This window comes from Qipengyuania sp. SM2512, from assembly GCF_054954005.1.
In genome coordinates this window covers 395,713-612,285 of record NZ_CM143134.1, presented here as the reverse complement: position 1 = coordinate 612,285, position 216,573 = coordinate 395,713, and the positions used below count along the sequence as shown (strand labels likewise).

The window sequence follows — 216,573 nt, the reverse complement described above, 5'->3', positions numbered from 1 at the left end:
GGTAGCTCGTCAGGCTCATAACCTGAAGGTCGTTGGTTCAAATCCAACCCCCGCAACCAATAATGTCCTAAATGATCGTGCTCTATCGCCTCGCTGCTATCAGCGGGGCTTTTTGCGTTGGTTCAAGTGAGCAAGTAGGAAGCAGATGGGCATTCGCTGACGCGAGTCTGGGCCAGGCCCCGGTGGATCCCGCAGTCGGTGCGGTTCGCGCGGTCAGGCGAAGCAGGTCGTCGGCCCTATTCCTTCCAGATGGCCAACGCGCTCATGTTGTTAAGCCGCAAGGCGTCGATCATCTGCGACAACGGCCTGCTGCCGCTGCGCACGGCGAAGAGCATGACCGACAGGCGTGCCACCATCCATGGCGGCCAAGCGGGTTCGGACCCCGCCCCTTGGCGGCGCCACCGCGGCTCAGCGTAGCTATGGCCGCTGATATCCTTTCGCGTGTATTTCAAGATCGCCTTCACGAGGATTGCCTGTGAAGAACAGTCCGCCGCGCCTCTGGGAATGGCCCGGGACGTAGTCGAAGGTCGTGCTGCTCTTCTCCGAAGGGCGCCCCGGAAGCGTCAAGGTCCCTTCTACAACCAGGCCCGCAACTGTCGAATTCCCCCGGTTGAACGCGGTGATTTCCACCAGATGGCTATCGCCTTGCGGAGCGATTCTCAGCACGCGGGTCTCGATCTGCGGTGTGCCTGGCGGATCCTGCAGCGCTTGCCAGCCGATGAAGCCGATCAGGCCCAGGGTGATCAGCAAGCCGATGCCGCCTGCGATCCATTCGACTGCCGGTCGCTGGGCGATCCGCTGTTGGTCTTGCGCTCCCATTCGAGCTCCTAAATAATAACTCTGGCCGATGCGGCCCCAAATGCAGCCGGAAAGCCCAGCACGGTCGTCATCATTGCGATCTGCGCCAGCGATGCACCATCGGTGCGGCCAAACGTCCACAGTACATAAAGGCTCACGATCAGCGCAATTCCGTATCCGGCGATGCTGCGGCTTATGAGTAGCCAGGGAAAGCCGATCTCATCCGGGCTCTTTTCCGTGCCTTTGAAATCCAGCGCGAATACGAAGGCGTGGAGCGTGCCAATCGACACAAGGATCAGCGCCAGCGCGTGAACATAGGTCATTTTGAAGGCGATCAGCACCATCTCCTCGGTCGGCGCCACATTGAAGGTGAGGAACACCGCTCCCGCCAGCATGATGAAGAGCTGGCCCGCATAGCCTGCCTTCCTTTCCTTCGCCTTCTGGTCGGTTTGCGCGGAGCCGAGCTGACCGCGCGCCATAATCGCACCGATGCTGGCAGGCACGGTCTGGATGGCGATCTTTCCGAAGATCTCCGTCGCGAGCATGGACGGATCGATGATGCCGAACAGCGCGAGCATGACAGCGGCGGCCACGGCTCCGACCCCGAAAGCCACGATCGCATCGAGAACGTCTTCGCTGCTTCCTCCGGTCCGCTCGAACCCGACGAAGTAGGAGAGCGGCACCAGCAGGATCAGCGTGAAGATCAGGAACAGGAACAGCCTGACCCGGTCGAGGTAGAAGCCGAGCCACCACATCTCCATGGTCATCAAAAGCGGGAAAGCGAAAAGGACGGCGCCGGCAAACGCGCGCGCGAGCGCACGACCGAAATGCTGGCGCGCACTGCTTTGCGAAGATGGCCCGGACTGCACAGGCTCCGTACTGGCATAATCACCCGGTGGGGAGAAGCAGAGGCTCGAGTCCTATGAACAAACCCCATGAACAAACCCCATGAACAAACCCCATGAACAAGGCCCATGATCAAATCTGGGCACAAGCTGCGCCATTCGCTCCGGAGAAGTGCACGCGTTCTGACCGGAACCAGCCAATGGGGCCAAAATTGGAAGCTGGAATGCTGCCCGTGCGTGAGGGTGGACTGCCGACATGCTCGGCATCTGGCGAGCGGGACTAGCTGTCCTGCTCCCCCAGCGCCTGCGCGGCGTGGGACAGGGTCACCAATCCAATCCCACCCACCAGATTGCCGACGAGCGAGATCGCTCCGATCTTTGCGAGATGATGGACCGCCAGATCAGCGCCGATGAAAAGGCCGAACAGGATATGCAGCATCGAGACCACCACGTGCTCGAAAGGTCCGAGCGCCAGCATGAATCCAACGGCGAATGCCATCATTGCACGCGCCCCCGAACCCTGCGCGGCGACGACGAGAAATGAGAGCAGCGCAACCAGCGCTCCGCCTACGATGGAGCGAACAAAGGTGGCTAGCGGGGCGCGGTTCGCCAGTTCCTCGGCGAGCGCGACTATCGATTCTCGCGCACCCTCATGCAGCGCGCCATCTACCGAGAAGATGAGAACGAGGAGAGCTCCGCCAGCGATGTTGAGCGCCAGGGTGAGTGCCCACAGCCGCAACAGGCGCCGGAAAACGCGGCGCTCTCGTCCCTCGAAAGCGGTGGCGATCGGATCGAAGAAATTCTCGCTGAAGAGTTCGGCGCGGCCAACTATCAGGAACACCACTCCAACCGCGAAACCGAGCGCCCCCAGTACGGAAGCAAATTCGCCGAAGTGCGGCTGCGCCGCCGAATGGATCAGTGCCTGAGCGGCGCTGCCGAAGACAATGGTAAAGCCTGCAATGAAGCCGGTGGCCAAAAGCGCCAAGAGTCCTTGGTCGAGACGCCGCTTGCCTTCTTCGGCAGCCCGCTCGAAGATCTCGGCTGGATTGAGTGCTCGCGGCATGCTCAACGGACGCATCGGCCCCCGGGAATGTTCCCCCTCTGCGGAGCTGCAATTCGTACTTCCTCGAGAAACCTTAGGCGCGCTGCGCGGGTTGTCCTTCATGACCGCGGCACACCTGCTGCGGCATGTCCAAGCGAAAGCCGCCCGCGGTTTGGCGGGGCCGAGAGCGGGTGTTTGCTTCACTGGGTTTGAGAAAAAGGATTTGTGCGATGACAAAGTCGAAGAGACCAACTCCGGGGATGCCCCACGACGGACTCAAGGGAGCGCCCGACGGGGTAAACACGCAAGGCGAGGAGGCGGCGAGCGGGGCTGACAAATCGCGCGCGCGAGAAGCAGGCACGTCAAAGAGAGAAAAGGACGAGTTTGGAAACGGGCGAACCGGACACGGCGGCCAGTCAGTGATGGGCTATCACGGGCCGCAGCAACTCGGCGACGAAGAGATCAAGCCCGGCGGCAATCCCAATTCCGGCGCCCGGAGCGACTGATTCAGCGGCGATCCGAAAGCGGACAGCTCCGGGAGATCGGCGGGTCGATTGCATGCGGTATAGTCCAGCACCGCGGGTGCTATTTGCGGATCCTTGGCTTTTCGAAGAGATTTTGATCCGGCGGCGGAGCACATATCCTTTGCGGTAGGTATCCACTGGGCCTCTCGTGACACTTGATGAAACGCAACGCAGCGGAGCGACCGTGAACCCCGACAAGCCAGCAGGCTGCGATCGCCCCAACGGCGACTTGCCGTTTGAAGCTCACCCGGTTTAAGCGCGATGCTTCCCCTTCGGAGATTGCACCATGCCCCCGACAGAGCGACGCTTGCGCGAGGCGCGCGCCGAATTGCCGGACGAACCGGCAACCGCGCTCCCGCCGCGTTCTGCGCGCTGGAAGCTCATCGGTCCGGGCATTGTGGCTGCCGCGACCGGAGTGGGGGCTGGGGACCTTGTCGCCACTCTCATCGCCGGCTCACGCTTCGGCTATGCCTTGCTCTGGGCCGCAGTGCTGGGATGCGTAGTGAAGATCGCTCTGTCCGAAGGCGCCGCGCGCTATCACCTCTCGACCGAGACGACGATCTTCGAGGGGTGGCGCTCTCTGGGAGCATGGACGAGCTGGTATTTCGGCATCTACATCCTCGTCTGGGGCTTCATCTACGGCGCGACGGCAATGAGCGCGACCGCACTGCCGCTCGCTGCCCTGTTCCCTATTCTGCCGCTTCCGGCGTGGGCGGTTCTCGCCGGGGTTACGAGCTTCCTATTCGTCGCGCTCAATCGCTACGAGACCTTCGAGCGGGTGATGAAGGTGCTGGTCGCGATCATGTTCGTGGTGATGACCGGGCTGGCCATCCTGGTCGCACCCGGCCTCGGCGATGTGGTCGGGGGGCTCGTCCCGTCGCTGCCCGAAGGCTCGATCTTCTTCACGCTGGGCCTGATCGGCGGCGTTGGCGGGACGATCACCACCGCCGCCTACGGCTATTGGGTCAACACCAAGGGGTGGCACGGTCCGTCGTGGATCCCGATGATGCGGCTGGACAATTACACCGCCTACACGGTGACGGGAATTTTCGTCGTCTCGATGCTGATCGTGGGGGCCGAGCTCCTGCACAGCGCGCAGATCGCTCTGGCTGCGGGTGACCGGGGGTTGCTCAACCTTACCGACGTGCTGGCGGCCCGGTTCGGGCGTCCGGTGGCGATCGCGTTTCTTCTGGGTTTTGCCGCCACTGCGATGTCGTCGCTGTTCGGCGTATGGCATGGCGTCAGCCTGCTTTTTTCCGATTTCGTCGAGCATGTTCGCGGACGGAGCGAGCGCAGCGAGCGGCCCGAACGCGAATGGCCCTTCCGCGCTTTCTTACTGTGGCTCACCTTCCCGCCCATGACGCTGCTGTTCTTCGAGGAGCCCTTCCTCCTGGTCATCATCTACGGAGTGGTCGGCGCCTTTTTCATGCCGTTTCTGGCAGTCACCCTGTTGCTGCTGCTGAACTCCAGCCGCGTGCGGTCCGCCGACCGCAATGGCTGGCTGTCGAATACGGTACTGAGCGCGGCTGCGCTCTTGTTCGTGGTCCTGTCCGTCCAGCAGATCTGGTCGTTTTTCGCCAGCTAGGCGGAATGCGCCTCGGGCGAGGGGCGCGGATCGAGGTGAAGCTGAAGGCGGGGCACACTGACGCCGTGCCCATCGCAGCCCCGATCCGGCGGGGCTGCGGTTCGCAAGCGAACAAAATAGTGAATAGCTATGCCGGTAGGCGGATTAGGCGGCTGCCTTTTCCGGCGCAAGGCCCTCAAGGATCATCCGGTTGACGGCGATGAGTTCGTCGATCTGCTCGCGACCGGTAATCACTTCGCTGGTGAAGCGGTCGACCCAAAGCGCGAGCGAAATGATGCCGGCCCGCAATTCACTCGGCAGGGCGTTGCCCGTCGTTCCGCAGGCGGTGCTGAAGGCGCTCCACATCTCGCGATTGCGGTGAAGCGTGGACACGAGGTCGGCCCCTTTGAGACCTGCATCCCGGGCTGCGATGATATCGCCGGTGATCTGGCTCACCAGTCGAAACTCGGTGTTGCGCGGCGATTCGGCGATCGTTTGCACGCGCTGATAATTGGCAAGTGACATGCAATGGCTCCTGTCGTTTCTCCTATTCTAGACAATCAAGGGGTGTTCCGGCTCAGGCGGTCGTTGGTCCTGAACGATTTGCATGAAGTGCCAGCGGAAAAGAGCGCTGCTTGCGCCGGATGCTCGCATTCCATCCTATAATCCTACTGTCCCGATCAAGGGCTGGAAAGATTATGATCAACGGTATCGGCTTTCTCATTATTGTCGGCTGCGTCTTCGGCAGCTTCATGCTCGCTGGCGGCAAGATGGAGATCATTCTCCATGCGCTGCCGCACGAGTTCATGGCAATCGGCGGTGCGGCTGCCGGTGCTTTCATCGTCGGCAATTCGATGGCCACGGTCAAGAACGCCGGCAGAGGTATCAAGCGCGCCTTCAAGGGGTCGCGCTGGAAAGACGGCGACTTTCGCGACCTGCTGACGCTGCTGTTCGCCCTGCTCACAACCTTCAGGAACGGCGGTGCTACCGCGATCGAGTCCCATCTCGACCAGCCGGCAGAAAGCCCGATTTTCTCGCGCTATCCCCATTTGCTCGCCGATCATCACCTGGTGGAGTTCATCGCCGACTATCTGCGGATGATGACCGTCAACTTCGAGGATCCGCACCAGCTCGAAGCCGCCATGGAAGCGGATATCGAGAAGCATCACCATGAGGAGATGGCAGCCCAGCATGCGCTCCAGATCATGGCTGACGGGCTGCCTGCGCTCGGCATCGTCGCCGCCGTTCTGGGCGTCATAAAGACCATGGCGTCGATCGATCAGCCGACCGAAATCCTCGGCGCGATGATCGGCGGCGCGCTCGTGGGTACCTTCCTGGGCGTGCTGCTGTCCTATTGCGTCGTCGCGCCGCTGGCTACCAAGCTGCTCGCCATCATCGAGGATGACGGCAAGCCCTTCGCCATCGCGAAGACCGCGATCGTCGCCTACGCCCAGAACGTGCCCGTACAGGTCGCGATCGAGATCGCGCGGCGCATGACGCCCACGGTCCACGCCCCATCCTTCCAGCAGCTCGAAGCTGCACTCGACGAGGCCAAAGATGATCTTACCGTCCGCATCTGATCCCGCCGAAGACCGCTCACTGCGCCTTCCCGTCCACGGCAACACGATGGCCGCGGAGGATTTGAAGGTGCGGCTGGTTCTTGCCGCCGATCTCGACGAACAAATGCATATCGATGCGTCGCAAGTGGAGAGCGTCGGCCAATGCGTGCTGCAGCTCCTTCTGGCCGCGCATGCCGAAGCGGAACGCCAGTCGCTCGAATTCGAAATCACCAACCCCAGCCCCGCTTTTGTCGAGAGAGTGGTCGGTTGCGGGCTCGCCAGAATGCTGGGCCCCGAAACCGGAAAGGACCATTCGTGAATAAGTTGATCCTCACCGTCGATGATTCTGCGAGCATGCGAATGCTCCTCAAGGCGTCGCTTACCGCGCAAGGGTTCGCCATCGAAAGCGCCAACGATGGCGTTCACGGGCTGGAGCGAATGCACGAGGTCAAGCCCGACCTCCTCATCACCGACATCAACATGCCCAAGATGGACGGTTTCGAGTTGATCGAGGCGGTGCGCGCCGTTTCCGAATTCCGCGGCACACCCATCCTGGTGCTCTCCACCGAGTTTTCCGAAGAAAAGAAAACCCGCGCGCGCACCGCCGGTGCGACCGGCTGGATCACCAAGCCGTTCGACGCCAGCAAGCTTGGCGCGGCAATCCGGAAGGTGTGCCCGTGAGCGACGAGTTCGACGAGATCCAGGCCATCTTCTTCGAAGAATGCGTCGAGGGACTGACCGCTGCGGAAGCCGGGCTGTCGGCCATGGCCGATGGCGACACTTCGGCTGAAACCATCGCGAGCGTCTTTCGCGCCGTTCATTCGATCAAAGGCGGATCGGGTGCATTCGGCCACGCGGCATTGCTGGCATTCTCGCACCGCTTCGAGAACGTGCTCGACGAGGTTCGGGCCGAACGCATCCCGGCCAGCGCCGGGGTAGTGAAGGATATGCTGAGCGCCTTCGATATCCTTTCGGACCATGTCGCAGCGGCGCAAGAACAGTCCGATCCCCCTGCCGATGATGCGATGCTGGCGACGCTCGACGCAATTCTCGCCACAGGCGGGGCGAGCGCCGACGGTGCTTCAGGTGGTGGCTTGTCGCCTTCGGTGCCTGCTGCAGAAGCCCCTGCAGCAGAAGCTCCTGCGGTAGATGCCCCAGGGGCCGAAGCCGACGAGTTCGGCTTCACGCCGGTTGCCGCCGCAGTCGAGGAGTTCGATCCCTTCGGTTTCGAACCCGTGACGGTTGCGCTGGACGATCTCGACGCTTTGCAGGAGACGCAGAGCGATTGGGCGATCCGCTTCGGACCTTCGCGCGATGCCTTGGCCAATGGCGGCGAACCGCTGCTCGTCATTCGCGAGCTGGAACGTCTTGGGGGCCGGGTTGTCGATGTCGATAGCTCGGCGCTTCCTTGCCTCAGCGATGTGGATCCGGAAAACAGCTATTTCGTCTGGAACATCTCGGTTCCCGGCTCGATCGAGAAAAGTGAGATCAGCGAATGCTTCGATTTCGTCGCACCTGACTCGCTGATCGAAATCGGTCGGGCAGATCCGGAGGCAGCGCCCTTGGCGGAAGCGGTCGCGCCTGAAACTGGATGTCGCTGGTCGAACGGTCGAACTCGACTTCATTGTTCTGGAGCGAAGCCGTGTCTTTGGGCAACCGGGTGTTCGGCATCGTCCAGAATATCTGGAAGCGGTTTTCACCCGGCGCCGTCAGGTCGACTGACGCGCCGGTATATGCGGTCGGAAAGTTGGCATCCCCGGAACGCCCGATGAGACGGCTGGAACCGATATCCATCGTTAGCCTTCCGGCCTTGATGTCGCCGACAAAACCGGAACCGACGATCGCGCCGAGGTTCAATCCGACATAGGCCTGAAGCGGTTCGAGAGCATTCACTTCGCCGGTCCCGATCGGAGTGGTCGGATCCTGGCCGTAGACGCGGGCGTCGAACAGCTCCGCGACGAAGGTGACCGGATCGGCGGTGTAGCTCGCCAACAGCGTCGTGCGCAGCATCAATATCGCATCATCCTCGGCCTTGCCGGGGCGGAACTGGCCGTCGAGGGCGTCGCCACGGACGCGGAAGCTGCCCGAGACCTCGAACCCGTCCTTGGAGGCTGTTTGGGCCGCAGCGGGGGCGGGAACCAAGGTTGTGGCGGCTGCGAGGAGCAAAGAGCGGCGCATGAATGCGCTACGGATCACTGAGCGATGCATTGCTGTATTCTCCGACGATAAATGAAAAGTACTCGTCGATTATAGAACGGTGGACCCGAATTCGGGCAGCTTAAGCCATATTTCCATGGGTTATTGCATCGGAGCTATCGGTGTCGGAAGCTCTCGGATCGAGTTAATTCCGGGCACGATCCGCTGTCGTGAAGTTCCTTCTATAATGCTGCGACACCCTTCGTCGCGCCAACCCAACCAGCGGGTGCGGCTGACTAAGTTCACGGAGAACCGGAATGGCTGCTTTCAACAACATGCGAATTGCGCAGAAAATCATGGCAGGATTGGCGCTGCTCGCGATCTTATCCCTGTTCATCGCCGGATTTGGCGCGTTCGAGCTGTCGTCGACCACGGAACGTTCGCGCGTTCTGGTGGAGCAGGATGCGGCTAGCATGCGACTGGCTGCGGAGGCGAACGAGAATAAGAGCCGGATGCACCAGATATGGTACGCGGTTGCTGCAGAGAACGACGTTCCAGATTTTCGCAATATGCTTGAGCAGATTGCCGGAGAACGACGTGAATTGGAGGCACGTTTGAATGAACTTCGTCCGTTCATGCAGGGCGAGGAACAGGATCTCTTGGCTAATGTTGAGAGCGGCCTTGCTGACTATTATCGCGCCACGGATACGGTTCCGGCGCTCTGGATGGCAGGTCAGCGGGAGGAAGCCGAAGACGTCATCCAGCATCCCGCATCCAAAGCATTTTCCGTGATCGACTCTGCACTGACTGCCATCGTCGAGCGGCAGGAGCAGGATCTCGCAACAGGCGCGGCAGCAACCGACGCCGAAGCAGAGATGGCGATCTGGACCTTGTGGATCGTGGCAGCAGTAGGTCTGGCGACGATTTTCGGAGCCGTATTCATGTTGGTGCGCCGACAAGTTACCGATCCGATCATCGGCATGACCGCGCTCATGGACAAGCTTGCTCAGGGCGATAACAGCATGGAGATCCCCGATGTGGATCGCCAGGACGAAATCGGCAAGATGGCGCGCGCGGTCCTCGTGTTTCGGGATAATGCTCGCGCTCAGGCCGCCGCCGAAGCCGAAAAGGCTCGGACTGAAGCCGAGCAGAACCTAGTGGTCGAAACCTTGTCGGAAGGTCTTGGGAACCTGGCGAAGGGCGATCTTTCTTATCAGATCACTGCGCAGTTCACTGGCGCTTACGACCAGGTGAAGTCCAATTTCAACTCGGCGGTTTCCGGGCTTCGCGATCTGATCGGTGCCGTCATGGAAAGCGCCGATTCGCTTCGTTCCGGCTCGGGCGAGATTGCCCAGGCGTCCGAAGACCTCGCGCGCCGCACCGAGAGCAATGCAGCAAGCCTGGAAGAAACCTCCGCCGCCCTGACGCAGATCGACGGGCGTATCAAGGCGACTGCGGAAGCGGCGAGCCGGACCGTATCGCGCGCCGACCAGGCGATCTCGACTGTCAGCAGCGGTCGGACCACGGCAGATGGCGCGGTGGAAGCGATGAGCCGGGTGCGGGCGAGCGCCAAGGGGATCGACGAGGTCATCGAAGGCGTCGACAAGATCGCGTTTCAGACCCGCGTTCTGGCGATGAATGCCGCCGTCGAGGCCGGGCGTGCCGGCGATGCCGGCCGGGGTTTTGCGGTAGTGGCCGATCTCGTTTCCGCCCTGGCAATGCGCGCCGAAGAAGAGGCGCAAAAGGCGCGCGATCAGCTCACCGTCACCCAGGGCGACATCGTTACCGCGGTCGAAGCCGTGCAAAAGGTCGATGGTGCTTTGGTCGATATTTCCGCAGGGGTCGGGGAGGTTCACGAATTGCTGGGGACCATGGCCACGGACAATCAGGCGCAGGCTTCGGCGATCACCCAGATCAGCGCGGCGATCAGTCAGATGGACCAGTCGACGCAGCAGAATGCCGCTATGGTGGAGGAAACCTCCGCCGCCGCACGCAATCTCAACACCGAAGTCGAATCTCTGGCCGAGAAGGCAGGTCATTTCCAGCTCGAGAACGGACCTGCGAAGCGGGTCGCAAGGGTCGCCGAAAAGCCCGCAAACCGATCCAACGGCTATGTCTCGCCCGTGAAACCATTGCCGGTGGCAGCAATGGCGAGAGCCAATGGAAGCGGCGCGCTGCGTGCGGAGGCCGCCGACTGGAACGACTTCTAGCCAACGTCTCGGCTCGGTGCCTATCTCTCTATTCCGCCTCGCGCGGGACCGAGAGGTAGGCCACCAGCGCCAACGCAAGCCCCGCTGCGGCCAGGCTCAGAGCCAGATCGTAAGACAGCGTCGCGTCGTAGAGCATCCCGAAGCCGACCACGCCCAGCGCTGTGCCGAGGAGCGAAATCGTCAGCAGCACGCCAAACATCAGGCCGAACTCGTCGCGATCGAAATGGCGACCGACGAAGTAGCCGATCGCGTCGAGTTCCAGGCCTTGCATCAGTCCGACGCAGACGATCGCCAAGAGCACCATCCATTCCGGCGCGCCCGAATAGAACATCAGGCACCCGGCGGCGGCTGCCATGGTGACGACTGCCGACACATGGCGGGCATCGGTGCGATCGAACAGCCAGCCGATCCCGATGCGCGCCACCAGCACGACTGCAGAGTACATCGCGATCATTGGCGCCGTTTGGCCGATGCCGTTGTGCCGCAAAAGTGGCTCGAGCTGGGTCAGGATACCGGCGGTCGGGATGTTGGTGGCGAAGACCGCCAGAGCGAGCGCCATGAAACTGCGACTGCGCAGCGAGGCCCAGATCTTCGCCCGGTCAGCCGGCGGGGATCGTTCGATCACGGCAAGCGCGCCGAGCGAGCCCGAGCTGCGTTCTTCGGCTAGATTAGCCTCGGGCACCTCGCTTTCGGTAACCCTGTCCCTGAGTCCGAGCAGGACAACCGGCGCGCCCAGGAAGGCGGCCAGTGCCGCGAGGGTGAGCAACCCGCCCTCGGGCCCATATTGCCAGATCATATGGGCGATCAGCGGAGTGAACAGCAGCGCGCCGATCGAGGCGCCCGCCGCCATGATGCCCAGCGCCTGCCCGCGCGCGCGTTCGAACCAGCCGGTCACCGCGCGGGAAAAGGTCATGCCCGTGGCACCCGGGGCGACGATCCCGAACAGCGCCGAGAGCAGGACGAAATGGAAATAGGGTCCCGGCATCTGCGACATGGCGGCGAACACCGCGGCAATCAGCAAGAAGCTGACCGCAGCGATGATCCTGGCGCCGAAGCGGTCCGTCAAGCGGCCGATCAGCGGCGCGGTTATCGAGCCGAGCAGGCCGAGCGCGGCGGCCATGGCGATATCGCCGCGGCTCCAGCCGTATTGTTCCGATAGCGGGATCACGAACAGGCTGGAGGTGTAGAAATAGAGGCCGGCCCCGGTGGCCATCCCGACATGCGCGCTCGCCACGACCGAGCCGCCGCGTTTCCATTCCTGGTGAGCGGTCGGTCTTGCGGCGACCATGGACATTGGCTGCCGGTTCACGGCCGGGCAGACTCGATCGTCAAAGGCAAGCCTGTCGCTCCCGCTCCGTCAGCCAATCGCCGAGCCGGGCTCGACGGCACTCTTGTGCTTGGCGCTTAGGCTAAACCGGCAGGCTTGGTCGAGCAAGCGGAAGGGCAGGCCGGCGCTGAGGGTTGATGCTGCAAGCCCAACATCAAAAGGAAAGGCCCGCCGCCCCAGGGGGACGACGGACCTTGCCGGGTTCGATTGCTGTCTCGAAATTAACGAAGCAGCGAAAGAACGTTCTGCTGGCTCTGGTTGGCCTGTGCCAGCATCGCGCTGGAAGCCTGGCTGAGGATCTGCGACTTGGCGAGAGCGGTCGTTTCGGCCGAATAATCGGTGTCTTCGATCCGCGAACGCGCGTCGGAGAGGTTGGTGATGTTGTTGCCGAGGTTGTTGACAACTGACTCGAGGCGATTTTGGGAGGCGCCGAGACCAGCTCGAACTGTGTTAACCGTGCCGAGGTGACCATCAATAGTCGCGAGAGCGCCATTAGCCTGCGTACCATCACCAGCCACGGTGATTGCAAGGGCGCTAAGGGCGCTAATGTCGCCCACGACGATATCGACTTTATCCGTTCCATTGGCGCCGGTCTGGATCGTGGTGGTCTTCCCTGCGCCTGCAGCTCCGAAGACGTTAACGCCGTTAAACTGAGTAGTATCAACGATCGATTTGATCTGAGATTGCAATTCGGTCATCTCTGTCTGCAGGTTTGTGCGGTCAGTTGTGCCGTAGGTGCCAGATGCGGCCTGAGTGGAAATCTCTCTCATGCGCTGAAGCATGTTGGTAACTTCTTCGAGGGCGCCTTCAGTTGTCTGAGCGAGCGAGATGCCGTCGTTGGCGTTGCGGATGCCCTGGTTCATGCCCTTGATCTGCGAGGTCATCGAGGTGGCGATGGCGAGGCCGGCGGCGTCGTCCTTGGCGGAGTTGATGCGCTTGCCGGTCGACAGGCGTTCCATGGCGGTGGCAAGCGACTTGCCGGCAGCGTTCGAAGCGTTGGAGGCCTTCAGTGCCCCGATGTTGGTATTGATGACGTTCATGACAGATATCCCTCTTGGTCTACGATCACTGCCCCTGGTCAGGATGCGGCAGCCGATACCCAGACCGACCGGATCGAGCAGGAATTAAGGGAAAAAGCGTTCCGGCCGCAGGGTTCCGTTAACCATATCCGTAATTCTACGGGGTCTAAATTTATCCATTTGTTCGACGTCCCGGGTGCATTTCAACGTCCGTCGGTAAGACATGCCACCAGGGGGCGGTGATGGACGGGATTACGAAGACCACGAATTTTACGAGGCGGCACTCGACGATCGAGTCACGGCTGGCGGGAATTGCGTCGTCGCTCTTCATGGATCGACCGGTGACCCTGGCCGATGCCGAGGAGCCGGCAGCGAACCGCGACGCCCGTACCATTACGCTCGCTCGTGGCGAGATGGCCGAATTCGCATTCGCCGGAACCGGCGGCGCGCTTACCTATCAGGATCCGATCGCCGAGAGCAGCATCGCGGCGCTCGTCGCGATGATCTACGCCGGACATGGTCCGGTCGCGGCCGACCCCGCTTCGCTGTCCGTGATCGCGCTGGCCGACCGGCTTGCGCGGACCGACATCCCGGTGCTCATCAACGGTCCGACGGGCACCGGCAAGGAAGTCCTCTCCAATTTCATCCATCGCCGCAGCGACCGCCGCGACAAGCCGTTCATCGCACTCAACTGTGCCGCGATCCCGGAGGCGATGCTCGAAGCCATGCTGTTCGGGCACGAGAAGGGTTCCTTCACCGGCGCCAGCGCCGCAGCCGAGGGCTTCTTCCGCGCGGCCGATGGCGGCACTCTGCTGCTCGACGAGATCGCCGAAATGCCGCTCTCGCTTCAGGCGAAGCTGCTGCGTACACTGCAGGAGGGCGAGGTGGTGCCCATCGGCGCGACCCGGCCGATCAAGGTCGATGTCCGGATCATCGCCTGCGCCAACCGCGACCTGCCGCTCGAGGTGGCCGAGGGCCGCTTCCGCGCCGACCTTTACTATCGCCTCAATGTCTTTCCGATCGCGATGCTGCCGCTGCGCGAGCGCCAGGCCGATATCGCGCCGCTCGCCTTCACCATGCTCATGCGCCATTCGGCCAAGGGCGACCGCGTGCCGTGGATCGACGAGGCGGCGCTTGCCACGCTGCGCAGCTATCCATGGCCCGGCAATGTCCGCGAGCTCGAGAACGTGATGCGGCGCGCGTTGCTGCTTTCGCAGGGCGAAGCCGTGATCGGGCCGCAGCACATCATCTTCGACATGACCGCACGCGCAGTGGCGCCGACCGCACCAGCGGCGAGCGAGACGGTTGCCGAGGAAGCGCCTGCCAAACTGTCCAAGATCGTCAAGCTGTCCGAGGCGCGCGCGATTATGGAGACGCTGGATTCGGTCGGCGGGCACCGCGCCAATGCGGCCCGCGCGCTCGGCATCAGCGAGAGAACCTTGCGTTATCGTCTGGCTTCCTTCCGTGAAGCCGGCATTGCAGTGGGAGGCACACGATGAACCCCGTAGGCAGCATGGGCGGAGGCGGATCGATCGACCAGATCATCGCGCTGCGCCAGCAGATCATCGATCGTTCGAAAGTCCTGCAGGAACTGCACGAAGCCAAACCGGCGTCGCCGGTAGAAGGCGCGGCGCCGCAGCGGGCAGACTTCGGCAATTCGCTGCGCGACGCGCTCGACAACGTCAATGCGACGCAGGCGCGCGCCAGCGGGATCACCGAGGCTTACGAGCGCGGCGAAGTGACCGATATCGCCAAGGTGATGCTGGCCCGGCAGGAAGCCGGCGTCGCCTTCGAGGCAACCCTCCAGGTGCGCAACAAGCTGTTGTCCGCGTACCAGGAAACCATGCGGATGGGCATCTAAGCCATGACCGGACTCGTTCCCACCGCGCCCACCGGCGGCGGCGCGCTCGCGACGCTGACAAGCGGATCGGGTAGTTTCGCCGAACGAGGACGGGCCTTCGCGGCGCAACCCTCGGTGCGCAAGATGCTGCCGTGGTTCGCGGGTACGGCGGGCCTCGGCCTGCTGGCGCTGACCTGGGCCACCCTCTCGCCCGCACCGCAGCGCGTGCTCTATTCCTCGCTCGACGATTCCGGACGGGCGGGCGTGGTCGCTTCGCTCGATCAGGCGGGAATCCCTTACAAGATCGACAATGGTTCGGGCACGCTCACCGTCAACGAGGACGATGTCTACCGCGCCCGTATGCTGGTCGCCGCCGATGGCTCGCTGGCGGCGCCTGCGAGCGGAACCGACCTGATCGACAATCTGCCGATGGGCGCCAGCCGCACGCTCGAGGGCGATCGCCTGCGCGCCGCGCAGGAGCGCGAACTGGTGCTTACCATCATGGAGATCGACGGGGTCGAGGCGGTCCGCGTCCATATCGCCAAAGCCGAACGATCGGTCTTCGTGCGCGACGATGTCGCCCCCTCCGCCTCGATCATGGTGCGGATGGCATCCGGGCGCCAGCTTGCCGACAGCCAGGTCGCCGCGATCACCAATCTTGTCGCCGGCTCGGTTTCGGGTCTGGCGATCGATGCGGTCAAGGTCGTCGACCAGCACGGCAAATTGCTGACCCAAGCCCGCGACCCCAACAGCGGCCGGCTCGATCTGCAGGCGCAGATGGAGGCCAAGCTCAACGCGCAGGTCGATCAACTGCTTGCGCCGATGTTCGGTGCCAATGCTTTCTCCTCGCAGGTGCAGGTCGAACTCAACATGGACGAGGTCACCTCGGCCCGCGAGGTATACGACAAGGACGGCTCGGTCCGGCGCGAAACCACGCAGCAGTCGCAAAACGTCGCGATGCAGGCAGGAGGTATTCCCGGTGTGCTCGCGAACACGCCACCGGCCGACCCCGAAGCGCGTCCCGGTGCACCCGAAGATGCTGCACCGGGCGAACCCAACGGCATCGGCGAAAGCAGCGCGACCCGCGTCTACGAAATGGGCCGCGAAGTTTCGGTTTCCAACCTCACCCCGGGTTCGATCAAATATCTCTCGGTCGCGGTCGCGATCGATCAGGCCGCGCTGGCCAAGGCAAGCGCCGCCGACATCGCCAAGGTCAAGGAACTGGTTTCGGCCGCGGTCGGCGCAAGGGTGGATCGCGGCGACCAGGTCACCGTGGTGATGCGCGCATTCGAAAAGGTCGAGGCCGAGGGCATACCCTTCTACGAGACCAGCTGGTTCGGCATGGCGGTGCGCAACGGCGTCGCCATCCTCGCGGTCCTGCTCGTCCTGCTCCTGGCTGTCAGACCGGCGATCAAGGCGCTACGTGGGCCCGGCGGGAACAGCGATGAGGCCGACACCGGGGAAGGCGCGCAGGCGCTGGCAGGTTCCTCGCAGGCGTTGGTTTCCTACGACCGCGAAGCGCTCGACAGCCAGATCGAACTCGCCCAGCGGATCGCGCGCGAAAATCCCGATGACGCGGTGCTCGCGCTGCGGCGACTGCTCGCCGAAGATGCCAGACTGGCGGGAGAAGCAGCATGAGTACACCCCTGCCGCTGGGTGGCACCGACAAGGCGGCCATCATGGTGATGCTGCTCGCCGAGGAGGATGCCTCAAAAATCCTTTCGCAGTTGACCCCGGACGAGCTGCGCCAGCTGGCCGGCACGATGTGCGGCATTGGCGAGGTCCAGCCGCAGTCGATCATCGACGCCATCTCGGGCTTCTCCCGCTCGACCGAAGGCAATGGCATCGGCGATCATGGCCGCGTGGCCAGCGTCCGGCGGATGCTCGAAGGGGCGGTCGGCGAGGTCAAAACCGAGAACCTGATGCGGCAGATCGCGCCCGATGCGGAAGGCGAGGGCCAGCCGGCGCTGGGCCTGCTGCGCTGGCTCGATCCGCAGATCATCGGCGAAATCCTCGCCGACGAACACCCGCAGGCGATCGCAGTTCTGCTCCTCCAGCTCGACACGGAAGTCGCGGCTGCGGCATTGGCGGTTCTGCCAGAGCATCTGCACACCCCGGTGCTCCACCGGGTCGCGCGGCTCGGACCCGTTTCGCGCCAGGCGATTACCATCCTCGAGCAGACGCTCAACGCCAAGATCGAAAAGCTTCATGGCTCGATTCCGCTCACCATGGGCGGCATCAAGCAGGCCGCGGAGATCATCAACCGCTCGCACCGCAGCGTCGAGAAGCGCGTGATCCCCTCGATCGGGAAAGTCGACAAGAAGCTCGCCAAGGAACTCGAGAACGAGATGTTCAAGTTCGAGCATCTGTTCGCGCTCGATGTGAAGATGACCGGCGTGCTGCTGCGCGAGATCGAGAACGACACGCTGATCCTGGCGCTCAAGGGCATCGAAGCCGAGCAGCGCGAACAGTTCTTCGGCGCTATGTCTTCGCGCGCGGCAGACGGGCTGCGCGACGATATCGAGGGCCGCGGCCGGGTGAAGAAATCCGATGTCGAACAGGCGCAGAAGGACGTGGTGGCAATCGCCAAGCGGCTGATGGCCGATGGCGAGATCATCATGGGCGATGGCGACGAGGATTATGTCTAGGATATCCTATTCGGCGCTCGGCAAGCCCGGCGGCTTCACCCCGAGCAACCGCTACGCGCGCGCGGTGGTCGAGCCGATGGCGACGCCCGCACCGGTCGACGCGGTGGCCGAGGCCTATCGCAGCGGTTTCGAGGACGGTCAGATCTCGGCCAAGGCCGACGCCGAGGCGCTGCTCGTTCGCGAACGCGCCGAACGCGCGGCGATCGAACTCGCCTTCGCCCGCTTCGACTTGGAGAGCGCGCAGGCCCTGCGCGAGACCTTGCGCGCCACCGTCCATGCACTGTGCGACGATGCGGTGCTGCCGCTCGCGCTCGATGGCGATGCGCTGGCACGCAGGATCGAACTGGCGGCGGCCATGCTCCAGCGCAAGCACGACCAGCGGATCATTCATATCCACCCCGAAGACCTCGCGCTGGTGCGCGGCAGCGTCTCCCCCGAGCTCGAACTGCTGCCCGATGCGACCATCGAACGCGGCGGCCTTCGCGTCGAGACCGACGATGGCGGGGTCGAGGACGGCCCCCAGCAATGGCGCCGCGCTATCGCCGAGGCGTTCGATTCATGCTCGCCCTGATCGACAATGTCCTGACCGAGGCCGCAATGGCTCCGCTCGATCTCGCCCCGCGCCGCTTCGGGCGGGTGGTCGCCTGCGACGGCGGGCTGATCGAGGTCTCGGGGCTGGGCGTGCCGATCGGCAGCCTGTGCCGGATCGCGCAGGGCAACGGCACCGAACACCGCGCCGAGACCATCGGCTTCCGCAATGGTCACACCATGATGATGATGCTCGGCGATACCGTCCTGCTGCGCCCCGGCGCGCTCGTGCGGCCCGAAGGGCAGCCGGGCATGCTCTACGTCGGGGAGGAATTCCTCGGCCGAGCCGTGGATGGTTCCGGCAGCCCGATCGACGGGCGTGGCCCGGTGGGATCGACCACCGCCTGGCCCGCGGGCGGCCACCGCGTAAGCGCGCTCGATCGTTCGCGCGTGACCGAGCCTTTCGACAGCGGCATCCGTTCGCTCAACGCGCTGACCACTTTCGGCGTGGGCCAGCGGATCGGGATCATGGCGGGCTCGGGGGTCGGCAAATCGGTGCTGATGGACATGATCGTCGAGGGCGCCCGCGCGGATGCCGTGGTGGTCGGTCTGATCGGCGAACGCGCCCGCGAGGTTTCGGATTTCGTCGGCCGCCACATGTCGGGCCCCCGCGCCGCGACCACCGCGATCGTCGCGGTTCCGGCCGACCACGCCGCCAATCTGCGGATGCGCGGCGCGCTGCTGGCGACTTCGCTGGCGGAGCATCTGCGCGGCCAGGGCAAGCGCGTACTGCTGATCCTCGACAGCCTCACCCGCGTCGCGCATGCCGCGCGCGAAATCGGCATTCTGCTGGGCGAACCCGGCGCCGCGCGCGGCTATCCGCCCTCCGCGCTCGCCACCATCACCAAGCTGATCGAGCGCGCCGGCAATTCCGGCGAGACCGGCGGCGCCATTACCGGTGTTTACACCGTGCTTGCCGATGGCGACGATCAGAACGATCCGGTCGTCGACACTGCGCGCGCGATCCTCGACGGGCATATCGTGCTCTCGCGCGAGATCGCGCAGCGCGGACAGTATCCAGCGGTCGATGTCGGCGCTTCGCTCAGCCGGGTGATGAACGACATCGTTGCGCCCGATCACGCCAAGGCCGCGCGGCGTTTCCGCGCGCTGAGCGCGACCTATGAAGCCAACCGCGACCTCGTGATGATGGGCGCCTACCGCAAGGGGACCGACGCCCTGCTCGACGAGGCGATCGCGCTCAACGCGAGCATGGTCGATTTCCTTTCGCAGGAGGTCGGGAGCCATGTCGATATCCCCACCGCCGCGGCGCAGATGAGCGGGCTGTTCGCCGGTGAAAACTGACCCGCGCAAGCTCAAGCGGGCCAAGCTGCTCGAACGGATCCGGACCGTCGAGCGCAGCCGTTCGGCGCTCGCCGCGTCCGAAGCCGAAGCCACCCGCCGGCGGCTTTTCGGCGTGGCCGAGCGAACCCGCTCGCTGGCGCGGCATTATGCGCAGCAGGACGACGCGATGACCGGCACCGATCTGCGCGGAGCGAAGGCGATGCAGGATCAGCTTCAGCAGCTATGCGCGCTGAGCGAACGCCACGCCGAAGAGGCGGAGCAGCGCTCCGACGCGACGATGGACGAGCTCGCAAGCGCGGAACGCCGGATGCGGCGGGCGGAAGAGGATCGCCGAAGCCTGGCGCGCGCGATCGTGGCCGATCTGGAGCGCTGAGTCCAAGATTGGCACGGTTCTTGAAGAGAGAGCCGTGAACAGCAAACGGACTCACGATGATGGCGCTTCCTTCCTTCCTTGCCGCAATCGACAGGCCGCAGACCAAGCCCCTGCCGGGCGTGGGCGATGCGGCGCAAGGCCTTGAAAACGCCGGGTCCGATGGCTTTGCGGCGCTCATCGCGCAACTGATCGAGATCATTCCCGCAGCCGGCAAGGCGCAGGCCGAGGCCGATCAGACGGCGGAGGGCCAGACCGGCAATCTGCCGACCGGCAAGGATTTGCCGGTCGAGGGCCAGCCGCTTGCCGCTCTTGCCGCTGTCCAGCCCGAGCTGGGTGCACCCACCATCGTATCGCCGCTGCCGGCTTCGGCTGCTGCGGGCAATTCCTCCGCCACGATCATATCCTTCCGGCAGGCGCATACCGAGGCGCAAATGCCCGGGCAGGCAGAGCCGGTCGCCGGGCGCGCTCCGGAGGGCGAGCTTTCGCAGGTTCAGGCCAGGGAAAGCGCCGTCGGACAGGCGGCGCCGCGAGCGGATCAGATCCGCATGACGGTTTCCGTCGCGCCGGTCGACCCGGCCGCCCCCCGCGCCGCCACGCCGCAGGATGTGCCCGTTCCGGTCGAGAAGCAGCTGGTCCAGGCGCTTGCGCCGCAATCCGGCGAGATGAAACAATCCGGCCGGGATCCGCAGGAGCAGAATCCGGCATCGGCGGAGCGCGGCCCGTCGGCTCGCGTCTCCGCACCGGACAAGGAATTCGGCGCGGCCGAGCGACCTGTCCAGGTCTCGGCCGACGCGGGCAAGCCGACCGCCCCGCCGACCACACTGCCGATGGCAGCCGCTGGCGAAGCCGCGACAGCTAGCCGGTCGGAAGCCGCGCGTACGAGCACTCCCGCCCCCGTCGCCGCCGCGACCTCGGTCGAGAATATCGAGCGGCTGGTGGAGCGGCTCTCGGTGGCGCGCGAGTTCGACATGGCGAAACCCGCCAGCATCGCGGTGACGCATCGCGAGTTCGGGGCGCTGACGGTCACATTCGACAATGCGCGCAACGGCCTCGATGTCGAGATCGCGGCCAAGGACAACGACATGCAGCGCGCCCTGGCGCAGGCCGTCGCCGCCGATCGGCCCGCATCGCGCGCGGGCGAGCCGCTGCAGCAATCGCACCAGCCGGCTTCGCAGGCCACCGCCACCGGTTCGGAGCGCGGCGCCGGTTCGCCGGGGCAGGGTGCCACCTCCTCGGGAGCCGGGTCGCAAGGCGAGCCCTCGCAGAACCAGCGCGACCGCAGCCTGCCTTCCTCGCGGCAGGACCCTCGCAGTCCCGCTGCCCCATCTCCCGGCGACGACGCGCTCTACGCCTGATCCAACCCCTTGTTTCTGAACCAATAGGACTGCTCAATGTCGGACGACAAATCCCCCACCCAACCCAAGCCCAAGAAGAAGGGCGGCCTCATCAAGGCTGTGCTGTTCGGGCTGGTCCTGCTCGGCGCGGGCGGCGGGGGAACCTATGCCGCCTTCGCCAGCGGTATGATCGGCCAGCACGCCGAAAAGCCGGAGGACCTCAAGCCCAAGCTCGTTCTCAAGGGAACCGAGGATCCCTTTCCCTTCGCCGCCGACGGCGCGGACAAGGACAAGATCGAGATCGTCCACGGGTCGGGGGGCAGCGAGTATCGCACCGCCTATTACAATTTCAGCGACGAGTTCACCTCCAACCTCGCCGGCGGTACCGCGCTGATCCAGATCAGCGTCGCCGCCTCGACCCATCACGACGGGCGCGTGTTGATGTGGTTGCACGAGCATGAAACGGCTCTGCGCTCGCGGGTCCTCGTCGAACTGGCTTCGACCGAGGAAGCCGAGCTGATGGGGGTGTCGGGCAAAGAGCAATTGCAGAAGCGACTGACCGCTGCGATCAACGAAGTGCTCGAGGAGCGCGAAGGCTTCGGCGGGGTCGCAAACGTTTATTTCCGTTCGCTCATCATCCAATGATCAGCGCCACCTTTCCTCAAACGGCGGCGCGGGCTGCCAGTCATTGCGACGAGCTGCTCAGCCGCGCGGCGACCCCGCCCGACTTTGCCAACGAGTTCGAACGCTTCGCCCGGCAGTTCGCCGAGCATGCGCAGTCCTCGCTGGGCGAGCTGTGCGACTGCCGTGCGCTGCGGGGTGAGATCGGCGAGCTGGCGCAGCTGCCGGCCAGCGACTGGCTGACCCAGGTCTCGACCGGCAACGTCCATTCCTTCTTCGCCCTCGGGCAGGAACGCTGCGGCATTCTGGTCTCCACGCCGGTGGCCGATCTGGTCGCCAAGTTCGAACGCATTCTCGGAGGGACCGGAGAGATCGAGGAGTATTATGCAGTCCTCCCCGCCTCGGCGGAGCGCTTCGCGCAGCAGTTCGAGGACCGCATCGCTGAGACCCTGCGGCGCAGCTGCGATCGGCGCGAGATCGCGGCTTCGGCCAGCGGCTCGGTGGTCGATCAGGTCGCGCCGTTCGAGGCGGGTGAACGCATCTGGACCGCCACGCTCTCGGTCACGCTGTCCGGAAGCAAGCGGATCTGGCGGGTTCGGCTGGCGGCCAGCGAAGCGATGCTGGCCAAGATCGTCGGCTCGCGCGCGGTCTCGCCCGCCACCGGGCGCACCATCGGCGCGCGGGGGCTCGAGGGCTCCGCGATCGCCGAGGTCGAGATGCCGCTGCGCGCGGTGCTGGTCGACGTGCCGATGTCGATCGCCCGGCTGGCGCAGCTTTCGCCCGGCTCGCTGATCCCCGTCGCGGTGCATCGCAATGTGCCGCTGCTGATCGGCAACACCATCATCGCCCACGGAACCGTCGGGGAAATCGACGACCGCGTGGCGCTCGAACTGACGCAAACCTCCATCTCGAAGGAACACTGACATGTCGCTTCACTCCGACGGCTTCGGCCTCATCCAGGACATCGACGTCCGCCTGACGGTGGAACTCGGCCGTAAGCAGATGCGCCTGCGCGACGTGCTGGCGCTGGGCGAGTCCAGCTTCATCGAGCTCGACCGCCTCACCGACGAACCGCTCGACATTCTGGTCAACGGCAAGATGATCGCGCGCGGCGAAGTGGTCGCGCAGGGTAATCGCTTCGCCATCCGGGTGCTCGAACTCGTCGGCGCTTCGGGCAGCAGCGGCGCCTCTTCCAGCGCGATCGCCGAACCCAAAGTGGAAGCCCTGCAGTAATGTTCTGGTATGTCCTCAAACTGCTGATCCTGCTGCCGGTCATCTGCGCGATGATCTGGGGTACGCTCAAGCTGGCCAAGCGATTGCAGGGCCAGTTCGGCGTGCCGGCCGGCGGCGAGAAATCGGTCAAGATCATCGAGACCACCATGCTGTCGCCCACCTTGCGGCTCGCGGTAATCGAGTTCCATGGTCGCGAGATCCTGGTCTCGACCTCGCGCAATGGGCTGACCCGGCTGGCGGAGGCCCCGGCGCGTGTCCGCGAAGCCGCACCGGCACTGGTGGAGCCGACCCCATGATCGCCCGGTTTGCCAAGTACGGCGCGGCCCTGGCTGCCATGACCTATCCGGTCATGGTCAACGCCCAGGCGGCGACCGAGGGCGCCGTCCCCGGTGCGCTCGATCGCGCCTTCGGCCAGATGGCGGGCGCGGGCGGCGAACCGCTGAGCCTGTCGCTCCAGCTGCTGCTGGTGATGGGGCTGCTGACCATCCTGCCGGCGCTGCTGCTGATGATGACCAGCTTCACGCGGATCATCATCGTGCTGGCGATCCTGCGCCAGGCGCTCGGCCTGCAGCAATCGCCCCCCAATCAGGTCCTGATCGGGATCAGCCTGTTCCTTTCGCTGTTCATCATGGCTCCCACGCTCGAGCGCGTGAACGAGGCGGCCATCGCTCCTTATTCGGCGGGCGAGATCGGCGCCGAGGTCGCGATCGAGCGGGGCGGGGACCAGTTCCACGCCTTCATGATCCGCCAGACCCGCGAATACGATCTGCGGATGTTCGCCGATATCGCCGACGCACCGCAATTCGCCAGCCCGCAGGAGGTGCCCTTCTCGATCCTGCTTCCGGCCTTCGTCACCAGCGAACTCAAGACCGCATTCCAGATCGGCTTCATGCTGTTCCTGCCGTTCCTCGTCATCGATCTGGTCATCGCCAGCGTGCTGATGAGCCTGGGCATGATGATGATGAGCCCGATGATCGTCTCGCTCCCCTTCAAGCTGCTGCTCTTCGTCCTCGTCGACGGCTGGGCGCTGCTGATGGGATCGCTCGCCTCCAGTTTCGCGTAGCCGCCATGGATGAAGCCTCCGTCCTCCTGTCGCTCGCCGACCGCATGCTGTGGATCGCCGCTCTCGTGGCGGCCCCGGTTCTGCTCGCCAGCCTCGCCATCGGTCTGGTGATCGGGCTGGTCCAGGCTGCGACCTCGGTCAACGAACAGACTCTGACTTTCGTCCCCAAGCTGGCTGCGGTCGCCTTCGTGCTGGTCGTGTTCGGCGCCTCGATGATGGCGCTGGTCAGCGATTTCATGCTCGATATCTTCGCCGAGATCGCACGGATGGGCCGGTGACGGGTCTCGATTTCGGTTTTGGCGCGCTCGAGCAGGACATGTGGCGGGTCGTCTTCCTGATGACCCGCATCGGTGCCGCGCTGCTGGCCGCGCCCTTTTTCGGCGCCTCCTCGGTGCCGATGACGGTGCGGATCTCGCTCACCGGCGCGCTGGCCATCTTCACCTCGATCTGGCTGCCCGAGATCGCGACCCCGCTGGCGCTGCTGTCGCTCGAGGGCCTGATGGCGGTGGCCGGGGAAGTGATCGTCGGCCTTGCGCTCGGCTTCGTGCTCCAACTGGCCTTCGCCGCCCCGACGATCGCGGCCGAACTCATCGGCGGCGGAATGGGAATGAGCATGGCGATGTCGAGCGATCCGATGGGTGGCGGGACGACCACCGCTTTCGGCCAGTATTTCGTTATCGTCCTGACCCTGATCTTCCTCGCCACGGGCGCGCATTTGCACTGGATCGCACTGGTCACCGAAAGCTATCGCGCCTTCCCTCCCGGAGAGACCTGGCTCGGCGCAGATCGCTTCGCCATGATCGCGGGCTTTGCGACCAGCATGTTCGAGACCGCATTGCGGATCGCGCTGCCGGTCGCGCTGATCCTGTTTCTGGTGCAGGTGCTGACCGGCATTCTGAGCCGCTCGGCTCCCTCGCTCAACCTGTTCGCGCTCGGCCTGCCCGCGGGCGTTCTCGCCGGGCTTGCGGCGCTCGTGATCTCCGCGCCGCTGATCTACGACCAGTTCGTCGGGATCGTCGCAGGCTCGCTCGAACAGACCGAAAGCGTGATGCTGCGATGAGCGAGGAAACCGCCGGCGAAAAGACCTTCGCGCCAACCGAGAAACGCCTCGCCGACGCCGCCAAGAAGGGCGACGTCCTGCGGTCGAAGGAATCGGGCACGGCGGCGGTGATGTTGCTGGGCGGAGCCTGGCTGGTGTTCGCAGGGCCTTGGCTGCTCGAAGGCCTCGCCGGCCTGATGCGCGAGGCGTTCCGCTTCGACGCCCGCGACATGAGCGATTACAACGTCGGCATCCTGATGATGGAAGGGCTGGAGCTCTCCGTTCTCGCCATCCTCACGCTCGCGGTCCCGGTCATTCTTGTCACTTTGCTCACCCAATTGGGTTTCGGGCGCGGGCGGTGGGTGGCGAAGAATCTCGCCGCGAAGGGTTCGCGGATCAATCCGTTGTCGGGCCTCAAGCGGATGTTCGGGCCGACCGGCCTCATCGAGATGGGCAAGGGCCTGCTCAAGATCGTCCTCCTGGGAGCGATCGCCTTCGTGTGGTGGAAGTCGAGCATCGACACGATGATCGGTCTGGGACGCGGTTCGCTCTCGGTCCAGCTCGGAGCCGCCTGGGACGCGACCGTGTCGCTTATTTTCGCGCTGTCGGCGGGTCTGGTCATCATCGCGATGGTCGATCTGCCGATCATGTGGCTGCGCCAGCAGAAGCGGCTGAAGATGAGCCATCAGGAAATGCGCGACGAGAACAAGGAATCCGAAGGCTCGCCCGAAATGCGTTCCGCCCGTCGGCAGCGCCAGCGCGATATCGCGACCGGCTCGGTCATGGGGGCGATGCGCGAGGCGCAGTTCGTGATCACCAACCCGAGCCATTTCGCCGTCGCACTGACCTACGACCAGACCAAGGCCTCCGCGCCGATCGTGCTGGCCAAGGGCCGCGGCGACAAGGCCATGGCGATGAAGGAACTCGCGCGCGAGATGGACCTGCCGATGCTCGAATTCCCCCAGCTCGCGCGCTCGGTCTATTTCACCACCCGCGAGCGGCAGGTGATCTGCGAGGACCTCTACGGCGCCATCGCCTCGGTCCTCGCCTATGTCCTGTCGCTGAAGCGCGGCGAGAGTCCCCAACCGCCGCAGATCGACGTACCGGTTGCGTTGCGTTTCGACGCAGAGGGCCGGCTGGCGGTTAATCCCGCCAGTGCCGGGCCGTTCTCAGAACGATGAATGTTCCCCCTTCCTCGATCGCGACCACGCTCGGTATCGGCAGCGGCATCGACATGGCCGGGCTGGCCGTCCAGCTGGCCGAAGCCCAGTTCGCCGGTCGCAACGAGCGCCTGACCGCCAAATCCGAAACGCTGGAGCGCCAGATCTCGCTCGCCGGCTCGATCCGCAGTTCGTTCTCGGTCTTCGCCAGTGCGCTGGGCGACCGGTTGCGGACCGGCGATCTCGCGCCGACGCCGAGCATCAGCAATCCGTCGGTGGCGAGCGTCTCGAGCCCGCTGGGATCGCTCGGCAAGGGCACCTACTCGCTCGAGGTCACCAGGCTCGCGAGCAATCAGACGCTGACCGGTCCCGTCTACAGCGCGGCGAGCGACGCGGTCGGGGCGGGGACGCTGACCATCCGCTTCGGTGCAACGTCCAACGCCGGTTTTACCGAGAACACCGCGCGACCCGCGCTGGCGCTCGAGATTGCGGCCGGCTCGAGCCTGGCCGACGTCGCCAACGCGATCAATTCCCAGAACGCCGGCCTCACCGCCTATGTCGCGCAGACCGCGGCGGGGGCCCAGCTGGTGATGAAAGGGGCCGAAGGCCGCGAAAACGGGTTCGTCGTGGAAGCGACCGAGGACGGCGCCAATCCCGGGCTTTCAGCGCTCGCCTGGCAGCCCGGCAGCGATCCGGCGCAACTGGTGAAGCCATCCGCCGATGCGGAATATCTCCTCGACGGTCTGCTTCGTCGCAGCGCCAGCAACACCATCGCCAATGCAGCGCCGGGCCTTTCGCTGTCGCTGACCGGTACCAATGTCGGCGCGGCGGCGACGATCGGCTTTGCCAGTTCGACGGGTGCGATTGCCAGCGTGATGCAGGACATCACCGGTGCGCTCAACGAGATCACCTCGGAACTGCGCGCGGCGACCAACCCGCTGGGCGGCGAATTGTCGCGCGATCCGGGAGCGCGGGCGCTCAGTCGCAGCCTCTCGGCGCTGGGCTCGGTCGTCATCATGCCGAGCGCCCCAGAGGGATCGCCGCGCACGCTGGCGGAACTCGGGCTGGCGATCGAGCGCGACGGCAGTTTCCGTTTCGACAACGCCAAGCTGACGCAGGCGCTCGCGCGCGACCCCGCGGGGGTGGCGGCGATGTTCACCACCGGGATCAGCGGTGTCTATTCGACCATCGACAGACTGGCGCGTTCGAACAGCGTTTCGAGCGACCCTGGCACCCTCGCCGGTTCGATCGCTCGCTATCAGTCGCAGTCGCAGCAGCTCTCGCGCGACCTTACCAAGCTGGCCGAACAGCAGGAAACCCTGCGCGCCAGCATGGTTGCACGCTTCGCCAAGGCCGATAGCCGCGTCGCTGCTTCCAAATCGACGCTGTCCTTCCTGCAGTCGCAGATCGACGTCTGGAATGCGCAAGGGAACTGACATGCTGGCCCGCACGCAACCCGCCGACGCCTATCGCGAGGCGAATTTCGACGCTCGCCTGATGGGGGGCAGCCGCGACGATCTGGTGATCTTCTGTATCGAAGACCTGATCGCCAATCTCGGCGCGCTCGAGATCGCCGAGGCGCGGTCCGATCGCTCGGCCCGCAGCAAGGCCCTGACTCGCTGCGTAACCGTGCTGACCGCGCTGGAACTGGGCATCGATCGCGAAGCGGCGCTCGCAACCAGTCTGCTGCAATTCTACGGCGCCGCCAAGGTCTCGCTGCTGGACTCGGTTCGCGAAACCGACCTTGGAAATGTCGCCGCGATGAAACAGGATTTTCGCGATATCGCCCAGGCGATGCAGGCGGCCAGGTTTACCTGAGACGGAAATAAATCCCGATTAGAAACTTTTCGATTGCAGTGCGCGAATCGGTTGGGCTAACGTTTGTTAACGAAGTTGGTTAACGAACTCTGGCAAGCGCCCTTGAGGCGTGAAGCCGGGAGCGCTAGCCTATTGAAAGTAAAGATCAATACTTTGGATTCGGATTTCTAGACGGGGTAATCGGGGGTCTTTCATCGATGTCGAAAGTGTACGTCGTCGATGACGACGCAGTGCGACGCGCGCAGATTTGCCGGCTGCTGGCCGGCGAAAATATCCACCCCGAACCCTTCGATTCAATCGACGAGCTCCTCCAGTTCATGCCCTCGCAGGGTTTCATTCTTGCTCATGACCGGGACCAGGGAATCTTCGAACTCATCCAGAGGCTCGAGCGCGAAACATGGCTGCCGGTCATTGCCTATAGCGACGAGCCTGAAACCGCACGGATCGTCAGGGCGATGCAATCGGGGGTTGCATCCTACGTCACCTACCCGCTGAAGACCGCCGAATTTCGCCGCGAATACGACATGCTCAAGAGCACCTTCGCAACGAGACACGTCAAGCAGCAACGCTCCATCGCCGCGCGCAGAATGCTCGAAGCGCTGAGCAATCGGGAGCGCGAGATTCTCGCCTGCATGCTTGATCATGGCACGAGCAAGGCGATCGGCCGGCATCTCGGGATCAGCCCGCGCACCGTCGAGGCGCATCGCGCCAGTCTCATGGCGCGGCTCGAAGTGCGCACTGCGGCACAGGCGATCCGCATCGCGGTCGAAGGCGACGCATTCGGTCTGACAGAAGAGAGATCGACGCATCAGGACAATCCCACGCTGGGGATCGCCTGCGACGACCGCTATGAGGAGCTGGTTCAGCAGGCTGTCGGCTAGCGGGTCGTCGTCTGGGCCCTAGTCGCGATCCGCAGCCGCTATCGTCAGGCGAAGCTTTTCCAGCGCAGCCGATTTGAGCTGGTGAACGCGCGGTACGCTTACTTCCAGCACCGCGGCGATCTCGGTTAGATTGAGTTCCTCGACGAAGTGAAGCTTTACCACCAGCTGCAACCGCTCGGGCAGAGCCGCGATCGCCTGCGCCAGGCCGGCCCGGTCCTCGACCTGCAGCAGGCTCGCTTCGGCATCGGGGTCCTCCGACTGGAATGCGGGATCGCTGTCCGAGTAACAGTCCTCGATCGAGCTCATCGTGGTGTAGAGCTGGCGCCGGATATCGTGAAGCTCCTCGAGCGAGACGTGGACTGCGCGCGCCAGTTCGGCTGCCGAGGGTTCGCGACCCAGCTCGCTGCGCAAGCCATCGGTCGCCTGCTCGAGCTTGCGCCGCATCTGCAGCGCCCCGCGCGTGTGATGCGATTGCGATCGCAGCAGATCGATCATCGCGCCTCGAACGCGCATCTTGGCATAGGCAGCGAAGCCGTCGTCGCTGGGCCGGTCGTGACGCTGCGCGCATTCGGTCAGCGCGATCAGCCCGGCCTGCATCAGATCGTCGAGATCGATCGAGCCGCTACAGCTGCCGCCGTAATACCAGGCCAGCTTGCGCACCATGGGCAGGAATTGCGCGACCCGGTCGTCGACCCCGCTGGCATAGGCTCGGCGTGCATTGAAGTTCGAATGGTCGTGTTTCATGCCGCGAGAGCCTCCGTGTCATGGCCAAGTGCCGCGGGTTCTTCATGGGTTTCGCCGCCGACGACCGCGATGACCTCGATCGGCTGCGTGGCGGGCAGTTCGGTGATGGACAGCACGGTGCAGCCCGGCGCGCGCATCTTGAGAAGTGCGCCGAGTGCTCGGCGCGCGCGCGGCTGGACGATCAGCGCGGGCTGGGTCGAACCAGGCTCGCGGCCCGCCACGATCGCGGCAATCCGTTCGCCGATCGAGCGACCAAGATCGGGTTCGATGACAAGTTCGCCGGTCGAGGGATCCTGCATCCCGTTGACGACCATTTCCTCGAGCTGCGCCGCCAGGGTGATCACCGGCAGCTTGGTGTCGGGCCCGCAGGTGTCGCCCAGCAGCATGGCGCCCAGATCGGCGCGGATGATGTCGATCAGCCGATCGTGCTCGCCGGTCTGCTGTGCGGCGAGCGACAGGCTGGAGAAGATCGGCAGCGCGTGGCGCAGCGAAATACCGTCTGCGAGCAGCGCCTTGAGCACGCGGGTGACCGCTGCGAGCGAGAGCGGCTGCGGCGTGATCGTCTCGATCAGCTGACCATGGCGTGCGCGCAGGTGATCGACGAGGTCGCGCACCTGGTCGGGGCCGAGCAGATCCTGCGCGCGGGTTGCGAGCAGTTGGTGAAGCTGGGTGGCGATGACGCTTTCGGGATCCACCACCAGATAGCCCTCGGCCACGGCGAGATCGCGCGAGCCGGGATCGATCCACAGCGCCGGACAACCGAAACTTGGGTCGACCGTGGCCTCGCCCGGCACCGCGTGCGAATGCATGACTTCGCCGGTATCGATCGCCAGCAGCGAGCCGGGCTTGAGCCGGCCGCTGCCGATCGGACTGCCGCCCAGCCTGATGCGATAGCCGTCGGGGTCGATCTCGAATGTATCCTCGATCCGGAAGGGCGGGACCACGAAGCCGAAGGCCTGGCACATCTGGCGGCGCAGGCCGGTCAGGCGCGCGATCAGCGTTGCACCGTGGCGCTCGTCTGTGAGATGGATCAAGCCGTAGCCCAGCTGGATGGTGACCATGGTCTGGTCGGTCACATCGTCGATCGAGATCCTCGATGGGTCGGGCGCGGCCACCGGCTCGACGAAGTTCGCGGCAGCATCGCCCCGGGTCTTGAGCGTGCGCCAGAGCAGGAAGGTGCCTGCCGCGAGCGGAAAGAAGATCGCCTGCGGCATCGCGGGAATGCAGCCCATGGCGAACAGAATGCAGGCGACGGGCAGCCAGATCTTGGGATCGGCCAGCTGGCCGCCGATCTGTCCGGTGAGGTCGCGGGTGTCCGAGACCCGGGTGACGATGACGGCTGCGGCGATGGAGAGGAGCAGCGACGGGACCGAGGCCACCAGCGCGTCGCCGATCGCCAGAGTGATGTAGAACTGGCCCGCCTCGGCGATCGACAGGCCGTGCGTTGTCATCCCGAGCACCAGCCCGGCGATGATGTTGATGAACAGGATCAGCAGCGCAGCGACGGCGTCGCCCTTCACGAATTTGCTGGCACCATCCATCGAACCGTAGAAATCCGCTTCGGTGGCGATCTCGACGCGGCGCGCCTTGGCTTCGTCCGCAGTCAGCAGGCCGGCCGCGAGATCGGCGTCGATCGCCATCTGCTTGCCGGGCAGCGCATCGAGGGTGAAGCGGGCCGAGACTTCGGAGACGCGTCCGGCGCCCTTGGTCACCACCATCAGATTGATGATCATCAGGATCAGGAAGACGAAGATGCCGACGGTGAAATTGCCGCCGATCAGGAAGGCACCGAAGGCTTCGATCACCATGCCCGCAGCGGCTTCGCCTTCGTGCCCGTTGAGCAGCACTATACGGGTAGAAGCGACGTTGAGCGCGAGCCGCAGCAGGGTAGCGAACAGCAGAACCGAAGGAAAGGACGAGAAGTCGAGCGGCTTCTTGGCGTTCATCGCTGCCATCAGGACCGAGACCGACAGCGCGATGTTGAGCACGAAGAACAGGTCGAGCAGGATGACCGGGATCGGCATGACCATCAGCAGGATGATCGTGAGGATGCCGATCGGCAGGGCGAGTGCCGGGCTGAAGATATGGCGCGCGCTCACAGGCCGAACGCCTTCAATTTACCATAGGCTGTGGCGATGGTCTCGCTGGCGCGGCCACCCATCGGGGCACCCGCGCCGCCGAAAGTGGATTTGAGCGTTTCCGACATCGAGGGGCGCGACGCGGCGGCCGGCAGTCCGGGGGAGGACATCGCCGATCCCGAAAAGCCGCGCGGTGCGAAATTGCCTTGCGCGGCGAAGGCGGCGAAACGTTCGGGAGCGCCTGTCATTCCGGCGGGCAGCGGGCTGTCCCCATAGGCAGAGGCGACCTTGTCGCGCATCACGCTCATGACCTCGCCGACAGATCGCGCGCGGCCTCCTTCATAGAAGATCGACCGGTTGGCGCGCGCCGGCTGGGGCATCAGCGCCGCTGCCGACTGATCGGGATTGGCACCCAGCGCGCCGAGGAATTTCTGCGCTCCGCCCAAGCCTAGGAAATGGGCGAGATAGAGCTCGGCGGGTTCGGGGTCGCGCCCGAGCGTGACGCGCAGCCCATCCGTATTCTCGCGGGCCAACTCGGCGGCCATCAGCGAAGAGGCATCGGCATCATAGCGCAGCGACATGACTTGTGCTCGGGTCGCGGGATCCGCGATCCGACCGCCCGGGCCGATCGCATGGTCGGCCCAGTCCATGCCGTGCTTGGAGCCATGGCGGTCGACCATCTGCGTCCAGGTGGAATCGATGAATTGGTAGAGGCCGGTGGCGCTGGAGGTTGCCGCCTTGGCTTGCGGGTCGAGCCCGGATTCCAGCTTCGCCTGCGCCAGCAGATAGTTGAAGTCGACCCCCGTGCGCACCGAAGCGCGCGCGATGGCAGCCTGCACTTCTGTTCTCGGTACGGAATTGACGGTTGGCACGAAACCTCCGGGGATTGCCTTCCCGGATGTTCAGCAAGGTCCGTGCCAAATCTGATCGGCTGGTCGGGCCCGTTTAGGCGTCAGGCGAGCGCCACGCCTCCGCGACGACGCGGCAGCGCGGTGTAGGCTTCGCTGGTGTTGGTCAGCGTGCCCAGGCGGTTCTGCACGTTGGAAGCGATGAGGTTGCGCAGGCGGCGATTGATCTCGTTGAGCCGCCGGACCGCGTCGAGCGCGCCGAGGCATTCCTCGTCGAGCTGCTCGCGCTGAACTGCCTCGAGCCGGGCGCATAGATCGAGCTTGCCGGTGGTCGACCGGACGATCCCGTCGAGGTCGAGGGCGGCAAGCGCCTGCCGCTCGCCTTCGAGCAGGGCAACCATTTGCCGCAAGGTGGCAAGCGGGCTGGAGGTCACGGTCATTTGCTGATCGTCCCGTAGAGGCCGGCGGCGATGATCGCATCGGCGATTTCGGTGGGAATGATGGGGTAGCGATCGTTCTGCAGAGCCTTGCGGATCTCGGCGACGCGATCGTGATCCACGGGCTGCTCGCCCGAGGTAACCCGCGCGGTCGAAACCGGGGCTTCGGATTCGCGCGTTTCGGCGGCGGACTTCTGCGAAGCCGAGATCCGCTGTGCAGGCGCAACGCTCGCGCTCGCGCGCTGCACCGCTCCTGAAATTTCCGGCAATCCGACAATCCGCATCGTTTCGCTCCACTATCTGCTCGATATGTAGAACGGCGGATGCTGCGCGGATTTAACCGGCCGGCAACAAATTTTGCCGGTTATGGCAATTGGATGCCGACCTGGCCGGGGCGGATCACCATGGCGCGCAGGGTTTCGCTGCGCTTGCCGTCGGCGCGTATCTGGATCCATTCGCCTTGCGCGCCGTCTTCCACGGCTTCGCCCTGCCGGGTGAGGGTGAAGCCGTTGCCGCGCACCAGGATGCTGACGGATTCGCCGCGGCGAACCAGCGCTTTGGTAGGTGCGGGGGCCCCGCGGGCGCCGCCCACTGCGCCGCCATCGACCGCGACATAGATCTTCCAGCCAGCAGTGGGGCAGGCAACCTGGACCGAACGCTGATCGCGGCCGAACCAGGACAGGTCGAGCGGAGTATGGCAGGGAGAAAGCTTTAGGCGCCGATCGACCGGCAGCCTGGCACCGCCGGGCTGGCCGATCTGCGAGCCGGTGAAATCGACCACCGCTCGGTCGATCATGTCGAGATCGGTCGTGGCTGCGACTGCCGTCGTGGCGAACAGCGCGGAACCGATCAATCCGAGAGCAACAAACTGGCGCATGGCGTTTCCTTGGATCGTGAGAGATTTACTCTCGTTCAGCAAGGACCGTGCCATCGGCACGTTCACCCGTGTAGCCGACCAGCACCATACTCTCGCTGCGCGAACCCGGCTCGAGCAGGAGACGCGCCGCAGAACCTTGCGCCGCGATCGCGTCGAGGAGCTCGGAGCCCGAACGGAAAGCCTCGTCGCGCCCGCCTTCGGGGTAGCGCATCACGACTGTTGCGCCCTGCCGGTCGTCGGTCAGTGTCGCCTGGAGCCATTCGCCGAGGTCGGTGCCTGGGCCGGGGCGATAGATCGCCAGACCCGCACCAGCGGCATCGATCATGCTCGTCGCCACCGGCGGTTCGACTTGCGGCTGCGCTTCGGGACCACCGCGGCTGGCCTGCGCGGTGATCAGGAACAGGATCAGCGCCAGATCGGCGGTGACCGTCTGCCACCCGGAACCGAGCCGCAGGATCATGCCGCCACCGGCGCGGGCACTTCGACTGGCGGAACGCTCCCGGTCTTGCGAACGCCCTCGGCGAGCCATTCGAGAACCTCGTCGCGGTTGCGCTCTTCCTGCCGCGAGCGGCGGGCGATGGCAGCAGCGATGGGGGCGAACAGGAAGTTGGCGGCCACCAGGCCGTAAAGTGTGGTAACGACCGCCATGGCGATCGCGTCGACCAGGCTGTCGCCTTTCGGTGTCGCCCCAGGCGCCTGGCCGAGCGCGAACAGCGTGCCGGCAAGGCCGAGGACCGGAGCGAGCTCGGCGGCGCATTCGAAGGTGCGGGCGGCCCGCTGCGCAATATCGAGCCGCCGCTGCTTGTAGCTTTGATGCGCGCCGTGGATCGACTGGATCGAACGCTGACCGATCATGATGTCGGTGATGCTGTCGAATTCGACATCGCCGAAATGATGAGGCTCGGCGCGAACGAAGCCGTCGTCGGCGATTTCGCGGATTTGCTTCGACAGTTCGGCCTTGGCCTTGGATGCGTCGAAAGCGGGTTCGAACAAGCCGCGCAGCGCGGCGAGCGAAACGCGCATGTCGGCAAAGCCGCAGCGCAGCAGCGTTGCCGCGATGGTCCCCATGAAGACGATCGCGATCGCTACGGGATCGATCCAGTTTTCCAGCATTGGTCCGGGCACTCCTCGCATCCCAGAACGACCGTCCCGGGGCGGGCTTTACCCCGGGGAATAACTTTGCCGCCCTCCGGCAGAAGCTTGCCGCAGATTGCCGCATTCCGTCGCACCGGCGGGCTCTCGCGAGTTTGGCACACCCCTTGCTTAACCTGTCCCGTAACTTTTGCGGAGGCTCTCATGAGCGAAGGCTTGTTCGGGATTCACGGTGCAGCGCTGGAGATCAGATCGCAGCGCCTGGGCGTGCTCGGCTCGAATATCGCGAACGCCGCGACGCCCAATTACAAGGCGCGCGACGTCGATTTCGCTGCGGCGCTCGAAGCGCGGATGGCCGGGGTCGACAGCGAACGGGCGGCGGGCTCGGCCGTGCGCTATCGCATTCCGACCATGGCGAGCCTCGACGGCAACACCGTCGAGATGTCGACCGAACAGGCCGCTTTCGCCGAGAACGCGGTCGCCTATTCGGCGACGCTCGGCTTCCTACGCGGAAGGGTCGAAACCCTCACCCGCGCGATCAGGGGCGACTGACCATGGCCGGTCCGACATCCCTGTTCGAAGTGGGGCACCGCGCCATGTCTGCGCAGCTCGTGCGGATGAACACCGCGGCCTCCAATCTGGCCAACGCCGGTTCGGTCGCGGGCAGCGAGGAGGCGGCCTACCGTCCGATGCGCACCGTCTTCGCGCAGGAACTCGACCGCGCCAGCGGCTTGTCCTCGGTCCGCGTCGACGGTGTCGTGCGCGAGGATGTCGCGCCGATCCGCCGACACGATCCCGGCCATCCGCTCGCCGACGAGAACGGCGACGTCTGGGAGGCCCCGGTCGATGAGAACGCCGAGATGGTCGAGATGCTCGAGGCGTCCCGCCAGTATCGCAACATGGTCGAGGCGCTCTCGACCGCCAAGCAGCTGATGCTCGAAACGATGAGGATGAAATGATCACACCAGTCACTAACCAGCCGGCTGCTTCCAACGCGCCGGTCGCCGGCCGCGGCATGGATCAATTGGGGCAGGGGGATTTCCTCCGCCTGCTCACCGTCCAGATGCAGCAGCAGGACCCGATGGACCCGGTCGATAACAAGGAGATGCTCGCGCAGATGGCGCAGTTCTCCTCGCTCGCCGGCGTCGCCGAGACCAATTCCATGCTCGAACGGATCGCGGAGAAGCTCGATCAGCTGATCGTCTCGACCGAGTCCGCCTCAGACCTTCGCAACGGAGAAAATTGATGTCCTTCTATACCTCGCTCAACGGCATGAAGAACGCGCAGACCTCGCTCGGCGTGATTTCGCACAACATCGCCAACTCGGAAACCTACGGGTTCAAGCGCAGCCGTGCGGAGTTCTCCGAACTCGTCGCCGGCTCGGCACTGACCAACCCGAAGATGATCCAAGGCATCGGTTCCTCGGTCGAGGCGATCAACCAGAACTTCGCGCTCGGACCGGTCGAACAGACCGGCTCGGCACTCGACCTTGCGCTCACCGGGGACGGCTTCTTCACCACCCGCTCTTCGGGCGACGGTGCGACGCTCTATACGCGCTCGGGATCGTTCGCGATCACCGGCAGCGGCCACATCGCCGACAGCAAGGGCAACCGCCTCCAGCTGTTCCCGACCGACGCCAATGGCACCGTCACCTCGGACGCGCTGATCGATGCGGTCATTCCTGCGGCCAATGCAGCAGGCGCCGAATTCGCGGGCGTCACCGTTTCCACCGAAGGGACGGTCAACGTCTCCTATGCCGATGGCTCGGTCGAGCCGATCGGCAGCGTCGCTGTAGCGGGCTTCATTGCCCCGACCGGTCTCAAGCGGGTCGGCTCATCGAACTGGGAGAGCACCGGCCTCTCGGGTGTGGCGAGTTACGGTTCGCCGGGCACCGGCCAGTATGGCTCGCTGCTCTCGGGCGCGCTCGAGCGCTCGAATGTCGATATCGCCGAGGAACTCGTCGGGCTGATCACCGCCCAGCGCAACTTCCAGGCCAACGCCAAGGCGATCGATACCGCGACCCAGATCTCGCAGACCGTCATCAACCTGCGGAGCTGATCGCAATGGACCGCCTCATCCACACTGCGCTTTCGGGCATGCGGGCGTCGATGGACAGCCAGCGCGTCATCGCGAGCAATATGGCGAACGCCAACACGCTCGGGTTTCGCGCCGAACTGGTCGATGCGCGCGCGGTCACCGTCGAAGGCCTCCCCAACGAGGCGCGGGCGATGCAGACCGCCCGGGTGCGCGGTGCGGATATGACGGCGGGCGAGATGATCGAGACCGGTCGCTCGCTCGACCTTGCGATCGAGACCGATGCGCTGATGGCGGTCCAGGCGCAGGACGGCACCGAAGCCTATACGCGCAGGGGCGATCTCTCGATCTCGGCGACCGGGCTGCTGGTCAATGGCGAGGGACGCCCGGTGATGGGCGACAATGGTCCGATCACGATTCCGCCCACCGGCATTCCGGCGATCTCCCCCGACGGCACGATCACGATCGCCGATCCCGCCGTGCCCGACCAGCCCCCGGCCGAGATCGGCCGGATCAAGCTGGCCGGCTGGCAGGGCTCGCCGATCCAGAAGGGTCTCGACGGGCTGTTCCGGGTCGAGGGCGGCGGCATCCTGCCGCTCGACGAGACCGCCACCGTCCAGACCGGCGCGCTCGAGCAGTCCAACGTCAGCACCACCGAAGTCCTGGTCGAGATGATCGATGCGCAGCGCCTGTTCGCGATGCGCAGCAAGATGATCGCGACCGCCCGCGAAATCGACGAAAGCGGCGCGCAACTGATGCGCCTCGGCTAATTCACGCCCCTGCTAATCCAAGAAAGGGATCAAGCACATGCCCACTTCAGCTCTCCAGGTCGCACGGACCGGACTCGAGGCGCAGGACGCGCGGATGCGGGTCATCGCGAACAACCTCGCCAACGTCGGGACCACCGGCTTCAAGCGCGACCGCGCCAATTTCGCGACGCTCGCCTATCAGGATGCCCGCGTGGCGGGGCAGCGCTCGTCCGGCGAGACCGCCTATGCCACCGGGCTCAACCTGGGCACCGGCGTGGCGGTCCAGTCGACCAGCCAGATCATGACGCAAGGCGGGCTCGCGACCACCGGCAACGGCTTCGACATGGCATTGGATGGCGATGGCTATTTCCAGATCGAGATGCCCGGGGGACGCACCGCCTATACGCGCGCCGGCAATTTCACCGTTTCCGCCGAAGGCCAGCTGGTAACCCAGCAGGGATTTGCGGTGCAGCCCGCGATCACCATCCCCGAAGGCGTCACATCGGTTGCGGTCGCTCCCGACGGCACCGTGTCCGCGACGCTGGCCGGCGAAGCCGAACCGGCCGAACTCGGCCAGATCCAGGTCGCGCGCTTCGCCAATCCTGCAGGGCTCCAGGCGATCGGGGACAATTTCCTGGTCGAAACGGGAGCGAGCGGCGCGGCCGAACTGGGGCCGGGCGGCGAGAACGGGCGCGGCAATATTCGGCAGGGAATGCTCGAATCCTCGAACGTCAACATCGTCGAGGAACTGGTCGAGATGATCGAATGCCAGCGCGCCTACGAAATCAGCTCGAAGATGGTCTCGGCCGTCGACGAGATGCTGCGCAACGCTAACCAGACGCTGTGATCATGGCCCCGATGAAAACCCTCGCTGTCGTCGTTCCGCTCGCGCTGCTCAGCGCGGCCTGCGGCAGTGGCGCGACCCGGCCCGCCGGCTTCGCTGCCGCGCTGCCGCCGCCGCCGGTGCATCAGCAGGCGCAGCCCGCCGATGGCGCGATCTTCCGCATCAACCAGGGCTATGCGCCGCTCTACAACGGCAATCGCGCATCGCAGGTCGGAGACCTCGTCACGGTGATTCTGGTCGAACGGACCCAGACTTCCAAATCGACCGCGGGCTCGACCGATCGCGAGGGGAACCTCGGGTTGTCGCTGCCGCGCTTCGTCGGAATCGACGATGCCGACCTTAATGCATCGGGCGGGGGGTCGTTCAATGGTTCGGGCAATGCATCGCAGGCGAGTTCGATAAGGGCCGATCTCACCGTCACCATCGCCGAGGTCCGTCCCAACGGCACGGCGTTGATACGCGGGGAAAAACTCATGGAACTGAGCCAGGGCGAGGAATGGGTGCAACTCGCGGGTATCATCCGGCTCGCCGATATCGACCAGGACAACCGCATCCTGTCGATCCGGGTGGCCGATGCGCGCTTCTCCTATTCCGGAGCGGGTTCTGTCCAGCGTGCGAGCCGCGAAGGCTGGCTGTCGCGCTTCTTCGGCGCGATCTCGCCCTTCTAAAGGAATGCCCATCATGATCCGCCGCCTCGCTCTACTCTTCGCCGCGCTGCTCGCGCTGCTGCCGGTCCCGGCCGCCGCCGAGCGGGTCCGCGATCTCGGACAGTTCCAGTCGGTTCGCTCCAACCAGCTGACCGGCTACGGCATCGTTGTCGGCCTCGACGGGTCGGGCGACGACAATTTCGCCTATCTGACGCAGGCCATGCGCGGTGTTTCGGGACGGTTGGGGCTCCAGCTCGCGCCGGGGGTCAATCCCGCGCTCAAAAACGCGGCGGCGGTGATCATAACCGCCGAGCTTCCGGCCTTCGCCAAACCCGGTCAGCGCATTCCCGTCACCGTCTCGACCATGGGCAAGGCCAAGTCGCTGCGCGGCGGCGCGCTGGTGCTCACCCCGCTCTACGGCGCCGACGGGCAGATCTACGCCATGGCGCAGGGCAATCTCGCCGTGGGCGGCCTGGGCGTTTCGGGCAAGGACGGCTCCAAGCTGACCGTGAATGTCCCCACTGTCGGGCGTATCGCCGACGGGGCCACGGTCGAACAGGCGGTCGCGAGCAATTTCGATTTCTCCGAAGTCCTGCGCTGGAACCTCTTTCAAGCCGATTTCCTCACCATCTCGCGCGTGCGCGATGCGATCAATTCGGCCTATCCGGGCATGGCCCAGATCGAGGACGGGGTGACACTCGCGCTGTTCCTGCCGCCCGGCGCCAATTCGCGCGCCGAGATCATGGCTCAGATCGAGATGCTCGATATCCAGCGGGCCGAGCGCGCCGCCAAGGTCGTGATCAACAGCCGCACCGGCACGATCGTGATCTCGAGCGCTGTACGCCTGTCTCCGGCGGCGATCAGCCACGGCAGCCTGGTGGTGCGGATCGACGAGAACCCGCTGGTCGTCCAGCCCGAGCCTTTCGCCAATGGCCGGACCGCGGTCGAACAGGACACCGAAATCACTGCTACCCAGATGGACAACGTAGTGACGCAGGTCGGACCCGCGGCATCGCTTGCCGAGGTGGTCGATGCGCTCAACGCGCTGGGCGCCAGTCCGGCGGATCTGGTCGCGATTCTCGAGGCGCTCAAGCAGGCGGGCTCGCTCAACGCGGAACTGGAAATCATATGACGGGTCCGGCACTCTCGATCGTCGCGCCCTCGTTTTCGCGATACCTGCCCTTGCAGGCGCAAGCGAAGCCGGAGCGCGAGCCCGATGCGGCGCGCACCGAGCTGCGCGAGACCGCGCAGCAATTCGAGGCGATCCTGCTGCGCCAGATGCTGGCCAGCGCGCGCAATGTCGACTTCGGCGGCAGCGATCTGTTCGGCGGCGAAAGCGACAAGACCTTTCACGAGATGCGCGATGCGCGCTTCGCCGAAATCACCGCACAATCGGGCCAGTTCGGCTTTGCCGCCGCGATCGAGCAGCAGCTCGAACGCTTTCTGCCGCAGGGTAACGACTGATGGCGTCCGACATGCTCTCGATCGCGGCCAGCGGCGCGCGAGCGGCGCGCGGGGCGCTCGACGTCACCGCGCAGAACATCGCCAATGCGTCGAGCGAGGGCTATGTCCGGCGCAGCTTGCGGATCGAGGAAGTCTCGGCGTCCGGCGGGGCGGGGCGCAATGGCGATATCTCGCTCTCGGGTGCACGGATCGCGGAAATCAACCGCAATGCGGATCCCTTCCTCCAGAGCGAAGTGCGCCGGACGAATGGCGATCTTCAGCGCGCCAACACCGAATTATCCGGCCTGAGCAATATCGAGAGCGCAATAGAACAATCGGGGATTTTCACCTCGATCGTGGAGTTCGAGGCGTCTTTACAGCAGCTTGCGGGCGATCCCTCGGACCCCTCGCGCCGCGCGGCAGCGCTGGCCGAAGCCAACACCATGGCAAACAAGTTCGAGATCACTGCGACCGGACTCGAATCTGTAGGCGCAGGTCTTCGCTTCGACGCCGAGGCCCAGGTCTCCGAAGCCAATATCATCGGCGGCGAGCTGGCCCGCGTGAACCTGCGGCTGACCCGTGCCGGTAGCGGCAGCAGCGACCGCGCCGCATTGCTGGACCAGCGCGACCAGCTGCTCGAGCGGCTGGCCGGTTTCAGCGCCGTCACCACCAGTTTCGCCAGCGACGGGACCGTGGCGGTCTCGCTGGGTTCGGCACCCGCGCGCAGCTTCGTGCAGGGCGGCACCTCAGGAGTGCTGTCTTCCGCGCAAGGCGCCGATGGCACTCTGAGTTTCGCAGTCGATGGCCAGCCGACCAATCCCGGGTCCGGCGGCCTCGCCGGCGCCGGTCTGGCGCTTACTGCGCTTGCCACGACCCGCGGACGGCTGGATGCGATTGCCAGCCGGCTGGCCGATACGGTCAACGCAGCGCAGGCTGCGGGCGTGGGCTCCGATGGTTCGCCCGGAGCGCCGATGTTCGCAGGCGCCACCGCGGGAACATTGCGTGTGGTTCTGGGCAGCGGGCAGGGGATCGCCACCGCGCCGGCAGGCGCCGCAGCAGGCAGCCGCGACACCGGGAACCTAGCCGCTTTGCGCGAGGCGCTCGCGAGCGAGAACCCCGCGCAGCAGCTCAGCAGCCTGCTGTTCGACGTCTCGAGCACCGTTGCCGGGCGCAATGTGACGCAAAGCGCGCTCGAGACGATCGCCTCCTCGGCCCGCATCTCGCTCGAGCAGCAATCGAGCGTCAATCTCGACACCGAAGCCACCAACCTCATCCGCTTCCAGCAGGCTTTCCAGGCTTCCGGCCGGGCGATGCAGGTGGCGAGCGATATTTTCGATACTCTTCTAGGGATCGGGCGATGATCAATCTGAGCACGGGCGCCTTTTTCGAACGCAGCACCCAGCAGATCGGCGTGCTCCGTGCGCGAGCGGAAACGCTGCAGAGCCAGATCGGCACCGGCGAGCGGATCGAGCGCTCTTCCGACGATCCCGTCGCCGCGGCGCGGCTGCGGATGCTGGCGCGCAGCGATCGTATGGCCACCGTCGATACGCGCAATTCGCAGCTTGCCGAGGCGGATCTGAAGCTTGCCGACCAGTCGCTGAGCTCGATCGCCGACCTGGTCATCCGTGCGCGCGAGCTGGCGGTGCAGGGCGCCGCGGCGACGCTCTCGGACGAGCAGCGCGGCGCGATCGGCATCGAGATCAAGGGATTGCGCGAAAGCCTGCTGTCGCTCGCGAACAGCCGCAATATCGCCGGGCATGCATTGCTGGGCGGCCAGGCGACCGGTGCCGCCTATACCGACGGTGTGAACGCTCAGTTCGTTGGCACGCAGGCGGTGGATGCCCTGGAAATCGGCGAAGGCCAGTCGGTCGTCCCCGGCCTCACCGGCCCGGAAGTCTTCGATTTTGCAGTCGACGGCACCGATACGGACCTGTTTGCCGTCCTCGGCAATCTGGCCGCAGCGCTGAAGGCAGGAGGCAATGCGGCATCGCAGGCGAGTTCGGATGCGCTGACATCGCTCGACGCCGGGCTCGAAAAGGTCTCCACCGCGCAGACCGTGATCGGCTCGCGGCTCAACTGGGTCGATCTGATGACCGAGCGGCGCGAGAACAATGCCGAACGCGTCGCCGACGAGCGCGCCGATGTCGGTGGCGCGGATATCGCGGTCACCATGAGCCGCCTGCAGGAAACGCTCACCGTGCTCGAAGCGACCCAGGCCAGCTTCGTGCGGCTTTCCAATCTTTCGCTGTTTTCGATGTTGCGCTGATCGCGCAATCAACTGGAGTAATTGTTCAATGTTCGCGATCATCGGAATCATCGTCCTGCTCGTCATGGTCTTTGGCGGATTCACGCTCAGCGGCGGTGCGCTCGGCCCGGTCATGGCGGCGATGCCGTTCGAGATGCTGATCATCGGTGGCGCCGCCATCGGCGCGATGGTTGCGGGCAACTCAATGGATGGCCTGAAGGCGGTCGGCAGGGCCTTCGGCAAGATTTTCAAGGGACCCAAGCACACCAAGCAGGATCACATCGACGCGATCGCCCTCACTACGCAGTTGATGAAGACCCTCAAGAACGACGGGCCGGTGGCGCTCGAGAGCCATCTCGAGAACCCCGCCGATTCGACCATCTTCAGCGCCTATCCCGGCCTGCTGGGCAACAAGCCGCTGATCGATCTGATCAGCGACACGCTTACCCTCCTGGTGGTGTCCTCGGGCACGCTCGAAACCCACGCGGTCGAAGAGGTGATGGACAATGCGATGAAGACGCATTTCCACGAGTTGCACGAGCCGCAGCACGCGCTGGAATCGCTCGCCGATGCGCTGCCCGCACTCGGGATCGTCGCGGCGGTGCTCGGCGTGGTCAAGACGATGGGCTCGATCAACGAACCCCCCGAGGTTCTTGGCAAGATGATCGGCGCGGCGCTGGTCGGAACCTTTCTCGGCGTTCTCCTGGCCTATGGCATCGTCGGCCCGCTGGCAGGCCGGCTGAAGCAGGTGCTCGAACAGGACGAGATGATCTTCCATGCGGTCAAGCAGGTCATCATCGCCTCGCTCTACGGTCATCCGCAGCCGCTGGTGGTGGAATCGGCCAGATCGGGTCTCGGTCATGCCGTGCGGCCCGGCCTGACCGAACTGCTCGACGCCCTGCGAGGCCGCTGACATGGCCACCAAGGCAGGTCGCAACGATCCGGCGCCCATCATCGTCAAGAAGGTGACCATCGTCGAGGCGGGGCATCATGGAGGTGCCTGGAAAGTCGCGTATGCCGATTTCGTCACCGCGATGATGGCGTTCTTCCTGCTGCTGTGGCTGCTCGGTGCAACCACCGAGGACCAGCGCAAGGGCCTCGCCGATTATTTCACCCCGACGCTGGTCAAGACCAAGGAGCAGAGCGCGGGGGCTTACGGGCTGCTGGGCGGCTCGTCGTTGACCGATGTCGATAATTACCCACATGCTGCCGGTCAGACCGGGACCAAGACCCTGACCGTGCCGCGCGATGCGAGCGGCGGGCCCCGCGAAGGGGCGGCGATGATCAAGCGCATCCAGCAGCGGGTCGAAAGCAAGATCGCCGAAGAGGAACGTCTGCGCCGGCTGATGCGCCAGGTGCGGATGGTCGATACCACCGAAGGGATCCGTATCGATCTCGTCGACGATGCCGACTTTTCGATGTTCTCGCTCGGGACGACGGTGCTCACGCCCGGTGCGCGCGACCTGCTTCGGATCATCTCCACCTCGATCGACCCCGAGCCCAGCAAGATCACCGTGCGGGGCCACACGGACGCCTTGCGGTGGCGGGATCCGCGAAGGGTCAACAACTGGTCGCTTTCGGCCGGCCGTGCCGAGGCGACCCGCCAGATGCTCATGCAACAGGGCATTGCGGTCGGCCGTTTCCGGCGGATCGAAGGCGTCGCCGACACCGAGCCGCTGATCAGCGCCGATCCCAGCGATCCGCGCAACCGCCGGATATCGCTGACTTTGACGAAGTAGCCAGCCCGCGCCAGCCGCTTCCAAGCGGCGGGTGAGGAAGACATTGCCGGAGGGCTTTGACTCTTGCCGACGTGCGCCTAAACCCCGGCGCATATCCGGGAGAGTTCATCCATGAAATTCACTGTCGCATCCGTCCTCGCCTCGCTGTTCCTCGCCCAGGCCGCCGCCGCTCAATCCGACGCACCTCCGCCTTCGCCCAATCCGGTCGAGGAGCAGGAAGTCGACGCCTCGCAATCCGACGAAGCCCTGCCCGAGGAGGGAACCGGCGAGGCGGTCCAGGCTGCGCCGGCGATTGTCCAGCCGGGCGCCGATGCGGAAGAGGCGCCCTGGGACATCACCGCCCCGCGCGGCGCAACGCTGCGTCAGGTGCCGATCCGCACCGACGAAGGCACCTGGATGGATGTCGACGTCTCGCCCGACGGTCGGACCCTCGCTTTCTCGCTGCTTGGCGACATCTACACCATGCCGATTGCCGGCGGCACGCCGACCCGCATAGCCGACGGTCTGGCCTGGGAAATCCAGCCGCGTTTCTCCCCCGATGGCCAGCGTATCGCCTTCACCTCGGACCGCGGCGGGGCCGACAATATCTGGGTCATGAACGCGAACGGTTCGGACAAGCGGCAGGTCACCAAGGAAGATTTCCGCCTGCTCAACCAGCCGACCTGGAGCCCCGACGGGCGCTATATCGCGGCCAAGAAGCATTTCACCACGCAGCGATCCGCCGGTACGGGCGAGGTCTGGATCTACCACGTGTCGGGCGGCGGCGGGGTCGCGCTGGTCGAGCGGGCCAACGAAACCGCGCAGAAGGAGCTGGGCGAGCCGGTCTATTCCGCCGATGGCGGGTCGATCTTCTACACCCGCAACGTCTCGCCCGGCGCGGTGTTCGAATACGCGCAGGATTCCACCCAGAGCCTGTTCGAGATCGAACGCTACGACATCGCGACCGGCGAGGTGACCACCGCCGTCTCCGGCTATGGCGGGTCGGTACGGCCGCAGCCGTCGCCCGATGGCAAATATCTGTCCTTCGTCCGGCGCGACAAGGACCAGTCGCAATTGTGGATCAAGGATCTTTCGACCGGCGTCGAACGGATGATCTACGATGAGCTCGATCTCGACATGCAGGAGACCTGGGCCGTCTATGGCGTCTACCCGCTGATGGACTGGACCCCCGACAGCCGGGAGATCGTGTTCTGGGCGGGCGGCAAGCTCAACCGCATCGGGCTCGATGGCGGCGCGGCGCGGGTGATCCCTTTCCGGATCGACGATACGCGCACCGTCGCCGACGCACCGCACCCGGTCATTCCGGTGGCGCCCGACAGCTTCCAGACCAAGATTCCCAAGTTCGCCGTCCTGTCGCCCAATGGCGACCGGATCGTCTTCGAAAGCCTGGGCAAGCTCTACGTCAAGAACGCTGCAGGGGGCGAGCCGCGCCGGCTGACCGGCGAAGGCGAGGCGCTCGAGCTGTGGCCGACCTGGTCGCGCGACGGCAATCGGATCGCCTTCGTGCGCTGGACCGACGAAGGCCTGGGCGAAATTGTCGTTGCAGACAGCAACGGGCGCAATGTGCGTAGCGTCACGGCCACGCGGGGTCATTACGCTGTCCCGCAATTCTCACCCGACGGACGGACGCTGGTGTTCGAGAAGCGCTCCGGCGGCTATCTGACCTCGCCCGAATATTCCGAGAATACCGGGGTCTACACCGTACCGGTTTCGGGCGGTGCGCCCGAGCTGGTCTCGCGCGGCAATCGCGTCCCGCAATTCGGCGCAGAAAACGACCGCGTCTTCATGATGGGCAATTCGGAGGGCAAGCTGCAACTGCTTTCCACCGATCTCAACGGCGAGGCGGTCCGGGTCCATGCCGAAGGCGAACTCGCCAATGATTTCCGCGTCGCACCCGATGGCAGCTACGTCGCCTTCCGGCAGAATTACGAGGCCTTCGCCATGCCGCTGCTGCCCGGCGGGCAGGCGGTCACCGTGGGCGAGAAAGCCAGCTCGCTCCCCGTGGTGCGCGCGAGCCAGGGCGGCGCCGACTATATCGGCTGGGCCGACAATGGCGACACGCTCTACTGGTCCATGGGGCCCACGCTCTATCGCGCCAGCACGGCGGCCATGTTCCGCACCGCACCCGCGGGCGAAGACGCGCCCGAATTCGTCCAGCCCGAGACCGGTATCTCGCTCGCCAGGACCGTCAGGGCCGACAAGCCGACCGGGACCTACGCGCTCACCAATGCCCGCATCCTCACCATGGCGGATGACGGCGCCGGAGCGATCGAGAACGGCACTGTGGTCATCCGCGGCGACCGGATCGTTGCGGTCGGCCCTTCGGCCAGCACGCAGGTGCCCGCCGGCGCCACCGTGATCGACGCCAGCGGCAAGACCATCATGCCCGGCCTGGTCGACGCGCATGCCCACGGTCCGCAGGGCGTGGGCGATCTGGTGCCGCAGCAGAATTGGGCAGCGGTGCAGGAACTGGCGATGGGCGTGACCACGATCCACGACCCGTCTTCCAGCGCCAGTTCGATCTTCGCGGCATCCGAGCGCCAGCGCGCGGGGACGCTGCTCGCGCCGCGCATCTTCTCGACCGGCGAGATCATCTACGGCGCCAAATCGCCGGGCGTCTACGCCCGGATCGACGGCTACGAGGATGCTCTGGCGCACGTCCGCCGGATCAAGGATCAGGGCGGTATCTCGGTCAAGAACTACAACCAGCCGCGCCGCGAACAGCGCCAGCAGGTGGTTGCCGCCGCGCGCGCCGAGAACATGCTGGTGGTGGCCGAGGGCGGATCGCTGTTCGGGATGGACATCAATCTGATCGCCGACGGCAATTCGACGCTCGAACACAACATTCCCGTCGATGTGATCTACGAGGACGTGCTGCAGTTCTTCGGCCAGAGCCAGACCAATTACACGCCGACGCTAGTGGTGACATACGGCGGTCTCGCCGCCGATCCCTATTGGCGCCAGGCAACCGATGTCTTCGCCAATCCGCTGCTCGTGCATACGCCGCCGCGGATGCTGCTGGCGGAGACCGCGCGCCGTACCAAGGCTCCCGAATGGGCCTATGTCGACGACAATTCCGCGCGCGAGTCCAAGAAGCTGGCCGAACGCGGGGTCAAGGTCAGCATCGGCGCGCATGGCCAGCAGGCTGGAATCGCGGCGCATTGGGAGCTGTGGAGCTTCGTGCGCGGCGGGATGAGCCCGGTTCAGGCGCTGCGCGCAGGGACCATCGAATCCGCCCGCTCGCTGGGAATGGACCGCGACATCGGCAGCATCGAACCCGGCAAGCTCGCCGACCTCGTCGTGTTGTCGGCCGACCCGGCGCAGGATATCCGCAATTCGGACGACATCGAGCGGGTGATGATCGGCGGGCGGCTCTACGATGCGCAGACGATGAACGAAGTGGTCACGGGCGATGCCCGCCGCCTGCCCCATTGGTGGGAATGAGCGGTTGAGGGCTGCGGGCGGAAGTCAGGCTTCCGCCCGCACCTTTTCGAGGAAGGAGCCGACCTGCTGGCGCAGCGCGCTCGCCTGTCCTTCGAGCTCCGTCGATGAATTGAGCACCTGGCTCGCGGCGGCGCCGGTGACGAGGCTGCTCTCGCGCACCTGATCGATATTGGCGGATACCTCGCCCGATGCCCGCGCCGCCAGATCGATGCTCCGCGCCAGATCCTGGCCCGCGACCGATTGCTGATCGACCGCGCTGGCGATCGAGACCGCAGTGGTTTCGAGCTGCTTGATATGCTCGCCGATTGAGCGCAGCGCATCGACGCTGGCGCCGGTCGAGTTCTGCATGGCGCGGATTTGCCCCGCCACTTCCTCGGTCGCGCGGCTGGTCTGGTTGGCCAGTTCGTTGACCTCGCTGGCCACCACCGCGAAACCGCGGCCCGCCTCGCCCCCGCGCGCCGCTTCGATCGACGCGTTGAGTGCGAGCAGATTGGTTCGCTGGGCGATCGACTGGATCAGCTCGACGATCTTGCCGACCTGATTTGCCGAGGCCGAAAGCGCGGAAATGGTCTCGTCGGCATCGCCTGCGGCCTCGGTGGCCTTGCGGGCGAGCGAGGCCGAGTTGGCTGCCTGACGGCTGATCTCGCCGATCGACATGGCGAACTCGTCCGACGCGGCCGCCGCGGCGGTTACCCCGGCGCTGGCTTGCTCCATGGATTTTGCAACCTGGGTGCTCTGACTGCTCGACTGGTCGGCGACGCTGGCCATCGAACCGGCTGTCGCCTGCAATTGCGTGGCTGCCGCGGCGACGCTGCCGACCACATTGCCGACAGTGGTCTCGAAGTTCTGCGCCAGTTCGAGCAGCGTACGTTCCTTTTGCAGCCGGACGTCTTCGCGCTCCTGTTCCAGGGCGGCGCGTTCTTCCAGCTCGCGCTCGGCGCGGCCGGCCTTCTCGGAAATGAGCTTCTCGAAGCGCCAAGCAACTCTCAGGAAGACGTGCATCGCGTTGGCCAGACCGCCGATCTCATCCTTCCGATCGCGCCCGGGAATGGAAATGGCCTTGTCGCCGCTGGCCAGCTTTTCGGCTGCAGAGGTCAGTTCGACGAGAATGTCCGACAGATCGCGCGTAAGATATCGAGAGCTCAGAAAGATCACGCCGACCATCAGGGCGCTGATCAGCCCGAGCACTGCGAAAATCCAGACGATCGCTGTCGCCGAGCCGGCATCGATGGCCTGGCCGTGATCGGCCAGCTGAGCGCTGATGGACTCGGCCTGTTCGGCAAAGCTGATGCCGCTGAGGAAAATCGCGTCGGCGATGGTCTGGGTCCGTTCGCCCGAACCGTAGCGCAGATAGGACGACCGCAGCGCCTGCAATTCGCGGTCGTATCCCTCCAGCTGATCGGCCAGATAGTCGATCGCGGGGAGGGTGTCGGGAGAATATTCTGCGGCTGTCGTGTGGATTGTCTGCAGCAAGCCGTCGGTTGCGTTCAGGGATTCACGTGCGGTCACCAGATCTTCGAGGTCGCCGGTAATGGCGTAGCGCTGGCTGTGGAGCCGCGCCTGTTCGATGTTTTTGGTCAGCTGAGCCGACGCGACCTGGGTTTCCGAAACGGCCAGCCGCGCGTCCCGCATGTCGAGCGCAATCAAGCCTGCGATCGCCGTGGCGACCATTATGGCGAAGACCGCCCCCAGATTAGCCGCCGACAGGGTGCGCAGCTTGCCAGCGATCGACATGTGATGGAAGAACGCGCCGAACCGTCCCTGCACGGTCCCGCTTTGCCCGGAGTTGTCCTCCGGCGCGAGGTGCCGAGCGGCAGCGGGGTCGGACACTTCGCGCTCCGAGATCTCGCTTTCGGCGACCAGCTCTTTCGCCACATCCTGTAGAGCGCTCATGCTACCTTGCCTTCCTTGGTCTCTATCGCTGCTGCCACCGTCGTGGCGGCGATATCGATCGGTCTGTCGAGATATTGCGGGATTTCGCTGGCGGGCATGGCCTTGAAATAGAGCCAGCCCTGGATTTGGTCGCAACCCGCGGCTCGCACCATCTGGGCCTGTTCCTCGGTTTCCACGCCTTCGGCCGTGACGGCCATCTTCATGGCACGCGCCACGGTGATGCTGGAGAGCATCATGGCGCGGCTGCCGTCGTCCTGGCCGGCCTGGGAGACCAGGCTGCGGTCGATCTTGAGCTTTTCGAAGCGGAACCGGCGCAGGAAGCCGATCGAAGCGTATCCCGTCCCGAAATCGTCGAGTACGATGCTGACGCCGAAATTGCGGATCACGGAAAGGCTGCGCTCGGCCACCACCGGGTCGTGAACGAGGCAGGTCTCGGTGATCTCGAGCTCGAGCCGCTCCGGCGCAAAGCCCGTCTCCTCGAGGATTTGACCGAGCTGGATCGGGAATTCGGGGTTGCGCAGCTGCGCCGCCGAGAGATTGACCGAGAGCGTGATGCCGTTCCAGTCCAGCGCGTCGAGACAGGCGCGGCGCAGCACCAGCAGGCCGATCGGGTTGATCAGGCCCGATTCTTCCGCGACCGGGATGAATGTATCGGGGGCGGTGAAGGTTCCATCCGGACGCGGCCAGCGGATCAGTGCCTCGACCGCAACGATCTTGCTCGAATCGCAATCGATCAGCGGCTGATAATGCAGCGTGAATTCGCCATTCGCGAGCGCCGAGCGCAGCTCCTCGTCCATCTCGCGCGTCTGCTCGCGGCTGGCGTCGAACTGGTGGCTGAACCAGGTGCAGCGTGCCTTGCCGCCGCGTTTCGAAGCATACATGGCGACATCCGCCTGCCGCAGCAGTTCGGGAGAACCCAGCTGCTGGGCCGCTGTGGTCCTGGCCAGACCGATGCTGGCGCCCAGCGTCAGACGGCGTTCTTCCACGCGGACGGGTTTCGCGAGCCGCTCGACGATCCTGCGACACAGGCCTTCGAGCAGCGTCGCGGCAACCGGGCCAGATTTGAAAACGGCAAATTCGTCGCCCCCCAGCCGGTATACCCGCGCTTCGCCCTGGCAGATCTCGGAGATGATGTCGGCCGACACCCGCAGCGTGCGGTCGCCGACTGCGTGTCCGTAGTGATCGTTGACGAGCATGAAACCGTCGAGATCGAGCAGCGCGACCGCGAGTTCCTGCTCCTTTCGGCAAATGCGGGCGTAATCGAGATGCAGGGCATGGCGATTGGGCAAGCCGGTCAAAGTATCCGTGATGCTCAACTTCTCGAGCTGGCGGGAGTGTCGGATCCCGTGCCACACAAGAGCGGCGACCACGGCGGCATAGGTCGGGATCGCAAAGGAGAAGAATACGGGCGTGGAAACCACTGCGCTCGAGCGGCTCGCGGCATAGGCCAGCAGGAGAGCTGCGAACACGCAAGACAGGACCGCGAGCGGGGCCAGAACCATGACCTGCGGAGAGAACCCTCCCTTGCCCGGCATATCCGTCACATTAGCCCCCAACAGAAGTCGAACCGACGCTGCCCGATCGGCTGTAGAGGGCGAGGTGCTAAGAATGGGTAAAGCCCAGGTTTACCTTCTTTGCGTAGCGATACGGCGCGATTGAGCGGTCGCGGCGCGATCAGCCGGCCAGCCTGGCCAGCGCCGGTTGGACCGATATTTCCGGCAAGGGCCGGTGGCTGGTGCCGACCGGATGATAAAGCGTCGCGCCGCACGGTGCGGGGACGAAGAAATCGGTCTGGCCGATCACGGTCTCGCCTGCTCCCAGCATCAGCCAGCCATCCGCCGCTGTCGCCTGCGACAGGCGTGCGAAAACGGAGCGACGGGTCGGGGGATCGAAATAGAGCAACACGTTGCGGCACAGCACGAGATCGAAATTGCCCGGATGCGGCGGCGCACCGAGCACGCTGGCCTGTTTGAACCGCGCCATCGACCGGATCGTATCGTTGGCCTGCCAACCCTCGGGTGTTTCGCTGAAGAACTGCAGCATCTGTCCGATGCCGATCCCGCGCTGGATCTCGAATTGCGAGTAGAGTCCGGAATTGGCCACCGCGAGCGCCTTGGTCGAGATGTCGGTGCCGAGGATGTCGATGCTCCAACCAGCCCAACGTTCGGGCTGTCCGGCGAACAGCATGGCAAGCGACAGCACTTCCTGTCCGGTCGAGCAGCCCGCCGACCAGATGCGGATCCGTTTGCTTCCCGCGCGCTTGCTGGCGATGTCGGGAAGGACGGTGTCGGCCAGGATAGAGAAATAGGCGTGGTCGCGGAAAAAATAGGTTTCGTTGTTGAGCAGGGCCTCGACCACCTGAGTGGCGAGCTCGCCCTGGTCGCCGTCGCCGAGCAGGCAGGCTAGCTGGTCGAGGTTGGAGATGCCGCGCTCGCGGAACAGGCCGGTCAACGCGGAGGAAACCCGCCACAGGCGGCTGTCCGTCAGTTGCTGGCCCGTCCGTGAACAAAGGAGATCGGCGACGATACGATGCGACGCGTCGTTCAAGGGCACGCCGCTGCCCCGCTTGCCACCAGCCCTGCTGCTTCGATCACGGCATCGGCAAGCTGTTCGGGGGGCAAGACCGCGGTGGCGATCCCGCTCTCGGTCACGCCGCGCGGCATCCCCCACACGGCACAGCTTTCTTCGTTCTGCGCATACACGGCGCCGCCGGCCCGCGCGACCGCGCCTGCCCCCTCGGTACCGTCGCGGCCCATGCCGGACAGCAGGACCGCTGCGACATGGCCCTCGAAGCATTCGGCCAGGCTTTCGAACATTGGATCGACCGAGGGCATGCAGCCGCTGGTCGCACGGTTGTGCGCCAGCCCGGTGACCGCGCCGGTGTCCGAGATCATGCCGGGATGGGCGCGCCGGACCACCATATGTCCGTAGCCCGGTGCGATCACGATCCCTCCGCGCTCGATGCTGGTCCCTTCATCGGCGAGCACGGCCCGGCGCCCGGCGGCAACTTCCACCTGACGGGCAAACACCGGCATGAAGCTTTCGGGCAGGTGCTGGGTGATGAGGATGGGGAGGTCGAATTCGCGCGGCAGGCGCCGCAGGAACAGGTTGAGCGCGTGGATGCCGCCGGTTGAGGCTCCGATCGCGACGACCCGCGGCACTTTCGTGCGGCGGCGAAGGGGAAGGGCGGTCGCCTCTATTGCCGAGGCGCTTTCGGTTACCTGTGCCTGACCACCCAGGGCGCGGATCTTCGCGAGCAGCGCGTCGCGATATTCGTCGTTGAACCCGCCGGGGCGCGGCTTGAGCATGGTGTCCGCCGCGCCCATCGAGAGCGCGGTAAGCGTGTGTTCGGCGCCGTCCTGCGTCAGCGAGGACACGACCAGAACCTGCGCCTGTGCGGCGCGCTGGAGAAGCCTGGGCAGCGCCTCGATCCCGCCCATCCCGGGCATTTCGAGATCGAGCAGGATCACGTCGACATCGGTCGAACGCAGCGCGAGCAGCGCCTTCTCGGCCGTGTCGGCATCGGCAACCACGGACAGATCGTTCTCGCGATCGATCATCCGCGAGAAAACCGTCCTTACGGTCAGCGAATCGTCGACGATCATCACCCGGATATTGTCCGCGCGGGTCGCCCGCGATTGCGGTGCGGCTGCCGGAGGATAGCGTTCGGGGCGGAGGACGGCGGCCATGGAAGCGGTCCTTCTCAGACCATTCCGACGAGCTGGAGCTTGATCTGCAAGGTTTCGTGATCGAATGGCTTCATCACATATTCGTCTGCGCCGGCGCTGATCGCCTCACGGATATGCGCCACGTCGTTCTCGGTGGTGCAGAATACGACCTTAGGCTTGTCGCCGCCTTCGCGCTGGCGCAGCTGGGTGATGAACTCGATCCCCGTCATCACCGGCATGTTCCAGTCCAGCAACACGACATCGGGCATCGATTCTTCGCATTTGTCGAGGCCGAGCTTGCCGTTCTCCGCTTCATCGACTGCGAAGCCGAGGGTTTCGAGTATGTGCCGGGACACCTTGCGGATCACCCGGGAGTCGTCGACGACAAGACATTTCTTCATTGCACGCGCCCTTCGGGTTTCTTTTGCGAATCGCATCTAGACGCGGACCGGTAACGATTCGCTTAAGCTGCCTGCGCCACGCCCGGCGATGAGTTGCTCGATTGCGATCAGCAGAGCGGGTCCGCTTGCGGTCTCGACCATGCCGATCGCAGCTTCGGCCCAGGCTTCACCGAAACCGCCGGGCACCCGTTCGGGCTCGCCTAGCGCGGCGGTGACGTCGAAGGCTTCGTCGACCAACAGGGCGTAGGCATGGCCCTCGTGATCGACCACCGCGGCGCGGCTCCCGGCCGGATCGCCGCTGCTTTCGAAGCCGAGCGCCACACGGCTGTCGATCACGGTCAGCGCCTGACTGCGCAAGGCGGTGATTCCGGCGATATGAGGTGCGGTGCGCGGGATCGGGGTGATCCGCTCGATCTCGATCACCGAACGAACCTTCACCGCTGGGAAGGCAATCCGCCGCTCGGCAATCAGGCACAGGAGCAGGGACTGGGTCACAGCGCGCTGACCTCACGGGTAGGGGCTGGCTCGGCGGAAACGGGGTTGCCGTGTTCTGCGAGCAGGCGGTGGGCGTCGAGCACCGGGACTGGTCTTCCTTCGAGCAAGGCGACGCCAGCGTATCGCCGGTCTCTGTCGCCGGCGCCCATGTCCTCGTCGACTTCCCTCGCATCGAGCACTTCTGCAACGATCAGCGCGAGTTCGCTTGTGCCATCGGAAAGGCGAAGCAAGCGGCACCGGCCCTCGGGCAGCGGCCCGTCTTCGTGGCCAAGGAGGGCGAACAGCCGGTCGTCGATGACAACCTGCGCCCGCGCGCCCTCGATATCGATCGCCTCGGGCTCGACGGTGTCGATCCTTTGCACCAGGTCCAGACGAACGGCACGGCGGCGCCGGTCGAGCCCGGTGAACAGCATAACCGGGACTGTGGGCCTGACGGGCGCGGTGCTTTCTTCTTCGACCGCGCTTTCCGGTCTCGCGCGCAAATCGTCCAGCATCCCGCAATCCCGCGCGATATTGGGCACATCGAGCAGCATCATCGGGCGCCCGTCGTCGAGGAGCGTGGTCCCCGCGTAGATGCCGGTTTCCATGATCGCAGGCGGGATCGGTTTCACCACCACATCCTCGTGATCGTGGACCCGGTCGACCGCCAATGCGAAAATCTCGTCGGTGGCTAGCCGGATGAGGACCAGCGTCGTCTCCGGCCAGTCGATGCGCTCGGTCTCGCTTCCGGCCAGCACATGTGCCAGCGCGATGCAGGGCACCCTTCGGTTGCGGAAGGTCAGCAATTGCCGCTCGCCGGCACGCGCGAGCTCGACGTCGCGCGATCTGGCGAAGACGATCTCTTCGATATAGGAGCGCGGCAACGCGTAAAGCCGTCCCTGCGATTCCACGGTCAAGGCCGGCATGATCGAGAGCGTGAGCGGCAGTTGGAGATAGAAGGTCGTCCCTTCGCCCGGCTGGCTGAAGACGTCGATCGAGCCGCCGACCTTTTCGATGTTGGCGCGCACCACATCCATGCCGACCCCGCGACCCGAAACCGAACTCACTGAATCGGCGGTCGAAAGTCCGGGCTCGAAGATCAGCAGGCGCTTCTGGCGCTCGTCCATCCGTGTGAGTTCGGCGCGGGTGTAGACTCCTGCCGCGAGCGCCTTGGCCTCCAGCCGGTCGACATCGATCCCGCGCCCGTCGTCGGAGATCGCCAGCGAAATACGATTGCCCGACTGGCGGGCGGCAAATTTCAGCAGGCCGGCCGGACGCTTGTCCGCCTCGCGGCGCTTCTCGGGCGGTTCGATCCCGTGATCGATCGCGTTGCGGATGATATGAGTGACCGGGTCGCGGACCATTTCGACCATCTCGCGGTCGAGTTCGACATCTCCGCCTTCGAATTCGACGACCACCTCCTTGCCGAGCTCGTGGGCGAGATCGCGCACAAGGCGGGGGAGAGCGCCGAACAGATGTTCGAGCCGCTGCATCCGCATTCGCGTGGTGGCGCCTCGGACATCGGCGAGGATCGCGGAGAGGCGCTCGAAGGGTCCATCGATCGTCGGCTGCTCGCCGGCTTCGCGCAAGCGCCGTGCCAGGTCGTTGCGCGCCAGCACCATGTCGGACACGCCCTTCATCACTTCGTCGAGCAGATCGACGGGGAGGCGGATCGAACGCTGGACGGTAGCGGTTCGGGCAGTGCGGCTTGAGCCGTCCTCGGCGTTCGCAGTTTCGGTGGGGGTGGTCTCGTCGGGCTCCGCCCCTACGGCACCCGGCTGCAGGGCATCGATCAATGCATCGTCGCCGCCGGCAGGATAGTCTTCGCCCGCCTCGATCGCGTCGTTCATCTGGCCGATCCGGTCCATGATCGCGAGGACGGCCGAAACCAGAACCCGATCCGGCTCGCGGCGCCCGGCGCGGCAATCGGCCAGCGCATCCTCCGCGGCGTGGCTCAGCCGCTCGAGCCGGGGGAAATCGAAGAAGCCGCAATTGCCTTTGACGGTGTGGACGAAGCGGAAAATCGTATCGAGCCGCGCCTTGTCGGAAGGGTCGGCTTCCCAGGCGACGATTTCCTCGCCGCTCGCCTCGAGCATTTCGCGGGTTTCGGCGACGAAATCCGCCAGCAAATCGTCCATTTCGTCACCGCCCCTCTGCGTATCAGGGCAGCTATGCCGGAGGATGGTTAACGATCGGTAATGTCAGGCCGCTGTTTTCTTGCGCAGGACCCGCCGGACGATCAGCGCCGCCAGCGTGCCCCCGGCAAGGTTGGCGACCAGCTCGGCGGCGTAGATCGCATCGGCGCCCCAGGCGCCGCGCAGCAGCCAGGCGAAGGGCATCATGACGAGGAAGACCCGCGCGGCGCTTTGGAGAAGTGCCAGCGGCGCGCGGTCCATGGCGTTGAGAATGCCATTGCCCGTGATCAGCAGGCCGAAGCCGGCATAGCCCCATACCGCGATCGCCAGATAGGCGGCGAATTGCGCGATCACTGCCGGATCGTCGCTGAACAGGCTGGCGAAGCGTTCGCCGAAGGCAAACAGCAGCACTGCTACCCCCAACCCGTAGAGCACGCAGAAGCCGCCGGCCAAGGCGACCGCGCGCCGTGCCCGGTCGGTCTGCCCGGCACCCCAGTTCTGGCCCACGATCGCGCCGATCGAACCCGAAAGCGCCAGCAGCGGGACCACCGCGAAGCTCTGCAACCGTCCCGCCGCCCCGAACCCCGCGACCGCGGCCTGGCCCTCGACCGCAACCAATGCGGTGAGCACCGCAAGCCCGATCGGGTTGATCGAATTGGAGAACGCCGCCGGTCCGGCAACCCGCAGGATCGCGACCATGGGTTCGATAATTGCGCTCTGGCGGATCAGCAGCGGCTTGAAGGGGAGCGCGGTGCTGCGGATCAGCCACAGGCCGAGCACGATGGCCATCGCCCAGCCGGCGAGCGTGGCATAGGCCGCGCCGGCGATGCCGAACCCCTCGAACCCGAACGCCCCGGTGATCAGGATCGGATCGAGCACCCAATTGGCGGCCGCATAGCAGACCGAGATATAGCTGGTCTTGCGCGCCTCGCCCTGTCCGCGCAGCACGCCGTTGAAGCCCATGATGGTCATCAAGAGCGGTATGCCCAGCGCGAAGGGCTGCATATAGGCGCGGATGAAGGGCGAGGTTCGCGCGTCGGCGTTCATCAGGCTGAACAGCGGGTCGAGCAGCGCGAACAGCGCCAGCCCCATGGCGATGCCGAGCGCAATGGCGAAGACGATCCCGAGATTGGCACGGCGCGCGGCCTTGGCATTGTCGCCTTCGCCGAGCGCGCGGGCGACGACCGAATTGATCCCGACCATGACCCCGACGGCCATGCTGGTGAGCGCCACGCTGATCGGAAAGATGAAGGCGATCGCGGCCAGCTCGGTGCTGCCCAGCTGGCCGATGTAATAGGCGTCGACCAGCCCGATCGACATCACTGCGGCCACGCCGATGATCATCGGGGTGGTCTGGGTTACGAGATTGCCGCGGATCGATCCGCGCGTCAGTTTGGCCATCTCGCTCATCGGGGAGGGCCCCTATAGCGGCGGGGGTGGCTTGGGAAGCGCGGCTTGCCGATCCGCAGCGAGCCGTGCGAAAGGGCAACCGACCCATCCGCAGGAGAACGCCGCTTGCCTCGCATGACCGTCAACGGAAGACCGGTCGAATATCTGATGGAGCCGGATACGCCGCTGCTCTGGGCGCTGCGCGACGCCTCCAATCTCACCGGCACGAAATATGGCTGCGGGGTCGGCGATTGCGGCGCCTGCATGGTCCATGTCGATGGCGAGGCGCTGCGCAGCTGTCTGATCACCATCGCCGAGGCGGAGGGGCGGTTCGTGACCACCATCGAGGGTCTGTCGCGCGACCGCTCGCACCCGGTGCAGCAGGCGCTGGTGGCCGAACAGGCCATCCAGTGCGGGTTCTGCACCCCGGGCATCGCGATGGCGGCCAGCGCGCTGCTCGACCGCAATTCCGCGCCGAGCGAGGCGGAGATCCTGGCGGCGATCCCCAATCTGTGCCGCTGCGGGGTCTATCCACGGCTGGTCCGCGCGATCGAGCGGGCGGGACGGGTGGCGCGCCGCGAGGAAACGATCAGCGCCGCACCCGCGCCGGGTATCAGCGCGGAGGATGCCGCGCGCCGGGTCCCAGCGCTGAGCCCGGTCGGCAGCGGGGACGCGGACTAAACCCTGCGCGGTGTTCACGGCAGTGACGTCTTTGCCTAAAGGCGCGGGCGCATGTCACAGGAGATGGAATCGATGAAAGCGACGATCTGGCACAATCCGAAATGCGGGACTTCGCGCAAAACCCTCGCGATCCTCGAAAACCTCTCGAAGGTCGAGCTCACCGTGGTCGAGTATCTCAAGGATCCGCCCAGCCGCGAAAAGCTCGAGCAGCTTTACAAGGAAGCAGGTATTGCGCCGCAGGAAGCGCTGCGGCTGCGCGGGACCGATGCCGAGGAACGCGGTCTGCCCCATGCCGATGCGGCGAGCGTGCTCGAGGCGATGGTGGCGGACCCGATCCTCATCGAGCGCCCGCTGGTCGAGACGGACAAGGGTGTGCGGCTGTGCCGCCCCCAGGATAGGGTGCTCGAAATCCTCTAGCCGCGGTCGCGGGTCAGCTTCTCGTCGGGCTGGAGCGTGCGCAAGCCGATCACGAACACCGCGAGGCAGAGCAGCAGGATCAGCCCGAAGCCGAGCCAGTCGGAGCGGTTGTAGAGAAACACGCCGAGCGCGGGCGCGTAGATGAAGCTTGCGCCCGCCACGGAGGCAGTGACCCCGCCGGCGCGGCCCTGTTCGGCGCGGCTGACAGCGAGCGAGGTGCCCGCCGTCGTGCCCGGGCGAAACAAGCCGAAACCGAGCGAGGCGATGGCATAGCCGAGCGCGATGCTATGCAGATCCTGCGCCGCACCGAGGATGGCGGCACCCGCCCCGGCCACCGCAATGCCCCAGAGAGATGCCGCGCGCGGACCCAGATGGAGCCGCGGGATCAGCCCCCACTGCGCCAGCAGCGTGGCGAGCGCGCCCGCCATCAGCACCAGGCCGACCGGGCCGGCGCCTTCCGTGGGCGTATCGCGCAGGCCCAGCCGATCGAGCACCAGAAATCCCGAAATACCCAGGATCATCGCTTGCGCATGGCCGCCCAGAAGGCCGACGGTGACCCAGGGGCGCAGGCGGGGGTCGCGCCAGCGCAGCTTGCCTTCGGGGAGGCTGTCCTCGTCTTCCGCTTCGCCTTGCTCCGTTCCGTCAGACCCCGTGCTGTCCGGCCCCGTGCCGTCATGGCGATGCCCGGCAGTCGAGCCACCGGCATAGGGTGCATCATAGGGGTTGCCGCGCGCCGGGAATTGCGGCTCGTCGTTGGGCAGCCGCAGGCGCAAAGTGACCAGTGCCGCGACGCCGATCAGCGCGAAGATAATGAAGGGGCCGGTCAGCCCGAGGAACGGCAGCACCATCAGCGGTGCGAGCGCGGGGCCGATCACCGTCCCCAGCCCGAAGCTCGAGGCGATCAGCGAGAGCGCCTGGGTGCGTTCCGAGCGCGGGGTGCGGCTGGCGACATAGGCCTGGACCGCGGGCGGGGCGGCGCTGCCGAAGCCGCCGTAGAGGCTGCGCGCGGCGGCGAAGGCGATCAGCGCCCAGACCGCGGGGAGGGCATTGGTGAGACCCAGCCACAGCGCCAGCCCGCAGAACCCCATCGACACGATGAAGCCCGACAGCCCCAGCGCCATCATCGCCTTGCGTCCGCGCTGATCCGAACGGTCGGCCCAGATCGGCGCGCAGACCACCCACAGCAATGCCGACCAGCTGTAGGCGAGGCTGATCCAGACATCCTCGACCCCCAGAGCGGTGCCGATCGAGGGCATCACCGATTGCATCGCGGTGTTGCCCGCCGCGGTGACCAGCATCACCGTGAACAGCAGCGCCATCCGTTCGCGCGGAATCGACTGCGGAAGCGCGGGCGGTGCGGAAAAGACGGAAGGGGCGGGGTCGCTGTCGGCCATACTGATTCCGCGCTAGGCCCGCCCCCGACGGGTTGCAATGCCGCGATGAAGCTGTAACCCGTCACCGCTTCGTGGGTCGCTGACCACAGACAAGGGTCGATTAGTGAACGATTATCAGGGCACAAGCGCGCTTCGCCGCGACGATTTCAAGGCGCGGACCGGGCGGCTGTTCGGCCAGTGGGGCGTGTTTTTCCGCGGTTTTCTCGAACATCCCAAGATGGTCGGCTCGATCATTCCCTCCTCGCGCTTCACCATCGAGAAGATGCTGGCGCCGGTCGAATGGGACAAATGCCGGCTGTTCGTCGAATACGGACCCGGAGTGGGCACCTTCTGCCAGCCGGTCCTCGACAGGATGCGGCGCGACGGCACGCTGATCGTGATCGACACCAACCCGCTCTATATCGACTATCTGCGCAAGACCATCACCGATGACCGGTTCCACGCGGTGCTGGGTTCGGCTGCCGAGGTCGAGGAGATCGTTGCCGCGCATGGTTTCGAGCAGGCCGATTACGTGCTTTCGGGCCTGCCGTTCTCGACCCTGCCCGATGGTGTCGCGCCGGCCATTGCCGAGGCCACCCACCGCGTGCTGCGACCGGGCGGCGCGTTCCTGGTCTATCAGTTCACCGCCCGCGCGCGGGACTATATGGCGCCGCATTTCCGCCGCATCGACAGCGGCTTCGAATGGCTCAACGTGCTGCCGTGCAAGCTGTTCTGGGGCTGGAAGAGCGCTTAGCGCTCAACGTCAGTCCTCGCGGCCGGCGCGGGGCACCGATGCGGTGGCCCGTCCCGACAATTGGTGGTGGACCGAAGCCATCACCGCATAGGCGACGACGAAGAAGACGGCGTTGATGAGCGCGCCCGAGATCGCCAGCCCGATCAGTTGCAGGTGCTCTCCGAGCAGCGCCAGCGCCAGGCCGATGATTAGGTTGAGCACGGTCGAGGCCACCACGAAGGCGACGATCAGCAGCAGAGCGAAGAAGAACAGCCGGAAGCTGTTGCCCTTGGTCAGGCGCCAGGAGCCGGTCAGCGCAGCCAGCGGATTGCGCGTCTGATCGATCGCGATCACGGGCGAACTGAGCGAAAATTTCACCACGATATAGATTGCGACCGGCAGGGCGATCAGGGTCAGTACGGAGATAACCGCATCGGAGCCGCTTGCCGCGCCTATGGCCGTGGCAAGCACGATGGGGGCGAATATCGCCAGCCCGGCAAGGATCTGCGCGCCCAATTGCGTCGGCAGCAGCGTGACGCCGCGCCTGATGGCATCGCCCACTGTCGGACGCGCATTGTCGCCCAGCACCGCGAGGCTGGCGAGCGCGCCGATCGTCTGGATCAGCGCCATCAGCAGCAGCGCCCACCAGTAGTCGGCGTAGAAATCCATCACGATCGCCGCGATGGCATCCATCTCGCCTTCGTTTGCCGCCGATGCTTCGGCAATCCCGGTCTCGGGGAGGAACAGCGAGAAGGCAAGATAGGGCAGGAAGAAGAACACCCCTGCCAGGACCAGCACGACCTCGCGATTGGCGCGGATCATCGCCATCGCTCCGTCCCATGCGGCGCTGAGGTCCAATTTCATTCGCTGTGCTCCCCGGTCTGGTTCTTTCGCCCTTGATAACCGCCCGCGCTCCCGCCACGCAATCTTTCATGTCCGCCGCGTCCCCCGAAACAGTCGAAATCCGCCGCAGCCTCAACCGCATCCCCTACCGGGAGGCGCTGGCGACGATGGAGGCGCGCAACGAGGCGATCGGGCGCGGCGAGGCGAAGGAGCTGGTCTGGTTGCTCGAGCATCCGCCGGTCTACACCGCCGGGACCAGCGCGGTGGCGGGCGAACTGCTCGACCCGCGTTTCGAAGTGGTCGAGGCGGGGCGCGGGGGGCGCTATACCTATCACGGACCCGGACAGCGGATCGGTTATGTGATGCTCGATCTGCGAAAGCGCGAACGCGATGTCCGGCGCTTCGTCCAGGCGCTCGAGGGCTGGGTGATCGCGACGCTCGGCGATATCGGGGTCTCGGCCTGGCGCGCCGAGGGTCGGATCGGCATCTGGACACAGGATATCGATGGCCGCGAGGCCAAGATCGGCGCGATCGGGGTGCGGGTGCGGCGCTGGGTGACGATGCACGGCTTCTCGGTCAATCTCGATCCCGATCTCGCGCATTTCACCGGCATCGTGCCCTGCGGGATCGAGGAATTCGGCGTCACCAGCCTGGCAAGACTGGGCAAACCGCTTGCGCCGGAGAGCTGGGATGAGGCATTGCTCGCGCGTCTCGACGATTTCCTCGCCGCGCTGAACGGAAAGATGAGCGCCCTGCCATGAATTATCGCCTGCCTGCCGCCCTCTTCCCGCTCGCCCTGATCCCGCTGGCCCTGCTAGCGGGCTGCGGGGATGAACCCGTCCCCGAGCCGGTCGACAACGACGGCCGCGCCGCCGAGGGCGAAGTGCTGGGCGGGACGATCAGCGATGCGATGCTGCCGCTCGATACGGTACGTTCGCAGGCGCCGCGCGCGGCCGCGGAGAGCGAGGCGGCTTCGGGAGAGCCGTCCGACGCAGCGGCAACGCCGTCCGCCGATGACGAGGGGGCCGAACCTGCCGCGGCAACCGACGAGCCCGAGGCGGATGTCGAAGCGGACGAAGACGACGCCTGAGGGATCAGACGCGGTCTTCGTCTCGCTCGTTACCGAACCCTATTCACCCAGATTGGGGTAATCCACATAGCCTTCGGGCCCGCTGCCGTACCAGCTGGCCGGCACGTTCACATTGGGCGCGATCTCGGCCCCGGTGCGGATGCGCTCGGGCAGGTCGGGGTTGGAGATGAACCAGCGGCCCCAGGCGACCGCGTCGCAGCGGTCCGCGTCGATATCGGCGACCGCTTCCTCGGCGGTGTAGTCCGAATTGAGCACCAGCGGCCCGGTGTAGATCGTGCGGATCAACGGGCTCTGCTTGGGAACGTCGGTCTGGCCGAAGGTGCCCTCGGGGCCCGGTTCGCGCAATTCGAGGAAGCCGAGCTTGAGCTCCTCGACCACGCGCGCCGCCGCGCCGAAGGTCGCTGCCGGATCGCTGTCGTCGCAGCCCTGCGTCTCGCCATTGGGCGAAAGCCGGACCGAAACGCGGTCGGCGCCCCAGACGTCGATCAGCGCCTCGAGCACTTCGCGCAGGAAGCGCACCCGGTTTTCGGGCGAGCCGCCGTATTCGTCCTCGCGCAGATTGGTGCTGTCGCGCAGGAACTGGTCGACCAAATAGCCATTCGCGCCGTGCAGCTGGACACCGTCGAAGCCCGCTTCCTTGGCGTTCTCGGCCGCATGGCGATAATCCGCCACCACACGCGAGATTTCCTCGAGCCCCAGCGCGCGCGCGGGTTCGTAATCCTTGCGCCCTTCGAAGGTGTGAGCATGGCCCGGGGCTGTGGTCGCACTCGCCGAAACGGGAGGCTTGCCGCCCAGGAACAGCGGGTGGACCAGCCGGCCCATGTGCCACATCTGCAGGACGATCTTGCCGCCCTCCTCGTGAACTGCCTTGGTGACCGCCTTCCAGCCTTCGACCTGCTCGTCGCTCCAGATGCCCGGCGCGGCGGGCCAGCCGAGGCCTTCGACGCTGATCCCGGTCGCCTCGGTGATGATCAGCCCCGCGCTTGCGCGCTGGCGGTAATAGGTGACCATCATCTCGTTCGGCACCGAACCGGGCTGGGTCGAGCGGCCGCGCGTGAGCGGCGCCATGATGACGCGGTTGCTGGCCTCGATCGCGCCCAGGGTCAGCGGTTCGAAAAGCTTGTCGTGCATAGGGGGTCATCCAATTTTGCTGGTGTGTTGTGACTTGCGAGCTAGGGACCGGCCATGAGGGTGACAAGCGCGGCTCCGGCAAAGAAAGCCTATCAGGCCAGTCCCTGGCACTTCGCCGCGCTGCTGGCGGGCAATGCCGCGCTGGCGTTCGGGCCGTGGTTCGTCCGGATCGCCGACACCGGTCCGGTCAGCGCCGGGTTCTGGCGGCTGGCGCTGCCAATCCCGCTGATCGCCTGGCTCGCCTGGCGCGAACGCAGCGGCGCGCCGCTCGACCGGCGCCTGCTGTGGCTGGCCGCGATCGCCGGCGTGTTCTTCGCGGTCGATCTGGCGAGCTGGCATATCGGGATCGAGATGACCCGGCTGGGCAATGCGGTGCTGTTCGGCAATTCGGGCAGCGTGATCCTGATGCTCTGGGGTCTGGTCGCGCTGCGTCGCAAACCGCTCCCGCGCGAGGGACTGGCGGTGCTCGCGGCGCTGTCGGGCGCGGCGATTCTGCTGGGGCGCAGCCTGGAGATTTCCGCCGCCAGCGCGCTGGGCGATCTGTTCTGCCTGTTCGCAGGCCTGTGTTACGCCTTCTACCTGCTTCCGGCACAGCGCGCGCGCGCGACGCTGGGCGCCTGGACGGTGCTGCTGCTGGTCTGCTGCGTCGCCGCGCCGATCATGCTGGCGATGGCCTTTGCCATGGGCGAGCCCTTCTTGCCGGGGCCGGCGGGCTGGAGCCCGGTGGTGGGTCTCGCAGTGTCGAGCCAGTTGGTCGGGCAGGGGCTGCTGGTGTTCGCGCTGCGCCATTTCCCGCCGCTGGTGATCGGCATGGCGCTGCTGACCCAGCCCGCGATCGCCGCCTGCGTCGGCTGGTTCGCGTTCGGCGAGATGCTCACGGCGATGGATGTCGCGGGCATGGCGCTGCTGGCGGGGGCGCTGGTGCTGGCGCGCGCCGCCCCGCCGCCCAAGCTCGCCGCCTAGCGCTCGATTCTTTCCAGGAAGCGCTGGTAGCGTGCTTCCACCGCGTGCAGTTCGGGTCCGACGAGATGCTCGCGCGCCTGCAGCGCCAGCAAGTCGCCTTCCTGCCGGATCGACGCCCGCCGACCTTCGTCTTCGACCAAGCTCGCGGCATCGACCAGCGCGTCGAAGGTCACCTGCGCCGCGATGCGGCTGGTGGCGACGCCGCCGCGAACCGCGCCGAAGCCGCGCGCCAGGTAATGGTCGAAATCGTCTTCCAGCAGGACGAGATGGGGTTCCTCGCCGTCCTTCGCATAGCTGCGGGTGAGATCGCGATAGCCGAGTTCGGCGGTGGCCGCGCCCAGCCAGTGCACCGCGGTCACTGCGGTGAACGGGTCGTTGGTACCCGGAGACAGCGCGCGCAGTGCGATCTCCACCAATTCGTCGATCAGGAACTGCATGTCCTGATTGGGCGTGCGCATGCTGCCGAGGGTGAAGCAGTCGCGGACCTCGTCGTCGGGGCAGTCCTCGACCAGATCCATGTCGGCCCAGAAGGCGATCGTCACTCCGGGGTGGACGAAATCGCCCGTCCGCACTGCCAGCTTGAGTTTCCCTTTCTCGCGCTGCGCGATCCGTTCCAGCCGGGCGAAGGCGATCGCCTGGATATAGCCGGTGCCCTGCGCGGCGATCGGTGAGCCTTCCGGTGCCGATCCCGCGCGTTCGCCGGTGTTCTGGTCGGGAAACCGTTCGGCGATGTCCGCGAGCAGACGGGCCCCGATTCCCCTCAGCACCGAATTCACCCGGATTGAGGCGGGGATATGGTTGAGGAAATAGACCAGCACCGCCACCGACAGACCCATCAGCGCGAAGGCGACCAGCAAGGAAAGCTGCGGGACGAAGCCGGTGTCGGCGGCCACCAGGAGCCCCAGCCCATTTGCCGACTCGTCCTCGGCGCGCACGGTGCGCAGGACGGTGATCGCATAGACGAAGGTGCCGATAAAGGTCGCGAGGCTGAACTGGTTGCCGCGATCCTCCATGAAATTGGTCAGCAGGCGCGGTCCGTAATTGCCGCTGGCATAGGCCACCGCGGCAATGGTGATCGAGAATACGGTCGAGGCGACCCCGATCATCGCTCCGGCGATGACGGTGAGCATATTGCTCGCGCCCTCGGGCATGGCCGGTTGCAGCCACTCGAAATCCTTGAGGAATTCGGCCCAGCCGCTGCGGTCGAGCCAGGTCGTGACCATGGCCAGCGTCAGCGCAAGGATCGAGAAGATCGCCGGCAGGAACCAGTAGCTGGCATTGATGCCCTGCCAGATCACGCGCAGCCGGCTCATGACGCGGAGCCCGGAGGAGTCGGCGATGCGCCGATATTCCGCTCCGCGAAACGGCGCAAGGCGGCAGCGATGTCATCGCGGTCGGGGACGAATTGCGTCCTTGCTGCGGAATGGTCGTGCAGTTCGCCGGCAGCCGCCTCGAGAAAAGCAAGCAAGCCGCCGGGGCATTGCCGTTCGCCGAGCAGAGACGCGAGCCGGGCGAGATTGTCGATCATCCGGATGGCGACTGCCGGATAGTCGCTGGCCGATTGGCGGAACGCCTTGAGCGGGGCCTCGAACAGGCTGCGAAAGTCCTGACCGGGCAATTCGAAGCGCGGGTCGGGCGGGTATGCCGCGATCATGCCGTCGTCGACCCAGGTTTCCGCATGACCCGCGATCGCGGCGGCAAGCTGGTCGGCGCAAGCGATCGCGGTGTAGAAATCGTTGATCCCCGGCGACATCGCCCGCGCCGCCACTTCCACCAGCAGGCGCACCTGGAAGACCGTCGATTCGATGCCCGAGCGGAAATCGCTGATCGGGACGGCCGAAAGTACCGGTTTGTCACCGGGCGGCGCGTGTTCGAAACGCACCAGCGTCTCGCCCTTCTGGACGTGCTGGCCGGGCGCGACGCAGAAGCGAACCGCGCCCCGGTGACCGTCAAGTTCCCGGGTGATCGTTTCGAGGTCGATGCTCTGGACGTAGCCATCGCGCGGCGCGCGAACGGCATGTGCCCAATTGCCCTCATGGGGCATTGCCGCAACGACCGGCACCGCCACGCTCGACGCCTCGCGGCCGATATGCGCGACCGAGCGGTCGATGAACATGGTTCGGCCCAGATCGTGGATGGCGACCCCGAGCATCCCGATATTCACCGCGCCCAGCACCAGCACGGCCGCGAGAGCGAAATGCGGGACCAGCGCGATCGGCGCCTCGGCGTCGATCCGGGCGAAGACGATCACCGAGAACACGAGGCAGAAGGTGAGGCCGGCCATCGACAGCCGCACCATGCCCTTGTCGAGCCAGCGATCGACCAGCCGGACCCCGAGATTGCCGGTGGCGAGCGTCAGCACGATCAGCACGATCGACCAGTAGAGCGTGAGAAAAGCGGCGTTGGCCCCGACGATCGCGGCCGTCACGTCCTGCGCGGTGTCGGCCGACACGAAGAGCGCGAAGCCCTGCTCGTGAACCCAGCGCCCGGCCCCTTCGGAATCGGCCCACAGCACCAGACCCGCGACCAGCGGCGCGACCAGAACGGCGACCAGCGGCAGTGACCAGTAATTGGCCACCAGCCGGTGGATCATCCAGTCCCTGATGCCCCCGATGGGGCCCCTTGCAGCCAAGTGCCTATGCCCCCTGAAAATTGCCAATGGCGCAAGAAATGCGTCCCTCGAGCCGGTCCGCTACCGGCCAGTTTGCCTACAACTGACCCAAAACGACAGGATCGCGAACCTATATTTTGCCCAGATCGCCATGTCCGATCGTCCCGCTCGCCAATTCGAGCATGCGGTCGAGACTGCGCTTGGCCTGGAGCCGAAGACCTTCCTCGATCTCAATCCGCGGTTCGAGATCGCGCAGGCAGGTGTAGAGTTTTTCCAGCGTGTTGAGCGCCATGTAGGGGCAGATGTTGCAGCTGCAATTGCCATCCGCGCCGGGTGCGCCGATGAAATTCTTGTTCGGCAGCGCCTTTTCCATCTGGTGGATGATATGCGGCTCGGTGGCGACGATCAGCGTGTCGCCCTCGAAGGTCTCGGCAAATTGCAGGATGCCGCTGGTCGAACCGACGTAATCGGCGTGATCGACGATCGTGGGCGGGCATTCGGGATGCGCCGCTATCGGTGCGCCGGGGTATTGCTGCTTCAGCTTGAGCAGTTCGGTCTCGCTGAAGGCCTCGTGGACGATGCAGACCCCGGGCCACAGCAGCATCTCGCGGTCGAACTTGCGGCTGAGATAGCCGCCCAGATGCCGGTCCGGGCCGAAGATGATCTTCTGGTCCTTGGGAATCTGGCTCAGGATCGTCTCGGCGCTGGAACTGGTGACGATCACGTCGGAGAGCGCCTTCACCTCGGTCGAGCAATTGATGTAGGTCAGCGCGATGTGATCGGGATGCGCCTCGCGGAAGGCCTTGAACTTCTCGGGCGGGCAACTGTCCTCGAGGCTGCAGCCGGCATCCATGTCGGGCAGCACGACGATCTTCTGCGGGCTGAGGATCTTGGCGGTGTCGGCCATGAACTTGACCCCGCAAAAGGCGATGACATCGGCGTCGGTCTCGGCCGCCATCTGGCTCAGCTGGAGCGAATCGCCGACGAAATCGGCGAGATCCTGGATTTGCGGGCTCTGGTAGTAATGCGCGAGGATCACCGCGTTGCGCTCCTTGCGCAGGCGGTCGATCTCGGCGAGCAGGTCGGTGCCGGTGGGCAGGGTGGTCTGGGCAGTCATCATGGGCCCCCTTCGGGTCGTGGAGTGTCGTTAGAGAAGTCGCAATGCGCGCCGGTCGCGCGGCCGGATCCGCCTAGCTCGCCTCGGCCTCGTCTTCGAAGCGAACCAGCACGCGGACATCGCCGTACCCGGCCACCTGCATCGGAATGGCGAGGTTCTGGCGCACCGCAGCCTTCGCCGCCTCGCGCGCCAGAGCCAGGACTTCGGGGTTCCGGGCAAAGGCGCTGGCCTTGGCTGCGGCCTGCCGCGAATTGTTCTGCGCCAGATCCTGAGAGGCGTCGCGCGTCACCCAGGCGCCTTCGGTAAATACGCGCGCCCGGGCCTCGTCGAGATTGGGCGTGGTGGTCTGAATCTGGGGCAGGGTGACATTGAGCGTTTCGGCCTCGGCATCCCAGGCAAAATCGCCGCGATCCATTGCCGAGAGGTCGAGCCGGTATTCGACCGAGGCGGGAATGATCGTCGCCTGGCGCGAGCGCAGCACGGGCAAGCCCATCACCCCGCGGGTGTCCTCGCTCTCGGCTACCACCTCGAAGCGCGAGCTGAACACGGTGAGCGCATTCTGCCGTTCGAAGGCCAGCATCGCGCTGCCGACCGGATCGCCTTCTTCCTGATAGAGGAAGGCGCGCCACGCCAGCCAGATGGTGGCGGCGAGCAGGATGAACACCACCAGCCACGGCGCGCCCTTCAGCCGGCTGCGTCCGGCAACCGGCGCGTCGCGTGTTACCGGGGTTTCGAGCGTCGATGCGGTCTTCAACTGGTCTGCCATATGTCCTCCGAACGAGCGACGAGACCGCGGCGTTCCAGATCGATGAGATGCGCGGTGACCGAAAGCGCCGCCGCCTTGATGAGTTTCGGATCGAGCCCCTTGTACATCTGCGGCACCAGTTCGCCGACCTCCTGCCGGTCTTCGCCCAGCAGCCGCAGGATCTGGTTCTCGCGCTGGCGGCGATGGCCGATCATCGAGCGCACCAGCTGGCGCGGTTTGGTCACCGCCGGACCGTGCGCCGGATAGAGCACGCGGTCGTCGCGCTCGTGGAGCAATTGCAGGCTGTTCATATAGTCGCCCATGTCGCCGTCGGGCGGGACGACCACGCTGGTCGACCAGCCCATCACGTGATCCCCGCTGAACAGCGCGCCGCTTTTCTCCAGCGCGAAGCACAGATGGTTGGAGACATGGCCCGGGGTGGCAACTGCGGTGAGAGTCCAGCCCGGCCCGGTCATCGCCTCGCCATTCGCCAACACCCGGTCGGGCGCGTAATCGGGATCGAAACCCTCGTCGGCGCGCGGACCGTCAGTGTCGAAGGCGAGCGGAGCGCAGCCGACGATGGGTGCGCCCGTGCGGCGCGCGAGCGGGCGCGAGGCGGGCGAATGGTCGCGGTGGGTGTGGGTGCACATGATCGCGCAGACATGTTCGTCGCCGATCGCCGCCTCGAGCGCCGCGAGATGCGCCGGCTCGTTTGGGCCGGGGTCGATCACCGCGCAGCCGTCACCCAGCCCGACGATATAGGTCTGGGTGCCCGTGTAGGTGAAGGGCGAGGGGTTGGGCGCGAGCACGCGGCGCACCAGCGGCTCGATCTGTTCAGCCTGTCCGGTGGGCCAGGGTTTGGGCGGTGCCTTTGCCATGGAGGGCATATGGGGACCTCGGCCGCGATAGTCGAGCGTGCGATATGCCGCCTCGACTTGAAGCGCGTGCACGGGATAAGGCTGCCCGCCATGGGAGAGACACTTCTGGTCCTCGACGAGGGCACCACATCCACCCGCGCGATGGTCTTCGCACCCGACGGCACGATGCTGCGCGTCGTCGAGGCGGATATCACGCAGCATTATCCGCGGCCCGGCTGGGTCGAGCACGATGCGGGCGAAATCTGGGACAAGACGCTGGCCTGCGCGCGCGAGGCGATCGGCAGGGATGCCTCGGCCATCGCCGCGATCGGCATCACCAACCAGCGTGAGACCGTGGTGGCCTGGGACAAGGCGAGCGGCAAACCGCTGGCACGCGCGATCGTCTGGCAGGACCGGCGCACCAGCGGCTTTTGCACCGAGTTGAAGGACGCCGGGCACGAGACCGAGATACAACGCCGCACCGGACTGCTGCTCGATCCCTATTTCTCGGGCACCAAGATGCGCTGGCTGCTCGACAATGACGCTGGTGTGCGCGGCGCCGCCGAGGCGGGCACTCTGGCCTTCGGGACGGTCGAGAGCTGGCTGGTTTTCAAGCTGACCGGCGGCGCACATCTCAGCGATGCCAGCAACGCCAGCCGCACCCAGTTGTTGCCGCTCGATGGAGCGCAGTTCGATCCGGGTCTGTGCGATCTGATGGGGGTGCCGCTGGCGGCGCTGCCGCAGGTCACCGACACGCATGGCGAACTGGCGCACTGTGACGCAAACTGGTTCGGCCGGGCAATTCCGATCTGCGGGCTGGTCGGCGACCAGCAATCGGCGACCATCGGCCAGGGATGCCTGTCCTTCGGCGAGACCAAGGCAACCTATGGCACCGGTGCCTTCGTCCTCACCAACAAGGCGACCGCCATTCCGCGTTCGGACCACCGCCTGCTCGGCACCGTGCTCACCCAGCGCGGCGGCAAGCGGACCTACGCGCTCGAAGGCTCGGTCTTCGTTGCCGGGAGCCTGGTCCAGTGGCTGCGCGACACGCTGGGTCTGATCGAGACCTCGGCGCAGACCGAGGAACTGGCGCGCTCGGTGGCGGACAGCGGCGAGGTGGTGATCGTGCCCGCGCTCTCGGGGCTGGGCGCGCCGCACTGGCAGCCCGAGGCGCGTGGGGTCATCGCCGGGCTTAGCTTCGCCAGCGGGAGGGCGCATATCGCCCGCGCCGCCTTGGAGGCGATGGCGCACCAGACCCATGATCTCGCCGAAGCCTTCGCCGCCGATGGCGCGCCCTGGATCGCGCTACGGATCGATGGCGGGATGAGCGCCAACGACTGGATGGCGCAGGATCTGGCCGATATGCTGGGCATCGCGGTCGAGCGCCCCGATTTCGTCGAGACGACCGCGCTGGGCGCGGCGCTGTGCGCGGCGGTGGGGGCAGGGCTCCATGCCTCGCTAGAAGAGGCGGCGAGCGCGATGCGGGGGCCGGCGCAGAGCTTCGAACCGAATTCCACCCAGGCTGTTCGGCAGGAACGGCTGGCGCGCTGGCGCAAAGCGCTCGCCGCTGCCTGAATATGCGGGCCGGCGAGCGGCTAGCCCGCGAGCAATTGGGGCGCGAAAGCCTCGGTGATGCGGCAGCGCATGGCATCGACCTCGTTCTGCCGCGCCGCCTGCGCCTGCGGCCATTCGCGGTCGAGCCGCGCGACCCGGGCATGAAGCCGCTCGCTCTCGCGCACCAGATGGCGCGTCTCGGGCAGGAGCTTGGCCATCATTCCGGGCATCGAGGGACGTTCGGCGGGCAGGCGGCCATGGCGGCGCAACTGGTTCTCGTTGAGTTCGCCTGAAAGGAAGGCGCGCTGGTTGAGCAGCCAGGCGAGAATATGCATCAGGCGAGTGGTGGTTCGCAGGCCCTCGATCGACAAGGCGATCCGCGCTTCGTTGCGGGCGCTATCCGGGGCCATCTCGCAGCGCATGTCGAATGCGTTGCGGGCTTCGTCGGCCAGCACCAGCGCTTCGGAATAGAGGTCTTCGATGATCGTTCGGCGAGCGGCGGTCGTGGCAGTCATAGGGTCGGCGCTAGCTCCGCGCGCGGCTCGGCTCCAGCGCCACGAAACGGCTGTCCCAATTCCGTACTGTGGACCTCTTCAGGCGATGATGTCGGGGAGGAGATTGTCTTCCAGATCGGCGATCTGGTCGCGGATCCTCAATTTGCGCTTCTTGAGCCGCGCGATCTGCAACTGGTCGGTCGATCCCGACTGCGTCAGCGCATGGATCGCCGCATCGAGATCGCGGTGCTCGCTGCGCACCACTTCCAGCCGTTTTCTCAGCTCCTGCTCGGTCACGCATCCATCCTGGCTGATGCAGCGAATCCACTCGCCGCGATTACAATCCGCCCGAGCGCTAAAGCAATTCCGGCCCTTCGCAAACGCGGGTGAATATGTTTCATTGCTGTGACGCGGTTCGCCCGCGCTGGCGAGTCGCTCTTTCGGGGACAAGACACCCCCATAAGGAGACGAACCTATGCAATCACCTCATGTCGAAGCGCTTCGTACCAGGCACGCCGGGCTCGAGGCCCGCTTGCGCAAGGAACAATCCCGTCCGGCGCCCGACGATCAGATGATTCAGCAGATCAAACGGCAAAAGCTTCAGATCAAGGAGGAAATCTCCCGCTTCTGAACGGGCGAAGCGGCCGCGGCGGCTTTGCACCGGGGCCGGTCTGCGATAGACCGGCGCGATGAAAGCCGCCGCCAGCGCCCGCCTGATCCTGACCCGCTTGCACGAGGTGATGGCCTCGCGCCTCCACGCCCAGGCCAAGCTCGACCAGGTGGTCGAGATCATCGGCGAGAGCCTGACCAGCGAGGTCTGCTCGATCTATCTGCTGCGCGAGGGCGCGCTCGAACTGTTCGCGACCCGCGGACTCAACGCGGATGCGGTCCATGTCACCCGGCTGGGGCTGGGCGAAGGGCTGATCGGCACGATCGCGAAGAACATCGAGACGCTGAACCTCGCCGAGGCCAAGGCGCATCCCGAATTCCTCTATCACCCCGAAACCGGCGAGGAGAAGTTTCACTCCTTTGCCGGGGTGCCGATCGTCTATCGCGAACGCGCCGTGGGCGCGCTCAGCGTCCAGCATGTCGATCCGCGCCGCTACGAGGATGTCGAGATCGAGGCGCTGCAGACTACGGCGATGATCCTGTCCGAGCTGATTGCGCACAAGGAACTGGTCGATCTGGAGCATCCGCTCGATCTCGCCGAAGTGCCCAGCGGGCCCGAACTGATCGACGGGCTGGCGCTGGTCAAGGGGCTCTCCGAGGGTGTGGCGGTGTTTCACCAGCCGCGGATCGAGATCGACCAGGTGGTCGCCGAGGACACGGAGGCCGAACGCCAGCGGGTCTATCGTGCTTTCGACAAGATGCGCGACCAGATCGACGCGATGGGCAAGGAGCCCGAATTCGGCAAGGGCGGCGAGCATGACGATGTGCTCGAGACCTACAAGATGTTCGCCTATGACGAGGGCTGGAGCCGGCGGATCAACGAAGCGATCGATTCCGGCCTGACCGCCGAGGCGGCGATCGAGCGCGTCCAGCAGCGGACCCGGATGCGGATGCGCGAGATCGACGATCCGCTGCTGGCGGACCGGATGCACGATCTCGAGGATCTCTCCAACCGGCTGCTGCGGATCGTCTCGGGTCAGCTCGGGACCGCCGCGCGGCAGGGTCTGCGGCGCGACACCATCCTGGTGGCGCGCAATCTGGGGCCGGCGGAACTGCTCGAATACGATCGCCGCCGGCTCAAGGGCGTGGTGCTCGAGGAAGGCTCGCTTACCGCCCACATGGTCATTGTCGCACGCGCGATGGACATCCCCGTGCTCGGGCGCGCCAAGGGGGTGCTGCGCCGCATCAACGAGGGCGACGAGGTGCTGCTCGATGCCGACAAGGGCTGTGTTACGCTGCGCCCCAGCCCGCCGATGCGCGAGGCCTTCGACGCCCGCTTCGCCAAGAAGCGCGAGCGCCAGGCCATCTATGCCGAATTGCGCGATGTCGAGCCGTTCACGCGCTGCGGCACGCGGATCAACGTGATGATGAACGCCGGCCTGCGCGACGATATGAGCGCGCTGGCGATGACCGGTGCGGACGGGGTCGGGCTGTTCCGCACCGAGTTCCAGTTCCTGGTTTCCTCCACCCTGCCGCAGCGCGAGCGCCAGACCCGGCTCTATCGCGATGTGCTCGACGCGGCGGGCGACAAGCCGGTGATCTTCCGCACCGTCGATATTGGTGGCGACAAGGCGGTGCCTTACATCGCGGCATCGATGAGCGAGCGTGAGGAGAACCCCGCGATGGGCTGGCGCGCGCTGCGATTGTCGCTCGAGCGCGGCGGGCTGCTCAAGGCGCAGGCGCGCTCGCTGCTCGAGGCGGCATCGGGGCGCACGCTCAACGTGATGTTCCCGATGGTCAGCGAGCCGTGGGAATTCGATGCGGCCAAGGAAGTGTTCGACGAACAGCTCGCCTGGCTCAAGGACCGCCGCAAACGGCTGCCCGAGGAAATCCGCTACGGCGCCATGCTCGAAGTGCCCGCGCTCGCGGAGGCGCTCGATCTGATGCTGCCCAAGCTGTCGTTCCTTTCGGTCGGGACCAATGATCTGACCCAGTTCCTGTTCGCCGCCGATCGCGCCAACCCCAAGCTGGCCGAACGCTACGACTGGATGAGCCCCTCCATCCTGCGCTTTCTCCAGCGCATCGCGAAGGGTGTGATCGGCCATCCGGTCGATCTCAGCGTCTGCGGCGAGATGGGTGGTCGCCGGCTCGAGGCGCTGGCGTTGCTCGGCATCGGCTACCGTCGGCTCTCGATCACTCCGGCCTCGGTCGGCCCGATCAAGGAGCTGGTGCGCAAGATCGATCTGGAGGAATTGACCGGGACGATGCAGGGCTGGTTGGCCTCGCCGCCACCCGACATGCGCGCAGCGCTGCAGGACTGGGCGAGCGAGCGCGATATCGAAACCGACTGAGTTCGACCGTTTGTCAGGACCGCTTCGGCGTTTGCGGCGTTACGCAAACATGGCACAGCGGTTGACTTCGACCTCAAGCTGTCGCTTTTATACAGGATTAGGGGCAGGTCGACATCGGGGATTTGATGGAAGAAGAAACGCTCGTCGAAGAGGAAGCGCATGCGCCCGCACCCGCACCCGAGCCGGCGCTGACAGCGGGCCAGCGCCTGCAGGCCGCGCGCCGTGCCAAGGGGATCGAACTGTCGCAGATCGCGGCCGAAACTCGCATTCCGCAGCGGCACCTCGTCGCCATCGAAAACGGCGATTACTCGCAGCTGCCCTCGCGCACCTATGCGATTGGTTTCACCCGGACCTACGCCCGCGTGCTCGAGCTGGACGAGGACGAATTGCTCGATCGGCTGCGCGAAGAGCTCGGCGACGAACAGCACCGCCACAACATGGCGCCGGACCGGTTCGAACCCGGCGATCCGGCGCGCGTGCCCTCGCGCAAGCTGGCGTGGTTCGGTGCCTTGGCCGCGGTCCTGCTGCTGGTCGGCGGCTTTGCTTTCTACAGCACCTATTTCGCACCCGGTCTCGGACCGGCACCGCTGCAGGACGATCGTACACCCGACATCGCCGCCGCGGATCGCGCGCCGCCTGCGAGCGCTACTCCCGCCGTCGATCCGGATGCCGAAGTGGTCTTCACCTCCGAAATGAACGACACCTGGGTCAAGTTCTACGATTCCAGCGGCGAGCGGCTCTACGAGGCGCAGATGGCGGAGGGTGAAAGCTTCACCATCCCCGCCGATGCCGAGGGGCCGCAGGTGTGGACCGGCAGGCCCTATGCGCTTGCGATCACCGTCGGCGGCCGCTCGGTGCCGAAGCTGTCCGAGGAGGACGAGATCCTGCGCGACGTGCCGGTGACTCCCGAAGCGCTGATGGCCCGGGCCGACCCCCCGGCGAATCCCGGGAACGACAGCTCCGCGAGCGACGTCACCGTGAACTGACGCGCGACCGTCTGGCGCAGCACAGCGGACGATCCGCTGGGTAAACTTGCACTTCATCCTCTCGACAGCCAAGCATGGTTAAGGCATCGCTATGCCAACACTCGCCCCAAGGAGCCATGCCACGATGACGGTTCGGACTGCCGGTATTTCCGGATATTGCAATTTGGGCCTGCGGTTTGTCGGGCTTGGCGGCGCTGCGTTCGCCTTGCTTGCCGCTTCCGCGCCTGTCCTGGCGCAGGATGGCAATGACGAAACCCGCCTGCGCAAGATCGAAGCCGAAGTGCGCGCGCTGCAGCGGCGCGTATTTCCGGGCGGCGACGGACGCTATTTCGAACCCGAGATCACCGGCCAGCCGCAGACCAACACCATGGTCACGCAGCCTTCGACCACTGCGGTGACCGACATCCTCGCACGGCTCGACGCGATGGAGACGCAGATCCAGCGCCTCACCGGTCAGACCGAACAGAATACATTTGCCTTGCGTACGCTGAGCGAACGGCTCGATGCGCTTGAAGCGGGACCGGTGCTGGGCGGCCGTCCGGTCGGCAGCGCTGGCGGCACTTCGGCGCCGGGCACCGCCACCGGGTCGAGCACGCCGGCTCCCACACCGACCCCTGCCCCTGCTGCGGCTGCACCCGATCCCGAACGGCTGGCTGCCGTGTCGGCGATCGCCAAGCCGCAGACCGAGGATCCGGCGGACGACGAATATTCCTACGGGTTCCGGCTGTGGGAAGCCGGTTTCTATCCCGAAGCGCAGCAACAGCTCACCATGTTCGTCGAACAGAACCCGGAGCACTGGCGCGCGACCTATGCGCGCAACCTTCTCGGCCGCGCCTATCTCGACGACAGCAAGGCGCGCGAGGCGGCGCCCTGGTTCCTGCGCAATTATCAGGCGGACAAGACCGCAGCGCGTGCGGGCGACAGCCTGCTCTTCCTCGCCGAGGCGATGATCGCGCTCGACGACACCAGCCGCGCCTGCATCGCGCTGGCCGAATTCGCCGAGACCTATCCGGCGCTCGCCGCCGGGCGGTTGCTGGACCAGTACGAGCGCAACCGCGGGCGGGTGACCTGCAATTGACCGGGCGATCGATCCCGGGCTGACCGCACGCTTCCGGGCCGATCTCCTCGCGGTCTGGCCCGAAGCCGACGATCCGTTGCGAAAATTGGGGGTCGCCGTTTCGGGCGGTCCCGACAGCGTTGCGCTGCTGCTGCTGGCCCATGCGGCACGCCCCGGGTCGGTGGAGGCGGCGACGGTCGATCACAGCTTGCGGGCGGAAAGTGGCGCGGAGGCAGACTGGGTCTCCGCGCTGTGCCGAGATCTTGGCGTGCCGCACGAGACGCTTCGGGTCGATGTCGAAGCCGGCAATCTCCAGAGCAAGGCGCGCGAGGGACGCTATCGGGCGCTCGATGACTGGCTGGGGCGCCGTGGCCTCGCCGCGCTTGCGACCGCGCATCATGCCGACGATCAGGCGGAGACGCTCCTCATGCGGCTCAACCGCGGGAGCGGTCTGCCGGGGCTGGCCGGGGTGCGGCCCAGCGGTACGATTCCGTTAGGCAGAGGGCGCCTGCTGCGGCCGCTCCTAAGCTGGCGCAAATCGGAACTGGAAACACTGGTGCACGGAGCGGGTGTCGAACCCGTCGCTGACCCCTCCAATCGCGACGAGCGGTTCGACCGGACGCGTATGAGGTGCGCCTTGGCCGAGGCGGACTGGCTCGATCCGGTGGCGCTGGCGCGCAGTGCGGCGCTGCTGGCCGAAGCGGAGGCTGCGCTCGAAGGAGTGGTCGCGCAGACTTATTCGGAATGTGTCAGACGCGAGGCAGGGGGCTATGGCTACGCCGCGCGCGGGACGGATTATATCCGTCTCGAGGTCGTCCGGCGCATTCTGGCCGATATGGGAGCCAGGCCGCCGCGCGCGGAGATTTCGCGGCTTGCCGCACGGCTGGACGCGGGCGAGAACGCCTCGCTGGCCGGGGTACTCGCCGTGCCCTCAAGCGAAAACGGCGGCACCCGCTGGACCTTCCGTCCCGAACCGCCGCGACGGAGCAGCTAGAGTAGGCTATCGCCCATGCCGATCCGCTGGCCCCGGGTAATCACCACCAGATCGCCCGTCCGCGCGGCCTCGAACAGTTTGTCGGCGAAGGGATCGGGCACCGCGATGCAGCCATGGCTGGCATAGCCGTTTTCGACCACATTGCCGCCGTGGATGGCGATCCCGTCCCAGGTCAGCCGCAGCGTCCAGGGCATGGGCGCATTGCCGTATTTCTCCGAGACGTTGTGGCGCTCCTTGGTCAGGATCGGGAAATTGCCGACGGGGGTAGGATGGCTGTCGGTCCCGAGCATGGCGACCGCGGCACCGATCTCGTAGCCGTCGCGGAACACCGAAACCACACGGGCTTCGAGATCGACCGTGACGACGAGCTTGCCGTCCTGCGGCACGCCCTCTGTGTCCCAGTGCCACTCGCCATATTTCATCGGTCCTTCGATCGGCAGGACGCGCTTGATCGTGAAGCGCTCGGCGGCGCGGCGTTCGGCATCCGCCGCGATCTTGGCCTGAATGGCGGGCTTGGGATCGATCCTCACCTGCTCGGCAGCGACGGTGGCGACGGCGACGACCGCGTCATCTGCAGTGGCGCTTTCGGCGATCAGATCCCCACCGAAGGTCAGCGCGCCGAGAGCCAGCACAACCGCGAGCGTCGTTCCGCCGATCCACTTGAGAGTTGCATCCATGGTTGGAGGAATAGGGACTTCACGCGAAAAATCCAGCCACCGCCCGCCCCCGTCCCGCAGGGGGACCAGTCGCGGGAGAGGGATTAACCGCTAGCCGTGCGCGCCGAACAGATTGGCGATGGCGGTGCCGATCCGCAGGTTGAGCGCCTGCGCAGCCTCGATCGGATCGATATAGTCGCGCCCGATCTGGGTGTAGCCTTCCCCCGCGCCATCGGGATAGTCGCTCGGCTCGGCGACCGAGAAATCGCTGAGCTGCGGGAAGCTGGTGGGATAGGCGCGGCGCATCTGCGCCAGCGCCTCGTCCACCCGCAGCGTGAAGACCATCTCGAGCACGTCGTCGCGGTCGATGTCGTTGGCGCGGCTGAAGGCGGGGATCGACACCGCCTTGAGGAACATGTGCTGGAGCAGCGCCAGCCGCAGCGCCTGCAATGCGCCGATCGTGCGGCGGATTTCCTCGCGCCCCTCGAGCGGAGCCTCGTCGGGCAGCAGCGCGAACAGACGATGCAGCTTGAGCGCGTCGACCCTGAGCCGCGAAGTGAGCCGGCGGAACACGCCGTTGCGATCGTCACCGGTGAGGTATTCGGCCAGCGTCTCGCAGGCGGAGGCCAGATGCGGTTCGGTCCCGCGATAGGGGCGGCTCGCCCAATAGGCCGAGTTGAACAGCTCGCCATAGGCGGCGACCGTCTTGATGCTGGCCAGCGCGTTGGAGGCGCGCACCAGCCGCATCACCTGCCGCCCCCGCTCGCTTTCCTGCAGCAAGGCGGCGATATCCTCGTAGCTGCCCTCCGCGGCGCTGCCGATCCCGGAGATGATGTTCACCGGATAGCCGAGCTGCTGGAGGATGGCGTTGTGCGGGATCGCGCGGATCTGGCGCAGGCTCATCTCGCGATCGCTCGAGAGGTCGCCCTGGCGGCGCGAGACGCGGCTGCCGGTGGTGTTAAGCAGCCCGAGGCCGAAGGCGGTCACCGCGCGCGCATAGGTGCGGCTCTCGAGATGGTCGCGCTGGTGGCTGCGGACTGCGCGGTAGAAATCCAGGCTCAGATCGGTGCGGCGGTAGAAGGGATCGGGCTCGACATCGGGATCGGTGTCGCCAGGGCGCAATTGCGCGATCCGCGACAGCGTCGCGAGCGCCAGTTCCGGGGTGGCGAAGAACAGATAGCCGTCGCCGCCCTGAAAACTGGCCTCGGGTTCGAGCGCGATCCCGGCGCGGGCGAAGCGCCGCCGCGCCCAGGGGCTGAGCGGCCAGGCGAGCCGATCGGCAAAACCGCCCGGATGCGCGCCGCGGCCCATGCCCTCGCCATGCGTGTTGAAGATCAGCGCCGCGACATCGGCGAGGCCGTTGGCGGCCATCGCATCCGCCATCCGCCCCTGCAGCCGCTCGATCGCGAGGCTGGCGGGGATTTGGCCGACGAAACGCCCGGCATCGGAGAAGCCGGTCTGGATGCAGATCCGGCCGCGCTGGCGGGCATAGGACTGATAGGCGGGTTCGGCGCACAGCGCGTCGAGGAAGCGCCCGCCGTGCTCGAGCGCGGTCTCGGTCTCGAACAGCGGCGAGACATCGACCTCGTCCTCGATCCCGAACAGTCTGGCAAAATAGAGCGCGGCAAGCACGGTCGAGGGCTGTTCGCATTCGGCCACCAGCATCCGGATCGGCACATCGGCGTCGATATGCTGGAGGATTTGCGCCATCACCAGGAACTGGCGGATCGCGGTACTGCTCTCGATCGCCAGCGCGGCGAAATTGGTCCGCAGCGGTTCGACCTTGGCCAATATGTCGCGCAGCACCGCCATCGCACCCTTGCTGGCGAGATCGAGCGTATTGTCCGGATCGACCCGGCGGCGGATCGCATTGTGCAACTGGCTGGCGTTGACGCGGAAATGGACCCAGCCCATCCCGAGCCCGTCGGCGCGCATCGCCGCGGCGAGCGTCCTGAGCGCGATCGCGCCCTCGCGGGAGACGGTCGCGGCATCGCTTTCGAGCGTCTCGACTATCGGCGCCAGACTGGTGAGCTTGTCGGGATGCTCGTCGGTCAGGCGGTTCGCTGCCGCCGAAAGCGCTTCGGGATCGGTAAGATCGCCGCCGAAATCAGCCGCGCGCTGCGCCGCGAAAGCGGCGGCGCGGCGCAGCGGATCGAGCAGCGCGTGATCAGGCGCGACGCCTGCGAGCGTATCGGCGTAGCGTTCGAGCCGCTGCGCCTTTTCCGCCAGCCGAAAGCCGATCGAGTGGTACCACTTGATGTCGGTCCGCCCGTCCATGTCGTAGCCGACCCAGGAGGCGAAGCGGAACGGCAGCGGGGCGAGCGACTGCCAGCGATCGGGCCAGCGCCGCTCTGCCTCGCCCAGAACCCGGTCGACGATCGTGTCGCGCGCATCCTGCGCCCGGGCAATAGCCGCCATAGCGCGGCCGTGCTCATAGGGCAGCGTGATTGCCGGGCGCTCCTCCGCGATCACGCAGGCGCTGTCGTCGATGGCGCGCTCGCCGCTGGCCGCATCGGCGATCGCTTCGCTCTGCGCAGGGGCGAGCAGGAAGGTGGGATGCGCGGTGAAGACCGCATGCAGCGCAGGGCTCTCCCAGCGCGCGCGGAAGGCGTCGAAATCCTCCTCGCCCGGGGCCAGCAGCGCGAGGTTCTCTTTGCGGGTGACGGGCGTCACCAGCGAGCGCAGCCGTTCGGCGCGGCTCTTGAGCGCGGTACATTCCAGCTCCGCGATCAGCGCGGCGCAATCCTCCAGTGTCATCTCGCCCGATTCCAACTGCCGCGACAGATCGAGCGAGAGCTGGAACACCGGGTTGAACAGCGGCGTCTCGCGGGTCCGCTCGTGGAGTTCGCCGAGCCGCGCGGAGAGATCTGCCGCGGTCTTCATCGCTTGAGCCCGGCGGCTTCGCGGGCGAGGCGGGTGACGTTCTCGGAATGCACCGGGCCGCGCGGCGCGACCCAGGTGCCGCCGACGCACAGCACCGCGTCGAGCGCGAGCCAGTCCGGCGCCTCATCGGGCCCGATCCCGCCAGTCGGGCAGAAGCGGCATTGCGCGAAGGGGGCGGCGAGCGCCTTGAGAACCGGGATGCCCCCGGCCGCGACCGCCGGGAAGAACTTGAAATGCGTCAGTCCGAGATCGAGCCCGCGCATGATGTCGCCGGCGGTGGCGATGCCGGGGAGGAAAGGCACTCGCTCGCGCGCGGCGGCCCTGGCGAGCGGTTCGGTAAGCCCGGGGGAAACGACGAATTGCGCACCAGCCTCGAGCGCCTCGGCGAGGCCCCGCTCGTCCGCGACCGTGCCCGCGCCGACCACCGCGCCCGGCACCGTCTTCATCGCGCGGATCGCATCGAGCGCCACCGGGGTGCGCAGCGTGACTTCGAGCACCGGCAAGCCGCCCGCGACCAGCGCGCGGGCAAGCGGTTCGGCCTGCGATAGATCGTCGATCACGATCACCGGGATGACCGGGGCCTGCGTCATGATCTCGGCGATGGTGGTCATTGGGGTACTCCATGTTCGGCGACGAAGGCGGCGGCGGCCCCGAACAGTCCGGGCTGCGGATGGACGATCAGTTTGACCGGGATGGTGCCCATCAATTCGGCGAACCGCCCCTTGGCGCGGAAGCGTTCGGCGAAGCCCGAGCGTGGCAGGTGGTCGCGCAGCCGGTAACCCAACCCTCCGGCGATCACCACCCCGCCGAACCCGCCCTGCGAGAGCGCGATATCGCCCGCCACGCTTCCCAGCGACAGGCAGAAACGGTCGACGGCGGCGGCGGCGAGGCTGTCCTTATCTTCCAGCCCGCGGGTCCACAGCGTGATGTCGTCCTCTTCGGTGAGCGCGCGCCCTTCCATCGCGGCGAGCGTCTGGCGGATCGGGCCGATCGCCGGGCCCGAGACGACACGCTCGATCGAGACGCGGTTGTGCGAACGGCGCAACCGGGCGAGGATCGCATCCTCGATGCTGTCGAGCGGGGCGAAATCGACATGGCCACCCTCGGTCGCGGTCACGCGGTAGTTGCTGCCGGAACGCCACAGATGCGCCACGCCGAGCCCGGTGCCGGGGCCGAGCACGCTGATCGTGCCTTCGGCGGCCAGCGGCGTATCGGGCCCTGTGACATGGACGAACTGGTCTTCCGGCGCGCGGGCCACGGCATGCGCTACCGCGGCGAAATCATTGACGATCGTGAAGGCCTCGACCCCCAGCTTGGACTGCATCAGCGAGGGGCGGATGATCCATGGATTGTTGGTGAAGCGGATCACCTCGCCCCCGACGGGGCCCGCTACCGAGAGCGCCGCGCGGGGGGGCAGGGTGCCGCCTTGGCGAAGCCGAAAATCCTCCCAGGCGGTCTGGAAGCTGGCGTGATCGCGGGTGTGCAGCGTTTCCGGCTCGCCCAGCGCCAGGCTGCCGTCCGAAGCGACGCGGGCGATCACGAATCGCGCATGGGTTCCGCCGATATCCACGGCGACGAGTTCGGTCATCAAATTGCCTCCAGGTTCCCCCAGCTCCCCTCCCCCTGGGGAGGGGCCGGGGGTGGGGGTACGGCGGTACCGGCTAGCGAACGCCGTACACCCCCACCCAACCTCCCCCTCAAGGGGGAGGAGTTCTCGAGCTCTCCGGGAAAAACCCTCACAGTCCTGCCAGCGCAAGCATCGAGGAGCCGCCGCGCTCGGCCTCGTCGGCATGCGCGCGGAACATGGCGAACAGCTCGCGCCCCACGCCCCGTTCCGATTGCGGATCGCCGGCCGGTTCGCGGCCTGCGAGATCGGCGGTCGTTGAAAGCTCGCCCGTCGCCGCGCAGACCCTCACCACATCGCCGTCGCGCAGCAGCGCCAGCGGCCCACCGCCGCGCGCCTCCGGGCTGCAATGGATCGCCGCGGGCACCTTGCCGCTGGCACCCGACATCCGTCCGTCGGTGACCAGCGCGACGCGGTAGCCGCGATCCTGCAACACCCCGAGCGCGGGGGTGAGCTTGTGCAGTTCGGGCATGCCGTTGGCGCGCGGGCCCTGGAAGCGGACCACCACCACCACATCGCGGTCGAGCTCGCCCTGCGCGAAAGCCACCGCGACATCGTGCTGGGTGGCGAAGACGCGGCACGGCGCCTCCACCGTCCAGCGCTCGCGTTCGACCGAGGAACTCTTGAAGCAGGCGCGCCCGAGATTACCCTGCAGCAGCCGCATCCCGCCATCGGGCTGGAAGGGGGCGGAGGCGGGACGGAGCATCTCGGCATCGCCGCTTTCCCCCGGATCGCGCCAATCGAGCGCGTCGTCGGCCTCAAAGGGCTCGCGCGCATAGGCCGGCACCCCGCCGTCCCACACGGTCAGCAGATCGCCATGCGCCAGCCCTTCGTCGAGCAGCGTGCCGATGACATAGGCCATGCCCCCGGCGGCGTGGAAATGGTTCACGTCGCCCGCGCCATTGGGATAGACCCGCGCGATCAGCGGGACCGCGCTCGACAGTTCGGCCAGATCGTTCCAGTCGAAGGCGATCCCCGCCGCGCGCGCCATCGCCGGGATGTGGATCGCGTGATTGGTCGAGCCGCCGGTGGCGAGCAGGCCGATCGCGGCGTTGACGATCGCCTTCTCGTCGATAACGCGTGAGAGCGGGCGGTAGTCATCGCTGTCGATCCCGATCGCGGCGAGCCGGTGGACCGCGGCGCGGGTCATTTCCTGGCGCAGCTTCTTGCCCGGCTGGACGAAGGCCGCGCCGGGGACGTGAACCCCCATCATCTCCATCATCATCTGGTTGGAATTGGCGGTGCCGTAGAAGGTGCAGGTGCCCGGCGAATGATAGCTCTGCATTTCGCTTTCGAGCAATTGCGCGCGGTCGGCCTTGCCCTCGGCATAGAGCTGGCGGACCGCCTGCTTCTGGCGGTTGGGGATGCCGCTGGGCATGGGTCCCGCGGGCACGAAGATCGCGGGCAGATGGCCGAAGCGCAGCGCGCCGATCATCAGGCCCGGCACGATCTTGTCGCAGATCCCCAGCAGCGCCATGCCGTCGTACATCTGATGGCTGAGCGCCACCGCGGTCGAGAGCGCGATGACGTCGCGGCTGAACAGCGACAGCTCCATCCCGTCCTCGCCCTGCGTCACCCCGTCGCACATGGCCGGGGTGCCACCCGCCACCTGCGCGGTGGCACCGACCTCGCGCGCCCAGATCTTCATCCGCTCGGGGTAGCGGTAATAGGGCTGATGCGCCGAGAGCATGTCGTTGTAGGCAGTCACGATGCCGAGGTTGGGCCCGCTCGAGGCACGAAGCGCCTGCTGGTCCTCGTCCGCCCCGGCATAGGCATGCGCGAGATTGGAGCAGGAGACCTGCGAACGCTCGGGCATCCGGTCGCGCTCGCGCTCCATCAGGTCGAGATAGCGGCTCCGCCCGTCGCGCGAATTGGCGATCACCCGGCGGGTGACCCGCTCGATGGTGTCGTGGAGGGGTTTATTCATCGTGCCAGCTCACTCCGTCGCGTTCGGCCAGCGCAATGGCTGCGCTCGGGCCCCAGCTGCCCGCGGTGTAGGGGCGCGGCCTGGTTCCCCGCGCGTCCCACAGCGCCCGGATCGCGTCGATCCATTCCCACTGAGCTTCTACCTCGTCGCGGCGGACAAACAAAGTCTGGTCGCCCTCGACCAGATCGAGCAGCAGCCGCTCGTAGGCGATCCGGCGGATCGTGTCGGAAAAGGCATCGGGCATGGTCACGTCGAGCGGGACCTCGCGCAGCCGCAGCCCCTCGCGGTCGAGCCCGGGTAGCTTGGCCATCAGCGAGAACTGGATATTCTCCTCGGGCTGGATGCCGATGACGAGGCGATTGGGCTTGGTGGTCGCACCCTTGGCCTCGAAGATCGAATGCGGGACCGAGCGGAACTGGACGACGATCTCGGTCACCCGCTCGGGCAGCCGCTTGCCGGTACGCAGGTAGAAGGGCACACCCTTCCAGCGCCAGTTGTCGACATGCGCCTTGATCGCGACGAAGGTTTCGGCGGCGCTCTCCTCGCCCAGTTCCTGATCGTAGCCCGGTACCGCCTGGCCGCCGACTGCGCCGGCGCGGTACTGCCCGGTGACGGTCTCGTCCTCGGCGACGGTGCGCAGCGCGCGCAGCACCTTGACCTTCTCGTCGCGCACCGCGGTGGCATCGAAGCTCGTCGGCGGCTCCATCGCGACCAGCGCGAGCAGCTGCAGCATGTGGTTCTGGACCATGTCGCGCAAGGCCCCGGTCTCGTCGTAGAAGCCGGCGCGGCCCTCGAGCCCGACTGTCTCGGCAACGGTGATCTGGACGTGGTCGATATAGGTGGAATTCCACACCGGCTCGAACAGCAGATTGGCGAAGCGCAGCGCCAGCAGGTTCTGCACCGTCTCCTTGCCGAGATAGTGGTCGATGCGGAAGATGCGGTCCTCGCCGAATTCGCGCGCGACCGCGTCGTTGATTTCGCGGCTCGAGGCGAGATCGGTGCCGAGTGGCTTCTCCAGCCCGATCCGGGTTCGCTCGCCGGTCAGTCCGGCATGCGCGAGGCCCGCGATGGTCGCTTCGAACAGCTTGGGCGCGGTGGAGAGAAAGATCGCCAGCCCCTGGCAATCCTCGCCCACCAGTTCGGCTAGCCGGTGATAGCCGTCGAGCGTGGTCGCATCGACCGCTTCATAGACCAGCCGCTCGAGGAATTCCGCCACCCCGGCACGGCGCACGGCGGGTAGATACTGCTCGAGCGCCTCGCGCGCGAATTCGCGGAATTCCGCATTGCTCATTTCGGTCCGCGCGGTGCCGACGATTTTGAGATCGGGGGCGAGAAGCCCGTCCGAATGCAGCGCGCAGAGCGAGGGGAGCAGCATCCGCTGCGCGAGGTCGCCCGTCGCGCCAAACAACAGCAGCCGGTCCGCGGTGAAGCTCATTGCTTTGTCTATCCCCCATTCTAACGCCTGTGCGCGTAACATTGTTGCTAAGCGCGGTCCAGCATGGAGAGGCTCAGTCGGTGCGCGTGACCTTGACCGAGCTGCGGCGGAAGTTGTTCGGGCCGAAACTGGTCAGGAAGCTGACATCGGCGGCATCGCGCCCGACGCCGATCTTCACCGTCTCGGCGGGATCGGCCATCTTGGTTGCATCGACCAGTTGCCATGTTCCGCCGCCGGGAGTCTCCGGATCGTCGAGAAAGACCTCGGCGATGGCGTGGAAATCGGGCGGTTCGACCCCGGGAGCGTAGCAGGCGACGAAGCGCGCGGGGATCGTGCTGGCGCGCGCCAGCGTCACCAGCACATGGGCGTAGTCGCGGCAAATCCCGCGCCGCTCGACGAAGCTGTCGAGCGCGGTAGTGCGCGCGTCGGAGGTGCCCGGTTCGTAGGAGAAGTTCTCGGCGATCCAGTCGCGGATCGCCGCGATGCGCGCGCCGCCCTCGGTGCCGCCGAATTCGGAATTGACGAAGGGCTGGAACTTGTCCGCCTGGCAATAGCGCGAATCGAACAGATATTGCACCGCCTCGCCGGGCATCGTGTGCGGTTCCATGCGGGCGAGTGCGGGGAGATCGGGCAGCTGGCGCTGTGGGCGGACCAGCGCGGTATAGTCGACCTCGAAATCGCCCTGCGCGCGCACCCAGATGCGCTCGCCGATATCGTCCTGCGCCGCAACCCGGGCGCAATGCTCGGCATCGGTCATCTGCGTATTGCGCTCGATGATCGCCTGCTCGGGGATCGCCGCCGCCTCGAACTGGAGCAGGATGTCGGTTTTCTGCTCTAGCGTAAACGCGAAGCTGGTTTCGATTTTTATGGGCATGCGTAGCGGCAACGCCTCCTGGCCGGGGCAGTTTCTGCCCGAATGAAATATAGTCGGGTCAGGCCAGACGGATCACACCGGCACGCCGAACAGATCGTGCGCGTCGGAATCCTCGATCTCGACCTCGATCACCGCACCAGGGACCAGAGTGGCGGGAACGTTGCGCAGATAGACTTGCCCGTCGATCTCGGGGGCATCGGCCTGGCTGCGCGCGGTGGCACCGATGTCGCCGTCCTCGTCGGGCTCGCCGACCTCGTCGACGATCACCGGGATGCGCTTGCCCACCTTCGCCGCGAGCCGTTCGGTGCTGATCCGCTCGGTCACTTCCATCAGCCGCGCGTAGCGCTCTTCCTTGAGCTCTTCGGGGACATGATCGGGCAGCGCATTGGCGCGCGCACCCTCGACCTGTTCGAAGCGGAAGCCGCCCACGCGGTCGAGCCGGGCCTCTTCCAGCCAGTTGAGCAGATAGCGGAAATCCTCCTCGGTCTCGCCGGGGAAGCCGACCACGAAGGAGGAGCGGATCGCGATCTCGGGGCAGATTTCGCGCCAGGCCTTGAGCCGCTCGAGCACCTTGGCTTCGTTGGCAGGACGGCGCATCGCCTTCAGCACTTTCGGGCTGGCGTGCTGGAACGGGATGTCGAGATAGGGGGTCAGCAGGCCCTCGGCCATCAGCGGGATCACCGCATCGACATGCGGGTAGGGATAGACGTAATGCAGCCGCACCCAGGGAACCTGGCCCTCCGGCGTGCGCAGGCCGCCCAGCTCGCGCGCCAGATCGGTCATATGCGCGCGCACCTCGCGGCCCTTCCAATCGCGCGGATCGTGGCGGGTGTCGACGCCATAGGCCGAGGTGTCCTGGCTGATGACCAGCAGTTCGCGTGTGCCCGCCGCGACCAGCTTTTCCGCCTCGCGCAGCACCGCGTCGATCCGCCGGCTGGCGAGCTTGCCGCGCAATTGCGGGATGATGCAGAAGGCGCAGGAATGGTTGCAGCCTTCGGAAATCTTGAGATAGCTGTAGTGGCGCGGGGTCAGCTTGATGTCGGGCTGCGGGATCAGATCGACGTAGGGCCCCTGGCTCGGCGGGGCATGGGTGTGGACCGCATCGACCACCGCCTCGTATTGATGTGCGCCGGTGATTGCCAGCACCGCGGGATGCGCGGCGCGGATGGCATCGGCCTCCTCGCCCATGCAGCCGGTCACGATCACGCGGCCGTTCTCGGCGAGTGCCTCGCCGATCGCCTGCAGGCTTTCCTCCTTGGCGCTGTCGAGAAAGCCGCAGGTGTTGACCAGCACCACATCGGCGCCGGCATAATCGGGGCTCATGGCATAGCCGTCGGCGCGCAGCCGCGTGAGGATGCGTTCGGAATCGACCAGCGCCTTGGGGCAACCCAGGCTGACCATGCCGATCTTCTTCTGGTCGGGAAGGATGGTGGTGGCGGTGTTCATGATTGCGCGCGCCCCTACACCCCCAAGCGCAAATGCGCTAGCGCCGCGCGCATTGCGCGTGATGGGAGTGTATGATGGGCGAATTGAACTTTGTTGCGGTGGTGCTCGGTGCGCTCGCCTTCTTCGCGGTCGGCGCGCTGTGGTACGGAGTGCTGTTTGGCAAGGTCTGGCAGAGAGCGGCGCGGCTAGGCGACGAGGAAACGCGATCGGGCAACATGCCGCTGATCTTTGCGCTTACCTTCCTGTTCGAATTGCTGATCGCCACGACGCTGTGGCACGGGATCGAGCGCAGCGGCGCCAGCGACCGCGCGACCATGATGATGGCGGTCGGCTTTGGCGCGACCGTGATGGTCCCGGCGCTGGGGATCCACTACCTCTATCTGCGCAAGACGCTGGCGCATTTCCTCATCGATTCGGGCCATATCGTGGTCGGAATGGCGACGATGGGCGGGGTCTTTCTGCTGTTCCGCTAGTCGGGCGAACTGGTTTTATTCTCCCGGTTGCGGGCGCCCGTCGCCCTTGACCTCGCCATTGGGTGTCGGAACGATCTCGACCAATATGTCGCCTTGTCGCAAGATCTGGCAAGCGTCTTCCCAGAACCCGAGCGTTTCGCCATCCCGATAGACGCGCAAACCTCGCCCACCGGTCGTCAGCGCGGCGAGGGATATCCCGTCTTCTTCGGCGGTGATTGCGCGCTCGACCAGCTGCACGCGGCCCGCGACCGAGGCCAGATCCGCCAGATAATCGGCGATGTGCTCGCCCTTGGCGGAGCCTGCGAGCAACAGGCCCGTGAAGCGGACGGGATTGATGACATTGTTCGCGCCCGCCTGCAGCGCGAGCGATTCATTGTCGTTCGCCCGGACGACGACGCTGATCGGCACCTTGGGCGCCATTGCGCGCACGGTCAGCGTGATCAGGATCGTGGTGTCGTCGCGCCCGGCAGAGATCAGCACGTTCTGGGCCTGATCGATCCGGACCGCTTTGAGCGTTTCGTCGCGGGTCGCATCGGCCGCCATGATGTTGCAGCCCAGCGCTTCGGCATCGGCCAGCCGTTCCTCGCTGGGATCGATCACCACGATGCAATTGGGGTCGGTTCCGCGGTCGATCAGTTCCGCGACCGCTTCCGAGCCGGAGACACCGTAGCCCAGCACCACGATGTGGTCCGAGAGTTGCTCCTGGATACGAGCCATGCGCCATTTCTCCCAGCTGCGCTTGATGATGAAATTGTAGGCTGTGCCGACGAAAATGAAGAACACCGCAAAACGGATTGGGGTGACGATCACCGCCTCGACCAGCCGCGCGCGGTCGCTGATCGGCGCGATATCGCCAAAGCCGGTGGTGGTGATCGAGATCATGGTGAAATAGACCACGTCTAGGAAGCTGACCTCGCCGTCGAGATTGTCGACCAGTCCCTCGCGGTCCCACCAGTGGATCATCACAACGATGAAGATCAGCAGCAGCGCCAGCCCGAGCCTGATACCCAGATCGCCCCAGACCGGGATCTTGACCGCGCGCCGCAGAGGTGTGTGCCGGGCCCCGCGATAAGCGCGCTTTTCCTCACGCGGGGTGAGCGTATCGAGCTGCTTCTTTTCGCTCATCCGCCCGTGCTTCTCACGGCTGGTAACGATCCGCAAGCGCACACTGCGAGGAATGATGGGTCAGATCGAGCTGGAGCGGGGTGACCGAGATGAAGCCGTCGTCGATCGCTTCCAGATCGGTGCCGTGGTCGAGCGTGTGCTCGATCGGCTCGAGCCCGAACCAGTAGTACTGGAAACCCCGCGGGTCGCGGCCCTCGACCACCGTGCCGCGGGCGTAGTCGTGGAACCCCTGCCGCACCGCGCGGATGCCCTTGACCTCGGCGCTGGGCAGCGCGGGGAAGTTGACGTTGACGAGCGTTCGCTTGGGCAGCGGCGTGTCGAGCAGCGGACCCAGCACCTTGGCGCCCCAGCTGCGCGCGGCGTCGAAAGTGTCGGCGCCCGCCTCGCCATTGCGGCTGGTGACCTGGCTGAAGGCGATCGAGCGGATCCCCGCCAGCGCGCCCTCGATGGCGGCGGAAACGGTGCCCGAATAGGTGACGTCGTCGCCCAGATTGGCGCCGCGGTTGACCCCCGAAAGGATCACGTCGGGCTCGCCCTGCATCACCTTGCGCAGGCCCAGCGTGACCGAATCGGTCGGCGTGCCGGTGACCGAGAAGCGCCGCTCGCCATGCTGGCGAAGCCGCACCGGGCGGGTGAGCGTAAGCGCGTGGCCCATTCCGGATTGCTCCTCGTCGGGCGCGCAGATCCAGATGTCGTCGGTGAATTCGCGCGCGATCGCTTCGAGAACCTCGAGCCCGGGGGCGTGAACCCCGTCGTCATTGGTGAGGAGGATTTTCATATTCTCCCCTCCCCATGGGGAGGGGCCGGGGGTGGGGGTACGACACACGAAGCTACAGGCGCCGAACACCCCCATCCGGCCTCCCCCTCAAGGGGGAGGAGAAGAAAAGCGTCGTAATTACACATTGGCGGGCTCCAGTCTCGTGACGCCGCCCATATAGGGCGCGAGGACCCCAGGCACCGAGACGCTGCCATCGGCCTGCTGGTAATTCTCCAGCACCGCCACCAGCGTGCGCCCGACCGCGAGGCCCGAACCGTTGAGCGTGTGGACGAACTGGGTCTTCTTCTCGCCGTCGGGGCGGTAGCGCGCGGCCATCCGCCGCGCCTGGAAATCGCCGCAGTTGGAGCAGGAGCTGATCTCGCGATAGGCGCCCTGGCCGGGGAGCCAGACCTCAAGATCGTAGGTCCGCCGCGCGGTGAAGCCCATGTCGCCGGTGCACAGCAGCATCTTGCGATAGGGCAGTTCGAGCGCCTGGAGTACGCCCTCGGCGGACTGCGTCATCCGCTCGTGCTCGGTCTCGCTGTCTTCGGGCCGGGTTATGCTGACCAGCTCGACCTTCTCGAACTGGTGCTGGCGGATGAAGCCGCGCGTGTCGCGCCCCGCGGCGCCCGCTTCGGAACGGAAGCATTGCGTCAGCGCGGTCATCCTGAGCGGCAGCGCGGCGTCATCGAGAATCTGCTCGCGAACCGCATTGGTCAGGCTGACCTCGGCGGTGGGGATCAGCCAGCGACCGTCGGTGGTCTGGAAATTGTCCTCGGCGAATTTGGGCAATTGGCCGGTGCCGAATAGCGCTTCCTCGCGCACCAGCAGCGGCGGCGCGCATTCGGTATAACCGTTCTCGCCAGTCTGATGGTCGAGCATGAACTGGCCCAGCGCGCGGTGCAGCCGCGCCATCGGCCCGCGCAGAAAGGTGAAGCGCGCACCCGAGAGCGCGGCGCCGGTTTCGAAATCGAGCCCCAGCGGCGGACCGAGATCGGCGTGCTCCTGCGGGTCGAAGTCGAACTCGCGCGGGGTGCCCCAGCGCGACAGTTCGACATTCGCATTCTCGTCGGCGCCCTCTGGCACATTCTCGGCGGGGAGGTTGGGCAGGGTGGCGAGCAGATCGTGGAGCTCGGCGCCAAGCGCGCGGTCCTCCTCCTCGAGCGCGGGCATCGCCTGCTTGATCTCGCCAACTTCGGCCTTGAGGCTCTCGGCGGCGTCCGTATCGCCTTTGCCCATCGCCTGACCGATTGCCTTGGAGGCCTCGTTGCGGCGGCTCTGGGCCTCCTGCAGCCTAGTGGTGACTTCGCGCCGGCGGGCGTCGAGCGTCAGGATGCGATCGGCGGCGGGCTCGGCGCCGCGGCGCTGCAGGCCGGCGTCGAATTCACCCGGATGCGAGCGGATAAAGGCAAGGTCGTGCATGGTCCGCGCCTATGCCCGCTCGCCTCCCGCTTGGCCAGAGGGCTTGGCCAGCATGCTGCTGGCAATATGTCTCGGGAAGATCGCCGGGCACTCTGCCCCGCCTCGGTCGTTGAGTGCTTTATGGCGTCGTAGGTGTAGCGGTGCTGCCAGAACCGAAAGCCAGTACCGAAACCGCAGCTTGGGACCGAACAGACTTGCAAGGCATTCCCGACAGCCCGCCGCGCCGCACCCGTTTCATCGACGGATTGAACATGGCGATCCGGGCAGGGAGGGCGGTCGGAGCCATCGCTCCGGCGCCGCTGGAAAAGGATGCACTGCTCGGCGAAGCCGTCGAAGCCACCGGCCTCACCGATTTCGGCGATCGCTGGTTCGAACGGCCGATGGAGGTGCTGCTCGATTCGATCCGCACGGAGGCACGTCTCAATCCGGCGGGCGAATTCGCCGCAACGAGCCAGTTTCGCCACGTGCTGCGCGATCGCCTGCGCACCCAGATGTGGTTCAGGCGCCATCCCGAAATCCTGGCGCGCCCGATCCGCAAGCCGGTGGTCATCGCCGGGCCGATGCGCTCGGGCACGACGCGGTTGCACCGGCTGCTCGCCAGCGACCAGCGATTCAGCCACATGCGCAGTTTCGAGACGATCAGCCCGGTTCCGGGGCCGGGCTACGAGGAAGTGCTCGCGGGCGATAAGGACGATTTTCGCCCGGTCCTGGCGGAGCGGATCATGAAGGTTGCTCGGCTCGCCAATCCGCGCACGCTGACCATCCATCCCACCGGACCCCAGGAGCCCGAGGAAGAACTCGGACTGCTGGTCGCGAGCATGTGGGGGATGAAGCACGAGGCTCAGTGGCACGTTCCGACCTATGGACGCTGGTGCGAAGGCGAGGACGCCACGCCCGCCTATCGTCACATGGCCGACCTGCTGCGGCTGGTCGGCTGGTCCCAGCAGAGCAGTTCGATCCGCCCGTGGATCCTCAAGACGCCGCAGCACATGCTCGACCTGCCCGCGCTGCTGGAGGTGTTTCCCGATGCGCGGCTGATCTTCACCCATCGCGACCCCCGGCAGGTGGTCGGGAGTGCCGCCTCGCTCGCCTGGAACCAGACGGTCATCTATTCCGACAGCGTCGATCCGCAGCGGGTCGGCGAGGAATGGCTGCGCAAGACCAGGCTGCAGATCGAGCGGATGCGCGCTGCTCGCGAAGCGATCCCTCCGGAACGAATGATCGACATTCACTACAGCGCGATGGACGACGACTGGCGAGCCACCATGGCCCGGGTCTATCGCTTCCTCGGATTGGAGATGGGGCCCGCGATGCCGGCGATGGAGCGTTTCATCGAACGCTCGCGCCGGCTCAAGCAGAGACCGCATCGCTATAGCCTCGAACAGTTCGGCCTCTCACCGCAGCAGGTGAACGAACAATTGGGCGACTACGTGCGGCACTACGACATCCCGGTCGAAGGTGCCGATCGGCAAGCCACCTGCGCGGCGGCTGCCATGAACTGAGCCGAAAAACGGGACCGCGGCAGCGCCCCGACCCCGTTTTCCTCGATTGCCCGGTGTGGCCCGGTAGGGCCCTAGAACTTGACCTCGGCGGTCACAAAGAAGCGCCGCGGATCGCCGTAGAAACCGGTCAGCGTGCCTTCGCGCCCAAGGGTCGAGACGAAGGGCACATCGCGGCCATTGCCGGTCACGAAATTATAACCGGCAACGATATAGCGCTTGTCGAACAGGTTCTTGGCGTGGGCCCCGATCGAGAAGCGGTCGCTGTCGTCGGTGTAGACGATTGAGGCGTCCACCAGCGCAAAACCGTCCTGGTCGAGGAAGTCATTGGCCACCTCGAACTGGCTAGCGTCCGAGCGCAGCGAAATCGAGCCGAGGAAATCGACGATTCCGCTGGCCACCGGCAGGCCGAGGTTGAACCCCATATGCGCGGTGATGTCGGGAGTGTTCTGGAACACCCGCTGGTCGGCGACATCCACCCCGAAGGCGTCGATGAAGGTGTTGTACTTGGCATCGAGCAGGCCCAGCGACCAGTTGAAACCGAACCGGCTTCCCAGCCCGGCAAAATCGCGCCCAACCACGGCGTTGCCTTCGAATTCGATGCCGTTGACATCGGCGCTGGCGGCGTTGGAGGTGATCCCGATGAAGCTCTCGTTGACCCCGTCGCCATTGGCGTCGACCCCGACCGATCCGGGGATCTGGACATCGCTGTAGTCGCCCTTGAAGGCCGCGAGCGAGAGGAACAGCCGGTCGTCGAGCAGCGAGGCCTTGTAGCCCAGTTCGTAACTGTCGACCTTTTCGGGGCCAAAGCGGAGGAAGGCGAACTCATCGTCGTAATCGATATCGCCGTCGCCATCGAGATCTGGCGCCGCCGAGGTCTGCCCGCGCGGGTCGAAACCGCCGCCCTTGAACCCCTTGGAATAGGTGAAATAGAGCGTGTGATTGCGCGAGGGCTTGTAGGCGATCGAGGCGCGCGGGGTGAATTCCTCGAAGGTTTCCTCGCCGCGGAAATCGCTGGTTACGGCAATCGGGACCGCCGCGGTCGGGCCAAACAGGTCCGAATATCCGCCGATGAAGGTGGTGCGCAGCACACGGCTGTCGCGCTTGTCCCAGGTGTAGCGGCCGCCCAGCGAGACGCTCAGCCGATCGGTGAGGTCATAGGTGAAATCGCCGAACACCGAATAGGTCTCGGTCGCCACATCACCCAGCGTCTGCGCGTTGAGCCCCGGCAGGCCCAGCAGCGCTCCGGTGGTGAAGATCGCCACGTCGAAGGCGGTGAAGGCGGTGGCGTTGAGGTAATAGGCACCCAGCACGCCATTGAGACGGTCGCCCTGATAGAGCAGCTGCAGTTCCTGGCTGAACTGGTCGTTCTCATAAATCGCCGGTACGTCGAGATCGGCAACCGCAAGGCTGTCGAAATCGATCGGGCTAGTCGATGTGTCCTCGCGATAGCCGGTGATCGATTTGAGCGTGATGGTATCGGAAACTTCCAGTTCCACCGTCAGCCCGCCGCCATAAGCCTCGACTTCCTGATCCACCACATCGAGCCCGGCGCGGGTGTCGTAGGGATCGTCGAGCACGGGTTGCCGCGTGACGAGGCTGGGGATCAGCCGGGCCCCCTGGCGCGCTTCGCTCTGGTCCTTCACATAGTCGCCCGAGAGGCGGACGAACAGCGGACCGCTGTCGAATTCGATCGTCCCGCGCGCCGCCCAGACGTCCTTGTTGTAATTCTCGGTGCCGAGCGTGAGATTGTCGCCGAAGCCGCCGCGCGACAGCCGGGCGCCGCTTGCCCCGATGCTCAGATTGTCGGTCAGCGGAGTCGAGGCGGTGACGATCAGATCAGCCTGGTTGTAGGAGCCATAGGTGCCGCGCAGCTTGACGCTGGTTTCCTCGGGCAGCCGCGCGGTGACGTATTTGATCGCGCCCCCGATGGTGTTGCGCCCATACAGCGTACCCTGCGGTCCGCGGAGCACTTCGATGCGTTCGACATCGTAGATGTCGAGCACCGAAGCTTGCGGGCGGTTGAGGTAGACATCGTCGACATAGAGCCCGACCCCGGCTTCGAACCCGGCGACCGGGTCCTGCTGGCCGACGCCGCGGATGAATGCGGTCAGCGTGGTGTTGGTGCCGCGGCTGACCTCGAGCGTCAGATTGGGCACTTCCTGCGCGATTTCGGTCAGGTCCTGCGTTCCGCTGCGCAGCAATTGCTCGCCCGACAACGCGGTCACCGACAGCGGAACGTCGATCAGGCGCTCGTCGCGGCGCCGTGCGGTGACGATGATGACGCCATCGTCCGCCGCGCGGGCTTCCTGGCCTGCAGTCGGTTCAACTTCGCCTCCTGCGGCGGTGGTGGTGGATTGCGCCGCGGCGGGCGCGGCAAATGCCAAGGCGGCGCCGCTTGCCAACAGGCCGGCACAGATACGCGAACGATTGAAACTCATCGACTCTCTCCCCTCTGGAATTCTCTTCGAACTCTCTCGCCTGCCGCAATACTGAAACATGAACCACCTTTCAAGTTTGTTCTTGCATGGGGCCGGCTTCGATGCGAGATCGGCGGGCATCGGAACGGAGCGGACGAGGAAGAGGGCGGCAATGGACACCGCGAGGCACGAAGGCGAGAAGACGCCGCGGACCGAGAGGGGGCGGCGCACCTTGCGTAAACTGCTCGACGCGGCGGCGAGCGAGTTCGGCGAGCGCGGATTCCACGACGCCTCGATCAGCACCATCACCCGCCGGGCCGGGGTCGCGCTGGGGAGTTTCTACACCTATTTCGACAGCAAGGACGCCATCTTCCGCGCCCTGGTCAGCGACATGAGCGACGCGGTGAAGCTGGCTGCGCGCGAAGCGATCGCTCCCGAAATGCCGCCGCTCGAAGTGGAGCGTGCAGCGCTGGAAGCCTTCCTGCGCTTCGCCGGCAAGCACAAGGAAATCTACCGCATCATCGACGAGGCAGAATTCGTCGATCCCGAGAGTTATCAGGTGCATTATCGCACCATCGCGCAGCGCATTGCTGACCGGCTGGAGAACGGCGCGGCGCAAGGCGACATGCGCTCCGGTCTCAGCGAGATCGAAGCCTGGGCGCTGATGGGAATGAACGTGTTTCTCGGCCTGCGCTATGCGATCTGGGCGCAGGCGGACGATCCCGATCCTGCAGAGATCGCGAGACGCGCCAATCTCTTGCTGACTGCGGGGATCGCGGGTGAAAAGCCCTAGGCGCCGTAGCGAATGTTCGGAACGCCTTCGGCGACAAGCCGTTGGTCGGGCAAAGGAGATTATACTATGATCGGCAAGATTATCGGAGCATTCGTGGGCGACAGGCTGGCCAAGCGGGCCGGCGGTTTGAGCGGGGCGCAAGGCGCCGCGCTAGGCGTCGTCGGCACAGCAGTGCTGCGCCGCATCAGCCTGCCCGCGATGGCGGCTATCGCTGCAGGCGGATACGCCGCGAAGAAGCTTTCGGAAAAGAACGCAGCCAGCAAATCCGGTGCCGCCGACTCGTCGCGCTAATCCGACCAATCGGACGAATCAGAGCAGAAGAAGGCGCCCGAGGAAAACTCCGGCGCCTTTTTCTATGTGCCGGCGTCGGGACTCGATCGTCTGTCTGCCGGATCGACCCGGCATTGCCGAACCCGGTTAGGCCGCTTGCGGCCAATGGCGTGCGATCGGCTGCGACCAGCGGACCAGGCGCGGCGCCTCGCGTTTGGCAACAAGCCATTCGGCGAGACCGAGCGCTTTGCTTTCCTCGCCGCGGGCGATCGCCTGCATCATCGATTCGAGCAAGCGTTCCTGCGGGGTGCGCCTCATGGAACAGGGCGTGCCCACATCGAGTGGGCGCCGCCCGGAGCGACATAGCAACTGCGTGACCCGCTCCACCGACCAGCGGATCCGATGCCCCTCGGCGCGGGGCGGCAGATCGATCACGTCGTTGGCAGGCTGCAGTACAGCCGGTCCGGCAAGGCGAAACAAATCGAGCATAAGTGAACCCATCTCCTGCTGGAAATGAGAATGACTTGCAGTAGCGTGCAGCGCAAGCCCTAAGATGCAAAAAGCCGGGTGAAGCCCCTCAGGGCCACCCGGCTTTTCGATCTGCATCTTACCCGCCTTGATGGGCGGGTGGAAGGCAAGCGTGTCAGGCGACCTGGCGCTGCACGTCGGCAGCGACGAATTCGCCGCACCAATCGTCCTGCGCGACATTGGGCCAATGCGCCTTCTTGTCGCCCTCGGCGGGGGAGGGGGCATAGCGGCGGCATTCGCTGCTCATCGTCTGATAGAATTTGCAATTTTCGCAGTGCATAGTCGATCTCCTAATTGCTCGGTCAAAGATGTCGATTGCGGGCCTAGTAGCGCGGATCAAAAAAGCAAGTAAAATCAATTACTTAAGATTGATAATCAGTAGCAGTCAAGGCGTGCTACTGCGAATTCGAGGCATTAGGAGCTGGCGTCCCGAGCCCGCCCTTCCCGCCTAAGAATTCCAAAGCGATCCGCAGAGACAACGGCAACCCTGCATGACCCGAAGGCAATGAGAAAGGCTGGCGTGCCTGCGGGTCAACCGGAACGCTGCCCTCTCAGGAGCGGACTGCGTGGGACAGGGCACGTCCATACCACCTCCCGCTCAATCCAGATTACTTCCGATGGCCGCCTGGATGGGCCGGGACTATCGGGCCCGGTCCGCGCAGCCAAAAGTGCAGGTTGCCAAGGCGGCGCTCGGGCCGAGGACGGACCGTCCGATTCTGAAGCGGCATCTATCGAAAATGGCGCCAGGCGCCTTCCGCTCCAAACGGGACCGCTAGCTGCGAACCGCGTGTTTGTTCAGGTATGAAGATGCAGCAAGCGCGAGGAATACCGCTGCGCTGAAAACTAGCGCCGCACCGACCGAGAAGCTGCCGACGGCGATGCCGGCGAGTGAGGGAAGCAATGCAGCGCCACCCAATTGAAAAGCTGTGACGTAAAGGACGGCGCGACGCGACGGGTCAATTTCGATCAGCCACCCGGCAAAGAAAGGCAGGGTGAAGAGCCAAAAGAAGCCGAATACGATGCTTGCGGTCAAAATTGCGATTGCGTTGCCCCTGCTGAAGAGGAACAGAATAACCGACAGGGCGGCTGCGATGGCGCAGACGGCGATGGTCTGCCTGTTGGGTAAACGCTCCCCAAAGTGCGCAGCGGTCAGCGCGCCGATAACTTGTGCGACGAGGCATAACGATATCGCGGTGCCCTCGAAGGTCGGAGTGTATCCTTGATCGATAAGCCAGAGGCCGAAGTAGCTCCAGACCGAGACGATCGCACCCAGAAACAGGCCCGCCCCCAACAGAGCGACCAGGCTGGCCTGCGAGATGGCGCCGCGTTCACCGTCCGGCGCTGCGGGCTGGAGCTCTCGTGGAAGAGACAAGGAAGCTGCAGTCGCGACCGCGCCAGCGATGGCAAGGACAATCAGCGCGGTTCCGGCACGCGAACCTCCCAAGATGACAAACGGAAGCGAGGCGGCGGCGACCGCCTGCATCAAAGTTTGGGCCGCAAGAAAGATCGCACTGGCCCGTTCGACCCGAGCCACGCGAGAGATGGAGACAAGCGTCGATGCTAGCAGCACGCCCTCGCTCAACCCGGCGATGGCGCGGGATGAAGAGACGATTGCCACGCCCGATTGCCCTGCAAGCAGCAGGTTCATACCCACGAGGGCGATCCCCGCGCTCGCCATGACGAAGCGGGCGCCCAGCTTGCGGAGTAGCCAGATACCAGCGAGCGTTCCCAGCATGATGGCGATCATCTCGATCGTTACCAAATTGCCTACGCGCGCTTCGTCGATCCGTCCCTCCTCCACCATTGCACCGAGCAGGATCGGGTGCACGCCCAGAACGAGCAACGCGCACGCTCCGATCAGTATGGAGGTGCCCAGAGTCCGAGCGCTGACGGGCGCAAGCGGAGCGCTCAACGCGTGGACTTCCGGTCGGTGCGCAATGGCAGATATTCCGGCAGGAATGTGCGCGAATAGGCGACGCGCGCACGGCGCGCCTGCTCCTCCATCTTGTCTGTAATCAACCCGTAGCGGTGGATCGACAGCGCCCAGATGGCATCATTTATCACGGTGATTTCGACGAGCCGGTCGTGCAGGTCGGGAATTTCCGGCATCACAAAGGTCTGGGCCAGCAACTCCATGCTGCGGCCTGCCGTCACGATATTGCTGTCGAGATCCTGGAGGCGGATATCCGACGAAAATGCCGGCCCTTCCAGCAGAACCTGGCGCGCAGCGGGATGTTCGTTGAACCACTTTTGCCCGGCGCGATACTGTAGCGTCTGCAGTTCCTGCCAGCTCTCGATATCCGGTGGCGCCTCTGTCAGCACGCCTGCTTCGAACCGCTTCAGATATCGTTCGGCGAGCGCGCTGAACACGAGATGCGGCTCGGGGAAGAAATGGTAGATCGAGGGTGGCGAGATATCGACCTCGGCGGCGATGGCATGGATGCTGATCGCCGAGGGGGGGAGGGTCTCGAGCAGCCGCTCTGCCCCATCGAGAATCGCCTCAAACCGCGCCTGGCTGCGCTTTTGCGAAGGGCGGCGGATTTCCGCTCGGGTTATGTCACTCATTGCCATGCGCACTCCTGAGGCCTGCATCCATCAGCGATGACAGCTCACAAATCAATCATTTATCCGGTTAATACGCCAAATCATGAAATATTCTTGACTCCCCCTCGAACTATCGCTCTCTAAACCCGATAAATATCCGAAATCATTTCCTGGAGGGGGAATCGATGAAGCACGGTTTTGCATTGGTCTCGGTCTCGTTGCTGGCCTTGGTGCCAGCGGCTGCGGCGGCGCAGCAGTCGGGAGAGGCTTCCACAGCGGCTTCACCCGAAGTGCCGGAAGCTACGGATGCCGGAGAACAAGACGGTCTCAACGTCATCGTGGTAACCGCCCAGCGACGCGAACAGGACATCCAAGACGTGCCGATCAGCGTAACGGCGATCAGCGGTGACGACCTGACCGAAGTCGGAATTCGCGACCCCCGCGACCTGACTCTCCTGGTGCCTGGTCTCTCGGTTCAGTCGGGCACATCCTCGACGACGACCTCACTGTTCCTGCGCGGCGTCGGCATTGGCGATTTCAATTCCAACACCACGGGCGCGGTGGGGGTCTACGTTGACGACGTCTTCCTCGGTGCCAATGCGGGCAAGCTGTTCAATGTGTTCGACAGCGACGGGATCGAGGTCCTCAAAGGACCGCAAGGTACCCTCTACGGCCGGAACACCACTGCCGGAGCGATCCGCTTTTCGTCGCGTAAACCGACGGATGAATTCAGCGCCGATGCGGCGGTTTCTTACGGACGGTTCAACGAGGTCAGCGCCGAAGCTGGCGTCGGCGGGCCGATTGTGGGGGGCGTACTGAAGGCACGCGTCGCCGGCACTTATCTGCGCCGCGACGGCTGGCTGCTCAACCGGGTAACCGGCAACAAGCTCAACGACCTCGACATGTGGGCGGGGCGCGTCATCCTCGATTTCACGCCGAATCCGGACATTCTGGTTCGCGCTATCGTTCACGGGGGTCAAAACCGCGGCGGGGCGCGCCAGTTCCAGCATCGCGGGTCGGGCGTCGATCTCGTAGGTAATCCGATTTCCGCCGGCGGCGTGCCGCTCGACGGGCTTGGCTATGCCGACACCGACGGTGACGTCGATGCCGGTGACTACAACATCGAAGGACAGGAGCGCGTCGATGTGTTCGGGGCGTCGCTGACCGGCATAGTCGATATCGGCGATGTTACGCTCACCTCGATTTCCGCTTATGAGCAGGTCCGCCGCAATACGTTGGAAGATACCGACGCCAGCCCGAACGACGTGCTGACCGCGACCTATGTCGACCGACCGGAGCAATACAGCCAGGAACTGCGGCTCCAGTCGCGCGATGCCGGTCCGGTCAACTGGATCGTCGGCGGATTTTATTTCTACGACAAGCTGGTTACGGGCAGTTCGTTCGACATCCTGCGTATCCTTCGCGATCCGAGCGACCTTCTCGGCACCTTCGATCCGGTCAATTCGATCGGGAATTACGCCTATCCCTACACTCAGAAGACCGAAAGCTGGGCCGCTTTCGCCCAAGCGGATATCGAACTGACCGACAGGCTGACGCTGACCGGGGGGCTGCGCTATTCGGCCGACAATATCGATTTCGAATACCAGGGCTACTTCGACGATGTGGTCGTCGTTCCGATCCTCGAGTTCAGCGGCTCAGAGACTTTCAAGGATCTTTCGTGGCGAGCCGCGTTATCGTTCGAAGCGAGCGACGATCTGATGATCTATGCATCGTCCTCCAAAGGCTACAACAGCGGGGGTTTCGCAGGCGGCTCTTCCAGCGATATCGCCCAGTTGCAGCCCTTTGATTCGGAGACGCTCTACGCCTACGAAGCCGGCTTCAAGAGCGATCTTCTCGACCGCACCCTGCGCTTCAATGCGGCCGCCTTCTACTACGACTATCGCGACCTTCAGGTGTTCGTGTTCGACACTTCCGGCGTGTTGCCGGTGCAGCGCAAGCTCAATGCGGGCAATGCCGAGATCTACGGTCTCGAGGTCGAATTGCAGGCGCAGCCGTCGCGCTTTTTCAACGCCTTCGTCAACGCGAGCTTCCTGCACGCGCGCTACGAGGAATTCACGGCGCTGGCGGCGGAGGATTATTCGGGCAACGAATTGGTCAATGCGCCCGATTTCTCGATTTCGGCCGGCTTCTCGGTCACTCAGCCGCTGCCGGGCGGCAGTGCCTTGCAATTGCGCGCCGACGGCAGCTTCCAGTCGGAAACCTTCCTCACCCCCGACAACGCCCGCGCCAATCGCGTGGAGCCCTATGGTACTGCCAACATCAGGTTCTCCTGGTCGTCGGCGGACGAGAGGCTCGAGCTCGCCGTGTGGGGCAAGAACGTCACCGGCACGCGCTTCATCACCTATATCTCGCCTGTCGTGACCATGGACCAGATCAACTACAATGATCCGTCCACTTATGGCGTGCAGGCCGTCCTGAAATTCTGACCAGCAAGTGAGATGGATATGAACCGAACAAAGGACTTCGCGCTCCGCGAGCGCGCCCTCAAGGTAATTCCGAACGGGATGTATGGGCATCAGTCGGTGCGGATCCTGCCCGCCAGCTTCCCGCAATTCTTCGGCATGGCCGAGGGCGCGTATATCTGGGATGTCGATGGCAATCGCTATCTGGATTACATGTGCGGCTACGGCCCGAGCCTGCTTGGCTACAAGGACGAGCGGGTCGAGGCGGCAGCGCGCGAACAGGCCCAGATTGCCGACACACTTACCGGCCCTTCGCCCCTGATGGTCGAGCTCGCCGAAACCCTGGTCGAGATGGTCGACCATGCTGATTGGGCGATGTTCTGCAAGAACGGCACCGATGCCACCACCATGGCAATGACCAGCGCGAGGGCCCAGACGGGCAAGCGCGTCGTGCTGGTGGCGAAGGGCGCCTATCATGGCGCAGCCCCGTGGTGCACGCCGATCCCCGCAGGGACGCTGGCAGAAGACCGCGCGCATTTGCGCATCTACGAATATAACGACGTCGCAAGTCTCGAAGCCGCAGCTGCCGAGGCGGGCGACGATCTCGCCGCCATTTTCGCATCGCCGTTCCGCCACGACGCCTTCATCGACCAGGAAGCGCCCAAGCGGGCCTATGCGCAGCGCGCGCGCGAGCTCTGCGACGAGGCCGGCGCGATGCTGATCGTGGACGAGGTTCGCGCCGGTTTCCGCCTTGCGCGCGGCAGCAGCTGGACGGAACTGGGTGTGCAGCCCGACCTCAGCGCCTGGGGCAAATGCTTCGCCAATGGCCACCCCATTTCGGCTTTGCTCGGTTCGGACAGCTGCCGCGATGGCGCCGGGTCGATCTATGCGACCGGCTCATTCTGGCTCTCGGCGGTGCCGATGGCGGCGGCGATCGAGACCTTGCGGATCATCCGCGAGAGCGATTATCTCGAACATATGGAGCGCCTTGGCGCCCGCCTCCGCGAGGGACTGGATATCGCGGCGAAGAAGCACGGCTTCGCCCTCCGCCAGTCCGGGCCCGTCCAGATGCCGCAGATCATGTTCGCAGACGATCCCGATTTCCGCGTCGGCTATGCCTGGGCGGAAGAAATGCTCGCCCGGGGCTTCTACATGCATCCCTGGCACAACATGTTCCTCTGCGCTGCAATGAGCGAAGCCGACATCGAGGAGACCATCGTCGCCGCCGACGATGCCTTCGCGGCGCTAGCGGACCGGCTGGACGAGATCCCGCCGCACCCAATCATGACCGCGCTCGCGGCGGCAACAGTATAGTGAGTCCCCGGCTCGACCTGCTCGCCGTAGGCCTCACGACGCTCGATATCACGGTTCGTTCGGTGACCTCGCTGCCCGAAGGTGACTCCGGCCAGATCGTCGAAAAGATCGCCCTGTCGCCCGCGGGAACCGCAGGAGGTACCGCGCTGGTTGCGCAGAAGCTGGGCCTTTGCGCGGCGATCTCCTCGGCCGTCGGCGACGATCCGCAGGGGCGGATCGTGCGCCTTATGCTTGAAGCCGCGAAGGTCGAAACGGACTTGCTCGAAATCGATCCTAATTGGCCGACATCGACCACTGTCCTGCCGATCCGGCCGAATGGCGACCGTCCCAACTGGCACATGATGGGGGCGAGCGTCTTCGCGCCCGTTACCGATGCAACCTTTGCAGCGCTCGAGCGCACCAGCGCCGTCCATTGGGCCGCGGTTGGCTTCCCGGGCAGCAGCGGGAAAGGCGCGGAGTTTTTGCGCGAGGCGCGGGCGCGGGGCATATTCACCTCATGCGATCTGATCGCACCATCGGAAGCGGCGCAGGCGGATCTCGATACGCTGTTGCCCCATGTCGATCTGTTCATGCCCAGCCTCGCCGAAATGCGCGAGCTCGCCGGGACGGGCGACCCGGTCGAGGGCGCGCGGCGCTTTATCCAACGCGGGGCCGGAGGCTGCCTGGTCAAGCTGGGCGGAGAAGGGGCATTGCTCGTCCTGCCGGATCGGCAAATCCATGCGCCCGCGCACCGGATCGATCCCGTCGACACGACCAGTTGCGGCGACAGCCTTTGCGCGGGATATATCGCGGGGCGTGCACGCGGGCTCGATCCTGCGGAGGCGCTGCGTTTCGGGATTGCAACCGCCGCGCAGGTCGCGCTCGGCGTCGGTACGCTGGGCAAATTGGAAGATTACGAGACCACTCTGGCGTTCGCCCACGATACACCCGCTAAGGAGAGCCGTTGATGAGCGAAGCCGAGGCCCGACAGCAGCTCGTCGATGCCATGCGTACGCTCGACGCGCGTGGCCTCAATCGTGGGACCTCGGGCAATATTTCGGTTCGCTTCGAATCCGGCATGTTCGTAACCCCTTCGGGCGTAGCGCCCGATCGGCTGACACCCGACCTCATGGTTTTCGTGGGCGGGGATGGCAGCGTTGCCGAAGGCTCGGCTCGCCCATCGAGCGAATGGAGGATGCACCTGGGACTGTACAAGCGTCGCGCCGATGCGAACGCGATCGTGCATTGCCATGCCCGCTATTCGACGATCCTCGCATGCGCACACCGTGAGATTCCCCCGCTGCATTACATGGTCGCGGTGAGTGGCGGAGCGAGAGTCCCGGTGGCGCCCTATGCGACTTTCGGCAGCGAGGAGCTTGCCGAAGGCGTCGTTCGAACACTCGACGGGCGTTATGCTTGTCTGATGGCCAATCACGGCCTGATCGCGCTTGCCCCCGCGCTGCCGGTTGCCATGGCTATCGCTGAGGAGATCGAGGAACAGGCCGCCGTCTATTGCGGTACACTGGCGGTGGGCGGCCCGAAGCTGCTCGATGAGGCAGAGATGGAGCGGATCATCGGAGCCTTCAGGCAGTACGGGCAGCGCTGAGCGGAGGAATGATCCAAGCGACTTCGCCGCCCTCGAGGCAATAGGTAAAGAACTCAACGATCGCTACTGGTGGAGACGGTCGAGCCTGGCTGGCTATTGAGCTACCTTTGGAAGTCGACGCCAGCAAGGTTTCCGCCCCTTTCTTTCCATGTTCGTTTCATGGAACCCGGCACCACCCCCTTTAGCGCTTAGAAGGGGTGGTGGGCGCGGCAGGGATTGAACCTGCGACCCCACCCGTGTGAAGGGTGTGCTCTACCACTGAGCTACGCGCCCGCCCGGGCCTCGCGGCGCCAGTCGGCGGCCGGTCGGGCAGGGGCGCGCCTTTACTTGGGCGGCGCGCGCTTGGCAAGCGATTGCGAAACGGCTCAGCGCGCGAACAGCGCTGCCAGTTTCGCCAGCCAGCCCGACAGTTCACGGCCCTCCGAGGCACCATGCCGCAGTGACGGTGGACATTCGAGGCAATAGGCCTGCGCGCCCCGCGTGGTCAGCAACCGTTCGAGATCGCCGACGAGGCGGCCACCCAGCGCTTCCTGCTGGCGTGCAAAGAGCGTGGCGATATCGGCGCGCGCAACCTTGCTGTCGTCGACCAGCAACTGACGCAACAGCGTATCGTAAGTCCCCGGCTCGCGGCCCAGATAGTCGACATACCACTCGCCCTCCTCGAGATCCGCCTGCGCCGCGGCCCAGGCCAAGGCGGTATCGAGGCCGCCATATTGATCGACCAGGCCGATCTGCCGCGCCGCACCGCCATCCCAGACCCGGCCCTGGCCGATCCGATCGACTTCCTGCGCCGAGAGGTTGCGCGCCGCGGAAACCTGCGCGATGAAATCCGCATAGCCATCGGCCACGGAGGCCTGCAGAATGGCATCCACCTCGGGCGTAAAGCCGCCCACCAAATCGGGCTGGCCCGAGAGCGGGGTGGTGCGCACACCGTCGACACTGACGCCGATTTCGTCTGCCAGTCCCTCGAACGTCGGGATCACGGCAAATATGCCGATCGAGCCGGTGATGGTCTCGGGCTCGGCGAAGATTCGGTCGGCGGGGGTTGCGACCCAGTAGCCGCCGCTCGCGGCGACATTCGCCATCGACACGGCAATGGGTATGTCGCGCGCCTTGTGGCGCAGGATGGCGCGGCGGATTTCCTCGCTCGCCATCACCGACCCGCCGGGCGAATCGACCCGCACGACCAGCGCGGCCAGATCGGCCTCCAGCGCTTCGTCGAGCAGTTCCGCAATGCGGGTCCCGCCGGCGATTCCTGGCCCCGCATCGCCGTCCACGATTTCGCCTGCGATGGTCACCACGCCGATCGCCGAGCCGGTCTCGGCAATCTGGTTGTCCTGCAGCCAAGGCTCGAGCCCGGTTTGCGGATAGGCGTTGAGTTCGGTGCTCCACTCGTCCTCGCCGACCAGCTCCACCAGCCTGGCGTCGAACTCCTGTCGGCTGCCAAGCTTGTCAACGAGTCCGGCCGAAAGCGCCGCCCGGGCGAGATCGCCGCCCGCGGCCTCGATCCAGCCGACCGGATCGCTCGTAACCCGCGCGATATCAGCCTGCGGGCGCGCCTTCTTCACATGCGCCTGCCATTCCTCCCACAGCGCGCCATAGAGCGCGGCATAGTTTTCGCGCGCCGGCTCGGACATGGAGTCGCGTAGATACGGTTCGACCGCGCTCTTGTAGGTACCGACCCGGTAGACGCGGGCATTGACCTTCAGCCGGTCGAGCAATTCGCCGTAATAGAGCTGTCCGCCGCCGGGGCCGGTGACGATGGCGCCGCCCAGCGGGTCGAGCCAGATTTCACTCGCGTGGCTCGCCAACATCACCCCGTCGTCGGCATAGGCGGAAGCGAAGGCAAGCACCGGCTTGTCCGCCGCGCGCACGCGGTCGAGCGCTTCGCCCACCGCCTGCAGATGGACCTGCCCGCCGCCCAGAAAGCTGTCGAGATCGAGCACAACCGCCTCGATCCGGTCGTCGCCGGCGGCCGCATCGATCGCACGGACGAGTTCGCGGGCCTCGAATTCGCCGACCGGCACGGTCTGCGAAAGGAGTGCGGCGAATGGGTCGATCTCGGAACGCTCTTCCACGATCAGGCCGTTGAGTTCGAGCACCAGTGCACCTTCGCGCACTTCCGCCGGGCTTGGCCGCGCCGTCAGCACCGCGAACAGCAGCGTGAAGAACAGCAGCATGAAGACGAGCACCAGCCCATCCTTCAATCCCACCAGCAAGCGCCAGACCCGGCCCGCGAATTTCATAGTCGATCCTTCAGGATAATCAGGGGCTCTACCTAGGCATTCATCGGCGAAACACCATGCAATTGTGCTTGAGCGGGTGATGGAGCTCGACTAGGAGCTTGGCTTTAATGACATCGTCGCCGCTCCGCCCCGCCTCCGGCCGCTATCCCGCGGGCCGGCAAGCTTTTCCGCATCGCGACCTGACCGGGATCGGTCAGCTCGAGCGGCACGAGATCTTGTATCTGCTCGACGAGGCGGAACAATGGGTCGAACTCAACCGCCGCTCGAACAAGCATCACGATGCGCTGGCGGGGCTGACGATCATCAACGCCTTCTTCGAGAATTCCACCCGGACGCTGCTGTCGTTCGAGATCGCGGGCAAACGCCTGGGCGCGGATGTGGTCAATATGCACGCCGCCCAGTCTTCGGTGAAGAAGGGCGAGACGCTGATCGACACCGCGATCACGCTGAACGCGATGAACGCCGATGCGATCGTGATCCGCCACGGATCGAGCGGGGCGACGCAGCTTATCGCCAGCAAGGTCGATTGCCCCGTGCTCAACGCCGGCGACGGCCAGCACGAACACCCCACGCAGGCGCTGCTCGACGCGCTGGCGCTGCGCGAGGCGCTCAGCGACCGGGGCGAGCCGAGCGAGGATTTCACCGGCCTCACCGTGGTGATCTGCGGCGACATCATGCACAGCCGGGTCGCGCGCTCGAACCTGCTTTGCCTGCAGGCGCTGGGGGCCACCGTCCGTCTCTGCGCGCCGCCGCCGCTGATGCCGCTCGGCGTCGAGGCGATCGGCGCAGAGGTGTTCCACGATTTCGACGCCGCGCTGGCGGGCGCCGATGTGGTGATGATGCTGCGGCTGCAGAACGAGCGCATGAGCGGGCAGTTCATCCCCTCCGAACGCGAATACCGCCACCTTTACGGCCTGACCCGCGCCCGGCTCGACGCCGCCGCACCCGAGGCGCTGGTGATGCACCCCGGACCGATGAACCGCGGGGTCGAGATCGACAGCGATGTCGCCGATATGGGCGAGCGCTCGCTCATCACCCGGCAGGTGGAGATGGGCGTCGCGATCCGCATGACCTGTCTCGACGTGCTGACCCGCAGCGCGCGCGGCGTCGAGGGCTGGGCGGTATGAAGCAGACGGCACCACTGACGATCACCGGGGGACGGCTCGTGCTCGCCGATGGCGTGCGCGAGGGCGCCGTGCGGCTGGTCGATGGCCAAATCGACGCACTGGGCGATATCGCACCGCAGGACGGCGACGAGGTTATCCAGGCGAGGGGCCAGCTGGTGGCGCCTGGGCTGGTCGATTACGGGGTCTTCGCGATCGACAAGCCGGCGTTCCATTTCGGCGGGATCACCCGCGCGGCGCTGATGCCCGACCAGTCGCCGCCGCTCGATCTGCCCAGCCGGGTGGCCTATATCGCCAAGAGCGGCAAACCCGATTTCTGGGTCCACCCGCTGGCCGCCGCGACTCGCGGGCTCGAGGGCACCCAGCTCGCCGAGATCGGTTTGATGCGCGAGGCGGGTGCGCGCGGGATCGCCACCGGACGGCGCTGGATCGGCGATACGGGCGTGATGCTGCGCTTGCTGCGCTACGCCGCCATGCTCGATCTCACTGTCGTCGTGCATGCCGAGGATGGCGCGCTGGCGGGCGATGCGGTCGCCACCGCGGGCGAGATCGCGACGCGGCTCGGCCTGCCGAGCGCGCCCGCCGAGGCCGAGGCGCTGGCGCTGGCGCGCGATCTCGCGCTCGCAGAAATGGCCGGCGCGCGGGTTCATTTCCGCCAGGTGACCACCCGCGCCGGGCTTGCGCTGATCCGCGCCGCCAAGGACCGCGGCCTGCCCGTGACCGCCGGGGTGACCCCGGCGCATTTCATGCTTTCGGATCTGGCGACCGCCGATTTTCGCAGCTTCATGCGATTGTCGCCCCCACTGCGGGTCGAGGACGACCGGCAGGCGGTGATCGAGGCAATCGGCGACGGCACGATCGACGTCGTCGCCAGCGGCCACGATCCGCGCGGGCCCGAGCAGAAGCGGCTGCCCTTTGCCGATGCCGCGCCGGGTATGGCCGGAGCCGAAACGCTGCTGGCGATGGTGCTGACGCTGGTGCGCGACGGCACGATCGACATGGCGCGCGCCTTCGCGCTGGTCGCGGCGACACCTGCGCGGCTGCTCGGTGTCGGGGCGGGGGCGCTGGTCGCGGGCCACGAGGCCGATATCGCGCTGATCGATCCCGAGAAGCCATGGGTGATCGACAGTGCGAAGATGGCGGCGACCGCGGGGAACACGCCCTTCGATCGCCAGCCCACGCAGGGCCGGGTCACCGCGCTGTTCAAGGGCGGGATGCGGATCGGCGGCTAGCCGCGACGAAAGGCTCTCCCGCGATGGGGAGGGGTTTCGCCGAGCTAGAAATTCGGGGTCAGCGCGCTGCGACGCGGACGTTGTTGTCGATCATGCCGGGCAGCGGATTGCTTGCGGCATAGGCGATGCACCCCGCTCCGCCGCGCTTGACCGACCGGCACAGGCCCTGCGCCGAGCTCTTGGCGAAACCACCGGCCGCGACGCGGTAGTAGATCTTGCCCTTGACGTTGGCCTTGGTGATGACCTGCTTCGCGCCGTCGAGCTCGGGGTGGCGCTTCAGGAAGACCTTCCACGCGGCCTGGGCATCGGACATCGAGAAATAGGAACCGAGCTGCACCCGGTAGTCGCCCGAAGCCATCGCCAGCGCGGGCCGGGCGGCAGGAGCCTGCGGCGAGGCAGCCGAGCGGGGCGCAGGGGTGACGGAGCGGGTCCTCGCGGGAACGGCCTGGACCACTTCGCGGCTGAGGTAGCGCGCGCCGGGGGAAGCCGCCGTATCGGTCTGCGCCGGAGCGCTGGCCTGCACTGCTCTCGGCGCGGAGGGAAGCAAGGCAAGAGCCGGAGCCGGGCGATCCGCCTGCGTCACCGGGGGAAGCTCGCCATTGCCGAAGCTGCTGGCGAAATCGCCGCCCGCTGCGGAATCGGCGCGGTCGTCGGGCGCCATGGTTTCGGCGGCAAGCTGGTCGACGCTGTCGAAATTGCGCAGCGCGAGCATGGTCGGCTGGCCCGGATCGCGGACCATCTTGACGCTGAGCAGGTCGGCGATCCGTCGCTGGTACATTTCCGGCGCGGAAAGAACCGCCCATTTGCTCATCGTGTCGCCCAGCTTGTCGGCGGGCACGTCCTCGGCGGCCATGATCCGCGCGCTGCGCCAGTCGCCCTGAAGCGCGAGGCTGTAGGCGAGGTTCTGGCGCACCTTCATGGTGTTGGTTCCGTTGCGCAGCAGATTGCCAAGCACGTGCACGGCTTCCTGCGGGCGACCAGCGAGGGCGATCGCGAGACCGTAGTCGGCGGGATCGAGGCGATCCTTGTAGCGGTCGAGCGTGGCGAGTGCCCGGGCCTGCTGACCCGCTGCGATCTGTGCCAGCGCAAGCCGCGTGAGCGTACCCGAAGAGCTGTCCCCCAGCGTGGCCGCTTCGGCCAGAGTGGTGGCGGCGGAGTCGAACCGGCCCGCCTCGATATAGGCAGTGCCCAGCAGCGCGCGTGCGGCAGCATCGCGCGGGGTCGCCAGCACGGCGGCCTCGGCGTGGGTGACAGCCTTGTCGCCCTTGCCCTTGGCGAGCGCTTCCTGCGCCTTGGCGGTGGAGGCCTGCGCGGGCGGGGCGACATTGGCGGTGCAACCGGTCAGCGCGACCGTGGCGAGCGCCGTGGTCAGGGCAAGGCCCAGCTTCCGGTTGCTCTTCGCTGTCATCGTCTTGCTCATTCTACCCCTCCTGAGGGTTCGGATTTGCGGCAAAGGTCAATCGCGCTTCACCTGCGCGGCGAGTAGGTCGATGTCGGGCATCTCGGACAGCAGCGCATCGAGCGCCTCGGTCACGAGTTGCTGGGCGCTGCGACCCCTTACGGTGCAGGCGAGGCGAAGCTTGAGATGGCGATCTTGGTCGAGCCGCAGCGTGAAGGCGGCGCGTTTGCCGCCGACGGTGGCGGGCTTGCTGGCACGGGGTTCGAGAGCGGAGCGCGAGAGCGGCGTTTCCAGCTTCTGGGCGATGCGTTCGATAGTGTCGCGGACCGGGCTTTGCGCCTTGCGCTGAACCAGGACTTCCGCCTCGGCTTGGCGAACTGGGGTGTCGTCTCTGGTGGCAGGGGATAGCGAGACAACCTCGCCTCCCGATGCCGGTGCCTTGACGATCGGCTCCTCGCCCATGTCGTTCCAGCCCAGATCTTCCAGGTTGGCAGCGGCTTCCTTGCCATCGACCATACCCGGTGCACCGTTCTGCGGACGCATGGCAGGGCGCGCGCCGCCCTTGCGGGCCAGCAGCGTGGAGGACAGAGAGGCGAAGCCGGTGTCGCTCATGGCGTAATCCTGCAGCCTTTTTACGGTTACTGGGCCACGCGGCGACCGAAGCCGCCCGCGGGTCGATGGGCACCGGCCATCTGGGCCTGGTGGTTGGGCGCTGCGAAGATCGTCCGGCGGAAGTTCTTCTCCAGCCGATCGGAAACGTATTTCCACAGCGCGGTCACTTCGGCAGCGCTGCGGCTGTTTTCGTCCACTTCCATCACCGTGCGGCCGTCGATCATCGAGGCGGCGAAATCGGTGCGGTGGTGCAGGGTAATCGGGGCGACGGTGCCGTGCTGCGACAGCGCGACCGCGGCTTCGGAGGTGATCTTGGCCTTGGGCGTCGCGCCATTGACCACGAACACAAGCGGCTTGCCGGCGCGTTCGCACAGGTCGACCGTGGCGCCCACGGCGCGCAGATCGTGCGGGCTTGGCCGGGTGGGGACGACGATCAGTTCGGCCACCGCGATGACCGACTGGATCGCCATGGTGATGGCGGGGGGCGTGTCGATCACCGCGAGCTTGAAGCCCTGCTGGCGAAGCACGTTGAGATCGCTGGCGAGCCGGGCCACGGTGGTCTGGGCGAAGGCGGGGTACTCCGCCTCGCGCTCGTTCCACCAGTCGGCGAGCGAGCCCTGAGGATCGATGTCGATGAGAACGACCGGGCCGGCACCCGCCCGCTGAGCCTGAACGGCCATATGACCGGACAGGGTTGTCTTCCCCGATCCGCCTTTTTGCGATGCCAACGCCAGTATTCGCACGGCCCGGTCCCCTTGAATTATGCCCTAGATCGTCGTCGAATTCGCTCGCAAAACGCGAGGTCTCGACAGGGAAATCGCAGACTACCCTCAATTTTGGGTTAACGGGTGCGGGTAAAACGCGCCGCCCGGCAGCGCAAAAGACAGCCAAGATTTTGCTAACGCGGGTTTTACTATATGTTCAGTGGGGTAAACGTAGGCGAAAGCATGAAATCCATGGAGACGGCGATGCGCAACCCGATAGTGAGACGAACCGGCCTGACTGCGGGCGCCCTGACACTGGCCGGTCTGCTGATGACGAGCGCCGCCCCGGCGCTGGCAGACGTGAAGCAGGGCGTCGACGCCTGGGCGGCCGGCGATTATGCCACCGCAGTGCGCGAATGGTCGGGCCCGGCGGCGCAGGGCGATCCCGATGCGCAGTTCAATATGGCGCAGGCTTACCGGCTGGGGCGCGGGGTCGAGGCCGATCCGCGTCAGGCCGAGGCGCTCTATGCCGCCGCCGCGGCGCAGGGCCATGTGAAGGCTGCCGACAATTACGGTCTGCTGCTGTTCCAGGACGGCCGCCGCGAGGAAGCAATGCCGTATGTGACCGATGCTGCCGATCGCGGCGATCCGCGCGCGCAATATCTGGTCGGGGTGGCCCATTTCAACGGCGATCTGGTCGAGAAGGACTGGGTCCGCGCCTATGCTTTGCTGACGCTGGCCAACGGGACCGGCCTGCCGCAGGCGCGCGCCGCGCTGACGCAGATGGACGAATACATCCCGCTCGACCAGCGCGAGCAGGCGCAAGTGCTCGCGCAGCAACTCGACGCCCGGGCGAACGCCAACCGCGCACAACAGCTTGCAACCGTCGATCTCGAACGCGGACCGGTGCAGACCGCGATGGCTCCCGAACCGGTTCCGGACCGGCCGCAGCCGCCCATGGTGCTGCCCGCGCCGACCGCCGCGCCGGTTACCACCGTTGCGGTCGATCGGGCGGGGGCCGACTACACGCTTCCGCAGACCCAGCCCGCCTCGGCACCCGCCGCCCTTCGCGCCACCGCGGATCAGGCCCCTGCTGCGGCTCCAGCACAAGTTCGGACCGCCGCCGTTCCCGCTACGGCTTCGGCGGGGACCGCGATGAACGGCCCCTGGAAGATACAGCTTGGCGCCTTCGGGCAACCGGGCAATGCCGATCGCCTGATCGAACGCATGCGCAGCCGCAGCGCGCTGTCCGGGGCTCGGCTCGTCGAGGAGCCCGAGGGTCGCTTGACCAAGGTCATGGCCACGGGCTTCGCCAGCCGTGCCTCGGCCCAGCAGGCTTGCAACACGCTCAAATCCGGCGGTCAGGATTGCCTGGTCACGCAATAGGCTCGCGGTAACGCCTTCCCCCTCGCGCTGCCTTTGCTAAAAGGGCTGCACGAGGGGGACCACCATGACCGATGCCGCCGATCCGGACCAGCCCGGCGCAAAGTTCAACGCCGCCCCGGACCAACCCGGGCCGGTCGCCGAAAGCGGCAAGCGTATCGCCAGCCTCGATTTCATTCGCGGGCTGGCGGTCATGGGCATCCTTGCGGCGAACATCATTGTCTTCGGCCAGCCGATGGTGGCCTATATGTGGCCGGACGCTTTTCTCGTGCCCTCGGGCGATCCTAACGGCTGGATGTGGGCGCTCCAGTTCGTGCTGATCGACGGTAAGATGCGCGGCCTCTTCACGCTCCTGTTCGGAGCCGGGCTCTACCTCTTCCTCGAGAAGGCGTGGGAACGCGGCAGCGGGCTGGGATTGCAGGCCCGGCGGCTGGCGTTCCTGCTCCTGTTCGGGCTGATCCATTTCTTCTTCATCTGGAAGGGAGATATCCTCACCGGCTACGCGCTGTGCGGGTTCGCGGCGCTGCTGTTCGTCGGGATGACACCGCGCGGCCAGCTCGTCGCGGGCCTGATCGGCTATTTTGTCGGTGCGATCGCATTCACCTCGCTGTTCGTGGGAATGTACGCCTTCGACCGGATGGAACCCGCCAATGAGGAGATCGCAGCCTCGCAGGTCGAGATGCGCGCGGTGAAGACCGAAGGCATCGCGGACGGCGAGATCGAGACAGCCCTCATCTCCTCGGGCGATTACGCGGGCTTCGTCGCGCATAATTTCGCCGAGCACGGGTCCGATCCGCTGACCTTCCTGCTGATGCTCGTGTTCGAGACGCTGCCGTTGATCCTGATCGGCATGGCACTTTACCGGATGGGACTGTTCGATGGCCGAATGGCGGCGCGCAAGGTCCGGTTGTGGGGCTGGATATCGCTGCTGTTCGGTGCGGTGCTGTCGGCGGCGATTGCGTGGTGGGCCGTCGGCGAGGGGCTGACCTATTTCGGCACGAGCCTGGCATTCATAGGATTGGCCCGGTTTGCCAGCCTGCCGATGGTTCTGGGATTGGCGGCCTTGCTTTCCCTATGGGGTGCAAGCGCAAGCGGGGCGCTGGCCGAGCGCGTTTCGGCAGCCGGACGCGCCGCCTTCACCAATTACATCGGCACCTCGGTTGTCATGCTGTTCGTCTTTCACGGCTGGGCCGGGGGCCTGTTCGGTGAGCTCAATCGTCCTCAGCTCTATCTGGTCGTACTGGCGACCTGGGTGCTGATCCTCGCCTGGTCCAAGCCCTGGCTCGACCGGTTTCGCTACGGGCCGCTGGAATGGCTGTGGCGGTGCCTGACCTACGGGCGAAAGTTTCCGCTCCGGCGCTAGGGCGCGGCTTACGTTTCGTCGCGAGCGACGCGGGGCGGGCCTTTGGCGGCGAGGCGGGTCTCAAACAGGAAGAACAACAGGCCGGTCACCAGCAGGCTCATGGTCACCACCCAGGCCAGCGCGATCACCGTGCCGATCTGCGATTCGATATAGGCGCTGACGAACAGCAGGGCGATCACCACGCTGATGGTCACCGCCGATGCAGTGCTGAACACCAGCGCCCATTGCGACTGCCGGCGGCGCTTGCCCAGCCAGGCAAGTTCGCCCGCGTCATTGCCCGCTTCGCCATCGTCGATCCGCCGGGTGATTCGCTCGATCCGCTGCGCGACCCAGATCAGCCGGCTCATCATCACGTTCATGATCGCGCCGATCCCGCTCAGCAGGAAGGCCGGAGCCATCGAGAGCTGCACGATCTGCTGGACCCGCGGCGTGCTCGCGGTGCGTTCCAGCAGATCGAAGGCGAAACTTCCGCCGACGATGAGAAGATCGAGCGTCATGGGCTAGTCTTTGGCGAAGGGGTTCTTGGGGCTCTTGAGCGTGAGGCGCACCGGCACCGCGTCGAAGCCCAGCTTGGCGCGGATGCCGTTGACTAGATAGCGTTCGTAGCTGGTCGGCAGCGCATCGAGCCTGGTGCCGAAAATGACGAAACGCGGCGGGCGGGTGCCGACCTGGGTGATGTAGCGCAGCTTGATGCGCCGACCCTTGGGGGCGGGAGGAGGGTTGGTTTCGAGCGCGTCGTCGAACCAGCGGTTGAGCGCGGCGGTGGGGACGCGCTTCGACCAGCTGGCGCGGATGTCGAAAGCTGCACCGAGCATGGTGTCGAGGCCCTTGCCGGTCTTGGCGCTGACCGCGAGCAGCGGCACGCCGCGCACCTGCGCCAGCCCGTCGTCGAGCGCGGCGCGCACGCCGTTGAACAGCCCGCTGGCGTCCTCGGCGATGTCCCATTTGTTGATCGCGACCATCAGGGCGCGGCCTTCCTGGAGCACCCGGTCGGCGATCTTGAGATCCTGGTGTTCGAGCCCCTGAGTGGCGTCGAGCAGTAGCACCACCACCTCGGCGAAATCGATCGCGCGGTGGGCGTCGGCGACCGACATTTTCTCCAGCTTGTCCTGCACCTTGGCGCGCTTGCGCATGCCCGCGGTGTCGACCAGGTGGATGTCGCGCTGCTCGCCGGTCCTGGGATCGGTCCATTGATAGTCGATCGCGATCGAATCGCGGGTGATCCCGGCCTCGGGCCCGGTCAGCAGGCGATCTTGCCCAAGCAGGCGATTGATCAGCGTCGACTTGCCGGCATTGGGACGGCCGACGATGGCGAGCTTGAGCGGGCCGAGCGTGACCTCGTCGTCCTCGTCGACATATTCGATCCGCTCGGAAGCCGCATCGGCCTTGTCGCCGATGATCGGCCACAGCGCGGCGAACAGATCGGCGATGCCGTCGCCGTGTTCGGCGGACAGACCCACCGGCTCGCCGAAGCCGAGATTGTAGCATTCGAGCACGCCCGCCTCGCCGGCGCGGCCCTCGGCCTTGTTCGCCACCAGCACGACGGGCAGGTGCTGCTCGCGCAGCCAGCGGCTGATTTCCTCGTCGAGCGGGGTCAGGCCGGCGCGCGCATCGACCACCAGCAGCGCGGCATCGGCGCCCTCGAGGCTGACTTCGGTCTGCTTGCGCATCCGCCCGGGCAGGCTGGCGGGATCGTCGTCTTCCCAGCCCGCGGTGTCGACGATGGTGAAATCGAGCCCCGCCAGCGAGGCGTCCCCCATTCGCCGGTCGCGCGTGACGCCGGGCTGGTCGTCGACCAGCGCCAGCTTCTTGCCGACCAGACGGTTGAACAGCGTCGACTTGCCGACGTTCGGGCGGCCGATGATGATCACGGTCGGTTTGGGGGTTTGGGGTGTCATGACTGGCGGGCAGGTGGCCCTTGTTGCTCGATTTGGCAAGGATGTCGCGCCTTTCGGCATCGACCGATCGGCGGGGCGAGTATGGTGAATATCGGTTAACCGCTTTCGGCAGCCATGTCGCAAGGCTCGTGCGCGCAATATTGCGGTCATGAGGAAACCCATCGCCTTCGGCCTTAGCGGCCTCGCCTTGCTGGCAGCGGTTCCGGCGCTGGCGCAATCCAGCGACGATTTCGGCTTCGGCGCGAGCGACGCCTCGCGCAATGCCGAGCTGGCTCCCTATCTGCAATGCGTGCCCTATGCTCGCGAGGTTTCGGGAATTCGTCTGTTCGGCGACGCGCACACCTGGTGGCAGCAGGCCGAGGGCCGCTATGCGACCGGCAACGCCCCCAAGGTCGGCGCGGTGATGGCATTCCGACCGCATCGCAATATGGCACTGGGTCATGTCGCCGCCGTCAGCCGGGTGGTCGACAGCCGCACAGTCCTGCTCGATCACGCCAATTGGTCGCCGATCGACGGGCGGCGCGGGCAGATCGAGCGCGACGTGCTGGCGGTGGATGTCTCGCCCGCCAACGACTGGAGTGCGGTCCGGGTCTGGTATCATCCGCTCGGCGCGCTGGGCAAAACCGCGTGGCCGGTGGAAGGCTTTATCTATTCCGACCGCACGCGCGGCGCTTCGGTGCGGATCGCGCAGGCGCCGAAGCAAGGGCCGACACGCATGAAAAGTTCGCGCCGCTTCCTGAGCGCCTTCAACGAATTCTCGAACTGAGGCTCTGGCGGATCAGTCGGTCTTGGCGACCGGCGGATTCTCGCCCAGATCCTCGTACCAGGCCTCGACGGGGCCGTTGAGCTTGAGGGTCAACGGATTGCCCTTGCGATCCATGGTCTTGCCCGCCTGGACGCGAATCCAGCCTTCGGAAATGCAGAACTCGTCGACATTGGTGCGCACCGCACCCTTGAAGCGGATGCCGACGCCGCGCCTGAGCAGATCGGCATCGAAAAATTCGCTGCGCGGATTGACCGAGAGGCGGTCGGGCGGGGTGTCGCTGGTGGCTGTATCGCTCATGCCGCGCCCCTAAGACGCGGCGCAAGCTCCCGCAAGTTCAATCCGCTCGGCGGATCGCTAAGGGGCGATTGCAACCCGGTGGCATGATCGACCCAGGATCATATCTCGTCGGGATTGGTGCCGGGATTATCGATGTCGGGCTGGGGTGGCTCGATCTCGGGCGGTTCGCGCATCGGGGCCTCGTTGGGCGGGCTCGAGGGCGGCATCTCGTTCGGTGCGCCGGGATCGATCGTGTCGGGGGCAGGGTCGGGCTGGGTAGCCATTATCAATTCCTCAGTCGGGGGGCAGGAGAGGGGCCGAGCGCAGCGCGCGCCGGGAATTTTCGCCCGCATCGTCGGGACGTTCGGTGTCGATCTCGCTTTGGTCGGTGCGATGGCCGAGCGGCTCCCCTTCGGCTTCGCCGTCCTCTTCCATCTCCGCCGCGGTCTTCGGATCGACATCGGGATCGATCACCGGCGGAGTATCGGGCGGGGTCTTGGGCGTGTGGTAATCGCTCATGGGGTGCCTTTCTTTGCCCATCAACGGCGGACGGGCGACTAGCGTTCCTGCCATCCATCGCCGCGCTTGCCCTTTTTGGCGCATCCGATTAGAGGCACGCGCCTACACGCGCGGCGTGGCTGTCGACGCGCGGCTTCGTTTGGGTTGCGGGCGTGGCGGAATTGGTAGACGCGCTGGTTTTAGGTACCAGTATCGAAAGATGTGGGGGTTCGAGTCCCTTCGCCCGCACCAGCCGCCCTCCGGCAGCCTCTCGCCCAGCACCGGTTAGACCCATTCAAGAGTACCCATTCATGCAGATCACCGAGACGACCAACGAAGGCCTCAAGCGCGGCTACAAGCTGACGGTCCCCGCCAAAGATATCGACGCGAAGGTTTCCGCCGAGGTCAAGAAGCTCGCCCCGCAGGTCCGCATGCCCGGCTTCCGCCCCGGCAAGGTGCCCGCCAATCTGGTGCGCAAGATGCACGGCGAGCAGATGCACGCGCAGGTCATGAACGACACGATTCGCGAATCGGTCGACAATCTGATGCGCGAAAAGCAGCTCCGCCCCGCGATGCAGCCCAAGATCGATCTCGACGAGAGCTACGAGCAGGGCAAGGACGTCGAGCTGACGGTCGAGCTGGAAATCCTGCCCAAGGTCGAGACCCCCGATATCGACGGGCTCAAGCTGGAAAAGCTGACCGTGCCCGTGACCGACGAACAGGTCGATGAAGCGATCGGCCAGCTGACCGCCAACAACAAGAGCTATAAGGACGCCCCCAAGTCGAAGAAGGCCGCCGATGGCGACCAATTGATCATCGATTTCGTCGGCAGCATCGACGGGGTCGAGTTCGAAGGCGGCAAGGCCGAAGGCGCACCGCTGGTGATCGGCTCGGGCCAGTTCATTCCCGGCTTCGAGGAGCAGCTCACGGGTGTGAAGACCGGTGAAGAGAAAACCATCACGGTAACCTTCCCCGAAGATTACCAGGCCACGCACCTTGCCGGCAAGGCGGCGCAATTCGCCGTCACCGTCCAGCAGGTGAAGGTCGAGGACGAGACCAAGGCCGACGACGAGTTCGCCAAGAACCTCGGACTCGAGAGCCTCAACAAGCTCAAGGAACTGCTGCGCGCCCAGCTCGAGCAGGAGACCGCCGGTCTCACCCGTACGCAGATGAAGCGCGCGCTGCTCGACCAGCTGGCTTCGGGTCACGATTTCGCCGTGCCGCAGGGGATGGTCGAGGCCGAGTTCGAGCAGATCTGGGCGCAGCTCCAGCAGGAAGCCTCGCAGTCGGACGATCCCGCCGAGGCGATGAAGGAAATCGAGGCCGAGAAGGACGATTACCGCCACATCGCCGAGCGCCGCGTGCGTTTGGGTCTGCTGCTTTCGGAAATCGGCCAGTCCAATGGCGTCGAGGTCAGCGGACAGGAAATGTCGATGCTGATCCAGCAGGCGGCGCAGCAATACCGCGCCGAGGATCGCGAGCGTTTCATCCAGTACGTCCAGCAGGAGCCGATGGCCGCCGCCCAGCTGCGCGCGCCGCTCTATGAGGACAAGGTCGTCGATTTCCTGTTCGACAAGGCCGAAGTGACCGAGCGCGAAGTGACCCGCGAGGAACTCGAGGCGGCGATCGAAGCCGACGAGGACGCGGAAGAGGCGAAGCAGCCCGCCACCAAGAAGAAGGCCCCGGCCAAGAAGACTCCGGCGAAAAAGGCCGCTGCCGAGAAGGGCGAGGACAAGCCATCCGAGGAAGCCAAGCCCGCTGCGAAGAAGAAGGCTGCGCCCAAGAAGGAAGCGGCAGCAAGCGAAGCCGCCGACGAGCCTGCTGCCAAGAAGGCTCCGGCCAAGAAGGCTCCCGCCAAGAGCGCCGCTGCGGAGAAGCCCGCAGCCAAGAAAGCTCCGGCCAAGAAGGCTCCGGCCAAAAAATAGGTCTGCATCGAAATAGGTCTGCATTGGGCAGACACGAACAGGGCGGCAGGTCGATGAGACCTTGCCGCCCTTTTTCTATGCTCGGATGAGGGCAGGGCGGACCTGACCTGAGTCAATCCGTTTGCGGAGCGGGCTCGATTTCGGCATCCGCACTTTTGGCGGGGCGCGGGGCGAGATGGGGCATTTCTTCCTTCTGCCCGGTATGGATGTGCCCGCCGCGGCCCTCGACATAGGCGATCAGCGGCCCGGCCAGAACGCCGTGAACGAGGATCGAAACGAGTATCGCGAAACTGGCGGTGGCCCACAGCAGCGGCAGTCCTTCGAAATCGCCGTGGTTCTGGCCGTAGGCGAGATAGTAGATCGACCCCATCCCGCGCACCCCGAGAAAGGCGATCGCGGCAGTCCCCGCCAATGGCAGCGGGGACCAGGTTTCGGACAGCATTCCCGCCAACGGACGGATTACAAACACCAGCGCCAGCCCCACCAGCGCCGCCGGCCAGGTGAGCGCATTGAGCACGCCGCTGGCGAGCATGGCGCCGAAGCCGAGCAGCACCGCAACCAGCACGATCTGTTCGATCTGGTCGATGAAATGATGACTGATCTTGTGATAGCGGCTCGCGTTCTCGCGCTGTCGCGCGGTGACGGCCGCAACGAAGACGGCGAGAAAGCCATAGCCATGAATGAGTTCCGCCGAGCCGTAGGCCAGGAGCAACGTGCCGAGCACGACCAGCCCTTCGCGAGTGGAATATTTGGGCGTTGAATCCTCGACTTCCTCGATCGGCGCATCCGCCTCGCGCTCGAAGACGTACCAGGCGCCGAGCCGTCCGATGCCCCAACCGGCCGCAACGCCTGCGACTATCCTGTAGACCAAGTCGAAAGCCGCCCATTCGAGCGTCCAGCTTCCCAGCGCCGACATGCCCAGCGCGGCGATCGCCAGGTGGGTGAAAGGAAAGGCCAGCCCGTCGTTGATCCCGGCTTCCACCGTAAGGCTGAAGCGCACGTCGTGGCGTTTGCCTTCGCCCGGCGGGCCGACCTGGACGCTGCGCGCCAGTACGGGATCGGTCGGCGCCAGCGCTGCGCCGAGCAGGATCGCGCTGGCCGGGGCGAGGCCGATCGCCCACCAGCCGAGAAATGCGACCGCCGCGATCGTCAGAGGCATGGCGACCACGAGCAGGGGCCAGATCTGGCGCCAGTTGCGCCAGCTGACGGGCCGATCGATCGCGATGCCGGCTGCGGCCAGGCTGGCGATGACGATGAACTCGGTCACATATTCAAGGGTCAGGGCGTCGAACCCGTCCCACGCCGGATTGAAGAATGGCAGGCCCAGCGGCAGCGAGGCGAGCAGGAAGCCCGCCCCGACATACAGGATGGGCAGCGACATCCACATCTTCGCCAGCCAGCGTTCGAGCGTCACCGCCAGCATCAGCCCGATGCCGAAGATGACGAACATCATGATGCGAGGGTCAAATTCCACGGATTATCGATTGCTACGCTTGATCATCGGGCACCAACGCGCGACGGCCGGTTTCGGGGTCGAGACGCCTCGCAGGGCTTCGACAGCATCGTCGAGCTGCATGATGGCGGTCGTCCGCGGCAGAGTGCTGCACTGCATGCCTTCACAGTGCCGATCCGGGGCGGCTTTGCAAGAACCCCCAGAACAAGGATCCTCAGAAGTCGCCGCTCACGACAAACCGAAAGGTCGGCCCGATCCGGCGATCGGCGTATTCGTGGAACAGCACGTCTCCGCCTTCTCGCGAGCCCTCATACACGGTCCGGCGATAGTAATCCCGTCCGCCGAGCAGATTGCCCGCGCGGGCCTGTACCGTGAGGCCGAGGACGTCCTTGTGCTCGACGAAGAGCGTACCGAAGAACGGCCCTTCCCATTCGCGTCCTTCCTCATAGCGCCGGGCATACGGGGCATTGTCGAAATGGCTGAGGTCGGCGCCCCAAGCCCAGTCGCTTTCGGGGATGTCATGGCGGAAGGCGATTTCGAGCGCACCCTCCTGATCGTGGGAAAAGCCGCGGCTGAACCCGGTGAAAGGATCGGTAACATCCATGAAGCGCTTCACCGCCTGAATGTCGAAGCGTGCCCCGTTCCATCCGAGGGGATCCATGTTGATCGTGGCGTTGGCTTCGAGGTGCAGGCGTTTCGCGTCGCCGATGTTGCCGCGGGCCTCTCCTCCATCGCCGAGCGGGAACCAGTCGATGAAATCCTCGAACCAGGCCTGCTTGGCCTCCAGCTTTATTGATCCCCACGGTCCGAACCGCTTGTTGGCTTCGAGTTCGACGTTCCAGCTCTGGTAAGGGACCAGTTCGTTGTTCCCGCCGTTCGCATTGTCGTCGTTGAGCGAGACGCTGGCGAGGAAGTCGCCGAAGGACAGCTGGCTTACCCGCCGTGCCAGAGTGACCGAGAGGTCGAGCCCATCGGATGGCTTCCAGGTTGCGGCGAAAGATCCCTTCGGGCGCTGGAAACTGCGCGCATTTGCCGCAACGCCGGTCTGCTCGATGGTGGAAAATTCCATCGCGCCGATCGCCTGGACCGAGAGCGTCGACAGGATCTGCCGCGAGAAGCTGAGACTTGTTTCGTATCGGTTCTCGGTCACGCCGCCGTTGCCACCCGGAAAAGGCAGCGCAAGGAATTCGCCGCCGGGAGCCAGTTCGAAGAGCGCCGAAGTGCGATCGAGCCGGTTGAAGGCGGCCTCGCCGGAGAACTGCCAGTCGGCCTGCCACAGCTTCCAGCCATATTCGAAGCGGCCGATCCGTTCGCCTGCGCCGTTGGTCTGGTCGAAACGGTACCCCGTCGCCTGGCTCCCATCGTCGAAACTGTCGATCAGCGTGGCGGTATAATTGTCGCGCTCATAGCGTTCGAGGCCGATCAGCTTCATCGTGCCCGGGCCGAAGGGAAACTGAATGTCGCCGCCGATCTCGTATTCCGGCCCGTCCTCGTGGACACGCGAGGCGCGGGTGCGGACCGGGCCGACCGCCGGATAGCCGATCTCCGGCTCATCGCGATAAAAGAAGTCTTCCCCATAGCTGAGGTTCAAATTCGCAAGGATCCCGCTGCCGAAATCGTAGGCGAAGATCGTCGCCAGCCTGGGGTTGTCGAACTTGCCCGAGAATTTCGCATACTGCCGCTCGATCAAGGCGCCGCTGCTATCGGTCAGGATCACAGGGCCATCGGCGCCGAAGCGGTCGTTGTCGTTGGAGATGGAGACGGTGTAATCCAGTAGCCCGCTGCTGCCGGTCATCGAGGCCTCGCCGCCAAACGGCTGAGCCTCGGTGTTGTGCAGTCGAAAACCCGAGCTCCAGCGGAACTGGCCCGAAACCCCAGCGCTCTTGTAGATCACGTTGGCGACAAGCCCGGTCAGCCCGGGAATGTTCAGCGTATTTCCGTCGACGAGTTCGATACGCACCACATCGGCGGCGGGAATGCGGCGCAGCTGATCCTCGACGCTTTCGGACTTGCTCGAGAAACGCTCGCCGTTGACGATCACGTTCTGCGTGGCCTGGCCGAGACCGCGCTGGCCCTGATTGTTGCCGCCGGAGATCGTGAACCCCGGAATGCGCGTGACCATGTCGAACGCATTGCGGGGTGCGAATTGCGCGAAATAGGCCGGCTCGAAGACGCGCGCTCCCGCCGCCGGGGGCGCAGTCTCCGGAACTTCCGCGCTCCCCGCCGGCGGCGTCTGCGCCTGGACCGGTGCGGCTGCGGCAACAAGGGCGATGGAGGAGGCGGCAAGGAGCAGTGTGCGCAGGGCCATTGATAAACGTTCTTCCGGTGGTTGATCCGCAGCGGCGTCTACAAGTGTAAGCGAACATTCCAATTCAGCCTCGACCGCCGGTCGATTGCACCCGACCAACGGATTCGACCCTGCTTCCTGTGCTCGAAGGCGATCGCCGCGCGACAAGCTGCGGACCGCGGGGTCGAAGCCCCTTGAATTCATCCCCACAGTCGCGACATAGCGGTTTCATTCACTCACGACAGGATTCTCACCGACATGATCGATCTGAGCGCGCACATTGGCGATACCTACGGCTCGCAGGGGCAGTTTTCCCGCGACCCGGTGACCGGCGCGCTGGTTCCGGTGGTGGTCGAGCAGACCGCCCGCGGCGAGCGCAGCTTCGACATCTTCAGCCGCCTGCTGCGCGAGCGGATCGTGTTCGTCACCGGCCAGGTCGAGGATGGCATGGCCTCGCTGATCACCGCGCAGCTGCTGTTTCTCGAGAGCGAGAACCCGTCCAAGCCGATCAGCATGTATATCAACTCGCCCGGCGGCGTTGTGACCGCCGGCATGGCGATCCACGACACGATGCAGTACATCAAGCCGCGGGTCTCGACCGTCTGTCTCGGCCAGGCCGCCAGCATGGGCAGCTTCCTGCTCGCCGCGGGCGAGCCGGGGATGCGGATCGCGCTGCCCAACGCGCGGATCATGGTCCACCAGCCCTCGGGCGGCGCGCGCGGCATGGCCTCGGACATCGAGATCCAGGCGCGCGAGATCCTGCGCATCAAGAAGCGCATGAACGAGCTCTACGAGAAATACACCGGCCGCAGCCTGGAAGAGATCGAGAAGGCCATGGATCGCGACACCTTCCTCGAAGCCGACGAAGCCATGGCTTTCGGCATCGTCGACAAGGTGTTCGAGACGCGGCCCGAGAACGAGGAAAGCGATGAGAAGCCCGGCAGCGGCGGCGCTCCGAGCTGATCTGTATTGCTTAACGAGTTCTAAAGCGTAGCATTTTGGCAACCTTGCCGCTTCAGCTTGCGGCAAGGCGGTTGCGCTATAGCTATTTTTGAAGGAAACCGACCTGTCCGGCCCATGGGGGCCGAGTCAACCAGCTGGGTCAGGCGGGGAAATATCAAGGTATGACCGAATTGAGCGGAACCGATAGCAAGTCGACGCTGTATTGCAGCTTCTGCGGCAAGTCCCAGCACGAGGTGCGCAAGCTGATTGCGGGCCCGACCGTGTTCATCTGCGACGAATGCGTCGAATTGTGCAACGACATCATCCGCGAAGAGACCAAGGCCGGCATCGCCGGTCGCAAGGAAGGGGATATCCCCGCTCCTTCGGAAATCTTCGCGACGCTGAACGATTATGTCATCGGCCAGGACCGCGCCAAGCGCGTGCTCTCGGTCGCGGTGCACAATCACTACAAGCGCTTGAAGCACGCCGGGAAGTCGGGCGATGTCGAGCTGGCGAAGTCCAACATCCTGCTGGTCGGCCCAACCGGCTGCGGCAAGACGCTGCTGGCGCAGACGCTGGCGCGCACCTTCGACGTGCCCTTCACCATGGCCGATGCGACCACGCTGACCGAAGCGGGCTATGTCGGCGAGGATGTCGAGAACATCATTCTCAAACTGCTCCAGTCGTCCGACTACAATGTCGAGAAGGCGCAGCACGGGATCGTCTATATCGACGAGATCGACAAGATCACCCGCAAGGCGGAGAACCCCTCGATCACGCGCGACGTGTCGGGCGAGGGCGTCCAGCAGGCGCTGCTCAAGCTGATGGAAGGCACCACCGCTTCGGTTCCGCCGCAGGGCGGGCGCAAGCATCCGCAGCAGGAATTCCTCCAGGTCGACACGACCAACATCCTGTTCATCTGCGGCGGCGCTTTCTCGGGCCTCGAGAAGATCATCGGCGACCGGCTGCAGAAGCGCAGCATCGGCTTCGGCGCGCATGTCGCGGATCCCGACAAGCGCCGCGTCGGCGAACTGCTCGAGAAGAGCGAGCCCGAGGATCTGCTCAAGTTCGGGCTGATCCCCGAGTTCGTCGGCCGTCTGCCGGTGATCGCCACGCTGCGCGATCTCGATGTCGACGCGCTGGTGACGATCCTGACCGAGCCGAAGAACGCGCTGATCAAGCAATACGCCAAGATGTTCGAGATCGAGGATGTCGAACTGACCTTCACCGACGAGGCGCTGAAAGCGATCGCCGACCGTGCCATCGCGCGCAAGACAGGCGCTCGCGGGCTGCGCTCGATCGTCGAAGGCATCCTGCTCGACACGATGTTCGACCTGCCCGACATGGACGGGATCACCGAGATCGTGGTCGACAAGGACGTGGTCGAGGGCCGCAAGGATCCGGTCCGGGTCCATGGCGGCAAGAAGAACAAGGAAGAAGCGGCCTGACGATGATGGCAGGGCTTCCCATCGTGGTTGCCCTGCCTTTCGTCGGGCTGCTGCTGCTGTCCGGTTTCTGGGCCAGCCGTCGCTACGCGCGGTTCGAGCAGCTTCCCGGGCATTACGACATAGCGGGCAATCCTACGCGTATGGCTCCGCGGCGGACGATGGTCTGGATGCTGCCGATCCTCTTTTCGCTCGTATTGCTAACCATCGCGACATTCACCGCTTTGATCCCGCGCGAGATGCAAAATGGCGAACCGGCGATCGGTGCCTTGGTTGGCGGGGTCAGCTTGGTAGCAGCGCAGATGTTCGTCCTATGGCTGACCGAACGTTGGGCCCGCAGCCAGCCGTAGGCGAGCGAAGCCTCAACAGCCCCCGACACAATCCTCGCGGCTAATCTCCACTTGCACCGTCGTATGGCCGATACGGTGATGATGCTCGAGCTCCCCGGCGATCTCGCTCAGGAATGCGTCCCCGGGGTGGCCGCCCGGCATCACCAGATGCGCGGTCAGCGCGGTCTCGGTGGTGCTCATCGGCCAGATATGCAAATCGTGGACCGCCTCGACCCCGGGCAGACCGGCGAGGTAGCCGCGCACCGCTCTCTCCGAAATGCCCGAAGGCACCGCCTGCAGGCTCATTTTTACGCTGTCCTTGAGCAGCCCCCAGGTGCCCCAAGCGATCACCAAAACGATCACCAGACTAACCGCCGGGTCGATCCACAGCGCGCCGCTCCATAGGATCGCCAGCCCGGCGATCACCACGCCCAGGCTCACCAGCGCGTCGGCGGCCATGTGCAGGAAGGCGCCGCGGATGTTGAGATCGCCCTTGCGGCCGCGAAGGAACAGCAGCGCGGTGCCGGTGTTGATGAGAATCCCGATCCCGGCGATCACCACCATGGTCATGCCCTCGACCGGGGCGGGGTCGGCCATGCGGGTGATCGTCTCGTAGAGGATCGCCCCCACCGCGATCAGCAGCAGCGCCGCATTGGCGAGCGCGGCGAGGATGGTCGAACTCTTGTAGCCATAGGTGAAGCGCCCGGTCGGAGGGCGCTTGGCCGCCACGCTCGCGGCCCAGGCGAGCATCAGCGCGAGCACGTCTGAGAGGTTGTGACCGGCATCCGCGATCAGCGCCATCGAGCCCGAGAGCCAGCCATAGGTCGCCTCGATCACGACGAAAGCCGTGTTGAGCACGATGCCGATGAGGAAGGCGTTGCCGAAATCGGCAGGCGCGTGGCTGTGCCCGTGGCCAGGCTCGTGCTGGTGGCTGTGCGAGTGACCGGCGCCCATGGGAGCTACTGGTAGACGCAGGCGTCGAGCGCGTCACGCCCGACCACGCCGATCCGGGCTGAGATGGTGTTGCCGTGGCGGCGCAGCCAGCCCGAGGGATTGACCACCGACCGCTCCTTGGGAAGCGGCAGCGCCGCCGCCATCCGCGCCGCTTCCAGCGCCGATAGGTCGGCTGCGGACTTGCCGAAATAGCGCTGTGCGCCGGCCTCGGCGCCATAGGTGCCGATCCCGGTCTCGGCGACGTTGAGATAGACCTCCATGATCCGACGCTTGCCCCAGATCTGTTCGATCAGCAGCGTGAACCAGGCCTCCGCCGCCTTGCGGGCATAGCCACCGCCCTGCCACAGGAAGACGTTCTTGGCGGTCTGCTGGCTGATGGTCGAGCCACCGCGGATCCGGCCTCCTTCGGCATTCCTGCGGATCGCGGTCTCGATCGCCTCGCGGTCGAAGCCGTCGTGACTGCAGAACTTGCCGTCCTCCGCCGCGATCACCGCGCGAACCAGATCGCGGTCGATGTCCGCCAGCGGCTCCCAATCCTTGGTGATCCCGTTCTCGTCCATCAGCATCGTTGCGGTGACGGGCACGGGGACGAATTTAAACAGTATCACCAGCGCCAGGCTCAGCGCGACGAAGCCGATGATCAGCTTGACCAGGAATGCGGCGATGCGGCCTATCATTGCGCCCGGTTAGGGTCGTGCGCCCCTGCGCGCAACCGCGTTGATTGTCCGATGTCGAACTCTACCCTATAGCGCCGCGCTCGCGAACCGGTCGATAGGATGCAGGGTATGAAGAGCAGCGGCAACACCATTCTGGTCACCGGCGGGGGCAGCGGCATCGGCCGCGAATATGCGCGGCGTTGGCACGATGCCGGCAACACGGTCATCGTCGCCGGGCGCACGCTCTCCAGCCTGGCGGAAACCGCGAAGGGCCGCGAGAACATCCATCCTGTCGAATTCGACGTCGCCGATGCCCAAGGCGTCGCGGCATTCGCGACGGGGCTGTGCGAGCGGTTCCCGGGGCTCAACGTCGTGGTGAACAACGCCGGGATCATGCCGTTCGAGACTATCGAAGCGCCGCGCGATCTGGACGATGCGGAGCGGGTGGTGGAAACCAATCTGCTCGGCCCGATCCGGCTCATCGACGCTTTCATCGAGCAGTTGAAAACGGCCGAGGATGCCGCCTTGATCAACGTCTCTTCCGGCCTGGCTTTCGTCCCCCTGCCCAAGGCGGCGAGCTATTCGGCAAGCAAGGCGGCGCTGCATTCCTACACTCTGTCGCTGAGGAAGCGGCTCGAAGGGCTGGTCGAGGTGATCGAGCTGATCCCGCCCGGCGTCCAGACCGAACTCACGCCTGGACAGTCGCAGCTGGAAGGATATCTGCCGCTGGACGATTTTGTCACGGAATCGATGGCGCTGCTGGCGCAGAAGTCGACGCCGAGCGAGATCTGCGTCGAGGCGGTGAGGGCGTTCCGCAATTCCGAAGCGAACGGCAATCAGCAGGAACTGCTCGATATGCTTGGCGCGCGCTGACACATCCGGACCGAACGAAGAGCAGGCTAAACGAAAAGGCAGCGCATCACCGGGATGCGCTGCCTTTATCGTGTTTGCAGTGGCCGAGACCCGTCAGGCGGCGATCGGTATCAGCCTCTCGCCGGCGATCGCCTTCATCGCCTTCTGCAGCTTCTCGAAAGCGCGCACCTCGATCTGGCGGATACGTTCGCGGCTGACGTCGTAGACCTTGCTCAATTCCTCGAGCGTCTGCGGATTGTCGGTCAGCCGCCGCTCGGTGAGGATGTGCTTCTCGCGGTCGTTGAGGCTGTCCATCGCCTCGACCAGCATCTCGTGACGCACGGTCTTTTCCTCGACCTCGGCGACCGTCTCGTCCTGGAGCGGACGATCGTCGGTCAGCCAGTCCATCCATTCGCCCGAACCGTCTTCGCCATTGCGCATCGGCGTGTTGAGCGAGCCGTCGCCGCCCATCATCATCCGGCGGTTCATGTTGACCACCTCCTGCTCGGGGACGCCGAGCGTGGTGGCGATCTTGGTCACGTCCTCGGGATGGAGATCGCTGTCCTCATAGGCCTCGAGCTGCTTTTTCATCCGCCGCAGGTTGAAGAACAGCTTCTTCTGCGCGGCAGTGGTGCCCATCTTGACCAGGCTCCAGCTGCGCAGGATGAATTCCTGGATCGACGCCTTGATCCACCACATCGCATAGGTGGCGAGCCGAAAGCCGCGATCGGCCTCGAATTTCTTGACGCCCTGCATCAGCCCGACATTGCCTTCGGAAATAAGATCCGAAACGGGCAGGCCGTAGCCGCGATAGCCCATTGCGATCTTGGCCACGAGCCGCAGATGCGAAGTGACGAGCTGCGCCGCGGCGTCCGAATCCTCGTGCTCCTCATAGCGCTTGGCGAGCATGTATTCCTGCTCGGCCGTCAGCACGGGGAACTTCTTGATTTCGGAGAGGTAGCGGTTGAGGCTCTGCTCGCCGCCGAGCGCCGGGACGCTCAATGATTTGGAATTGCTCACGATTACCCTGACCTTTCTAGCGTCAGCCTCCATGCGCCAGACCCCTGCCGGGCATCTGGCCGTTCGGGCCACTGGTTCACTTATAGACTAAGGACGCGCGCCTGAAAGCGCCTTTCATCGATTTCAACGAGCGGTTTCGTCGATCAGTTCCCGCATGTCCCGGGGCAATTCGGCTGTGAATTGCACCGTCTCGCCGGTCGCGGGATGGATGAAGCCGAGCTCCGCGGCATGGAGCGCCTGGCGTTGGAAACCGATCTCGGAAAGCAGGTCTCGCAGCGCCTTCGGCGTGCGTCCGTAGATTGGATCTCCCAATAGCGGATGGCCGATTGACATAAGGTGAACCCGGACCTGGTGCGTGCGCCCGGTCTCCAGCCGGCATTCGATCAACGTTGCGTGATCGAGGCGCCGAATCGACCGGTAATGGGTGACCGCGTGTTTGCCGCGCTCGGCGTCCTCCTGCAGCACCGCCATCTTCTTGCGGTCGCGATCCGAACGGCCGAGCCGGGCCTCGATCCGCCCCGCTGGCGGGTTGGGGTGTCCGGCGCAGACCGCCAGATAGCGCCGATGGACGGAATGCTCGGAGAATTGCGCCGCCAGGCTCTCGTGCGAGGCATCGGTCTTGGCGACCACGATCAGGCCCGAGGTGTCCTTGTCGATCCGGTGGACGATTCCGGGGCGCGCCACGCCGTTGATCCCCGAGAGCCGTCCGGCGCAGTGGAACAGCAGCGCGTTGACCAGCGTCCCGTCGCGATTGCCCGCGGCGGGGTGGACCACCATCCCCGCAGGCTTGTCGACCACGATCAGGTGCTCGTCCTCGAACGCAACTCTCAGCGGGATATCCTGCGGCGCGACATCGAGCGGCTTGGCGGGCGGCAGCGCGATCGCGAATGGCGTTCCCGCGGCGATCTTGCCCGAGGGCTCGCGCACGACCGCGCCCGCGACGCTGACCGCGCCATCGGCGATCAGCCGCTTGACCCTCTCGCGCGACAGCCCGGCCGCGCCGGCCAGCGCCTTATCGAGCCGCTCGGGCCGTTCGATCGTCCCGGTGATGATTTCCTTGGCGCTCATGGTACAGAGCCATGGGTGATGACCCTGCAAGTGACAAGCGAGCTGTTCGATGCGCTGTTGGCCGAAGCCGCGGCGGCACGCCCGCGAGAATGCTGCGGCCTGCTGTTAGGCGAGGCGGGAGAGCGGCGGATCGATGCCTTCACCGCGGCGACGAACGTCCACCCGCAGCCCGAAACCCATTTCGAGATCGATCCCCAGACGCTGATCGATGCGCATCGCGCCATGCGCTCGGGCGGACCTGAATTGGTGGGCTATTACCATTCGCACCCGGTCGGCCAGGCGCGTCCTTCCGCCACCGACACCGCCATGGCCGCTGGAGACGGGATGATCTGGGCGATCGTCGCCGGCGACACGGTAACTTTCTGGCGCTCCGGCAATGCGGGCTTCAGCGCGCTTCCCTATCGCCTGGTCTCTCGCTAATGCACGGGCCTGGCTTTAGAACTTTGGAAACCATGTCCGAAAACTCATCCGTCGACCTTGCCGCGCTGCTGTGTTCGCGTCTGTGCCACGACCTGCTTTCGCCGGTCGGAGCGCTGAGCAACGGGCTCGAGCTGCTCGCCACCGAAACCGATCCGGCGATGCGCCAGAACTGCATGGAGCTGCTCGAGCAGAGCGCGCTGGTCAGCACCAACAAGCTCAAGTTCTTCCGCCTGGCCTTCGGCGCCGCGGGCGGTTTCGGCGACCGGGTCCCGGTCGAGGAGACCCGCAAGCTGATCGACGCGCTGGTGGCGGACAAGGGCCGGATCGAGGTCAATTGGTCGCTCTCGCAGTCCAATCTGCCCAAGCCTGCGGTCAAGGTGATGCTCAACTTCGCGCAGATCGCGGTCGATTCGCTGGTTCGCGGCGGCACGCTCGAGATCGGCGCCGAACTGCGCGACGGCGCGACCGAGATCGTGCTGCGCGCCAGCGGGCCGCGGATCGCATTCGACGAGGTGCTGGGGCTCGCGCTCGAAGGCCGGCTCGACCCCGGGGAACTGTCGAGCCGCACCGCGCCCGCGCACATGATCTACCTGCTCGCCAAGCAATGCGGCGGCGGGCTGCAATTCGCGCGCAGCGAGGATGCGCTCGTGCTCGGCGCGGTCCTGCCCGAGCCCGAGGGCATGATCGGGTGAGCGAAACCGGATCGGAATTCGGAACGGTCGGAGCGAAACTGCCGGTCAGCAAGGACGAGCTGGTCGATCGCGAGGTGCTGTCGCCCAATCACGACGAACGCGAATTGCCGATCTCGATGGTGGTGATCCACTACACCGAGATGGAAGACAAGGGCTTCGCGATCGAGCGATTGTGCGATCCCGAGGCGAAGGTCTCGGCCAATTACCTGATCGGCGCCCAGGGCGAGGTCGTCCGGCTGGTGCCCGAGGAAAAGCGCGCCTGGCATGCGGGCGTCTCCTTCTGGCGCGGGATCAAGGACGTCAACTCCGCCAGCATCGGCATCGAACTCGATCATCCCGGCCACAAATACGGCTACCGCCCCTTTCCTGATGCGCAGTTCGAGGCGCTGGTCCCGCTGGTGGCGCGGATGGTGAAGCAATACGACATCCCGCGCGCCAATGTGGTCGGCCATTCCGACGTCGCCCCGGCGCGCAAGATCGATCCGGGCGAACTGTTTCCCTGGGACCGGCTGGCCGAATACGGTCTGTGCCTCCCGCGCCCGGAAAAGCTCGAGCGCGGCGATCCTTTCGACAACGACGCCTCCTTCTACCTCGCGCTCGAACGGTTCGGCTACGACATCACCGATGGCCACAAGGCGGTCGAGGCCTTCCAGCGCCGCTGGCGGCCCGAGCGGATCGACGGCGCAATCGACGGCGAGCTGCGCGCGATCCTGTTCCACTTGCTGCTGGACAGGGACCAGGGACGCACGCGTTAGGTAGGAGGCAATATTGCGAGAACTGGTTTTCGGCTTGTTGGGACTTCTAGCGTGTGTGGCTGTCGATGCGCGTGCGCAGGAAGCGCGCGGCCCTGTACCAAGAGAAATCGAAACGTGGGCAATGAAAATCCAGGAGGATTATCCTGTCTCTGCGCTAACTAACAGTGAAGAGGGCACCGTCGCGATGGAATTGGAAATCGACGAAGCTGGGAGCGTTCGTAACTGTGAGGTTACCGAGTCCAGCCGATCATTCGCGCTGGACGAGGCTGCGTGTCGCGGGATGATGCAATATGCGCAGTACGAACCCGCGGTTGACAGTGAAGGTAATCCCCAAGCTGCAACGACGGTCCAGGCCATACGCTACGTTTTGCCGGATCTGGCGATGAGGCACAGGCACCCAGTTCCGATCGACGAAGCGATCTGGCGGCCGACCGCTTTCGACGCTTCATTCGACCGAGCTCTTCGCAGAAGCGGGGCTGACTTTGCGAGCTTTCAACTCGTGATCGATGAGGACGGAAAACCGGTTGGATGCGGCATCAATCACTCGACCGGCAATGCCGCGCTCGACCGAAGAGGCTGCGAAGACTTGCTGCGCCTTGCAAAATTCGAACCGGCCGCCTTGCTCGATGGCACGCCTATTCCGGGGTCCTACTGGGTAAGTCACGCGGCCCAAGAAGCCCCATAGGATAGCAAGGGACCGCTTGGCAGCGCGTTCATCGGCGTCTATCTGCTCCTTCGCCAGGGGGCCGGGCAGCCGCGTCGGGAAGCGATTTCCGCCGAGGAAAGTCCGGGCTCCACGAAGAAAGGGTGGCGGGTAACGCCCGCCCGGTCCGCACCTTCGGGTGTGCGCCGAGGGACAGTGCCACAGAGAGCATACCGCCGATGGCCCGCGCTCCTTCGGGAGCGCATCGGGCACAGGCAAGGGTGAAAGGGTGCGGTAAGAGCGCACCGGGGCGCACGGCAACGTGGTCCGCATGGTAAACCCCACCCGGAGCAAGGCCGAATAGGGGTCGCGCGCCCGGCTTCCGCAAGGACCGGGCAGGGGTGCTTTGCCCCGAGCGACCCGGGTTGGCTGCTCGAGCCGCGTGGCGACACGCGGCCCAGATGAATGGCTGCCCCTGCGGCGCAGGTCCTTCGGGATACCGGTTGCAGGACAGAACCCGGCTTACAGGCCCCCTGGCATCATCTTTTCGGCCCGCGAGAGGGCCTCAGCCGAAGATCGCAACCGATTGCAGCCCGTCCATGACCTGGCGGCCATCGGCGTTCCACAGCCGCAGCCGTTCGCTCGAATAGCCCGCTGCGGCGTGCTGGCTGGCGTTCTCGGAGAGCCACCAGCCGTCTCGCGTCTGTGGCTCGGTGCCGAGCAGGTTGAACGACCAGTTGATCGAGCTGAGCGGACCCGGCCGCGCCATGGCGCGCATCGCGCCGGGCGGCAGCACGTCGCCGAGCAGGACCAGCTCGCTCATCGGGTCGAGCCCGGTCGGCGGCTTGAGCCGCGCCCAGCGGCGCACCACCGGATCGCCGGGACCGCGCTGGTCCTGCGCGCGGCGCAGCTCGAAATTGTTCTGCAGGAAGGCAGGGCCCTGATTGCCCATCACATCCTCGGCCTGGCCGGGCGGACCGGGCCAGTCGGCGAGCGCGGCCGCATCGTGGCTGGCGTTGGTCTCGCGCTCGGCGCCGAACAGGAAGAAGGCGGTCAGCGTGCATTGCCCCTGGCACCAGATTTCGCTGCGCACCTGGGTGACATTGCGCCCCTGGCGGACGATCTCGCGGCGCAGCTCGGCGGTCTCGTCCACCGGCGCGACGAAGGCGATCTGGCCCGCACACAGCGGCGGCAGGTCGGGGAAGGCGCGGATCGCTGCAGTGTAGGCGATCAGCGCAGAGGCGCCGCCATAGAGCGTGCGGCCCTGTTGCCATTCGTCGAAGCTTCCGAAGCGCACCTCGCCCCCGGCGGCGGTGATCGGATCGAGCAGTTCCTGGATAGCCATGGAAGAGGGACATAGCCGCCTTCGCGGCGAGGTCCAGACTGACGTAACGGAAGGGTGCCAGCGATGAGAGGTTGGAAGCGCATTGCCATGCGCGCCCGGTTTCGCTAATGCGCCGCTTCGCCACCGTCACCTGACGGCAGGAACCCCAAGGCCCGATGGCGGAGTGGTTACGTAGAGGACTGCAAATCCTCGCACGCCGGTTCGATTCCGGCTCGGGCCTCCACTCCCTTCTTTCCACTTGCGACGATTGGCTCGTGAAAGCGGGCGGTTGGCTCCGCTGACCGCTTTCCATCGCGCGAGCGCTTCGCTAGCCTTGGACCATGCCTGCGTCCGACCTCATCGCTTCCAGCGCGATCGCTGCGGTGGTGAGCGATCCGCGCCAGGCCGACAATCCCATCGTCGCCTGCAACGATGCCTTCGTGGCGCTCACCGGCTACAGCCGCGACGAAATCCTCGGCAGCAATTGCCGCTTCATGGCGGGCCCCGACACCGAACCCTGGCTGACCGAGACGCTGCGCACCGGCATCCGGATGCAGCGCCCGACGATGGTCGAGATCCTCAACTACAAGAAGGACGGCACGCCCTTCCGCAATGCGGTCATGGTCGCGCCGATCTTCGATTCTACCGGCGCGCTCGAGTATTTCCTCGGCTCGCAGGTCGAGATCGCCGCTTCCCCGGCGAACACCAGCGACGATCGCCGCCGCCGCGCGCACCGCCGGGTGGCCGATCTGAGCCCGCGCCAGCGCCAGATCCTCATCGAACTTGCCCGTGGCAAGCTCAACAAGCAGATCGCGCACGAGCTTGGACTGAGCGAGCGAACGGTCAAGATGCACCGCGCCGCCCTGTTCCGCGGGCTCGAGGTCAGGACCACCGCGGACGCGATCCGGATCGCGATCGAGGCGGGTTACTGACCTCGTCGCTCGCACCTTGGCAGGGCGATCGCTACGGCGCGCACAACCAGCCAGTCTCGGCCCGATAGCGGCCTCGCCCCAGGCCGCAACCTGTCCTCAAGGTCAGGTTGAGACGCGCCCGCCGCCGCCCAATCTCGTGTGGGCCGCATCCATCGCGGCCGAACATTGGCAATCCCCTCGAAAGGATACCCCCCATGAAGCGCATCACTTCCATCGCCGCCGTCCTGTTGCTCGGCACGGCCGCTCCGGCCTTCGCCGACCACCATGGCTCCGCCGCGCATCAGAACGAGCAGACCATCGCCGAAGTGGCGACCGCCTCGCCGCAGCACACCACGCTGATCGCCGCGGTCGAGGCCGCCGGTCTGGCTGGCGCGCTCGCCGGCGACGGCCCGCTGACGGTCTTCGCGCCCACCGACCAGGCTTTCGCCAAGCTGCCCGACGGCACCGTCGACACGCTGCTCCAGCCCGAGAACCGGGCGCAGCTCCGGGGCGTGCTGACCTACCATGTGATCCCCGGCGAGACGAATGCCGAGGCGCTGGTAGCGGCGATCGCCGGCGCGGGCGAGGAAGGCTACACGCTGACCACGCTCAACGGCGCCACGCTGACCGCGATGCTGGTGGGCGAGAACGTGGTCTTGCGCGACACCGCGGGCAACACCGCCACCGTCACCCAGACCGATATCGGCGCTTCGAACGGGGTTGTTCACGTCATCGACGGCGTGCTCCTGCCCTAAGCTGTCCTCCACGCGAGGCGAGAGGGAAGGGCGCTCCAACCCCCGGCGTCCTTCCCTTTTTCATGGCCGCGCGGCAATTGCGGGGCCGGCCGAGCACGGGCGTTTGGGGAGAGCAATCCGCCGCCGCGCGCAAACAGGCATTGCGACCCGCCGCCAGTGCGACTAAGGCGCGCGCTCTGTGCCGCTTTAGCTCAGTTGGTAGAGCACATCATTCGTAATGATGGGGTCAGGTGTTCGAGTCACCTAAGCGGCACCACCACTTCTGTACAGAATCGCCGACACTCCAGCGGAGAGCCTGTTCGGCGAGCGCGCTCACGGTGGATCGCTGCGGTGCGGGAGAGTGCCTGCCCTGCTTCCCGTGACAGCGTCGACGTCTCCAGCGGGAAGCCCTGTCCGCGCCGGAGTTCGGGCGCCGGAAGTTGAGAGCGAGCCCGAGTAGCGCTTCGAGTGAGCGCCGGTACCGGCTTCCGAGCGCCCCTTCTTCGCATCGGCTGAGCAAGCTGCGAAGTGGCGGGGTCTAGCGGACGGGTATCCGCCGGACCATCGCGATGGCATCTTCGAAGTCGAGCCGGTGCACGGGCTGCCCCGTCTCGTCCTCGACGGCCAGCCGGTAGGTCAGCCTGATCTCTCTATCCCGCGCATCGTGAGCGATTATCGCCCGCGCTTCCTCAAGCGTCACGGCGGCAACGGCCTGAAGGCAGGAGAGGTCTCGCCCCTCCAGATCGAGAAGCACATCGTCGCCATCGCGCAGGTGAAAGAAATAACGGGGCATGGGCGGTCCGGCATAACGGGGCGAAAGGACGAAAATTATCTGGCACCGAAGCTAAAACCCGCGCGACGATGAACCCCGTTAGCATATGCGAGCCGGGAAACATATGTTGTTTTCGAACGGCCATCGAATGTTTGATACATTCTCGATGCTTTCTGTTATCATTGCTCTACCGTTGGATCGCATCAGGGCTCTGGCGGCTGAGAGTAGCGACGTGCTCCCGCCCAGCAGCAACGGGACACTTCATGACCTCTACAAACCACCCTCTCGAATTGCTCGTGCGCAATCTGGAATTGCGCGCCCGGCTCTCGCCGGAGGATCGCGACGCCATTCTTGCGCTGCCCTATACGGTGCGCACGCTCAATCACCTGGCCTACACGGTGCGCGAAGGGGATCCGCCGCGGGAATGTGCAGTTCTGCTGTCAGGTTTCGCCTATCGCCAGAAGATTACCGGAGACGGCGCCAGGCAGATCATCGCGCTGCACCTGCCGGGCGATGCGCTCGATTTCCAGAACCTGTATCTCAAGGTCTCCGATCACAGCGTCCAGATGTTGACGCGGGGCGACGTGGCCACGGTGCAGCGGGCCGAGCTGCAGGAACTGGCACAGGCCCGGCCAGCCGTCGGTCACGCAATTCTGATCAAGACGCTGGTGGAAGCATCTATCTTCCGCGAGTGGGTGCTCAATGTCGGCCGGCGCAAGGCGCGCGAGCGCATGGCGCATGTGCTTTGCGAACTCGGCTCGCGGATGGATGCGCTCGGGATGGCCGATGAGCACGGCTACGAATTGCCGATGACGCAGGAGGAACTCGCCGACACGCTCGGGCTCACCCCTGTCCACGTCAACCGCACTCTGAAGCTGCTCGAGGCCGAGGGGCTGATCACGCGAAACCGGCGCAGCATAGCCTTCCCCGATTGGGAGAAAATTCGGGAGGTCGCAGATTTCAACGACCGGTATCTGCACCTCGATATGCAGGTGCCGGCGCCTTTCTGACCCGGACAGCGTCGATCCTGGGCACCCAAGAGGGTCAACCCGCGTTCATTCTCCCGTGCTATAAGTGGTTTACAGCATTGGGCTGACCAGATCGATTGGTGGAGAGTTCGGTTCGCGCTTCCATCGGGGAGGGCGATAGTGCCGAGATTCTTTTTCCACCTTCGCGCCGGCTCCGATGAAGTCCTGGATTCCGAAGGCCGTCTCTTGCCGGCAGACGCGCTCGCAGACGCGGCGCTGCTCGAGGCGCGCGACTGCATTGCGGGCGACGTAATGACGGGCAGGCTCGATCTGCATTCACGCATCGACGTGCACGACGCGGCAGGCGAGCTGGTGCATTCGCTCGGTTTCGCCGACGCGGTGGAAATGGTCCCTGCGCGGTAGGATTTGCGGCCGGCCGGTTGCCATGGCCGTCCAAAGGCGAAGCCGGACCGGCTTGCCTAACCTTCTATACGGAAAATCCGACTGCTTTCAGTAAGATGGGCATCTCTCAACGAGCCATCGAGGAAAGCGGAGATGGAAGTGCAACGCTTGTTTCCCAGCGCCCTGGTGGCCTGTATCCGGGATGGTCGACCGCCCGAACCGCATGAGCTGGCGGGGCTAAGCGACAGGTTCCGAGCGGAAGCTGTCTACTTCTGGGCCGCCGATCGCGGCGACCTCGCCGACCGGTTCGCATCCGTCGCTCTGTCGGGTGGCCGAAAGGATGTCGAAGCAATAATTTGCAATGCGCCGAACGACTTGGAGCAGGCTCGATAACAATTTTTATGGAGCGCGCCTGTCCGGATCAATATCGCATTGTCCGGTGCTGGTGAGTTCGAAACTGCTCCCGCCTTAGCAACGGGAGAGTCACTTGAGCGCTCGACATCCGCTGGACCTGATGGTCCGCAGCCTGTGTTTGCGAGTTCCCCTGTCCAGCGCGAGCCGTGAGGCGGTTATGGCGCTGCCTCACACGATCCGATCGCTTGATCCCTCGGCCTATCTGGTGCGCGAGGGAGAAGTTCCCTCGCAGTGCGGGGTTTTGGTGTCGGGCTTCGCTTATCGGCAAAAAACCACCGGAACCGGAAGCCGGCAGATCGTCGCCCTGCATATGCCGGGGGACGCGGTCGATTTTCAGCACCTGTTTCTGAATGTCGCGGATCACAGCGTGCAGATGCTCACTGCGGGCAAAGTCGCCTTCGTCCCGCGGAGCTCGCTGCAGAGCCTGGCGCGGTCGAACGCCGAAGTCGCCGAAGCGATCTTCACGAAAATTCTGGTGGAATCATCGATCTTTCGGGAATGGGTCCTCAATGTGGGCCGCCGCAAGGCGCGGGAGCGTATCGCGCATATCCTGTGCGAACTGGGCGCGCGGCTCGAAGCCTTGGGCCTGGCGGGCGAGTATGGCTACGAACTGCCGATGACGCAGGAGCAACTCGGCGACGCGGTCGGGCTGACCCCGGTGCATGTGAACCGGACGCTGAAGGCGCTGGTGGGGGAAGGTCTGATCGATCGCTGCAACCGCAGCATCCGCTTCCCGAACTGGCAGAATATCCGCGACCTGGCCGGCTTCAACGAACGTTACCTGCACAATGTTTCGCAATCGCCGAGCTAGTATATCAAGGCGGACCTTCCGGAACTGCGCCCGTCCGGTGGGTCGCGGCCCTGATACCGGGCGGGGCCATTGCACTTCGATGGGCGTACGCAATAGACGGAAAGTCTCCGGGCAACTCACCAACCGTGCAGGCATCGCTCCGGGCGAAAACATCGTCATCTATGTTAGGTTCTTACCTATGTCGTAGATGCCTGCGGCTCGCGGCTCCATTTGACTACTCGGTAGGTGGGCTACCAAGGGGCGCAAATCATGACATATTCGAATTCCGTAAGTGAACTCGCCGAACAAGTCGCGTTGCAGCCCGAGCGTCGCCGGCTGAGAGGTGCGAGCCTCGCGGACGTCAGAGACCGGCTCGTGATGCAGGAGGCGAACTGATCATGCTCTCCTCCATCGCCGCGACTTTCCTCATCGCTCTCGCCTCCGCTGCGGCTTCCTACTTGCTCGCGGAATGGCTGGCAGCCGTTTTGATCGGATCCGCCCGTCATGAACGCGGCGAACGGGTGTTTAGTCCGCTGGGCCTTCGGCACGATCTGGAACAATGGCCGGGCGTGATATCCTGTTCGGACGGAACGGGGCCGGAAGATTATCGCAGCTGAGACAGCCGGCGGCCCCCGGATTACTGGCGCAGTTCTACGGCCTCATCGAAGCGAACGCTTCCGACCGGGTTGCGCTGCTCGTCCACGATTTCGATCCGGTGGTGAGCAACGAAGTGACCGCGCAGCACCGTGTCGGCGGCCAGCGCGCGCGCTTCTTTCACCGCGCGGGCCCTGGCGGCCGTGACATCGGCCAGTTCGGCACCCTCGTCGTCCATCGTGATGTCGTCGTTATAGACGTTGAAATAGTAGTGCGGCATGGCTCAAAAAACGGCGGATTGCGAAAATGGTTGCAGCCGGCGACATAGGTTAAGCAAATTTCGCTTCTGCGCCCTGTGCGCGGTTGTCCGGCGTCCGGCATCGCCAGCCGGTTCTCCCGTCAGGCAGCCGCTATTCGTCCGAGGTTGCCACCGGAGTGTCGCGATGCGGGGCTTCGTAGGTCGCCCAGTCGCCTTTGCCGGGAGAAACGGGCGGCTTGCCCGCCGGGCTTTCGCAGCGATCGCCATCCTTCAGTCGCACCCGGTGCAAATGGACCTTGGCGACCATGTTCGCCGAGATCGGGGCGGTGATGAACAGGAAGATCGAGACGAGCAGTTCCTGCGCCGACCAGACATCCTGCGTGAGCTGGAAATAGGAGACCGAGCCGAGCAGAATGCCGCCCAGGCCCAGCGTCGTCGCCTTGGTCGGGCCGTGCAGCCGCTCCATCAGCGTGGGCAGGCGCACCAGCCCCCAGCTGCCGATCAGCGCGAAACTCGCGCCCAGCACGATCAGCACGCTGGTGAGGATTTCGGCGAGAAGACCGGGCTGGATCATTCGATGATGTCCCCCCGCAACAGGAACTTGCAATAGGCGACGGTGCCGATGAAGCCGACCATCGCCAGCAGCAGCGCCGCCTCGAAGGAGACCGCGTCGTTGGTGGCGATGCCGGTCAGCACGATCAGGGCGATGGCGTTGATAACCATGGTGTCGAGTGCAAGGATGCGGTCGCCCACCGTGGGGCCGCGCAGCAGCCGCCACAGGTTGAATGCGAACGCCACGATGAGGCAGGCGAAGCCGAAGATGACAGCATAGCCGATCATGCGAACACCTTTTTCAGACGTTCTTCGTAACGCTGCTTGATCCGCGCGATCTCCGCTTCGGGATCGGCGGCATCGAGCGCGTGCACGAGCAGATATTTCCCGCAGGCGGAGACATCGGCGGACACCGTACCGGGGGTGAGGCTGATCGTGCCGGCGAAGACGGTAATGGCCTCGGGCGTGTCGAGCTCGAGCGGGATCGCCAGCCATTGCGGGTGCAGGTCGCGGTTGCGCCGGAACAGGATGATGGCGGCGACTTCGAAATTGGCGACGATCACATCCCACAGCACCAGCAGGACATAGGGAATTCCATAGCGGAACCGGACATCGGGCCGCCGCGGCCAGAACGGCGCGGTGAACAGCGGCAGCAGCACGCCGATGATAACGCCGATCAGCAGCGCGCCGAAGGACAGGCTGTTGGCCATCAGCAGCCACACCAGCGCGAGCAGCACGGAAAGGCCGGGGTGGGGGATCACGCGCCGCATCTCATCCTTCTCCCAGGACTGCGCGGGCGGTCGCGGCTGCGTCGAGTACCTGCGCGGCGGCGGCCGAGCCATAGGCGGTTGCCGGCCCCGCAGCGGCTGCCAGCGCCGCCACCAGCAGCAGCGCGATCGCAGGCGCCGCCATGTCGGAGCGTGACACATGGACAGGCTCGGCGCCGTCCGAAACGGGGCCTTCCTTCCAGAAGATCGCGCTGCCCGCACGGGCGAAGCCGATCACCCCGGCCAGCGTGGTAAGCAGGATGGCCGCCCAGGCCCAGCCCCAGCCCGCGGTGTCGGCGACCGATTCCATGATCAGCAGCTTGCCGATGAAGCCCGACAGCGGCGGCAGCCCGACGGTCGCGATCGCCGCCACCAGGAACAGGAGGCCGACCGACTGCCGCTGACAGAATGCCGGGCCCGAGCTGACAGTGTCGCTGAAGCTGGCGCGGCGGCGGGCAACGACATCGGCGATCAGGAACAGTGCGGCGCCGGCCAGCGTCGAGTGGACCAGATAGTAAAGCGCCGCGCCCAGCGTATCGACCTGCCAGGCGGCGACGGCGATCAGCAAGGTGCCGGTCGAGCCGATGATCGCGTAGGCGGCCTGTTCGGAGAGGCGGCGGGCGACGAACACGCCGGCGAAGCCGACCACGGCGGTCAGGATCGCGGCGGGCAGCAGATAGGGTGCCGGGGCCCAGGCCGCCGATCCGGCGTCGTCGCCCAGCACCTGCGGCACCACCCGGATCAGCGAGTAGACCCCGACCTTGGTCATGATCGCAAACAGCGCCGCAACCGCCGGGGTGGCGACGGCGTAGGTGCGCGGCAGCCAGAGATGCAGCGGGACCAGCGCCGCCTTGAGCGCGAAGACGCTCGCCAGCAGCAGTGCGGCCACGCGCAGCAGCCATTGGTCGTCGGGACCGATCGCGGCGATGCGCAGCCCCATCTGCGCCATGTTGAGCGTGCCGGTCAGCGAATAGAGCAGCCCCAGCGCGATCAGGAACAGCGAAGAGCCGATGATGTTGACCACCACATATTGCACCCCCGCCTTGAGCCGCGCGGAACCTTGCCCGTGGACCATCAACCCGTAGGAGGCGATCAGCAGTACCTCGAAGAACACGAACAGGTTGAACAGATCGCCGGTCAGGAAGGCGCCGTTGAGGCCGAGCAGCTGGAACTGGAGCAGCGGATGGAAATGCCAGCCGTCGCGGTCGGCGCCGGTCAGCACCGCGTGGAGCAGCGCGAGCAGCGCCAGCACGGCGGCCAGCACCAGCATGATCGCGGCGAGCCGGTCGGTAACCAGCAAGATACCGAAGGGGGCTTCCCAGCCGCCCAATTCGTAGGTCCTGATCACCCCGTCGCCCGCCTGCACCATCAGCGCGAGCGCGGCTGCCAGCATGGCGAAACACGACACGAAGGAAATCGCGATGCCGAGCCGTCGCCGTCGCCGCATCACCAGCAATGCCAGCGGCGCTGCCAGCGCGGGGATCACGATCGGCGCGATGGCAAGGTGAGGGGCGAGATCGAGCGCGAGGTTCACGAGGCTTCGTCCTCCGGCTCGTCTGACGGCGTCCCATCGACCTGATCGCTACCCGTTTCGAGGAAGCTGCGCAGCATCAGGATCACCGCCAGCGCGGTCATCCCGAAGGTGATGACGATCGCGGTCAGCACCAGCGCCTGCGGCAGCGGATCGGCGTATTCGCTCACCGACTTCGACCAAATCGGAGCTCGGCCGACGACCAGCCGGCCCGAAGCGAACAGGAACAGGTTCACCGCATAGGAAAACAGCGTCAGCCCGAGCACGACCTGAAAGGTGCGGCCGCGCAGCGAGAGATAGATGCCGCCGGCGACCAGCACGCCGATCGCGCTCGCGACGAGGAATTCGAGACTGATCACGCCTCGGTCTCCCGCAGTTCCGCCTCATGGGCGGCGTGCGCGCGGGCGGCGCGCTTGGCGATGTGGCTGAGCTGGGCCAGCGCCAGCATGACCGCGCCCAGCACCACCGAGAACACGCCGAGATCGAACAGCAGCGCGGTCGCGAGCTCGAACTCGCCCACCAGCGGCAGCGTGAAATAGTCGAAGGCGGTGGACAGGAAATTGGCGCCGAAGAGCAGGGATCCGAGGCCGGTGAACACCGCGATGAGCACGCCGAAGCCGATCAGGATATGTTCGCCGATCCGGCGGCGCGAATCGGTCCAGTCGAACCCCGAAGCGAGATATTGCAGCAGGAAGGCGATCGCCACGATCAGCCCGGCGATGAAGCCGCCGCCCGGCTCGTTGTGGCCGCGCAGGAAGATGAAGATCCCCGCCACCAGCACCAGCGGCAAGAGGATACGGGTGGACATGACGAACATCACCGGATGGCTTTCGGGCGAATGCGGCATGTCTTCCTGCCACGAGCGCAGCCGCGCGCCCGCCGCGCCGCGCGAAGTGGTGTCGAGCAGCGCATAGATGACGATGCCCGCGATCCCGAGGACGATGATCTCGCCCATCGTGTCGAAGGCGCGGAAATCGACCAGCGTCACATTGACGACATTGGTCCCGCCTCCGCCGCTGTAGCTGTTGTCGAGGTGGAAGGAGGAGATCGGATCGTTGGGGTTGCGCGTCAGCATGGCCCAGGCCGCGCCGCCGACCCCGAGCCCGCCCAGCGCCGCAAGGACGCCGTCGCGCATCCGTCTGGTCGGACTGGAGAGCAGCCGGGGCAGCTTGGGGAGAAGGTTGAGCGAGAGCAGGAGCAGGAGGATCGTCACGACCTCGACCGAGATCTGCGTCAGCGCGAGATCGGGGGCGGAGAAGTGGACGAAGGCCAGCGCGATGACGAGGCCGATCACGCTGATATAGATAAGCGCGCGGAACCGCTGGCGTTCCTCCACCAGCACCGCGATCGTCGCCGCGACCAGCAGCAGCCAGGCCACGATCGCGACTGGCGGCGCGGGCAGCAGTTCGCGCGGGCCGGTCAGTCCGCCGCCGCTGCCGGTGCCTTCGACGACCAGCAGCACGACCACCGCGAACACGGCGAACACCATTCGCTGCAGCGAGGGGCGGTGTACCGCCACCACCGCCTTGCGTACCGTCAGATCGGCGACGCACATCGCGCGCTCGAACAGCGCCTTGGCATCGGCGTGGCGCATGGCGGCGTAGCGCCGAAGCACCGCGGCATGGCGCCACAGCAGCAGAACGCCGACGAGAATGGCGAGCGCGCTCATCCCCAGCGCGAGATTGAAGCCGTGCCAGAGCGATAGTTCGAGCTCGGGCGCGGGTGCGCCGGTGACCGCGCCCGCAACCGACGAAACCACCGTCCCTGCCAGCAGCATTGGCGTAAGGCCGAGCAGGACTGCAAGGCTCACCAGCACCACCGGAGCGGCCAGCATGCCCGCACCGGGATCATGCGCCCTCGCATGGGCATCGGCGTCGCGCGGCTGGCCGAAGAACAGATGCGCCGCAAACCGCAGCGAATATCCGACCGACAGCGTCGCAGCTATCGTGGCTACCACCGGCACCAGCCAAGGCAGGCCGAACAGCGAGACGTTCAGCGCCTCGTAGAGCATCATTTCCTTGGAGATGAACCCGCCCAGCGGCGGGATACCCGCCATAGCGAGCGCCGCCAGCGTGCCGACGAGTGCGGTCACTGGCATGACCTTCGCCAGCCCGCCGAGCAGGCGGATGTCGCGGGTCCCGGCCTCGTGATCGACGATGCCCGCGGTCATGAACAGCGCCGCCTTGAACGCCGCGTGGTTGAGCACGTGCAGCACCGCCGCCACAGCCGCGGCCTCGAGCGAGAAGCCCAGCAGCATCACCAGCAGGCCGAGCTGGCTGATCGTGGAATAGGCGAGGATGGCTTTCAGATCGTGGCGGAACAGCGCCACCCAGGCGCCGAACAGCATCGTGAACAGTCCGACGCTGCTGACCACCACGGTGTAGAGCTCGGTCCCCGCCAGCACCGGCCAGAGGCGCGCAAGCAGGAACACGCCCGCCTTCACCATGGTCGCCGAATGGAGATACGCACTGACCGGGGTGGGGGCGGCCATCGCGTGGGGAAGCCAGAAGTGGAACGGGAACTGCGCCGATTTGGTGAAGCAGCCGATCAGGATCAGCCCGAGGATTGCCGGATAGAGCGGCGAGGCCTGGACGACATCGGCGCTCTGCAGGATCGTCATCAGGTCGAAAGAGCCCGCCACCACGCCCAGCAGGATCATGCCCGCGATCAGCACGAGACCGCCGCCGCCGGTGATCGCCAGCGCCATCCGCGCGCCCTGCCGCGCCTCGGGCTTGTCGCGCCAGAAGCCGATCAGCAGGAAGGAGGACAGGCTGGTCAGTTCCCAGAACACCAGCAGCAGCAGGACGTTGCCCGACAGCACGATCCCCAGCATCGAGCCCTGGAACAACATCAGCGAGGCGAAGAACCGCCCGGTCGCCTCGCCCTTGGCCAGATAGTAATGGCCGAAGATCATCACCAGCAGGCCGATGCCGAGGATCAGCCCGGCGAACATCAGGCCCAGCGGGTCCATCATCAGCGAAAAGTCGAGCCCGATTGCCGGGACCCAGGCGGCCGAAACCGCGACCTGGTCGCCGGCCAGCACTTGCCCCGCGAGCGAGAGCGTCAGCGCGAGACCGATCGCACTCGCCGCGGCGGCGATACCCGAATGGATCGCCCTTCCGCGATCGGCGCAGAGCGCGATCAGCAAGGCGGCGACGAAGGGCAGGCCGGCAAGGATAAAGAGCGTCAGCGAAATCGGCATTGTCGGGTCGAGATCATCCTTCGGGCGCGGGGCTTTCGTGCGCCCCATAGCCATAGTGACCCGCAAAACGCCACCGGATTTGGATTTTTCGACTCGGCGCTCGGCTTAGAGGGCCCCTTGCTCTGGGGGACCCAAAAGGCCTATATACCCCCATACGGTATCGCATTCCCGCTGGAGAAGAGCCTTGAAGCCCGATCAGACACCTCTTCTCAACCGCTTTCGCCGGATCGAAGGCCAGGTGCGCGGGGTCGCGCAGATGGTCGCGGACGACCGCTATTGCATCGATATCCTGACGCAGGTCCAGGCGGTCAAGGCCGCGCTGGGGCGCGCCGAGAGCGAGATCCTCAAGCGCCACGCCGCCTGCTGCGTTTCCGAAGCGATCGCCAGCGGCGATGCGGCGGAACAGAAGGTCAAGTTCGACGAACTCGTCGACCTGTTCGAACGCGCCAAACGATGACCCCGCGACCTTTTCCATTCCCCTTCGCCAAGCAAACCAAGGAACCGACCATGCTCGCCATCATCCGCTCCGCCGTGCTTCGCCGCAGCCTCGCTGGCGCGTTCATGCTTGGCGGCTCGCTTGCCGCCTGCAGCGCGCAGGCCGCGAATTTCACCATGTACCGCGACGCCTCCTGCGGCTGCTGCAGCGCCTGGGCCGATCACGTCGCGCATGGCGACGACCACAGCGTCGAGACGGTCGATCATCCCGACATGCGCGCGGTGAAGGCCGAGCACGGCGTGCCGGCGCAGCTGCAGTCCTGCCACACCGCCATCGTCGAGGGCTATGTCATTGAGGGTCATGTCCCCACCGCCGATATCGAGCGGCTGCTGGCCGAGCGTCCCGCGGGCGTCACCGGTCTCGCGGTCCCCGGCATGCCGATGGGTTCGCCCGGGATGGAGCATGGCGGCCATCGCCAGGCCTATCAGGTCGTCGCCTTCGGCCCCGCGGGGATGACGGTCTGGGCCAGCTATCCCGCGCAGCCAGCTGCCGGGTCGTGAGCGCCTCGAAGACCGCCGCGAAGACCGCGAGCGTCTACCGCATGGTCATGCCCGATCATGTGTGTCCCTATGGCCTCAAGACCGTTGACCTGCTCGAGCGCGAGGGCTTTGCGGTCGAGGACCATCCGCTGACGACGCGCGCCGAGACCGACGCGTTCAAGCAGCAGCACGGGGTCGCGACCACGCCGCAGACCTTCATCGCTGGCGAGCGGATCGGCGGCTACGACGATCTGCGCGAGCATTTCGGCAAGAGCGTCCCCAAGGAAGGCGAGACCAGCTATCAGCCGGTGATCGCGATCTTCGGCGTCGCCTTCCTGCTCGGGCTCGCGATCAGCTGGTATGTATTCGGCACCATCTTCACGATCGCGGCGGCCGAGTGGTTCGTCAGTCTGTCGATGTGCTTCCTCGCGGTGCAGAAGCTGCAGGATCTGCGCAGCTTCTCGACCATGTTCCTCAATTACGACCTGCTGGCAAAGCGCTGGGTGCGCTACGGCTATATCTATCCCTTCGGTGAGGCGCTGGCGGGGGTGCTGATGGTCGCGCATGCATTGCCGATCGTCTCGGTCCCGGTCGCGCTGTTCATCGGCAGCGTCGGCGCGGTGAGCGTCTTCAAGGCGGTCTATATCGACAGGCGCGAACTCAAATGCGCCTGCGTCGGGGGCAATTCTAACGTGCCGCTGGGCTTCGTCTCGCTGACCGAGAACCTGTTCATGATCGGCATGGGTCTGTGGATGGGCGCCAGAGCGCTGGGCTGATCCCAACTCCGGGATCGGCGCCAGGGGAAGCGCGCTATCAGTCTCCGTATCCGTTCGGGGGCCTGCGGGTCCTCAGGAGCGGATTAGTTTGCAGCGGTGCTTCGAGGGAAACCGCTTGGCAAACCGGAAATCCATTTACACATTTGTCGATACCTTTATATCCTGTCTTCGATGGCGATCGATACGACCTTCCGGGCCTTGGCCGACAGCACCCGACTGCGAATCCTGCGGCTAGTGGGCTCGATGGAGCTCGCGGTCGGCGAGATCGCGCAGGTGCTCGGGCAGAGCCAGCCGCGGGTCTCGCGTCACATCGGCATCCTCGCCAGCGCGGGGCTCGCCGAGCGCCGCCGCGAGGGCAGCTGGGTGTTCCTGCGCGCCGCGCCCGCGGGCGACCGCGCCACGCCGCTGCGCCAGGCGATCGCCGCCATGCTCGACTGCGCCGAACTCGAGGATCCCGATTTCGCCCGCGCCTGCGCGCAGGATCGCCAGCGATTGGCCGCGATCCGCGCCACCCGCGAGGAACAGGCCGCCTCCTATTTCGCCGCGCATGCGCACGACTGGGACGAATTGCGCCGGATGCACACCTCGGACGAACAGGTCGAGACCGCGCTGGCGCAGGCGCTCGACAGGCAGGGCCTGGGGCGATTGCTCGACATCGGCACCGGGACCGGGCGGATGGCCGAGCTGTTCGCGCGCTCGGCGGATCATATCGTCGCGCTCGACAAGAGCCTGGCAATGCTGCGGGTCGCGCGCGCCAAGCTCCAGCATCTGCCGACCGAGCGGGTCGAGCTGGTGCAGGGCGATTTCGCCGGCCTGCCCTTCGGCGATGCGTTGTTCGACACCGTATTGTTCCACCAGGTGCTCCATTTCGCCCCCGATCCTGCCGCCGCGCTGGTCGAGGCGGGGCGGGTGCTCAGGCCCGGCGGCCGCGTCGCGATCGTCGATTTCGCCGCGCATCAGCGCGAGGAATTGCGCGAGAAGCACGCGCATGCGCGGCTCGGCTTCCGCGACGAGCAGATGGCGGGATTCCTCGCCGATGCTGGCTTTGCCGCGAGCGAGCCGCAGGCGCTCGAGGGCGGCGAGCTGGTGGTGAAGATCTGGGTCGGCACGCGGCAGGATGCCCACTCGGCCCAATCCGACATCGAACGAAAGGTTGCCACATGAGCCCGACCCTCGACCAGATGCTCGAAGCGCGCACCGCCCTCGATGCGCCGCTGTTCTCCGGCCTGCCGGGCGATATCGACGTCAGCTTCGAATTTTTCCCGCCCAAGTCGGAGAAGATGGAGGCGCAGCTGTGGGCCTCGATCGAGGAACTGGCGCCGCTCGATCCCAGCTTCGTCTCGGTCACCTATGGTGCGGGCGGCAGCACCCGCGAGCGGACCCACCGCACCGTCGCGCGGATCGTCGAGGAGGCGCGCCTGCCCGCCGCCGCGCATCTCACCTGCGTCGATGCGAGCAAGGCCGAAATCCGCGAGATTGCCGAGCAATATTGGGAAGCCGGAGTGCGCCATATCGTGGCCCTGCGCGGCGATCCGCCCGACAGCGCGCGTAAATTTGCCCCCCATCCAGAGGGCTTCGCCAGCGCCGCCGAACTGGTCGCGGGCCTGCGCGAAGTCGCCGATTTCGAGATCTCGGTCGCCGCCTATCCCGAGACGCATCCCGAGGCCGATTGCCCCGCCAGCGATCTCGACAATCTCAAGCGCAAGCTCGACGCGGGCGCCACCCGCGCGATCACGCAGTTCTTCTTCTCGCCCGACACCTTCTTCCGCTTCCGCGACGCCGCGCAAGCGCACGGCATCACCGCGCCGATCGTACCGGGCATTCTTCCGGTAACCAATGTCGCGCGCGCGCGCGAATTCGCCGGCCTGTGCGGCGCGGCGATCCCCGACTGGATGGACGGTCTGTTCGAAGGCCTCGACCGGCGCCCTGCCGCACGCCAGCTGGTGGCCTCCACTCTCGCTGCCGAACTGTGCCGAAGGCTCTATGCGGGCGGGGTGCGCGAATACCATTTCTACACGCTCAACCGCGCCGATCTCAGCTACGCGATCTGCCACATGCTGGGCCGCCGCCCGAAGGGTGAGGCCCATGGATAAGCGCAGCCAGTTCGAGGCCGCCGCGGCCAGAAGGATCCTCGTCAAGGACGGGCCCTATGGCACCGAGATCCAGGCGGCGAAGCTCGCGGCCGAGGATTACGCCGGCGCGACCGGGCTGGAGCAGGACCAGAAGGGCAACAATGATCTGGTCAATCTGAGCCAGCCCGCGGTGATCCGCAAAATCTGCGACAGCTATATCGCGGCGGGCGCGCATCTGCTCGCCACCAACACCTTCAACGCCAACCGCATCAGCCAGGCCGATTACGGTGCCGAAGGTCTCGTGCGCGAGATCAACCGCTCTGCCGCGCGGATCATCCGTGAGGCGGTCGACGATGCGATGGCGAAGGATGGTGTGCCCCGTTTCGTCGCCGGTGCGGTCGGACCGACCAACAAGACGCTCTCGCTCTCGCCCGATGTCGAGGACCCGGGCTTTCGCGAGGTCAGCTACGACGAGATCGTCGATGTCTACAAGGAACAATGCGCCGCGCTGCTCGAGGGCGGGGCGGATTTCATCCTCATCGAGACGGTGTTCGACACGCTCAACTGCAAGGCCGCGATCATGGCGGTCAAGCAGCTCGAGCGCGAGCTGGCGCGCGACATTCCGGTGATGATCTCGCTCACGCTCACCGATCTCTCGGGGCGCAATCTGTCGGGCCACACGGTCGAGGCCTTCTGGCATTCGGTGCGCCATGCCAGCCCGCTGGCGATGGGGCTCAACTGCAGCTTCGGCGCCGAGCAATTGCGCCCGCATGTGCAATTGCTCTCCGCGATCGCCGACACCTATCTGCTCGCCTATCCCAACGCCGGCCTGCCCAACGAGCTGGGCGAATACGACGAGGCGCCCGAGACCACCGCGGGGCTGGTGGGCAAATGGGCGCACAGCGGCCGCGTCAACGTGGTCGGCGGCTGCTGCGGCTCGACCCCGGCGCATATCGCCGCCATCGCCCGCGCGGTCGAGGGCCTCGCCCCGCGCGTGGTGCCCGAACGCGACAGCACCATGACGCTGGCGGGCCTCGAACCCTTCACGATCGCAGCATGATGTCCAACGCTTCCACCGCCCGTTTCGTCAATATCGGCGAGCGCACCAACGTCACCGGCTCGGCCCGGTTCAAGCAGCTCGTCATGGCGGGCGATTACGACACTGCGGTCGAGGTCGCGCGCAGCCAGGTCGAGAACGGCGCGCAGGTGATCGACGTCAATATGGACGAGGGCCTGCTCGATTCCGAGCTGGCGATGACCACCTTCCTCAAGCTGATTGCCGCCGAACCCGATATCGCGCGCGTGCCGCTGATGATCGACAGTTCGAAATGGAGCGTGATCGAGGCGGGGCTCAAATGCGTCTCGGGCAAGCCGATCGTCAATTCGATCAGCATGAAGGAGGGCGAGGCGCCCTTCCTCGAGCATGCGCGGCTGTGCATGGATTACGGCGCCGCGGTGGTGGTGATGGCCTTCGACGAACAGGGCCAGGCCGACACCAAGGAGCGCAAGGTCGAAATCTGCGCGCGCGCCTATGATCTGCTCACCGGGATCGGCTTTCCGCCCGAGGACATCATCTTCGATCCCAACATCTTCGCGGTGGCGACGGGGATCGAGGAGCACGACCGCTACGGGCTCGACTTCCTGGAGGCGGTGAAGGAAATCAAGTCGCGCTGCCCGCTCGCCAAGACCAGCGGCGGGCTCTCCAACCTGTCCTTCAGCTTCCGCGGCAACGAGACCGTGCGCCGCGCGATGCATTCGGTGTTCCTGTTCCACGCCATCCCCGCCGGGCTCGACATGGCGATCGTCAACGCCGGCCAGCTCGATGTCTACGACGCGATCGATCCGGTGCTGCGCGAGGCCTGCGAGGACGTGATCCTGATGCGGCGATCGGACGCTACGGAACGGCTGATCGATCTCGCCGAAAGCTACAAGGGCCGCTCCGCCGCCGACGAGAAGGCTGCCGAGGAATGGCGCGGCTGGCCGGTGGAACGGCGGCTCGAGCACGCGCTGGTCAAGGGGATCGACGCGCATGTCGTCGCCGACACCGAGGAAGCCCGCGCCGCTCGCGCCGCGACCGGCGGGCGCCCGATCGAGGTGATCGAGGGTCCGCTGATGGACGGGATGAACGTGGTCGGCGACCTGTTCGGCAGCGGCAAGATGTTCCTGCCGCAGGTGGTCAAATCCGCGCGCGTGATGAAGAAGGCGGTCGCCCACCTCATCCCCTATATCGAGGCGGAGAAGGACCTGCTCCCCGAGGCCGAGCGCAAGGCCAAGGGCAAGATCGTGATGGCCACGGTCAAGGGCGACGTCCACGATATCGGCAAGAACATCGTCGGCGTGGTGCTGCAGTGCAATGGCTACGAGGTGGTCGATCTGGGCGTCATGGTGCCGTGGGCGAAAATCCTCGAGACCGCGCGCGAGGTTCACGCCGACATGATCGGGCTCTCGGGGCTGATCACGCCCTCGCTCGACGAGATGGTCACCGTCGCGGAGGAGATGAAGACCGCGGGGATGAGTTTGCCGCTGCTGATCGGCGGGGCGACCACCAGCAAGGTCCACACCGCGCTGCGGATCGACCCCGCCTATGACGGGCCGGTAATCCACGTGCTCGATGCCAGCCGGGCGGTCGGGGTCGCCAGCCGGCTGCTCTCGGACACGCAATGCGAGGATTTCGTCGCCGGCACGGCGGAGGAATATGTCCAGGTGCGAGAGGCCCGCGCGGGCCGGACACAGAGCGAGCTGCTTCCCCTCGCCGAAGCGCGCAGCCGCGCCTTCCCCGCCGATTTCGCCGGTAAGCCGGCCGCACCGCTGCATCCGGGGCTCCATGTCTACGACGACTGGTCGCTCGCCGAATTGCGCGACTATATCGACTGGACCCCCTTCTTCCGCGCCTGGGAATTGCACGGCAATTATCCCGCCATTCTCGAGGACGATGTGGTCGGCGAAAGCGCGCGCAGCCTGTTCGCCGATGCGCAGGCCATGCTCGACCGGATCGTCGAGGAGAAATGGCTCACCGCGCGCGGGGTCTGCGGGCTGTGGCCCTGCCGCCGCGAGGGCGACGATATCATCCTGTCCTCCCCATCATCGATGGGGAGGGGGAGCAGCGAAGCTGGTGGAGGGGTATCTTCCAACGGCAGCGAAGCCGACCCCTCCACCACCCTGCGGGTGGTCCCCCTCCCCGGCGGGGCCGGGGAGGAAAAGGAGGTTCGTCTCCCCTTCCTGCGCCAGCAGGTGAAGAAGAGCCGCGACCGCGCCAATTACTGTCTGTCCGATTTCATCGATCCCGCGGGCGACTGGATGGGCGGCTTCGCGGTCGGGATCCACGGGCTCGACGCGCATTCCGCGCGCTTCCAGGCCGACAGGGACGATTATTCGGACATATTGCTCAAGGCGCTCGCCGATCGCTTCGCCGAGGCGCTGGCCGAGCGGCTCCACCAGCATGTCCGCACCGATCTGTGGGGCTATGCGCCCGGCGAGCAGCTCACCAATCTCGCGCTCATCAAGGAGCAGTATCGCGGCATCCGCCCCGCGCCGGGCTATCCGGCCTGCCCCGATCACAGCCTCAAGCCCGCGCTGTTCGAACTGCTCGAGGCGGAAAAGAACGTCGGGCTCGAGCTGACCGAAAGCTTCGCCATGTTCCCCACCGCCGCGGTCAGCGGGTTCTATTTCGGGCATCCGCAGGCGGCCTATTTCGGCGTCGCCCGCATCGGCCGCGACCAGCTCGAGGATTATGCGGCGCGGCGCGGGGTGGACCTTTCCACCGCCGAGCGCTGGCTGCGTCCCAATCTCGATTGACCGGCCAATCTCGATTGACCGGGACGGCGCAATCGCGCAGGGCGGTGCCGTCGGCGGCGGGAGCGATTCTGCGGCGGGCGCGCGCGGGAGAGATCGCGGGGCCGGGCAGGCCCCCGGCGCCGAAGGAGCAACCGCCCCGGAAACTCTCAGGCCAACGGACCGCGCGGGCCTCTTCGACACTCTGGAAAGCGTCGCTCCCTAAAGGGGCGGCCACCGAAGGGGTAAGCCCGTCCATTCACGGGTCAGTCTCTCAGGTCACCCGACAGAGGGGGCATGGATCGGATCGCGTCCCGCCGGGGCGTGGCCGTGCATGCAGTCGGGAACCATGATGAGCGAAGCCCAAGACCTTCCCACCGAAGACTTCGCGGACGATGGTCCGGACGAGGCGCCGGCCAAGCTGCCGCTCGATGGCTGGCATCGCGGCAAGGGCGCGCGAATGGTCGAGTTCGCGGGCTACGAGATGCCGATCCAGTTTGAGGGCATCGTCGCCGAACACGATTGGACCCGCGAGCAGGCCTCGCTGTTCGACGTCAGCCACATGGGCCAGCTGCTGGTCTCGGGCGAGCGCGCGGCCGAGGAGCTGGAAAAGCTGCTCCCCGGCGCGATCGCCACGCTGAAGCCCGGCCGGGTGCGCTATTCGCTGCTGCTCAACGACGAGGGCGGCATTCTCGACGATCTGATGGTCACCAACGTCACCCCCTGGATCGCGGGCGACGAGGAAGCGGGCACCGAGGGCCATTGGGGCGAGCCGACCTATTACCTGGTGGTCAACGGGGCGATGAAATGGGACGACATCGCCCATTTGCGCGAGCATCTCGACGACGACATCACGCTCACCCATCTCGACGACCAGGCGCTGATCGCGCTGCAGGGCCCCAACGCCGCGACCGCGCTCAACCGCGTGATGCGCGGTGTGCCCGAGCAGCTCGTGTTCATGCAGGCGGTCGATTACCACTTCGGCGAATGGCCGCTTCGGATCACCCGCGCGGGCTACACCGGCGAGGACGGGTTCGAGATTTCGGTCCCCGCCGAATTCGCCGAATCGCTCGCCGACCGGCTCTGCGCCGAGATCGAGGTGCGGCCCGCAGGGCTCGGAGCGCGCGACAGCCTGCGGCTCGAGGCCGGGCTCCCACTCTATGGTCACGACCTCACGGCCGAGATCGATCCGGTGACCGCCGACCTCACCTTCGCGCTTACCAAGAGCCGCCGCGAGGCTGGTGGCTGGATGGGCCACGCCGCCTGCGCCGCGAGGCTGGCCGATGGCTGCGCCGACACCCGCGTTGGGCTCGTGTTCGAAGGCCGGCTGCCGGCGCGCGAGGGCGCCACGGTCTTTTCGGGCGACACCGAAATCGGCCGCGTCACCAGCGGCGGCTTCTCGCCCACGCTCGGCCATCCGATCGCGATGGCCTATCTCTCCGCCGATTTCGCCAAGGTCGATACCGAGGTCGAAGTCGAGGTTCGCAAGAAGCGTCTGCCCGCAAGGGTCGCCGCTTTGCCTTTCGTCCCCCACAACTACTACCGAGGGAAGTGACCCGATGGCCCGCTATTTCACCGATGAACACGAATGGATCGATGTCGAGGGCGATACCGCAACCGTCGGCATCACCGATTACGCGCAGGAACAGCTCGGCGACATCGTCTTCGTCGAACTGCCCGAGGTCGGCGCGCAGCTCGCCAAAGGCAAGGACGCCGCTGTGGTCGAGAGCGTCAAGGCGGCAAGCGACGTCTACGCCCCGATCAGCGGCGAGGTGACCGAAGCCAATGCGGCGCTCGACGAGGACCCGGCGCTGGTCAATTCGAGCCCCGAGGAAGACGGCTGGTTCTTCAAGCTGACCATCGCCGACAAGGTCGAGCTCGACGGGCTGATGGACGCCAAGGCCTACAAGAGCTTCTGCGACGAGCTTTGATGTTTCTCCCCTCCCGCTCGCGGGAGGGGCCGGGGGTGGGCAAGACAAAGGCCCATTTCCCGACACGCCCACCCCGCTGCGACTAGGGCCGCGTCGCGGCCCAAGTCTCGCACCCCTCCCGCAAGCGGGAGGGGACAAGGAGTTCCGATGCGCTACCTCCCCCTGACCCCCGCCGATCGCTCGGCCATGCTCGAAACCATCGGCGCCGACAGCGTCGATGCGCTGTTCGCCGATGTCCCCGCCGAAGCGCAGCTCGACGGGCCGATCCACGGCCTGCCGCTGCACGCATCCGAGATGGCGGTCGAGAAACACATGCGGCGGCTGGCGCAGCGCAATCTGGCGGCGGGCGATGCGGCGTTCTTCCTGGGGGCGGGGGCCTATCGCCACCATGTGCCGGCAACCGTCGATCACATCATCCAGCGCGGCGAGTTCCTGACCGCCTACACGCCCTACCAGCCCGAGATCGCGCAGGGCACGCTGCAGATGCTGTTCGAGTTCCAGAGCCAGGTCGCGCGGCTCTATGGCTGCGCGGTGGCCAACGCCTCGATGTACGACGGCTCGACCGCCTGCTGGGAAGCGGTGGCGATGGCCGCGCGCGTGACCCGGCGCGACCGGGTGGTGCTCTCGGGCGCGCTGCACCCGCATTACGCCGAGGTCGTCCGCACCATGGCCAAGTTCACCGCCGACACCATCGCCGATGCGCCGCCGGCCTTCCAGGCGCGCCCCGACGACGACGGGCTGATCGCGCGGATCGACGGCGATACCTCCTGCGTCGTGGTGCAATATCCCGACATCCTCGGGCGGCTCCCCGACCTCGAACGGATCGCTGCGGCGGCGCATGATGCGGGCGCGCTGCTGGTGGTGGTCAACACCGAGCCGGTGGCGCTGGGCGCGATCAAGTCCCCGGGCGAATGCGGCGCGGATATCGTCGTCGGCGAGGGCCAGTCGATCGGCGTCGGGCTCCAGTTCGGCGGGCCCTATCTCGGCCTGTTCGCGGTGCGCGATCCCAAGCATGTCCGCCAGATGCCCGGGCGGCTGTGCGGCGAGACGCAGGACGCCGAGGGCAAGCGCGGCTTCGTGCTCACGCTCTCGACCCGCGAGCAGCATATCCGCCGCGAGAAGGCGACGAGCAACATCTGCACCAACAGCGGGCTCTGCGCGCTGGCCTTCAGCGTCCACATGACGCTGCTGGGCGAGAAGGGGCTGCGCGCGCTGGCGCTGGAGAACCACCGCCTCGCCTGCATCGCCGCCGACAAGCTGGCGCAGGTTCCCGGGGTCAAGGTGCTCAACGAGAGCTTCTTCAACGAATTCACGGTGACGCTGGGCCGCGACGCGCGCGATGTCGTGCGCAAGCTCGCCGATCGCGGCGTGCTCGCCGGCGTCTCGCTCGGGCGGCTCTACCCGCAGGCGGAGGCGCTCGCCGAGGGCCTGCTGGTGGCGGTCACCGAGACCACCACAGAGGAAGATATCGACACGCTCTGCGCCGCGCTCACGGAGACCCTGGCATGAACGCCCCCAACGCCTCGGGCTGGAAGCCCGGCACCCCCGTCACCGTCGACCATTCGATGGAAGGTCCCCCCACGGTCACCGGCAACCGCGCGCTGATGCTCGAGGAACCGCTGATCTTCGAGATCGGCAACAGCGAAACCACCGGGGTCGATTTCACCTCCGCCCTCTCTGCGGGCGAGGGGCATTCCGCTTCCCCCCTCCCCGCGGGGGAGGGGCCGGGGGTGGGGGGGCCCGCCTCTCAGGCGCCGAACACCCATCCCCAACCCCTTCCCTCGAGGGAAGGGGCTTTTGCGTCTCGCTTAGGAGGGTTCGAACGTTCCGAACCGATCGGCCTGCCCGGCCTGTCCGAGCCCGAGACGGTGCGCCACTACACCCGCCTCAGCCGCCAGAACTACGCCATCGATCTCGGGCTGTTTCCGCTCGGATCCTGCACGATGAAGCACAATCCGCGGCTCAACGAGAAGGTCGCGCGCCTGCCCGGCTTTGCCGATTGCCACCCGCTGGCACCGGTCCAGACGGTGCAGGGCGCGCTGGGCGTGATCCACGAGCTGGGCGAATGGCTCAAGACGCTCACCGGCATGCCCGCAGTCGCGATGAGCCCGAAGGCCGGTGCGCATGGCGAGCTTTGCGGGATCCTCGCGATCCGCGCGGCACTGGAAGCGCGCGGGGACGCGCGCAAGGTCGTGCTGTGTCCCGAGAGCGCGCATGGCACCAACCCCGCCACCGCTGCCTTCGCGGGCTACGAGGTCGAGGACATCCCTGCCAACGCCGATGGCCGCGTGGATTTCGATGCGCTCGAGGCGCGGCTCGGGCCCGACGTCGCCGCGGTGATGATCACCAACCCCAACACCTGCGGGCTGTTCGAGCGCGACTTCAAGCGGATCGCCGATGCGGTCCACGCCGCCGGCGGGCTGGTCTATTGCGACGGCGCCAATTTCAATGCCATCGTCGGCCGGGTGCGCCCGGGCGATCTCGGCGTCGATGCGATGCACATCAACCTCCACAAGACCTTCTCGACCCCGCATGGCGGCGGCGGGCCGGGCTCGGGGCCGGTGGTCTTCTCCGAGGCGCTCGCCCCCTTCGCGCCGCTGCCCTTCGTCGAGCAGCTCGATGATGGCAGCTTCCACCTGGTCGAGGAAGAAACCGCGCAGGAGCACCACGCCAGGACCTTCGGGCGGATGACCGCCTTCCACGGCCAGATGGGGATGTTCACCCGCGCGCTCGCCTATATCCTCAGCCATGGCGCCGACGGCTTGAAGCAGGTCGCGGAGGATGCGGTGCTCAACGCCAATTACATCCTGCGCAGCCTCGAGGACGTGCTCGCCGCGCCCTTCGCGCACAGCGGGCCCTGCATGCACGAGGCGCTGTTCGGCGACGAGGGCTTCGGCGGCGGGCTGTCGACGCTCGATCTCGCCAAGGGTCTGATCGACGAGGGGTACCACCCGATGACGATGTATTTCCCGCTGGTGGTCCACGGCGCGATGCTGGTTGAACCGACCGAGACCGAGAGCAAGGCCTCGCTCGACCAGTTCATCATGGCGCTGCGCAGCGTCGCGGAGCGCGCCAAGGCGGGCGACCAGACGCTCAAGTCGGCGCCGCATTACGCGCCGCGGCGGAGGCTCGACGAGACGCAGGCGGCGCGCAAGCCGGTGCTCGCGTGGCAGGCACCCGGTGCGCCCTCGGGCGAGCCGACCAAGAGCGAACAGGGCGGGCGCTGATCCTGAACACGCGGGAATGAAGATCGTCTTCAGCCGCAAGGGTTTCGATAGCGCGGCTGGCGGCGGACCATCGCCGATCGTCGATGGTCGCCCGCTCAGCCTGCCGATCCCAGCGGGCGCGGCCTCGCGCACCAGCTACGACGCGCTGGGGCTGGGCGAGCACGCGCAGCGCGCCAGCCGCGGCAGGTTCGGCGGCGCGGACCTGTGCCACCACGACCCGATGTTCTGCGCCGACGGGACCTGCCTGTTCGGCCAGTGCGGCGCGGCGCAGACGCATCTGGTCAATCAGGGGGTCGGGGTGGGGGATGTCTTCGTCTTCTTCGGCCTGTTCCGCGAGGAGGCGAGCGGCGAACCGCACCACCGGATTTTCGGTCACATGGAGGTGGAGGAGATCGTCGACCTCACGCATCCCGCGCCGCCGGAGCTAATCGAGGTCGGGCATCCCCACGCGCTCGCGCCGCATGGTCGCAACGATGTCGTCTATCGCGGCCCGGGAGCCACCGTGCGCACCGCGCCCGGCAGCCTACGGCTCACCGTCGCGGGTGGCCCGCCGAGCCTGTGGCAGCGCCCGCACTGGCTGCGCCCCGGGGGGCTAAGCTATCACGACCGCGCCGACCGCTGGCTTCCGGGCAAGCGGCTGCGCAGCGTGGCGCGGGGTCAGGAATTCGTCGCCGATATCGGCAAGCGCCGGGCCCCGCGCGACTGGCTCGCCAGCGTGATCGCCGCGATCACAGCGTCTTGATGATCGCCGAGAAGTCGAGCCCGCCGTTCTCGGTCGCGAAGGCCTCGTAGAGTTCCTGCGCGTGTTTGCCGAGCGGGGTGCTGGCACCCGAAGTCTCGGCGGCCTCCATCGCCAGCCGCAGATCCTTGAGCATCAGCGCGGTCGCGAAACCGCCCTGGTAGTCCTTGTCGGCGGGGCTCTCGACCCCGACGCCGGGCAGCGGCGTGTAGGCGTTGAGCGACCAGCAATAGCCCGAGGACTGCGAGGAAATCTCGTAGAATTTCTGCGGATCGAGCCCGAGCTTCTGCGCCATCGTCATCGCCTCGGCGGTCCCGATCATCGAGATGGCGAGCAGCATGTTGTTGCAAATCTTGGCGGTCTGCCCCGCGCCGGCATCGCCCGCGTGGATCACCGCCTTGCCCATCGCCTGCAGCACCGGCTCGGCGCGCGCGAACGCCTTCTCGGTGCCGCCGACCATGAAGGTCAGCGTCCCGCCATTGGCCGCCGCGATCCCGCCCGAAACCGGCGCATCGACCATGTCGTAGCCCGCCGCCTCCGCGCTCGCCGCGACTTCCTTCGCGGTGGCGACATCGATGGTCGAGCAGTCGAGCAGCACCGCGCCCGCGGGCGCATGGCCGATTACGTCGTTCTGATAGACCGATTTCACGATCCCGCCATTGGGCAGCATGGTCACCACTGCCTCGGCCCCGGCGACCGCTTCGCGCGCCTCGGTGAAGGTCTCGCAGCCATTGTCCTTGGCGGCGGCGAGCGCCTCGGCGCTGAGGTCGAAGGCATTCACCGCATGGCCCGCCTTGACCAGATTGGCAGCCATGCCGCCGCCCATATTGCCGAGTCCGATGAAGGCGATTTTCATGATGCGTGTCCTCTCGATGCGTCGCGGGTGTTCCGCTTTTTTATCTCGTCATCCCAGCGAAAGCTGGGATCTCTAGCCTCAATCTCGACCTGAGAGCGGGCCCAGCTTTCGCTGGGACGACGACCTGGGGTCAAAATGTCAGCTCTTTCAATTCGTCATTGCGAGCGACCGCAGGTCGTGCAGCAATCCATCGCGGGGCGCTCGCGGAAAGGTCCGGCCCTGGATTGCTTCGTCGCTGCGCTCCTCGCAATGACGATGGAGAGGCTGGTCGCTCCACTCCCGTCTTCGTCATTGCGAGCGACCGTAAGGTCGCGCGGCAATCCATGGTTCGGCAGCAGACCCCTACCGCCCCTTCCACTGTCCTTCGCGCTTCTCCACGAAGGCCGCCATGCCCTCGGCCTTGTCCTCGCTCGCGGTGAGGATCTGGAAGATGCGGCGTTCTATCACCAGCCCCTGGTCGAGCGTGCTCTCGAAGGCGGCGTTGACCATTTCCTTGTTGGCGATCGCGGCCATCGGCGGCATCGACGCGATCGTCTTGGCAGTCTTGAGCGCATCGCCCAGCAGCTCGTCGTGCGGCACGACGCGGACCACCAGATTGGCGCGCTCGGCTTCCGCGGCGTCCATCATCCGCCCGGTCAGGCACATTTCCATCGCCTTGGACTTGCCCACCGCGCGGGTCAGCCGCTGCGAGCCGCCCATGCCCGGCGCGACGCCCAGCTTGATCTCGGGCTGGCCGAATTTCGCCTTGTCGGAGGCGATGATGAAATCGGCCATCATCGCCAGCTCGCAGCCGCCGCCCAGCGCGAAGCCGTTGACCGCGGCGATCCACGGCTTGCGGGTCTTGCGGACGATCTCGCTGGTCCAGGGGGCGAAGAAATCGTCGAGATAGAAATCGGCCGCCTGCTTCTCGCTCATCTCCTTGATGTCGGCGCCCGCGGCGAAGGCCTTGTCGCCCGACCCGGTGAGCACCGCGCAGAGCTGGCTGTCGTCCGCCTGATAGGCGGCGAAGGCGGCGATCAGGTCCTCGAGAACCTGCGAATTGAGTGCGTTGAGCGCCTGCGGGCGGTTGAGCGTGATCAGCGTGACGGCGTCGCGCTGTTCGACGGTGATGGTTTCGTAGTCGGACATCCAAATCTCCAGAAATCCCGTCATGCTGAACTCGTTTCAGCATCCATCTCTCGGGTTCGAACCACCTGCGCAGGTGGCGAGATGGACTCTGAACCAAGTTCAGGGTGACGGTTGTTTTATGTGGTCAGCGGAACCCATTCCTCGCCTTCGGGCAGCGGCGCGAAGATGCTGTCGAGCAGCTCCTCGCTCACGCCTTCGGGGGTCGCCGGATTCCAGGCCGGATCGCCCGTCTTGTCGACGATCACCGCGCGGACGCCCTCGGCGAAGTCGGGGCGGGTGATCACCCGGCTGGCGATGCGGTATTCCTGGCGCATATTGTCGGCGAAATCGGTGAAGTCTTTCGCATTGGCGAGCTGGCGCAGTGCGACCTTGCAGGTCTGCGGGCTCTTGCCGCGCAGCGTCGCCAGTTCCTTGGCCGCCCATTCGCCGTCGTCGGCTTCCAGGCTCGCGATGATGTCCTCGAAACTATCGGAGGCGAAATGGCGGTGGATCCGATCCAGATTGCCCGCGATCCGCGCTTCGGGCGGGGTCTCGGCGAGGTCGGAGAGGATGCCTGCGATCCGGCCAGGATGCTCGATGATCCGCGCCTTGGCCTCGGCCAGCTTCTCGCTGGGGATGTAATGCGTCGCGATCCCCGCCCAGAGGCATTCCGCGCCATCGAGCTGCGCGCCGGTCAGCGCGAGGAACTGGCCCAGCCGCCCCTGCAGCCGCGACAGATGCCAGCCGCCGCCGACATCGGGGAACAGGCCGATCCCGGTTTCGGGCATGGCAAACCGCGTGTTCTCGGTAGCCACGCGGTATTTGCACGGCAGCGCGATGCCCACGCCGCCGCCCATGGTAATCCCGTCCATAAAGGCGACCACGGGCTTGTCGTAAGTGAACAGCTGGTGGTTGAGCTGATATTCGTCGTGGAAGAACTTGCGCCCCGACACGCCGCCATCGTTGAGCGCGGAATCGCGCAGCATGCCGATATCGCCCCCGGCGCAGAAGCCGCGACCCTCGGCATGGTCGAGCACCACCGCCTCGACCGCCTCGTCGCCCGCCCACTCGCTCAGCGCCGCGCTCATCGCGTGGCACATGTCGAGGGTGAGCGCATGCAGCGCCTTGGGCCGGTCGAGCGAGACATGCCCGACGCGGGCGTGGGTGTGGATGTTGACGTCCTGGATCATTGGCGTTCGCGCATTTCCTTGAGAATGTTGTGCCCGTAGTAGACCACCGTTGCGATAAGGATGACAAGCAGCGCTTCTACCATGTTCCGACTCCGTTACTGGCGCAGCAGGTCCCGCCCGACGATCATCCGCATCACCTGGTTGGTGCCCTCGAGGATCGAATGCACCCGCAGGTCGCGCCAGAAGCGCTCGATCGGGTATTCCGTGAGATAGCCGTAGCCGCCGAACAATTGCAGCGCGTCGTTGACCACCTTGGAGCCGCTGTCGGTCGCCAGCCTTTTGGCCATCGCCGAGAAGCGGCTCTTGTCGGGCGCGTCGTCGGTGACCTTGGCGGCGGCGAGATAGAGCAGCGCGCGCGCCGCCTCGAGCTCGGTCGCCATGTCCGCGAGCATGAACTGGGTGTTCTGGAAATCGGCGATCGGCTGACCGAACTGCTGGCGCTCCTTGGTGTAGTTCACCGCCTCGTCGAGGCAGCGCTGCGCCCCGCCCAGCGAGCAGGCGCCGATGTTGAGCCGCCCGCCGTCGAGACCCATCATCGCGAAGCGGAAGCCTTCGCCCTCGGCGCCGACGCGGTTGGCGACCGGAACGCGAGCGTCCTCGAAGATCACCTGCGCAGTCGGGCTGGCGTTCCAGCCGAGCTTCTTCTCGGGCTTGCCGAAGGAGACGCCAGGCGTGTCCTTGTCGATCACCAGACAGGTGACGCCGCGGGTCTTGTCCTCGCTGGTGCGGACCATGGTGACATAGACGTCGTTATAGCCCGCGCCCGAGATGAACTGCTTGGTGCCGTTGAGCACGTAATGATCGCCATACAGCTTTGCGCTGGTCTTGAGCGCCGAGGCGTCCGAGCCGCTGCCCGGCTCGGTGAGCGCGTAGCTCGCCATCTTGTCCATCGTCACGAGCTCGGGAAGGTAGCGGTCCTTCACCTCCTGCCCGCCGAAGCGGTCGATCATCCAGCTGGCCATGTTGTGGATCGAGATGAAGGCGCTGGTGGTTGGGCAGCCATAGGCCATCGCCTCCATGATGAGCGCCGCCTCGAGCCGTCCGAGCCCGATCCCCCCGGCTTCCTCCGAGACGTAGATCGCGCCGAAGCCGAGCTCGGCGGTGCGCTTGATCACCTCGCGCGGGAAATGGTGCTCCTCGTCCCATTGCGCCGCGTGGGGGGTGATGTTGTCGGCGGTGAACCGGCGCGCCATCTCCTGGATCGCGAGCTGGTCGTCGGTGAGCTGGAACTGTCCTGTCATGGCGTGCTCCCTAGCACCGGAGCGGTGGCGATTTCCACCGCGGAGTGGCAGCTCGTCGAGCGGTTCGTCATGTTCAGCCGCAGGCGATCTTGGTGATCGCCATCGCCCGGTCGTAGCTGACCCGGACCCGGTTCTCGCGGTAATCCATCGTCACCGCGCTGCCCTCGGGAACCCACTGGAAAATCTCGGCGCCGGTAAGCGCGCGGATCGCGGTTCCGGTCTCGGTGGTGGCGCGCTGGCCGATGAAGCTGTCGGTACCTGCGGCGGAGCAGGTGCCGCCTGCGCCCGTCATCCCGTCCCCGGGTGCGCCGGGGGCCTGATTTGCGGTCGCGCAGCCTGCCGTGAGAGCGGCAAGCGAACCGATAAGGGCAAGTTTGGTCAAGGTCATATCAGCTCTCGCATCGTTTGAGGGTCATGGGTTCGAAATCGGTCTCTTCGCCCACGGGCGACGGAATGAGGCGGTCGGGAGCGGTCAGTTCGAAGCGGCGGGTCATGGTCCAGCGCTCGCCTTCGCCCTCCATCGTCAGACCGGCGATGATCGCATCCGCGCCGTCGGTCATCACATCGGTGACCTCGCCGCGGGCCTCGTAAAAGCCCAGCGTATCCGCGCCGATCTCCATCCGGAGTTCGGATGCGGGCGCGCAATTGCCATCGAGCGAATCCCACACGCCGCGAAACCGCTGCGGGATCGCGGCGAGCTGGCGCGTCGGGCCCTGCTCGGTCGGGTCGGCCAGCGAGCGCTCCGCCTCGCGGAGATTCGCATCGTCCGCAGTGCTGACCGGGGCGACTTCGCTTTCGACCGGCGGCTCATCCTCCTGCGAACAGGCGGCGAGGGTGAGGGCCAGGCTCAGCGCGAGCGGGGCGGCGAACGCAATCCGCATCGCGCTCAGCCCATCGTCGGGATGACGAAGGCGTTCGACCCGTCCCCGCCACCGTCGGGCCAGCGCTGGGTGACCTTCTTGGTCTTGGTCCAGAAGCGCAGGCCCTCGGTGCCGTATTGATCGATGTCGCCGAAGCCCGAACGCTTCCAGCCGCCGAAGCTGTGATAGGCCACCGGGACCGGGATGGGCACGTTGATCCCGACCATGCCGACATTGACCCGGTGCGCGAATTCGCGCGCGGCGTGGCCGTTGCGGGTGAAGATCGCGACGCCATTGCCATATTGGTGCTCGCTGGGGAGCCGCAGCGCCTCCTCGAAATCCTTGGCGCGGACGATCTGCAGCACGGGCCCGAAGATCTCTTCCTGGTAGCTTTCCATCGTGGTGGTGACGCGGTCGAGCAGCGTCGGGCCGACGAAGAAGCCCTTCTCGTGGCCCTGCAGCGAGAAGCCGCGACCATCGATCACGACCTCGGCGCCTTCCTTCTCGGCGGTGTCGATCCAGCCCTCGATCCGCGCCTTGTGCTCGGGGGTGACCACCGGGCCATAATGCGCGTCGGGATCGTTGGAGACCCCGATACGCAGCGCATTGATCGCGGGGATCAGCTTTTCGCGCAAGGCGTCGGCGGTGTCTTCGCCCACGGGCACGACCACGGGCAGCGCCATGCAGCGCTCGCCCGCCGAGCCGAAGGCGGCGCCAGCGAGATCGTTGACCACCATGTCGAGATCGGCGTCGGGCATCACGATGCCGTGGTTCTTGGCCCCGCCGAACGCCTGCACGCGCTTGTTGTTGGCGGTCCCCCGGCTGTAGATATATTGCGCGATGTCCGAGCTGCCGACGAAGCTGACGCCCGCGATATCGGGATGGTCGAGGATCGCGTCGACGATCTCCTTGTCGCCGTGGACGACCTGCAGCAGCCCCTCGGGCGCGCCGGCCTCGAGGAACAGCTCGGCGAGCCGCACCGGGACGGACGGATCGCGTTCGGAAGGCTTGAGAATGAAGGCGTTGCCCGCGGCGATCGCCATGCCGAACATCCACATCGGGATCATCGCGGGAAAGTTGAACGGGGTGATGCCGGCGCCGATGCCGATCGGCTGGCGCATCGAATAGACGTCGATCCCCGGGCCCGCGCCCTGGGTGTACTCGCCTTTGAGCACCTGCGGGATGCCGCAGGCGTATTCGATCACCTCGAGCCCGCGCTGGACGTCGCCCTTGGCGTCGTCGACCACCTTGCCGTGTTCGGAGGCGAGCAGCTCGGCGAGCTCCTGCATGTTCTCCTCGATCAGCTGCTTGTAGGCGAACATCACCCGCGCGCGGCGCTGCGGATTGGTTGCGGCCCAGCCGGGTTGGACCTTCTTCGCGATTGCCACCGCGTGGTCGAGCAGCGCCGCGTCGCCCAATGCGACCTCGGCCTGGACCTCGCCGGTCGAGGGGTTCCAGATCTGGTGGCTGCGGCCGCTGCCGGTCAGGCCCTTGGTGCCCCCGGAGATGACGTGGTCGATGTTGCGCATGAATACCTCTCTTTTCTCCCCAACGGCCTAGGCGCGCGAGGGGTCCGAACGCAACCCGGTTTCATTTGCAACCGGCGGCGAGCGGGCTTGTCTTAGAAAAGAGAGCGGAGCGGGTAGTGAGACATGTCCGGCTCGTCACCCGCTCGGCTCAACCTCGGGCGCTCGCGGTTCCGTCTCGCGATCGGCGCCCTGCGAACCGTAAGCGAATTGTCGCTCGAAGGCGGTCCATCAAGATCAGAAGAGTTTGAAGCCGCGTATGCTTTGCCGACCGACGACGATCAGAACATTATCGGGCGTGATCGCCAGCTCGCCCCCGTAGGGCGCCGACCACACCACCGGGTCGCCGTTCCGACTCAGATCGATGGCGTAGGTGGTCGTCTCCGTGGCTACGAACATGTGCTTTTCGGTCAGGACGACATTGCTCTGCAGGTTCTGGCTGCCACTGCTCATCGCAATGGTCCGTATCAGCGCTCCATTGGATGCGTCCAACACATCGACCACGGCGCTGTTGGCACGCGGCGCATAGAGCCTGCCATCGTGATACGCCGGATCATCGACGTATGTATTGGCACTTCGCCATAGAGGCTGGCTGCTGTTGACCGACCATCCCATCAGCGGTGCGGGCTGGTTCTCTCCGCGGTTATCCGTGAAGGTGAAGATGCGTCCCTCCCCGTCGAGGATCGGCGCGCCGGAATAGCTACCGTAGTAACTCAGATTGAAGCTGGAGAAGAACGGATTGGGGATGCGCCTCGTCTCGACCCCCGTTTCGCGCGACAGGATCACGAGATCGCCGCCGCCGAAATAATAGACGGAACTGTCGTCGACCGCGACGCTCTGGCCCTCCATGACATAGCCTCGCCCGCCTTGGGTCGTATCGCGTTCCCACAGCGTGCCACCGCTAGCCGGATCGGCGCCGTAGACGACGTTCCCGTAGTACCCGGCCTGGAAGTAGATCCTGCCGCCATATGGCGTCGGCGTCCCGCCCGAACTGAACTGGCTGGCGTAGGTGACGGTCGTTCGATACCGACCTTCTTCGGCATTGAGGACCTGCATCGGAATCTGACCGGACGAGATGTCCATGGCCATCGAGGCGACCAGCCCGTCCGCATAGAACGGTGCGCTCGCATAGCTCGCCGGCGCCAGCGAGTAAGCCCACAATGCATTGCCATTCGCGGGATCGATGCGCCGCTGCGACTTTTCTCCGTTGGAGTCCGTGATGGTTGCGAAGACACCGCCGCGCGTGGCCGCGACCCCATCGGCGGTAGCGGCGAAATCGTCGACGCTCCAAGCCAGCGCAAAATCGTCGACGTCGTACCGCGCAGCGACGAAACCGGTGTGCGACGCGGTGCGCTGTAAGGTCGTCCAGTCACCGAGCTCGACATCGAGATTTATCGCGAATGTCTTCGAGGATCCCGGATAGACGGCATCGCAGGCGCTGGTCTTGCAGAGCCGAAACGTCACCGGAACTTCGCTGCGTCCCCCGGCGGGGAAAGGAACGGTTGCCAGGCGAACGGTGAAAGTCTTGCCCGAAGCGGTCGGAGTGCCGCTCAAGGCGATGCGGCGCCCGCCGATCTGGACATCCGCCACGATCGGGTCGGACGAATCCCCGGTATAAGTCGCATCGAAACCCACCGAAGCGGCCTGGCCTTCGCTTATGTCGATAGCTGCCGAGGTTCCGGACAAGGTCACCGGCAGGCTTGCGGTGGTGGGGAGTGGGGCGGGAGGCGGAGCGGGTGAATCGCCTCCTCCGCACGAACTCAGGATAAGCGCAGAAGCGCCCACCGACATTGAGCGGCAAAACCCCATTTTACGACCCCCCGTATTGCGCGGCCAAGTGACCGTGCATGTCCTTGGTCAAGCACATGGCTGGAGCGGATGCAATACCGTTATCGAGTTCAAGAACGTTCTCTGAAGGCATTGCAACGCTAAACGGGATTCCGCGTCGCGCAGAAGGCCTGCAAGCGGGCCATCTGCCCGATCCGCGACGGGTAGCGGTTTTCTGCGGCTGGTTCAGGATTGTGGAGCGGGTAGCGAGAATCGAACTCGCGCGTCCAGCATGGGAAGCTGGCAGGCTACCATTACATCATACCCGCGTAACGGCGCATGTGCCGCGATGGCCGCCCGCCGTCAATATCCCTCTTGCGTCAGCGCGGCGGCATGCGGATCGCGCCGTCGAGCCGGAACTGATGCGCGTTGAGATAGGTGTTGCGCGCGATCTCGAGGATCAGCGAGGCAAATTCGTCAGGGTTTCCGAGCCGTTTGGGGAAGGGCACGCTGGCGTTGAGCTGCTCCCACATTTGCGGGTTGCGCTCCTTCATCCCGAGCATCAGCGGGGTGGCGAAGATGCCCGGCATCACCGAATTGACCCTGATCCCCATGTCCATCAGATCGCGCGCCATCGGCAGCACCAGCCCGTTCACCCCGGCCTTGCAGCTGCCGTAGATCACCTGGCCGATCTGCCCGTCCTGCGCCGCGACGCTGGCGGTCAGCGTGATGCAGCCGCGCTCGCCGTCATCGTTCAGCGGCTCGGCATTCGCCATTCCCAGCGCCGAATGGCTGGCGATCCGGTAGGAGGAGACGAGAATGCCTTCGGCACCAAAGGCGTAATCCTCGGTCGAGAGCCGCTTGTAGCCGCCGCTCTCTTTATCCCAGCCCAGCGTCTTGCCGCGGCGGCTGGCCATCGCGCAATGCACGGTGACCCGCTCCTGGCCATGCGCTTCGCGCGCCGCGGCGAAACCCGCCACGACCGAATCCTCGTCGGTGATGTCGACATGGTGGAAGCTCCCGCCGATCGCGCCCGCGTGTTCCTCGCCCGCCTCGTGGTCGACGTCGAAGATCGCCACCTTGAGCCCCGCTTCCGCCAGCGCGGTGGCGCTCGCCTTGCCCAGACCCGAAGCGCCGCCGGTCACCACCGCCGCCATGCCTTGCGTCAATTCCATCCGTCTCTCTCCCAATTAGCTTTCCTCGGCGGGGGTGCTATCGCATGGCGCGCCGCGCCGCCAGACAGGACCTTTCATGCCGATCATGCAACCCGGGCCCACATGACCGCCTCGCTGTTCTTCGCCATGGTCGCCGCCTTCCTCGCCGGGATCGGTGCACGCGACCAGCTGATCGTCGCACGGCTGAGCGGGCATTTCGGCGGCTCGCCCATGGTGCTTGCGACCGGGCTCGCCTGCGCCGCGCTCAGCGCCTCGGCGATGGCCTGGGCCGGCTGGCGGGTCGAGATGCTGATCTCGGACTCGGCGGAAACCATGCTGGTCGCCTTCGCGCTGGCGGCGGCAGCCTTCGAACTGTTCTGGCCGATCAGGGTGGCTCCCGCGCGCGAGCCGACCCGCTCTCTCCCCGCGCTGGCGATCGTGCTGCTATCGCGCCAGATCGGCGACGGCGCGCGCTTCTGCATCTTCGCCATCGCCGCCGCGACTTCCTCGCCCCAGATGACCGCGCTCGGCGGCGCGCTCGGCGGCGGCGCGGCGCTCGCCATGGGCTGGGCGCTGGGCCATGCGCTCGAACGCCGCCTGCCGCTGCGGGGAATCCGCATCGCGCTGGGCTGCGTTACACTGCTGCTTGCGCTGCTGATCGGCCTGACCGCTCGCGGGATCGTGTGACGATCGAGAAAAGCGATTTCAGCAAGCGGGGCGCTGCATGAAACAAAGCGGTCTCTGTGCCGTTGGAAATCCGATACACACAGCGCTGCGGGTCACGCGGCGAAAACAGGAGGCATTATGACCGAACTCGGAAACAACGCAAAAGCGGGCCTTGTCGAAGCGCTCAACGGCGCGCTGGCGGACACTTTCGCGCTCTACATCAAGACCAAGAACTTCCACTGGCACGTCGCGGGGCCGCGCTTCCGCGACCTGCATCTGCTGTTCGACGAACAGGCCGCGCAGCTGATCGGCACGGTCGACGATATCGGCGAACGGGTGCGCAAGAACGGCGAGAACACGCTGACCTCAATCGGCTCGATCGCCAAGGCGACGCGGGTCAAGGATCAGGACGACGTGACGATCTCCGCCGATTCCATGGTCGAGGAATTGCGCGATGCCAATCGCAAGCTTCACGACCGGTTGAACGAGGTGAAGGACGAGTCCGAGAAGGTGGGCGACAACGCCACCAGCGGGATCGTCGACGACTGGATCGACCAGTGCGAGGAGCGCATCTGGTTCCTCGGCCAGACCGCCAAGTAACAGGCGCCGCACGAGGGGAGCGGCGATGGCCGACACAACCCGTATCGATGGCGCGGACGACCGCGCCATCGCGCAATGGCTCGCTGCAAGACTGCAGCGGGCCTTTCGCGCGTCCGCGGGCCCGGTGGCGGTGACCGTCCCGGGCGGCTCCACCCCGTTCCCGATCATCGAAATTTTGCTCGAGCACAAGCTGCCATGGGAGCGGCTGGTGGTCTGGCCCAATGACGACCGGGTGGTCCCCGAGCACCACGAGGCGAGCAACACCGGCAAGCTGCGCGCGCTGTTCGAACCCGCCGGAGCCGAGGTCGCGGCGCTCAGCGTGATGGAGCAGGTGCCGCATTTCGCGCTGACCTGGCTGGGGATGGGCGCCGACGGACACATCGCCTCGCTGTTCCCCAGCACCGATCCGCGCGCCGACGATCCGCGCAGCCTGGTCCGGCTCACCCCCGACCCGCTCCCGCCCGAGGCGCCCTTCGACCGGATCAGCCTGACCATTCCCGCGCTGCTCGACAGCGAGGAACTGGTCTTCGTCATCCGCGGCGACGAGAAGAATGACGTCATGACGGCAGCGCTGGCGGGGGAGGGCGATCTGCCGGTGTCACGACTGCTCGCCGCAGCGCGCCAGCCGGTGACGGTGTTTGCGGGATGATCGCGAAGCTCCACCGCTTCGCGCTGCGGCTGGCGCATGATGGGCGTCATCGCTGGCGGTTGTGGCGTGGTACCCCGCTCGAGGGGGTGACGATGATTGCCTGCGATCACCGCGATCAGGTGCTGCTGGTCCGCCATAGCTATGGCCCGAGCGGCTGGTTCCTGCCGGGCGGCGGGATCAAGCGCCGCGAGACGCCCCAGCAGGCAGCGGTGCGCGAGTTGCGCGAGGAAACCGGCTGTACCGCCGAAGGCGCGCGGCTGGTCGGCAGGTTCGAGGAGCAGGTCTCGGGTTCGCCGCACACCGCCCATGTCTTCACCTGCATGACCGATGACGAACCCCGGCCCGATCGCCGCGAGGTGGTGGAGGCGCGGTTCTTTCCGTTGCAGTCGCTGCCCGAACCGCTCAGCCCCCGCACCCGCGCCCGGCTCGCTTTCTGGCGCGAACGGGTCAACGACCTCACCTCCCAAAGCGCGATGGATTAGTCTCTCTTCTCCCCTCCCCGCGGGGAGGGGCCGGGGGTGGGGGAGCGCGCCGCCGGCGCGCGTCCCGGCCAGTGGCATGGCAAACCATAGGCGTAGTTCACCCCATAAGCGTCGTACACCCCCTCCCGGCCTCCCCCCCCCTCAAGGGGGAGGAGCGAAGGGGCTCGATCCCAAGTCTAAAGCAGCGACAATTGCGCATCGGGGCGCGGCGGTTCCTCTGCCCCTTCGCGCTCAAGCTTCGACAGCGTCAGTCCCATCAGCCGGATCGGCATCGGCAGCGGCAGCACCTCGTCGAGCAGCGCGCGCGCCATCGTCGCGAATTCCTCGCGGTCCGCGACCACGCGCGGCAGCGATTTCGCGCGGCTCATGATCTGGAAATCGGTGTATTTGAGCTTGAGCGTCACCGTCCGCCCGCGCGCCTCGGCCCGTTCGATGCTGGTCCAGACGATGGCGATGATGTCCTCCAGCGTCTCGCGCAGCGCCGGGCCGCTGGAGATGTCCTCGCCGAAGGTCCGCTCGCCGCCGACCGATTTGCGGATCCGCGTCGAGCGCACCGGGCGCAGATCGATGCCGCGTGCCGCGCGGTAGAGATAATCGGCGAAGCTGCCGAAATGTGCGCGCAGCCAGGCGATGTCCTTCTGCGCCAGATCCGCGCCCGTCGCGATCCCCAGCCGCGCCATCTTCTCCGCGCCCTTGGGGCCGACCCCGTGGAACCGCCGCACCGGCAGTTGCGCGACGAAAGCCGCACCCTGGCCGGGGCGGATCACGCACAGCCCGTCGGGCTTGTTCTGGTCGCTCGCGAGCTTGGCGAGGAACTTGTTGTAGCTCACCCCGGCGCTGGCGGTGAGCCGGGTCTCGGCGCGGATTGCCTGGCGGATCAGCTCGGCGATCCGCGTCGCCGAGCCGATCCCGAGCTTGTCGGCGGTGACATCGAGATAGGCCTCGTCGAGGCTCAGCGGTTCGACCAGCTCGGTGTGGTGGCGGAACACCGCGCGGATCTGCTGGCTGACCTCGCGGTAGACCTCGAAACGGCTCTTGCAGAAGATCAGGTCGGGGCACAGCCGCTTGGCGGTGACCGAGGGCATCGCGCTTTTTACCCCGAAGACCCGCGCCTCGTAGCTCGCCGCCGCGACCACGCCGCGCCCGCTGGAGCCGCCCACCGCCACCGGTTTGCCGCGCAGTTCGGGATGGTCGCGCTGCTCGACGCTGGCGAAGAAGGCATCCATGTCGACATGGATGATCTTGCGCAGCCCCTGCGCCTCGCTCTCCTCGCCCTCGGGGCCGCCGTCGCTGGTGTGGTCGTCCTGCCTCATCGCGGGCCAAAGATAGGCGTGCGGGTTGCAAATCGGAACCGTTCGTTCCAATTCGCATATTGTGCACATGCGAAACGATATTCCATCCGGCGGCGAGCTTCACGGTTCGGCCGTGCCGACCCGCCGTCCCGCGGCGTCTGCGACCCGCAAGCCCATCGGCGAGCGCGAGCTGATCTGGATGATGGCGATGTTGATGGCGCTCAACGCCTTCGGGATCGACGCCATCCTCCCCGCGCTCGACGAGCTGGCGACGACTCTCGGCGCGCAGGGCAACGACCGCCAGTTCGTGATCGGGGTCTATCTGCTCGCGGCCGGCATCGGCACGCTGGTTCCCGGCGCCTTCGCCGACCGCTTCGGGCGCCGCCCAGTGCTGTTCGTCGGGCTCGGGGCCTATATCGCTCTCTCGCTCGCCTGCGCGCTGGCGACTTCGTTCGACGCGCTGGTGATCCTGCGCGCGGCGCAGGGCTTCTTCGCCGCGAGCATCATCGCGCTGCCGCCTGCGATCATCCGCGACCGCGTCGGCGGCGACAAGATGGCGCGGATGATGAGCCTGATCTTCGTCATCTTCCTGCTGGTCCCCGCGATCGCCCCCTCGATCGGGCAGGGCGTGCTGCTGCTGACCGGCGACTGGCGCTGGATCTTCGTGACCATGGCGCTCGCCGGCGTGGTGATGTCGGTCTGGGTCTTCACCCGCCTGCCCGAGACGCTGCACGAGGAAGACCGCCAGCCGATCTACATCCCGCAGATCGCGCGCAACATGGGCAGCGCGGTGACGCTGCGCACCACGGTCGGCTACACGCTGGGCAGCGCGCTGGTGTTCGGCGGGCTGTTCGGCTTCATCAATTCCAGCCAGCAGCTGATCGGCGAGGCCTTCGGCGCGGGGGACGATTTCCCGCTGATCTTCGCGATTTGCGCGGGCTGCATGGCGGTGGCCAACTGGCTCAACAGCCGCATCGTCGAGCGCTACGGCGCGCGCCGGGTCAGCCACGCGGCGCTGTTCCTGTTCATCATCGTGGCCGCGGCGCAATTGTGGTTCGCCAACCAGCCCGACGAGAGCCTGTGGACCTTCGTGCCCTTGATGGCCGCCAACATGAGCCTGCTCGGCTTCATCGGCGCCAATTTCGGCTCGATCGCGCTCCAGCCCTTCCGCCACATCGCGGGCGCCGCCAGCTCGGCGCAGGGCTTCCTGCGGATGACCGGCGGGGCGGCGCTGGGCGCCTATATCGGCTATTCCTACGACGGCACCGCACGCCCGCTGGCGCTGGCGCTGCTGGTGACCGCGGTGCTGAGCCTGGCCTTCGTGCTGTTCTCCGAACGCGGCACACTGTTCGGCCCGCCGGAGCCGGAAGAGGCCTGAGAGAATTTAGACAAGCACGTCATCCCAGCGAAAGCTGGGATCTCTCGCCACCTGGTCCTCTACCTGGCCGAGATCCCAGCTTTCGCTGGGATGACGACTGGGCCCCGCTTCCCCTTCCACCCGACCGGCAAATGCGTTAGACATCCCCATCCCCGGGGAGCCAGTGCTGGCTGAGAGGGGCAGGTCACGCTGCCCGACCCGTCGAACCTGAACCCGTTAATACGGGCGGAGGGAGGGCCGGCTCTGTCGCTTCGCGTAGCGCCGGAAATCTCTCTCCCGCCCGAGGAGAGTGACCCCATGGCCGACATCAATTCCCCGCACGAGATCAGCCCCACCGGTGAGCCGGTAACCGTCACCACCGGCCCGATCCGCGGCAGCCGCAAGGTGCATGTCGGCAAGCTGGGCGTGGCGATGCGCGAGATCGATCTCGCGGGCGGCGAGGCGCCGGTGCGGGTCTACGACACCTCGGGCCCCTACACCGACCCCGCCGCCAGCATCGACATCCAGGCGGGCCTTCCCGCGCTGCGCCGCGACTGGCAGCTCGCGCGCGGCGACGTCGAGGAATACGCCCCGCGCGAAGTCCGCCCCGAGGATAACGGCCAGCTCGGCCCCGATCGCTCGGGTGGCGTTCCGCCGTTCCCCGCCGCGCTGCGCCGCCCCTTGCGCGCGAAAGCCGGCGGCAACATCAGCCAGATGCACTACGCGCGCCGCGGGATCATCACCCCCGAGATGGAGTACGTCGCCGAGCGCGAGAACCTGGGCCGCGCCCGCCTCGCCGAATACACCCGCGACGGCGAGGACTGGGGCGCCCAGATCCCCGATTACGTCACCCCCGAATTCGTCCGCGACGAAGTGGCGAGGGGCCGCGCGATCATCCCCTCCAACGTCAACCACCCCGAATGCGAGCCGATGGCGATCGGGCGCAATTTCCTCGTCAAGATCAACGCCAATATCGGCAACTCGGCGGTTGCCTCGGACGTCGCCAACGAAGTCGACAAGATGGTCTGGTCGATCCGCTGGGGCGCCGACACCGTCATGGACCTGTCCACCGGGCGCAACATCCACGACACCCGCGAATGGATCATCCGCAACTCCCCCGTGCCGATCGGCACCGTGCCGATCTATCAGGCGCTCGAGAAGGTCGGCGGGGTCGCCGAGGATCTCACCTGGGAGATCTACCGCGACACGCTGATCGAGCAGGCCGAGCAGGGCGTCGACTATTTCACCATCCACGCGGGCGTGCGCCTGCCCTATGTGCCGATGGCGGCCAAGCGGATGACCGGGATCGTCAGCCGCGGCGGCTCGATCATGGCGAAATGGTGCCTCTCGCACCACAAGGAGAGCTTCCTCTACGAGCGGTTCGACGAGATCACCGAGATCTGCAAGGCCTACGACATCGCCTATTCGCTCGGCGACGGCCTGCGCCCCGGCTCGATCTACGACGCCAATGACGAAGCGCAATTCGCCGAACTCTACACGCTGGGCGAGCTGACCAAGCGCGCCTGGGCGCAGGACGTGCAGGTGATGATCGAGGGCCCCGGCCACGTGCCGATGCACAAGATCAAGGAGAACATGACCAAGCAATTGGAGGCCTGCGGTGAGGCGCCCTTCTACACGCTCGGCCCGCTCGTCACCGATATCGCGCCCGGCTACGACCATATCACCAGCGGCATCGGCGCGGCGCAGATCGGCTGGTACGGCACCGCGATGCTCTGCTACGTCACGCCGAAAGAGCACCTCGGCTTGCCCGACCGCGACGATGTGAAGGTCGGCGTGGTCACGTACAAGCTCGCCGCCCACGCCGCCGATCTAGCCAAGGGCCACCCCGCGGCGCAGGTCCGCGACGACGCGCTGAGCAAGGCGCGCTTCGAGTTCCGCTGGCGCGACCAGTTCAACCTCAGCCTCGACCCCGACACTGCCGAGCAATATCACGACCAGACGCTCCCCGCGGAAGGCGCCAAGACCGCGCATTTCTGCTCGATGTGCGGGCCCAAATTCTGCAGCATGAAGATCAGCCAGGAAGTGCGCGATTTCGCCGCCAGGCAGAATTCGGACAGCTATCTCGCCGCCGAGAACATCCGCAACGAGACCCCGCCCGAAGCGCGCGAGAATGCGGAAGAGGGGATGGAAGAGATGTCGCGCCGCTACAAGGAGAAGGGCGAGCGGCTGTACCTGCCCGAAGACGAGGTGGACGGGGTCGGCCCGGCGACATAGGCTGGCGACCGGCCCGGCCGCGGCCTCGGCCGACTTTTACGGGATAGGAGAGCGCCCATGGCTGAAACCCATGCTGCCACCGAGGCCGGAACCGGGACCGCCACCGAGACCGGCGCGATACTCGACGACCGGCGCGAGCGGCGGCGCCTGCCGCTGGTCGGGCTGGTCCTCTCGGCGCTCTATGTCGCGGGGGTGACGCTCTACCTGTTCGTCCAGGGCCAGAACCCCGCCGACCTCCGGCTCAACGAGCTAGGCGATTTCCTCGGCGGGGTGTCGAGCCCGCTCGCCTTCCTGTGGCTGGTGCTCGGCTTCTTCCAGCAAAGCCGCGAGATCCGGCTGAGCGGCAAGGCGCTGCACCTGCAGGCGAGCGAAATGCGCCGCAGCGTGGACGAACACCGGCGGCTGGCGAGTGGCGGCGCGGAGCGGGGAGAGGGCTAAACCGCAGAGCGGCGCGCGAACCGATGCCCTCCCCGGCTCGCCGACTTCTCACGGCTCGCAGGGCCGCGCCGATGCCTTGCAGGTCCACAGCAGCCCCGCTCGCTTGCAGCTCAGCGAGCGATCTTTGGCGTTGGCCCATTCGGCCCAGCTCCTCGAATGTTCGCTCTGGACTGCGGCCATCCACCCCACCTGAGCGGTCATCTTGCCTCCCTCCCGCGTCACCGCGCCGAGGCGGGTGGACGAGATCTGGCTCCCGCATTGCTTGCCGCCCGCGCCGCCTTCGCCACTCGAGGAGTTCGGCTTGCTCGTGCCCGCGGGCTTCCCGCCCGAGTTCGGCCTGCTGTCCGAGCCGCCTCGCGCCGGGGGCGCGCCGGCACCGGGAGTATTGCCGCCGCCGGTGGCCTCGCCCATGGCCTCTCTCGCGCGGCTTTCCTCCGCCCCCCTCGCGGGCGGTCGGCCGGTGGAACCGGTTGCCGCGGTTTCGCTCCGCGCCTGCGGGCCGCAGGTCGCCCTGAGCGGGACCCAGTTGGAGCTTTCGCCCGATCCCACGGCCTGCGCCCGGTAGCGTGTATCGGTGTCGGTGGTGATCTTGAAGCTGTGCCGATAGGTCGCGAGATAGGTCCCCGCCGCGCCGGCGACCGCCTGCGCCTCCAATTCGCCGGTTTTGCCGCCGCCGGCATTGTGGATCACGAAGCGCACCGTGCCGGGGCCATCGGTGTGCGCCCATGCGGTCAGCGTGGCATCGCGCGGGCAAGCCGCACCGCCGCCATCCGACACCGCGAGCTGGACGCGGTCGACCTCGGCCATGCCTGCTTCGGCCATGCCTGTTTCGCCCGAACCCGTCTCGGCCGGCCCCGCAGCGACCAGCGCGATCAGACCGAGCGCAGCGCCCGTGCCCGCCGCCAGCGTCCGTTTCGATTGCCTCCTCACCCATTGCGCCATGATTGTTCCTCCCCGAAACCCTGTCATGCGACCCGGCCCGTTTATTCTCGCTCGAAAACCCGATGTCTTGTAAAGATCGGCGATGGCGCAAGAGCCCGACTTCGAAGAAGTTCAGGCACCCGGCCAGCTGCGGCCCTGGGTGCGGCGCTATCTCTACGCCAACCGCCCGCTGGCTGCCGACCTAACCGTGCAGGCCAAACCCACCGGCTTCTGCTATTTCGTCAATTTCTTCGGCGGCAATCGCGGCGATTATTTAACCATCGACCGGCGCGTCGTCAGCCGCCGGACCCGGTGGTTCCTGTGCGGCCAGATCACCGATCACGACCTTCGTTTCTGCCACCGCCATTCGCTGCGGGTGACCATCGCCGAGCTGACCGCCACCGGGCACCACCGGCTGTTCGGCACGGCGGGAAGCGACATCCTTGGCCTGGCCGCAGAGCTGGCCGACATCGCGCCCGAGCGCGCGTGCCTTGCGGGCCGGTGCTTCTCGCTCGGCCCCGGCGGCTCGCGCGACGGGCATGTGGCGCAGGCCAATGCCTTCTTCACGCGGCTCGCCGAGCGCTGCCTGCCCGCAGACGAGGCGGTGGAGCATGTCGTGGGCGCGATCGAGCGCGACCACGGCATGGTACGCATCGCGCAGCTGTGCGCGCAGACGGGCATCGCGCCGCGCGAGCTGCGCCGCCGGTTCCAGCACGCGGTCGGGATGAGCCCGAAATTCTTCGCGCAGGTCATGCAGATCAAATGGGCCGTCGGCCTGTTGTCCGCGCAGGACGAAGCCAGCCTCGCCGTGGTCGCGCAGGAGGCGGGCTTCTACGACCAGGCCCATTTCAACCGCGCCATGCAGCGCTTCTTCAGCGAGAGCCCGAGCGCCTTTCTGCGCAGCGACAACCGGTCGTTCCGCTCGTTTTATGGCTGAAGCGATGCGGCGCGATGCGGCGCGGGCGGGGTGAGGGCCGGGGGGAGCCCGGGGGGAGGGCAAGCCACCCGGCCAGGATTGACCGCGCGCGCGAAAGGGCAGACACGCTTCGCGGGCCGCGCCTCCATGAAAGAGGACGCCTGCCATGTCCGCATACCGCCTGCTGCAAGTGCTGCTCGTCGCCTTCGGGCTGGTGTTCTGCCTCGTCTGGCCGCTTGCCGTGGTCTGGCCCGCGGGCTGGGCCTGGCACGCGGGCGCGCCCTCGGCCTCGCAATATTTCATGATGATCGTCGGGGTCTATGCCACGCTGGGCGTGTTCCTGATCGCCGCCGCGCGCGACCCGCTCGCGCATGCCTCGCTGATCTGGTTCGCCGCCGTGTCGAGCGCGGTCCACGCCGCGATCATGGCGCTCCAGTCGCTCGCCGACCCGATGCACCGCGGCCATTTGCTGGGCGACGTCCCCGCGCTGCTGCTGGTGACGGTTGCCTTCGCGGTGCTGCTGCCGAGGGCGCAGCGCGAGGGGGCGGGGGGAGTGAAGGGGGTGGTTTGAGGGGGCGGACTGCTTCTGACGAGCGGGAACATCAAGAGTAAGGCCTCATCCGGACAGGTCGAGGAGTGCGTGAGGGGATGGAGGCAGATGAGCTGCGTCTACAACGAAACCGGGCGCGAGTTATACATCGGCCAGGGTGATCGGCAGCAGGACCGAAGCGGCCTCGATTATCCAATTCTTGCTTCTGCATCGCTCAGTAAGAGATCAGTGCGCTCCTCAATGAACTTCGAATAATCATCTTCGAACAGAGATTCAGGACAGAGCGCTGCACTCAGGGTCGCAGATATGTCTCCTTGCATATCTGTCCTGTAGTCCGATGGCGCGCGCCCCCCGAGTTTGCGATTATCTGCTCGAGACAGAAAGGCAAAGTTTGCAAGGCAACTATCCGGATATGCTAACTGACCAGATTCTTTGAGAAATTGTTTCGGCATCAAATGGTGAAATTCAGATCTGTTGGCATCCTTCAATTTTTCAGCGAGATCAACCAGAGCGCCTGATATAAAAGATCTTGGCAAGTAACTTGCCAATATTAAGATAAATGTCTTTGTGTTTACATTCCCGATGCCGAATATGTTATCTTTGAAAAAATCCGCATCAACGGTGACAGCAAATTCTCCAAGCTTAGAAGCCTCACCAGCCCTCAATTTTGCCATTTCGGCTATATCGTTTTTTAAGTTCCTCAGCACACCGGAACTATAGCGACGGGACAGGGATGAGCGCCAGAACCATCGATCAATCTGCTTCCTCTGGGCGTCGGTGTATGAGGCTTCCTTATTGCCTGGCACAGCGAAAAAAACTGCGAGTGGTACAAGTTGTGTTGAGAAAGGCAAGTTCGCAAGCTTCTCGACCTTATAATTCGTCCTCACATAGTCTATCGCATACTTTATTCCATTTGTAATTTTGTCGAAGTTTTGTCTTACATTTTCACCGTTAAGCTCCATCAGCGCCTTGGGTGAGGCGTCACCGGTCAGAACTGCTGAGCAACAGCGTAACAAAAGGTTCGTATCTGATCCTACATCGGAGAATCCGAAAGGCTCGATCTCGTCGGCTAGTTCCTCAAACTGAGTCTGAAGAAGGAAGTCGTTACTCCAAGTCCAAGCGGTAAAAAGTTGAAAAGTATTCAGCGCAACTCCTTGGCGATTTACCCGTTCAAAAATAATGGCGACGGTCGCTCTATCTTCAGTCTTTGTGATCTGCGCAGGAATTTGCACCGTTGTGAAGCGATTTCGCATTGCGTCGATGCGTTTTAATGCGTCAACATCTTTCAGCGAGCGCGTGAGCTCCGCGTACTTCTCGACGTCGAAGAGGCTCCGAAGCGGAAAGTACCTCGCATCTTCGCTTTCGTCCGGTTTCAGTGCGACAAATTGATTTTCTTGTGCTGACTGGTCTGCGCTCAGGTCGTAATAAATGTCCAGCCAAGCAGCATCTTCGGTAGGCTCAAGGCCATTTTGAAAAACTCCAAAGATTGAAGTGATACGTTGCTGTCCGTCCAATACGTAAAAGACCGGATAATCGTCCTTCAGTTCGGGAACTTTAAATGGACCGAGGTCTCTTTCAATTTCCAAACGTTCTTTAGATTGCCAAAGAAGGAGGGATCCGAATGGGAAGCTCTTGTAAATGGAATCCATCAGATAAGCGACACGCTCGGCATCCCAAACGAAGCCGCGCTGAAACGCGGGAACCCTGATCTGTCCGTTCTTTACCTGCTCCAATATGTCGCTGATAGTGTAGTTTGCCATAGTTCCCCCTAACCAATGATCAGCATGTAGTTTGATGGATGGAGGTAAGTCGAGACAAAGTTTTCAATTCCGCAAATCAGGAACAGTCAACCTGATTGGCGTCCCTAGGCTGCGGAACCAACCTCTCCACCAGCGCCCGCAACTCACCCGGCGTCGTGTGCCCCGCGACCACCTCGTGATAGCCGGTCCCCGCCTTGCGCAGCGCTTCCTTCTTCACCGCGTCGCGCGCGGCGGTCGAGGCGTTCAAATGGTGGCCCGAGCCCTGATATTCGAGCGCGTGGACCACGCGGCAGTGCTCGTCCATCAGCGCGAAATCGACGCGTTTGGAATTGATCGCGCGGAAGGCCTCGTCGTCGGGGCTGGCGAGGAACTCGCCGAGGCTGACCTGCGCCATCACCTGCCAGCCGGGGTTGCGCGCGATCACCGCCTTGTCGAGCGCGGTGAAGACCTTGGCCTCCGACCGGTTGAGCAGGCTGCGCGCGGTGAAGCTGGCCCCGCTCACCAGCTTGAGCTGATCCGCCGCAAAGTGCGCGGCGTCTTGTGGGCCTGTCGCTGCGCTGCCTGAGGCCGCCCTTTGCCTGCGTTCCGCCGCCTCGATGGTCTTGAGGCTGGGGCCCTTCTTGCCGAACTTCCCCGCATTGCGGCCCCGCCAATAGGCTTTGCGCCTCGCCGCATCGGCTTTCGCGAACGCGCGTTCGAAGCCGATCCCGATCAGCGCGCCGATCAATAGCACGACCAGCAGAGCCAGCGGACGATCGAGCAGGAAGTTCACGGTCTCCATGCCGCGAATATCGCCGCGATACCTTGAGATCAGGTGAAAGGCTGCGGGAAGGGGGCCTTGCCCCCACCGCGCCCCTAAGCCACATAGCCGCCATGTCCGCCGACTGCTGCTCCGCCAAATCCGCCACGCTCGAGACGCTCGCCCGCCAGGCCGACCAGCGGCGCGTGCTCGTCATCGTGCTGGCGATCAACGCGGTGATGTTCGTGCTCGAATTCGGGGCGGGGGTGATCGCCGGGTCGGCCGCGCTCATGGCGGATGCCTCCGACATGCTGGGCGATGCGCTGGTCTATGCGGTCAGCCTCTATGCGCTCGCGCGTTCCGACCGCTGGAAGGCGGGGGCGGCGATGCTCAAGGGGGTGGTGATCCTGGCGCTGGGCATCGGGATCGCGGTCAACGTCGCGCTCAAGATCCAGAGCGGGGTGCCGCCGTCCTCGGCGCTGATGCTGGGGTTCGGCGCGGTGGCGCTGGTCGCCAATCTGGTCTGCTTCCGGCTGCTCACCCGCTTCCGCCATCAGGACGTCAACATGGCGAGCACCTGGGAATGTTCGCGCAACGACCTGATCAACAACACCGGCGTGATCCTCGCCGCCGTGCTGGTCTGGTGGCTGGCCTCGCCCTGGCCCGACATCGTGATCGGCTCGCTGATGGCGCTGATGTTCCTGCGCTCGGCGTTCCGGGTCATGCGCGAGGCCGCGCCGCAATTGCGCGCCGCCTGAGGAGTTTCCAGCCCACCCCTGGCCCCTCCCGCAAGCGGGAGGGGGATTTCCGGCCCGCCTACTCGATATCGAAATCGCCTTCCTCTTCGCCGTCCCAATAGGCGGCGCGTGTGGCGTGGACGTGGAGCAGGATCATGCCTTCGGTGTCCACGCCGTCCTCGAACCAGCGGTCGAGTTCGTCCACCCAGTGCTCTTTGAATTGCGCCTTGTCGCGGACGATCTCGGCCTTGCCCTCGATCGAGATGAAGATCCCCGGCGCGCCGTCCTCGGAGCCCTTGCCCTGGAGCGAGAGCCCGACCTTGGGGTCGCGCTTGATGTCGTCCACCATCAGGCAGTCTTCCCAGGTGAAGTAATAGCTGTCGCCATCGTAATCGACCTGGCGGTTGTTGCTCATCGGGCGCGCGCCGATCTGGCCGTCCTTGGTGTGGGTGCTCAGCATCGCGAAATCGATGTCCTTCATCGCCTCGGCGATGTGGGCGAGATGCTGCTTGGGGTTCTTGTCGGCCATGGTGGGGAATGCTCCTTTGCGCTTCCGGTCGTCTAGAGCGCGCGGTGGCAGGGCTTGTTCCCCGCCCTGGCTCGCGGCCCGCCGGAACCGACCCGCGCCTCCGCCCATTGACCCTGTATCGCCAATGGAGAACCGCGATGAACCCCTCGACCCCGCATTCCCCTTCCGCCGCCCTCCTGGGCACGCTCGCCGCCAGCCTCGCGCTGGCCGGCTGCACGCAGGGCGAACCCGAGCCGATCGAGCCGGTCGCGCTCTCGTCCGAGCGCCAGTGCTTCTTCACCCGCCAGATCAACGGCTATTCCGAAGCGCCCGACGGCCCGCGCGGCGAGGAACGGCTCTATGTCAACACCGGGGTCAACGACCGCTATCTGCTCGAAACCTTCGGCCCGTGCCCCGATATCGACTGGTCGTTCTCGATCGCGCTCGACTCCCGCTTCGCCGGCACCAGCCTGTGCAGCGGCGAAACCGTCACCGTGCTGGTGCCGCAGAGCGTTGGCGGGATTCCCAACCGCTGCACCGCGCGGGTGCTCGGCAAGGTGATCGAACCAAGCTCCTGACGCGTCAGCGGGAGGCCGAACGCTCCTGCGCGCCGTGGCGGTGGAGCAGCATATCTAGCAGCGGCGGGCGGTCTTTGCGCTCCCCCGTACGCTCCCAGGCGCGCTCGTGGAAGAAGAACACCACCGCGTTGACCAGCGGTTCGACCAGCGCGATCCCGCCCGCCAGCGCGAGCGAGCCGGTGAACAGATAGGCGACGGTGAAGCCGACCAGCAGGTGGAGGACCAGAAAGCTCAGCGTCTTGGACAGGTTGCGGTTCATGGTTGAAAGATGCGCGAGCGGGGCAAATCGTTCCAGACGATTGCTGCGGCCACACTGATCGCTTTCTGCGATAATGGTTTCTGTGATGGGGGGCAGGCGCTGCTCGAACCGCGAGGCTTGCGTCCGCGCTCTCGTCGGGCGATATTCCCCGCGCCCCCGTCAGGCGATATTCATCGCCTCGCGACCAGGGGCTGCGGCCTGGCGCCGACACTTCCTCGGACACTTTTCACGGATTCTGGCAGGACACAGCGCTATCCCGGTCGTCGAACACAGCGCTCGCGAGGAGCCCGGCAGGCGATCCGAGCTCGCGCGCCTGCGCCTTCCCCGCCTGCGTCTTCCCGAGGGCGCCCCGCGCCGCGCCGGGGCGATCGCCGCCGCGCTCGCGATCGAGCTGCTGATCCTGTGGGCGCTGCTCAGCCTCGGGGTGGGCAGCGGGGCGGGCAGCCCCGAGACCGCCAGCGTCACCAGTTTCGATGTCCGCGAGACCAGCGAGCCCGAGGCGGCCGAGGCGCAGGCTGCGCCCGAAGCCGAGCCGGCCCCCTCCGCGCCCGCCCCCGACCCTGCCACGCCGCAGGACCCCGCGCCCGCAACCCCGCAGCAACCCAGCCCGCTGACCATCCCGCCGACCGCGCTGCCGCGCGAGAGCCCGGTCTTCATTCCCCCGGCGCCGCCCGCACCGCCCCCGGCCGAGATGCAGCCCGAGGCTCCTCCCGCACCGCAGACGCCCCCGCGCGCCACCGCGGTGATCCGCCCCGGCGCGCAATACGGCCCCGCCAACACCCCGCGCGCCGGCTCGCCCGACAGCGAGGTGGTGGGCCGCGCCCCCGACGGCTCGCCGCTCTACGCCGCGCGCTGGTACCGCGAGCCCAGCCATCAGGAGCTGGCCGGTTACCTTTCCGCCGCGCGCGGGCCGGGCTGGGGGCTGATCGCCTGCAAGACCGCACCGAACTGGCGGGTCGAGGAATGCGTGATCGTCGGCGAGAGCCCCGCGGGCTCGCAGATCGCCCGCTCGGCGCAGGCCGCCGCCTGGCAATTCCAGGTCCGCCCCCCTCGCGTGGGCGGGGAGTATCAGGTGGGAGCGTGGGTGCGGATCCGGATCACCTACGCGCTGGCGCCGGGGGCGGGATGAGGTTGGGGTGATCGTTGAGGGTCTTCAAAATTTGGGCGGGAACGTTTGCCAATATGGCACGGCCGGAATTTCTCAGGGAAAAGATGGCTGGACTACTTGTCGTTCCTGGGTCTGTCGGTGCACTAAGTAACACGATTTATGTGTTACAGATTTTTGGGTGAATACAAATATGCCAATGCACCGCGTTATCGCAGGACAATTGAAAGCGTTTGCGGAACAGTTTGAAGTGAAGGAAAAAGAGTCAAAGACATTTGAGGCTTTTGTAAATTACGTCATATTTCGTTGCGATAACTGCGGATAACGTGTCTCCTAATGACCTGGTGTACGAGGGGGACGATCCGGGTTTGGACGGAGTGATGATTTTTCTCGACGATCAGTATGTTTCCTCTCCTGAGGAGATAGATCTTATCCTGAAAGGGGGTAAGCGTGATGTGACGGCGTCAGTAGTCTTTACTCAGTCAAAATCGGGTGAAAGCTGGGTAAAGCATGAAATTAATACGTTCAAAGCTGCGGTGGAAGATTTTCTAAAGGAAAAGCCAGAATACCCGATGAGTGACTTTTTGAAGTCAGCCCATTCGACGTTTAATTCCCTAATTTCTAACGTAGGAAAGCTGAGTGGAGGACGTCCAAATTGCGAAGCCTATTTCGCTACGACGGGTCAAGTTCCTCCAGAAAATGCGCGTGAGCTTTGGGCCGCACGCAACACAATGAATCTTGGCATAAAGGAAACGGGGCTTTTCGGTGAAGTTGCTGTCGAATTTCTTGATCGTGACGTTCTTCTGGCGAAATGGAACGCAGCTGAGGGTGCGGTTGAAACTACATTGAGTGTCCTTGGAATGGCGTCTTTCCCTAAGTCGCCAAAGATCGAGGAAGGGTATGTAGTCACGGCGCGTGCGAAGGATTTTGTGGTGTCGGTTCTTTCGGATGAGAAAGGAAAGCTCCGTACGAATATCTTTGACGAGAATGTACGGGCATACATTGGGTCCGATAATGACGTTAACGCGGAGATAATTGAGACCATCGAGGATGCGGACCGACAGAAAAGGTTCGGTGTTCTAAATAATGGAATTACTATTATTTCTCCAGATGTTAGAGTGCAGGGAAATGAAGTATTTTTGAAAAACTTTCAGATCGTAAATGGATGCCAAACATCCAATATTCTTTTTTCTGAAAGGGGGAAGCTGACCGAAGATGCAACTCTCATGCTTAAGATAATTGAAACTGATGATGCAGGTTTGATCGACGAGATTGTACGCTCAACGAACAGGCAGTCGAAAGTTCAAGATGAACAATTTCTCGCGACTCTTGATGCTATTAAGGCGATCGAGCGCTTTTTCGAAGCTCGTGGCGCCGATGAAGAGCATCGTCTTTATTTTGAAAGGAGAACGCACCAATTTGCAGATGAAGAAGTGAAGGCGATAAGGGTGTTCGATATCAAGGAGGTCGCGCACGCTTCTGCTTCTATGTTTCTTGCGAGACCGGATTTAGCAAGCCGCTATCCCAATCGCCTGACAGGTGAGATGCGTGATATGGTCTTCAATCCATCCTATAAAGAGGAAATCTATTATTCTTCCTCGTATTGCCTGTATAGACTGCTTTTGTTGCTATCCAACAATCGCATAGATCGGGCATACCGTCGCTTCCGCTGGCACGTTTTAATGGCAGTTCGGCTTTTTCTTGAGGGAGAGAGCCCGGCGTTGTTGAATCGAGGTGGTATTAGAGAGGCATGTCAGAACCTTGAACAATTTTTCGAACAAGATGACGCAAAAATCGACCGGTTGGCCGCGCTGTGTGCAGCAGCCTTTCCTGACACCAGTATACCACGCGATGATCTTCGTACTCAAAGCTATGTGAGCGAAGTCAGAGATCGGGTTCTAGATTATCGCAATAGTCACAAGGGCGTCTAGAAATCGTCGATTGGAAAATTAAATAAGGCACAGCATAATTTGCACGACCTCCTCCTGTAGCTGTATTTTCGCTAAAGTGGGTCGAAGAGAAGGTAAGTCTGCCGCCGGTTTTTTGACGGGCTCAGGCGCCAGCAAAAGGCGACGTTATTTCTAGCGAATTCCTCAATTTCGTCTGCCGCGCGCTTTGCGACATCGTCATCGTCGATCCAGTACAACGAGACCACCACGCCCGCGACGGGGCGGCCGTCTTCCTTCTCAATGACCTCCGCGGCACACCGACGCGCTTGGTTGGTCAAACTCAGTAGGCGACCGTTGGCCCGGGACACGCCGACGCTCATGCGTTGCTTGAATTCGAACGCCCAATGCCGACGGTCGGTGTGTAGCCAAAGATCACCGCGGCCATGACGTTTTCTTCGCCGGGCCTTGGTTTTGTCTTTTTTGGGTTCGAGCTTTTGCGTGCAGTACTCGGCAAGAGTAACATGGCCTGCCAGAGAACCGGCTGCTGCAAGTAGCGCAACGCTTGCAGTTTCATTGTATGCAAACGGATCGTCATCGTCCCATAGGTCTTGATGGCGGTCTATCAGCGTCGCCGCCCTTTCCATCCATCCCGACCAAACGTTATACTCCGTTGTGCGCGCATCGCCCGTCACCAGATCAACTCGAGTCGCCATATTTTCTCCCGTGCGTTTTCTTAGTCCCTACACAAAAACCTTCTGCACATACCCCGGCAATTCTTCTTTGTTGTTGCCGGCCCAAAAACCATTTTCCTACAGACCCCCATCTGTGGCTTATCCTCGCGGATGACTCACCCCGACCCGCACCCGCCCGCTCCCCGCGCGTCCCCAGCGCCCGCCCCTCCGCGCCCCAACACCGACTATCGCTGGACCCCGGACAAGGCGCTGGCCTTCCTCGGCGCGCTGGCGGAGTGCGGCAAGGTCGCGGCGGCGGCGCGGGCGGTGGGGATGACGCGGCAGTCGGCCTATCGGCTCAAGGCCCGCTCGGCGCTGGTGGCGCAGGCTTGGCCGCTGGCGCTCGCCGCGGGGCGCGAGCGGCGGGCCTTGCGGGGGCGGGGCGGCCCCTGGGACAGCCGCGAAGCGCAAGGTTGCAGTTCGCAAGGTTACGGTTCGCAAGGTTACAGGTCGCAAGGTGCCGGGCCGCAAGGTTACACGGAGGGAGCGGCATGGTGACGCTTCTGCGTCCGCAAGGCGACACTCCGCGCAGGCCAAGGTTACGCTTCGGCGCGCAAGGCGACGCTTTTCGCGCCCAAGGCGACACAAATCGGGCTTTTTGCCGCAGACCCTGTCCAATGTGTCAGACGGCGGCTATCGCACACGGCAACCGGCCAGCGGGGAACCGGGCAGCGGGGAACCGGCCCAGCCGCTTCCCGGTTGGACTCGCATTCCCATCTGCCATGGCCCAGCAACAACGGAGCACCCGCCGCCTCATGGATATCCAGTTCAACACCGACAATTCCCTCACCCACGTCTCGGGCGTGGCCGAGCGGGTCGAGGCGCATCTGCGCGAGCGGCTCGGCCGGTTCGAGGAGCGGCTGACCCGGCTCGAGGTGCATGTCGGCGACACCAACGGTCCCAAGGGCGGGCCCGAGGACATCGCCTGCACCATCGAGGCGCGGCCGCGCGGCGGTGCGCCGCTCAGCGCCAGCGCCGAGGCTGCCGATGTCGATGCGGCGGTGCGTTCGGCCTCGTCCAAGCTGGTCACCGTGCTCGACCGCCATTTCGGCAAGTCCGACCGGCACGGGCGCTGAGCGCGGGCGATGGCGGATCTCTATCTCAAGGCGCTCGAATCCGAACGCAAGAAACTGTGGGCGACCTGCCGGCTCAAGGGCCTGCCGCGCGATTCGATGGAACGCCAGCGGATCGCGATGATCGACGAGGACATCGCGGCGCACAAGGCGAAGCAGGCTCAGCCCAAAGCCAAGCCGGACAAGAAGTGAGCGCGCGGCTGGCTCCCGGCGGAGCCGGCCGCTACGCGGAAACTCAGCCGTTCTTCATGTTCTCCAGCCCCTTGATCCCGCCGGGCTTGGTGCTGGGGTTGGAGGCGTTCTGCTTGGGGCCCTTGTCGGCCTTGGGCTTGCGCGTCTCGCGGCTCTTCTTCTGTTGGCCTTTGGCCATGGCTCGTTCCAATCGGGCGGAATGCCCGCCGCCGGTCTACGCCGCCTGGCGAGCCAAGTCACAGGAAACCGGCAGGAAAATGCGTTTCCGGGAACTGGCGTGGGAACGGGCGCGGGAACGAGATGGCAAGAGGAGCGCTTGGGCTTGATGAAACATTATGCGCTGCTGCTCCCGCTCGTCCTGCTCGCCGCCTGCGCGCCCGAAGCTGAGGAGCCTGCCGCCGACGACGCTGCGGTCGCCACTACCGAACCTGCGGCGCCGCAACCCGCCGCGCCGGAACCCGGGGCCGTGGATTCCGACACGCTCACGCTCGGCGGCCTCGGCGAGCTGCGGATCGGCGAGCCGATCCCCGCGGGTAGCAGCTTCGCCTCGCGCGGCGCGCAGATCCCCGGCACCACCTGCCGCACCGTCAGCTCGCCCGACTATCCCGGGGTCCACGCCATGACCGTCGACGGCGAGGTCCGCCGGATCACGGTCTCGGACGAGTCCGAGGTCGCGCTGGTCGAGGGCATCGGCGCCGACGCCAGCGAGGCCCAAGTCCGCGCCGCCTTCCCCGGTTTCGAGGAGAGCCCGCACAAATACCTCGCCGCGCCGGGCAAATATCTCACCCAGCCGGGCCGCGACGCGCGGCTCCACTTCGAGATCGATACCGACGAGACGGTCAGCCTGATCCACGTCGGCGCGCAGCCCGAGCTGACCTGGGTCGAGGGGTGTGCCTGAGAATAGCTTCGGTCTTTCCGCAGCTTAACAAAGGTTGCAAAAGGCCGGGCGCCATAATTTCGCCTTTTTCGGAACCACCCCCGGTCTGAGCCGTAGGTGGGCCGAGGGTGCGGACAACACGCCGCATATCGGCCGACCGCGCCACCCTCCGAGAGAAGGAAAATTTCCATGAACAAGTTCGCAATTGCACTCGCCTCCGCCGCCTCGCTGGCGATCGTCGCCTGCGCCGAAGAGCCCGCCGACACCACGGCGATGGACGACGCCGCACTGGCCGACCAGATGGCCAATGAAGACGCCGCACTGGTCGGCGAGACCGACAACATCGTCGAAGTCGCGCAGGGCAACCCCGATTTCTCGACGCTCGTTTCGGCCGTCACCACCGCGGAGCTGGGTGAGACGCTTTCGGGCGAGGGTCCCTACACCGTCTTCGCTCCGACCAACGCCGCCTTCGACAAGATCCCGCAGGCGACCCGCGACGAGTTGATGAGCGAAGCCGGCCGTGAAGACCTCACCAACATCCTGACCTATCACGTCGTCGAAGGCGAAACGATGGCCGCCGCCCTGACCGCGGCAATCGAAGGTGCGGGCGCGGATGGCTACGAGCTCACCACCGTGAACGGCGCCACGCTGACCGCCACCATGGACGGCGGCAACGTCGTGCTGACCGACGCAGCGGGCAACACCGCCATCGTCACCGGCACCGATGTCGACGCCTCGAACGGCGTGATCCACTCGATCGACACGGTGCTGATGCCCGAGTAGTCGGCGCCAGTACGGCACCGACGACAAATCGACACCAAGGGCGGGTCCTGCTTCGGCAGGACCCGCCCTTGCGTTTCGCGGCCCGGCAGGACAATTGCCGGAGCCAGCGCAGACCAACGACGAGGAACCGGCATGCCGAAAGATCGCAATTTTCCCGCCTCGCTTGTGCGCCGCGGGCTCGCGCTGGCAGCGCTGCCGCTGCTGCTTGCCGCCTGCCAGAACGGCGCGGGCGCCGAGCGTTCGGTGGAGAGCTACGACGGGATCGCGTCCGACGAGACGGTCCATTTCACCGGGACCGAACCCTTCTGGGGCGGGCAAAGCGCCGGCGGCACGCTGACATACAGCACACCCGAGAATGTCGATGGCCGCACCATCTCGGTCGAACGCTTCGCCGGGAACAACGGTCTGTCGATCGCGGGCGAACTCGAGGGCGATGCGTTCGATCTGGTGGTGACGCCGGGAGAATGCTCGGACGGGATGAGCGACCGGACCTATCCCTTCGTCGCCACGCTGCAGATCGGCGAGGAGACTCGCTTCGGCTGCGCCTGGACCGATCGAACGCCCTTCGAAGGCAGCGAGGCGCCATGAACATGCCGATGAGCGAGAGTGCGGAATGAGGGCGGTTCCCGGCCTCCCGCGCTGGCTCGGCCTGGCAGGTCTTTTGCCGCAGATCGGCATGGTCGCCGCGCTCTTTGCAGGACCGCCGGAATGGCATGAGCCCGCTGCGCTGCTGGCCTATCTCTACGCCGGTCTGATCTTCGCCTTTCTGGGCGGCACATGGTGGGGCATCGCCGCCTGCGCGCCCGCGGCGCATCGCCGCCGGACGCATGGCTGGGTGTGGGTGGCCGGGGTGCTGCCCAGCCTGATCGCCTTCGCCGGGCTCGCACCGCCGCTGCTCGGCGCGCTGCCGCTCGAACCCTCGCTCGTCGCGCTGGGTGGCGGCCTGCTGATCAGCCCCGCACTCGATGCGCGGCTCGGGGCGCTGGCGCCGCGCTGGTGGATGGCTCTGCGGCTGCCGCTGTCGCTTGGGCTCGGCACCCTGACGATCGCCGCCGCGCTGGCCTAATCCTTGTGAGCGACCCCGGCGCGTTCGAGCTCGGGTCGCAACCGCCCGGTCAGCCAAAGCCACCACATCTTGAAGTCGGCACCCAGGCTCCACAGCGGATAGGTGAAGGTGGCGGGGCGGTTCTTCTCGACCGTGAAATGCGCGATCCAGGCGAAGAAATAGCCCGCCAGCGGCATGGCGAGCAGCAGCAGCCAGTTCCCGCTCAGAAGCGCCGTCAGCGCCAGCAGCACCACCAGAGTCGTGCCAGTGTAATGCAGCGCCCGCGTCCGCGGCCGCGCGTGCTCGCGCAGGTAATAGGGCCAGAATTCCGCGAAGCTGGTGTAGAGGCGCGCCATGCCCGGATAATGGGGGGAACCTAGCGGCGGGTCAATCGTCCAACCCTGGTCTGGTGGATCGCGCCGGGGAACGAAAATCCCCGCAAACCGTGAACAAACAAATGATAGGTTCAGATTTCAAGCAGTGCGACCCAGAGACCGGACAGGACGGGAACCGTGAAGAACGATAGCGACGATCCAAGGCCGACCCGGCCGGCGCAGACCTATACGGCGTTCGACGAGCCGAGCGACCGGCTCGGGGTCGAGCACGCGGCGGATGCCTTTCCCGGCTCGCCCGGCATGCTGTTCAAGCAGGCCATGGCGCAGACCCGGATGTCGATCTGCCTCAGCGATCCGCATCTGCCCGATAATCCGATCGTCTTCGCCAACCGGGCCTTTCGCGAACTGACTGGCTACGAGGATGGCGAGCTGATTGGCCGCAACTGCCGCTTCCTCCAGGGGCCCAAGACCGACCCTGCGCCAATCGCCGCGATGCGCGAGGCGATCGCCAACGAAGACGTGGTGATCGTCGAGATGCTCAACTACCGCAAGGACGGCTCGACCTTCTGGAACGCGCTGCATCTGGGGCCGATCTACGACGAGGACGGCAAGCTCGCCTATTTCTTCGGCAGCCAGTGGGATGTCACCGATCTGCGCGTAGCCCGCGCCGAGGAGCAGCATGCCCGTATGATGGCGCGCGAATTGTCGCACCGGATGAAGAATATGTTCGCGGTGATCTCGGGCATCGTCAACGTCACCGGACGGATGCGCGGCGTTCAACGCGAAGCGGCCGAAATCAACGATCGCATCCAGGCGCTGGGCCGCGCCTACGAGACCACGCTCGACGATGCCGCCAGCGGCACGATCGAGATCGGCAACGCGATCCATGCGATCCTCGATCCCTACGGCCGCAAGGGCGCGCCGCTCGACCTGCGCGGCAATGGCGCGCGCGTGCCGTTCTCGGTGGTCTCGATCGTCGGGCTGGTCCTGCACGAACTGGCCGCCAACGCGACCAAATACGGAGCATGGATCAACGAGACGGGGTCCGTCACCGTCGACTGGAACTCGCCTGCGCCCGACGAGACTCTGGTCGTCGAATGGCGCGAGCGCGGCGGGCCGAGGATCGATCCCGGCAGCATCGCGGCGGGTACCGGCAGCGCCATCGTCGACCGAATCCTGCGGACTGCATCGGGCACGATCGAACGCAGCTGGGACCCGAAAGGGTTCGAAGCGATTGTCTCCATACCGCTACGAGGGTGAGAACGACACTTGGCCGAAACCCACACCATTCTGCTGGTAGATGACGAGCCGCTGATCCTGATGGATCTGGAGATGGCTGCCGAAGACCGCAGTCTCGACTATCTGAGCGCTCCATCGGTGGAACGGGCACTGGCACTGATCGAGACCGGCGATCCGGCGATCGATCTGGCCGTGCTCGATTTCACCTTGCTCCACGGCACCGACTGCCTGCCGATTGCGCGCCGGCTCCAGCAAATGGGAATTCCCTTTATCGTCCATTCGGGCGATCTCGATCGCAGCGAAAAGGGCCTTGGCGACCTCGACGCCGTGCTGGTGCAGAAGCCCGCGCATTCCGACAAGGTGATCGCGGCGGCGCTGGTCGAGATGAAGGCCAGCGGCAACCGGCCGCGACCGCTCGCCGCCTCGTAACCCGACCGCCGCCGGATCAGAACAGGCCCGGCACTTCGCGCTGCGCTGCGGTGGGGCGATCGGGCTGGAGCAGAACCCGGCGATCGCCTGCGCCCTGCACACCGCGTTCCATCCCGCCGGCTATGGGCGTGCAGCTGCGCCCGGCAAGGAAATCGAGTGCAACGCTGACCGAGGCTTCCGCCGGGTCGCCGAGCTGGTTCAAGATGCCATCGTTCGCCGCGCAGGTGTTGGGCACGACCGAGGCGAGCCCGGTGAAATACTCGCCTTGATCCGCCGCATTGGTGGTCTTGAAGGTCACCGCGCGCAAGCGGTCGTCGCATTCCGACCGGTCGAAGGCGAACTGCCCCACGGGCTTGCCGTAGGTATTGGTCCCCACCAGCGCGAGATTGGTGCCGAGGTAGGGAATGAAGGAATTGGTCACCAGCTCGCTTGCCGAGGCGGTGCCGCCGCGCCCGATCACCGCCACTTTGCTTGCTGCGATCGCCTGCGGCTGGGCGGCGAACAGATCGACCTCGTTCTCCGCCGCCTTGGAGGGGCGCAGGATGGTCTTGCTGAAGACCTGGCCTTCGCGGCCCCGGGCCATCAGATCGCCCAGCAGTTCCGCCACCGATACCAGCCCGCCGCCATTGTAGCGCAGGTCGAGGATGACCCGGTCGACCCCGGCGTTGCGGAACTGCTGGAAGGCGGCGCGCAGCTGCGGGCCGGCGTCCTCGACGATGAAGGTGCGCAGATTGATATAGCCGACCTGACCGGTGCCATCGTCGAGGATTCTCACGCCGTAGCGATCGGAGATCGGATCGAGAGAGAACTCGGTCTTGGCGATGGTCGCACTGCGCTCGACCCCGCCGACATCGCGAAAGCCGAGACTCCGGCTGACGCCTGGATCGGACGGGCCGAGTGCATTGATGACCGCATTGGGGCCGCCCGATGCCATCAGGCTGGCGACCGCGGTCCCGTCGATCGACAGCAGCTCGGTTCCGCGGTCGATCCCGGCGGAAAGGGCGGGGGCGTTCTCGAAGGATTCCAGCACGAAAACGCGGTTAGCGCCGGTATCGTAGCCGAACCGTACGCCGAAGCCGGCGCTGGATCCGCTGTTGATCAGCTGAGTCTCTTCCGCGATCGAGGTAATGTAGGTGAAGCCCCGATCCTTCGACTGCGCCCGGGCCGGGGCGACCAGTGCGTCGATGTAGCTTTGCAGGTCGGAATAGGCGGCCGGGTTGACGTTGCTCGCCAGCAGCTCGGGGAAAAGGTACCATTCGTCGAGCACGCCGCGCACGAACTCCTGGCGGTTGGCGAGCGAGCAGGGGTCATTGGCGGTGCCGCCACCCGAGGTTCCCGGTGTCCCCCCGCCACCGCCGGCGACCGGGGCGCTCGGCGAACCACCCCCTCCGCAAGCGGCGAGCGAGAGCGCGAGCGTGGTGGACAGAAGCGTACGAGCGATGGTCATGGGGTGCGACTCCGGGAAGATGGCGGTAAGGAGGCCAGATCAAACCGGAGGCCGTGACAACAGCTCCCGACTGCCAGCATTAGTGCCAAACGCCGGAGTACTAGGCAAGTTTGCACTGCATTCGCGACCGAATGTGCGGGATTCCGGGCAAAAGCCGTGCATATTTGCCCGCAGGGCATGGTCTCGTGGCAAGAGGACGGTCAAAAGGACCGGATGAATCGAAGGAATTTCGCATGAGTAGCGCTGCATGGCTGGATAGCGCAGTCGGGGGAAGCAAGCCCGCCGGTGACCTGGTCATCGCGCGGGTGGGGTCCGAGCAGACGTTCGGCAAGTCCGGCTTCTCGCTCAAGAGTCCGGCGTTCGAGCATGGCGGCGAGCTGGATCCCAGCTTCACCGCCTGCGAGGAAGCCTCGGTGGCGCCGCCGCTGGAATGGACCGCGCCCCCGCCGGGTTCGCAGGAGCTCGTCCTGATCGTCGAGGATGTCGACGGACCCGAGGGCAAGCCCAATCTGCACTGGCTGGTCTGGGGCCTGGCGCCGCAGCGCGGCAAGCTGCTCGAGGGCGAGGCGCCGCCGCGCACGGGCAAGAACGCCGCGGGCAATTCCGAATGGCTGTTGCCCAACCCGCCGATCGGCGAGGAGCACCGCTACGTCTTCCAGCTGTTCGCGCTCGACCTGCCGCTGACCACGATGCCCGGGGCGAAGATCGAGCAGCTGATCAAGCAGATCGAAGGCCATGTCACGGCCTGCGCTGTGCTGACCGGCCGGTTCGAGGGTCATGAGGTCGAGGATTTGGATCTCGCCGACGATCTCTGAGAAGATTACCCGGAGGCCGGCAAGCCGGCACCGGAATACAAGCAAGACTGACTGAGAAAGGAACTACAATGGCTGGTAAGAACAACGCCCTTCAGAAACCCGTGACGCTGACTCCCGAACTGGAGAACGTGGTCGGCAAGGGTCCGATGACCCGGGCCCAGGTGACCTCGAAGGTATGGGAGCATATCAAGGCTCACGATCTGCAGGATTCCAAGGATCGCCGCATGATCAACCCCGACGACAAGCTCGGCGCGGTGATCGGCAAGGAACAGATCTCCATGTTCAAGATGACGGGCGCCGTCTCGAAGCACATGAGCTGAATGGGCTACCGGCGGCGGAAGGGCCAGTCCAGGACGCCGCCGGTCCACAGCGCCAGCCACACCAGCAATGGCTGCGCAAACATTCTCGGGATGTGATAGCCGAGGCCGAGCCCGCCATCGCTACGCGCCATGTCGAGCGCAAAGTGGTTGATATTGGCAGGGAAGACGAGGGCGGCGTAGAGCGCCAGCCCGATCGCACCCGCTTGGCGCAATCTTGCAGACCAGGGCTGCGCAAGCGCCGCCGCACCGAGCAATTCGGCAATGCCGGTCCAGAAGACCACGGCCTCGGGCTGCCAGACCCAGCTCGGCATGATCTCCAGAAACGGCTCGGGCGCGGAGAGGTGGATAACGCCTGCCACGGCGTAAAACGCCGCCAGTACCCAGCGCAGCACCGGGCGGGCGCTCAATCGGGGCGGCCGATGCGATAGGGCCCCACGGGAGCTTTGAGCGGCTTCCCCTTCCAACTCAGCGTTATCGCTCCGCTATGAAGCAGTTCGTCCGCTGCGCGATGGACATGAGGCATGGCACCGCGCCAGTCTGCTCCCGCCCCAGCCATCAGCCGGGCCGCTTCGCTGGGACAGATGGTGGCGCCCTCGGCGCGATCCGCGAGAAGGGTGCGGATGGCTTCCTGAGCGTCGTCGGTCGATCCGCGGGTCAATCGTCCTCGTCGACATGGTCGGGAAGGCCGTCGAGATCGGTCGAGGCGTAGTCTTCCAGCTCGTCCTCGGACATGGAATCGTACATCTGCTTCGATGCGCCCTGCAGGTCCGAGACCTTGGTGTCGCCGCGCTTGGCGGAAAGGGCGGCACCTGCGGCGCGCTGCTGTGCTTTGGATTGGGCTGGCATTAGCTGTTCTCCGCTTGAAGTTCGCTGCCAAGCTTGAGGACCTTGTCGCCGTCTTCCTGCACGATCAGATAGGCGGGGTTGTCGCTGTCGCCGTTTCTGGTGATCTCGCTGCCCTTGAGGGTGCGGGTCACATCGCGTTCGAAGCGCTCGTCTATCTGACCGGTCCCGGTTCCGCTGCCCCAGTTCCACTGGACGTGCTGGCCGGTACGGAAGCTGTTCGATTGGCTCATCTCGGATCTCCGCTTGGTGCAGAAGATCAATCGCTCCGAGGCGCCCGAGGTTCCGAAGCCGGCGGTCGTCCGGTTCAGACGCCCGCCGACCAGGCGCTCAATTGTCGACCGTATCGAGCGGTGTTTCGGGTTCTTCGCCCGGCGATTCCATCTCGGTCACTTCTTCGCCGATGATGGAATCGGTCTGATTGCCTTCTTCCTGGTCCATGGCAGCTTCCATGGTGCCGCTGACCGTCGCCTCTTCCTCGACATCGCCCTGCGTTGCCGCGCCGAACATCCAGATCGCCGAGAGCAGCACGATCGCTCCTAGCAGGCTGATTACCAGCACCCAACGAACCACGCCTTCCTTCGACCCGCCGCTGGCTTCGGTCTCGGAGACGTGGGTTTCGTTACCATCATTGTGCATTGAAATTCGCTCCTGCTTTCGTACTCGGTGCGTACCGGCATTAGCCTACGCAGGCCGCACCAACAATGTTCCCTTTGGGCGCCAGCGTCAATCGCGCAGCAACTCGTTGATCGCGGTCTTCTCGCGGGTGCGGGCGTCCACCGTCTTGACGATCACCGCGCAGGCCAGCGAGGGTCCGCCCCCGTGCTCTTTGGCGGCAGCGGGCAGCGTGCCGGGCACCACCACCGAATAGGGCGGCACCGCGCCGCGCGTTATCGTTCCGGTGGCGCGATCGACGATCTTGGTCGACTGGGTGATAAAGACCCCCATCGCCACCACCGATCCTTCGCCGACGATCACCCCCTCGACGATCTCCGAACGCGCGCCGATGAAGCAATTGTCGCCGATGATGGTCGGGTTGGCCTGCATCGGCTCGAGCACGCCGCCGATCCCCGCTCCGGCCGAGATGTGGCAGTTCTCGCCGATCTGCGCGCAGGAACCGATCGAGGCCCAGGTATCGACCATGGTCCCCTTGCCGACATAGGCGCCGATGTTGACGAAGCTGGGCATCAGCACGCAGCCCGGCGCGATATAGGCGCCCTGGCGCGCGATGGCGCCTGGAACCACGCGAAAGCCCGCTTCGATGAAGCGCGCATCGTCCCAGCCGGCGAATTTGCTCGGCACCTTGTCGAAGGCCGGGTGGCCTGCAGAGCCGCCTTCCATGACGCGGTTCTCGTTGAGCCGGAACGACAGCAGCACCGCCTTCTTGAGCCATTGGTTGACCGTCCAGCCGCCATGGCCGTCGGGCTCGGCCACGCGCGCCTCGCCGCTGTCGATCAGCGCCAGCGCAGCATCGACCTGTTCGCGCACCGCACTGCTCTGCGGGGTGATCGCGGCGCGATCCTCCCAGGCCTGTTCGATGGCGGCGGCGAGTTGCTGGGTCATGGCGGACCTGTCCTTGGTCGTTGGAATGTCGGGCGCGGTGTTAGGGGGCGGAGCGGCGGCGGGCAAGTCGCGAGCCCGCCTTGCTTCGCTTGCCGCGACCGAGGAACCCGACATGCTGTGCCGTTAACGGACCGGCCATGGTTTCGCGGCTAATTTGTCCGGCGAAAGGGTTTGCAGATGTCCTCCGATTCAAGACCTTCGGCCAATTTCCTCGTCGGGGTTGCGCTGGCTCCGCTTGCGCTGCTGGCCGCATGCGGCGGTGGCGGCGGTTCGGGCGGGATATCCAGCACACCGACACCGCAGCCGACCCCGACCCCTGCGCCCACTCCTACTCCGGCGCCCACCCCGACCCCGACTCCCACGCCGGTCTCGAGCTTCAACACCGAGGAGTTGCGGCTCTCGGACGGACCCGAACAGCACGGCGCGGTGACGGCTTGGTCGCGAGGGGCCACCGGCCAGGGTTCGCTCATCGCGATCGTCGACACCGGGATCGACAGCGACAGTCAGGAATTCATCGGCCGGATCCATCCCGATTCGCGCGATGTCGCCGCCGATCGCGGGTTCGAGGCCGAGGACGACCATGGCACCAATGTCGCGCTGGTGGCTGCGGCGGCGCGCGACAACAGCGGGGTCCTCGGGATTGCCTTCGACGCGAACCTGCTCGTGCTGCGGGCGGATCGGGTCGGCAGCTGCGCCACGGACACGCCCGAAGACACCGCGCTCGGCTGCAATTTTCTCGACAATGACATCGCCACCGGGATCGACCAGGCGGTGACCTCGGGGGCGACGGTCGTCAATCTCAGCCTTGGCGGCGGCAATCCGGGCGCGCGGGTGCTCGCAGCCGTGACGCGCGCCGCTGCCGCGGGAGTCGTGATCGTGGTGGCAGCGGGGAATGGCGGCGATGGCAGCGCGAGCGATGTCGATCCCGGTCAACCGACCGATTTCGCCCGCGGCATCCGCGAGGCAGGGGGCGACAATGTCATCATCGTCGGTTCGATCGATGAAGGGTTCCAGCTGTCGAGCTTCAGCCAGCGCGCCGGCAGCCAGGCGGACTGGTATCTCACCGCGCGCGGAGAACGCATTTGCTGCGTCTATGAGAACGGGGAGGTCTTCGTCGGGCAGGATGCGGACGGAAGCTTCCGGCTGCTGTTCTCGGGCACCAGTTTCGCCGCTCCGCAGGTAGCGGGCGCGGTGGCGCTGCTCAGGCAGGCCTTCCCCAATCTGACCGGGCGCCAGATCGTCGAAATCCTGCTCGATTCCGCCCGGGACCTCGGAGCGACGGGCGCCGACAGCACCTATGGGCGCGGCGGTCTCGACATCGCCGCCGCCTTCGCACCCAGCGGCACCACCACTCTCGCGGGCGGGACCACGGTGGTTCGTCTCGGCGAGACCGCAGCAGTCGGGTCCGCCGCGATGGGCGATGCCTTCGCTTCGCCCCAGAGCCTGCAGGGCGTGCTGCTCGACCAATATCGCCGCGCCTATCAATTCAATTACGGCACCGGACTGCGCGGTGCGGTGCCCGAGTACAAGCTCCACGGGGCGCTCCAGCAGGGCCGACAGCACCTCGCGCTGGGCAACGGGGCGCTTTCGCTGGCCTTTACGATCGAGGAGCAGCCGTTCGGTGCCCAAGGGATCATGGCGCGTCAGCTCGATCTCGCCGCCAGCGATGCGGAAGGCGCACGGCTGCTCGCGGCGCGCATGATCGCGCGGATCGCGCCGGACCTGGAGGTCGGCTTCGCACTGCGCGAGGGGATGCAAGGTCTGACCGCCCAATTGCAAGGCGCCTCGCGGCCCGCCTTTTTGATCGCGCGCGACGCCACCGGCGATATGGGTTTTGCAGCCACCAGCGACGCCGGGTTCGCCCTGCGGCAGCAGCTGGGCGGCTGGGGACTGACCGCGAGCGCGGATACCGGCGAGGCCTGGCTGGGCAATTACCGCGGCGAGCGTGAGCTGCTCCGCGGTCCGCGCGAAAGACATACGACGCGCAGTTTCGGCCTCTCCGCCGACCGCAAGTTCGGAGCGCTCGACACGGTGTTAGGCCTCACCTGGCTGCAGGAGGATGCGACCATGCTCGGCGCATTCTTCAACGAGAGCTTTGGCGCCAGCGGTGCGGACACGCTCTTTCTCGATACCGCCACCTCGATCGACCTTTCGGACGAGTGGCAATTGGGGGCGAGCTATCGCCACGGCTTCACCAGCCCGCGTTTGAGCGGTCTGGTCGCGGCAGGCTCGCGCTTTCAGAGCAACGCCTGGTCGCTCGACCTGTCGCGCGGCAACTTCTTCACCGGTGGCGACAGCTTCGGCCTGCGTCTCGCTCAGCCGCTGCGGGTGACGGGGGGCGGGATCGATGTCCTGCTGCCGGTGAGCTACGATTATGCGACCGAAACCGCCGGCTTCGGTACGCGCCGGCTCTCGCTCAGCCCCACCGGGCGCGAGACGGTGGGCGAGGTGAGCTGGCGCGGACCCTTCGCCCATGGTCGGGCCAGCGCCAGCGTCTATTACCGGACCGACCCGGGCCATTATGCCGCCGCGCCCGACGATGCGGGCGTGGCGGTGACCTGGCGCAGGGGCTTCTAGGCGGGCATCCCCGCCTGAAGCGCGAATTCGTGCGCCCGCTGGACCAGCGGAACCACGCGTTCGCTCATCTCCTTGGCATGAGCGGATGACGCGGTGCCGTCGATCACCCGCTTCTTGATGCCCTGGATGATGCCCGCGAGCCGGAACAGATTGTAGGCGAAATACCAGTCCATCGGCGGGACCGGAAAGCCGGTGCGCGCGACATAGCGCTCGACCGCTTCATCCTGCGATGGAATGCCGAGTTCGGCGAGATCGAGACCCTGAAGTCCGGCGCGGCCATCGCCCGGATTGTGCCAGTTGAGCATCAGATAGCTGAAATCGGCGATCGGATCGCCCAGAGTCGACAATTCCCAGTCGAGCACTGCCAGCACCCGCGAAGCATCCTTCTCGAAGATCATGTTGTCGAGCCGGTAGTCGCCATGGACCACGGAGGACTGATGCTGCGGCGGGATCGTCTGCGGCAGCCATTCGATCAGCCGGTCCATCTCGGGGATCGTCTCGGTTTCGGACAGCTTGTACTGCTTCGACCATCGACCGATCTGGCGCGCGCAGTAATCCTCCGACTTGCCGAAATCACCCAGCCCGATGGCGTCGGGATCCTTCATGTGAAGGTCCGCCATGGTGTCGATCATCGCGTGGTAGATCGCCCGGCGTTCTTCGGGTGTGCTGTCGGGCAGGGCGCCGTTCCACAGATTGCGCCCATCGGCGAGCCCCATCACGAAGAACATCGAGCCGATGACTTCGGGATCCTCGCACAGCCCGTAGGTTTTCGGCACCGGGAAGCCGGTCGGTCCCAGCGCGGCCATAGCCTTGTACTCGCGATCCACCGCATGCGCGCTGGGGAGCAGCTTGCCGAACGGCTGCCGGCGCAACACGTAGGACATGCCCGGCGTGTCGATCCGGTAGGTCGGATTGGACTGGCCGCCCTTGAACTTGGAATAGTCGATCGGCCCTTCGAACCCCTCGACATTCGCGGCAAACCACTGGCCAAGCCGGTCCAGATCGAGCCGGTCGGAGTCGGTCACCGCGACGGTGCCGACCATCTCCTTGTCGAAATCGATCGCCATCAGTCGAACACGATCACGCTGCGCGCCGAATGGCCGTTGCGCATGGTGTCGAAGCCCTTGTTGATATCCTCGAGCGCAATGCGCTCGGAGATGATCGTGTCGAGATCGAGCAGACCGCGCATATAGAAATCGACCAGCCGCGGCAGATCGACCGGGAAGTGGTTCATTCCCATGATCGCCCCCTGGAGCTTCTTGCCGCTGAGCAGATCCATCGCCCCCAGCCCGACCTTGCAGTCGAGCGGCATCATGCCGAGGATCGTGGCCATGCCGCCGCGGCGCAGGATTTTCACCGACAGATCGGCACTGGCCTGGCGGCCGACCGCTTCGATCGCGTGATGGACCCCGCCGCGCGAGATCTTCATGACCTGCTCGACCGCATCGTCCGCCATCGCATCGATGGTGTGGGTCGCGCCGAGCACCTTGGCGAGCTCGCGCTTCTCGGGGATCGGATCGATCGCGATGACCTGGCCCGCACCGGCGATCCGCGCCGCGTTGACCGCGGCCAGACCGACCCCGCCGCAGCCGACCACGGCGACCGATTCACCCGGGACCACCGAGCAGGCGTTGAAGATGGCGCCCGCCCCGGTGGTGACCGCGCAGCCGATCACCGCCGCCCGGTCGAGCGGCATGTCCTTGTCGATCGCGACGCAGGCGTGCTCGTGGATCAGCATCTGCTCCGCAAAGGCCGAGAGATTGAGCATCTGCGCCACAGTCTCGCCGCCGTTGCGGGTGATCCGCGGTCTCTGCGACTGTCCGCGCCGCGTCTCGGCGCCGAGGCACAGCGCCATGCGGCCGGTCACGCAGAACTCGCAATGGCCGCAGAAGGCCGAGAGGCAGGTGACGACATGGTCGCCCGGCTTGACCGTGCGGACCTCGGACCCGACCGCGCGGACCACGCCCGCCGCCTCGTGTCCCGGGATCGCGGGCATGGGGTGCGGATAGGCGCCGTCGATGAAGTGCAGGTCCGAATGGCACAGCCCGCAGGCCTTGGTGTCGATCAGCACTTCGTGCGGCAGCGGATCGGCGAGTTCGACCTCGCCGATCGTGAGCTTGCCGACCTGCTCGAGTATCGCAGCCTTTGCCATCAGCGGGTCGCTCCCATGTCGCCGGAACTCAACCGATCGTCTCCGCGCGCCGGGCCCTTGCCATCGCGCAGTGCGTTGGCGCTGGGACCTTCCTGCGGAGCATGCTTGGCGAACTCCATCCGCGCGATCGAGCGGGCGTGGACCTCGTCGGGTCCGTCTGCCAGCCGCAGCGTGCGCTGATGAGCGTAGGCGTTCGCAAGTCCGTAATCGTTCGAGACGCCGCCGCCGCCATGCGCCTGGATCGCATCGTCGATGATCTTGAGCGCCATGTTGGGCGCCTGGACCTTGATCATCGCGATCTCCTGCTTGGCGCTCTTGTTGCCGACCTTGTCCATCATGTCGGCGGCCTTGAGGCACAGCAGGCGCGTCATGTCGATGTCGATCCGGGCGCGCGCGACGCGTTCCTCCCATACCGAATGCTTGTAGATCGGCTTGCCGAAGGCTTCGCGCTCCTGCAGCCGGCGGCACATCTTCTCGAGCGCTTCCTCGGCGACGCCGATGGTGCGCATGCAATGGTGGATGCGGCCCGGCCCGAGGCGGCCTTGCGCGATTTCGAAGCCGCGCCCTTCGCCCAGCAGCATGGCAGAGAGGGGGACGCGCACGTCCTTGAGCTCGACCTCCATATGGCCGTGCGGGGCGTCGTCATAGCCGAACACCGGCAGGTGGCGCAGGATGTTCACGCCCTTGGCATCGTTGGGCATCAGGATCATCGACTGCTGCGCATGGCGCCCGGCATTGGGATCGGTCTTGCCCATCACGATCGACACCTTGCAGCGCGGATCGCCGAGGCCCGAGGACCACCATTTGCGGCCGTTGATGACATATTCGTCGCCGTCGCGGTCGATGCGGGTCTCGATATTCGTCGCATCGGAAGAGGCGGTGAAGGGCTCGGTCATCAGGAAGGCGGAGCGGATCTCGCCGTTCATCAGCGGGGTGAGCCACTGCTCCTTCTGCTCGCGCGTGCCGTAGCGGTGGAAGACTTCCATATTGCCGGTGTCGGGGGCCGAGCAGTTGAACACCTCGGACGCAAAGCCGATCTTGCCCATTTCCTCGGCGCAGAGCGCGTATTCGAGATTGGTCAGGCCCGGACCCTCGAAGTCGTAGGTATCGTCGACATGGTGGTGGCCATCGTTGCGTGGCGGCATGAACAAGTTCCAGATGCCCTGCTCCTTGGCCTTGGCCTTGAGCTCCTGCACCACCGGGATCACCTTCCAGCGGTCGCCCTCGGCATCCTGCTGCTGATAAGTCGGGACTGCGGGTCGGACATGATTTTCGATGAAATCCCTGACCCTGTCGCGCCAATAGACCTGCCGTTCGGTGGGTTCGAAATCCATATCCACTATCCTCTCGATTTAAATTCGTTGCTCTATGAAACTGGCAGAGCGACCGCGCCCCGCCAAGGAAAAAACCGGATCTCGCGTCAGGGCGGGGTGACCCCGGCGTCGACATCCGCCCGCGCCGCGCGGTCGAGCGCGGCGAGCCTTGCCTCGTGATCCTCGCGTCCGATCGGGAAGCGCGCGAGCCAGAAGGCGGCAAACAGCGCCAGCGCGACCGACATTCCCAGATAAAGCAGGATCATGCTGGCGAGGACAGGCTGTTCGACCGTGCCCGGCGCGGAATTGGTAGGCAATTGCGACAGGCCGATGATCTGGCCGGTCACGAAGATGCCAGCGCCGGTGGCGCATTTCTGGATGAGCCAATTGCCCGAATAGAACGAGCCCTCGGCGCGCCTGCCGCTGCGCTCCTGAAACGCTTCTACGATCTCGGCGATCATCGAAGAGGCGGAGATCATCATTACGATGCCGAACATATTGGCGAACAGCAGGAAGCCGAAATAGAGCAGGGTGGAGAGCTGCACTGCTGCGAATGCGCCGGTCTCGCCCGCGGCGGGCGGCGCGCCGACTTCGGGCCAGAAACCCGCCAGGAACAGCAGGAAGGGCGTCGCCAGCAGCGCCACGCTGGCGAGCGCGCCGATCGCCGCGGTTCTGGCCTTGCCCCAGCGGCGGTGCATCGGACCGACCACGAAGAACATCATCAGCACGGACAGGAACAGCACCACCGGATAGCCGACGAGTTCGACGCTCGACATCTGCCACACGAAAAGGTTGAGATAATTGGTGATCGAGAAGGTCATTCCCTGGCTGATATAGGCCGCCAGACCGCCGAGCGCGAAGATCAGGAAGGCCTTTTCGCGAAAAGCATCGACGATCTCCGCAAAGGCGGTGCAGATGGTGAACGGCGGGGGCCTGTGCGCGGGAAGATGCGCGACGAGCTTGTGCTGCCCGATCGCCGAGCCGACCACCGACAAGAAGATCAGCAGTGCCCCGAAAATGCCGAAATAGCTGTAACCCCCGGCCTCCAGCAGCCCTTCGGCCCCGGGCATGAAGACGGTGTAGGCCAGCAGCATCATCACCAGCCCGCCCATCCAGCCGAACAGATAGCGATAGCGGAACAGCGTGGTGCGCTCGTCGTAATCCTGCGTGATTTCGGGGAGCAGGCTGACCGAGGGGACCTCGCAGGCGGAGAGCAGAATCCGCACCACCACGCAGATGCCGAGCAGTTCCCAGAAGCCCGGCGTGCCGTCGATCGTCGGGTTCCACAGCACCGCCCAGGCCAGCGCGAGCGGCAGCGCCGCAGCATAGAGCCAGGGCAGGCGGCGGCCCCAGCGCGTGTAGGTCCGGTCGGACAGATTGCCCAGGATCGGATCGACGAAGGCATCGACGATCAAGGCCGCGGCGAGCGCCAGGCTGACCATCCCGGCATCCATGCCGAGCACCTGATTGTAGAAGATCAGCAGGAAGAAGCTGAACCCGCTGTCCTTCACTCCGAAGGCGACCGCGCCGAAACCGTGGATGATCTTGAGCCGCTGCGGGAGCGGGCCGGTGACGAAACTCATGTCTTTGCGCCGCTGACCTTTTTCTCCGCCGCTTCGGCCATGGCCAGCAGCGCATCGAACATCTTGGGTGCATCCTCGTCCCAGCTGTCGCGCGGACCGATGGTGATCCCGCCATCGACCAGCAGCGAGGTGCCGTTGACGAAGCCGGCGGCCTCGCTGGCGAGATAGGCCATCGCCTCGGCGATATCGGCGGGCTGGCCGCCGCGCCTGACCGGCTGGGCGTTGCTCGACATCTGCGCCAGCACGCCCTTGGCGATCTGTTTTGCCTCGCCCGAAATCGCGAGCGAGGAAGTGAAGATGTCGGTATTGATGAAGCCCGGCTGGACCGCGTTGACCCGGATCGAGTGGCGCGCGAGATCCGCGGCCGCGAGCTTAGTGACATGCAGCACCCCGGCCTTGGCGACCGCATAGGCGGTGGGCGAATAGCCCGGCCCGACCGCAGCGACGCTGGAGACGTTGACGATGCTGGCGCCGCCGGTCCGCGTCGAGGGCCGCCCGATCATGTGCGGCACCGCATATCGGATCCCCATCGCGACCGAGCGCAGCAGCAGATCCATGGTCGAATCCCAGTCGGCCGGCTCGATCTCGTCGATGGGCGCGCGCGCTCCGCCGGCCCCGGCGTTGTTGAGCAGCGTGTCGATCCCGCCGGTCTCGCTCGCGGCGAAATCCATCAGCGCGCGGATCGCCTCGACGTCGCGGACGTCGCAGTGGCGGAAGCGGATATCGCCTTCGCTCTCACGCGCCAGTTTCTCGCCGCCTTCGGTATCGATATCGCTGGCAATGACCACCGCGCCCTCGCGGGCGAACAACCGGGCGCTTTCCGCCCCGATGCCCGCTGCGGCGCCGGTCACGACCACGGTTTTTCCCGAGAATCGCACGTATTTCTCCCACTCTCTCTGGCTCCGCAGCTTAGGGCTGCGGGCGGGCGGGTCAACGCAAACCGGCTGACGCTACGGCATGGCGCTTGACCGCGATTGCCCTTGCGGCGCGGGGCCGAATCGACCTAACGTTAACGTCAAGAGACGAGGCCCTGAAGAGATGGGGCACTGAGAGGAGAGACCTATGTCCGATCTGGAAGGATTCCGCAGCGAGGTTCGTGCGTGGCTGGAGGCGAACTGCCCGGCCGAAATGCGCCAGCCGGTCCGCGACGAAGGCGACGTCTATTGGGGCGGCCGCAACGCCAGCTTCAAGAGCGAGGCACAGAAGCAGTGGTTCGAGGCCTGCCGCGACAAGGGCTACACCGTCCCCGAATGGCCCAAGGAATACGGCGGCGCCGGTCTGACCGGGGCCGAGGGCAAGGTCCTGCGCCAGGAAATGGCGCGGATCAATGCGCGTCCGCCGCTCTCGAGCTTCGGCATCTGGATGCTCGGCCCGGCGCTGCTCCACTTCGGCACCGAGGGCCAGAAGCAGCGCTTTCTCACCGAAATCGCCAATGGCGAGATCCGCTGGTGCCAGGGCTATTCCGAGCCGGGTTCGGGCTCAGATCTGGTCTCGATGCAGACCTTCGGCGAGGACAAGGGCGATCACTGGATCGTCAACGGCCAGAAGATCTGGACCTCCTATGCCGACGAAGCCGACTGGATCTTCTGCCTCGTCCGCACCGACAAGGAGAACAAGTACCAGGGCATTACCTTCATGCTGTTCGACATGGCGGGCGAGGGCGTCAGCACCAAGCCGATCAAGCTGATCAGCGGCAACAGCCCGTTCTGCGAAACCTTCATGGACGATGTGAAGGTGCCCAAGAGCTATGGCGAGGGCATCCCAGGTTACGTCGGCGAGATCAACCGCGGTTGGGACGTGGCGAAATATCTGCTGGGCCACGAACGCGAGATGATCTCCGCCACCGGCGGCGGCGATCGCGCGTCGTCCCTGGGCGCGGTGAGCAGCCGTCAGGGCGAGTTGGACCCGGTGCTGCGCGCCGAAATGGCGATGTTCGACGTCGATGCGCTGTCCTTCACCGCGATGAGCGAGAAGTTCATGGACGAGTTGAAGGTGGGCAAGGGCCATCCCGCTCAGCCCAACATGCTCAAATACGCCGGGACCGAGCTGAACAAGCGCCGTCACGAGCTGATCATGGCTGCGGGCGGCAGCACCGCGCTGGAGTGGGAGAGCGAGGAGACCGCCGGCGGCAAGCCAGCGCGTAGCTGGCTGCGGACCAAGGCCAATTCCATCGAAGGCGGGACCAGCGAAGTGATGCTGAACGTCATTTCCAAGCGGATTCTCGACCTTCCGGGAGCGTAACTGCCGTCACCCCAGCGAAAGCTGGGGTCGCGGTCGATACGATCCGAACCTGCCGAACCAGATCCCGGCTTTGCGCGGGATGACGAGAGAGGAAGAGGCGAATGCCACTTTATCACGACGACGATCAGACCATGCTGGCGGAGAGCGCCGGCCAGTTCATGTCCGAACAGGGCAACACCCAGAAGCAGCTGCGCCACTGGCGCGACCGCGACTGCAAGGACGGTTTCGGCCACGAGCTGTGGAAGCAGTTCGCCGAAATGGGCTTCACCGGCATCCTGGTCGGCGAAGACCACGGCGGGCTCGGGATGGGCCATGTCGAAGCGGGCATCGTGCTCGAGGAAATCGGTCGCAACCTGACCCCGTCGCCCTTCCTCACCAGCTCGGTGCTGGCGGCGACCGCGCTGGCCCATGCCAGCGACGATGCCAAGGGCCGCTGGCTCCCCGGTATGGTCGAAGGCGAGAAGGTCTATGCTGTCGCGGTCGACGAAGGTGCCAAGCATCGCCCGGAAACGATCCGCACCAAGGCAGAGAAATCGGGCAACGGCTTCCGCATTTCCGGCCAGAAGGATTTCGTCATCCATGGTGCCAGCGCCGACATGATGATCGTCGCCGCGCGTACCTCGGGCGGCGACAGCGACGAGGATGGCATCACGCTGTTCGCGGTCCCGAAGGATGCCAGCGGGATGAGCCACGACGCGGTCCGGCTGGTCGACAGTTCGGTCGCGACCCACACGAAATTCGACGGCGTCGAGCTCGACGGTGATGCGGTGATCGGCGAGGTCGATGGTGGACGCGATGTGCTCAACGCCATGCTGGTAGCCGGACGCGTCGGTGCCGCCGCGGAAGGCGTGGGTGTTGCTCGCGGCGCGATGGACATGACCATCGACTATCTCAAGCAGCGCAAGCAGTTCGGAAAGCTGATCGGCGAGTTCCAGGCGCTCCAGCACCGTGCCAGCCATCTCTATTCCGAGGTCGAGATCGCCCGCGCGGTGGTGATCAAGGCGGCGCAGCTGCTCGACGGCGGCAGCGAGAAGGCCGATCTGATGGCTTCGGTCGCCAAGGCCAAGGTTGCCAAGGTTGCGGGTCTGGCGGTGCGCGAAGGCGTGCAGATGCATGGCGGGATCGGGATGACCGACGAATATGACATCGGTCTCTACATGAAGCGCGACCGGGCGCTGCAGGAGTTCCTGGGCGACCAGTATTACCACGCGGGCCGCGTCGCCGAGATGAGCGGCTACTGAGCTTAAACCCCCCTCCCCCAGGGGAGGGGTCGGGGGTGGGGGTTCGGCGCCGGAAGGTTTTCGAGCCCCGCAAACCCACCCCGTTGCGACTAGGCGGCAAGCCGCCAAGTCTCACTGCCCCTCCCTCGCGGGAGGGGGTTTCAGGAGAACACAGATGAACCTCAACGACCTCTTCAGCCTCGAAGGGCGCACCGCGCTCGTCACCGGCGGCAGCCGCGGCATCGGACGGATGATCGTCGAAGGCTTCCTCGCCGCCGGGATCGACCGGGTCTATATCACCGCGCGCAAGGGCGGCGAACTGCACGAGACCGCCGCGGAACTGGGCGAGAAGGTCGTGCCGATCCAAGGCGATATCTCGACCATGGAAGGGATCGACGAGCTGGTGGCGGAGATTTCCGGGCGCGAGACCAAGCTCGACATCCTGGTCAACAACGCCGGCGCCGCCTGGGGGAACGACTATCTCGATTTCCCCGAGCAGGGCTGGGACAAGGTCATGGACCTCAACGTCAAGACCCCCTTCTTCCTGACCCAGAAGCTGCACACGCTGCTGACCGCCGCCGCCAGCCACGAGCGGCCGGCCAAGGTCATCAACATCGCCAGCGTCGACGGGCTGCGGATCAATCCGTGGGAAACCTATTCCTACCAGGCGAGCAAGGCGGCGCTGATCCATCTCACCCGGCGGATGGCCGCGCGGTTGGTCCAGGACCATGTCTACGTCACCGCGATCGCGCCGGGGGCATTTCCCTCGGACATGAACAAGGTCGCGCGCGACATGGGCGACGAAAGCGCCAAGGGCATTCCCAACAAGCGCGTCGGCGATGCGCTCGATATGGGCGGCAGCGCGGTTTATCTGGCGAGCCGCGCGGGCGATTACACCGTGGGCGAAACGCTCGCGGTGGACGGCGGCATCGTCAACGCCCACCTACCAACGCATTTCGCCGATCCTGCCGGCGGGCGCTGACCTCGGCGGTCTCGACGGATATCCGCTCGCTCGGCACACGGATCGGGGGCAAGGCCCCGAGTTCGGGCCGGGCGAGCAGATAGCCCTGGATATAGCGCACGCCCATCTTGCGTAGTGCCTCGTATTCCTCGACCGTTTCGATCCCTTCGGCGATCACGCCGATGGCGAGCGAGCGTGCCATCCGGACCACGCCCTCGACGACCATGCGCCGCGGCATCGAGCGGTCGAGATCGCGGATGAGCGCCATGTCGAGCTTGAGGTAATCGGTCTGGAACTTGGCCAGCAGGCCGAGCCCGGCATGACCGGCGCCGAAATCGTCGATCGCCGTTCCGAAACCGAGCTGCTGGTAGGCCTCGACGATGCCGCGGACATGATCGCTGTCGATCATCTCCTCGTTCTCGGTGAATTCGAAGATCAGCCGTTCTGCCGGAAACCCGGTCGCCAGCGCGGTCTTGAGCGTCAGCTGGATGCAGGCGAGCGGCGAATAGACTGCGTTGGGCAGGAAATTGATCGACAGGCAGGCGCTGGTATCGAGAATACCCGCCGCCACCGCGCCCTCGATCGCCGCGACACGGCACTTCTGATCGAAGGCGTAGCGGCTCTCCTCGGAAACACTGGCTAGGACCTCGGCTGCGCCTTCGCCGTCACCGCCCCGGACGAGGGCTTCGTAAGCGAACGGCTTTCCGGTTTCGACATCGACGATCGGCTGAAATGCCATCGAAATGTCGAACTCGTGCTTATCCGATTTGCAGCCCTGACACCCTGGTTTCACGCGACCATCTCCTACCCGTAGCGAAGTATAAGAGAGACAGCTAATATCGGGTAAACGCTTTGATTTATCTAACAAATATCATGAAGTTTGCGACCCCGCCTACAGCATCAGTTCGCGGACGAAGGGAATCAGGCCCGTCTGGCGCTGGCGCTTCATGCGTTCGGCGGCGAGGATCTGGTGCACCTTCGCGAAGCAGGCGTGGACATCGTCGTTGATGATCACATAGTCGTAGCCGTCCCAATGGCTGATTTCGGCGCGGGCGCGCTCCATCCGCCCGGCGATCACCTCGGCCGAATCGGTCCCGCGGCCCGTCAGGCGGCGCTGCAGTTCGTCGAGGCTGGGCGGGAGGATGAAGACCCGGACCACGTCCTGCTGGTCCTTCTGGTATAGCTGCTGCGTGCCCTGCCAGTCGATGTCGAACAGGAAATCCTGCCCGTCCTTGAGCGCCGAACGGATGCGGCCCTTGGGCGTGCCATAGCGATAGCCGAAGACATGCGCCCATTCGTAGAAATCGTCGTCCTCGATCATCGCGTCGAATTCGGCATCGGAGACGAAATGGTAGTGGACGCCCTCGATCTCGCCGGGGCGCGGTGGCCGCGTGGTGGCGGAGACCGACAGCTTGATTTCCTCGTCGGCCGCCAGCAGCATCCGCGATATGGTCGTCTTGCCCGCCCCCGAGGGCGAAGACAGGATATACATCAGGCCGCGGCGGTGCAGCGCGTCGGACTCGGCCGCGAGAGAGTCGGACTGAGGGCTGCTCGAATTGGGTGATTGGGCCATGGGCGCTGTTGGCCCATGGCAACGGGGCAAATCAAGCCCCGTGATGCGTCGAACTAGGCCGTTCAGTCGGGGTTGGCCTGCTCGCGCAGCGATTTTTCGCCGGTGCGGCGCGACTTGCGGCGCGACTGGCTGCGGTCGAACAGCACCTTCAGGGCGAGACCGGTCCCGACGATAGCGGCGCCGGGAAGCGAGCGGGTCGCGACCTTGGTTACCCCGTAGGCGGCCATCGTATGCAGGAGCGAGCGGTTCTCGACCGCGTCCTTCGCGAACTGGCTGCCATATTTGCGGCCCAGCACCGCCTTTTCGACAGTCAGTCGCGATAGCCGGCCGACGCTGCGCAGCAGGATGTCGTTGATTATCAGATTGGTCGAGGGATTGGTGCTCGGACCGGGAACCGTGTCTCGCTCACCCGAGATCGATTCTACTGCATCGTCGAGCCGGTCGGAGGCCATGTCGGTAAGATGAGTCGGCTTTGCCATGAGATTCTGCCCCGTTGCGGCGCAGGCACCAGGCTGCGCGGTTATTTCTTGCGGCCGAAATCGACCGTGACGACATTCGAACCGTCGTCACTGTCCTTAACGACCCCGCTGGCGTCGCGTTCCACCTCGTCGTTGCCGGGGTCGTCGGTGGGGGTGGGCGCCATGTCGGCGACGGTCGCCTGGAACTGCAGCCCGAAATCCACCGCGGGATCGACGAATTGGGTGATCGCGGCATAGGGCACCACGAGTTCGGCGGGGATCTGGTTGAACGACAGGCCGACGCTGAAGAGCTCGTCTTCCACCCGCAGGTCCCAGAACTTGTTCTGGAGAACGATAGTCATCTCGTCCGGGAACCGCTCGCGCAGCGAGTTGGGAACCGACACGCCGGGAGCATGGGTCTTGAAGGTGATATAGAAGTGATGTGCGCCGGGCAGCTCGCTGCCCGCACTGACGATTTCGCCCAGCACACGGCCAACTACGGCGCGCAGGGCCTCCTGGACGATGGCATCGTAGGGGATCAGGCTGTCGGGTGTATCGTCGCTCATGGAGTGCTAGGTGGAGCGGCACCGCCCGCGGGTCAAGCGCCTTGCGCCACTGTTTCTCTTGCCCGGCGCGCCAGACTGCCCTCCCATCTTGCGCCGTGCCGCCAAGGGTTCTAGCGCTCGCGGCCATGCGCACAGGCACTATCGAACGCAACACCACGGAAACCGCCATCCATGTGACCGTCGATCTCGATGGCACGGGAAAATACGCGGTGGAGACCGGTATCGGCTTTCTCGATCATATGGTCGAACAGTTCTCGCGCCATTCACTGATCGACGTAACGATGAAGGTCGAGGGCGACCTCCATATCGACCAGCATCACACCACCGAGGACAGCGCGATCGCGCTGGGCCAGGCGCTGGCGCAGGCGCTCGGCGACAAGGGCGGGATCGCCCGTTACGGCTCGGCCTATTCGCCGATGGACGAAACGCTGGCGCGGGTCGCGCTGGACATTTCGGGGCGGCCCTATCTGGTGTGGAAGGCCGGCTTCACGCA

Annotated in this window: 228 protein-coding genes, 6 tRNA genes, 1 other RNA gene, 1 pseudogene and 2 riboswitches (2 of these 238 cut by a window edge); of the genes and pseudogenes, 127 read left to right on the top strand and 109 right to left on the bottom strand. The window is 65.5% G+C overall.

Translation table 11 applies throughout. From position 1 onward, the window contains the following. Nucleotides 1-59 (top strand) — tRNA-Met (locus ACQ5J0_RS03140); it begins 18 nt to the left of the window's first position. Nucleotides 60-249: 190 nt separating this feature from the next. Then, a complete protein-coding gene (locus ACQ5J0_RS03135) occupies nt 250-417 on the top strand; it encodes a hypothetical protein (protein WP_462569070.1) in 168 nt (55 codons plus the stop codon). Here ACQ5J0_RS03135 and ACQ5J0_RS03130 read toward each other — a convergent pair whose 3' ends face one another. The 3 genes from ACQ5J0_RS03130 to ACQ5J0_RS03120 form a co-directional block, all read right to left on the bottom strand. Then, complete coding sequence (locus ACQ5J0_RS03130) at nt 418-819, bottom strand: hypothetical protein (protein WP_462569069.1); 402 nt, start codon at nt 817-819, stop codon at nt 418-420. Nucleotides 820-827: 8 nt separating this feature from the next. Then, nucleotides 828-1,565 carry a TIGR02587 family membrane protein gene (locus ACQ5J0_RS03125; protein WP_462569068.1) on the bottom strand — a complete coding sequence of 246 codons (738 nt, stop codon included), beginning with the start codon at nt 1,563-1,565 and terminating at the stop codon, nt 828-830. A 358-nt stretch (nt 1,566-1,923) separates the two neighbouring features. Next, nucleotides 1,924-2,808: a formate/nitrite transporter family protein gene (locus ACQ5J0_RS03120; protein WP_462569066.1), complete on the bottom strand. Its 885-nt coding sequence runs from the start codon at nt 2,806-2,808 to the stop codon at nt 1,924-1,926. A gap of 107 nt (nt 2,809-2,915) precedes the next feature. Here ACQ5J0_RS03120 and ACQ5J0_RS03115 point away from each other — a divergent pair, with 107 nt between their 5' ends. Then, on the top strand, nt 2,916-3,191 hold the full coding sequence (locus tag ACQ5J0_RS03115; RefSeq protein WP_462569065.1) for a hypothetical protein: 276 nt from the start codon (nt 2,916-2,918) through the stop codon (nt 3,189-3,191). Nucleotides 3,192-3,495: 304 nt separating this feature from the next. Next, nucleotides 3,496-4,794, top strand: coding sequence for an Nramp family divalent metal transporter (locus tag ACQ5J0_RS03110; RefSeq protein WP_462569064.1), 1,299 nt, complete (start codon nt 3,496-3,498; stop codon nt 4,792-4,794). A 144-nt stretch (nt 4,795-4,938) separates the two neighbouring features. Here the strand turns inward: ACQ5J0_RS03110 and ACQ5J0_RS03105 are convergent, their stop codons facing one another. Further along, a complete protein-coding gene (locus tag ACQ5J0_RS03105) occupies nt 4,939-5,298 on the bottom strand; it encodes a flagellar biosynthesis regulator FlaF (RefSeq protein WP_462569062.1) in 360 nt (119 codons plus the stop codon). A 173-nt stretch (nt 5,299-5,471) separates the two neighbouring features. On the opposite strand from ACQ5J0_RS03105, the gene motA (ACQ5J0_RS03100) reads away from it, so the two are divergent. The 4 genes and pseudogenes from motA (ACQ5J0_RS03100) to ACQ5J0_RS03085 all read left to right on the top strand — a co-directional run. Beyond that, entirely contained in the window at nt 5,472-6,353 is an 882-nt protein-coding gene (gene motA / locus ACQ5J0_RS03100) for a flagellar motor stator protein MotA (protein ID WP_462569061.1), read from the top strand. Continuing rightward, nucleotides 6,331-6,651, top strand: a complete 321-nt coding sequence (locus tag ACQ5J0_RS03095) for an STAS domain-containing protein (RefSeq protein WP_462569059.1) — start codon at nt 6,331-6,333, stop codon at nt 6,649-6,651. The genes motA (ACQ5J0_RS03100) and ACQ5J0_RS03095 overlap by 23 nt, the downstream gene beginning before the upstream one ends. After that, a complete protein-coding gene (locus ACQ5J0_RS03090) occupies nt 6,648-7,013 on the top strand; it encodes a response regulator (protein ID WP_462569058.1) in 366 nt (121 codons plus the stop codon). The genes ACQ5J0_RS03095 and ACQ5J0_RS03090 overlap by 4 nt, the downstream gene beginning before the upstream one ends. Beyond that, nucleotides 7,004-7,231 (top strand): annotated as a pseudogene (locus ACQ5J0_RS03085) (Hpt domain-containing protein); the annotation flags it as partial. The gene ACQ5J0_RS03090 and the pseudogene ACQ5J0_RS03085, both read left to right, overlap by 10 nt. Before the next feature lie 589 nt (nt 7,232-7,820). On the opposite strand, the gene ACQ5J0_RS03080 reads toward ACQ5J0_RS03085, so the two are convergent. Next, on the bottom strand, nt 7,821-8,510 hold the full coding sequence (locus ACQ5J0_RS03080) for an alginate export family protein (RefSeq protein ID WP_462570047.1): 690 nt from the start codon (nt 8,508-8,510) through the stop codon (nt 7,821-7,823). A gap of 275 nt (nt 8,511-8,785) precedes the next feature. On the opposite strand from ACQ5J0_RS03080, the gene ACQ5J0_RS03075 reads away from it, so the two are divergent. Next, nucleotides 8,786-10,678, top strand: a complete 1,893-nt coding sequence (locus ACQ5J0_RS03075; protein WP_462569057.1) for a methyl-accepting chemotaxis protein — start codon at nt 8,786-8,788, stop codon at nt 10,676-10,678. Between the two features lie 28 nt (nt 10,679-10,706). On the opposite strand, the gene ACQ5J0_RS03070 is transcribed toward ACQ5J0_RS03075, so the two are convergent. After that, entirely contained in the window at nt 10,707-11,972 is a 1,266-nt protein-coding gene (locus ACQ5J0_RS03070) for an MFS transporter (protein WP_462569056.1), read from the bottom strand. A 254-nt stretch (nt 11,973-12,226) separates the two neighbouring features. After that, nucleotides 12,227-13,045 (bottom strand): flagellin N-terminal helical domain-containing protein, encoded by an 819-nt coding sequence (locus tag ACQ5J0_RS03065; RefSeq protein ID WP_462569055.1) that lies wholly within the window; start codon nt 13,043-13,045, stop codon nt 12,227-12,229. A 221-nt stretch (nt 13,046-13,266) separates the two neighbouring features. Between ACQ5J0_RS03065 and ACQ5J0_RS03060 the strand changes: the two genes are divergently transcribed. The 19 genes from ACQ5J0_RS03060 to ACQ5J0_RS02970 all read left to right on the top strand — a co-directional run bounded on the left by ACQ5J0_RS03060 (nt 13,267) and on the right by ACQ5J0_RS02970 (nt 28,924). Next, nucleotides 13,267-14,523: a sigma-54 interaction domain-containing protein gene (locus ACQ5J0_RS03060; protein ID WP_462569054.1), complete on the top strand. Its 1,257-nt coding sequence runs from the start codon at nt 13,267-13,269 to the stop codon at nt 14,521-14,523. Then, on the top strand, nt 14,520-14,885 hold the full coding sequence (gene fliE, locus ACQ5J0_RS03055) for a flagellar hook-basal body complex protein FliE (RefSeq protein WP_462569053.1): 366 nt from the start codon (nt 14,520-14,522) through the stop codon (nt 14,883-14,885). Before ACQ5J0_RS03060 ends, fliE begins: the two co-directional genes overlap by 4 nt. Nucleotides 14,886-14,888: 3 nt before the next feature. Further along, the gene (fliF, locus tag ACQ5J0_RS03050) at nt 14,889-16,502 is read left to right on the top strand and encodes a flagellar basal-body MS-ring/collar protein FliF (RefSeq protein ID WP_462569052.1); all 1,614 of its coding nucleotides are present in this window, start codon (nt 14,889-14,891) and stop codon (nt 16,500-16,502) included. Then, on the top strand, nt 16,499-17,512 hold the full coding sequence (gene fliG, locus ACQ5J0_RS03045) for a flagellar motor switch protein FliG (protein ID WP_462569051.1): 1,014 nt from the start codon (nt 16,499-16,501) through the stop codon (nt 17,510-17,512). The genes fliF and fliG overlap by 4 nt, the downstream gene beginning before the upstream one ends. Further along, on the top strand, nt 17,505-18,083 hold the full coding sequence (locus ACQ5J0_RS03040) for a FliH/SctL family protein (RefSeq protein ID WP_462569050.1): 579 nt from the start codon (nt 17,505-17,507) through the stop codon (nt 18,081-18,083). Before fliG ends, ACQ5J0_RS03040 begins: the two co-directional genes overlap by 8 nt. After that, nucleotides 18,071-19,402: a FliI/YscN family ATPase gene (locus tag ACQ5J0_RS03035; protein ID WP_462569049.1), complete on the top strand. Its 1,332-nt coding sequence runs from the start codon at nt 18,071-18,073 to the stop codon at nt 19,400-19,402. Before ACQ5J0_RS03040 ends, ACQ5J0_RS03035 begins: the two co-directional genes overlap by 13 nt. Then, the gene (locus tag ACQ5J0_RS03030) at nt 19,392-19,775 is read left to right on the top strand and encodes a hypothetical protein (RefSeq protein WP_462569048.1); all 384 of its coding nucleotides are present in this window, start codon (nt 19,392-19,394) and stop codon (nt 19,773-19,775) included. Before ACQ5J0_RS03035 ends, ACQ5J0_RS03030 begins: the two co-directional genes overlap by 11 nt. A gap of 56 nt (nt 19,776-19,831) precedes the next feature. Further along, nucleotides 19,832-21,130: a hypothetical protein gene (locus ACQ5J0_RS03025; RefSeq protein WP_462569047.1), complete on the top strand. Its 1,299-nt coding sequence runs from the start codon at nt 19,832-19,834 to the stop codon at nt 21,128-21,130. Between the two features lie 36 nt (nt 21,131-21,166). After that, nucleotides 21,167-21,754 carry a flagellar basal body-associated FliL family protein gene (locus ACQ5J0_RS03020; protein WP_462569046.1) on the top strand — a complete coding sequence of 196 codons (588 nt, stop codon included), beginning with the start codon at nt 21,167-21,169 and terminating at the stop codon, nt 21,752-21,754. Continuing rightward, nucleotides 21,751-22,653: a FliM/FliN family flagellar motor C-terminal domain-containing protein gene (locus ACQ5J0_RS03015; RefSeq protein ID WP_462569045.1), complete on the top strand. Its 903-nt coding sequence runs from the start codon at nt 21,751-21,753 to the stop codon at nt 22,651-22,653. The genes ACQ5J0_RS03020 and ACQ5J0_RS03015 overlap by 4 nt, the downstream gene beginning before the upstream one ends. 1 nt (nt 22,654) lies before the next feature. Continuing rightward, nucleotides 22,655-22,963: a flagellar motor switch protein FliN gene (fliN, locus tag ACQ5J0_RS03010; RefSeq protein ID WP_462569044.1), complete on the top strand. Its 309-nt coding sequence runs from the start codon at nt 22,655-22,657 to the stop codon at nt 22,961-22,963. Further along, nucleotides 22,963-23,259 carry a flagellar biosynthetic protein FliO gene (locus tag ACQ5J0_RS03005; protein WP_462569043.1) on the top strand — a complete coding sequence of 99 codons (297 nt, stop codon included), beginning with the start codon at nt 22,963-22,965 and terminating at the stop codon, nt 23,257-23,259. The genes fliN and ACQ5J0_RS03005 overlap by 1 nt, the downstream gene beginning before the upstream one ends. Continuing rightward, the gene (fliP, locus tag ACQ5J0_RS03000) at nt 23,256-24,026 is read left to right on the top strand and encodes a flagellar type III secretion system pore protein FliP (RefSeq protein ID WP_462569042.1); all 771 of its coding nucleotides are present in this window, start codon (nt 23,256-23,258) and stop codon (nt 24,024-24,026) included. Before ACQ5J0_RS03005 ends, fliP begins: the two co-directional genes overlap by 4 nt. Before the next feature lie 5 nt (nt 24,027-24,031). Continuing rightward, complete coding sequence (locus tag ACQ5J0_RS02995; protein ID WP_454598486.1) at nt 24,032-24,304, top strand: flagellar biosynthetic protein FliQ; 273 nt, start codon at nt 24,032-24,034, stop codon at nt 24,302-24,304. Continuing rightward, nucleotides 24,301-25,086 carry a flagellar biosynthetic protein FliR gene (gene fliR, locus ACQ5J0_RS02990; RefSeq protein WP_462569041.1) on the top strand — a complete coding sequence of 262 codons (786 nt, stop codon included), beginning with the start codon at nt 24,301-24,303 and terminating at the stop codon, nt 25,084-25,086. Before ACQ5J0_RS02995 ends, fliR begins: the two co-directional genes overlap by 4 nt. Beyond that, nucleotides 25,083-26,246 carry an EscU/YscU/HrcU family type III secretion system export apparatus switch protein gene (locus tag ACQ5J0_RS02985; protein ID WP_462569040.1) on the top strand — a complete coding sequence of 388 codons (1,164 nt, stop codon included), beginning with the start codon at nt 25,083-25,085 and terminating at the stop codon, nt 26,244-26,246. The genes fliR and ACQ5J0_RS02985 overlap by 4 nt, the downstream gene beginning before the upstream one ends. Then, nucleotides 26,243-27,661, top strand: a complete 1,419-nt coding sequence (fliD, locus tag ACQ5J0_RS02980) for a flagellar filament capping protein FliD (RefSeq protein ID WP_462569039.1) — start codon at nt 26,243-26,245, stop codon at nt 27,659-27,661. Before ACQ5J0_RS02985 ends, fliD begins: the two co-directional genes overlap by 4 nt. 1 nt (nt 27,662) lies before the next feature. Further along, complete coding sequence (locus ACQ5J0_RS02975) at nt 27,663-28,043, top strand: flagellar protein FliS (RefSeq protein ID WP_462569038.1); 381 nt, start codon at nt 27,663-27,665, stop codon at nt 28,041-28,043. Between the two features lie 197 nt (nt 28,044-28,240). Then, entirely contained in the window at nt 28,241-28,924 is a 684-nt protein-coding gene (locus ACQ5J0_RS02970) for a response regulator transcription factor (RefSeq protein ID WP_462569037.1), read from the top strand. 18 nt (nt 28,925-28,942) lie between these two features. Here ACQ5J0_RS02970 and ACQ5J0_RS02965 read toward each other — a convergent pair whose 3' ends face one another. The 8 genes from ACQ5J0_RS02965 to ACQ5J0_RS02930 all read right to left on the bottom strand — a co-directional run bounded on the left by ACQ5J0_RS02965 (nt 28,943) and on the right by ACQ5J0_RS02930 (nt 35,021). Beyond that, entirely contained in the window at nt 28,943-29,668 is a 726-nt protein-coding gene (locus tag ACQ5J0_RS02965; protein WP_462569036.1) for a sigma-70 family RNA polymerase sigma factor, read from the bottom strand. Beyond that, a complete protein-coding gene (locus ACQ5J0_RS02960) occupies nt 29,665-31,767 on the bottom strand; it encodes a flagellar biosynthesis protein FlhA (RefSeq protein ID WP_462569035.1) in 2,103 nt (700 codons plus the stop codon). The genes ACQ5J0_RS02965 and ACQ5J0_RS02960 overlap by 4 nt, the downstream gene beginning before the upstream one ends. Next, complete coding sequence (locus ACQ5J0_RS02955; RefSeq protein ID WP_462569034.1) at nt 31,764-32,585, bottom strand: transglycosylase SLT domain-containing protein; 822 nt, start codon at nt 32,583-32,585, stop codon at nt 31,764-31,766. Before ACQ5J0_RS02955 ends, ACQ5J0_RS02960 begins: the two co-directional genes overlap by 4 nt. A 113-nt stretch (nt 32,586-32,698) precedes the next feature. Continuing rightward, entirely contained in the window at nt 32,699-33,034 is a 336-nt protein-coding gene (locus ACQ5J0_RS02950) for a hypothetical protein (RefSeq protein ID WP_462569033.1), read from the bottom strand. Further along, a complete protein-coding gene (locus ACQ5J0_RS02945) occupies nt 33,031-33,279 on the bottom strand; it encodes a flagellar biosynthesis anti-sigma factor FlgM (RefSeq protein ID WP_462569032.1) in 249 nt (82 codons plus the stop codon). Before ACQ5J0_RS02945 ends, ACQ5J0_RS02950 begins: the two co-directional genes overlap by 4 nt. Nucleotides 33,280-33,395: 116 nt before the next feature. After that, entirely contained in the window at nt 33,396-33,908 is a 513-nt protein-coding gene (locus tag ACQ5J0_RS02940) for a flagella basal body P-ring formation protein FlgA (RefSeq protein ID WP_462569031.1), read from the bottom strand. 25 nt (nt 33,909-33,933) lie between these two features. Beyond that, nucleotides 33,934-34,368 carry a hypothetical protein gene (locus ACQ5J0_RS02935; RefSeq protein WP_462569030.1) on the bottom strand — a complete coding sequence of 145 codons (435 nt, stop codon included), beginning with the start codon at nt 34,366-34,368 and terminating at the stop codon, nt 33,934-33,936. Then, a complete protein-coding gene (locus tag ACQ5J0_RS02930; RefSeq protein ID WP_462569029.1) occupies nt 34,365-35,021 on the bottom strand; it encodes a MotA/TolQ/ExbB proton channel family protein in 657 nt (218 codons plus the stop codon). Before ACQ5J0_RS02930 ends, ACQ5J0_RS02935 begins: the two co-directional genes overlap by 4 nt. 183 nt (nt 35,022-35,204) lie before the next feature. Here ACQ5J0_RS02930 and flgB point away from each other — a divergent pair, with 183 nt between their 5' ends. The 14 genes from flgB to ACQ5J0_RS02860 all read left to right on the top strand — a co-directional run bounded on the left by flgB (nt 35,205) and on the right by ACQ5J0_RS02860 (nt 48,145). Then, nucleotides 35,205-35,552, top strand: coding sequence for a flagellar basal body rod protein FlgB (gene flgB / locus ACQ5J0_RS02925; protein WP_462569028.1), 348 nt, complete (start codon nt 35,205-35,207; stop codon nt 35,550-35,552). A gap of 2 nt (nt 35,553-35,554) precedes the next feature. After that, nucleotides 35,555-35,959, top strand: a complete 405-nt coding sequence (gene flgC / locus ACQ5J0_RS02920) for a flagellar basal body rod protein FlgC (protein WP_462569027.1) — start codon at nt 35,555-35,557, stop codon at nt 35,957-35,959. Further along, on the top strand, nt 35,956-36,246 hold the full coding sequence (locus ACQ5J0_RS02915) for a flagellar hook assembly protein FlgD (protein ID WP_462569026.1): 291 nt from the start codon (nt 35,956-35,958) through the stop codon (nt 36,244-36,246). The genes flgC and ACQ5J0_RS02915 overlap by 4 nt, the downstream gene beginning before the upstream one ends. Then, nucleotides 36,246-37,058, top strand: a complete 813-nt coding sequence (locus ACQ5J0_RS02910; RefSeq protein ID WP_462569025.1) for a flagellar hook-basal body protein — start codon at nt 36,246-36,248, stop codon at nt 37,056-37,058. The genes ACQ5J0_RS02915 and ACQ5J0_RS02910 overlap by 1 nt, the downstream gene beginning before the upstream one ends. Nucleotides 37,059-37,063: 5 nt before the next feature. Beyond that, on the top strand, nt 37,064-37,804 hold the full coding sequence (locus ACQ5J0_RS02905; protein ID WP_462569024.1) for a flagellar basal body rod protein FlgF: 741 nt from the start codon (nt 37,064-37,066) through the stop codon (nt 37,802-37,804). A gap of 37 nt (nt 37,805-37,841) precedes the next feature. Then, nucleotides 37,842-38,630, top strand: a complete 789-nt coding sequence (gene flgG, locus ACQ5J0_RS02900; RefSeq protein WP_462569023.1) for a flagellar basal-body rod protein FlgG — start codon at nt 37,842-37,844, stop codon at nt 38,628-38,630. Nucleotides 38,631-38,641: 11 nt separating this feature from the next. Continuing rightward, the gene (locus ACQ5J0_RS02895) at nt 38,642-39,295 is read left to right on the top strand and encodes a flagellar basal body L-ring protein FlgH (protein ID WP_462569022.1); all 654 of its coding nucleotides are present in this window, start codon (nt 38,642-38,644) and stop codon (nt 39,293-39,295) included. A gap of 13 nt (nt 39,296-39,308) precedes the next feature. Then, nucleotides 39,309-40,406 (top strand): flagellar basal body P-ring protein FlgI, encoded by a 1,098-nt coding sequence (locus ACQ5J0_RS02890; protein WP_462569021.1) that lies wholly within the window; start codon nt 39,309-39,311, stop codon nt 40,404-40,406. Beyond that, nucleotides 40,403-40,738, top strand: a complete 336-nt coding sequence (locus ACQ5J0_RS02885; protein ID WP_462569020.1) for a rod-binding protein — start codon at nt 40,403-40,405, stop codon at nt 40,736-40,738. The genes ACQ5J0_RS02890 and ACQ5J0_RS02885 overlap by 4 nt, the downstream gene beginning before the upstream one ends. Further along, nucleotides 40,738-42,078, top strand: a complete 1,341-nt coding sequence (gene flgK / locus ACQ5J0_RS02880; protein ID WP_462569019.1) for a flagellar hook-associated protein FlgK — start codon at nt 40,738-40,740, stop codon at nt 42,076-42,078. Before ACQ5J0_RS02885 ends, flgK begins: the two co-directional genes overlap by 1 nt. Further along, on the top strand, nt 42,075-42,983 hold the full coding sequence (locus tag ACQ5J0_RS02875; protein ID WP_462569018.1) for a flagellin N-terminal helical domain-containing protein: 909 nt from the start codon (nt 42,075-42,077) through the stop codon (nt 42,981-42,983). The genes flgK and ACQ5J0_RS02875 overlap by 4 nt, the downstream gene beginning before the upstream one ends. A gap of 28 nt (nt 42,984-43,011) precedes the next feature. Next, entirely contained in the window at nt 43,012-43,875 is an 864-nt protein-coding gene (motA, locus tag ACQ5J0_RS02870; protein WP_462569017.1) for a flagellar motor stator protein MotA, read from the top strand. Nucleotide 43,876: 1 nt separating this feature from the next. After that, the gene (locus tag ACQ5J0_RS02865) at nt 43,877-44,701 is read left to right on the top strand and encodes a flagellar motor protein MotB (protein WP_462569016.1); all 825 of its coding nucleotides are present in this window, start codon (nt 43,877-43,879) and stop codon (nt 44,699-44,701) included. Nucleotides 44,702-44,812: 111 nt separating this feature from the next. Next, nucleotides 44,813-48,145 (top strand): amidohydrolase family protein, encoded by a 3,333-nt coding sequence (locus tag ACQ5J0_RS02860; protein WP_462569015.1) that lies wholly within the window; start codon nt 44,813-44,815, stop codon nt 48,143-48,145. Nucleotides 48,146-48,169: 24 nt separating this feature from the next. Here the strand turns inward: ACQ5J0_RS02860 and ACQ5J0_RS02855 are convergent, their stop codons facing one another. The 8 genes from ACQ5J0_RS02855 to ACQ5J0_RS02820 all read right to left on the bottom strand — a co-directional run bounded on the left by ACQ5J0_RS02855 (nt 48,170) and on the right by ACQ5J0_RS02820 (nt 58,126). Next, on the bottom strand, nt 48,170-50,038 hold the full coding sequence (locus tag ACQ5J0_RS02855) for a methyl-accepting chemotaxis protein (RefSeq protein WP_462569014.1): 1,869 nt from the start codon (nt 50,036-50,038) through the stop codon (nt 48,170-48,172). Then, nucleotides 50,035-51,507 (bottom strand): putative bifunctional diguanylate cyclase/phosphodiesterase, encoded by a 1,473-nt coding sequence (locus ACQ5J0_RS02850; protein WP_462569013.1) that lies wholly within the window; start codon nt 51,505-51,507, stop codon nt 50,035-50,037. Before ACQ5J0_RS02850 ends, ACQ5J0_RS02855 begins: the two co-directional genes overlap by 4 nt. A 205-nt stretch (nt 51,508-51,712) precedes the next feature. Continuing rightward, nucleotides 51,713-52,489 (bottom strand): CheR family methyltransferase, encoded by a 777-nt coding sequence (locus ACQ5J0_RS02845; RefSeq protein ID WP_462569012.1) that lies wholly within the window; start codon nt 52,487-52,489, stop codon nt 51,713-51,715. Nucleotides 52,490-52,581: 92 nt separating this feature from the next. Then, a complete protein-coding gene (gene cheB / locus ACQ5J0_RS02840) occupies nt 52,582-53,727 on the bottom strand; it encodes a chemotaxis-specific protein-glutamate methyltransferase CheB (RefSeq protein ID WP_462569011.1) in 1,146 nt (381 codons plus the stop codon). Nucleotides 53,728-53,741: 14 nt separating this feature from the next. Next, on the bottom strand, nt 53,742-54,107 hold the full coding sequence (locus ACQ5J0_RS02835; RefSeq protein WP_454598517.1) for a response regulator: 366 nt from the start codon (nt 54,105-54,107) through the stop codon (nt 53,742-53,744). 36 nt (nt 54,108-54,143) lie between these two features. Then, nucleotides 54,144-54,602 (bottom strand): chemotaxis protein CheW, encoded by a 459-nt coding sequence (locus ACQ5J0_RS02830; RefSeq protein WP_462569010.1) that lies wholly within the window; start codon nt 54,600-54,602, stop codon nt 54,144-54,146. Next, nucleotides 54,599-56,719 (bottom strand): chemotaxis protein CheW, encoded by a 2,121-nt coding sequence (locus ACQ5J0_RS02825; protein WP_462569009.1) that lies wholly within the window; start codon nt 56,717-56,719, stop codon nt 54,599-54,601. Before ACQ5J0_RS02825 ends, ACQ5J0_RS02830 begins: the two co-directional genes overlap by 4 nt. A 63-nt stretch (nt 56,720-56,782) precedes the next feature. Then, complete coding sequence (locus ACQ5J0_RS02820) at nt 56,783-58,126, bottom strand: MATE family efflux transporter (RefSeq protein WP_462569008.1); 1,344 nt, start codon at nt 58,124-58,126, stop codon at nt 56,783-56,785. 105 nt (nt 58,127-58,231) lie between these two features. Here ACQ5J0_RS02820 and ACQ5J0_RS02815 point away from each other — a divergent pair, with 105 nt between their 5' ends. Beyond that, the gene (locus tag ACQ5J0_RS02815; protein WP_462569007.1) at nt 58,232-58,786 is read left to right on the top strand and encodes a (2Fe-2S)-binding protein; all 555 of its coding nucleotides are present in this window, start codon (nt 58,232-58,234) and stop codon (nt 58,784-58,786) included. 72 nt (nt 58,787-58,858) lie between these two features. Next, nucleotides 58,859-59,203, top strand: a complete 345-nt coding sequence (gene arsC / locus ACQ5J0_RS02810; protein ID WP_462569006.1) for an arsenate reductase (glutaredoxin) — start codon at nt 58,859-58,861, stop codon at nt 59,201-59,203. Here arsC and ACQ5J0_RS02805 read toward each other — a convergent pair. Beyond that, on the bottom strand, nt 59,200-60,597 hold the full coding sequence (locus ACQ5J0_RS02805) for an MFS transporter (RefSeq protein WP_462569005.1): 1,398 nt from the start codon (nt 60,595-60,597) through the stop codon (nt 59,200-59,202). The two genes, arsC and ACQ5J0_RS02805, sit on opposite strands and share 4 nt — an antisense overlap. A 166-nt stretch (nt 60,598-60,763) precedes the next feature. Here ACQ5J0_RS02805 and ACQ5J0_RS02800 point away from each other — a divergent pair, with 166 nt between their 5' ends. Continuing rightward, nucleotides 60,764-61,330, top strand: coding sequence for a class I SAM-dependent methyltransferase (locus tag ACQ5J0_RS02800; RefSeq protein WP_462570046.1), 567 nt, complete (start codon nt 60,764-60,766; stop codon nt 61,328-61,330). 9 nt (nt 61,331-61,339) lie between these two features. On the opposite strand, the gene ACQ5J0_RS02795 is transcribed toward ACQ5J0_RS02800, so the two are convergent. Further along, a complete protein-coding gene (locus ACQ5J0_RS02795; protein WP_462569004.1) occupies nt 61,340-62,173 on the bottom strand; it encodes a glycerophosphoryl diester phosphodiesterase membrane domain-containing protein in 834 nt (277 codons plus the stop codon). Between the two features lie 68 nt (nt 62,174-62,241). Between ACQ5J0_RS02795 and lipB the strand changes: the two genes are divergently transcribed. After that, nucleotides 62,242-62,913 carry a lipoyl(octanoyl) transferase LipB gene (gene lipB / locus ACQ5J0_RS02790; protein ID WP_462569003.1) on the top strand — a complete coding sequence of 224 codons (672 nt, stop codon included), beginning with the start codon at nt 62,242-62,244 and terminating at the stop codon, nt 62,911-62,913. Further along, nucleotides 62,910-63,242, top strand: a complete 333-nt coding sequence (locus ACQ5J0_RS02785) for a hypothetical protein (RefSeq protein ID WP_462569002.1) — start codon at nt 62,910-62,912, stop codon at nt 63,240-63,242. The genes lipB and ACQ5J0_RS02785 overlap by 4 nt, the downstream gene beginning before the upstream one ends. A 39-nt stretch (nt 63,243-63,281) precedes the next feature. Here ACQ5J0_RS02785 and ACQ5J0_RS02780 read toward each other — a convergent pair whose 3' ends face one another. Further along, nucleotides 63,282-64,373 carry an alkene reductase gene (locus ACQ5J0_RS02780; protein ID WP_462569001.1) on the bottom strand — a complete coding sequence of 364 codons (1,092 nt, stop codon included), beginning with the start codon at nt 64,371-64,373 and terminating at the stop codon, nt 63,282-63,284. A gap of 54 nt (nt 64,374-64,427) precedes the next feature. Between ACQ5J0_RS02780 and ACQ5J0_RS02775 the strand changes: the two genes are divergently transcribed. Then, entirely contained in the window at nt 64,428-65,336 is a 909-nt protein-coding gene (locus ACQ5J0_RS02775; RefSeq protein WP_462569000.1) for a DMT family transporter, read from the top strand. Here the strand turns inward: ACQ5J0_RS02775 and ACQ5J0_RS02770 are convergent. The 5 genes from ACQ5J0_RS02770 to ACQ5J0_RS02750 form a co-directional block, all read right to left on the bottom strand. Continuing rightward, nucleotides 65,333-66,649: a DUF2254 domain-containing protein gene (locus ACQ5J0_RS02770; protein WP_462568999.1), complete on the bottom strand. Its 1,317-nt coding sequence runs from the start codon at nt 66,647-66,649 to the stop codon at nt 65,333-65,335. The two genes, ACQ5J0_RS02775 and ACQ5J0_RS02770, sit on opposite strands and share 4 nt — an antisense overlap. After that, nucleotides 66,646-67,968: a DUF2254 family protein gene (locus ACQ5J0_RS02765; protein ID WP_462568998.1), complete on the bottom strand. Its 1,323-nt coding sequence runs from the start codon at nt 67,966-67,968 to the stop codon at nt 66,646-66,648. Before ACQ5J0_RS02765 ends, ACQ5J0_RS02770 begins: the two co-directional genes overlap by 4 nt. Nucleotides 67,969-68,077: 109 nt before the next feature. Then, entirely contained in the window at nt 68,078-69,064 is a 987-nt protein-coding gene (nadA, locus tag ACQ5J0_RS02760) for a quinolinate synthase NadA (protein WP_462568997.1), read from the bottom strand. Between the two features lie 73 nt (nt 69,065-69,137). Next, nucleotides 69,138-69,830, bottom strand: coding sequence for a DUF4230 domain-containing protein (locus ACQ5J0_RS02755; RefSeq protein ID WP_462568996.1), 693 nt, complete (start codon nt 69,828-69,830; stop codon nt 69,138-69,140). Beyond that, entirely contained in the window at nt 69,815-70,687 is an 873-nt protein-coding gene (locus ACQ5J0_RS02750) for an MBL fold metallo-hydrolase (RefSeq protein WP_462568995.1), read from the bottom strand. Before ACQ5J0_RS02750 ends, ACQ5J0_RS02755 begins: the two co-directional genes overlap by 16 nt. 90 nt (nt 70,688-70,777) lie before the next feature. On the opposite strand from ACQ5J0_RS02750, the gene ACQ5J0_RS02745 reads away from it, so the two are divergent. Continuing rightward, nucleotides 70,778-72,241, top strand: a complete 1,464-nt coding sequence (locus ACQ5J0_RS02745) for a glycerol kinase (protein ID WP_462568994.1) — start codon at nt 70,778-70,780, stop codon at nt 72,239-72,241. A 20-nt stretch (nt 72,242-72,261) separates the two neighbouring features. Here ACQ5J0_RS02745 and ACQ5J0_RS02740 read toward each other — a convergent pair whose 3' ends face one another. Both ACQ5J0_RS02740 and ACQ5J0_RS02735 read right to left on the bottom strand, forming a co-directional pair. Next, a complete protein-coding gene (locus ACQ5J0_RS02740) occupies nt 72,262-72,735 on the bottom strand; it encodes a DUF1465 family protein (protein ID WP_462568993.1) in 474 nt (157 codons plus the stop codon). 78 nt (nt 72,736-72,813) lie between these two features. Then, the gene (locus ACQ5J0_RS02735; RefSeq protein ID WP_305928731.1) at nt 72,814-73,011 is read right to left on the bottom strand and encodes a YdcH family protein; all 198 of its coding nucleotides are present in this window, start codon (nt 73,009-73,011) and stop codon (nt 72,814-72,816) included. A gap of 178 nt (nt 73,012-73,189) precedes the next feature. On the opposite strand from ACQ5J0_RS02735, the gene ACQ5J0_RS02730 reads away from it, so the two are divergent. From ACQ5J0_RS02730 to tilS, 5 genes are all read left to right on the top strand, one after another. After that, on the top strand, nt 73,190-73,345 hold the full coding sequence (locus tag ACQ5J0_RS02730; RefSeq protein WP_462568992.1) for a YdcH family protein: 156 nt from the start codon (nt 73,190-73,192) through the stop codon (nt 73,343-73,345). A 58-nt stretch (nt 73,346-73,403) separates the two neighbouring features. Next, complete coding sequence (gene ptsP / locus ACQ5J0_RS02725; protein ID WP_462568991.1) at nt 73,404-75,674, top strand: phosphoenolpyruvate--protein phosphotransferase; 2,271 nt, start codon at nt 73,404-73,406, stop codon at nt 75,672-75,674. A gap of 125 nt (nt 75,675-75,799) precedes the next feature. Further along, nucleotides 75,800-76,660: a helix-turn-helix domain-containing protein gene (locus ACQ5J0_RS02720; RefSeq protein ID WP_462568990.1), complete on the top strand. Its 861-nt coding sequence runs from the start codon at nt 75,800-75,802 to the stop codon at nt 76,658-76,660. Nucleotides 76,661-76,784: 124 nt separating this feature from the next. Then, on the top strand, nt 76,785-77,738 hold the full coding sequence (locus tag ACQ5J0_RS02715) for a tetratricopeptide repeat protein (RefSeq protein ID WP_462568989.1): 954 nt from the start codon (nt 76,785-76,787) through the stop codon (nt 77,736-77,738). An 85-nt stretch (nt 77,739-77,823) separates the two neighbouring features. Continuing rightward, a complete protein-coding gene (gene tilS / locus ACQ5J0_RS02710) occupies nt 77,824-78,711 on the top strand; it encodes a tRNA lysidine(34) synthetase TilS (RefSeq protein WP_462568988.1) in 888 nt (295 codons plus the stop codon). Here the strand turns inward: tilS and ACQ5J0_RS02705 are convergent. From ACQ5J0_RS02705 to rimO, 8 genes are all read right to left on the bottom strand, one after another. Continuing rightward, nucleotides 78,708-79,388, bottom strand: a complete 681-nt coding sequence (locus ACQ5J0_RS02705; protein WP_462568987.1) for a L,D-transpeptidase family protein — start codon at nt 79,386-79,388, stop codon at nt 78,708-78,710. The two genes, tilS and ACQ5J0_RS02705, sit on opposite strands and share 4 nt — an antisense overlap. 90 nt (nt 79,389-79,478) lie before the next feature. Then, nucleotides 79,479-82,250 (bottom strand): phosphoenolpyruvate carboxylase, encoded by a 2,772-nt coding sequence (locus ACQ5J0_RS02700; protein WP_462568986.1) that lies wholly within the window; start codon nt 82,248-82,250, stop codon nt 79,479-79,481. Then, entirely contained in the window at nt 82,247-82,861 is a 615-nt protein-coding gene (eda, locus tag ACQ5J0_RS02695) for a bifunctional 4-hydroxy-2-oxoglutarate aldolase/2-dehydro-3-deoxy-phosphogluconate aldolase (RefSeq protein ID WP_462568985.1), read from the bottom strand. Before eda ends, ACQ5J0_RS02700 begins: the two co-directional genes overlap by 4 nt. Continuing rightward, entirely contained in the window at nt 82,858-83,838 is a 981-nt protein-coding gene (gene glk, locus ACQ5J0_RS02690; protein ID WP_462568984.1) for a glucokinase, read from the bottom strand. The genes eda and glk overlap by 4 nt, the downstream gene beginning before the upstream one ends. A 148-nt stretch (nt 83,839-83,986) precedes the next feature. After that, nucleotides 83,987-85,801, bottom strand: a complete 1,815-nt coding sequence (edd, locus tag ACQ5J0_RS02685) for a phosphogluconate dehydratase (protein WP_462568983.1) — start codon at nt 85,799-85,801, stop codon at nt 83,987-83,989. Then, nucleotides 85,794-87,236 (bottom strand): glucose-6-phosphate dehydrogenase, encoded by a 1,443-nt coding sequence (gene zwf, locus ACQ5J0_RS02680; RefSeq protein WP_462568982.1) that lies wholly within the window; start codon nt 87,234-87,236, stop codon nt 85,794-85,796. Before zwf ends, edd begins: the two co-directional genes overlap by 8 nt. Nucleotides 87,237-87,309: 73 nt before the next feature. Continuing rightward, complete coding sequence (locus tag ACQ5J0_RS02675; RefSeq protein WP_462568981.1) at nt 87,310-88,110, bottom strand: transglutaminase-like domain-containing protein; 801 nt, start codon at nt 88,108-88,110, stop codon at nt 87,310-87,312. Between the two features lie 72 nt (nt 88,111-88,182). Further along, a complete protein-coding gene (gene rimO, locus ACQ5J0_RS02670; protein ID WP_462568980.1) occupies nt 88,183-89,556 on the bottom strand; it encodes a 30S ribosomal protein S12 methylthiotransferase RimO in 1,374 nt (457 codons plus the stop codon). A gap of 74 nt (nt 89,557-89,630) precedes the next feature. Between rimO and ACQ5J0_RS02665 the strand changes: the two genes are divergently transcribed. Continuing rightward, complete coding sequence (locus ACQ5J0_RS02665) at nt 89,631-90,029, top strand: DUF1761 domain-containing protein (RefSeq protein ID WP_462568979.1); 399 nt, start codon at nt 89,631-89,633, stop codon at nt 90,027-90,029. 15 nt (nt 90,030-90,044) lie between these two features. Here ACQ5J0_RS02665 and ACQ5J0_RS02660 read toward each other — a convergent pair whose 3' ends face one another. From ACQ5J0_RS02660 to serS, 3 genes are all read right to left on the bottom strand, one after another. Then, nucleotides 90,045-91,154 carry a potassium channel family protein gene (locus tag ACQ5J0_RS02660; protein WP_462568978.1) on the bottom strand — a complete coding sequence of 370 codons (1,110 nt, stop codon included), beginning with the start codon at nt 91,152-91,154 and terminating at the stop codon, nt 90,045-90,047. A 13-nt stretch (nt 91,155-91,167) separates the two neighbouring features. After that, nucleotides 91,168-91,932 carry a 5'/3'-nucleotidase SurE gene (gene surE, locus ACQ5J0_RS02655; RefSeq protein ID WP_462568977.1) on the bottom strand — a complete coding sequence of 255 codons (765 nt, stop codon included), beginning with the start codon at nt 91,930-91,932 and terminating at the stop codon, nt 91,168-91,170. Nucleotides 91,933-92,049: 117 nt separating this feature from the next. Continuing rightward, nucleotides 92,050-93,333, bottom strand: coding sequence for a serine--tRNA ligase (gene serS, locus ACQ5J0_RS02650; protein ID WP_462568976.1), 1,284 nt, complete (start codon nt 93,331-93,333; stop codon nt 92,050-92,052). A gap of 194 nt (nt 93,334-93,527) precedes the next feature. Here serS and ACQ5J0_RS02645 point away from each other — a divergent pair, with 194 nt between their 5' ends. Then, a complete protein-coding gene (locus ACQ5J0_RS02645) occupies nt 93,528-94,835 on the top strand; it encodes a sulfotransferase family protein (protein WP_462568975.1) in 1,308 nt (435 codons plus the stop codon). A gap of 71 nt (nt 94,836-94,906) precedes the next feature. Here ACQ5J0_RS02645 and ACQ5J0_RS02640 read toward each other — a convergent pair whose 3' ends face one another. Then, nucleotides 94,907-97,273, bottom strand: a complete 2,367-nt coding sequence (locus ACQ5J0_RS02640) for a TonB-dependent receptor (protein WP_462568974.1) — start codon at nt 97,271-97,273, stop codon at nt 94,907-94,909. A 151-nt stretch (nt 97,274-97,424) separates the two neighbouring features. Between ACQ5J0_RS02640 and ACQ5J0_RS02635 the strand changes: the two genes are divergently transcribed. Then, nucleotides 97,425-98,045 carry a TetR/AcrR family transcriptional regulator gene (locus tag ACQ5J0_RS02635; RefSeq protein WP_462568973.1) on the top strand — a complete coding sequence of 207 codons (621 nt, stop codon included), beginning with the start codon at nt 97,425-97,427 and terminating at the stop codon, nt 98,043-98,045. A 66-nt stretch (nt 98,046-98,111) separates the two neighbouring features. Next, on the top strand, nt 98,112-98,336 hold the full coding sequence (locus ACQ5J0_RS02630; protein ID WP_462568972.1) for a hypothetical protein: 225 nt from the start codon (nt 98,112-98,114) through the stop codon (nt 98,334-98,336). 126 nt (nt 98,337-98,462) lie between these two features. Here the strand turns inward: ACQ5J0_RS02630 and ACQ5J0_RS02625 are convergent, their stop codons facing one another. The 4 genes from ACQ5J0_RS02625 to ACQ5J0_RS02610 all read right to left on the bottom strand — a co-directional run bounded on the left by ACQ5J0_RS02625 (nt 98,463) and on the right by ACQ5J0_RS02610 (nt 101,408). Then, complete coding sequence (locus ACQ5J0_RS02625; protein ID WP_462568971.1) at nt 98,463-98,921, bottom strand: hypothetical protein; 459 nt, start codon at nt 98,919-98,921, stop codon at nt 98,463-98,465. Between the two features lie 37 nt (nt 98,922-98,958). Beyond that, nucleotides 98,959-99,123, bottom strand: a complete 165-nt coding sequence (locus ACQ5J0_RS02620; protein WP_462568970.1) for a hypothetical protein — start codon at nt 99,121-99,123, stop codon at nt 98,959-98,961. Between the two features lie 492 nt (nt 99,124-99,615). Next, nucleotides 99,616-100,755: an MFS transporter gene (locus ACQ5J0_RS02615; protein ID WP_462568969.1), complete on the bottom strand. Its 1,140-nt coding sequence runs from the start codon at nt 100,753-100,755 to the stop codon at nt 99,616-99,618. Next, nucleotides 100,752-101,408 carry a TetR/AcrR family transcriptional regulator gene (locus tag ACQ5J0_RS02610; RefSeq protein WP_462568968.1) on the bottom strand — a complete coding sequence of 219 codons (657 nt, stop codon included), beginning with the start codon at nt 101,406-101,408 and terminating at the stop codon, nt 100,752-100,754. Before ACQ5J0_RS02610 ends, ACQ5J0_RS02615 begins: the two co-directional genes overlap by 4 nt. A 164-nt stretch (nt 101,409-101,572) precedes the next feature. On the opposite strand from ACQ5J0_RS02610, the gene ACQ5J0_RS02605 reads away from it, so the two are divergent. The 4 genes from ACQ5J0_RS02605 to ACQ5J0_RS02590 are packed head-to-tail and all read left to right on the top strand — an operon-like array spanning nt 101,573 to nt 106,709. Then, on the top strand, nt 101,573-103,834 hold the full coding sequence (locus tag ACQ5J0_RS02605; RefSeq protein WP_462568967.1) for a TonB-dependent receptor: 2,262 nt from the start codon (nt 101,573-101,575) through the stop codon (nt 103,832-103,834). Between the two features lie 18 nt (nt 103,835-103,852). Then, nucleotides 103,853-105,124 (top strand): aminotransferase class III-fold pyridoxal phosphate-dependent enzyme, encoded by a 1,272-nt coding sequence (locus tag ACQ5J0_RS02600; protein WP_462568966.1) that lies wholly within the window; start codon nt 103,853-103,855, stop codon nt 105,122-105,124. Beyond that, on the top strand, nt 105,124-106,071 hold the full coding sequence (locus ACQ5J0_RS02595) for a carbohydrate kinase family protein (RefSeq protein ID WP_462568965.1): 948 nt from the start codon (nt 105,124-105,126) through the stop codon (nt 106,069-106,071). The genes ACQ5J0_RS02600 and ACQ5J0_RS02595 overlap by 1 nt, the downstream gene beginning before the upstream one ends. After that, entirely contained in the window at nt 106,071-106,709 is a 639-nt protein-coding gene (locus tag ACQ5J0_RS02590; RefSeq protein WP_462568964.1) for a class II aldolase/adducin family protein, read from the top strand. The genes ACQ5J0_RS02595 and ACQ5J0_RS02590 overlap by 1 nt, the downstream gene beginning before the upstream one ends. Before the next feature lie 198 nt (nt 106,710-106,907). On the opposite strand, the gene ACQ5J0_RS02585 is transcribed toward ACQ5J0_RS02590, so the two are convergent. Beyond that, nucleotides 106,908-106,982: transfer RNA gene (locus ACQ5J0_RS02585), tRNA-Val, on the bottom strand. A 92-nt stretch (nt 106,983-107,074) separates the two neighbouring features. Continuing rightward, complete coding sequence (gene sppA, locus ACQ5J0_RS02580; protein WP_462568963.1) at nt 107,075-108,955, bottom strand: signal peptide peptidase SppA; 1,881 nt, start codon at nt 108,953-108,955, stop codon at nt 107,075-107,077. A 107-nt stretch (nt 108,956-109,062) separates the two neighbouring features. Between sppA and ACQ5J0_RS02575 the strand changes: the two genes are divergently transcribed. Further along, nucleotides 109,063-110,082, top strand: a complete 1,020-nt coding sequence (locus tag ACQ5J0_RS02575; protein WP_462568962.1) for an aspartate carbamoyltransferase catalytic subunit — start codon at nt 109,063-109,065, stop codon at nt 110,080-110,082. Further along, on the top strand, nt 110,079-111,311 hold the full coding sequence (locus tag ACQ5J0_RS02570; protein WP_462568961.1) for a dihydroorotase: 1,233 nt from the start codon (nt 110,079-110,081) through the stop codon (nt 111,309-111,311). The genes ACQ5J0_RS02575 and ACQ5J0_RS02570 overlap by 4 nt, the downstream gene beginning before the upstream one ends. 58 nt (nt 111,312-111,369) lie before the next feature. On the opposite strand, the gene ACQ5J0_RS02565 is transcribed toward ACQ5J0_RS02570, so the two are convergent. From ACQ5J0_RS02565 to ACQ5J0_RS02555, 3 genes are read right to left on the bottom strand one after another with little or no spacing between them, the layout of a single operon-like run. Continuing rightward, entirely contained in the window at nt 111,370-112,731 is a 1,362-nt protein-coding gene (locus ACQ5J0_RS02565) for an SPOR domain-containing protein (RefSeq protein WP_462568960.1), read from the bottom strand. A 36-nt stretch (nt 112,732-112,767) separates the two neighbouring features. Continuing rightward, a complete protein-coding gene (locus ACQ5J0_RS02560) occupies nt 112,768-113,322 on the bottom strand; it encodes a hypothetical protein (RefSeq protein ID WP_462568959.1) in 555 nt (184 codons plus the stop codon). A 26-nt stretch (nt 113,323-113,348) separates the two neighbouring features. Further along, nucleotides 113,349-114,065 carry a ParA family protein gene (locus tag ACQ5J0_RS02555; RefSeq protein WP_067612417.1) on the bottom strand — a complete coding sequence of 239 codons (717 nt, stop codon included), beginning with the start codon at nt 114,063-114,065 and terminating at the stop codon, nt 113,349-113,351. Nucleotides 114,066-114,305: 240 nt separating this feature from the next. Between ACQ5J0_RS02555 and ACQ5J0_RS02550 the strand changes: the two genes are divergently transcribed. Both ACQ5J0_RS02550 and ACQ5J0_RS02545 read left to right on the top strand, forming a co-directional pair. Then, nucleotides 114,306-115,412 (top strand): SPOR domain-containing protein, encoded by a 1,107-nt coding sequence (locus tag ACQ5J0_RS02550; protein WP_462568958.1) that lies wholly within the window; start codon nt 114,306-114,308, stop codon nt 115,410-115,412. 64 nt (nt 115,413-115,476) lie between these two features. Then, entirely contained in the window at nt 115,477-116,772 is a 1,296-nt protein-coding gene (locus ACQ5J0_RS02545) for a DUF418 domain-containing protein (RefSeq protein WP_462568957.1), read from the top strand. A gap of 8 nt (nt 116,773-116,780) precedes the next feature. Here the strand turns inward: ACQ5J0_RS02545 and ACQ5J0_RS02540 are convergent, their stop codons facing one another. Further along, nucleotides 116,781-117,269, bottom strand: coding sequence for a DUF2721 domain-containing protein (locus tag ACQ5J0_RS02540; RefSeq protein WP_462568956.1), 489 nt, complete (start codon nt 117,267-117,269; stop codon nt 116,781-116,783). A gap of 3 nt (nt 117,270-117,272) precedes the next feature. Continuing rightward, nucleotides 117,273-118,670 carry a ribosome biogenesis GTPase Der gene (gene der / locus ACQ5J0_RS02535; RefSeq protein WP_462568955.1) on the bottom strand — a complete coding sequence of 466 codons (1,398 nt, stop codon included), beginning with the start codon at nt 118,668-118,670 and terminating at the stop codon, nt 117,273-117,275. Between the two features lie 148 nt (nt 118,671-118,818). Between der and ACQ5J0_RS02530 the strand changes: the two genes are divergently transcribed. Next, nucleotides 118,819-119,436 carry a CHAP domain-containing protein gene (locus ACQ5J0_RS02530; RefSeq protein ID WP_462568954.1) on the top strand — a complete coding sequence of 206 codons (618 nt, stop codon included), beginning with the start codon at nt 118,819-118,821 and terminating at the stop codon, nt 119,434-119,436. Between the two features lie 12 nt (nt 119,437-119,448). Here the strand turns inward: ACQ5J0_RS02530 and ACQ5J0_RS02525 are convergent, their stop codons facing one another. From ACQ5J0_RS02525 to ACQ5J0_RS02515, 3 genes are all read right to left on the bottom strand, one after another. Further along, a complete protein-coding gene (locus tag ACQ5J0_RS02525) occupies nt 119,449-119,733 on the bottom strand; it encodes a DUF3297 family protein (protein ID WP_462568953.1) in 285 nt (94 codons plus the stop codon). 98 nt (nt 119,734-119,831) lie between these two features. Further along, complete coding sequence (locus ACQ5J0_RS02520; protein WP_462568952.1) at nt 119,832-119,996, bottom strand: hypothetical protein; 165 nt, start codon at nt 119,994-119,996, stop codon at nt 119,832-119,834. 10 nt (nt 119,997-120,006) lie between these two features. Continuing rightward, nucleotides 120,007-120,231: a hypothetical protein gene (locus tag ACQ5J0_RS02515; protein WP_462568951.1), complete on the bottom strand. Its 225-nt coding sequence runs from the start codon at nt 120,229-120,231 to the stop codon at nt 120,007-120,009. Between the two features lie 146 nt (nt 120,232-120,377). On the opposite strand from ACQ5J0_RS02515, the gene ACQ5J0_RS02510 reads away from it, so the two are divergent. Both ACQ5J0_RS02510 and tig read left to right on the top strand, forming a co-directional pair. After that, nucleotides 120,378-120,462, top strand: a tRNA-Leu gene (locus ACQ5J0_RS02510). A 59-nt stretch (nt 120,463-120,521) separates the two neighbouring features. Next, entirely contained in the window at nt 120,522-122,135 is a 1,614-nt protein-coding gene (gene tig / locus ACQ5J0_RS02505) for a trigger factor (protein ID WP_462568950.1), read from the top strand. A gap of 112 nt (nt 122,136-122,247) precedes the next feature. Here tig and ACQ5J0_RS02500 read toward each other — a convergent pair whose 3' ends face one another. Both ACQ5J0_RS02500 and ACQ5J0_RS02495 read right to left on the bottom strand, forming a co-directional pair. Continuing rightward, on the bottom strand, nt 122,248-123,609 hold the full coding sequence (locus tag ACQ5J0_RS02500) for a cation:proton antiporter (RefSeq protein WP_462568949.1): 1,362 nt from the start codon (nt 123,607-123,609) through the stop codon (nt 122,248-122,250). Between the two features lie 193 nt (nt 123,610-123,802). Next, entirely contained in the window at nt 123,803-125,896 is a 2,094-nt protein-coding gene (locus tag ACQ5J0_RS02495) for a TonB-dependent receptor plug domain-containing protein (protein ID WP_462568948.1), read from the bottom strand. 237 nt (nt 125,897-126,133) lie between these two features. Between ACQ5J0_RS02495 and ACQ5J0_RS02490 the strand changes: the two genes are divergently transcribed. From ACQ5J0_RS02490 to ACQ5J0_RS02480, 3 genes are all read left to right on the top strand, one after another. Beyond that, complete coding sequence (locus ACQ5J0_RS02490; protein ID WP_462568947.1) at nt 126,134-126,838, top strand: ATP-dependent Clp protease proteolytic subunit; 705 nt, start codon at nt 126,134-126,136, stop codon at nt 126,836-126,838. 161 nt (nt 126,839-126,999) lie between these two features. Continuing rightward, nucleotides 127,000-128,265: an ATP-dependent Clp protease ATP-binding subunit ClpX gene (clpX, locus tag ACQ5J0_RS02485; protein WP_462568946.1), complete on the top strand. Its 1,266-nt coding sequence runs from the start codon at nt 127,000-127,002 to the stop codon at nt 128,263-128,265. Nucleotides 128,266-128,270: 5 nt separating this feature from the next. Then, entirely contained in the window at nt 128,271-128,612 is a 342-nt protein-coding gene (locus ACQ5J0_RS02480; RefSeq protein WP_462568945.1) for a hypothetical protein, read from the top strand. Between the two features lie 12 nt (nt 128,613-128,624). Here ACQ5J0_RS02480 and ACQ5J0_RS02475 read toward each other — a convergent pair whose 3' ends face one another. Together ACQ5J0_RS02475 and mtgA are read right to left on the bottom strand one after the other, a co-directional pair. After that, nucleotides 128,625-129,545 carry a cation diffusion facilitator family transporter gene (locus ACQ5J0_RS02475; RefSeq protein ID WP_462568944.1) on the bottom strand — a complete coding sequence of 307 codons (921 nt, stop codon included), beginning with the start codon at nt 129,543-129,545 and terminating at the stop codon, nt 128,625-128,627. A 5-nt stretch (nt 129,546-129,550) separates the two neighbouring features. After that, nucleotides 129,551-130,222 (bottom strand): monofunctional biosynthetic peptidoglycan transglycosylase, encoded by a 672-nt coding sequence (mtgA, locus tag ACQ5J0_RS02470; protein WP_462568943.1) that lies wholly within the window; start codon nt 130,220-130,222, stop codon nt 129,551-129,553. 108 nt (nt 130,223-130,330) lie between these two features. Between mtgA and ACQ5J0_RS02465 the strand changes: the two genes are divergently transcribed. Further along, nucleotides 130,331-131,074, top strand: coding sequence for an SDR family oxidoreductase (locus tag ACQ5J0_RS02465; protein WP_462568942.1), 744 nt, complete (start codon nt 130,331-130,333; stop codon nt 131,072-131,074). A 93-nt stretch (nt 131,075-131,167) separates the two neighbouring features. Here the strand turns inward: ACQ5J0_RS02465 and rpoH are convergent, their stop codons facing one another. Beyond that, nucleotides 131,168-132,106: an RNA polymerase sigma factor RpoH gene (rpoH, locus tag ACQ5J0_RS02460; protein ID WP_462568941.1), complete on the bottom strand. Its 939-nt coding sequence runs from the start codon at nt 132,104-132,106 to the stop codon at nt 131,168-131,170. Between the two features lie 90 nt (nt 132,107-132,196). Continuing rightward, nucleotides 132,197-133,141, bottom strand: coding sequence for an RluA family pseudouridine synthase (locus tag ACQ5J0_RS02455; protein ID WP_462568940.1), 945 nt, complete (start codon nt 133,139-133,141; stop codon nt 132,197-132,199). An 18-nt stretch (nt 133,142-133,159) separates the two neighbouring features. On the opposite strand from ACQ5J0_RS02455, the gene ACQ5J0_RS02450 reads away from it, so the two are divergent. The 5 genes from ACQ5J0_RS02450 (at nt 133,160) to rnpB (ending at nt 136,192) form a co-directional block, all read left to right on the top strand. Further along, nucleotides 133,160-133,561, top strand: coding sequence for a M67 family metallopeptidase (locus tag ACQ5J0_RS02450; RefSeq protein WP_462568939.1), 402 nt, complete (start codon nt 133,160-133,162; stop codon nt 133,559-133,561). Nucleotides 133,562-133,593: 32 nt separating this feature from the next. Next, nucleotides 133,594-134,253, top strand: a complete 660-nt coding sequence (locus tag ACQ5J0_RS02445; protein ID WP_462568938.1) for a histidine phosphotransferase family protein — start codon at nt 133,594-133,596, stop codon at nt 134,251-134,253. A gap of 116 nt (nt 134,254-134,369) precedes the next feature. Further along, the gene (locus tag ACQ5J0_RS02440; RefSeq protein ID WP_462570045.1) at nt 134,370-135,008 is read left to right on the top strand and encodes an N-acetylmuramoyl-L-alanine amidase; all 639 of its coding nucleotides are present in this window, start codon (nt 134,370-134,372) and stop codon (nt 135,006-135,008) included. Between the two features lie 13 nt (nt 135,009-135,021). Further along, nucleotides 135,022-135,693 (top strand): TonB family protein, encoded by a 672-nt coding sequence (locus ACQ5J0_RS02435; RefSeq protein WP_462568937.1) that lies wholly within the window; start codon nt 135,022-135,024, stop codon nt 135,691-135,693. A gap of 53 nt (nt 135,694-135,746) precedes the next feature. Then, an RNA gene (gene rnpB / locus ACQ5J0_RS02430) (RNase P RNA component class A) lies at nt 135,747-136,192 on the top strand. Nucleotides 136,193-136,216: 24 nt separating this feature from the next. Here the strand turns inward: rnpB and ACQ5J0_RS02425 are convergent. After that, nucleotides 136,217-136,996 (bottom strand): acyl-CoA thioesterase, encoded by a 780-nt coding sequence (locus ACQ5J0_RS02425; RefSeq protein ID WP_462568936.1) that lies wholly within the window; start codon nt 136,994-136,996, stop codon nt 136,217-136,219. A 149-nt stretch (nt 136,997-137,145) separates the two neighbouring features. Between ACQ5J0_RS02425 and ACQ5J0_RS02420 the strand changes: the two genes are divergently transcribed. From ACQ5J0_RS02420 to ACQ5J0_RS02405, 4 genes are all read left to right on the top strand, one after another. Further along, a tRNA-Cys gene (locus ACQ5J0_RS02420) sits at nt 137,146-137,219 on the top strand. A 97-nt stretch (nt 137,220-137,316) separates the two neighbouring features. Beyond that, the gene (locus tag ACQ5J0_RS02415) at nt 137,317-137,907 is read left to right on the top strand and encodes a response regulator transcription factor (RefSeq protein ID WP_462568935.1); all 591 of its coding nucleotides are present in this window, start codon (nt 137,317-137,319) and stop codon (nt 137,905-137,907) included. 194 nt (nt 137,908-138,101) lie between these two features. Beyond that, nucleotides 138,102-138,641, top strand: coding sequence for a fasciclin domain-containing protein (locus ACQ5J0_RS02410; RefSeq protein ID WP_462568934.1), 540 nt, complete (start codon nt 138,102-138,104; stop codon nt 138,639-138,641). Nucleotides 138,642-138,821: 180 nt separating this feature from the next. Then, nucleotides 138,822-138,897: transfer RNA gene (locus ACQ5J0_RS02405), tRNA-Thr, on the top strand. A gap of 261 nt (nt 138,898-139,158) precedes the next feature. Here ACQ5J0_RS02405 and ACQ5J0_RS02400 read toward each other — a convergent pair. After that, nucleotides 139,159-139,413: a DUF6894 family protein gene (locus ACQ5J0_RS02400; protein ID WP_462568933.1), complete on the bottom strand. Its 255-nt coding sequence runs from the start codon at nt 139,411-139,413 to the stop codon at nt 139,159-139,161. 275 nt (nt 139,414-139,688) lie between these two features. Here ACQ5J0_RS02400 and ACQ5J0_RS02395 point away from each other — a divergent pair, with 275 nt between their 5' ends. The 4 genes from ACQ5J0_RS02395 to ACQ5J0_RS02380 all read left to right on the top strand — a co-directional run bounded on the left by ACQ5J0_RS02395 (nt 139,689) and on the right by ACQ5J0_RS02380 (nt 142,583). Continuing rightward, nucleotides 139,689-140,402 carry a Crp/Fnr family transcriptional regulator gene (locus tag ACQ5J0_RS02395; RefSeq protein WP_462568932.1) on the top strand — a complete coding sequence of 238 codons (714 nt, stop codon included), beginning with the start codon at nt 139,689-139,691 and terminating at the stop codon, nt 140,400-140,402. Nucleotides 140,403-140,540: 138 nt separating this feature from the next. Next, entirely contained in the window at nt 140,541-140,783 is a 243-nt protein-coding gene (locus ACQ5J0_RS02390; protein WP_462568931.1) for a DUF6894 family protein, read from the top strand. 466 nt (nt 140,784-141,249) lie between these two features. Further along, entirely contained in the window at nt 141,250-141,987 is a 738-nt protein-coding gene (locus ACQ5J0_RS02385; RefSeq protein ID WP_462568930.1) for a Crp/Fnr family transcriptional regulator, read from the top strand. A 377-nt stretch (nt 141,988-142,364) separates the two neighbouring features. Further along, nucleotides 142,365-142,583 (top strand): hypothetical protein, encoded by a 219-nt coding sequence (locus ACQ5J0_RS02380; protein ID WP_462568929.1) that lies wholly within the window; start codon nt 142,365-142,367, stop codon nt 142,581-142,583. 20 nt (nt 142,584-142,603) lie between these two features. On the opposite strand, the gene ACQ5J0_RS02375 is transcribed toward ACQ5J0_RS02380, so the two are convergent. The 7 genes from ACQ5J0_RS02375 to ACQ5J0_RS02345 all read right to left on the bottom strand — a co-directional run bounded on the left by ACQ5J0_RS02375 (nt 142,604) and on the right by ACQ5J0_RS02345 (nt 148,919). Continuing rightward, complete coding sequence (locus ACQ5J0_RS02375) at nt 142,604-142,840, bottom strand: DUF6894 family protein (RefSeq protein WP_462568928.1); 237 nt, start codon at nt 142,838-142,840, stop codon at nt 142,604-142,606. A 130-nt stretch (nt 142,841-142,970) separates the two neighbouring features. After that, a complete protein-coding gene (locus ACQ5J0_RS02370) occupies nt 142,971-143,393 on the bottom strand; it encodes a Na+/H+ antiporter subunit G (protein WP_462568927.1) in 423 nt (140 codons plus the stop codon). After that, nucleotides 143,390-143,659, bottom strand: a complete 270-nt coding sequence (locus ACQ5J0_RS02365; protein WP_462568926.1) for a K+/H+ antiporter subunit F — start codon at nt 143,657-143,659, stop codon at nt 143,390-143,392. Before ACQ5J0_RS02365 ends, ACQ5J0_RS02370 begins: the two co-directional genes overlap by 4 nt. Continuing rightward, complete coding sequence (locus ACQ5J0_RS02360) at nt 143,656-144,141, bottom strand: Na+/H+ antiporter subunit E (RefSeq protein ID WP_462568925.1); 486 nt, start codon at nt 144,139-144,141, stop codon at nt 143,656-143,658. Before ACQ5J0_RS02360 ends, ACQ5J0_RS02365 begins: the two co-directional genes overlap by 4 nt. A 1-nt stretch (nt 144,142) precedes the next feature. Beyond that, on the bottom strand, nt 144,143-145,672 hold the full coding sequence (locus ACQ5J0_RS02355; protein WP_462568924.1) for a monovalent cation/H+ antiporter subunit D: 1,530 nt from the start codon (nt 145,670-145,672) through the stop codon (nt 144,143-144,145). Continuing rightward, nucleotides 145,669-146,025 carry a Na+/H+ antiporter subunit C gene (locus tag ACQ5J0_RS02350; RefSeq protein WP_462570044.1) on the bottom strand — a complete coding sequence of 119 codons (357 nt, stop codon included), beginning with the start codon at nt 146,023-146,025 and terminating at the stop codon, nt 145,669-145,671. The genes ACQ5J0_RS02355 and ACQ5J0_RS02350 overlap by 4 nt, the downstream gene beginning before the upstream one ends. Continuing rightward, nucleotides 146,025-148,919 carry a monovalent cation/H+ antiporter subunit A gene (locus ACQ5J0_RS02345; RefSeq protein WP_462568923.1) on the bottom strand — a complete coding sequence of 965 codons (2,895 nt, stop codon included), beginning with the start codon at nt 148,917-148,919 and terminating at the stop codon, nt 146,025-146,027. Before ACQ5J0_RS02345 ends, ACQ5J0_RS02350 begins: the two co-directional genes overlap by 1 nt. A gap of 136 nt (nt 148,920-149,055) precedes the next feature. Here ACQ5J0_RS02345 and ACQ5J0_RS02340 point away from each other — a divergent pair, with 136 nt between their 5' ends. The 12 genes from ACQ5J0_RS02340 to ACQ5J0_RS02285 all read left to right on the top strand — a co-directional run bounded on the left by ACQ5J0_RS02340 (nt 149,056) and on the right by ACQ5J0_RS02285 (nt 162,365). Continuing rightward, on the top strand, nt 149,056-149,328 hold the full coding sequence (locus ACQ5J0_RS02340) for a metal-sensitive transcriptional regulator (protein ID WP_462568922.1): 273 nt from the start codon (nt 149,056-149,058) through the stop codon (nt 149,326-149,328). A gap of 50 nt (nt 149,329-149,378) precedes the next feature. Continuing rightward, nucleotides 149,379-149,867, top strand: coding sequence for a DUF411 domain-containing protein (locus ACQ5J0_RS02335; RefSeq protein WP_462568921.1), 489 nt, complete (start codon nt 149,379-149,381; stop codon nt 149,865-149,867). A gap of 41 nt (nt 149,868-149,908) precedes the next feature. Next, nucleotides 149,909-150,622 (top strand): MauE/DoxX family redox-associated membrane protein, encoded by a 714-nt coding sequence (locus ACQ5J0_RS02330; protein ID WP_462570043.1) that lies wholly within the window; start codon nt 149,909-149,911, stop codon nt 150,620-150,622. Between the two features lie 171 nt (nt 150,623-150,793). Next, a complete protein-coding gene (locus tag ACQ5J0_RS02325) occupies nt 150,794-151,786 on the top strand; it encodes an ArsR/SmtB family transcription factor (RefSeq protein WP_462568920.1) in 993 nt (330 codons plus the stop codon). Beyond that, nucleotides 151,783-152,715, top strand: a complete 933-nt coding sequence (gene metF, locus ACQ5J0_RS02320; RefSeq protein ID WP_462568919.1) for a methylenetetrahydrofolate reductase [NAD(P)H] — start codon at nt 151,783-151,785, stop codon at nt 152,713-152,715. Before ACQ5J0_RS02325 ends, metF begins: the two co-directional genes overlap by 4 nt. Beyond that, nucleotides 152,708-153,754, top strand: coding sequence for a homocysteine S-methyltransferase family protein (locus ACQ5J0_RS02315; RefSeq protein ID WP_462568918.1), 1,047 nt, complete (start codon nt 152,708-152,710; stop codon nt 153,752-153,754). Before metF ends, ACQ5J0_RS02315 begins: the two co-directional genes overlap by 8 nt. After that, on the top strand, nt 153,754-156,489 hold the full coding sequence (gene metH / locus ACQ5J0_RS02310) for a methionine synthase (RefSeq protein WP_462570041.1): 2,736 nt from the start codon (nt 153,754-153,756) through the stop codon (nt 156,487-156,489). Before ACQ5J0_RS02315 ends, metH begins: the two co-directional genes overlap by 1 nt. Before the next feature lie 171 nt (nt 156,490-156,660). Beyond that, nucleotides 156,661-156,765: riboswitch (glycine riboswitch) on the top strand. Between the two features lie 52 nt (nt 156,766-156,817). Then, nucleotides 156,818-158,020, top strand: coding sequence for a glycine cleavage system aminomethyltransferase GcvT (gene gcvT / locus ACQ5J0_RS02305; RefSeq protein ID WP_462568917.1), 1,203 nt, complete (start codon nt 156,818-156,820; stop codon nt 158,018-158,020). Between the two features lie 4 nt (nt 158,021-158,024). After that, nucleotides 158,025-158,396 carry a glycine cleavage system protein GcvH gene (gene gcvH / locus ACQ5J0_RS02300; RefSeq protein ID WP_462568916.1) on the top strand — a complete coding sequence of 124 codons (372 nt, stop codon included), beginning with the start codon at nt 158,025-158,027 and terminating at the stop codon, nt 158,394-158,396. Between the two features lie 147 nt (nt 158,397-158,543). Continuing rightward, a complete protein-coding gene (gcvPA, locus tag ACQ5J0_RS02295) occupies nt 158,544-159,905 on the top strand; it encodes an aminomethyl-transferring glycine dehydrogenase subunit GcvPA (RefSeq protein ID WP_462568915.1) in 1,362 nt (453 codons plus the stop codon). Continuing rightward, nucleotides 159,902-161,623, top strand: a complete 1,722-nt coding sequence (gene gcvPB, locus ACQ5J0_RS02290; protein ID WP_462568914.1) for an aminomethyl-transferring glycine dehydrogenase subunit GcvPB — start codon at nt 159,902-159,904, stop codon at nt 161,621-161,623. Before gcvPA ends, gcvPB begins: the two co-directional genes overlap by 4 nt. A gap of 16 nt (nt 161,624-161,639) precedes the next feature. Beyond that, complete coding sequence (locus tag ACQ5J0_RS02285; RefSeq protein WP_462568913.1) at nt 161,640-162,365, top strand: Nmad3 family putative nucleotide modification protein; 726 nt, start codon at nt 161,640-161,642, stop codon at nt 162,363-162,365. Here ACQ5J0_RS02285 and mmsB read toward each other — a convergent pair. The 10 genes from mmsB to ACQ5J0_RS02235 all read right to left on the bottom strand — a co-directional run bounded on the left by mmsB (nt 162,352) and on the right by ACQ5J0_RS02235 (nt 172,084). Further along, on the bottom strand, nt 162,352-163,218 hold the full coding sequence (gene mmsB, locus ACQ5J0_RS02280; RefSeq protein ID WP_462568912.1) for a 3-hydroxyisobutyrate dehydrogenase: 867 nt from the start codon (nt 163,216-163,218) through the stop codon (nt 162,352-162,354). The two genes, ACQ5J0_RS02285 and mmsB, sit on opposite strands and share 14 nt — an antisense overlap. A 342-nt stretch (nt 163,219-163,560) precedes the next feature. Further along, nucleotides 163,561-164,346 (bottom strand): enoyl-CoA hydratase-related protein, encoded by a 786-nt coding sequence (locus ACQ5J0_RS02275; RefSeq protein WP_462568911.1) that lies wholly within the window; start codon nt 164,344-164,346, stop codon nt 163,561-163,563. Nucleotides 164,347-164,462: 116 nt separating this feature from the next. After that, the gene (locus ACQ5J0_RS02270) at nt 164,463-165,515 is read right to left on the bottom strand and encodes an enoyl-CoA hydratase/isomerase family protein (protein WP_462568910.1); all 1,053 of its coding nucleotides are present in this window, start codon (nt 165,513-165,515) and stop codon (nt 164,463-164,465) included. 95 nt (nt 165,516-165,610) lie between these two features. After that, entirely contained in the window at nt 165,611-166,756 is a 1,146-nt protein-coding gene (locus tag ACQ5J0_RS02265; RefSeq protein WP_462568909.1) for an acyl-CoA dehydrogenase family protein, read from the bottom strand. Nucleotides 166,757-166,829: 73 nt separating this feature from the next. Next, nucleotides 166,830-167,144, bottom strand: coding sequence for an I78 family peptidase inhibitor (locus ACQ5J0_RS02260; RefSeq protein ID WP_462568908.1), 315 nt, complete (start codon nt 167,142-167,144; stop codon nt 166,830-166,832). Between the two features lies 1 nt (nt 167,145). Continuing rightward, nucleotides 167,146-167,637: a hypothetical protein gene (locus tag ACQ5J0_RS02255; RefSeq protein WP_462568907.1), complete on the bottom strand. Its 492-nt coding sequence runs from the start codon at nt 167,635-167,637 to the stop codon at nt 167,146-167,148. Between the two features lie 5 nt (nt 167,638-167,642). After that, the gene (locus ACQ5J0_RS02250; protein WP_462568906.1) at nt 167,643-169,145 is read right to left on the bottom strand and encodes a CoA-acylating methylmalonate-semialdehyde dehydrogenase; all 1,503 of its coding nucleotides are present in this window, start codon (nt 169,143-169,145) and stop codon (nt 167,643-167,645) included. Between the two features lie 234 nt (nt 169,146-169,379). Further along, nucleotides 169,380-170,777: an outer membrane protein assembly factor BamB family protein gene (locus tag ACQ5J0_RS02245; RefSeq protein ID WP_462568905.1), complete on the bottom strand. Its 1,398-nt coding sequence runs from the start codon at nt 170,775-170,777 to the stop codon at nt 169,380-169,382. Between the two features lie 387 nt (nt 170,778-171,164). Beyond that, nucleotides 171,165-171,238 (bottom strand) — tRNA-Gly (locus ACQ5J0_RS02240). A 51-nt stretch (nt 171,239-171,289) separates the two neighbouring features. Then, entirely contained in the window at nt 171,290-172,084 is a 795-nt protein-coding gene (locus ACQ5J0_RS02235; protein ID WP_462568904.1) for an SDR family oxidoreductase, read from the bottom strand. A 102-nt stretch (nt 172,085-172,186) separates the two neighbouring features. Here ACQ5J0_RS02235 and ACQ5J0_RS02230 point away from each other — a divergent pair, with 102 nt between their 5' ends. From ACQ5J0_RS02230 to ACQ5J0_RS02215, 4 genes are all read left to right on the top strand, one after another. Further along, on the top strand, nt 172,187-172,750 hold the full coding sequence (locus ACQ5J0_RS02230; RefSeq protein WP_462568903.1) for a TMEM165/GDT1 family protein: 564 nt from the start codon (nt 172,187-172,189) through the stop codon (nt 172,748-172,750). A 117-nt stretch (nt 172,751-172,867) separates the two neighbouring features. Next, on the top strand, nt 172,868-173,329 hold the full coding sequence (locus ACQ5J0_RS02225) for a Dps family protein (protein ID WP_462568902.1): 462 nt from the start codon (nt 172,868-172,870) through the stop codon (nt 173,327-173,329). A 25-nt stretch (nt 173,330-173,354) separates the two neighbouring features. Then, nucleotides 173,355-173,978, top strand: coding sequence for a 6-phosphogluconolactonase (locus ACQ5J0_RS02220; protein ID WP_462568901.1), 624 nt, complete (start codon nt 173,355-173,357; stop codon nt 173,976-173,978). Next, entirely contained in the window at nt 173,975-174,460 is a 486-nt protein-coding gene (locus tag ACQ5J0_RS02215) for an NUDIX domain-containing protein (RefSeq protein WP_462568900.1), read from the top strand. Before ACQ5J0_RS02220 ends, ACQ5J0_RS02215 begins: the two co-directional genes overlap by 4 nt. A gap of 176 nt (nt 174,461-174,636) precedes the next feature. Here ACQ5J0_RS02215 and dinB read toward each other — a convergent pair whose 3' ends face one another. Further along, nucleotides 174,637-175,773, bottom strand: coding sequence for a DNA polymerase IV (gene dinB, locus ACQ5J0_RS02210; RefSeq protein ID WP_462568899.1), 1,137 nt, complete (start codon nt 175,771-175,773; stop codon nt 174,637-174,639). 67 nt (nt 175,774-175,840) lie between these two features. On the opposite strand from dinB, the gene ACQ5J0_RS02205 reads away from it, so the two are divergent. The 3 genes from ACQ5J0_RS02205 to ACQ5J0_RS02195 all read left to right on the top strand — a co-directional run bounded on the left by ACQ5J0_RS02205 (nt 175,841) and on the right by ACQ5J0_RS02195 (nt 179,782). Beyond that, entirely contained in the window at nt 175,841-177,130 is a 1,290-nt protein-coding gene (locus tag ACQ5J0_RS02205) for a multidrug effflux MFS transporter (RefSeq protein WP_462570040.1), read from the top strand. Nucleotides 177,131-177,273: 143 nt separating this feature from the next. Further along, nucleotides 177,274-177,381, top strand: a riboswitch (TPP riboswitch). Nucleotides 177,382-177,427: 46 nt separating this feature from the next. Then, nucleotides 177,428-179,344 (top strand): phosphomethylpyrimidine synthase ThiC, encoded by a 1,917-nt coding sequence (gene thiC / locus ACQ5J0_RS02200; protein WP_462568898.1) that lies wholly within the window; start codon nt 177,428-177,430, stop codon nt 179,342-179,344. A 57-nt stretch (nt 179,345-179,401) separates the two neighbouring features. Beyond that, the gene (locus ACQ5J0_RS02195) at nt 179,402-179,782 is read left to right on the top strand and encodes a hypothetical protein (protein ID WP_462568897.1); all 381 of its coding nucleotides are present in this window, start codon (nt 179,402-179,404) and stop codon (nt 179,780-179,782) included. 48 nt (nt 179,783-179,830) lie between these two features. On the opposite strand, the gene ACQ5J0_RS02190 is transcribed toward ACQ5J0_RS02195, so the two are convergent. After that, nucleotides 179,831-180,724, bottom strand: a complete 894-nt coding sequence (locus tag ACQ5J0_RS02190) for a hypothetical protein (RefSeq protein ID WP_462568896.1) — start codon at nt 180,722-180,724, stop codon at nt 179,831-179,833. Between the two features lie 82 nt (nt 180,725-180,806). On the opposite strand from ACQ5J0_RS02190, the gene ACQ5J0_RS02185 reads away from it, so the two are divergent. Both ACQ5J0_RS02185 and ACQ5J0_RS02180 read left to right on the top strand, forming a co-directional pair. Then, nucleotides 180,807-181,640, top strand: a complete 834-nt coding sequence (locus ACQ5J0_RS02185) for a helix-turn-helix domain-containing protein (RefSeq protein WP_462568895.1) — start codon at nt 180,807-180,809, stop codon at nt 181,638-181,640. Between the two features lie 145 nt (nt 181,641-181,785). Then, nucleotides 181,786-182,190 carry a DUF6632 domain-containing protein gene (locus ACQ5J0_RS02180; RefSeq protein ID WP_462568894.1) on the top strand — a complete coding sequence of 135 codons (405 nt, stop codon included), beginning with the start codon at nt 181,786-181,788 and terminating at the stop codon, nt 182,188-182,190. Nucleotides 182,191-182,357: 167 nt separating this feature from the next. Here ACQ5J0_RS02180 and ACQ5J0_RS02175 read toward each other — a convergent pair whose 3' ends face one another. Together ACQ5J0_RS02175 and ACQ5J0_RS02170 are read right to left on the bottom strand one after the other, a co-directional pair. Further along, entirely contained in the window at nt 182,358-183,929 is a 1,572-nt protein-coding gene (locus ACQ5J0_RS02175) for a GmrSD restriction endonuclease domain-containing protein (protein ID WP_462568893.1), read from the bottom strand. 76 nt (nt 183,930-184,005) lie between these two features. Then, nucleotides 184,006-184,710 carry a DUF2726 domain-containing protein gene (locus tag ACQ5J0_RS02170; protein ID WP_462568892.1) on the bottom strand — a complete coding sequence of 235 codons (705 nt, stop codon included), beginning with the start codon at nt 184,708-184,710 and terminating at the stop codon, nt 184,006-184,008. A gap of 92 nt (nt 184,711-184,802) precedes the next feature. Here ACQ5J0_RS02170 and ACQ5J0_RS02165 point away from each other — a divergent pair, with 92 nt between their 5' ends. Continuing rightward, on the top strand, nt 184,803-185,426 hold the full coding sequence (locus ACQ5J0_RS02165) for a cation efflux transmembrane domain-containing protein (RefSeq protein WP_462568891.1): 624 nt from the start codon (nt 184,803-184,805) through the stop codon (nt 185,424-185,426). Between the two features lie 58 nt (nt 185,427-185,484). Here ACQ5J0_RS02165 and ACQ5J0_RS02160 read toward each other — a convergent pair whose 3' ends face one another. Beyond that, entirely contained in the window at nt 185,485-185,934 is a 450-nt protein-coding gene (locus ACQ5J0_RS02160; RefSeq protein WP_462568890.1) for a pyridoxamine 5'-phosphate oxidase family protein, read from the bottom strand. A gap of 137 nt (nt 185,935-186,071) precedes the next feature. Between ACQ5J0_RS02160 and ACQ5J0_RS02155 the strand changes: the two genes are divergently transcribed. Next, nucleotides 186,072-186,491 (top strand): DUF6491 family protein, encoded by a 420-nt coding sequence (locus ACQ5J0_RS02155; protein ID WP_462568889.1) that lies wholly within the window; start codon nt 186,072-186,074, stop codon nt 186,489-186,491. A gap of 4 nt (nt 186,492-186,495) precedes the next feature. On the opposite strand, the gene ACQ5J0_RS02150 is transcribed toward ACQ5J0_RS02155, so the two are convergent. Further along, complete coding sequence (locus tag ACQ5J0_RS02150; protein WP_462568888.1) at nt 186,496-186,750, bottom strand: DUF2061 domain-containing protein; 255 nt, start codon at nt 186,748-186,750, stop codon at nt 186,496-186,498. Nucleotides 186,751-186,835: 85 nt separating this feature from the next. Between ACQ5J0_RS02150 and ACQ5J0_RS02145 the strand changes: the two genes are divergently transcribed. After that, on the top strand, nt 186,836-187,879 hold the full coding sequence (locus ACQ5J0_RS02145; RefSeq protein ID WP_462568887.1) for a hypothetical protein: 1,044 nt from the start codon (nt 186,836-186,838) through the stop codon (nt 187,877-187,879). A 356-nt stretch (nt 187,880-188,235) separates the two neighbouring features. Then, the gene (locus ACQ5J0_RS02140) at nt 188,236-189,786 is read left to right on the top strand and encodes an AIPR family protein (RefSeq protein ID WP_462568886.1); all 1,551 of its coding nucleotides are present in this window, start codon (nt 188,236-188,238) and stop codon (nt 189,784-189,786) included. 71 nt (nt 189,787-189,857) lie between these two features. On the opposite strand, the gene ACQ5J0_RS02135 is transcribed toward ACQ5J0_RS02140, so the two are convergent. Next, complete coding sequence (locus ACQ5J0_RS02135; protein WP_462568885.1) at nt 189,858-190,457, bottom strand: hypothetical protein; 600 nt, start codon at nt 190,455-190,457, stop codon at nt 189,858-189,860. Between the two features lie 129 nt (nt 190,458-190,586). On the opposite strand from ACQ5J0_RS02135, the gene ACQ5J0_RS02130 reads away from it, so the two are divergent. The 3 genes from ACQ5J0_RS02130 to ACQ5J0_RS02120 all read left to right on the top strand — a co-directional run bounded on the left by ACQ5J0_RS02130 (nt 190,587) and on the right by ACQ5J0_RS02120 (nt 191,740). After that, entirely contained in the window at nt 190,587-190,973 is a 387-nt protein-coding gene (locus tag ACQ5J0_RS02130) for a hypothetical protein (protein ID WP_462568884.1), read from the top strand. Between the two features lie 224 nt (nt 190,974-191,197). After that, entirely contained in the window at nt 191,198-191,551 is a 354-nt protein-coding gene (locus ACQ5J0_RS02125; RefSeq protein WP_462568883.1) for an HPF/RaiA family ribosome-associated protein, read from the top strand. Nucleotides 191,552-191,560: 9 nt separating this feature from the next. Further along, nucleotides 191,561-191,740, top strand: a complete 180-nt coding sequence (locus tag ACQ5J0_RS02120) for a hypothetical protein (RefSeq protein WP_462568882.1) — start codon at nt 191,561-191,563, stop codon at nt 191,738-191,740. 43 nt (nt 191,741-191,783) lie between these two features. Here ACQ5J0_RS02120 and ACQ5J0_RS02115 read toward each other — a convergent pair whose 3' ends face one another. Then, complete coding sequence (locus ACQ5J0_RS02115; protein ID WP_462568881.1) at nt 191,784-191,918, bottom strand: hypothetical protein; 135 nt, start codon at nt 191,916-191,918, stop codon at nt 191,784-191,786. 147 nt (nt 191,919-192,065) lie between these two features. Here ACQ5J0_RS02115 and ACQ5J0_RS02110 point away from each other — a divergent pair, with 147 nt between their 5' ends. The 4 genes from ACQ5J0_RS02110 (at nt 192,066) to ACQ5J0_RS02095 (ending at nt 194,466) form a co-directional block, all read left to right on the top strand. Beyond that, on the top strand, nt 192,066-192,638 hold the full coding sequence (locus ACQ5J0_RS02110) for a hypothetical protein (RefSeq protein ID WP_462568880.1): 573 nt from the start codon (nt 192,066-192,068) through the stop codon (nt 192,636-192,638). Nucleotides 192,639-192,806: 168 nt separating this feature from the next. Beyond that, nucleotides 192,807-193,400 (top strand): fasciclin domain-containing protein, encoded by a 594-nt coding sequence (locus tag ACQ5J0_RS02105; RefSeq protein ID WP_462568879.1) that lies wholly within the window; start codon nt 192,807-192,809, stop codon nt 193,398-193,400. A gap of 132 nt (nt 193,401-193,532) precedes the next feature. Next, nucleotides 193,533-193,988 (top strand): COG3650 family protein, encoded by a 456-nt coding sequence (locus ACQ5J0_RS02100; protein WP_462568878.1) that lies wholly within the window; start codon nt 193,533-193,535, stop codon nt 193,986-193,988. A 25-nt stretch (nt 193,989-194,013) separates the two neighbouring features. After that, nucleotides 194,014-194,466 (top strand): DUF3429 domain-containing protein, encoded by a 453-nt coding sequence (locus ACQ5J0_RS02095; protein ID WP_462568877.1) that lies wholly within the window; start codon nt 194,014-194,016, stop codon nt 194,464-194,466. Here ACQ5J0_RS02095 and ACQ5J0_RS02090 read toward each other — a convergent pair. Beyond that, entirely contained in the window at nt 194,463-194,801 is a 339-nt protein-coding gene (locus tag ACQ5J0_RS02090) for an Mpo1-like protein (protein WP_462568876.1), read from the bottom strand. The two genes, ACQ5J0_RS02095 and ACQ5J0_RS02090, sit on opposite strands and share 4 nt — an antisense overlap. Before the next feature lie 156 nt (nt 194,802-194,957). Here ACQ5J0_RS02090 and ACQ5J0_RS02085 point away from each other — a divergent pair, with 156 nt between their 5' ends. After that, the gene (locus ACQ5J0_RS02085; protein WP_462568875.1) at nt 194,958-196,040 is read left to right on the top strand and encodes a PAS domain-containing protein; all 1,083 of its coding nucleotides are present in this window, start codon (nt 194,958-194,960) and stop codon (nt 196,038-196,040) included. A 9-nt stretch (nt 196,041-196,049) separates the two neighbouring features. Beyond that, on the top strand, nt 196,050-196,448 hold the full coding sequence (locus ACQ5J0_RS02080) for a response regulator (RefSeq protein WP_462568874.1): 399 nt from the start codon (nt 196,050-196,052) through the stop codon (nt 196,446-196,448). A gap of 16 nt (nt 196,449-196,464) precedes the next feature. Here ACQ5J0_RS02080 and ACQ5J0_RS02075 read toward each other — a convergent pair whose 3' ends face one another. Beyond that, on the bottom strand, nt 196,465-197,895 hold the full coding sequence (locus ACQ5J0_RS02075; protein ID WP_462568873.1) for a S41 family peptidase: 1,431 nt from the start codon (nt 197,893-197,895) through the stop codon (nt 196,465-196,467). A gap of 233 nt (nt 197,896-198,128) precedes the next feature. Between ACQ5J0_RS02075 and ACQ5J0_RS02070 the strand changes: the two genes are divergently transcribed. Both ACQ5J0_RS02070 and ACQ5J0_RS02065 read left to right on the top strand, forming a co-directional pair. Continuing rightward, a complete protein-coding gene (locus ACQ5J0_RS02070) occupies nt 198,129-198,710 on the top strand; it encodes a YbhB/YbcL family Raf kinase inhibitor-like protein (RefSeq protein WP_462568872.1) in 582 nt (193 codons plus the stop codon). Nucleotides 198,711-198,778: 68 nt separating this feature from the next. Then, a complete protein-coding gene (locus ACQ5J0_RS02065; protein ID WP_462568871.1) occupies nt 198,779-199,030 on the top strand; it encodes an SWIB/MDM2 domain-containing protein in 252 nt (83 codons plus the stop codon). Nucleotides 199,031-199,035: 5 nt separating this feature from the next. Here the strand turns inward: ACQ5J0_RS02065 and ACQ5J0_RS02060 are convergent, their stop codons facing one another. From ACQ5J0_RS02060 to dapD, 6 genes are all read right to left on the bottom strand, one after another. After that, nucleotides 199,036-199,437, bottom strand: a complete 402-nt coding sequence (locus ACQ5J0_RS02060) for a DoxX family protein (protein WP_462568870.1) — start codon at nt 199,435-199,437, stop codon at nt 199,036-199,038. Continuing rightward, entirely contained in the window at nt 199,434-199,688 is a 255-nt protein-coding gene (locus ACQ5J0_RS02055; protein WP_462568869.1) for a DUF3253 domain-containing protein, read from the bottom strand. The genes ACQ5J0_RS02060 and ACQ5J0_RS02055 overlap by 4 nt, the downstream gene beginning before the upstream one ends. Continuing rightward, the gene (locus ACQ5J0_RS02050) at nt 199,685-199,876 is read right to left on the bottom strand and encodes a DUF3008 family protein (RefSeq protein WP_462568868.1); all 192 of its coding nucleotides are present in this window, start codon (nt 199,874-199,876) and stop codon (nt 199,685-199,687) included. Before ACQ5J0_RS02050 ends, ACQ5J0_RS02055 begins: the two co-directional genes overlap by 4 nt. Next, complete coding sequence (locus ACQ5J0_RS02045; RefSeq protein ID WP_462568867.1) at nt 199,876-200,106, bottom strand: hypervirulence associated TUDOR domain-containing protein; 231 nt, start codon at nt 200,104-200,106, stop codon at nt 199,876-199,878. Before ACQ5J0_RS02045 ends, ACQ5J0_RS02050 begins: the two co-directional genes overlap by 1 nt. A gap of 97 nt (nt 200,107-200,203) precedes the next feature. After that, on the bottom strand, nt 200,204-200,512 hold the full coding sequence (locus tag ACQ5J0_RS02040; RefSeq protein WP_462568866.1) for a hypothetical protein: 309 nt from the start codon (nt 200,510-200,512) through the stop codon (nt 200,204-200,206). Between the two features lie 87 nt (nt 200,513-200,599). After that, nucleotides 200,600-201,436 carry a 2,3,4,5-tetrahydropyridine-2,6-dicarboxylate N-succinyltransferase gene (gene dapD, locus ACQ5J0_RS02035; RefSeq protein ID WP_462568865.1) on the bottom strand — a complete coding sequence of 279 codons (837 nt, stop codon included), beginning with the start codon at nt 201,434-201,436 and terminating at the stop codon, nt 200,600-200,602. 177 nt (nt 201,437-201,613) lie between these two features. Between dapD and ACQ5J0_RS02030 the strand changes: the two genes are divergently transcribed. Continuing rightward, on the top strand, nt 201,614-204,013 hold the full coding sequence (locus ACQ5J0_RS02030; protein WP_462568864.1) for a S8 family peptidase: 2,400 nt from the start codon (nt 201,614-201,616) through the stop codon (nt 204,011-204,013). On the opposite strand, the gene ACQ5J0_RS02025 is transcribed toward ACQ5J0_RS02030, so the two are convergent. The 5 genes from ACQ5J0_RS02025 to ACQ5J0_RS02005 all read right to left on the bottom strand — a co-directional run bounded on the left by ACQ5J0_RS02025 (nt 204,010) and on the right by ACQ5J0_RS02005 (nt 209,939). Then, the gene (locus ACQ5J0_RS02025; protein ID WP_462568863.1) at nt 204,010-205,080 is read right to left on the bottom strand and encodes a phosphotransferase family protein; all 1,071 of its coding nucleotides are present in this window, start codon (nt 205,078-205,080) and stop codon (nt 204,010-204,012) included. The two genes, ACQ5J0_RS02030 and ACQ5J0_RS02025, sit on opposite strands and share 4 nt — an antisense overlap. Beyond that, a complete protein-coding gene (locus ACQ5J0_RS02020; protein ID WP_462568862.1) occupies nt 205,080-206,165 on the bottom strand; it encodes a Zn-dependent alcohol dehydrogenase in 1,086 nt (361 codons plus the stop codon). Before ACQ5J0_RS02020 ends, ACQ5J0_RS02025 begins: the two co-directional genes overlap by 1 nt. Continuing rightward, nucleotides 206,165-207,499, bottom strand: coding sequence for an acyl-CoA dehydrogenase family protein (locus tag ACQ5J0_RS02015; protein WP_462568861.1), 1,335 nt, complete (start codon nt 207,497-207,499; stop codon nt 206,165-206,167). The genes ACQ5J0_RS02020 and ACQ5J0_RS02015 overlap by 1 nt, the downstream gene beginning before the upstream one ends. Nucleotides 207,500-207,585: 86 nt before the next feature. Beyond that, nucleotides 207,586-209,061 carry an MFS transporter gene (locus tag ACQ5J0_RS02010; RefSeq protein ID WP_462568860.1) on the bottom strand — a complete coding sequence of 492 codons (1,476 nt, stop codon included), beginning with the start codon at nt 209,059-209,061 and terminating at the stop codon, nt 207,586-207,588. Next, complete coding sequence (locus ACQ5J0_RS02005) at nt 209,058-209,939, bottom strand: SDR family NAD(P)-dependent oxidoreductase (protein ID WP_462568859.1); 882 nt, start codon at nt 209,937-209,939, stop codon at nt 209,058-209,060. Before ACQ5J0_RS02005 ends, ACQ5J0_RS02010 begins: the two co-directional genes overlap by 4 nt. Nucleotides 209,940-210,123: 184 nt before the next feature. On the opposite strand from ACQ5J0_RS02005, the gene ACQ5J0_RS02000 reads away from it, so the two are divergent. The 3 genes from ACQ5J0_RS02000 to ACQ5J0_RS01990 all read left to right on the top strand — a co-directional run bounded on the left by ACQ5J0_RS02000 (nt 210,124) and on the right by ACQ5J0_RS01990 (nt 213,504). Beyond that, nucleotides 210,124-211,302 (top strand): acyl-CoA dehydrogenase family protein, encoded by a 1,179-nt coding sequence (locus ACQ5J0_RS02000; protein WP_462568858.1) that lies wholly within the window; start codon nt 210,124-210,126, stop codon nt 211,300-211,302. A 101-nt stretch (nt 211,303-211,403) separates the two neighbouring features. Next, entirely contained in the window at nt 211,404-212,543 is a 1,140-nt protein-coding gene (locus ACQ5J0_RS01995) for an acyl-CoA dehydrogenase family protein (protein ID WP_462568857.1), read from the top strand. Between the two features lie 154 nt (nt 212,544-212,697). Beyond that, nucleotides 212,698-213,504 carry an SDR family oxidoreductase gene (locus tag ACQ5J0_RS01990; RefSeq protein ID WP_462568856.1) on the top strand — a complete coding sequence of 269 codons (807 nt, stop codon included), beginning with the start codon at nt 212,698-212,700 and terminating at the stop codon, nt 213,502-213,504. Here the strand turns inward: ACQ5J0_RS01990 and ACQ5J0_RS01985 are convergent. The 4 genes from ACQ5J0_RS01985 to ACQ5J0_RS01970 all read right to left on the bottom strand — a co-directional run bounded on the left by ACQ5J0_RS01985 (nt 213,455) and on the right by ACQ5J0_RS01970 (nt 216,080). Beyond that, nucleotides 213,455-214,222 carry an EAL domain-containing protein gene (locus ACQ5J0_RS01985; RefSeq protein WP_462568855.1) on the bottom strand — a complete coding sequence of 256 codons (768 nt, stop codon included), beginning with the start codon at nt 214,220-214,222 and terminating at the stop codon, nt 213,455-213,457. The two genes, ACQ5J0_RS01990 and ACQ5J0_RS01985, sit on opposite strands and share 50 nt — an antisense overlap. A gap of 153 nt (nt 214,223-214,375) precedes the next feature. Next, nucleotides 214,376-215,056, bottom strand: coding sequence for a guanylate kinase (gene gmk, locus ACQ5J0_RS01980; RefSeq protein WP_462568854.1), 681 nt, complete (start codon nt 215,054-215,056; stop codon nt 214,376-214,378). 62 nt (nt 215,057-215,118) lie between these two features. After that, a complete protein-coding gene (locus ACQ5J0_RS01975) occupies nt 215,119-215,535 on the bottom strand; it encodes a hypothetical protein (protein WP_462568853.1) in 417 nt (138 codons plus the stop codon). Between the two features lie 41 nt (nt 215,536-215,576). Then, entirely contained in the window at nt 215,577-216,080 is a 504-nt protein-coding gene (locus tag ACQ5J0_RS01970) for an SspB family protein (RefSeq protein ID WP_462568852.1), read from the bottom strand. Nucleotides 216,081-216,205: 125 nt separating this feature from the next. Between ACQ5J0_RS01970 and hisB the strand changes: the two genes are divergently transcribed. Beyond that, nucleotides 216,206-216,573: the 5' portion of an imidazoleglycerol-phosphate dehydratase HisB gene (gene hisB / locus ACQ5J0_RS01965; RefSeq protein ID WP_462568851.1), read on the top strand. 226 nt of this gene lie beyond the right edge of the window; the window shows 368 of its 594 coding nt (coding positions 1-368); it begins with the start codon at nt 216,206-216,208; the stop codon falls past the right edge of the window.

What these genes read in the sequence shown, in the direction of transcription:
- ACQ5J0_RS02100 (WP_462568878.1), top strand. Translation starts at nt 193,533, where the DNA reads ATGCCGAAAGATCGCAATTTTCCCGCCTCGCTTGTGCGCCGCGGGCTC.
- ACQ5J0_RS02715 (WP_462568989.1), top strand. Translation starts at nt 76,785, where the DNA reads ATGACGGTTCGGACTGCCGGTATTTCCGGATATTGCAATTTGGGCCTG.
- ACQ5J0_RS02150 (WP_462568888.1), bottom strand. Translation starts at nt 186,750, where the DNA reads ATGAACCGCAACCTGTCCAAGACGCTGAGCTTTCTGGTCCTCCACCTG.
- ACQ5J0_RS03075 (WP_462569057.1), top strand. Translation starts at nt 8,786, where the DNA reads ATGGCTGCTTTCAACAACATGCGAATTGCGCAGAAAATCATGGCAGGA.
- zwf (WP_462568982.1), bottom strand. Translation starts at nt 87,236, where the DNA reads ATGAGCTTCACCGCGGACCGGCTGCTGTTGTTTGGCGCGACGGGCGAC.
- ACQ5J0_RS02770 (WP_462568999.1), bottom strand. Translation starts at nt 66,649, where the DNA reads ATGAGCCGGCTGCGCGTGATCTGGCAGGGCATCAATGCCAGCTACTGG.
- ACQ5J0_RS02785 (WP_462569002.1), top strand. Translation starts at nt 62,910, where the DNA reads ATGAATTATCGCCTGCCTGCCGCCCTCTTCCCGCTCGCCCTGATCCCG.
- ACQ5J0_RS02185 (WP_462568895.1), top strand. Translation starts at nt 180,807, where the DNA reads ATGGCGCAAGAGCCCGACTTCGAAGAAGTTCAGGCACCCGGCCAGCTG.
- ACQ5J0_RS02065 (WP_462568871.1), top strand. Translation starts at nt 198,779, where the DNA reads ATGGCTGGTAAGAACAACGCCCTTCAGAAACCCGTGACGCTGACTCCC.
- ACQ5J0_RS02090 (WP_462568876.1), bottom strand. Translation starts at nt 194,801, where the DNA reads ATGGCGCGCCTCTACACCAGCTTCGCGGAATTCTGGCCCTATTACCTG.
- flgC (WP_462569027.1), top strand. Translation starts at nt 35,555, where the DNA reads ATGGCCGGTCCGACATCCCTGTTCGAAGTGGGGCACCGCGCCATGTCT.
- surE (WP_462568977.1), bottom strand. Translation starts at nt 91,932, where the DNA reads ATGAAAATCCTCCTCACCAATGACGACGGGGTTCACGCCCCCGGGCTC.
- ACQ5J0_RS02625 (WP_462568971.1), bottom strand. Translation starts at nt 98,921, where the DNA reads ATGCAGATCGAAAAGCCGGGTGGCCCTGAGGGGCTTCACCCGGCTTTT.
- ACQ5J0_RS02180 (WP_462568894.1), top strand. Translation starts at nt 181,786, where the DNA reads ATGTCCGCATACCGCCTGCTGCAAGTGCTGCTCGTCGCCTTCGGGCTG.
- ACQ5J0_RS02540 (WP_462568956.1), bottom strand. Translation starts at nt 117,269, where the DNA reads ATGACGCTCGATCTTCTCATCGTCGGCGGAAGTTTCGCCTTCGATCTG.
- ACQ5J0_RS03135 (WP_462569070.1), top strand. Translation starts at nt 250, where the DNA reads ATGGCCAACGCGCTCATGTTGTTAAGCCGCAAGGCGTCGATCATCTGC.
- ACQ5J0_RS02015 (WP_462568861.1), bottom strand. Translation starts at nt 207,499, where the DNA reads ATGGATTTCGAACCCACCGAACGGCAGGTCTATTGGCGCGACAGGGTC.
- ACQ5J0_RS02225 (WP_462568902.1), top strand. Translation starts at nt 172,868, where the DNA reads ATGACCGAACTCGGAAACAACGCAAAAGCGGGCCTTGTCGAAGCGCTC.
- ACQ5J0_RS02345 (WP_462568923.1), bottom strand. Translation starts at nt 148,919, where the DNA reads ATGGGGCGCACGAAAGCCCCGCGCCCGAAGGATGATCTCGACCCGACA.
- ACQ5J0_RS02575 (WP_462568962.1), top strand. Translation starts at nt 109,063, where the DNA reads ATGACATCGTCGCCGCTCCGCCCCGCCTCCGGCCGCTATCCCGCGGGC.
- ACQ5J0_RS02935 (WP_462569030.1), bottom strand. Translation starts at nt 34,368, where the DNA reads ATGATCCTGCGGCTCGGTTCCGGGTGGCAGACGGTCACCGCCGATCTG.
- ACQ5J0_RS03060 (WP_462569054.1), top strand. Translation starts at nt 13,267, where the DNA reads ATGGACGGGATTACGAAGACCACGAATTTTACGAGGCGGCACTCGACG.
- ACQ5J0_RS02635 (WP_462568973.1), top strand. Translation starts at nt 97,425, where the DNA reads ATGGACACCGCGAGGCACGAAGGCGAGAAGACGCCGCGGACCGAGAGG.
- ACQ5J0_RS02365 (WP_462568926.1), bottom strand. Translation starts at nt 143,659, where the DNA reads ATGATCGGCTATGCTGTCATCTTCGGCTTCGCCTGCCTCATCGTGGCG.
- ACQ5J0_RS02135 (WP_462568885.1), bottom strand. Translation starts at nt 190,457, where the DNA reads ATGGCGACTCGAGTTGATCTGGTGACGGGCGATGCGCGCACAACGGAG.
- ACQ5J0_RS02020 (WP_462568862.1), bottom strand. Translation starts at nt 206,165, where the DNA reads ATGGCAAAGGCTGCGATACTCGAGCAGGTCGGCAAGCTCACGATCGGC.
- ACQ5J0_RS02230 (WP_462568903.1), top strand. Translation starts at nt 172,187, where the DNA reads ATGACCGCCTCGCTGTTCTTCGCCATGGTCGCCGCCTTCCTCGCCGGG.
- nadA (WP_462568997.1), bottom strand. Translation starts at nt 69,064, where the DNA reads ATGACTGCCCAGACCACCCTGCCCACCGGCACCGACCTGCTCGCCGAG.
- fliF (WP_462569052.1), top strand. Translation starts at nt 14,889, where the DNA reads ATGACCGGACTCGTTCCCACCGCGCCCACCGGCGGCGGCGCGCTCGCG.
- metH (WP_462570041.1), top strand. Translation starts at nt 153,754, where the DNA reads ATGTCCAACGCTTCCACCGCCCGTTTCGTCAATATCGGCGAGCGCACC.
- flgK (WP_462569019.1), top strand. Translation starts at nt 40,738, where the DNA reads ATGGCGTCCGACATGCTCTCGATCGCGGCCAGCGGCGCGCGAGCGGCG.
- fliG (WP_462569051.1), top strand. Translation starts at nt 16,499, where the DNA reads ATGAGTACACCCCTGCCGCTGGGTGGCACCGACAAGGCGGCCATCATG.
- ACQ5J0_RS02730 (WP_462568992.1), top strand. Translation starts at nt 73,190, where the DNA reads ATGCAATCACCTCATGTCGAAGCGCTTCGTACCAGGCACGCCGGGCTC.
- ACQ5J0_RS03115 (WP_462569065.1), top strand. Translation starts at nt 2,916, where the DNA reads ATGACAAAGTCGAAGAGACCAACTCCGGGGATGCCCCACGACGGACTC.
- ACQ5J0_RS02630 (WP_462568972.1), top strand. Translation starts at nt 98,112, where the DNA reads ATGATCGGCAAGATTATCGGAGCATTCGTGGGCGACAGGCTGGCCAAG.
- ACQ5J0_RS03080 (WP_462570047.1), bottom strand. Translation starts at nt 8,510, where the DNA reads ATGCGCCGCTCTTTGCTCCTCGCAGCCGCCACAACCTTGGTTCCCGCC.
- ACQ5J0_RS02095 (WP_462568877.1), top strand. Translation starts at nt 194,014, where the DNA reads ATGAGGGCGGTTCCCGGCCTCCCGCGCTGGCTCGGCCTGGCAGGTCTT.
- thiC (WP_462568898.1), top strand. Translation starts at nt 177,428, where the DNA reads ATGGCCGACATCAATTCCCCGCACGAGATCAGCCCCACCGGTGAGCCG.
- sppA (WP_462568963.1), bottom strand. Translation starts at nt 108,955, where the DNA reads ATGAAATTCGCGGGCCGGGTCTGGCGCTTGCTGGTGGGATTGAAGGAT.
- ACQ5J0_RS02700 (WP_462568986.1), bottom strand. Translation starts at nt 82,250, where the DNA reads ATGAAGACCGCGGCAGATCTCTCCGCGCGGCTCGGCGAACTCCACGAG.
- ACQ5J0_RS02520 (WP_462568952.1), bottom strand. Translation starts at nt 119,996, where the DNA reads ATGGCTACCCAGCCCGACCCTGCCCCCGACACGATCGATCCCGGCGCA.
- gmk (WP_462568854.1), bottom strand. Translation starts at nt 215,056, where the DNA reads ATGGCCCAATCACCCAATTCGAGCAGCCCTCAGTCCGACTCTCTCGCG.
- ACQ5J0_RS01975 (WP_462568853.1), bottom strand. Translation starts at nt 215,535, where the DNA reads ATGGCAAAGCCGACTCATCTTACCGACATGGCCTCCGACCGGCTCGAC.
- ACQ5J0_RS02950 (WP_462569033.1), bottom strand. Translation starts at nt 33,034, where the DNA reads ATGACCGTGACCTCCAGCCCGCTTGCCACCTTGCGGCAAATGGTTGCC.
- ACQ5J0_RS01990 (WP_462568856.1), top strand. Translation starts at nt 212,698, where the DNA reads ATGAACCTCAACGACCTCTTCAGCCTCGAAGGGCGCACCGCGCTCGTC.
- ACQ5J0_RS02805 (WP_462569005.1), bottom strand. Translation starts at nt 60,597, where the DNA reads ATGGCCGACAGCGACCCCGCCCCTTCCGTCTTTTCCGCACCGCCCGCG.
- ACQ5J0_RS02545 (WP_462568957.1), top strand. Translation starts at nt 115,477, where the DNA reads ATGACCGATGCCGCCGATCCGGACCAGCCCGGCGCAAAGTTCAACGCC.
- ACQ5J0_RS02450 (WP_462568939.1), top strand. Translation starts at nt 133,160, where the DNA reads ATGACCCTGCAAGTGACAAGCGAGCTGTTCGATGCGCTGTTGGCCGAA.
- ACQ5J0_RS02825 (WP_462569009.1), bottom strand. Translation starts at nt 56,719, where the DNA reads ATGGACGATTTGCTGGCGGATTTCGTCGCCGAAACCCGCGAAATGCTC.
- ACQ5J0_RS02190 (WP_462568896.1), bottom strand. Translation starts at nt 180,724, where the DNA reads ATGGCGCAATGGGTGAGGAGGCAATCGAAACGGACGCTGGCGGCGGGC.
- ACQ5J0_RS02480 (WP_462568945.1), top strand. Translation starts at nt 128,271, where the DNA reads ATGGCAGGGCTTCCCATCGTGGTTGCCCTGCCTTTCGTCGGGCTGCTG.
- ACQ5J0_RS02495 (WP_462568948.1), bottom strand. Translation starts at nt 125,896, where the DNA reads ATGGCCCTGCGCACACTGCTCCTTGCCGCCTCCTCCATCGCCCTTGTT.
- ACQ5J0_RS02775 (WP_462569000.1), top strand. Translation starts at nt 64,428, where the DNA reads ATGAGGGTGACAAGCGCGGCTCCGGCAAAGAAAGCCTATCAGGCCAGT.
- flgG (WP_462569023.1), top strand. Translation starts at nt 37,842, where the DNA reads ATGCCCACTTCAGCTCTCCAGGTCGCACGGACCGGACTCGAGGCGCAG.
- ACQ5J0_RS02965 (WP_462569036.1), bottom strand. Translation starts at nt 29,668, where the DNA reads ATGAAACACGACCATTCGAACTTCAATGCACGCCGAGCCTATGCCAGC.
- ACQ5J0_RS02195 (WP_462568897.1), top strand. Translation starts at nt 179,402, where the DNA reads ATGGCTGAAACCCATGCTGCCACCGAGGCCGGAACCGGGACCGCCACC.
- metF (WP_462568919.1), top strand. Translation starts at nt 151,783, where the DNA reads ATGAGCCCGACCCTCGACCAGATGCTCGAAGCGCGCACCGCCCTCGAT.
- ACQ5J0_RS02270 (WP_462568910.1), bottom strand. Translation starts at nt 165,515, where the DNA reads ATGATCCAGGACGTCAACATCCACACCCACGCCCGCGTCGGGCATGTC.
- ACQ5J0_RS02660 (WP_462568978.1), bottom strand. Translation starts at nt 91,154, where the DNA reads ATGAGCGAAAAGAAGCAGCTCGATACGCTCACCCCGCGTGAGGAAAAG.
- ACQ5J0_RS02275 (WP_462568911.1), bottom strand. Translation starts at nt 164,346, where the DNA reads ATGTCCGACTACGAAACCATCACCGTCGAACAGCGCGACGCCGTCACG.
- ACQ5J0_RS02940 (WP_462569031.1), bottom strand. Translation starts at nt 33,908, where the DNA reads ATGCGCCAGTTTGTTGCTCTCGGATTGATCGGTTCCGCGCTGTTCGCC.
- ACQ5J0_RS03025 (WP_462569047.1), top strand. Translation starts at nt 19,832, where the DNA reads ATGATGGCGCTTCCTTCCTTCCTTGCCGCAATCGACAGGCCGCAGACC.
- ACQ5J0_RS02140 (WP_462568886.1), top strand. Translation starts at nt 188,236, where the DNA reads ATGATTTTTCTCGACGATCAGTATGTTTCCTCTCCTGAGGAGATAGAT.
- ACQ5J0_RS02455 (WP_462568940.1), bottom strand. Translation starts at nt 133,141, where the DNA reads ATGAGCGCCAAGGAAATCATCACCGGGACGATCGAACGGCCCGAGCGG.
- ACQ5J0_RS01970 (WP_462568852.1), bottom strand. Translation starts at nt 216,080, where the DNA reads ATGAGCGACGATACACCCGACAGCCTGATCCCCTACGATGCCATCGTC.
- fliD (WP_462569039.1), top strand. Translation starts at nt 26,243, where the DNA reads ATGAATGTTCCCCCTTCCTCGATCGCGACCACGCTCGGTATCGGCAGC.
- rimO (WP_462568980.1), bottom strand. Translation starts at nt 89,556, where the DNA reads ATGAACACCGCCACCACCATCCTTCCCGACCAGAAGAAGATCGGCATG.
- ACQ5J0_RS02325 (WP_462568920.1), top strand. Translation starts at nt 150,794, where the DNA reads ATGGCGATCGATACGACCTTCCGGGCCTTGGCCGACAGCACCCGACTG.
- ACQ5J0_RS02795 (WP_462569004.1), bottom strand. Translation starts at nt 62,173, where the DNA reads ATGAAATTGGACCTCAGCGCCGCATGGGACGGAGCGATGGCGATGATC.
- ACQ5J0_RS02665 (WP_462568979.1), top strand. Translation starts at nt 89,631, where the DNA reads ATGGGCGAATTGAACTTTGTTGCGGTGGTGCTCGGTGCGCTCGCCTTC.
- ACQ5J0_RS02105 (WP_462568879.1), top strand. Translation starts at nt 192,807, where the DNA reads ATGAACAAGTTCGCAATTGCACTCGCCTCCGCCGCCTCGCTGGCGATC.
- ACQ5J0_RS02145 (WP_462568887.1), top strand. Translation starts at nt 186,836, where the DNA reads ATGGGGGGCAGGCGCTGCTCGAACCGCGAGGCTTGCGTCCGCGCTCTC.
- ACQ5J0_RS02000 (WP_462568858.1), top strand. Translation starts at nt 210,124, where the DNA reads ATGTCCGATCTGGAAGGATTCCGCAGCGAGGTTCGTGCGTGGCTGGAG.
- ACQ5J0_RS02720 (WP_462568990.1), top strand. Translation starts at nt 75,800, where the DNA reads ATGGAAGAAGAAACGCTCGTCGAAGAGGAAGCGCATGCGCCCGCACCC.
- dinB (WP_462568899.1), bottom strand. Translation starts at nt 175,773, where the DNA reads ATGAGGCAGGACGACCACACCAGCGACGGCGGCCCCGAGGGCGAGGAG.
- ACQ5J0_RS02740 (WP_462568993.1), bottom strand. Translation starts at nt 72,735, where the DNA reads ATGACTGCCACGACCGCCGCTCGCCGAACGATCATCGAAGACCTCTAT.
- glk (WP_462568984.1), bottom strand. Translation starts at nt 83,838, where the DNA reads ATGACCGAACTCGTCGCCGTGGATATCGGCGGAACCCATGCGCGATTC.
- motA (WP_462569061.1), top strand. Translation starts at nt 5,472, where the DNA reads ATGATCAACGGTATCGGCTTTCTCATTATTGTCGGCTGCGTCTTCGGC.
- ACQ5J0_RS02905 (WP_462569024.1), top strand. Translation starts at nt 37,064, where the DNA reads ATGGACCGCCTCATCCACACTGCGCTTTCGGGCATGCGGGCGTCGATG.
- fliN (WP_462569044.1), top strand. Translation starts at nt 22,655, where the DNA reads ATGTCGCTTCACTCCGACGGCTTCGGCCTCATCCAGGACATCGACGTC.
- ACQ5J0_RS02315 (WP_462568918.1), top strand. Translation starts at nt 152,708, where the DNA reads ATGGATAAGCGCAGCCAGTTCGAGGCCGCCGCGGCCAGAAGGATCCTC.
- ACQ5J0_RS02255 (WP_462568907.1), bottom strand. Translation starts at nt 167,637, where the DNA reads ATGCGGATTGCGTTCGCCGCCCCGCTCGCGCTGAGCCTGGCCCTCACC.
- ACQ5J0_RS02050 (WP_462568868.1), bottom strand. Translation starts at nt 199,876, where the DNA reads ATGCCAGCCCAATCCAAAGCACAGCAGCGCGCCGCAGGTGCCGCCCTT.
- ACQ5J0_RS02590 (WP_462568964.1), top strand. Translation starts at nt 106,071, where the DNA reads ATGAGCGAAGCCGAGGCCCGACAGCAGCTCGTCGATGCCATGCGTACG.
- ACQ5J0_RS02410 (WP_462568934.1), top strand. Translation starts at nt 138,102, where the DNA reads ATGAAGCGCATCACTTCCATCGCCGCCGTCCTGTTGCTCGGCACGGCC.
- ACQ5J0_RS03130 (WP_462569069.1), bottom strand. Translation starts at nt 819, where the DNA reads ATGGGAGCGCAAGACCAACAGCGGATCGCCCAGCGACCGGCAGTCGAA.
- eda (WP_462568985.1), bottom strand. Translation starts at nt 82,861, where the DNA reads ATGACCACCATCGCCGAGATCATGACGCAGGCCCCGGTCATCCCGGTG.
- ACQ5J0_RS02570 (WP_462568961.1), top strand. Translation starts at nt 110,079, where the DNA reads ATGAAGCAGACGGCACCACTGACGATCACCGGGGGACGGCTCGTGCTC.
- cheB (WP_462569011.1), bottom strand. Translation starts at nt 53,727, where the DNA reads ATGGCCGCCGTCCTCCGCCCCGAACGCTATCCTCCGGCAGCCGCACCG.
- ACQ5J0_RS02890 (WP_462569021.1), top strand. Translation starts at nt 39,309, where the DNA reads ATGATCCGCCGCCTCGCTCTACTCTTCGCCGCGCTGCTCGCGCTGCTG.
- ACQ5J0_RS02610 (WP_462568968.1), bottom strand. Translation starts at nt 101,408, where the DNA reads ATGAGTGACATAACCCGAGCGGAAATCCGCCGCCCTTCGCAAAAGCGC.
- ACQ5J0_RS02885 (WP_462569020.1), top strand. Translation starts at nt 40,403, where the DNA reads ATGACGGGTCCGGCACTCTCGATCGTCGCGCCCTCGTTTTCGCGATAC.
- ACQ5J0_RS02440 (WP_462570045.1), top strand. Translation starts at nt 134,370, where the DNA reads ATGGTGGTGATCCACTACACCGAGATGGAAGACAAGGGCTTCGCGATC.
- ACQ5J0_RS03015 (WP_462569045.1), top strand. Translation starts at nt 21,751, where the DNA reads ATGATCAGCGCCACCTTTCCTCAAACGGCGGCGCGGGCTGCCAGTCAT.
- ACQ5J0_RS02860 (WP_462569015.1), top strand. Translation starts at nt 44,813, where the DNA reads ATGAAATTCACTGTCGCATCCGTCCTCGCCTCGCTGTTCCTCGCCCAG.
- serS (WP_462568976.1), bottom strand. Translation starts at nt 93,333, where the DNA reads ATGCACGACCTTGCCTTTATCCGCTCGCATCCGGGTGAATTCGACGCC.
- ACQ5J0_RS02605 (WP_462568967.1), top strand. Translation starts at nt 101,573, where the DNA reads ATGAAGCACGGTTTTGCATTGGTCTCGGTCTCGTTGCTGGCCTTGGTG.
- ACQ5J0_RS02750 (WP_462568995.1), bottom strand. Translation starts at nt 70,687, where the DNA reads ATGGCAAAGGCACCGCCCAAACCCTGGCCCACCGGACAGGCTGAACAG.
- der (WP_462568955.1), bottom strand. Translation starts at nt 118,670, where the DNA reads ATGACACCCCAAACCCCCAAACCGACCGTGATCATCATCGGCCGCCCG.
- gcvH (WP_462568916.1), top strand. Translation starts at nt 158,025, where the DNA reads ATGGCCCGCTATTTCACCGATGAACACGAATGGATCGATGTCGAGGGC.
- ACQ5J0_RS02525 (WP_462568953.1), bottom strand. Translation starts at nt 119,733, where the DNA reads ATGAGCGATACAGCCACCAGCGACACCCCGCCCGACCGCCTCTCGGTC.
- ACQ5J0_RS01985 (WP_462568855.1), bottom strand. Translation starts at nt 214,222, where the DNA reads ATGGCATTTCAGCCGATCGTCGATGTCGAAACCGGAAAGCCGTTCGCT.
- mtgA (WP_462568943.1), bottom strand. Translation starts at nt 130,222, where the DNA reads ATGATAGGCCGCATCGCCGCATTCCTGGTCAAGCTGATCATCGGCTTC.
- ACQ5J0_RS03110 (WP_462569064.1), top strand. Translation starts at nt 3,496, where the DNA reads ATGCCCCCGACAGAGCGACGCTTGCGCGAGGCGCGCGCCGAATTGCCG.
- ACQ5J0_RS03070 (WP_462569056.1), bottom strand. Translation starts at nt 11,972, where the DNA reads ATGTCCATGGTCGCCGCAAGACCGACCGCTCACCAGGAATGGAAACGC.
- ACQ5J0_RS02260 (WP_462568908.1), bottom strand. Translation starts at nt 167,144, where the DNA reads ATGACCTTGACCAAACTTGCCCTTATCGGTTCGCTTGCCGCTCTCACG.
- ACQ5J0_RS02895 (WP_462569022.1), top strand. Translation starts at nt 38,642, where the DNA reads ATGAAAACCCTCGCTGTCGTCGTTCCGCTCGCGCTGCTCAGCGCGGCC.
- ACQ5J0_RS02045 (WP_462568867.1), bottom strand. Translation starts at nt 200,106, where the DNA reads ATGAGCCAATCGAACAGCTTCCGTACCGGCCAGCACGTCCAGTGGAAC.
- ACQ5J0_RS02110 (WP_462568880.1), top strand. Translation starts at nt 192,066, where the DNA reads ATGAAACATTATGCGCTGCTGCTCCCGCTCGTCCTGCTCGCCGCCTGC.
- ACQ5J0_RS01995 (WP_462568857.1), top strand. Translation starts at nt 211,404, where the DNA reads ATGCCACTTTATCACGACGACGATCAGACCATGCTGGCGGAGAGCGCC.
- ACQ5J0_RS02930 (WP_462569029.1), bottom strand. Translation starts at nt 35,021, where the DNA reads ATGCTGGAAAACTGGATCGATCCCGTAGCGATCGCGATCGTCTTCATG.
- ACQ5J0_RS02165 (WP_462568891.1), top strand. Translation starts at nt 184,803, where the DNA reads ATGTCCGCCGACTGCTGCTCCGCCAAATCCGCCACGCTCGAGACGCTC.
- ACQ5J0_RS03105 (WP_462569062.1), bottom strand. Translation starts at nt 5,298, where the DNA reads ATGTCACTTGCCAATTATCAGCGCGTGCAAACGATCGCCGAATCGCCG.
- ACQ5J0_RS02170 (WP_462568892.1), bottom strand. Translation starts at nt 184,710, where the DNA reads ATGGAGACCGTGAACTTCCTGCTCGATCGTCCGCTGGCTCTGCTGGTC.
- ACQ5J0_RS02530 (WP_462568954.1), top strand. Translation starts at nt 118,819, where the DNA reads ATGAGGAAACCCATCGCCTTCGGCCTTAGCGGCCTCGCCTTGCTGGCA.
- ACQ5J0_RS02010 (WP_462568860.1), bottom strand. Translation starts at nt 209,061, where the DNA reads ATGAGTTTCGTCACCGGCCCGCTCCCGCAGCGGCTCAAGATCATCCAC.
- ACQ5J0_RS02565 (WP_462568960.1), bottom strand. Translation starts at nt 112,731, where the DNA reads ATGAGCAAGACGATGACAGCGAAGAGCAACCGGAAGCTGGGCCTTGCC.
- ACQ5J0_RS03020 (WP_462569046.1), top strand. Translation starts at nt 21,167, where the DNA reads ATGTCGGACGACAAATCCCCCACCCAACCCAAGCCCAAGAAGAAGGGC.
- ACQ5J0_RS02250 (WP_462568906.1), bottom strand. Translation starts at nt 169,145, where the DNA reads ATGCGCAACATCGACCACGTCATCTCCGGGGGCACCAAGGGCCTGACC.
- ACQ5J0_RS02400 (WP_462568933.1), bottom strand. Translation starts at nt 139,413, where the DNA reads ATGCCCCGTTATTTCTTTCACCTGCGCGATGGCGACGATGTGCTTCTC.
- ACQ5J0_RS02220 (WP_462568901.1), top strand. Translation starts at nt 173,355, where the DNA reads ATGGCCGACACAACCCGTATCGATGGCGCGGACGACCGCGCCATCGCG.
- ACQ5J0_RS02675 (WP_462568981.1), bottom strand. Translation starts at nt 88,110, where the DNA reads ATGCCCATAAAAATCGAAACCAGCTTCGCGTTTACGCTAGAGCAGAAA.
- ACQ5J0_RS02515 (WP_462568951.1), bottom strand. Translation starts at nt 120,231, where the DNA reads ATGAGCGATTACCACACGCCCAAGACCCCGCCCGATACTCCGCCGGTG.
- ACQ5J0_RS02360 (WP_462568925.1), bottom strand. Translation starts at nt 144,141, where the DNA reads ATGCGGCGCGTGATCCCCCACCCCGGCCTTTCCGTGCTGCTCGCGCTG.
- ACQ5J0_RS03125 (WP_462569068.1), bottom strand. Translation starts at nt 1,565, where the DNA reads ATGACCATGGAGATGTGGTGGCTCGGCTTCTACCTCGACCGGGTCAGG.
- dapD (WP_462568865.1), bottom strand. Translation starts at nt 201,436, where the DNA reads ATGACCCAGCAACTCGCCGCCGCCATCGAACAGGCCTGGGAGGATCGC.
- ACQ5J0_RS03040 (WP_462569050.1), top strand. Translation starts at nt 17,505, where the DNA reads ATGTCTAGGATATCCTATTCGGCGCTCGGCAAGCCCGGCGGCTTCACC.
- ACQ5J0_RS02490 (WP_462568947.1), top strand. Translation starts at nt 126,134, where the DNA reads ATGATCGATCTGAGCGCGCACATTGGCGATACCTACGGCTCGCAGGGG.
- fliE (WP_462569053.1), top strand. Translation starts at nt 14,520, where the DNA reads ATGAACCCCGTAGGCAGCATGGGCGGAGGCGGATCGATCGACCAGATC.
- ACQ5J0_RS02115 (WP_462568881.1), bottom strand. Translation starts at nt 191,918, where the DNA reads ATGGCCAAAGGCCAACAGAAGAAGAGCCGCGAGACGCGCAAGCCCAAG.
- ACQ5J0_RS02025 (WP_462568863.1), bottom strand. Translation starts at nt 205,080, where the DNA reads ATGGCGATCGATTTCGACAAGGAGATGGTCGGCACCGTCGCGGTGACC.
- fliP (WP_462569042.1), top strand. Translation starts at nt 23,256, where the DNA reads ATGATCGCCCGGTTTGCCAAGTACGGCGCGGCCCTGGCTGCCATGACC.
- ACQ5J0_RS02335 (WP_462568921.1), top strand. Translation starts at nt 149,379, where the DNA reads ATGCTCGCCATCATCCGCTCCGCCGTGCTTCGCCGCAGCCTCGCTGGC.
- ACQ5J0_RS02915 (WP_462569026.1), top strand. Translation starts at nt 35,956, where the DNA reads ATGATCACACCAGTCACTAACCAGCCGGCTGCTTCCAACGCGCCGGTC.
- ACQ5J0_RS02380 (WP_462568929.1), top strand. Translation starts at nt 142,365, where the DNA reads ATGCTCTCCTCCATCGCCGCGACTTTCCTCATCGCTCTCGCCTCCGCT.
- edd (WP_462568983.1), bottom strand. Translation starts at nt 85,801, where the DNA reads ATGAATAAACCCCTCCACGACACCATCGAGCGGGTCACCCGCCGGGTG.
- ACQ5J0_RS02265 (WP_462568909.1), bottom strand. Translation starts at nt 166,756, where the DNA reads ATGACAGGACAGTTCCAGCTCACCGACGACCAGCTCGCGATCCAGGAG.
- ACQ5J0_RS02820 (WP_462569008.1), bottom strand. Translation starts at nt 58,126, where the DNA reads ATGAGCGAGATGGCCAAACTGACGCGCGGATCGATCCGCGGCAATCTC.
- gcvPA (WP_462568915.1), top strand. Translation starts at nt 158,544, where the DNA reads ATGCGCTACCTCCCCCTGACCCCCGCCGATCGCTCGGCCATGCTCGAA.
- ACQ5J0_RS02865 (WP_462569016.1), top strand. Translation starts at nt 43,877, where the DNA reads ATGGCCACCAAGGCAGGTCGCAACGATCCGGCGCCCATCATCGTCAAG.
- ACQ5J0_RS02780 (WP_462569001.1), bottom strand. Translation starts at nt 64,373, where the DNA reads ATGCACGACAAGCTTTTCGAACCGCTGACCCTGGGCGCGATCGAGGCC.
- ACQ5J0_RS02425 (WP_462568936.1), bottom strand. Translation starts at nt 136,996, where the DNA reads ATGGCTATCCAGGAACTGCTCGATCCGATCACCGCCGCCGGGGGCGAG.
- ACQ5J0_RS02375 (WP_462568928.1), bottom strand. Translation starts at nt 142,840, where the DNA reads ATGCCGCACTACTATTTCAACGTCTATAACGACGACATCACGATGGAC.
- ACQ5J0_RS02215 (WP_462568900.1), top strand. Translation starts at nt 173,975, where the DNA reads ATGATCGCGAAGCTCCACCGCTTCGCGCTGCGGCTGGCGCATGATGGG.
- ptsP (WP_462568991.1), top strand. Translation starts at nt 73,404, where the DNA reads ATGAAAGCCGCCGCCAGCGCCCGCCTGATCCTGACCCGCTTGCACGAG.
- ACQ5J0_RS02235 (WP_462568904.1), bottom strand. Translation starts at nt 172,084, where the DNA reads ATGGAATTGACGCAAGGCATGGCGGCGGTGGTGACCGGCGGCGCTTCG.
- ACQ5J0_RS02205 (WP_462570040.1), top strand. Translation starts at nt 175,841, where the DNA reads ATGCGAAACGATATTCCATCCGGCGGCGAGCTTCACGGTTCGGCCGTG.
- ACQ5J0_RS02040 (WP_462568866.1), bottom strand. Translation starts at nt 200,512, where the DNA reads ATGCACAATGATGGTAACGAAACCCACGTCTCCGAGACCGAAGCCAGC.
- ACQ5J0_RS02030 (WP_462568864.1), top strand. Translation starts at nt 201,614, where the DNA reads ATGTCCTCCGATTCAAGACCTTCGGCCAATTTCCTCGTCGGGGTTGCG.
- ACQ5J0_RS02985 (WP_462569040.1), top strand. Translation starts at nt 25,083, where the DNA reads ATGAGCGAGGAAACCGCCGGCGAAAAGACCTTCGCGCCAACCGAGAAA.
- ACQ5J0_RS02075 (WP_462568873.1), bottom strand. Translation starts at nt 197,895, where the DNA reads ATGACCATCGCTCGTACGCTTCTGTCCACCACGCTCGCGCTCTCGCTC.
- ACQ5J0_RS02620 (WP_462568970.1), bottom strand. Translation starts at nt 99,123, where the DNA reads ATGCACTGCGAAAATTGCAAATTCTATCAGACGATGAGCAGCGAATGC.
- ACQ5J0_RS02155 (WP_462568889.1), top strand. Translation starts at nt 186,072, where the DNA reads ATGAACCCCTCGACCCCGCATTCCCCTTCCGCCGCCCTCCTGGGCACG.
- ACQ5J0_RS02970 (WP_462569037.1), top strand. Translation starts at nt 28,241, where the DNA reads ATGTCGAAAGTGTACGTCGTCGATGACGACGCAGTGCGACGCGCGCAG.
- ACQ5J0_RS03095 (WP_462569059.1), top strand. Translation starts at nt 6,331, where the DNA reads ATGATCTTACCGTCCGCATCTGATCCCGCCGAAGACCGCTCACTGCGC.
- ACQ5J0_RS02755 (WP_462568996.1), bottom strand. Translation starts at nt 69,830, where the DNA reads ATGGCAGACCAGTTGAAGACCGCATCGACGCTCGAAACCCCGGTAACA.
- ACQ5J0_RS03120 (WP_462569066.1), bottom strand. Translation starts at nt 2,808, where the DNA reads ATGAAGGACAACCCGCGCAGCGCGCCTAAGGTTTCTCGAGGAAGTACG.
- ACQ5J0_RS02745 (WP_462568994.1), top strand. Translation starts at nt 70,778, where the DNA reads ATGGGAGAGACACTTCTGGTCCTCGACGAGGGCACCACATCCACCCGC.
- ACQ5J0_RS02125 (WP_462568883.1), top strand. Translation starts at nt 191,198, where the DNA reads ATGGCCCAGCAACAACGGAGCACCCGCCGCCTCATGGATATCCAGTTC.
- motA (WP_462569017.1), top strand. Translation starts at nt 43,012, where the DNA reads ATGTTCGCGATCATCGGAATCATCGTCCTGCTCGTCATGGTCTTTGGC.
- ACQ5J0_RS03005 (WP_462569043.1), top strand. Translation starts at nt 22,963, where the DNA reads ATGTTCTGGTATGTCCTCAAACTGCTGATCCTGCTGCCGGTCATCTGC.
- ACQ5J0_RS02445 (WP_462568938.1), top strand. Translation starts at nt 133,594, where the DNA reads ATGTCCGAAAACTCATCCGTCGACCTTGCCGCGCTGCTGTGTTCGCGT.
- rpoH (WP_462568941.1), bottom strand. Translation starts at nt 132,106, where the DNA reads ATGGAGGCTGACGCTAGAAAGGTCAGGGTAATCGTGAGCAATTCCAAA.
- mmsB (WP_462568912.1), bottom strand. Translation starts at nt 163,218, where the DNA reads ATGAAAATCGCCTTCATCGGACTCGGCAATATGGGCGGCGGCATGGCT.
- ACQ5J0_RS03065 (WP_462569055.1), bottom strand. Translation starts at nt 13,045, where the DNA reads ATGAACGTCATCAATACCAACATCGGGGCACTGAAGGCCTCCAACGCT.
- ACQ5J0_RS02835 (WP_454598517.1), bottom strand. Translation starts at nt 54,107, where the DNA reads ATGAAGAAATGTCTTGTCGTCGACGACTCCCGGGTGATCCGCAAGGTG.
- ACQ5J0_RS02175 (WP_462568893.1), bottom strand. Translation starts at nt 183,929, where the DNA reads ATGGCAAACTACACTATCAGCGACATATTGGAGCAGGTAAAGAACGGA.
- ACQ5J0_RS02370 (WP_462568927.1), bottom strand. Translation starts at nt 143,393, where the DNA reads ATGATCCAGCCCGGTCTTCTCGCCGAAATCCTCACCAGCGTGCTGATC.
- ACQ5J0_RS02705 (WP_462568987.1), bottom strand. Translation starts at nt 79,388, where the DNA reads ATGGATGCAACTCTCAAGTGGATCGGCGGAACGACGCTCGCGGTTGTG.
- arsC (WP_462569006.1), top strand. Translation starts at nt 58,859, where the DNA reads ATGAAAGCGACGATCTGGCACAATCCGAAATGCGGGACTTCGCGCAAA.
- clpX (WP_462568946.1), top strand. Translation starts at nt 127,000, where the DNA reads ATGACCGAATTGAGCGGAACCGATAGCAAGTCGACGCTGTATTGCAGC.
- ACQ5J0_RS02415 (WP_462568935.1), top strand. Translation starts at nt 137,317, where the DNA reads ATGCCTGCGTCCGACCTCATCGCTTCCAGCGCGATCGCTGCGGTGGTG.
- ACQ5J0_RS02855 (WP_462569014.1), bottom strand. Translation starts at nt 50,038, where the DNA reads ATGAGCGCTCTACAGGATGTGGCGAAAGAGCTGGTCGCCGAAAGCGAG.
- flgB (WP_462569028.1), top strand. Translation starts at nt 35,205, where the DNA reads ATGAGCGAAGGCTTGTTCGGGATTCACGGTGCAGCGCTGGAGATCAGA.
- ACQ5J0_RS02640 (WP_462568974.1), bottom strand. Translation starts at nt 97,273, where the DNA reads ATGAGTTTCAATCGTTCGCGTATCTGTGCCGGCCTGTTGGCAAGCGGC.
- ACQ5J0_RS02600 (WP_462568966.1), top strand. Translation starts at nt 103,853, where the DNA reads ATGAACCGAACAAAGGACTTCGCGCTCCGCGAGCGCGCCCTCAAGGTA.
- gcvPB (WP_462568914.1), top strand. Translation starts at nt 159,902, where the DNA reads ATGAACGCCCCCAACGCCTCGGGCTGGAAGCCCGGCACCCCCGTCACC.
- ACQ5J0_RS02160 (WP_462568890.1), bottom strand. Translation starts at nt 185,934, where the DNA reads ATGGCCGACAAGAACCCCAAGCAGCATCTCGCCCACATCGCCGAGGCG.
- ACQ5J0_RS02475 (WP_462568944.1), bottom strand. Translation starts at nt 129,545, where the DNA reads ATGGGCGCCGGTCACTCGCACAGCCACCAGCACGAGCCTGGCCACGGG.
- ACQ5J0_RS02070 (WP_462568872.1), top strand. Translation starts at nt 198,129, where the DNA reads ATGAGTAGCGCTGCATGGCTGGATAGCGCAGTCGGGGGAAGCAAGCCC.
- ACQ5J0_RS02875 (WP_462569018.1), top strand. Translation starts at nt 42,075, where the DNA reads ATGATCAATCTGAGCACGGGCGCCTTTTTCGAACGCAGCACCCAGCAG.
- ACQ5J0_RS02910 (WP_462569025.1), top strand. Translation starts at nt 36,246, where the DNA reads ATGTCCTTCTATACCTCGCTCAACGGCATGAAGAACGCGCAGACCTCG.
- ACQ5J0_RS02120 (WP_462568882.1), top strand. Translation starts at nt 191,561, where the DNA reads ATGGCGGATCTCTATCTCAAGGCGCTCGAATCCGAACGCAAGAAACTG.
- ACQ5J0_RS02995 (WP_454598486.1), top strand. Translation starts at nt 24,032, where the DNA reads ATGGATGAAGCCTCCGTCCTCCTGTCGCTCGCCGACCGCATGCTGTGG.
- ACQ5J0_RS02465 (WP_462568942.1), top strand. Translation starts at nt 130,331, where the DNA reads ATGAAGAGCAGCGGCAACACCATTCTGGTCACCGGCGGGGGCAGCGGC.
- lipB (WP_462569003.1), top strand. Translation starts at nt 62,242, where the DNA reads ATGTCCGCCGCGTCCCCCGAAACAGTCGAAATCCGCCGCAGCCTCAAC.
- ACQ5J0_RS02330 (WP_462570043.1), top strand. Translation starts at nt 149,909, where the DNA reads ATGGTCATGCCCGATCATGTGTGTCCCTATGGCCTCAAGACCGTTGAC.
- tig (WP_462568950.1), top strand. Translation starts at nt 120,522, where the DNA reads ATGCAGATCACCGAGACGACCAACGAAGGCCTCAAGCGCGGCTACAAG.
- gcvT (WP_462568917.1), top strand. Translation starts at nt 156,818, where the DNA reads ATGAGCGAAGCCCAAGACCTTCCCACCGAAGACTTCGCGGACGATGGT.
- ACQ5J0_RS02285 (WP_462568913.1), top strand. Translation starts at nt 161,640, where the DNA reads ATGAAGATCGTCTTCAGCCGCAAGGGTTTCGATAGCGCGGCTGGCGGC.
- ACQ5J0_RS02560 (WP_462568959.1), bottom strand. Translation starts at nt 113,322, where the DNA reads ATGAGCGACACCGGCTTCGCCTCTCTGTCCTCCACGCTGCTGGCCCGC.
- ACQ5J0_RS03035 (WP_462569049.1), top strand. Translation starts at nt 18,071, where the DNA reads ATGCTCGCCCTGATCGACAATGTCCTGACCGAGGCCGCAATGGCTCCG.
- ACQ5J0_RS02130 (WP_462568884.1), top strand. Translation starts at nt 190,587, where the DNA reads ATGACTCACCCCGACCCGCACCCGCCCGCTCCCCGCGCGTCCCCAGCG.
- ACQ5J0_RS02975 (WP_462569038.1), top strand. Translation starts at nt 27,663, where the DNA reads ATGCTGGCCCGCACGCAACCCGCCGACGCCTATCGCGAGGCGAATTTC.